Raw genomic sequence first — 161629 nt, 5'->3', positions numbered from 1 at the left:
GTATTGCAAGACCAAAGAGCCGCATGTTCGCATGCGGCTTTTTTATTGCTGGCGCGGTCATCGGTGAGGCGCGACGAGCGACGCTGGGTCCCTGCTTTCGCAGGGGCGACACGTAGGAGGTGGATTCGAACAATCGAGGGTTCAAGTTGCCGTCTTCACATCCTCTCATCCTCCTGTCCTTTCGCCGTCTTGTCTTCCCTTCTTCCTTGACGCCGGTAAGGAGCTCGAACAGGTGAAGGCTCAAGTTCTCTCCTCCCTGTCGTCCCTGCGAAAGCAGGGACCCAGTGTCGTTAAGCGGCTGTAATGACATCACCGCAGCCTGACGAAGATCAGCGGAAGAACTCACCCGCCACCGCCGCTGTCCTTCGCATATACCCATCAACCCGTCACGGCATGCCGTCAGGCAACGGCATGTGCGCGCAACAGGATCTCCATGCAACGAGAACGCTGGATCGACATCTATCGCGGCATCGGCATCCTGCTGGTGGTGTGGGGCCACGTCTACGGCGGCTACAGCTTCGAACTCATCTTCCTGTTCCATATGCCGCTGTTCTTCTTCATCAGCGGCTACCTGTTCCGCGCGGTCGCTGCGCCGGCGGCGTTTTGCCGGCGCAAGGCGGCGCAGTTGCTGATTCCCTATGCCACGTTCCTGCTGCTGATCGGCATGCCGCTGGCGCTGCACCTGTGGCTGACCGGGCACGACAGCGCGGCGCTGCGCGACTTCGCCGTTGGCCTGTTGCTGGGCGGCAGTCGCCTGTCGGCCTGGCTGGCGGCATTCTGGTTCGTGACGTCGTTTTACGTCGTGCTGGCGATCGAGGCGCTGCTGATCGGCCGCTGTTCGCGCAAGCTGCTGCTGTGGCTGCACGCGGCGATGCTGCTGCTGGCCTATGCCAATGCCTTTTTCGCGCCGGCGCTGAAGGTGCCGTTCGCTGCCAACGTGGCGCTGGCGGCAGCGCCGTTCTTTTATGCCGGCTACCTGCTGCGGCAATTGCCGGATGCGCGCCGGCCTTATCGCACTGCGGCCGTCGTTGCGCTGGCGATGATGGTCGCCGTGATGGCCAACCATCATTTTGGCTGGCGCCTGAGCCTGGGTTACGACATGAAGGTCACGCAATACGGCGTGCCAGGCCTGAGCTTTATCGCTGCGCTGGCCTGCTGCTTGTGGATGATGCGGGCTGCGCGCGCCATCGACCGCCGCTGGCCGGCTGCGGCGCAGGTACTGGCCGAGCTGGGGCAGGCCGCCATCGTCATCATGTTCATGCACATGGTGTTCACCATGGGGCTGGCGGCGCTGCTGGGCGAGCAGTATCGGTTGCTGCGGGTGGCCGCCGGCGTGGCCGGCAGTTGGGCGGTGTATCGCTCCAGCCTCAGGTGGACCTGGAGCCGCGCGCTGCTGCTGGGTTCAGCGCCCGACCAGGCGGCGTTGCGAGGGCATCGGCGGGCAATGCACGGCTGAGCTGGGAAATCTGCCTGTCGGACAAATTTTTGCTGATTTAAATTTTGTTGAATTTATATTTACCAAATTTAATATTGGATAGGACGCATAAATACAGAATTAATATTGGTTGTTCGCACATAGAATCCGGAAGCGAAAAATCCTTCCCAATCCCGCTTTCTAAACGCTACTAACCGATATTTCAGGCCTTCCATGACTACCGACGCCCCGATCACCCCGGCTGCTGACGCTCCTTCTTCCCCCGGCCTGCCTTTCGGCGCTTTCCACGCCGAGGTGATGCATGCGCCCAGCGCGCTGCGCGCCGCCATCACCGCCGCCTACCGCCGTGACGAGCCGGAGGCCGTGCAGTGGCTGCTGGGCCAGATCGGCAGCGCGCCGTCCTGGCAGGAGCAGACCCGGCAGCTGGCCGGCAAGCTGGTGCAGCAGGTGCGCGAGAAGCGTACCCGCTCCTCCGGCGTGGACGCGCTGATGCATGAATTCTCGTTGTCCTCGGAAGAGGGCGTGGCGCTGATGTGCCTGGCCGAAGCGCTGCTGCGGATCCCCGACCGCCAGACCGCCGACCGTCTGATCGCTGACAAGATCAGCAAAGGCGACTGGCGCAAGCACCTGGGCGAGTCGCCGTCGATGTTCGTCAACGCCGCCACCTGGGGCCTGCTGATCACCGGCAAGCTGGTCTCCACCAGTAGCGAAAGCAGCCTGGCCTCGGCCATCACGCGCCTGATCGGCCGCGGCGGCGAGCCGCTGATCCGCAAGGGCGTGGACCTGGCCATGCGCATGCTGGGTAACCAGTTCGTGACCGGCCAGACCATCGAGGAAGCGCTGGACAACAGCCGCGACAACGAAAAGCGCGGCTACCGCTACTCCTACGACATGCTGGGCGAAGCGGCGCTGACCATGCATGACGCCGACGCTTACTACAAGTCGTATGAAGACGCGATCCACGCCATCGGCCGCGCCTCCAACGGTCGCGGCATCAAGGACGGCCCGGGCATCTCGGTCAAGTTGTCGGCGCTGCACCCGCGCTATTCGCGCGCCCAGCAGCCGCGCGTGATGAGCGAGCTGCTGCCGCGCCTGAAGCAACTGCTGCTGCTGGCCAAGCAATACAACATCGGCCTGAACATCGACGCCGAAGAGGCCGACCGCCTGGAGCTGTCGCTGGACATGATGGAAGTGCTGGTGGCCGACCCCGACCTGGCCGGCTTCGACGGCATCGGCTTCGTGGTGCAGGGCTACCAGAAGCGCTGCCCGTTCGTGATCGACTACCTAGTCGACCTGGTCCGCCGCAACAAGCGCCGCCTGATGATCCGCCTGGTCAAGGGCGCCTATTGGGACAGCGAGATCAAGCGCGCCCAGGTCGACGGCCTGGAAGGCTATCCGGTCTACACCCGCAAGGTGCACACCGACCTGTCCTACCTGACCTGCGCGCAAAAGCTGCTGGCCTCGACCGATGTGATCTACCCGCAGTTCGCCACCCACAACGCGGCGACGCTGGCGGCGATCTGGCACTGGGCCAAGCTGCACAACGTCGACGATTATGAATTCCAATGCCTGCACGGCATGGGCGAGACCCTGTACGACCAGGTGGTCGGCAAGGACAACCTGGGCAAGGCCTGCCGCGTGTATGCGCCGGTCGGCTCACACCAGACGCTGCTGGCTTACCTGGTGCGTCGCCTGCTGGAAAACGGCGCCAACTCCTCGTTCGTGAACCAGATCGTCGACGCCGAGGTGCCGCTGGACAAGCTGGTGGCCGACCCGATCGAGACCGCGCGCGCGCAGGGCGGATTGCCGCATCCGGCCATTGCGCTGCCGCAGCGCCTGTACGGCCAGGAGCGCAAGAATTCGGCCGGCATCGATCTCTCCAACGAAGACCGCCTGCGCCAGCTGGATCAGCTGTTCGGCCGCATGGTCGATCGCCGGTGGCAGGCCGCGCCGCTGATTGCAGGACAGCTTGCCGCCACCGAGGTGCAAGACGTGCGCAACCCGGCCGACCGTCGTGAAGCGGTGGGCCAGGTGATCGAAGCCACGCTGCCGGATGTGGAAACCGCGCTGGCCGCCGCCACCGACTTCGCCCCGCAATGGCAGGCCACGCCGGCCGCCGAGCGCGCCCAGATGCTGGAGCGCGCAGCCGACCTGCTGGAAGACAACATCGCCGAGCTGATGGCGCTGGCCGTGCGCGAGGCCGGCAAGTCGCTGCCCAATGCGATCGCCGAAGTGCGCGAGGCGGTCGACTTCCTGCGCTACTACGCGATCGAATCGCGCCATGACGGCAATGCGCTGGCCTACGGCCCGGTGGTTTGCATCAGCCCGTGGAACTTCCCGCTGGCGATCTTCATCGGCGAAGTCAGCGCCTCGTTGGCCGCCGGCAACGTGGTGCTGGCCAAGCCGGCTGAGCAGACCGCTCTGATCGCGCACCGCGCCGTGCAGCTGCTGCATGAGGCCGGCGTGCCGCGCGCCGCGCTGCAGCTGCTGCCGGGCCGCGGCGAGACCGTCGGCGCCGCGCTGACCTCGGACGAGCGCGTCAAGGGCGTAATCTTCACCGGCTCCACCGAAGTGGCGCAGCTGATCAACCGTACGCTGGCCAAGCGCAACCACGGTGAGAACGGCGAACACGGCGAAGTGCCGCTGATCGCCGAGACCGGCGGCCAGAACGCGCTGATCGTCGACTCCAGCGCGCTGGCCGAGCAAGTGGTGGTGGACGTGCTGTCCTCCGCCTTCGACAGCGCCGGCCAGCGTTGCTCGGCGCTGCGCATCCTGTGCCTGCAGGAAGACATCGCCGAGCGCACCATCGAGATGTTGAAGGGCGCCATGGCCGAACTGCGCGTGGGCCGTCCGGATCGCCTGGGCACCGACATCGGCCCGGTGATCGACGCCGAGGCGCAGCAGAACCTGCTGGCGCACATCGAGCGCATGCGCGGCAGCGCCAAGGCGGTGCACCAGCTGGCGCTGGGCGAGGACTGCGCGCACGGCACCTTCGTGGCGCCGACCGTGATCGAGATCGCCGACCTGTCGCAGCTGCAGCGTGAAGTGTTCGGCCCGGTGCTGCACGTGCTGCGCTACCGCCGCGACCAGTTGCCGCAGCTGGTCGACGCCATCAACGCCACCGGCTACGGCCTGACGCTGGGCGTGCATTCGCGCATCGACGAGACCATCGACTTCGTGGCCAGCCGCGCGCATGTGGGCAACATCTACGTCAACCGCAACATCGTCGGCGCCGTGGTGGGGGTGCAGCCGTTCGGCGGCGAAGGCAAGTCCGGCACCGGCCCCAAGGCCGGCGGCCCGCTCTACCTGAAGCGCCTGCAGCGCAATCCGCAGCTGCAGGAAGAACTGACCCGCGCGCAACCGGCCGAAGTGCCCAACGCCCTGCTGGACAGCCTGCTGCAATGGGCCCGAACCCACGGCCACGAGCGGCTGGCTGCCACCGGCCGTCGATACCACGGCGACAGCCTGCTGCAGCGCAGCCTGGTGCTGCCGGGGCCGACCGGCGAGCGCAACACGCTGGCCTTTGCTCCGCGCGGCCTGGTGCTGTGCGTGGCCGGCAGCGTCGGCACCTTGCTCAACCAGCTGGCGGCCGCCTTCGCCACCGGCAACACCGTGTTGGTGGACAACGCCGCCGCGGCCTACATCCCGGCCGGCCTGCCACCGCAGGTGCGTGCGGCGATCCGCCAATCGAGCAAGCTGGAGGGCGAGCCGCTGCAAGCGGCGCTGGTGGACAGCCACGCCGCGCACGTCTGGCGCGGCAAACTGGCCGCCCGTGACGGTGCGCTGGTACCGATCATCACCTGCAGCGAAGACAGCGTCATTCCGCTGTGGCGCCTGCTGGCCGAGCGCGCGCTGTGCGTGAACACCACTGCCGCCGGCGGCAACGCCAGCCTGATGACGATCTCGGTGTAATGCCGTAATCCACGCTTTTGTTGCCCTCCTTGGGGCGCCCCGGCAGTGATGCCGCGGCGCCCTTTTTTATTGCGGGCGTAGAATGTCGGCCTCTCCAGATGGCGGCGCCGGCTTCGGCATGGCATTTCGGCAATGCCTTGCAATCCGACCGACCAGCCCCATCTCGAAACAACGGGGACAGCACGGCCTTGGCCTGCACGATCCGCCGGCAGGACACAACGCACACATTGAACTGAGGCAAGCATGGAACAATTTCACGGCACCACCATCCTCTCCGTCCGTCGCGGCAACCAGGTCGCGCTGGGCGGCGACGGCCAGGTGACGCTCGGCAACATCGTCATGAAGGGCACCGCGCGCAAGGTGCGCAAGCTCTACCACGGCAAGGTTCTGGTCGGTTTCGCCGGCGGCACCGCCGACGCCTTCACGCTGCTCGACCTGTTCGAGGCCAAGCTGGAAAAGCACCAGGGCAACCTGATGCGCGCCTCGGTCGAGCTGGCCAAGGACTGGCGCACCGACCGCATGCTGCGCCGCCTGGAGGCGATGCTGCTGTGCGCCGACAAGGACGCGACCCTGGTCATCACCGGCAACGGCGACGTGCTGGAACCCAATGACGGCATCGGCGCCATCGGCTCCGGCGGCAGCTACGCGCAATCGGCCGCCAAGGCGCTGCAGGAGAACACCGACCTGTCGCCGGCCGAGATCGTCAAGAAGTCGCTCACCATCGCCGGCGAGCTGTGCATCTACACCAATCTGAACCACATCATCGAGACCCTAGAGTAAGCGGTGAGAGTTTGAGCCGGCCGTTCGCAAGCGCGACCCGGCTCTTTTTTCACCCATCCGCATCCGGCAGCAACGTCAAGAGAATATCGGAACACAGCCATGAACATGACCCCCAAAGAGATCGTCTCGGAACTCGACAAGCACGTCGTCGGCCAGGGCCGCGCCAAGCGCGCAGTGGCCATTGCGCTGCGCAACCGCTGGCGCCGCCAGCAGATCGACGAGCCGCTGCGCCACGAGATCACGCCCAAGAACATCCTGATGATCGGCCCCACCGGCGTGGGCAAGACCGAGATCGCGCGCCGCCTGGCCAAGCTGGCCGACGCGCCTTTCATCAAGATCGAAGCAACCAAGTTCACCGAAGTCGGCTATGTCGGCCGTGACGTCGACACCATCATCCGCGACCTGATCGACATCGGCGTCAAGCAGACCCGCGAGCAGGAAACGCGCAAGGTGCGCGCCCGCGCCGAAGACGCCGCCGAAGACCGCATCCTCGACATCCTGCTGCCGCCGGCGCGCGATTTCGGCTTCACACCGGACGCCAACAACGGCGGCGAGAAGGACGACAAGAACACCACCCGCCAGACCTTCCGCAAGCGCCTGCGCGAAGGCGCGCTGGATGACCGCGAGATCGAGCTGGAGCTGGCCGAAGGTTCGGCCGCCATGGAAATCATGGCGCCGCCGGGCATGGAAGAGATGACCGAGCAGATCAAGTCGATGTTCTCGGGCCTGGGCAACCAGCGCAAGAAGGCGCGCAAGGTCAAGATCAAGGAAGCGATGAAGCTCTTGATCGAGGAAGAAGCCGGCAAGCTGGTCAACGAGGAAGAGCTCAAGCAGAAGGCGATCGCCAACGTCGAGCAGAACGGAATCGTGTTCCTGGACGAGATCGACAAGATCGCCACCCGCTCGCAGAACGGCGGCGCCGACGTCTCGCGCGCCGGCGTGCAGCGCGACCTGCTGCCGCTGGTGGAAGGCACGACGGTCAACACCAAGTACGGCATGATCAAGACCGACCACATCTTGTTCATCGCCTCGGGTGCGTTCCACCTGTCCAAACCGTCGGACCTGATCCCCGAGCTGCAGGGCCGCTTCCCGATCCGCGTCGAGCTGGACTCGCTGTCGATCGCCGACTTCGAGCGCATCCTGACCGGCACCGACGCCTGCCTGACCAAGCAGTACGAGGCGCTGCTGTCGACCGAGGGCGTGAAGATCGAGTTCGCCGACAGCGGCATCAAGCGCCTGGCGGAGATCTCCTATTCGGTCAACGAGAAGACCGAGAACATCGGCGCGCGTCGCCTGTACACGGTGATGGAAAAGCTGCTGGAAGAGATCTCCTTCACGGCCGGCGAATCCGGCGCCGACAACGCGCTGACCATCGACGACGCCTATGTCAACGAGCGCCTGGGCGAGCTGGCGATCAACGAAGACTTGTCGCGTTACGTGCTGTAAGGCGCAGGGAGCACGGTGCGATGGCCAACAAGGGACTGGCGACGCGGCAGAAGTTGAGTTTTCGGGTCGAGCCGTCGCAACGCGCCGCCAAGCCGCGCAACCCGGTGGCCGTCGCCGCGCAGCAGCGCGCCGGCGGCGCCGGGCCGCATCGCAAGAGCGAGTCGGGCCAGCGGCAGCAGTTGAAGTCCGAGCTGTTGAAAAAGCTCACAGGCAAGGGTGACGACAAGTAGCTGCGTCATCGCAGCCGGGCGTGTGATGCGGTGATCCGTGCTCACTCGACGGTACAAAGAAAAACCTCCGCAGGATTGCTCCTGCGGAGGTTTTTTTACGGCCTCAAGAGATGTCGTTCTACTGCGGCAATTACATGTGATAGCGCAGCGTCAGCGCGAAGCTGCGCGGCGCGCCCGGCAGGCTCAGGTTGGGGCTGGAGCCGTGGCCGGAGACGATGTAGTTGGTATTGAAGATGTTGCCGACGTTGAACTGGATATCGTACTTGGCGGTGCGATAGGCCGCCATGGCATCGGCCGTGACGTAGCCCGGCAGCAGCACGGTGTTGCCCGGGTTGGCTGCGCGCGCGGCTACCGCGTTGGCGCCGCCGCCGACGGTGAATCCGCTGCCCAGGTCCTTGGTCAGCCACAGGTTGGCGCTGTGCTTGGGCGTGAGCGTGGCGTTCTTGCCTTTGACCGGGACGTTGCCTGTGCCCGGCGCGCTCGTATCGAAGGCGGTGGAATCGATGATGGTGGCGTCCAGATAGGCGTAGCCGGCCATCACTTTCCAGCCGCCCTTGAGGTCGCCGCTCAGCGTGAACTCGGCGCCGTCGGTGCGCTGCTTGCCCACCGGGATCAGGCGGTTGTTGTTGGTCGGGTCGGTGGTCTTGATGTTGTCGCGCTCCAGACGAAACACCGAGATGGTGGCGCTCGCGCGGCCGTCGAGGAAGTCGTACTTGGCGCCCACCTCGGTGTTGCGGGTGGTCTCGGGCGACAAGTCTGCGTTGTTGACGGCCAGAGCGAAGTTCTCGCCCGACGGCTGGAAGGATTTGCTCAGAGAAGCGTAGTAGGACTGGGTCTCTGTGGGTTGCCACACCAGGCCCACGCGCGGGCTGAAAGCGGTATCGGTGCGCGCCAGGCTGCCGGGGGCGGTGCCGCCGACGATGCGCGCCTTCTGCTCGAAGCTGTCATAGCGGACGCCAACCAGCGCCTTCCATTGGTCGCTGAAGGCGATGTTGTCCTGCAGGTAGCCGCCGAAGGTGTTGTAAGTGCCGTAGGTAGTGGTCAGCGCGCCCAGCACGTTGGGGTTCACGAACGGCAGCACCGGGTTGAAGATCGAGACGGCAGGGAGCGGCGAACCGGTGCCGGCAACGGGTACGCCGGCATAGGTGTAGGCATCCTTGCTCTGGCTGCCGAACTCGACGCCGTACAGGATTTCGTGCTTCATGCCACCCAGTTGCAGCTTCTGCGTCAGCTCGCTCTGGTTGAACCAGCCGTTCTCGTCACGCACCAGCTTGGAGTGAGCCAGGTTCATCGTCTGGTTGGTTTCGTTGACGTTGCCGCTGATGTTGGTCGGGTTGCGGTTCAGGTGGTAGTCGTAGTAGCGGAAGTTGTTGCGGAACGACAGCGATTCGTTGATCCGGTGCGAGAACACGGCCGAGGTCGACATCACGCGCGACTGCACGAAGTCGGAGGCGCGCGCGTTGGCCGCCCCGTAGTAGGTGCCCGGATCGACGCTGACCGGGCGGCCCTTGTACGACGGAATGCCGAAGTCCATTACGCGGCGGTCCTCCAGATAGTCCGCCTGCAGCAGCAACTTGGTGTCGGCCGAGAATTTCAGCTCCATCGACGGTGCGAAGGCTGTGCGGTCAATGAATTGCTGGGCGCGGAAGCTGTCGCCACGCTCCACCGCGCCGGTCAGGCGCCAGGACACCACGCCGTCGCCGGCGCCGCGGCCCAGATCCAGCTCGGCGCGGCGGCCGGCGGTGCTGTTGGCGGTAAAGCTGACGTCGGAGACGTCGATGCCCGGCTTCTTGGTCACACGATTGATCAGGCCGCCCGAGGAGCCGCGGCCGTACAGCACGGCGGCGGGGCCCTTGATCACTTCCACGGTCTCAACGTTGGACAGGTCGCGGAAGTACAGCGCGTCGTCGCGGAAGCCGTCGACGAACTGGTCGCCGATGGCGGTGAAGCCGCGGATGAAGACCTGGTCACGCTGGCCGTCGCCAGTCGACAGACCCAGGCCCGGCACGTTCTTCAGCACGTCCTGCATCGACAGCGCGCCCTGGTCCTTGATCACCTGGGCCGGCACCACGTTGATGGTCTGCGGGATGTCGCGCAGCGGGGCTTCGGTCTTGGTGCCGGAGACGGCGGTGGGCGCGATGTAGCTGTCATTGGCGCGCGAGCCGCTGACCTCGACCTGAGGCAGGTTTTGTGCGACGGCGTGGGAAACGAAGGCAGGAGCCACGGAGAAGGCGGCGAGCACGGCCAGGCAGCCGGGCTTGAGGCGGAACGTCATGGGGCGGGGGACTTTCTTTTTGATTAATGGGAATTGTTTTTATTTATATTTAATCATTATCTGTAAATAAATGTAAGGAATTTGCGAGTTTGTGCGCAAGAACAACAGGCCGGACTTGCCGGACAAGTTCGGCCATGGCAATTGCGGCGAAATGAGATATGCGAGTGAGGGAAGGATTCTTCCCGCGCGGCAGGAACGAGGGTGCGCGTTTTCCCGCGCAGGCGCGCAGGAAATCGTGAACAGGACGGGAGAGGGTTTGGGAAGGGAGGCGCTTAGTGCAGACGAATCACGTGGGCGTCGTCGTCGCCGCCGCCGGCCGGGCCGGCTTCACCGAAGGAGAACAGCTGGAAGCTGTCGCCGTCTTCGGCGGCGTCGTATTGATAGCTGTTGCCCCAGGGGTCGCGCGGCAGGCGCTCGACGTAGCCGCCGATCTGCCAGCCGTTGGCCACCGGTCCGCGCGCGGGCTTGATCACCAGCGCCAGCAGGCCTTGCTGCGTGCTCGGGTAGCGGCCGTTGTCCTTGCGGTAGCGCTCCAGGCCGTCGCCGATGGCGCGCATGTCGGCCTCGGCGGCGCGCGCTTGCGGGCTGTGGTCGTGGGAGATGCGTGCGACCAGCTTCGGCAGGCCCAGTGCGACCGCCACCGCCAGCACCGTCAGCACGAGGATCCAGCGCAGGCGCGCCAGTCCGCGTTGCAGGAACAGGAAGGCGGGATGACGCCGGGAGGGCAGTAGGGAACGACGCATGGGTGCAGCTGGCTTCAAATCGGCTGAGGGAAATTGGAAAACACGCAAGTATAAGCGGCATCAGCGCCGCGCCGGCCAAAATGCGGCCTGCGGCGCAGGGCGCAGGATGGCGCGCTCAGGGCTGCAGGCTGACTTGCACGCCGCCCTGCTTGCTGACGATTTCCGACAGCGCCGCGTACAGCTCGGAGCCGTCGCGGGTGTTCAGCCAGCGCTGGCCGTCGTAGCGGTAGTGGAAGCCGCCCGAGCGCGCCGCCACCCACATCTCTTTCATGGGGGCCTGGCTGTTGATGATGATCTTGGAGCCGTCGCTGATGCATTCGACTTCCAGGACATTGCCGCTGCGGCTGCATTCGACGTCCAGGTCGGTCTCGTCGCAGGTCTTTTCCAGCACGGCTTCAATGGTCGACAGGGTGGCGTCGGCCAGGTCCAGGAATTCCGATTCCGTCATGCTAAACTCCAAGTCATTCTAAGATTTCGATGTAATCCGCCATTTTATCGTGAAGTCACATTATTCTCTCGCTCGCCGCACAGCCGCGTTGGCGGCCTGCGCATCGATTCTGCTGCTGGCCGGTTGCGGCCAGAAGGGGCCTTTGTTCATGCCCAAGGTCCCGCCCGATCCGCTGGCGCAGACCTCGCCCAAACCGGCCATGTCCAAACCTGGCGCCGCCGATGCTGATGCCGAGTCCAAACCGGCGCCCGCCTCGAAGTAAGCAAGCGCTTCAAGCCGACCTGGCGCGCCGGGCCGGCCCCGACCAACAGATTCGTAGCCCCGACTTCCATGTCCCATTTTTCCTATCGCAACGGCGTGCTGCACGCCGAACAAGTGTCGCTGCAGGCGCTGGCCTCCCAATACGGCACGCCGCTCTACGTCTATTCCAAGGCCGCCCTGGTCGAGAATTTCTCGGCCTATGCCGACGCATGCCGCAAGGCCGGGCGCGGCGATGAAGGCGCGCTGGTGTGCTATTCGGTCAAATCCAACTCCAACCTGGCGGTGCTGAACCTGCTGGGCCAGCAGGGCTCGGGCTTCGACATTGTCTCCGGCGGCGAGCTGCTGCGCGTGGTGGCCGCTGGCGGCGACGCCCGCAAAGTGATCTTCTCGGGCGTGGGCAAGGGCCGCGACGAGATGAAGCTGGCGCTGGAGCACGACATCCTGTGCTTCAACGTCGAGTCCATCCCCGAGGTGGCGCGCCTGAACGAAGTTGCCGGTGAAATGGGCAAGCGCGCGCGCATCTCGCTGCGCGTAAATCCCAACGTCGACGCCAAGACCCACCCCTACATCTCCACCGGCCTGAAGGAAAACAAGTTCGGCGTGGCCTATGAAGACGCGCTGAACTGCTACCGCACCGCCGCTGCGCTGCCCAATATCGAAGTGGTCGGCATCGACTGCCACATCGGCTCGCAGCTGCTGGACGATTCGCCGCTGCTCGAAGCGCTGGACAAGGTGATCGACATGGTCGACGCGCTGGAAGCCGAAGGCATCCATATCCACCACCTCGACATCGGCGGCGGCATCGGTATCCGCTATGACGACGAGCAGCCGGTCGCCGTAGGCGACTACCTGGCGCGCGTGTTCGCCCGCGTCGACGCGTGGCGCAAGCAAAAGTACGGCGGCCGCCAGATCCAGGTGATGTTCGAGCCGGGCCGTTCCATCGTCGGCAACGCCGGCGTGCTGCTGACCGAAGTGCAATACCTGAAGCACGGCGAGACCAAGAATTTCGCAGTGGTCGACGCCGCCATGAACGACCTGATGCGTCCGGCCATGTACGAAGCCTGGCACGGCGTGAAGGCGGTCAAGGAAGGCGCCGACGGCGCCCAGGTCTATGACGTGGTCGGCCCGGTGTGCGAGTCCGGGGACTGGCTGGCGCGCGGGCGCGAGCTGGCCATCGAGCAGGGCGACCTGCTGGCCTTCGCCTCGGCCGGCGCCTACGGCATGACCATGGCCTCCAACTACAACACCCGCGGTCGCGCCGCCGAAGTGTTAGTGGACGGCGTGCGTGCACATCTGGTCCGCAAGCGTGAAAATCCGTCCGACCTGTTCGCACTGGAAAGCATCGTCAAGTGATGTGACCAGTTGATGCTTTGGCAGCACGGCAGCCCCGGCAACGCGGCTGCCGTTTTGTTTTTGTTTGCAGCCCGGCAACTCCCGTCCACGCTGGGATACAGAAATTTCACCGCAAGCACATTCTTTGATTTTCCTTTCAGAAATTTGAGCGCAGAATAGCTTTCCGTCGAAAAAAATACGCCCGAAGAATAAACGCTGAAAAAGCGACCACGGAGACCGGGTAGCCAGACAATCAGACGAGAGGAAAGGTATCCGTTTCCGCCGGGACGGCGGTCAGCATCAGCAGTGCAATACAGGGGAAGGTAATGGAGGTCCTGCATCGCCCAGGGGAAGATCGCAGCAAGCGTGCCGCGTCGACGGCCGCCGGCTCCACCGCGCTCGCCGCCCCCGCTCTCGAAGAAAACATCATCGCCGACGACGAGCTGGAAATTCGTGCGTCGCACATCACCGCAGCCGCCGTTGCCGCCGCCTCGGTGACGGCCGCCGTGGTGACCGAAGCCGCAGCCGCGGCTGCCACCGATGCTTCCGGCATCGCCGCCGTCACCGTGGCAGCGCTGCCGCCGTCACCATCGCCGAAGATCCAGCCGCAACCCGCCGTCGTCGAACTGGAGCTGCCGCCCGGCGCGCCGAATGCCGCAGCGTCGGCGCGCGCCGCCTGGCCGGTGTCCTTGCTGACCCTGGTCGTGATCGGCCTGGCCTTGTGGTGGAGCGCGCAATGGCCGTGGCCGCAGCGCGCGCTCAAGCCCATCGTCAGTGAGCTGCCCTCGCTGCGCAAGACCATCATCGCGCCGGTCGTCCCCGCCGCGCCTGCGCCGCTCGCGACGGCACCGGCCGCCGAGGCGCCGCCGGTGCTGGACCAGATCGCCGTCCTGCAGGAAGAGGCGGAAGAAAAAGCTCGCCAGCTGGCGCAAAAGCGCGCCGCCGCCGACGCCCGTCACCGTCGCGAGGACGCCGTACTGGCCCAGCGCGAACTGCGTCGCCGTGAGGCCGAGGCGCAACTGGCCGACGCCCGCGCCAAGGCCGAGCGCGCCCAGGCCGCCGCACTGACGCAGCCGGAAATCATCGAGGTGGCGCCAGCGCCCTCGCTGGCCGACCAGGTCAAGCAATGCAGCGCCTTGTCGTTGTTCGCCCGCGAGAGCTGCTTGTGGAAGCTGTGCAACGGGCAGTGGGGCAAGAACGGCTGCCCGTCCTATGAGCGCAACAGCGACGGCGCCTGAGGCCCGGCCGTTACGTCATCCCCGTCCGATATTTGAGCCAGCGGCCGCCGATGGGCGGCCGCGCTGCTTTGTGCATCGCCCTCTCCCGCTCGCCGTAGCCTTCTCCCGCCGCTTATTGTTTATTGCGTTTTCGCCGCCGCCGGCGGGAGCAATTCTTGCTTGCCGGTAAGGGCTGCGCCCGGCACTGTGGCCTGCGGCGGACAGGTGCGTAAATGTCTGGCCGCATGCGGCTTTGCGGGCCGAAGTTGCCGCTATAATGCGCGTTTTTCTTCTACCCCCTCAGGCCTCTGGCAAGGCAAGGAACAAGGCATGAATGCACTCCTCTGGTTCGTCGTCCTCTACTGGGTCATCTCGGTCGGCATCGGCTTGTACGCCACCAAATTCGTCAAGAGTTCGAAGGACTATGCCGTCGCCGGCCGCTCGCTGCCGATGTCGGTGGTGACCGCCACCGTGTTCGCCACCTGGTTCGGCTCCGAGGCGGTGCTGGGCGTGTCGTCGACCTTCCTGAAAGAAGGCATGGGCGGCATCGTGGCCGACCCCTTCGGCTCCTCGCTGTGCCTGATCCTGGTCGGCGTGTTCTTTGCCAAGAAGCTGTACCGCATGAACCTGCTGACCATCGGCGACTACTACAAGAAGCGCTACGGCCGCGCCGCCGAAATGCTGGTCACGGTCTGCATCGTGATCTCCTACCTGGGCTGGGTGGCGGCGCAGATCAAGGCGCTGGGCCTGGTGTTCAACGTGGTCTCGGGCGGCTACATCCCGATGCACTGGGGCATGATCATCGGCGCGGGCAGCGTGCTGATCTACACCCTGATGGGCGGCATGTGGGCGGTGGCGATCACCGACTTCCTGCAGATGATCATCGTGGTGGTCGGCATGTTCTACATCGGCTGGGAAGTCTCCGGCATGGTCGGCGGCCCCGGCGTGGTGATCCAGCATGCGGCCGAGGCCGGCAAGTTCAATTTCTGGCCCGAGGCCAACATCCGCGACGTCATGTGGTTCTTCGCCGCCTGGATCACGATGATGCTGGGCTCGATCCCGCAGCAGGACGTGTTCCAGCGCGTGATGTCGTCCAAGAACGAGACCGTGGCGCAAAACGCCTCCATCCTGGGCGGCGTGATCTACTTCTGCTTCGTGTTTATCCCCATCTTCCTGGCTTACTCGGCCACGCTGATCGACCCGGCCATGGTGTCGCGCCTGCTGGAGACCGACTCGCAGCTGGTGCTGCCGACCCTGATCATGGAAAAGATGCCGGTGTTCGCCCAGGTGATGTTCTTCGGCGCGCTGCTCTCCGCCATCAAGAGCTGCGCCAGCGCCACGCTGCTGGCGCCCTCGGTAACCTTCACCGAGAACGTGCTGAAGGAAATCCGCCCCTGGAAGAACGACCGCGAATTCCTGTTCTCCATGCGCGCAGTGGTGCTGGTGTTTACCGTGGGCGTGACCTCGCTGGCGTTGAATAGCCAGTCCAGCATCTACGAGATGGTCGAGAACGCCTACAAGGTGACCCTGGTGGCCGCCTTCGTGCCGCTGGCCTTCGGTGTCTACTGGAAGCGCGCCAGCCGCCAGGGCGCGCTGATGGCGATGGTGCTGGGCCTGTTGTCCTGGATCACGCTGGAATACACCGCCCCCGAAGGCTTCTGGCCGCCGCAGCTGGCCGGCCTGCTGTTCTCCATCGGCGGCATGGTGGTCGGTTCGCTGATGCCGCAGGTGCTGGCGCCGGTGCCGCCGATCCTGGCCAATGCGCCCGAGGGCAGCCCGCAGTCCTGATTCGGCAAGTCTTCGCAAGAACGGCCGCCCGGCATCGCCGCGCGGCCGTTTTTCTTTGGGCCGGCGAGTGCGCCCTGCAGGCGCGCGCGCATGGTGCAACAATGACCGGGCGGGATTCTTGCGCTTGGCCAGAAACTGCTGTGGCGGATGCTGTCAAAGCCAATCCGCACACCGGAATTTTCTCGAATTTCCGTTCTTGTTCGGTGATAAAACGCCAAGTTGTTTGATAAACAACCGGAACTTATTTGCTTTTCATCAACCTGAAAGACCATGACTGAGCAAACTCGCCACTACGATTTTGCTGCCGATGCGTTATTTCTGGACTTCGACGGCACCTTGGTCGATCTCGCGCCGCAACCCGAAGATATTGTGGTGCCGCCGGAACTGATCACGCTCTTGCAGCAACTACAACAAGAATCGGACGGAGCGCTGGCCATCGTCAGCGGGCGTCCCCTGGATCAACTCGACTTCTTTCTGGCGCCGTTGCGCCTGCCGATGGCGGGCGTGCACGGCGCCGAGCGGCGCACCGTCGACGGTCGCATCATCGAGCAGCCGGTGGCCGATGTGCACCACCTGCGCGAGCGCCTGCTGCCGCTGGTGAGCGCCCATCCCGACCTGCAGTTGGAGTTGAAGCGCGGCGCGTTGGCGCTGCACTACCGCCATGCGCCGCATCTGGAGCAACGCTGCATCGACACCATGCGCGAGGCGCTCAGGCATGAGCCCGGCTTCTCGATGCTTAACGGAAAGATGGTGGTCGAGGCCAAGCCGCACGTGAACAAGGGCGACGCCGTCGCCGCCTTCCTGAACGAGGCGCCGTTTCGCGGGCGGCGTCCGGTGTTCATCGGCGACGACGTCACCGACGAGGCCGGCTTCGCCGTGGTCCAGGCGCAGGCCGTGAACGGCCTCGGCATCAAGGTTGGCGCCGGCCCCAGCCAGGCCCGCGTACGCGTGGCCGATCCGGCCGCGGTGCGCGCCTTGCTGCGCCAGGCGCTGCCGGCCGGCCTGGCCGGTCACCGCACGCAGGCGGAAACCGCCGGCTGACGCCGCCGCATGTCGTTGAACGTCTAGGCCATTTGCCGCAGGTCTTCGCAGTACCCCGCCTTCCACCAAGAAATCTGATCGACAGAACACGAGGGAACCATGAGCCAGCCCAGCACCGATCCGCAACAGGAACCGCAACCCCAGCCGCACTCCCAGACCCAGCATTCCGAACAGCCGCACCTAGCGGCGCAACGGCACGACAATCCGTCCACCTCCTCGCTCGATTTGGGTGTGATCGGCAATTGCGCCTTCTCGGCGCTGGTCGACAAGATGGGACGCATCGTCTGGTGCTGCCTGCCGCGCTTTGACGGTGACCCGGTGTTCAACGCGCTGCTCGACCCCAGCGGCAACGGCAGCCTGTGGGCCTTCCAGCTGGAGAACTTCTCGCACAGCGAGCAGTGGTACGAGCCCAATACCGCGGTGCTGCGCACCCGCCTGTACGACACCCTGGGGCAGGGCGTGGAGATTACCGACTTCGCTCCGCGTTTCGCCAGCCGCGGCCGCTTTTTCCGGCCGTTGCAGTTGGTACGCCGCATTCATCCGCTCTCGGGCGCGCCGCGCATGCGCGTGATCCTGCGCCCCAAGTTCAACTGGGGCCGCGAAGAGCCGCTGGAAACGCGCGGCAGCAACCACATCCGCTTCGTCGGCGACGAGCAGACCCTGCGCCTGAACACCGACGCGCCGATCAGCTACATCGTCGACGAGACCGCCTTCGTGGTCAGCCGCCCGTACAACTTCATTCTCGGGCCGGACGAAACCCTGCATGCCGGCATCAACGACACCGCGCGCGATTTTGAGCAGGAAACGCTGGCCTACTGGCGCAACTGGAGCCGCGCGCTGGCCACGCCGCTGGAGTGGCAGGACGCGGTGATCCGCGCCGCCATCACGCTCAAGCTCTCGGTCTATGAGGATACCGGCGCCATCATCGCCGCCATGACCACCAGCGTGCCGGAGGCACCGGGCAGCCAGCGCAACTGGGACTATCGTTATTGCTGGCTGCGCGACGCCTTCTTCGTGGTGCGCGCGCTCAACAGCCTGTCCGAGCTGGGCACCATGGAAGACTACTTGCGCTGGATGACCAACGTGGTGGTGCGCTCGGCCGGCGGCCACGTGCAGCCGCTGTACGGCATCGGCCTGGAAGAGGCCCTGCCCGAGCAGATCCTCGACCACTTGCCCGGCTACCAGAACTTCGGCCCGGTGCGGGTGGGCAACCAGGCCTACGAACACTTCCAGCACGACGTCTACGGCAACATCGTGCTGGGCGCGGCGCAGGCCTTCCACGACATGCGCTTGCACCACCGCGCCGGCGCCGAGCACTTCCAGCATCTGGAGGCGGTCGGCGAGCGGGCCTACGAGGTCTACAACCAGCCCGACGCCGGCATGTGGGAGCTACGCACGCGCTCGCGCATCCACACCTCGTCGGCGTTGATGAGCTGGGCCGCCTGCGATCGCCTGGGCAAGATCGCCGCGCGGCTGGACCTGCCCGAACGCGCCAAATATTGGGGCGACCGCGCCAGGGAAATCGGCGACCGTATCCTGACCGAAGCCTGGAACGAGCAGCGCCAGGCGTATGCGGAAAGCTTCGGCGGGCGCGACCTCGACGCCAGCGTGCTGTTGATGGTGGAAGTCGGCCTGATCGCACCGACCGACCAACGCTTCATCTCCACCGTGGACGCGCTGGAGAAGTCGCTGTGCGACGGCCCCTACATGCGCCGCTACGAAGCGCCGGACGACTTCGGCCGGCCCGAGACCGCGTTCAACATCTGCACCTTCTGGCGCATCGATGCGCTGGCGCGCATCGGCCGCAAGGAGCAGGCGCGCGAGATCTTCAAGGCCATGCTCGACGCCCGCAACCACCTGGGCCTGCTCTCCGAAGACACTCATCCGGTCACGCGCCAGATGTGGGGCAACTTCCCGCAGACCTATTCGATGGTGGGCATTATCAACTGTGCGATGCGCTTGTCCGCATCATGGGAGGCGGTGATCTGATGGGTAGATTGGTCGTGGTATCGAACCGTCTGGCTGACCCGCGCAAACCTGCGGCGGGCGGCCTGGCGGTGGCGCTGGGCGAGACCTTGAAGCAGACCGGCGGCCTGTGGTTCGGCTGGAGCGGCAAGGTGGTCGAGAACGGCACGCCCGGCGAGGGCGAGCTGCGTGTGCACCAGGCCGGCAGCGTCACCCTGGCTGAACTCGACCTGAGCCAGGAAGACCACGACGCCTACTACCGCGGCTACGCCAACGGCGTGCTGTGGCCGGTATTCCATTACCGGCTGGACCTGGCGCATTTCGAGTCCGGCCACCTGGGCGGCTATCGCCGCGTGAACCAGCTGTTCGCGCGCAAGCTGTTTGCGCTGTTGAAGCGCGACGACATCGTCTGGATCCACGACTATCACCTGATCCCGCTGGCCGCCGAGCTGCGCGCCATGGGCTGCGAGGCGCGCATCGGCTTCTTCCTGCACATCCCGCTGCCGCCGCCGCCGATCCTGACGGCCATCCCCTCGCACGAATGGCTCATGCGCGCGCTGTTCGCCTATGATCTGGTGGGCTTCCAGAACCACGCCGACCTGCAGCACTTCGCGCAGTACGTGCAGGCTGAGGCGACCGCCGAGCCGGTCGGCGCCAATCAGTACCGCGCCTTCAACAGCACCGTGCACGCCGGCGCTTTCCCGATCGGCATCGACGTGGCCGACTTCCAACGCATGGGTAACGCCAAGGAGGCGCGCGACACCTATGAAAGCACCAAGGCCGAGTATTCGCGCCGGCGCCTGTTGATCGGGGTCGATCGGCTGGATTACTCCAAGGGCTTGCCGCAGCGTATCCGCGCCTTCCGCGAGCTGCTGCGCCTGTATCCGGAAAACCGTCACAGCGCCACGCTGTTGCAGATCGCCTCGCCCAGCCGGGAGGACGTGGAAGCCTACGGCGACATCCAGCGCGAGCTGGAGAGCCTGTGCGGCTCCATCAACGGCGACTTCGGCGACTTCGACTGGATGCCGATCCGCTACATCCACCGCACCGTGGCCCGCAAGCGCCTGCCGGGTTTGTACCGCGCCTGCGCGGTGGCGCTGGTCACGCCGCTGCGTGACGGCATGAACCTGGTGGCTAAGGAATTCGTCGCCGCCCAGGACGAGGACGACCCCGGCGTGCTGGTGCTGTCGCGCTTCGCCGGCGCGGCCGAACAGATGAGGCAGGCCCTGATCATCAACCCCTATGACACCCATGGCGCCGCCAATGTGATCCAGCAGGCGCTGCAGATGTCGCTGACGGAGCGGCGCGAACGGCATGCGGCGCTGATGGAAAATATTCGCCAATTCGACGTCCATTGGTGGTGCCGCGAATTCCTGGACACCCTGCAAGCGACGCGCGCAGCACCGGTTGGCGTCTGAGGCGGCGGGAGGGCCCCCGGGCATCGGTTCGCGCGGCGATTTGCCCGACGGCAAGCCGTCGGCAGCGCATTGTCAAAATGACCATTGCCGCCGGAAACCACAGCGTGGGGGCAAGTCGCCGCCGGGTTCGCGAAAAACGCGCCAAAAGCCTTTATAATTCAGGGTTTTGGAAGTTTTTTGCGGAGTTAGTCATGCCGATTTACGCGTATCGCTGCGAAGCGTGTGGTTTTGCCAAGGATGTCTTGCAAAAGATGTCCGACGATGCGTTGACCGTTTGCCCGTCCTGCAACAAGGATAGTTTCCGCAAGCAGCTCACCGCCGCTGGTTTCCAGCTAAAGGGCGCGGGCTGGTATGTGACCGATTTCCGCGGTAACGGCAGCGGCACCGCCAACAGCGTGGGCGCCACCGGCACCGGCCTGGCCGCCAGCGAAGGCTCCGGCGCCAACACGCCGCCTGCCAGCGCCCCCGCTGCGCCTGCAGCCGCTGCCCCTGCGCCGGCAGCAGCGCCCGCTGCCGCTCCCGCAGCGTCGACTTCCTCGACTTCCACCCCCAGCGCCAGCTGAGGCGTCCATCGACCCATGCGCAAATATTTCATTACCGGCCTGCTGATCCTGGTGCCCCTGGCGATTACGCTGTGGGTGCTCAACCTGATCATCAGCACCATGGACCAGTCCCTGCTGCTGCTGCCGCCGAGCTGGCGGCCGGAGGCGCTGCTGGGCTTCTACATCCCGGGCCTGGGCTCCATCCTCACGCTGCTGATCATCTTCCTGACCGGCCTGGCCGCGCGCAACTTCATCGGCCGCCAGATCGTGTCGGTGTGGGAAGGCCTGCTGACGCGCATCCCGGTGGTGAAGTCGATCTACTCCAGCGTCAAGCAGGTGTCGGACACGCTGTTCTCGTCCTCCGGCAACGCTTTTCGCAAGGCGGTGCTGATCCAGTATCCGCGCCAGGGCTCGTGGACCATCGCTTTCCTGACCGGCACCCCCGGCGGCGAGGTGAAGAACCACCTGCAGGGCGACTACATCAGCGTCTACGTGCCGACCACCCCGAACCCGACCTCGGGCTTCTTCCTGATGCTGCCGCGCGCGGAATCGATCGAGCTCGACATGTCGGTCGACGAGGCCCTGAAGTACATCGTCTCGATGGGCGTGGTGGCCCCCGAGATGGCGGCCGACAAGAAAATCATCACCGACGCGACGGCGGCCAATAATTGACGGGGCGGCCGGCGTCATCATCGCCGGCCAGCCCCGCCTTCGTCCCGCGTCCCCATCATCGAATCACGAATCAAACAAGAACACTGTCAACGGAATCAGAACCATGTCCATGCGAACCCAATACTGTGGCCTCACTACCGAGGCATTGCTCGGCCAAACCGTCAGCCTGTGCGGCTGGGTGCACCGTCGCCGCGATCACGGCGGCGTGATCTTCATCGACCTGCGCGACCGCGAAGGCCTGGTCCAGGTGGTGTGCGATCCGGACCGCGCCGAGGTGTTCAAGAACGCCGAATCGGTGCGCAACGAATTCTGCCTGCGCATCACCGGCGTGGTGCGCAGCCGTCCTGAAGGCACCGGCAACGCCAACCTGAAGTCGGGCAAGATCGAAGTGCTGTGCCACGAGCTGGAAGTGCTGAACCCGTCGGTCACGCCGCCGTTCCAGCTGGACGACGACAACCTGTCGGAAACCACCCGCCTGACCCACCGCGTGCTGGACCTGCGTCGCCCGCAGATGCAGAACAACCTGCGCCTGCGCTACAAGGTGGCGATGGAAGTGCGCAAGTTCCTGGACGAAAACGGCTTCATCGACATCGAAACCCCGATGCTGACCAAGTCGACTCCGGAAGGCGCCCGCGACTACCTGGTGCCCTCGCGCGTGAACGCCGGCGAATTCTTCGCCCTGCCGCAGTCGCCGCAGCTGTTCAAGCAGCTGCTGATGGTGGCCAACTTCGACCGCTACTACCAGATCACCAAGTGCTTCCGCGACGAAGACCTGCGCGCCGACCGTCAGCCTGAATTCACCCAGATCGACTGCGAGACCTCGTTCCTGACCGAGCAAGAGATCCGCGACCTGTTCGAAGGCATGATCCGCCTGGTGTTCAAGAAGGCGCTGGACGTCGAGCTGCCCAACCCGTTCCCGGTGATGGACTTCGCCACCGCCATGGGCATGTACGGTTCCGACAAGCCGGACATGCGCGTGAAGCTGGAGTTCACCGAACTGACCGACGTGATGAAGGACGTCGAGTTCAAGGTCTTCTCCGGCGCAGCCAACAGCGAAGGCGGCCGTGTGGTCGGCCTGCGCGTGCCGGGCGGCGCCGACATGCCGCGTTCGGAAATCGACGCCTATACCCAGTTCGTCGCCATCTACGGCGCCAAGGGCCTGGCTTACATCAAGGTCAACGAGAAGGCCAAGGGGCGCGACGGCCTGCAATCGCCGATCGTCAAGAACATCCATGACGCCGCCCTGGCTGCGATCATCGAGAAGACCGGCGCGCAGGACGGCGACCTGATCTTCTTCGGCGCCGACAAGGCCAAGGTGGTCAACGACGCCATCGGCGCGCTGCGCGTGAAGATCGGTCACAGCGAGTTCGGCAAGAAGAACGGCCTGTTCGAAGACCAATGGCGTCCGCTGTGGGTGGTCGACTTCCCGATGTTCGAATACGACGAAGACAACCAGCGCTGGGTCGCGCTGCACCACCCGTTCACCTCGCCCAAGGACGGTCACGAGGACTTCATCTCGACCAACCCGGGCGCCGCCATCGCCAAGGCCTACGACATGGTCCTGAACGGTTGGGAACTGGGCGGCGGTTCGGTGCGTATCCACCGCGCCGACGTGCAGAGCAAGGTGTTCCGCGCCCTGAAGATCGATGACGAGGAAGCGCGCCTGAAGTTCGGCTTCCTGCTGGACGCGCTGCAGTACGGCGCGCCTCCGCACGGCGGCATCGCCTTCGGCCTGGACCGTCTGGTCACCATGATGGCCGGCGCCGAGTCGATTCGCGACGTGATCGCCTTCCCCAAGACCCAGCGCGCGCAAGACCTGCTGACGCAGGCGCCGTCGCCGGTCGACGAGAAGCAGCTGCGCGAACTGCACATCCGCCTGCGCAATACCGAGCCGGCGGTCAAGGCCTGATCCTGACGGCCCGCTTCGCCTGAGAAGGGCGCATGCAGCGATGCATGCGCCTTTTTTCATGCCGGCTTCATCTGTGCGTGATGCCTGCACCGGCGGCGCTGCACGGCGCATATCGATATAAATCTTTTGCACATGCATGCGCAGCGATCATGGCGACATGCGCAGATATCATTTCCGGCTCGCTCGCAGCTCCCCCTATCATCGGACGCAAATACGCCTGTCCATGAAACGCATCAAAAGGGGAGAACATGCAAGCTAACACCGTACCGGCCGGCGGGATTCCGCAGGTCACCAGCAACCAGCGCCGGCGTGCCATCGTCGCCACCGTCATCGGCAACGGCCTTGAGTGGTTCGACTTCACCGTGTACAGCTTCTTCGCGGTCATCATCGCCAAGCTGTTCTTCCCGACCGGCAATGAGCTGACCTCGCTGCTGCTGGCGGTGGCCACCTTCGGCGTGGGTTTCTTCATGCGTCCGGTGGGTGGCATCCTGCTGGGCATCTACGCCGACCGCGTCGGGCGCAAGGCAGCGCTCTCGGTCACCATCCTGTTGATGGCGGTGGGCACCACCATCATCGGCCTGGCGCCGACCTATGAACAGATCGGCCTGTTCGCGCCGATGCTGATCGTCATCGCGCGCCTGCTGCAAGGCTTCTCGGCCGGCGGCGAGATGGGCAGCGCAACTGCCTTCCTGACCGAATACGCGCCGGTCAAAGAGCGCGCCTATTACTCCAGCTGGATCCAGGCCAGCATCGGCGTGGCCGTGCTGCTGGGCGCGGCGGTCGGCACCTTCGTCACCTCCAGCCTCGATCCTGAATCGCTGTCGAGCTGGGGCTGGCGCCTGCCGTTCCTGCTGGGCATCGTGATCGGCCCGGTCGGCTACTACATCCGTAACCACCTCGACGAAACCCCGGCCTTCCTGGAAGAAAAGGACAAGACTGACTCGCCGCTGAAGGAAGTGATCCGCAACTTCCCGCGCGAGACCTCGGCCAGCTTCTCGATGGTGATCCTGTGGACGGTCTGCACCTACGTGCTGCTGTTCTACATGCCGACCTACTCGATCAAGGTGCTGAAGCTGCCGCAGTCGACCGGCTTCATCGCCGGCATGGTGGGCGGCCTGTGCATCATGGTGTTCGCGCCCATCGTCGGCCGCCTGGCCGATCGCTTCGGTCGCCGCGTGTTCCTGTCGGGCTCCTCGCTGCTGATCCTGCTGCTGGCCTATCCCATGTTCGCCTACATCAACGTGACGCCGGGCCTGGGCTCGCTGCTGCTGTTCCAGCTGGTGTTCGGCGTGCTGATCGCAGCCTACACCGGCCCGATCCTGGCGGCGTTCTCCGAGCTGTTCCCGGCCAAGGTGCTGTCGACCGGCCTGTCGGTGGCCTACAACCTGGCCGTGACCATCTTCGGCGGCTTTGCTTCGTTCATCATCACCTGGTTCATCGCCACCACCGGCAGCGCCATGGCCCCGGCCTTCTACGTGATGATCGCCGCCGCCATCAGTTTCGTCGGCACGCGCTTCGTGCGCGAGCCCCAGTACCTGCAACAACATTGAGCACCGCTATGACCAAGATCCTCCTGCAGGGCGGCAACGTCCTCGATCCCGCGCTGGGCAGCCTGTTCCCGCGCCATGATGTCCTGATCGAAAAGGACCGCATCATCGACGTCTCGGCGACACCGCTGGACGTGCCCGACGCGCGTCGCATCAACGTCGCCGGCAAGACCGTCATGCCCGGCCTGATCGACTGCCACGTGCACGTGCTGGCCTCACTGGCCAACCTCGGCCTGAACGCGCTGCAGCCCGGCTCGCTGACTTCGATTCGCGCCTTGCCCATCGTCGAAGCCATGTTGAACCGCGGCTTCACCTCGGTGCGTGACGCCGGCGGCGCCGACTGGGGCCTGGCGCAGGCGATCGCCATCGGCCTGGTGCCGGGACCGCGCATCTTCCCGTCCGGCAAGGCGCTCTCGCAAACCGGCGGCCACGGCGACTTCCGCCCGCGTTCCGACGCGCTGGAGCCGTGCTCCTGCGCCTTCCGCGCCGGCGCCATCGCCCGCGTGGCCGACGGTGTGGATGCAGTGCGCCTGGCCGCGCGTGAAGAACTGCAAAAGGGCGCGACCCAGATCAAGATCATGGCCTCCGGCGGCGTGGCGTCGCCCACCGATCCGATCGGCAACACCCAGTACAGCGAAGACGAGATCCGCGCCATCGTGGCCGAGGCCGAAGCGGCCCAGACCTACGTGATGGCCCACGCTTACACCGGCCGCGCCATTTCGCGCGCGGTGCGTTGCGGGGTGCGCACCATCGAGCACGGCAACCTGGTCGACGCCGACGCCGCCAAGGTCATGCGTGAGCACGGCGCCTTCGTGGTGCCGACCCTGGTCACCTACGACTCGCTGGCGCGCGACGGCGCCCGCCTGGGCCTGCCGCCGGATTCGGTGGCCAAGATCGAGTCGGTGCGCCAGGCCGGCCGCGATTCGCTGCGCATCTACGCCGAGCACGGCGTGCAGATGGGCTTCGGCTCCGACCTGCTGGGCGAGATGCACCAGGACCAGTCGCACGAGTTCATCATCCGCGCCGAGATCCTGGGCAACCTGGAAACCATCCGCTCGGCCACCTCGGTCGCGGCCGCCATCCTGCAACGCGAAGGCGTGCTGGGTACGGTGCGCGCCGGCGCCCAGGCCGACCTGATCGTGGTCGACGGCAACCCGCTGCAAGACATCACGCTGCTGACCGGCCAGGGCGAGCACCTGTCGCTGGTGATGCAAGCCGGCCATATCCACCGCAGCCGCGCGTGATTCCTGCCCGCCGGGAGGATGTCGATTCCGCTCCCGGCGGGCATGCTTTTCGCTCTAACATTCGGCTATTACAGAGACATGTTGGAGCGCCTCCATGCGTATTTCACCGCTTCCCCCACTGCCATCCCTGATCGCCTTCGAGGCCGCCATGCGCCATGGCAGCTTCACGCGCGCGGCGACCGAACTGCACCTGACGCAAAGTGCGGTCAGCCGTCAGATCGCCCAGCTGGAACGCTTCCTCGGCAAGAAACTGTTCCTGCGCGAGCCGCGCGCATTGCGCCTGACGGTGAGCGGCCAGCGTTACGCCGAGCTGGTGCAGCGGCTGCTGGTGGATTGCGCCGAAGCCACGGAAGACGTGATGAAGCGCAAGGGCCACCAGGAGCTGACGGTGGCCTGTTCTTCCGGCGTGGCGGTGCTGTGGCTGACGCCGCGGCTGGCCAAGTTCCGCGCGCTGCATCCGGATTGCCAGCTGAGGCTGATCGTCAACGACAACCTGGCCTTCCTGTCGGAGACCGATTTCGACATGGGCATCTACTTCCTGCGCGACGGCCCGCCGGCCGGCATGGCGACGCGCCGCCTGTATGACGAGGAAGTGTTCCCGGTCTGCTCCCCGGCCTATCTGGCCGGACGCAGCCTGTCGCCGCGCGACCTGCCGCAGGAGACCTTGCTGATGCTGGAGGACGGCCAGCGCCAATGGATGTCGTGGCAGAACTGGCTGGGCCAGAACGGCATGGCCGATGTGCGCATCGAGCACCCCATCCTGTCCAATCAATATCCGGTGCTGCTGCAGCTGGCGCTGGAAGGCCACGGCATTGTGCTGGCCTGGCGCCACATGATCGATGCCTGCATCAATCAGGGCCTGCTGGTGCGCGCCTGCGAGGCCAGCGCCCGCCTGGGCGGGGGTTACTACGCCGTGTGGCCGCGCGATCGTATCGAGCACTCCGCCGCGCGCAGCTTCCGCACCTGGCTGGTGGCCGAGAGCGAAGCAGCCGCCTGAGCACGCCGGGTCTTGCTGCCGATACAATAGGGTTTTGCCGATGCGCCATCCTGGCGCGCGGCGCATTGCCCGAGATATTGTCTCCAGCACGATTGAGCCGCAGATGACGCAGACCAAGCCCTACAAGATCCCCGAATCGGTGCTGGTGGTGATCCACACCGCCCAGCGCGAAGTGCTGCTGATCGAGCGCGCCGACAAGCCCGGTTTCTGGCAGTCGGTGACCGGATCCAAGGACACGCCGGACGAAGCGCTGTCGGAAACCGCCCGACGCGAAGTGCAGGAAGAGACCGGCATCGTGGTCGCCGGGGCGGGCGTAGAATTTGATCAGGGTGCGGGCAAGCCCCTGCCGGCCGCCAACTTGCGCGACTGGCAACTTTCCAACATCTATGAGATCTATCCGGTCTGGCGGCACCGCTATGCGCCGGGCGTGACCAGGAACACCGAGCACGTCTTCGGCCTCCTGGTGCCGCGCGACATTACGATCACGCTGGCGCCGCGCGAGCATACGCGCTACGAATGGCTGCCGCTGCGCGAAGCGGCCGATCGCTGCTTTTCGCCCTCCAATGCCGAGGCCATCCTGCAGCTGCCGAGCTATATGGAGCGCTGAGGCGACGCTGCGGGCGCGCGCAAACGCCGACGGGACGTACCGGAGAAGAACACAAGAAAGGTTGTACAGATGAAGCTGCGCGTGGCGACATACAACATCCACAAGGGCGTGACCTCCTTCGGCGGCCGGCCGCGTATCCTGGCGCTCAAGCAGGCGCTGGCCCAGCTCGACGCCGACATCCTGTTCCTGCAGGAGGTGCAGGGCCGGCACGACCTCAACGCCTTGCGCCACGCGTCCAACTGGCCGCAGCAGGGCCAGCACGAATACCTGGCTGGCGACACCCACCATTCGGCCTACGGCATGAACGCGGTGTACGACCACGGCCACCACGGCAACGCGCTGATCTCGCGCTTCGCGATTTCGTCCTTTCGCAACCAGGACGTCTCCGATCATTCCTACGAGTCGCGCGGCATCCTGCATTGCGTGGTGCCGGTGGACGGCGCCGAGGTGCATTGCTACGTGATCCACCTGGGTCTGTTCGCCGGCGGTCGCCGCCGCCAGACCGAGGCGCTGATCGAGGCGGTACGCAACTCCTCGCCGCCGGATGCGCCGCTCCTGATCGCCGGCGACTTCAACGACTGGACCAACCAGTTGAGTACCACCCTGTACCAGAACCTGGGCGTGGTCGAGGTGTTCGACCAGCCGCTGGGCAAGGCCAAGGGCCTGATGAACGGGCTGCGCCGCATGGGCGGCCTGTCGGCGCCGATCCGACCGGCGCGCACCTTCCCGGCGATGATGCCGTGGCTGCGCCTGGACCGCATCTACCTGCGCGGCTTCAAGGTGGATACCGCGCAGGTGCTCTCCGAGGGGCCGTGGGCGCGCCTGTCCGACCATGCGCCCATCGTCACCGAGCTGCAACTCGCATAGACTTCATTGTCGCCCTCACCGGCACATCCCGACTGACAGAGAACACGACAACAAGTCCTGCATGCGCCACGTCAACTTCACCGACGGCAACGAGATCGCGCTGCTGCACAGCGGCGCGGGCTTCTATCCGGCCCTGATCGCCGCCATCGACGCGGCGCGGGTGGAGATTTATCTCGAGACCTACATCTTCGCCAACGACGACACCGGCGTGCTGGTGCGCACCGCCTTGCAGAGCGCCTCGGCGCGCGGAGTGGTGGTATACGTGATCAACGACTGGCTGGGCACCGGCCGCTTGCACACCCGCCAGCTCAAGGAGGCCCTGACCGCCGCCGGCGTGCAGCATCGCGCCTTCAATCCCTGGTTCCGGCGCGGCGTGGCGCGCAGCCACCGCAAGCTGTGCGTGGTGGACCGGCAGGTGGCGTTCGTCGGCGGGCTCAACATCAACGACGATTTCATTTCCGACAGCGGCCACGCGATCCCGTTGCCGGCGCCGCGCTGGGACTTCGCGGTGCGCATCACCGGTCCCCTGGTGCATGAGATTTACCGCGAGGTGGACGCGCAGTGGCTGCGCGTGGGCCACATGAAGCTCAAGGCGCGCTGGGAAAACTTCAAGCGCTTGCGCCACCGCCCGCCGGTGCCGATCCACGGCGAGACCCAGGCCGCCCTGGTGGTGCGCGACAACTTCCGCAATCGCCGCACCATTCAACGCGCCTACCTGCAGGCGCTGGGCCGTGCGCGCGAGAGCGCCTTCCTGGCCAACCCGTATTTCGCGCCGGGACGCAAGATGCGGCGCGCGCTGGAAGAGGCGGCCCTGCGCGGGGTGAAGGTGACGCTGCTGCTGGGCGTGGGCCAGTTCGCCATGCAGGACGCGGTGGCGCACCACTTCTATCCCAAGCTGCTGCGCGCCGGCGTGCGCATCGTCGAGTACACCAAGACCCAGCTGCACGCCAAGGTCGCGGTGGTGGACGACAGATGGTCCACGGTCGGTTCCAGCAACTACGATGGCCTGTCGCTGTTCGTGAATCAGGAGGCCAACGTGGTGATCGACGACCAGGCCTTCTCGCAATACCTGCGCGAAGAGATCGAAGCCGGTGCCGCCACCGGCCGCGTGGTGCACCTGTCGGACTTCCAGCATGTGCCGTGGTACAAGCGCGCCGCCTATGGCGCGGCCTTCCTGCTCTACCGCAGCGTGATCCATGTCATCACCCTGGGCCAGGACGCCTGATTTGGCGTCAGTTGCGCGCACTTGAAGGCGGATCGCCGCGGCCGGCGATTTGATGAAATACCGAAAATCCACCGTATCGCATTCCATGATGAAATGGACTAAGATGGCCGTCCGGGTTTCCGACGGAAGGCCGAGCTGCCTTCCTGCCAATTCAAATCAAGGAGCGAGTTATGGATGATGTCGTCATTGTTGCCGCACAGAGAACTGCAATCGGCAAATTCGGCGGTTCCCTGTCGAAGATCGCCGCTGCCGACCTCGGCGCGCAAGTCATCAAGGCCTTGCTGGCCAAGACGGGCATCAAGCCGGAAGCCATCAGCGAAGTCATCCTCGGCCACGTGCTGACTGCCGGCCAAGGCCAGAACACGGCGCGCCAGGCGGTGATCAAGTCCGGCCTGCCCGACATGGTCCCGGCCTTCGTGGTCGGCAAGGTCTGCGGCAGCGGCCTGAAGGCAGTGCAGCTGGCGGCACAGGCCATCAAGTGCGGCGACGCCCAGATCGTCATCGCCGGCGGCCAGGAGAACATGAGCGCCTCGCCGCACGTGCTCAACAATTCGCGCGACGGCTTCCGCATGGGCGACGCCAAGCTGACCGACACCATGATCGTCGACGGCCTGTGGGACGTCTACAACCAATACCATATGGGCATCACCGCCGAGAACGTGGCCAAGAAGTTCGAGATCTCGCGCGAAGAGCAGGACGCCTTCGCTGCCGCCTCGCAGAACAAGGCCGAAGCCGCGCAAAAGGCCGGCAAGTTCAAGGATGAGATCGTGCCTATCGAGATCAAGGGCAAGAAGGAAACCGTGGTGTTCGACACCGACGAGTTCGTCAAGCACGGCGTCACCGCCGAATCGCTGGGCACGCTGCGTCCGGCCTTCGACAAGGCCGGCACCGTGACCGCCGGCAACGCCTCGGGCATCAACGACGGCGCCGCCGCCGTGGTGGTGACCTCGGCCAAGCTGGCTGCCGAGCTGGGCCTGCCGGTGCTGGCGAAGATCAAGTCCTACTCCTCGGCCGGCCTGGATCCGAGCATCATGGGCATGGGCCCGGTACCGGCCTCGCAGCTGACCCTGAAGAAGGCCGGCTGGACCCCGCAGGACCTGGACCTGATGGAAATCAACGAAGCCTTCGCGGCACAGGCCATCGCCGTCAACAAGCAGATGGGCTGGGACACCAGCAAGATCAACGTCAACGGCGGCGCGATCGCGCTGGGCCACCCGATCGGCGCCTCTGGCTGCCGCGTGCTGGTGACCCTGCTGCATGAAATGGTCCGCCGCGACGCCAAGAAAGGCCTGGCTAGCCTGTGTATCGGCGGCGGCATGGGCGTGGCCCTGGCAGTGGAACGCTGACCGGCTGTCCCGCTTTGTGTTGATGAAGAACGCCGGCGCTTGCCGGCGTTTTTCTTTGGAAGCATACAAACGTCTCGTCATCCCGGCGCGGGCCGGGAGCCGGAGGCTTGCGTTATGTTGCGGTAGGCAAACGACGCTGGATTCCTGCTTTCGCAGGAACGACAGGCAAGCTGACCACCCACCTCCGAGTTGCTTTGTGGGCAATAGCGGTGTTGCCGGTATTTTTCCTGGGAGGCGCGCAAACGCTTTGTCATTCCGGCACATGTTGGGATTGTTCTGCGTTCGTCACGCCCCGGTGGCGACGATAAGCGACGCCGGGTTCCTGCTTTCTCAGGAACGACAGGCAAGCTGATCAACCACCTCCGTCGCCCCTGCGAAAGCAGGGGCCCAGTGTCGTTCGCCGCGCCGGGCCATCAGGTGCAACGACGCACGCACCGCGCCGCGAATCCGTACAATCAAGTCTCCACCAACAGCAACAAAACCACCATGGACACCACCCGCATCGACAAATGGTGCTGGGCCGCGCGCTTCTTCAAGACGCGTTCGCTGGCCACCGACGCCATCGACCGCGGCCGCGTCAGGCTCAACGGCGAATCCACCAAACCGTCGCACAACGTGAAGGCGGGCGACGCGCTGAAGATCGACAACGGCTCCACCGAGTGGGAGGTGGTGGTGACCGGCATCGCCGACAAGCGCGGCTCGGCCGCGGTTGCCGCCACGCTCTATAGCGAGACCGAAGAGAGCATGCGCCGGCGCGACGCCGAGGCCGAGCGCCATCGCCTGTTTCGCGAGCCGGCCTCGGAGATCAAGGGCCGCCCCACCAAGCGCGACCGCAGGCTGCTGGATCGTTCTTCCTCGTAAGCTGGCCGGACCCCGGTGCAGGCTGCATCGCCGCAGCGCCTCGTTGTAAGATGGCGAAAGGTTTCCCCGGCCAGTCTTTTCCTTCCGAAGGTGCAGATGTCCCAGGCAGTCCTGTTCCAGCAGCCCATCCGCAAGGAGTGTCCGCCCGGCGCGTGCGCGTGCGAGCGCGAGCTGCTGCTCGACCAGCCCGGCTCGGACGCCGCCCGCATCCTGTTTCTGACGCGCGAGGAAGAAAAGCGCCTGATCGAGCGCATCGGCCGCATCGAGTCCTATGCCGACCTGCTGCACGTAGGCAAGCTGCTGCAAAGGAACCTCGGCATCGTGCTGCACATTAGCCCGGCCACCGAGGAAGTGCGCACCGTGCGCGGCGGTCTGGAGATCCGGCTGGCCGAGCAGCCGGGCTTGTGCAAGAAGACCCGCGAAACCATCCCGGCGGCGATCCGCAAGTGCCTGGAAAGTCACCCCGCCATTGTCTACGCCATCCTTGACGCCCACGACCTGCTGGGCGCCGCATCGGCCGCGCCGCGGCCTCCCGATACTCCCTGATGCATTGCCTGGCGGCAAAGTCGTTGTCGTCCGAAGCGCGCCGATTTTTTGTTTGACATTTGTGGCGCGATGAATAATAGTACGATCGTTCGAATAAATTCTGAGGACAATTAGAAGTTCGCAGAAAAGCGGTTCCGGCACAAGAGGCCGCAAGAGCCGCCCCGGTCGAACCGATCCCGCCGCCGGCCAAAGTGGCGGATACCAAAGAGACAACGATGACAGAGACAAGCAAGGCGACCACCGCCCGCCCCAAATTCCTGCGCAAGGGCGAACAGACCCGCGCCGCCATCCTGGACGTGGCGCTGGAGCTGGCCAGCCGCGACGGCCTGGAAGGGCTCACCATCGGCCTGCTGGCCGAGAAGATGAAGATGAGCAAGTCCGGCGTGTTCGCCCATTTCGGCTCGCGTGAAGACCTGCAGATCGAAGTCGTCCGCCTGTATCACATGCGTTTCGAGCAGGACGTGTTCTACCCCTCGATCAAGGAGCCGCGCGGCCTGCCGCGACTGGAAGCCATGTTTGCGCGCTGGGTCAAGCAGGTCACGGTCGAAATTGCGCTGGGCTGCATCTACATCAGCGGCGCGGTGGAGTACGACGACCGCCCCGGCGCCATCCGCGACCATCTGGTGGCCATGGTCCAGGCCTGGCGCGACGCGCTGGAGCGCTGCATCAAGCAGGCTATCGAAGCCGGCCACATGCGCCCCGACATCGACGTCAGCCAGATGGTCTATGAAATGTACGGCCTGATCCTGGCGCTGCACCACGACGCCCGCTTCCTGCACATCCCCGGCAGCGTGGAGCGTGCCGAGGCCAGCTTCCGCCGCCTGATCGAAAGCTACCGCCCGCAGGGCAGCGACGCCGCCGCATACAGCAGCACCAACAAGAATTCCAAATCGGCAGCCAAGAAGGCCGCCTAACCCGTTCCGGAGACTGTCATGCCCCAATACAACGCCCCCCTGCGCGACATGCAATTCGTGCTGCACGAGCTGCTCAAGGTCGAAGAGGTCTTCAAGGACCTGCCGCCGCACGCCGAGACCAACCGCGAGCTGATCGACCAGGTGCTGGAGGAGGGCGGCAAGTTCACCTCGCAGGTGCTGTTCCCGCTGAACCACTCGGGCGACCGCGAGGGCTGCCATTTCGACCGTGAAACCAAGGCCGTGACCACGCCCAAGGGCTTCAAGGAAGCCTACAAGCAGTACGTCGAAGCCGGCTGGGCGGCGCTGTCCTGTGATACCGAGTTCGGCGGCCAGGGCCTGCCGCTGACGCTGAACAACTCGTTCTACGAGATGCTCAATTCCAGCAACCAGGCCTGGACCATGTACCCCGGCCTGTCGCACGGCGCCTACGAGTGCCTGCACGCGCACGGTTCGGAAGAACAGAAGGCGCTGTACCTGCCCAAGCTGGTCTCGGGCGAATGGACCGGCACCATGTGCCTGACCGAAGCACATTGCGGCACCGACCTGGGTCTGTTGCGCAGCAAGGCCGAGCCGCAGGCCGACGGCTCCTACAAGATCACCGGTAACAAGATCTTCATCTCCGCCGGCGAAAACGACGTCTCCGAAAACATCATCCATCTGGTGCTGGCGCGCCTGCCGGACGCGCCGCAAGGCTCCAAGGGCATCTCGTTGTTCATCGTGCCCAAGTTCCTGCCCAACGCCGACGGCTCGCTGGGCGCGCGCAACCCGATCTTCTGCGGCGCCATCGAAGAAAAGATGGGCATCCACGGCAACGCCACCTGCCAGATGAACCTGGACGGCGCCACCGGCTGGCTGATCGGCCAGCCGCACAAGGGCCTGCAGGCGATGTTCGTGTTCATGAACGCGGCCCGCCTGGGCGTGGGCATGCAGGGCCTGGGCCTGACCGAAGTGGCCTACCAGAACGCCCTGGTGTACGCCAAGGATCGCCTGCAGATGCGCAGCCTGTCCGGCATCAAGGCCGCCGACAAGCCGGCCGACCCGATCATCGTGCACCCCGACGTGCGCCGCATGCTGTTGACCGCCAAGGCCTACGCCGAAGGCGGCCGCGCCTTCACCTCCTACGTCGCGCTGGAGCTGGACAAGGAGCTGTCGCACCCGGACGAGGAAGTGCGCAAGGACTCGGCCGACCTGGTCGCGCTCTTGACCCCGGTGGTGAAGGCCTTCCTGACCGACAACGCCTGGACCGCCACCTCCGAGTGCCTGCAGGTCTACGGCGGCCACGGCTACATCTCCGAATGGGGCATGGAGCAATACGTGCGCGACGCCCGCATCAACATGATCTACGAAGGCACCAACACCATCCAGTCGCTGGACCTGCTGGGCCGCAAGATCCTGATGGACAACGGCGCCAAGCTGAAGAAGTTCGGCGCGCTGATCCAGGCCTTCGTGGAAGAGCACGGCACGGATGAATCCATGTCCGAGTTCGTCTCGCCGCTGGCCGACATCGGCGACAAGGTCAGCAAGCTGACCATGGAGATCGGCATGAAGTCCTTCGCCAACCAGGACGAAGCCGGCGCCGCCGCCGTGCCTTACCTGCGCGTGGTGGGCCACCTGGTGTTCTCCTACCTGTTCGCCCGCATGGCCAAGATTGCGCTGGAAAAGCAGGATTCCGGCGATACTTTCTACACCGCCAAGCTGGCCACCGCGCGCTTCTACTTCGCGCGCCTGCTGCCGGAAACCGCGATGCTGATCCGTCAGGCGCGTTCCGGCTCGGCCAACCTGATGGCGCTGGACGCAGACCTGTTCTGACCGTCCGCCGCTGTCGGCAATATCGGCAACATTCGCACCACCGCAGCATCAACAGCATCACCGCGCCGCCGGCTTCGCGCCGGCGGCGGCGTCAAGAAGAGAAGCAAACCGCCGGGGAGGGAAATTTCCCGGGCGCAAGACGACGGCCCGCGCAGGGAAGGCGTACAGTGTCATCTCGCTGTATTGGCGCCTTGCTACCTTGCTTTCAGTTGTGTCGCCGTGCCGTCGCCTGCAATCCGAACTGTTATCCGAACCGTTTTTGCTTTGCTACCAGGCTTACCTAGAAGGAGACTTGCGTGTCCAATTTCATCGTCAAAAAAGTGGCCGTGCTCGGCGCCGGCGTCATGGGCGCCCAGATTGCCGCCCACTGCATCAACGCCCGCGTGCCGGTCGTGCTGTTCGACCTGCCGGCCAAGGAAGGTCCGAAGAACGGCATCGTCCAGCGCGCCATCGAGAACCTGAAGAAACTCAGCCCGGCGCCGCTGGGCAACAAGGATGACGCGGCCCTGATCGAGGTCGCCAACTACGAGGACGACCTGGCCAAGCTGGCCGACTGCGACCTGATCATCGAAGCCATCGCCGAGCGCATGGACTGGAAGCACGACCTGTACAAGAAGGTCGCGCCGCATATCGGCGCCAACACCATCTTCGCCTCCAACACCTCGGGCCTGTCGATCAACGCGCTGGCCGAAGGCTTTGACGCCGGCCTGAAGGCGCGATTCTGCGGCGTGCACTTCTTCAACCCGCCGCGCTACATGCACCTGGTCGAGCTGATCCCGACTACCTCCACCCAGCCGGACATCCTGGACAAGCTGGAAGCCTTCCTCACCACAACCCTCGGCAAGGGCGTGGTGCGCGCCTTCGACACGCCCAACTTCGTGGCCAACCGGGTCGGCGTGTTCGGCATCCTGGCCACCGTGATCGAAGCTGAAAAATACGGCCTGTCGGTCGACGTGGTCGACGACCTGACCGGCGCCAAGCTGGGCCGCGCCAAGTCCGGCACCTTCCGCACCGCCGACGTGGTGGGCCTGGATACCATGGGCCACGTCATCAAGACCATGCAGGACAACCTGAAGGACGACCCGTTCTTCTCCTCCTACGCCACCCCGCCGCTCTTGGCCAAGCTGGTCGAGCAGGGCGCGCTGGGCCAGAAGAGCGGCGCCGGCTTCTACAAGAAGGTGGGCAAGGACATCCTGCGCATCGACCCGGCCAAGGGCGATTACGTCCCGGGCGGCGCCAAGGCCGACGACATCATCGGCCGCATCCTGAAGGAAAAGGATCCGGTCAAGCGCATGAAGGCGCTGCACGACTCGACCAACCCGCAAGGCCAGTTCCTGTGGGCCATCTTCCGCGACGCCTTCCACTACATCGCGGTGCACCTGGAGTCGATCGCCGACAACGCGCGCGACCTCGACTTCGCCATGCGCTGGGGCTTCGGCTGGAGCGTCGGTCCCTTCGAAACCTGGCAGGCTTCCGGCTGGAAGCAGGTCGCGCAATGGGTGAAGGAAGACATCGATGCCGGCAAGGCACTGTCGACCGCGCCGCTGCCCGACTGGGTCTTCGACGGCCGTGAAGGCGTGCATGGTGCCAAGGGTTCGTACTCGCCCTCGAAGAAGGCCGACGTGGCCCGCTCCGAACTGCCGGTGTACCAGCGCCAGGCCTTCCGCGCGCCGCTGGTGGGCGAGGGCGCAGCCGACGGCAAGAGCGCCGGCACCACTTTCTTCGAAGACGAATCGGTACGCGTCTGGCACCAGAACGACGACGTGCTGATCCTGTCCTTCAAGACCAAGATGCACGTGATCGGCCAGGGCGTGATCGATGGCATGAACAAGGCCGTGACCGAGGCCGAGAAGAACTTCAAGGGCCTGGTGATCTGGCATCCGGATGCAGCCGAAGGCGGCGCCTTCTCCGCCGGCGCCGACCTGCAGTCGATGCTGCCGCTGTTCATGTCGGGCGGCGTCAAGGCCATCGAGCCGGTGGTGCACCAGCTGCAACAGGCGCACCAGCGCCTGAAGTACGCCAACGTGCCGGTGGTCGCCGCGGTGGCCGGCCTGGCCCTGGGCGGCGGCTGCGAACTGCTGCTGCACACCGCCAAGCGCGTGGTCTCGATCGAGTCCTACATCGGCCTGGTGGAAGTGGGCGTGGGCCTGATCCCGGCCGGCGGCGGCCTGAAGGAAGCAGCGGTGCGCGCGGCCAAGGAAGCCAAGGGCAACGACATCCTGCAATTCCTGAAGGACTACATGCTGGCCGCGGCTACCGCCAACGTCTCCAAGTCGGCGCTGGAAGCCAAGAAACTGGGTTACCTGAAGGACAATGACGTAGTCGTCTTCAACCCCTACGAGCTGCTGCACGTGGCCAAGGTGGAAGCGCGCGCCATGTTCGACTCCGGCTACCGCGCGCCGCTGCCGCCGCAAGTGCCGGTGGTGGGCCGCAACGGCCTGGCCACCATCATGGCGCAGCTGGTCAACATGCGCGACGGCGGCTTCATCTCGGCCCACGACTTCAAGCTGGGCAAGATGATTGCCGAGACGGTCGCCGGCGGTGAAGTGGAAGAAGGCAGCGTCGTCAACGAACAGTGGTTGCTCGACATCGAGCGCAGGTTCTTCATGGAGTTGCTCAATAACCCCAAGACGCAGGAACGGATCATGGGAATGATGCAAACCGGCAAGCCTGTGCGCAATTAAGACAACCCATCCCCACCCCAACCCTCCCCTTGAAGGGGAGGGAGTGTTCAAGGAGATTTGGCGTGAGTATCCAGCTAAAGAATTCTCCCTCCCCTTCAAGGGGAGGGGCGGGGTGGGGATGGGCTTAAATGCAAGGCCAAACGAAGACCTTCACGAAACAGGCAGCAAAGGAGCTGCGCAAGACGATGACCGAAGCCGAGCAGCGGCTCTGGCATCGTCTTCGAGGCCAGCAACTGGATGTGAAATTTCGACGTCAGCACCCCTTTGAAAGTTATGTGCTCGATTTTGTTTGCATCGAGCGGCGCCTGGTAATTGAAGTAGACGGTTCGCAGCATGCCGATAGTCAACGTGACGAGCAACGAACCGAAAAGCTGAATCAAGCCGGCTTCATGGTTTTGCGATTCTGGAACAACGAAGTATTGAATGAGACGGATGCGGTCGTTCAGGCAATCTGGAATGCCTTGAACCCATCCCCACCCCAGCCCTCCCCTTGAAGGGGAGGGAGTCCAAGGAGATTTGTAATGAGCAAACAACTGCAAGACGCCTACATCGTCGCCGCTACCCGTACCCCGATCGGCAAGGCCCCGCGCGGCATGTTCAAGAACACGCGTCCGGACGACCTGCTGGTGCGCGCGATTCAGTCCGCCGTGGCGCAAGTGCCCGGCCTGGATCCGAAACTGATCGAGGACGCCATCGTCGGCTGCTCGTTCCCCGAAGGCGCGCAAGGCCTGAACATGGCGCGTAATGCCGTACTGCTGGCCGGCCTGCCCAACACCATCGGCGGCGTCACCATCAACCGCTATTGCGCCTCCGGCATCACCGCGATTGCCATGGCGGCTGATCGCATCCGCGTTGGTGAAGCCGACGTCATGATCGCCGCCGGCGCCGAGTCGATGTCGATGGTGCCGATGATGGGCTTCCACCCGTCCATCAACATCAACGCCTTCAAGGACGAGAACGTCGGCATGGCCTACGGCATGGGCCTGACCGCCGAGAAGGTGGCGCAGCAATGGAAGGTCTCGCGCGAAGCGCAGGACGAGTTCGCGCTGGCCTCGCACCAGAAGGCGATCGCCGCCCAGCAGGCCGGCGAGTTCAACGACGAGATGACCCCGTTCGAGATCGTCGAGCGCTTCCCCAATCTGGGCAGCGGCGAGATCGACGTCAAGACCCGCACCGTGAGCCTGGACGAAGGCCCGCGCGCCGACTCCAACATCGCCGCGCTGGCCAAGTTGAAGCCGGTGTTCGCTGCCAAGGGCAGCGTCACCGCCGGCAATAGTTCGCAAACGTCCGACGGCGCCGGCGCGCTGATCATCGTCTCGGAAAAGATCCTCAAGCAATTCAACCTGACCCCGCTGGCGCGCTTCGTCTCCTTCGCGGTGCGCGGTGTGCCCCCGGAGATCATGGGCATCGGCCCCAAGGAAGCGATTCCCGCGGCGTTGAAGGCCGGCGGCCTGACCCAGGACCAGATCGACTGGATCGAACTGAACGAGGCCTTCGCCGCCCAGGCGCTGGCCGTGATCGGCGACCTCGGCCTGGATCCGTCCAAGGTCAACCCGATGGGCGGCGCGATCGCGCTGGGCCACCCGCTGGGCGCCACCGGCGCCATCCGCGCGGCCACCACCATCCACGCACTGCGCCGCAAGAACCTGAAGTACGGCATGGTGACCATGTGCGTGGGCACCGGCATGGGCGCGGCCGGTATCTTCGAGCGCGTGTAAGCGCCGGCCAACGGCATGAACAGGAAAGCCGCACCGCTCGCGCCGTGCGGCTTTTTTGATCCGACCACAAGAGCAAGCAGGAGACCATGGATATTCAACTGAGCAAGGAAAACGGCATCCTCACGATCCACTTCGATCGCGAAGCCAAGAAGAACGCCCTCACCGCGGCCATGTACCAGCAACTGGCCGACGCCCTGAAGGACGCCGAGGCCGACAGCGCGGTGCGCGCCATCCTCTTCACCGGCAAGGCGCAGGCCTTCTCGGCCGGCAACGACCTGGAGGACTTCCTCAAGAACCCACCCAGCAGCAAGGATGCGCCGGTCTTCCAGTTCCTGTGGCAGATCAGCCATGCCTCCAAGCCCATTGTGGCGGCCGTAGCCGGCGTGGCGGTCGGCATCGGCACCACGCTGCTGCTGCATTGCGACCTGGTCTACGCCGCCGACAACGCCAAGTTCTCGATGCCGTTCACGCAGCTGGGCTTGTGCCCGGAGGCGGCGTCCTCGCTGCTGCTGCCGCACGTGGCGGGTTATCAGCGCGCGGCCGAGAAACTGTTGCTGGGCGAAGCCTTCGGCCCTGACGAGGCGCTGCAGATGGGCATCGTCAATCGCGTGGTGGCGGTGGAGGAACTGCTGCCGCTGGCGCAGAAGCAGGCCGCCAAGCTGGCCGCTTTGCCGGCGGCGTCGATCCGCGTCACCAAGCAGCTGATGAAGAAGAACCGCGTCAGCGCCACCGAGCAGCAGATGACGGCCGAGATCGAACATTTCGCGCAGATGCTGACCGCGCCGGAGGCGAAGGAAGCCTTTACCGCCTTCTTCGAGAAGCGCAAGCCGGACTTCAGCAAGTTCGCCTGAGGTGTCGCTGCTTCGCGTTGGAAAAGTCCGCATGCGTGCGGGCTTTTTTCATGGGCCATGCCGGCGCTGCGGACGTAGTCAGGGGGGCGCCATCACGATCCGGCCGCAGGATTTACAATGTCAGGCTTGCCGCGGCGCGTTTTGAACCGCGGACGATTGCAACCCTGCATGCCCAACGCGGCCCCGGCGGCCCACCGACAAGAAGGCAATCACGATGACACCCCGCGCCACTGGTCTCTGTTTCTCGCTGTCGGCCATCTTCATCTTCGCGATGCAGGATGGCATTTCCAGGCACCTGGGCGGCGCCTATCCGCCGGTCTTCATCGCCATGATCCGCTTCTGGGCCTTCGCCGGTTTCGCGCTGGTGCTGGCCAGCCGCTCCTCGGTGGGCCTGGGCGCAACCGCGGCGGCCAAGCGGCGCGGCCTGCAGATTGCACGGGGCGTGTTGCTGGCGGTGCAGATCGTGGTCTCCATCTTCTCGTTCTCCAAGGTCGGGCTGGCCACTACGCATTCGCTGTATGCCGGCACGCCGCTGATCGTGGCCTGCCTGTCGATGCCTTTCCTGGGCGAGAAGGTCGGCCGCGCGCGCTGGATCGCCACCGGCATCGGCTTCGTCGGCATCCTGTTGATCGTCAATCCGCTGCACGCGTCGTTCGACGCCAAGATCGCGCTGCCGCTGTTCGGGATGATGCTGTTTGCCGCGTATTCGGTCATGACCCGCCTGGCCAGCCGCACCGACACCGCAGGCACAGCTTTCCTCTATACCGGCGTGGCCGGCGCGGTCGCCATCAGCGTGGTCGGCCCGTTCTACTGGACCCACCTGACGCCGGGGGACTGGTTCTGGATGCTGGTGCTGTGCGTGAGCAGCACCTGCGGCCATTATCTGCTGATCCGTTCGCTGGAGTATCTGGATGCGGTGGTAGTGCAGCCGATGTATTACATCCAGACCGTGCTGGTCTGCCTGATCGGCGTGTTCGTGTTCGACGAAGTGCTCACGCCGAACATGATCGCCGGCTGCGCCGTCGTCATCTGCGCCGGCATCTTCATCATCTGGCGCGAGGCCATGGCGGGGCGTGCGCGCGCCGCGCTGGAGGCTTAGCCCGCGCTTGTCCCAGGGGCATAAGGAATAGGCGCCGCCTGCAAGAGCAGGGCGGCGCTTTTTTATTGCGCGTTCGGGACGGCCTTGCCTGCCGTTTCCATGGCCTTCGCGGCCGCCTGCTTCTTGCCGCAGCCGACGCCGCCGCAACTGCAGACTTCCTCTGTTGCCGCCAGCGCCGGCAGCTTTTTGTTGACCAGCGGCAGGTTCTCGCGCAGCGTGCCGTCCGGCAGGACCGCCTGCTCGGCGGACAGCCAGTTTCCGGTGTCGTTCGTCATTCATCTCTCCTTGGCTTGGGTGGTGCTGGCAGCTTGTGCCGATCCGCGTTCCGGCTCGTTGATGTAGCTCAAGCCGGTGCCGATTCGGCGAAGGGCCGCCATACGCGTGGCCGGGTCAAAAAAAATGCCGCTGCAGGGCAGCGGCAATGAAGGGCTCAGGAGTGTGAAGAACAGCAACAGCGGGGAAATCGAATACCTGGCGACTACCTGGAAAATGCTCGGTAAATGCTCAGGCGTTGTTCGGCGTGCGCCCGTGCTTGCGCAGGTACATCGCCTTGTCGGCCGCCTGCAGCAGCGCGTGGAAGTCGCACATCTCGGACGGCGTCACGGTGGCCGCGCCCAGGCTGATTTCGATCTCGGTGTGCGGCCACTTCACCGCCGCCACTGCGCGCTTGATGCGCTCGGCGACCTGGTGCGCGCCGACCTCGTCGGTGTCGGGCAGGATCAGCGAGAACTCGTCGCCGCCGTAACGCGCCAGGAAGTCGCTGGCGCGCAGCGGCGAGCGCAGCACGCGCGCCAGTTGCGTCAGCAGCGCATCGCCGGCCGGGTGGCCGTAGGTGTCGTTGTATTGCTTGAAGTAGTCCACATCCACCATCAGCATCGACAGCGGGCGCGCATTGCGCAGGTGGCGTGTCCATTCCTCGCGCAGGCGCAGGTCGAAGCTGCGACGGTTGCCGATGCCGGTCAGGCCGTCGGTCAGGGTTTGCTGCTCCAGCTTTTGCATGGTGCGGCGGCTTTCCAGCTGGCTTTCCAGCTGGCGGCCGAGCTTGATGAAGGCGTCGCGCTGCTTGGCGTCCAGGGTCTTGGGCTCGTGCGCCATGACGCACAGGGTGCCCAGGATGTCGCCGTTGGACGCCACCAGCGGCACCGCCGCGTAGAAGCGCACGTGCGGCGTGCCGTTGGCCAGGGCGCTCTCGGCGAAGCGACCGTCGCCGCGCAGGTCGGCGATCTCGGTCAGGTTGCGCCCGCTGCGGCCGGCATGCTCGCACACCGAGAAATCCACTGCAGTGCGCGACACGCCGTTCTGGCCGGGGAAGCGCCACCACTGGTTGCGGATGTCGCCGCGGCCGTTGAGCACCGAGATGAAGGGATGTTGCAGGCCGAGGTCGGCATGCAGCTGAGTCATCATGGCGATGGGCGTGTTGCACACGCTGGAGGCCAACGAGAGGAAGTCGGCCAGCATCGGCTCCAGCCAGGCGTCGGCTTCACCGCCGAGGTTGGCGAGCTGGATGCGGGATCCGGCGGCGCTGCGCGCCGGGGACTTGGCGTCGCGCTTGTAGGGATTGAGCAGGTCTCGAATAGTCATGATGGCGAAATCGGTAGTTGATCTTGTTACGCCGTCTACGCACTTTCAGGTGCATCGGGGGAGGACGGCGCAGGGTTGTCCGGTGTGCACGTTTTTTATTTTTGATGTTTTCACGCGCTCACACTTTGTTGCCCTGCGACACCAAATTAGCAGATCCGGTTCCGAAGTAAACGGGTTTGGAACATCCTCTTACAATTTAAACCCGGCTGTAGCAGAAACGATGACATTCCAATCACAATAAAGGACGTTAGCTGATCATCGTGACAATTGACGAATTGTTACCGCCCGCGCCGGGCCTGGTTTTGCGTCGCTTTTCAGCGACGCTGATGTGTCGCCCGGGGGCGACGAATAAACGCTTGCAAAGTGCCAAAAGCAAAAATAAACTCTGCCGTTTCGTGTTGTTGAATCAGGGCTCGTCAAGTCGTTGCCGTTCGCATCGACATCCTTATTGATGAGCTGCGTCCCTAACGTTTTTGAAAGCAGAGATGTCGACCCAGCCCAAAGCAGGCGCAGTCCTGTTCGCCAAAGATGTAGCCCGCCTTGCCGCGTTCTATGCGCAGGTCCTGGCGGTGGTTCCCAAGCATGCCGAAGCCGAGAAGGTGGTGATCGAAGCGCAGGATTTCCTGCTGGTGATCCACGCCGTTCCGCCGGCCGTTTCCGCCAACGTGGATATCGTTTCGCCGCCGGTGCTGCGCGAGAACGTCCCCATCAAATTGTTCCTGCCGGTGCGCTCGCTGGCCCAGACGCGCGTCAGCGCATCCAGCCTGGGCGGCGGCATGAAGCCGGCCGAGGCCGAATGGAGCGCCGCGGACTTCCGCGCCTGCGACGGCTTCGATCCCGAGGGCAACGTGGTGCAGTTCCGCGAGACGCAGGCAGTCGCGGCACTGGCTTCCTGATCTCGTTTCCTTTGCGTCCTGCGCAGGATGCGGCCTCGTCGGCCGTGTCCTGTCGCGTCTCATAACGTCTCTGCGTGTCTGCGTCCGCGCGTTCCGGTGCCCCGGCTGCCGCGCGTAATAAAAAAAGCGGCCCTGAGGCCGCTTGTGGCGTTGGCGCGGCTGTCGCTCAGAGCTTCAGCTTGCCGTAAATATCCCGCTCCATGTCGATCACCTCGGCGGTGATCTGCACCTGCACGCCATCCGGCCAGCGCTGGCCCTTCTGCACCGTGGCCACCAGCAGGTCGGCCACCTGCTTCTTGATTTCCGGCGTGCGTCCCGAGAGGATGGTCAGGCGCATGTGCAGGAAGGCGCGCCGGGCCTGCGGCTGGGTGCCGACCAGGTAGTCGTCCAGCTTGATGGCGCGCGCCTTGATCGAGTTCTCGTCGAAGTGGCCGCTGCCGACCAGCGCTTCGTTCAGGTTCAGCAGGGTCTGCTTGGTGTCGACCTTGAGGTTGTCGGTGTATTCGAAGAAGAGATGGGGCATGTCGTTTTCCGCTGCGGTTGATGGAAAGAGAAGTTCGGCCGACTCAGCTTGCCAGATATCCGGACAGCTTGCCCAGGTCGACGTTGCCGCCGCTGATGATCACACCCACGCGCTTGCCCTGCAGCTGCGCCTTGTACTTGCGCGCGGCGGCGAAGGCCAGGCAGCCGGTCGGCTCGACCACCATCTTCATGCGCTCGGCGAAGAAGCGCATGCACCACACCAGCTCCTCGTCGGTGACGGTGAAGATGTCGTCCACGTCGCGCCGGATGACGCCGAAGGTGTACTTGCCCAGGTGCTGGGTCTGGGCGCCGTCGGCGATGGTCTTGGGTGTCTCGATGTTGACGATGCTGCCGCTGCGCAGCGATTGCTGGCCGTCGTTGCCGGCTTCCGGCTCGACGCCGTAGACCTTGCATCCCGGCGATAGCGCGCGTGCGCTCAGCGCCGCGCCCGACAGCAGGCCGCCGCCGCCCAGGCAGACGAACAGCGCGTCCAGCGGTCCGGTCTCGTCAAACAATTCCTTGGTGGCAGTACCCTGGCCGGCCATCACGTGCGGATGGTCGTAGGGCGGGATCACGGTCAGCTTCTTCTCGGCCGCCAGGCGCGCGCAGATCTCTTCGCGGTCTTCCTTGTAGCGGTCATACGTCACGACCTCGGCGCCGTAGCCGCGGGTGGCGGCCACCTTGGCGGCGGGCGCGTCCAGCGGCATCACGATGGTGGCCGGGATGCCCAGCAGCTGCGCCGCCAGTGCAGTCCCCTGCGCGTGGTTGCCGGAAGAGAAGGTGATCACGCCGGCGCGGCGCTGCGCCTCATCGAACTGCGACAGCGCGTTCATCGCGCCGCGGAACTTGAAGGCGCCCATGCGCTGGAAGTTTTCGCACTTGAAGAACAGGCTGGCGCCGACCTCGGCGTCGGCGGTGCGCGAGGTCAGCACCGGCGTCTTGTGCGCCCAGGGCTTGATGCGTTCGGCGGCCAGCAGGACGTCGGCGAAGGTAGGCAGCTCGGTGCTGCTGGAGACGGGGATCATGGCGGGTTCCTTCTCGGTGGAATGAAATCGGGTGGGACGAGGGTCAATCCTTCTCGTCGTTGTAGACCGTGGCGCGCGACACGCCCAGATGGGCGGCGACGATCTCGGCGGCGCGCCGCACGTCCATGCAGCCGGACTGGCGCAGTTCGCGCATCAGCGCGCGACGTTCGTCGGCCTTCAGGCTGCGCGGCGTGGACGACGTGCGGGCGGCGAACTCGTCGATGCGGCGGCGGATCGCCTCGGCGCCGGCCGGCTCCAGCGTCTCGGCCACGCGCACGCCGGTGTCGATGCCGCCGAACTGGCGCAGCATGCCCTGCAGCGCGCCGAACAGGGTCAGGTCGATGTTCATGCACAGCGCGGCCAGGTACTTGCCGTCGGAATCCTTGATGCCGATCGAGGTGCTCTTGGCCTGGCGGCCGTCGGGCAGCGTGTTGGCGTAGTTGGACAGCACCTGCGGATAGGATTCGTCGGCAATGCGCGCCAGGCCCAGCTCGGTGGTGGCGTCGCCGACCTCGCGGCCGGACAGCTTGTTGTGGATGGCGACGATGGAATGATCGGCGTCGCGCAGGTCGTGCAGCACCACTTCGCAGAACGGGGCGAAGGTCTCGCCCAGGCCTTGGGCGACCTGCTCCAGCTGCGACATCAGCAGCGCGTGGTCGGGGCGGGAGGGTTTCTTCTTGCGGGCGGCGGTGGTCATGGTGGATACATATTATCTAAAATTAGATTTTATGTATACCTCGACCCGACATGCGGCGGCATGCAACGCCATGCCGTTCAGGCAATAAAAAAGCGGCAAGCCAAAGGCCTGCCGCCGATACGTCTCCTGCTCTTGTTCTTGCCTGGCTGTTATTGGCTATTGCTTGCCCTTGACCGGTTTCGGATACTGGCGCGTCACGTCGATGGGCTCGGCGTAGGGCGAGCTCCAGGTCTGCTCATGCAGCTCGGCGACGCGCTGCGCCATCTTCTCGTCGTGCAGCACCACTTCCAGATTGCGCGATTTGTCCAGATAGCCGCCGGCCCAGTTGCTGGTGCCGATCCAGGCTACCTGGCCGTCGATGCTCATGCTCTTGGTATGGATCACCCGCGCGAACGGGATGAAACCGCTGGAGGCAGGCGGCAGCGTGACGATGCGGATCTCCACATTGGGCAGCAGCGCCAGGCTTTGCAGGTAGCGGATCGCCGGCTGCTCGGTGTTCCAGTGCGAGACCATCAGCTTGACCTTCACGCCGCGGGTGGCGGCCGCGCGGATGGCGTTGTCGATCACTGCGTAGTAGGGGCGCGTGTGGTTGGGGCCGTAGGACAGCGGCGCGTAGTCCAGCAGCTGCACGCGCACTTCGTGCTTTGCATTGCCGATCAGGCGCACCAGTTCGCTCTCGGAGTCGTCCACGCCGGGCGGGTTGAAGGCGTTCGGGCTGGCCACCAGATAGTTGCCCCGCTTCTCGTCGGCCAGCACGGTGGCGCGATTGATCGGCGCTGGCGCCCGGCCGGCGGCAATTTGCGCCTGCGCCTGCCAGTCGATCTCGAAGATCTGCCGCACCTGGCCCGCGATGACCGGGTCGGTGATCTTCAGGCCGGTTTCATGGATGTGCGAGAACGAGCGCCAGTCGAAGTTCTGGCTGCCGACGTAGGCGCTCTTGCCGTCCACCACGAAGTACTTGGCGTGGATGATGCCGTTGCCGGTCATGCTCGAATAATCCAGCTCGCGGTATTCCAGGTTGGGAATGCGCTTGAGCCTCTCCACGGTGGCTGCGACCGAGGCGAAGCCGCCTTTCTTCTCGCGCAGGAAGCGGATCTTCACGCCGCGGCGGCCGGCCGCATCGAGGTGGGCGATGATGTCGTCCAGCGCTTCGCCGTCCTGGCCGGCGACGTAGAACTGGCCGAAGTCGATCTCGCTGTTGGCCGCATCGAACATTTCCTTCCACACCGTGGCGGCGTCGCGCAGGTCGGGCGTGGCCAGCGCGGTCTCACGCGGGACGGTGTGCACCAGCTCGAAGCCGGGAATGGCGAACTCGGCGCGGGCCGCGCCGTGCAGGGCGAGCGCCAGGCCGAACGCGGCGGTCAGCCTGGCGAAGAGGCGTTGAGGTTTCAGCATGGGTAGCGTATTTGTTGCGTGGGCAGGATCAGGCGATGTGCAGCTTGCCATGGCCTTGCTGCGAGCTGGCCAATTGTTGCTCGGTGCGACCCACGCAGGCGCGCAGCATCAGCACCTTGAGGTGGTCGTTGATGCGCTCGATGCGTTCCTGGAACAGGTTGAAGAAGAACATGCCGACCACTGCGATGCCGATGCCCAGCGCCGTTGCGTACAGCGCGGTGCCGATGCCGGCTGACACCTGGCCCGGGTCGGACACGCCGGAGGCGGCCAGCGCCTTGAAGGTGTCGATGATGCCGAGGATGGTCCCCAGCAGGCCCAGCAGCGGGGCGGCGGTCACGATGGTGTCGAGGATCCACAGGCGTTGCTGCACGTCGCCGCGCTTGGCGATGTAGACCGACTCACTGAAGTCTTCCAGATCCTTCTCCGAGCTCAGGCGATGCTTTTCCGACAGGATGTCCGACACCAGCGCCAGCGGCAGGCTGGGGCGCGCGGTCAGTTCGGCGGGCAGCTCTTTCAGGTGCTGCACTGCGTGGGTCATGGCGCGCTCCAGGGCAGTTGCCTGGCGCATGGTGTAGCCGAAGAACAGACCGCGTTCGACGATGACGAAGATGGCCAGCGCGGCGCAGGCGTACATCAGATAGAAAGCCAGTTCGTGGAGTAATTGCATGTTCATGGTTGCCTCTCTTGCAGTGAACGGGGCGGCGGCTGTGATGCGGGGCCGCCGCCCCGGGGATGGCCGCGATCAGAAATCGGCGGTCAGTGTGACGGTGAAGGTGCGCGGCGCGCCGACGTACATGGACGGCGACGAGCCGGCCGCACTGCCGATGGTGGTGGCGTTGTAGGTGAACTGGCTGCCGCTGCCCGAGCTCAGGTTGAGGTATTGCTTGTCGAACAGGTTGAACACGTTCAGGCGGATGGTCGGGCTCTTGAGCCAGGAGGTCGACGGGAAGGTTGCGCCCGCGCCGGCATTGAACACCGTGTAGCCGCCGATGGCGTCGTCGTTGACCAGCGTGGTGTAACGGCGACCGGTGTACTTGGCCTGGCCGAACATGTACCAGCCGTCCTGCTGGTATTGCAGCGACAGGCCGGACAGCCAGTTCGGCGTATCCGGGAACTCCTTGCCCGAGACCGGCAGGTTGGTGGTGGCGTCGTAGCGCAGGTTGTCCTTCATCTTGCTTTTGATGTAGGACAGCGAGCCGTACACCGACAGGTTGCGGCTCAGCGCGTAACCGGATTCCAGCTCCAGGCCCTTGGAGGTCGAGTCGCCGACGTTGGTATCGATGCGGGTGGCGGTGTTGGGATCATACGACTGGGCGATGCGATTCTTGTAGTCGATGTAGAACACCGAGCTGGAGAAGGTCCACTTGTCGGTGGTGTAGCGATAGCCGAGGTCGTAGTTCCAGGAAGTTTCCTTTTCCACCGGGATATTGCGCACCGCGCCGCCGGTGTACACGCCGTTGACGAAGCTGCCGCCGCTGAGCGCGCCGAAGTACGAGAAGTTGCCCGGCGCCTTGAAGTTCTTGGCGGCATTGACAAACACCGACTGCGCCTGGTCCAGCTGGAAGCGTACGCCCACGCTGGGCAGGAACTCCGAGTAGGACTTCTTGAGCGTATAGAAGCCGCCCGCGCTCTGGCTGGGGTTGTTGGTGAAGTCGCGGTCGATGCTGGAGTAGCGCGCGCCGACCTGGACGTTGAGCTTGTCGTTCATCATGCTGATGCTGTCCTGCATGAAAGCCGACTTGCCGGTGCTGATGGTCATTGTGTCGCGGTACTGGACGACGCTGCCGTCCTGGTTGCGCAGCCACAGGGCGGGGTTGTTCTGCCACATGTCGGCGATGTTGCCGTTGTTGTCGACGGTGGAGAACTGGCCGGTTTGCTGGTGGCGCGCGCGCTCGTACCAATAGCCGAACATCAGCTTGTGATTGTCGATCTGCTGGTTGTACTTGAGCGTGACGCCCGGGCGGAAGGTGCGGGTGCGGCTGCCTTCGTAGACGAACACGGTATCGAGCGTGTCACCATCGCCGTTGATGTCGCGCACGCCGCCGCCCAGCAGGTTGCCGGCATTGCCTTCGGTCAGCGTCTGCAACTGGTTACCGCCGGTGCCGAAGCCGTACCAGAAGTAAGGGCTCACATCCACGCTGGCCGTCGGGCTCAGCTGGAAGTGGCCGTTGACAGTGGCCAGCCAGTTCTCGAACGGGTTCAGGTTATACGCGTAGTACAGGTCCTTGTTGCCGTTGTTGATGCCGGCGTTGGGCCCGTAGGTGGTGTCGTTCTGCGCGGTGCCGTTCACGCCCGGCTGGTGCACCGGCACGCGGGTGCCGAAGTCGTAGCCAGGGCCGAACTGGGCGATCTGCGCCTTGGTCAGCGAACGGTAATTGTTGTTGATCGCCTTGTTGTACATGAAGTCGGCGTCCACGAAGCTGCCCTGGCCCAGGTCCAGCTTGCTGCCGAAGTCGATGTGTTGCTTCACGGCGCCGCCCATGCCCTTGAACTTGTCGGCCGTGGTCTTCGAATACGAGATGAAGAACTTGAATTTGTCGTCGAACAGCTTGCCCGAGTCAAAGCGCACGAAACGCTTCCACAGGTTGTTGGAGCCGAAGGCGTTGGTGACGCGGATGCGCTGCTTGTCCTCCGGCGCGCACATGGTCATGCCGATGTTGCCGCCGGTGGCGCCTACGTGCGGCGCTTCGGTATCGGTCGAGCCCTGGGTCACGAAGATGTCGCACAGGTTCTCGGCGTCGGTGTACTCCTGCGGATAGACCGCAAAGCTGCCCGAGTCGTTGACCGGCGCGCCGTTGATGGTGAAGCCCAACTGGTCGCTGTTGAAGCCGCGCACGCGCACGTTGCCGCCGAACAGGCCGCTGCCGTCCTGGTCATAGCTGTTCACGCCCGGCAGCAGGTTGATCATCTGGTACGGGTTGCCGGTGGGCGATTGCTTCTCCATGTAGTCGCGGTTCACCGAGCTGCGCGCCTTGGGCGACTCTTCCGCCTGGATCAGGCCGGTGGCCTGGGCGGTGCCGGCATTGCCCTGCACGGTCACGGTGCCGACGTCGGTGGTCTGCGCGAAGGCCGGCGCGCCAGCCATGAAAAGCCCGGAAATCAGCAAGGACAGCCGGGTGAGTTTGCATTGCATGTCGTTTCCCCTGAAAGTTTGTAGGACGTGGTTTATGTGTAAGGCGCGCCGCCGCCGGCGGCGCATGCTGCTTAGGCCGGAATGAATTCCAGATCGGCGGTGAAACGGTGGGTGGCTTCGCCGTTGAAGGCGCCATCCGGGAAGCCCGCGAACGTGGCGCGGTTGATCGTCTTGCGGGCGGCGTCGTCCAGCGGCATCGAGTTCGACGAGGCGTCGATGCCGACGTCGACCACGCTGCCGTCGCGCTTGAGCACGAACCACACGCGCACCGTGCCCTTGGGGCGCAGCTGGCTGACTTCGCGTCCGCTCGGATAGCGCTTGATGCTGTTGAGGTGGGCGCGCAGCTTGCCGACGTATTGCGACTCGATGTCGGCGGTGCTGGGCGGCGGCGCGGGCTGGGCCACCGGTTGCGGCGCGGGGGCGGGCGTCGGCGCCGGGGCGGGCGGCGCGGTGTGCGCGGCCGGCTGCGGTGTCTGCATCACCGGCGTCTCTGGTGCGGGGCGTACCTGCTCGATGGGCGCCGGATCATTTTTTGGCGCAGGTTTCGGGGGCGGCGCCGGTGCCGGCTTGACTACCGGCTTGGGCGGCTCGACCTTCTTCGGCGGCTCGGGCGGCGGCGGCGTCTGCACCTTGGGCGCCGGCGGCGCTTCTTCGAACAGCGCGATCTGCACCGGCTTGGGATCCTCGTGGCGCATCAGGCGCGTGGTCTGCTGCACCCCGGCCAGCACCAAGGCCAGCAGCACCACCAGCGAGGGCAGGCCGGCCAGCGGTTCGCGGAAGCGGAAAATGAAGGGCGCGCGCATGGTCACTGCTTGCGGGTGGCGATCGAGATCGCGTCGAAGCCGCCCTTCTTCAGGGTGTCCATCACGTCGACCAGGCGCTGCACTTCCACGCCGCTGTCGCTGTTGATGATGAGGTTGAGTTTCTCGCCTTCCTTGCGCAGCTTTTCCAGGCGCGCCACCAGGCCGTCCATGGAGGTGTTCTCGCCGTCGACCTGGATCACGTCGCCCTTGGCGATGGTGATCACGGCCTTGCTCTGCGGCTTGAGGTCCTGCGCGGTGGAGGAGCTGGGCAGGTGGGTCTTCAGGCCCAGCGCGGGGATGACGTTGAGGCTGATCAGCACGAAAAACACCAGCAGGAACATCATCACGTCGATCATCGGAATGATCTCGACGCGGGCTTTTCGTTTCTTGGGTTCATCCCAGCTGCGCATGCTGCAACTCCTCGGAGCGTAGTTATAGAATTCATAGCGCTATAGTTTTTATAGCGATGCGCAGCGTAACGAGGAATTGTGTCGTGCGTATTACATCTACCGTGTTTGCGTAAACGCGGGTAAGCGAAGGTAAGCGCGAGGCAGGGGAGTGTAAGGACGGCGCGCGCTCAGCGGCGCGGCAAAGGCAGCAGGGACAGCAGGAACCTGAACAGATAGACAACGAGGATGGAGCCGCACAGGTCGCCGATGGACATCACCACCAGGCCGCTCCAGAAATGCGGCGACACGCCGCGCATGACGAACCAGAGCAGCTGGAACAGCGGATTGGTCAGCGCATACAGCAGGATGCAGGCCATCAGCCGGGTGGAGGTGAGGTTGGCCAGCGAGCGGCGCAAATCCATGCCGGAGAGCGTAAAGCGATAGGCGATGTAGGGCGCTGCCGCCGAGATCAGGCAGTAGCCTGCCGTGGTGATGGGATCATGCGGGAACAGCCGGTAGGTGGCCGCGGTGAGTGTGGAGCCGACCAGCAAACCGACGCAGCCGGCCTCTGCGAACAGCAGCGTGCAGATCAGCCGCACGCCCGCCGGCAGGTAGATCCAGGCGATGCCCTCGGTGAACTCGGTCTGCCGGAACAACCACTCGTTGATGGTGTAGAAAAGGAAATAACAAATCGCTGTCCCCGCTGCTGCGGCAACGTGCGTGCGCAAGGTGGTGCGAGTTGTCGGCAAGGCATCCATGGCGAGACGGCGTCGGGGTATCCGGAACGGCGCGTATGTTACCCATTTCCATGCGGCCTTGCAGCGCGGCTTCTTGCGGTGTGGTTAAATGCGCGCGCCGGCGTCTTGAGAAGATGCGCCGAGATTGCGTTGCGGGCGGGGCCGGGCGTATGATTCGCTATCGATTCTGTAACGATATTTCTGTGTAGAAACGAATAGCGAAAAAGCGAAATAACGATAAAGCGCGGTCATGGCGTGAGGGCGCTGTCACTGGCGCCACAATGCTGGAATGAGTGCGCAAAACGAGCGTAGCTATGGGTAAAAACAAGAGGCCTGCGGATATCTATCTGCGTTTCCTGCAACTGGCCAATGCAATGAGGGGACTGCCTTCACTGGCATCGCTGGATCCGTTGGAAGACCGGATCCTGGCCTTCATCGCCCGCGCCGGGCAGGAGCAGCAGCGACTGTCGGTGCGCGACCTGATGGCGCAAAGCGAATTCGGCTCGCCGGCGATGCTGCACGCGCGCCTGAAGTCGATGCGCGAGAAGGGCTGGATCGTGCTGGCCGACACCGAAGACCCGCGCCGCAAGCAGGTCGAGCTGAGCCAGGCAGCCTGGCTGCACTTCGACAAGCTGTCCAAGTGCCTGGTGCAGGCCACCCGCAGCGACGACTGATCGGCGATTGAATCGGCGACTGCGGCGCCTCGTACTTCTCTCCTCATTTCCCGAACCGAACCAAATCGAACCGCACTGCGACGCTGTCACGGCGCCGACACATGCAAGCGCTAAGCTGCAGCCACCGCCCGCCGTGGGTGTTTTCATGTTGCCGATCATGCGCCTGCCTGCCCAGCTGACTTCCCCGTTCTCTTCCACGCTCTCTTCACTGCTGCTTCTTCTGGCGTCGTTTGCCTGCGCCGGCATTGTTGCCGTGCCCGTCGCGCACGCCGCCAACCCGCACAAGCTGTGGGAAATCGTCAGCCAGGAATGCGTGCCGCACATGCAGGCCAAGGGCGATCCCGCGCCGTGCGCGAGCGTGGACCTGGAGCGCGGCTTCGTGGTGTTGAAGGATCTGGTCGGCCCGGCGCAGTACCTGCTGATGCCCACGCGCCGCCTGACCGGCATTGAAAGCCCGGAGCTGCTGGCCGCAGACGCGCCCAACTATTGGGGCTACGCCTGGCAGCAGCGCTTTCGCGTCGCGCAGACGCTGGGGCGCGCGCTGCGCGACGAGCAGCTGGGGCTGGAAGTGAACTCCGCCGCCGGACGTTCGCAGCTGCACCTGCATGTCCACATCGACTGCATGCGGCGCGATGTCGCCGAGAGTCTGGCCGCGCATCGCGCCGACACGCTGCGCCAGTGGACGCCGTGGCGGTTCGAAGGCCATCGCTACTGGGTGATGCGCCTGCCGGCCGATGCCCTGCACACCGACGATCCCTTCAAGCTGGCCGCCGCCCGCAGCGCCTTCGCCGCCTCGGCCATGGGCGCGCAGTCGTTGCTGCTGACCGCGGCGCGCTTTGAGGACGGCAGCGCCGGCTTCTACCTGGTCAACATGCCGGTCAATTTCGACCTGGAAGAGCAGGGCAGCGCCGAGGTCCTGATGGACCACGACTGCCGCTGGTAACGGCGCCGTAGCAGGCTAGCCGGCCAGCTCGCCGGCCAGCGTATCGAACACCAGCCGCAGCCGCGCCGGCATCGGGCCGCGCTGCGGACGGTACAGGTACATGTCCCAGGGCTCGGGCTCGAAGTCTTCCATCACCGTCACCAGCTTGCCGTCGGCGATATCGCGCTCGACCAGGAAACCGGCGATCTGGCCGATCGCCTGGCCGCTCCTGACGATCAGATATTCCGCCTCCGAGTCGTCGCACAGGAAGCGCGCGCCGCCCGCGTTCATCTGGCGATCGTGCGAGAAAATCCACGGCCACAGCCGGCCGGTATCGCGCGCCAGGATGCCGGTGCAGGGCAGCGTTTGCAGTTCCTCGATGCTGGTCGGTCGTCCGTATTTGCGCAGGAACTTCGGCGTGGCCACCACATAAAAGCGCGCCTTGCCCAGGCGCTTCACCACGAAGCGGTTGTCGCGCAGCGAGCCCACGCGGATGCCGATGTCGATCTTCTCGCCCACCACGTCGGCCAGCTGGTCGGTCAGGCGCAGATCGAAGCGCAGGCCGGGATGCTGCGCCGCCAGTCGTTCGACGATAGGCAGCAACTGGCTGCGTCCCAGCGCGGCGGGTGCGGCCAGGCGCACCAGGCCGGTCATCTCGTCTTCTTGTTTCTCGCCGTCACGCTCGAACAAGCCGTCCAGTTCGCGCAGGCTGCCGCGCGCGCGCTCGGCCAGCTCCTCGCCGAAGGCGGTGATGCGCACCTGGCGCGTATTGCGGTGAAACAGCATCTCTCCTTGCAGCCGCTCCAGCTCCTTGACCGCGCGGGTCACCGCCTGCGGCGAAATCCCTAGCCGCACGGCGGCCTCCTTGAAGCTGCCGGCGTCGGCGGCGGCGCAGAAGATGCGGATCATTTCGAGGCGATTGAGCATGGCGATGGTTCCTGAATATGGAATTATGAAATCTTAACATTTCCATTGTTTGGCATAGTTGCGGCCACCATACTTGCCTCTGACGCCGCACGGATCAGCAAGCGATACGGCGCCGGAACCCCACCTACCCATGCAAAGGACATCACCATGAACGCGAATATCAAAGACAAAGTCGTCATCATCACCGGCGCCAGCAGCGGCCTGGGCGAAGCCACCGCGCGCCATCTCGGCGCACTGGGCGCAAAACTGGTGCTGGGCGCACGCCGCGCCGACCGCCTCGACACGTTGGTGACCGAGATCACCGCCGCCGGCGGCCAGGCCATTGCAGTCGCCACCGACGTCGCCCGGCGCGACGACGTGGAGGCGCTGGTCGCCAAGGGCGTGGAGCGTTTCGGCCGGGTCGACGTGCTGGTCAACAACGCCGGCACTATGCCCTTGTCGCCGATGGCCAAGCTGATGGTCGACGAATGGGATCGCACCATCGACGTCAATATCAAGGGCGTGCTGTACGGTGTGGCCGCGGTGCTGCCGCGTTTCGCCGCACAGGGCTCGGGCCACGTGATCAACGTCGCCTCGGTCGCCGGCATCAAGGTGTTCGCCGGCATGGGCACCGTCTACAGCGCCACCAAGTTCGCCGTGCGCGCCCTGACCGAAGGCCTGCGCGCCGAGGCGCCCGAGGGCGTGCGCACCACCATCATTTCCCCGGGGGCGGTCAATTCCGAACTGAAGACCCACAGCTCCGACGCCGAGACCTCCGCCGCCGTGCAGGCCTGGTACGAGGCCAACGAGATCCCGGCCGATTCGGTCGCACGCGCCATCGCCTATGCGATCGAGCAGCCGGCCAACGTCGACATCAGCGAAGTGGTGCTGCGCCCGGTGGCGCAGGAGTTCTGATGCAATCGCGCTGAGCGTTTGCTCCGTCATTGCGTGAAGCGCCACAGCGGCAGCGATGCCGCTGTGGCGTTTTTGTTGTCGGCAAAGCATCGTGAACGACGCTGGGTCCCGGCCTGCGCCGGGACGACAGGTGGTGAGTGAACGGGTTCGGCTGAGGATTCGAGCCCATATCCCCATGTCGTCCCGGCGCAGGCCGGGACCCAGTGTCGTTGAGCCGCCATCCAGCCAAGCCGGGGAGCGGCAAGCCAGCCGATACCTACGCCAAAGATCTTGTCGCTCCGGCAAGGCATGTTGCTTGCTTCAAACGGTGCGGGGGAACCGGGCAGACAAGCCGGGCTCTTTTCTATATGATTGCCGACCCAAAAATGAAGGAGTGATCGATGGCGAACGCGTGCGGTGTGGATTTCGGCACCTCCAATTCCACCGTCGGCTGGATGCGCCCGGGTGCGGGCGACTCGCTGTTGTTGCCGCTGGAAGAAGGCAAGGCCACGCTGCCATCGGTAGTGTTCTTCAACGCCGACGAGAACGAGTTCAGCTACGGCCGCGCCGGGCTGGGCGAATACCTGGCCGGCTATGAAGGGCGCCTGATGCGTTCCCTGAAGAGCCTGCTGGGCTCCGGCGCCATCGACGGCCAGACCGAGGTGGGCGGACGCGCCTTGCCCTATCGCGGCTTGTTGTCGCAGTTCATCGGCGAGCTGAAAAAGCGCGCCGAACGCGCCGCCGGCGCTTCGTTCTCCAAGGTGGTGCTGGGCCGGCCGGTGCATTTCGTCGACGACGATGCCGCCGCCGACCGCCTGGCGCAGGATACGCTGGAAGAGATCGCGCGCAGCGTCGGCTTCACCGACATCGAGTTCCAGTTCGAGCCGATCGCGGCCGCCTTCGACTACGAGTCGCGCATCGACCGCGAAGAACTGGTGCTGATCGCCGACATCGGCGGTGGTACCTCCGACTTTTCGCTGGTGCGCCTGTCGCCGCAGCGCGCCGACCGCGTCGAGCGCCGCGACGACATCCTCGCCAACGGCGGCGTGCACATCGGCGGCACCGACTTCGACAAGTACTTCAGCCTGGCCTGCGTGATGCCGCTGCTGGGCCTGGGCGGCCGCCTGTCCGGCAATGCAGAGGTGCCTTCCAGCTATTACTTCAACCTCGCCACCTGGCACACCATCAACCAGCTCTACACCCGCAAGGTGTGGCAGCAGCTGCAGGACGTGGGCCGCGAGGTGGCCGACCGCGATCGCTTCGCGCGCCTGCTCGACGTGGTCGAGCAACGCTGCGGTCACTGGCTGGCGCTGCAGGTGGAAGGCGGCAAGATCGCCCTGTCGTCGCAGGAGAGCGCGGTGCTGGATCTGTCGCGCCTGCGCCCGCCCGAGACGCTGGAATTGAAGCGCGCCGAGTTCGACACCGCTGTCGACCATCTGGTGCAATCGGTGGAACAAACCGTGACCGGCCTGTTGGCGCAGGCCGGCTTGCGCGCCTCGGACATCGACAGCGTGTTCTTCACCGGCGGTTCGTCCGGCGTGAAGCTGCTGCGCCAACGTATCGGCGCACTGGTGCCGGATGCCAAGCATGTCGAGGGCGACCTGTTCGGCAGCATCGGCAGCGGACTGGCGATCGACGCCGCGCGCAAGTTCGGCTGAGTTTTTTTCTTTCTCCCTACAGCATCGCCAGTGCCTGCTTGCGCCGCGGCGGCGGGAAGGCGGCGTCGAGCTCCTTGAGGTCGGCGTCAGTGAGCGTGAATTCCAGGCAGGCGCGGTTCAGCTTCACATGCGCCTCGTCGGAAGCCTTGGGAATGGCGACCACACCGGGGCGGCGCAACACCCAGGCCAGCGCGATCTGCGCCGGCGTCGCCCCATGTCGCTGCGCCACCGCTGCCAGCGCGGCGTTCTTCAGGATGCGACCCTGCTCGATGGGCGAGTAAGCCATGATGGGCACGCCGCGCTCGACCGACTGCGGCAGCAGGTCGTACTCGATGCCGCGACGCGACAGGTTGTACAACACCTGGTTGCTCTGGCACTGGTCGCCGTGGTGTTCTTCCAGCAGTTCGTCGATGTCGTCTGTGTCGAGGTTGCTCACGCCCCAGCCATGGATCTTGCCTTGCGCGGCCAGCGTTTCCATCGCCTCCACCGTGGCCGACAGCGGGTGCGACCCGCGCCAGTGCAACAGGTACAGGTCGAGGTAGTCGGTGCCCAGGCGCTTCAGGCTGGCTTCGCAGGCGGCGATGGTGCCGCGCCTGGAGGCGTTGTGCGGCAACACCTTGCTGACCAGGAAGATCTCGCTGCGCCGCCCGGCGATGGCCTTGCCCACCACCTTCTCCGAACCGCCGTCGGCATACATCTCGGCCGTGTCGATCAGCGTCATGCCGAGGTCGATGCCGGCCTGCAGCGCCCGCACCTCAGCGGCGGCCTGCGCCGGCGATTCACCCATGTTCCAAGTGCCCTGGCCCAGCACGGGCATCTGTTCGCCGTTGCGCAGCTTGAAGGTCGGGATGGCTTTCATGCGTTCTCCTCGGTGATGATTCGGTTCGCGTGGAAAGGCATTAGAACCCATTTGCGCGCCGGGTTCATCACGCGCTGCACATAAGCGACATAAAGATGTGCTGCAGCAACATTGCCGGCGCCCGGCCGGCGCGGCGATTGTGGCCGGCCGCAACTGCTGGCATGATCGCAGCCAAGAAAAAATCCCGGGGGAAAACTCATGTTGCGTCGTTTGCGCCAGGCCCTTGCCAAATATTGGGCGCGCTGGCTGCTCGCGCTGGCCTTGACCGGCGTGGCGGCTTCACAGGTGATCGGCTTGCTGCCGGGCGAGTGGGTGGGGCGGCTGGACCTGTTCTTCTATGACTTGCGCATGCGCGTGGTGAAGGCCGAGCTGGACCCGCGCATCGTCATCGTCGACATCGACGAGCGCAGCATCGCCGAGCTGGGACGCTGGCCCTGGAGCCGCGACGTGGTGGCCAAGCTGGTCACGCAGATGACGCAGAACTACCAGGCCGCCTCGGTCGGTTTCGACGTGGTGTTCGCCGAGCCCGACACCAGCTCCGGCTATACCCGCCTGGAGCAGCTGGCCAAGGGCGAGCTGAAGGACGTGCCGCAGTTCGCGCGGCAGTTGCAGAGCCTGAAGCCCGAGATGGACTACGACGCGCGCCTGGCCGAGGCGTTGCGCGGCCAGCCGGTGGTGATGGGCTACAACCTGTCCAACGAACCCAACGCCATCCCCAAGGGCCAGCTGCCGCCGCCGGCGTTCACCGTGGCCGACCTCGGCGGGCGCAGGCTGGACGTGACACACTGGCGCGCCTACGGCGCCAACCTGCCGCAGCTGCAGAGCGCGGCGCGCAGCGGCGGCTTCTTCAACCCGCTGCCCGACGACGACGGCCTGATCCGCACCGTGCCGCTGGTGGCGCAGGTGGGCGACAACTTCTACGAATCGCTGGCGCTGGCGACCGCCCGGGTGGCGCTCAACGGCAAGCGCATCAAGCCGATCTTCCTGCAGAACGACGCCGTGCTGTCCGACGAGCAGCTGCGCGACTACGGCGCGCTCGACTCCATCGCGGTGGAGGTCAAGCCCGATCCGCTGTTCATCCCGGTCGAACGCCACCTGACCACGCTGGTCACCTATCGCGGCCACGGCGGCCCCGGCGGCGGCGCGTTCCGCTACGTGCCGGCGGTGGACGTGGTGCGCGGCACCTATCCGCACGACAAGCTGGACGGGCGCATCATGCTGGTCGGCACCACCGTGCCGGGCCTGAACGACCTGCGGGCCACGCCGGTCAGCCCGGTGTATCCCGGGGTGGAGGTGCACGCCAACCTGATCGCTTCCATCATCGACGGCGACTTCAAGGCGCGCCCGGAGTTCGCGGTCGGCTTCGACCTGCTGCAGGTGCTGTTCATCGGCCTGCTGCTGGGCCTGCTGTTGCCGATGCTGGGGCCGCTCTGGTCGATCCTGCTGACGCTGGCGTCGGCGCTGGGTATCGGCGGCTTCAACTTCTGGCTGTACAACGCCGGCGGCATGGTGCTGCCGCTGGCCACGGCCTTGCTGCTCATCACCGCGCTGTTCGTCTGCAACCTCGGTTGGGGTTACCTGTTCGAGTACCGCAACCGCAAGGCGATCGTGAACCTGTTCGGCGAATACGTGGCGCCCGAGTTGGTGGCCGAAATGGCGGCCAACCCGGAGAGCTACAACATGGAGGGCGAGATCCGCGAACTGACCGTGATGTTCTCCGATGTGCGCGGCTTCACCTCCATCTCGGAGAGCCTGCCGCCCAACGAGCTGCGCGAATACATCAACGCCTACCTGACCGCGATGTCGGAAGACATCCGCAACGACCGCGGCACGCTGGACAAGTACATCGGCGACGCCGTCATGGCCTTCTGGGGCGCGCCGCTGGAGGTGCCCGACCACGCCGCGCGCGCGGTCGCTACCGCGCTGCGCATGCAGCAGACCACGCTGCTGTTGAACGAAGAATTCGCCAAGCGCAACTGGCCGCCGCTGAAGATCGGCGTGGGCCTCAACACCGGCCAGATGCGCGTGGGCGACATGGGCTCCAAGATCCGCAAGGCGTACACGGTGATGGGCGATGCGGTCAACCTGTCCTCGCGCCTGGAGTCGATCACCAAGGTCTACGGCGTGGGCGTGCTGGTCGGCCATGCCACGCGCGAGGCGGCGCCGCAGTTCGCCTACCGCGAGCTGGACCGGGTGCGCGTGAAGGGCAAGAACGAGCCGGTGCCGATCTATGAGCCGCTGGCGCTGGAAGCCGAACTCGATGCCGGCCTGCGCGCCGAGGTCGAGCAATGGCATGCCGCGCTGGTTGCGCTGCGCGCCCAGCGCTGGGATGAGGCCGAGGCTTCCATTCTCGCCTTGCGGGAAAGTCGGGCGCGCGGACTCTACGACTTGTATCTGGAACGCATCATCCATTACCGCAGCGATCCGCCGCCCGCCGACTGGGACGGCGTGACCACCTTCGAGACCAAGTAAGCCGGCGCGCATGTAGGACAGCCGCGCCGGAGCTGGCATCGCAAATGCCGGGGCCGGCGCGGGACGTTGATGTCCCTGCAATGGCACCATCGATAAGTTGCCATGCGGCAAAAATAAGGAAGATGAAAAACGCCGCAAAGCCAAGCTGGTAGGGCATTTCAGTCGAATTTTGTCGACTGGAATCTGCTAAAGCAACTATACTTTACCTACGTCAAGAAACGGCTTTGCATTTGGAGGAATACAAGCCGTTGCGACCGGCCGGCGCCCAGCGCCGATCACCGGAAAGACGTTTCGCTTCAGGGGATTTCCATCATTTTCAGTCTGACATCCGTCGCTACGGAGCGCGCTGCGTGCGCGCCTGTTTTGCGCGCGGACAGCAGCGCGGTGGAACGGCATGGCGAAGGTGCAGCAGCGCCGACGAGTTGAACGGGCAGGGCAGGCCGGCGCACCGGCAGCCCTTGCGTGAGCAAAAAAGAAACGGGGAGGCGGGCCATCAGGCGACCGCCCGCAGACACGATGAAACAAGGCTTTCAGCAGTACTTCATGGGGATGGCGCTGGTCACGACAGCGCTGGGCGCATGCGCGCAGACGTCGACGGCAGCAGCGCCAGCGGCCGCTGTCGCCGCCAGCGCCGACGAGCGCTTCGATATCAAGCGCTTCGACGTGCAGGGCAACACCCTGCTGTCGGCGGCGCAGATCGAGCAGGCGGTGGCGCCTTACACCGGCCCCGGTCGCGTCTACGGCGACGTGCAGCGCGCGCTGGAAGCGCTGGAGAACGCCTACCGCAGCGCCGGCTTCAGCGCGGTGCAGGTGTTCGTGCCGGAGCAGGAACTGACGGCCGGCGTGGTGCGCATCCAGGTCAGCGAAACTGTGATCGGCAAGGTCACCGTGACCGATAACAAATACTTCAGCGAAGCCAACATCCGCGCCAGCGTGCCCGCGCTGAAGGAAGGCGCGGCGCCCAACCTGCGCCGTATTTCGGAGTCGGTGCAACTGGCCAACGATAACCCGGCCAAGCAAGTCAATGTGGTGCTGGCCGCCGATGAAGGCGAAGGCAAGGTCGACGCCAACATCGCCGTCACGGACAACAATCCCATTCGCGTGATGCTCACCGCCGACAACACCGGCTCGGCCGACACCGGCCGCTGGCGCACCGGCGTGGCGTTGCAGCACTCCAACCTGTTCAACCGCGACCACGTCGCTACCGTGGCCTACACCACCTCGCCCGACAAACCGTCCAGCTCCAAGGTCGACCTCTACTCGCTGGGCTATCGCGTACCGTTGTACGCCTATGGCGACAGCCTCGACTTTATCTACGGCAAATCCAACGTCAGCAGCGGCACCACGCCGACGCTGGGCTCGACCCTGGCCATCACCGGCAAGGGCGATGTCTACGCGCTGCGCTGGAACCACTTCTTCGCGCGCCAGGGCGAGATCACCAGCAAGCTGGTCACCGGGCTCGACTACAAGCGCATCGATTCCACCTGCAACCTGAACGGCGTTTCCATCGGCGGCAGCCTGATCGAAACCTGCCAGCCTTACTCCACCATGCCGGTCAGCGTGACCTACAGCGCGCAGCGCCAGAGCGTGGGCGAGGTGGTGGACTACAACTTCGGCGTGGCGCGCAACATCGCCATGGGCCAGCCGCATCGCAGCTCGGCGCTGGGCGAATCGGACCGCTACTCGGCGGTGGCCAGCGGCCGCCGTTCGGCCGATCACTTCGTGATCCTGCGCGGCGGCGCCAGCTACTTCAAGGGCTACGCCAGCGACTGGCAGATGCGCCTGGCCGCCACCGGCCAAGCCACCTCCACCGCCTTGCCGCCGGCTGAACAATTCGGCCTGGTCGGCGCGACCACGGTGCGCGGTTTCACCGAGCGTGCAGTGGCCGCCGATAGCGGCGTGGTCGCCAACGCCGAGGTCTACACGCCGGAGCTGCTGGCCAAGACCGAGCTCAAGGGCAATCTGCGCCTGCTGGGCTTCTATGACCTCGGCCGCGGCTTCAACAATAATGCCGGCGGCGTCACGCTGATTCCCTCCACCATGACCGTCGCCAGCCTGGGCGTCGGCGCGCGCTACAACCTGGGTCGCGACTTCGTGCTGCGCCTGGACGTGGCGCGGGTAGCCATTTCAGGCACATCGGCAACCGAAAAACGGGGCGACCTGAATGCCCACCTGAGCGCTGTTCTGGGGTTCTGACATGACAACTACATCCACATCCGCCAAATCCGCGCAGCCGAAGATCGAGCTGCTGCCGCCATCGATCACCCTGCGCGTCGGTCGGCGCCGGCTGACATTGTCGTGGCGGGCGCGCAAGCCCTTGCCGTCGCTGCTGTCCTCGCTGCTGCAGCGTTCCTGGCGTCGCGTGCTGGCGCCGGTGCTGAAGGTGTCGGTAGCCACCGCCGCCGTGTGCGGCGCCTGGCAGACTGCCGCGCTGGCCGCTGCGCCCGCGCCGGGCACGCTGCCCTCCGGTTGGAGCGTGGTCAACGGCAACGTGACCTTCACCCAGAACGGCAATACGCTCAACATCAGCCAGCTGACGCCGCAGGCGATTGCTGAATTCGCCTCGTTCAGCATCGGCTCGGGCGCGGTGGTCGACATTAGTCAACCCGGCGCAGCCGCGGCCTTCCTGGCCAAGGTGACCGGCGGCGACATCTCGCAGATCTACGGCAAGCTGACCGCGCCCGGCACGGTGGTGCTGTTCAACCCCAACGGCGTGATGGTGGGCGCCGGCGGCGTGGTGGACGTGGGCCGCTTCGTGGCGACGACGCTGAACATCAGCAACGACGACTTCCTGGCCGGCAAGCTGACCTTTGCCAAGGATCGCGCCACTGTCGGCGCGGTGGAGAACTACGGCACCATCACCTCCGCCACCGGCGGCAGCGTGTACCTGATCGGCAGCAGCGTCACCAACGGCGGCGTGATCAGGAGTCCGCAGGGCGAAGTGATCCTGGCCGCCGGCCAGACCGTGACCCTGGCCGACACCGCCACGCCGGGCGTGACGGTGAACGTGACCGGCAGCACCGGCGACGTCACGAACCTGGGCACCATCACGGCCGAAGCCGGCCGCATCGGCATCGCCGCCGGGCTGATCACCAACAGCGGCAATATCAGCGCCTCCAGCGTGGTGCGCGAAGGCGGGCGCATCTTCCTGCGCGCCTCCACCAACCTGACGACAACGGCGACCTCGCTCATCAGCGCCGACGGCACCACCGGCGGCAGCATTGTGCTGAACGGTGGCGACAAGGCCTACATCGACGGCGATGTGTCGGCCATCGGTACGGCTGGCGCCGGCGGCTTCGTCGATACCTCGGGCCACGTGCTGGACGTGGTGAAGGCGCCCAAGGTCGGCGCCGGCGGCACCTGGCTGATCGACCCGTTCGATCTTGAGGTCTACGACAACGGCTCGATCTCGTCCGGCACCAACCAAGACAACACCGATCCGCTCAAGAGCGTGGTCACGTCGACCGCCAACGGCGCCAAGATTGCGAACGGCACGATCAACGGGCTGCTCGACAATAACATCAACGTGACGCTGCAGACCGCCGCCGGAGACACGTCGCAGGCGGGCAATATCACGGTGAACGCCGACATTACGAAGCAAACGGCGGGCGCGGCCAAGCTGACGCTCAATGCCGACCAGGACATCCTGATCAAGGCCAACATCACCAGCACCAGCGGCACGCTGGGGCTGGATCTGCATACCCAGTACGCCAACAACAATGTGCTGTCGCCCGGCGTGGTGACGGTCGACAACGCGCGCGTGGAACTGAACGGCGGCATCATGTCGGTCAGCGACGGCGCCGGCAGCAAGGGCGTCAACAACGGCACGCTGGTGCTCAGCAACGCTGCGGTCAGCCTCGGGACTTTCGGTACGCTCAATACCGGCAACCTGACGGTGGGCGAGAACAGCAACTTCAACGCCAACGAGTCGTCGTCGATTCACGCCAACAACATCACCGTGCAGACCAGCGGCAAGCTGAACATGAGCAATGCTTCTTCGCTGTCGGCCAATACGCTCACGGTGGAGGGAGCCGACTATCAGAATGAACGGGATGCGGGCAATATTTCCGCTGACGGCGCTGCATTGTTCAACGTCGCCAATACGGTGAACAACAACGGCGAGATCACGCTGACCAACGTCAGCAACGCGACCGTGGGTTCGTTCTGGAACGGCAATGGCGACGGTGGCGTGGGCAACCTTACGCTCATCAACACCAACTTCACGGTCAACACCGTGTTCGAGAACAAATACAGCACCGTCAACACCGGCGGCATCACCCGCATCGTGCTCAACGGCGACCTGAACAACCGCGGCGATCTTAATTTCGGCGGCGCCGATTCCAGCGACGGCAGCACCAGCATCAGCGGCAGCGGCACCCTGTACAACTACCGCAATATCGTCGTGGCAGGCTTCATGGGTGAAGGCCCGGCCGACAGCGAGTATGCGCATACGCTGACCATGACCAATACCGGCGGCCTGCAGCAGTCGGGCGAGATGACGAATCTGTATGTGTCGAACACCTTGGCCACCGCCAATATCAATGACATCAGCAGCGGCGTCGGCAGCTCGGTACGCGTGAGCGGCGGCGGCAACCTGCTCGTGAGCAACAGCACCAGCATCGATGGCTACCTTGATATCCAGGGCGGCAATGCGACGCTGCGAGGCACAACCAGCCTGGGCGGCAGCACATCGGTCTACGACGGCAATCTGACTGCCGCAAACACCACGCTGTCCGGCGGGATGGACGTGTTCGGCGGCAATGTGACGCTGACCGGCACGACGGCAATTACCGGCACCGGCATTGTCACGGTGAATGGCGGCAACCTGAGTGCCGCCAATACGCAGATCCTCGGCCAGCTCAACGCCCAAGACGGCAACGTGACCTTGTCCGGCACCACGACCGGCACGGGCACCTTGAATGTGTCGGGATATAGCTACTATGGAGAACAGGCGTTTGTTGTGACCGACGCACCGCCTTCGCTGATCTACAGCACCAATGTGGTACTGGGTGACGCGCGCTCCAATCTGAACGTGAATGTGACGGGCGGCCAGTTGGTGCTCAACGGATCGGCGCGCGTCGATACGATGAATGTGACCGGCGGCGTGGTGAACGGACTTGCAGGTTCGCGCCTGAACGTGGCCGAGAGCTTCGCCCAGAGCGGCGGCAACATTACGCTGGCGGACGCGGCGTTGAGCCAGAACTCGGGCAACCTGGTGATCGGCAACATCACCGCCACCAATCTGGTGCTGGAGGCCACCAACGGCGATATCGTCCAGTACAACAGCAGCAGCTGCGGCACCGTGTTCACCTCGCTGCACGTGACCAAGCAACTGATCGCGTCGGCCAGCGGCAACATCAACCTGAGCAATCCCAACACCAATAACCAGATCGCCGCCTTCGCCGCCAACAGCAGCGGCATGGGCAATATCTCCCTGCTCAACAACCTGAACACCACCGACACCAGCGCGGTGACGATCAACGGCGTCAATGCCGCCAACGGCAATGTCAGCATCGAGAACTATGGCGCCATGCGCACCGCCGCCATCGGCAGCAACGCCGACTTCCTCGGCGGCCTGCCCAGCTCCCTGACCGATCCTCAGCCGACGACCGCGCAGAAACTGGCGACGCTGGGCATCAACAGCACCGGTCAGGTCAATGCCGCCAACGGCACCGTCAGCCTGACCACGCATAGCCCGCTGACCATCGGCAGCGGCGGCGTCAGCGCCAGCGGCGGCATTTCGCTGGTTGCCGGCGTCGTCGGCGACCTCACCAGCAACCTGGTGATCAACGGCATCGTCACGACCAGCAGCGGCAACATCAACCTGAGCGGCAACGCGATGAACATCAACGCCAATATCACCGCCCCCGGCGGATCGGTGACGCTGCCCACCGGGATCACCCCGACGTATGCACCGGGCGTGGCCATCACCACCAGCAGCGGCACGGTGATCCCGGTGGCGTATGTTGCGCCGGTGACGGTGTCGACCAATACAGCAGCGACCGTGGCGGCGCAGCAGACCGCGCAGCAACAGCAGAACCAGCAGACGCAAAGCCTGCAGAACACGGTGAGCAGCGCCGCGGTCTCGTCGGAGACCTCGAGCACCACCAGCGTGCAGCAAGCCAGCAATGGCACGCAGACCACCGGCGGCACGTCGGGCACCTTCGGCGACGAGGGTGACGGCAAGAAGGCCTCCGGCAAGAAGCAGCTGCCGATGTGCACCTGACCTATTGAAAGTATTGGCGGACCAAGTATGAAATCGTTGAAAGCAAATCTGTTCGCGGCGGCCTCGCGTCGCCTGGTGCTGCTGGGCCTGGCGTTGGCGATGAGCGTCGCGGCCGGCGCGGCGCAGGCGCAGTCCAAGGTGGTGGGGCAGGTGACCCACCTGTCGGGCGTGCTGACCGCGCGCCATGCCGACGGCACGCGCAACCTGCTGGCGGTGAAGTCGGCCATCCTGGAGGGCGACACGCTGATCACCGAGCGCGAGACCTATACCCGCGTGAAATTCCTCGACAACGCCGAGATCGTGCTGCGTCCGGCCAGTGAAGTGGATGTGAAGAAGTACGTCTACGACGAACAGAAACCGGCCAACGACTCGGTCGCCATCGGCCTGGTCAAGGGCGGCCTGCGCGCGGTGACCGGCCTGGTCGGCAAGCGCAACCACGACGCGGTGAATTTCGATACGCCGACGGCGACCATCGGTATTCGCGGCACCCACTTCGGCGCGCTGTTCTGCCAGAACGATTGCGGCGGCTTGCCGACTCCGAACGGCCAGCCGCCGGCCAACGGCCTGCACGTGGACGTGGCCTCGGGCGCGATTGTGTTGAGCAATCCGGGCGGCTCGGTGGTCTTCTCTGCAGGCCAGTTCGGCTACGTGCCGGGCTTTAACCAGGCGCCGGTGGTGGTGCCGCCCAACCAGGGCGTACCGGTGACGATGCCGCCGGCCATCGCCAACAACGCCAATAATGGCGGCCAGAAGATCGGCGCGGCCAAGCTGGACGCCTGCATCACGCAATAAGCGGGGGGCTGCCGGTATTGGCGCGTCAGAATTCCAGCACGGCGCCAGGCGCCAGCATGCGCGGGCGGTGTGCCCCGTCGCCGGCGGTGATTTCCGCGGCGATCTGCTGCAGCTGGCTGGGCTTGGCATGGGTGACCAGCACCTCCGGGCGCGATCGCAGTTTGGTCAGCTCATCCAGCAGCAGGCTGGGGCACAGGTGCTTGGACAGCAGCGCCAGTTCGCGCTCGCGGTTGGCGAAGGCGGCTTCGATGATCAGGTAGCGCAGGTCGCCGATGGCGTTGACGGCGTCCCACAGCGGCGCGCAGATGCTGGTGTCGCCGCTGAAGGCGAGCGAGGCGCCGGAAGACAGGTCCTGCAGGTGGAAGCCCACCGCCGGCACGGTATGCGTGGCCGGCAGCGGCGTGATGCTGCGATCGCCGATCGTCACGGCCTGGCCGACCTCGATGGTGGCGAAGCGCAGGAAGGGCTGCTCGGGCGTGGGGATGACGCTGAAGTCGGGCCAGATCAGCCAGTTGAAGATGTGCTTGCGAATGATCTCCAAAGTTTCCGCAGTGGCGTACATGGTGATCGGGCTGGTGCGCATCTCGCCCACGCTGTCGACCATCAGCGGGAGGCAGGCGATGTGATCCAGGTGGGCGTGCGTGATGAAGACGTGGTCGATCGCGGCCAGGCGCTCCAGCGACAAGTCGCCCACCCCGGTGCCGGCGTCGATCAGGATGTCGCCGTCGATCAGAAGTGAGGTGGTGCGCATACCGTTCCCGCCGATACCGCCGCTGCAACCAAGGATTTCTACACGCATCGTGACTTGCCGTTTTAAATAGTTTTATATGCCCCCGCGATGCCGGCTGAAAACGATTTCAGGTGTTTTCACGGCATCCGTTGCAGCCCGGAAACCCCCTTCCGGACTGGGTTTGCGACTAATGTAGCAAACTATGCAACAGTGGTTGATGGTAAGTGATTCACGTTGCTAAAGCAATCCGGAGATACCTGAGCGGAATCACTCTTGCTGCGCTTTTTGCGACAAACGGATCCGCGCGGAAACATCAGGCGGAACCAAGCCGAAGAATTGCAGGCGATTTAGGCCCGAGCTCGCCGCAATCGGCCGCCACAGGCCGACATACAATCCGCAGGATGCCGTCAGAGCATCCGCAATAATCGCCAGATCCCGCGTCGCAGTGATGCGGGGAAAGAAAACCGAAACGCAACGCATCAGGGGTCAGCATGCAAGCAGCAGTCAGCCATCCAGCCAGCGCAGCGCGCCCAGCGGGCACGCATTCGCCGGTGCGCGCTTGCCGGTCCCGATGCGCGGCGGAGCACGCAGCATGAACGCCCCCGACCTCAATACCCCAGCCACGCCGAACGGCGTCAACGGCAAGCATCGCGACATTTCCTACCGCCTCGACCAGCTCACCGAACTGAGCCGGGCGCTGGGCAACAGCCGCGACATCCCGCTGCTGCTCGAGCGCATTCTGCTGACCGCCAAGGACATCACCCAGGCCGACGGCGGCACGCTGTACCGCATCGACGAGGCCAGCAACAGCCTGATGTTCTACATCTCGGTCAACGACACGCTGAAGATGCACCAGGGCGGCAGCAGCGGCCAGGCAATCTCGATTCCCAACATTGCGCTGACGCTGGCCGACGGCCAGCCCAACCTGGCGGCCGTGGCGGCCTATGCGGCCAACACGCGCGAGTCGGTCAACATCCCCGACGTGTACCAGGCCACCGGCTTCAACTTCAACGGCATGCGGATGTTCGACGAGAAGTACGGCTACCACTCGCAGTCCTTCCTGACCGTGCCGATGCAGGATCACGAGGGCGAACTGGTGGGCGTGCTGCAATTGATCAACGCGTTGGATCCCGCCACCGGCGCGCCGATTCCGTTCTCCGAGACCGACCAGCACTTCATCGAGGCGCTGGCCTCGCAGGCGGCCATGGCGATGGCCAACCAGCAGCTGATCTATCGCCTGGAAAACCTGTTCGAGAGCCTGATCAAGCTGATCAATATCGGCATTGGCGAGAAGTCGCCGCATACCGGCCGCCACTGCGAGCAGGTGCCCGAGCTGGCGATGATGATCGCCGAGGCCGCGCACGACACCACCGAAGGCCCGCTGGCGGACTTCCGCATGACCGAGGCCGACCGCCGCGAGCTGTGGGTGGCGGGCCTGTTGCACGACTGCGGCAAGATCAGCACGCCGACCCATATCGTGGAGAAGGCGACCAAGATGGAAACCATCTTCGATCGCATCCACCTGGTCGACACCCGTTATGAAGTCTTGAAGCGCGATGCCGAGATCCGCGTGCTGCAGGAAAAGCTGGCGCTGGGCGCGCTGCTGACGCCGGACAAGGCCGCCGAGCTGGACGCCCGCCTGCAGGCCGAGATCGCGCTGATGGACGACGAGCGCGCTTTCCTGCACAAGAGCAACGTCGGCACCGAAGGCATGAAGCCCGAAGACCAGCAGCGCGTGCTGGAGATCGCCGAGCGCCAGTGGCGCGGACCGGACGGCAAGATGCGCAAGCTGCTCGACGACGAGGAAGCCGGCAACCTGCGCATCCGCGCCGGCACGCTCAACGACGCCGAACGCCAGATCATCAACAACCACATCGTGATCACCATCAAGATGCTGGAGTCGCTGCCGTGGCCCAAGCAGCTGGCGCGCGTGACCGAATACGCCGGCGGCCACCACGAGCGCATGGACGGCAAGGGTTACCCGAAGGGACTCAAGCGCGAGCAGATGTCGGTGCAGGCGCGCATCATGGCCGTGGCCGATATCTTCGAGGCCGTCACCGCGGCCGACCGTCCCTACAAGCGCGGCAACACGCTGAACGAGGCGGTCGACATCCTGGCCGGCTTCAAGGCGCGCGACCACATCGATCCCGACCTGTTCGACCTCTTCGTCAAGCACCGGATCTACGAGAAGTACGCCGCCAAGTTCATGCATGACAGCCAGATCGACGAGGTCGACCTGTCGCGCATTCCGGGAGACTGGTCCTGAGGTTGTGAGGACGGGGCGCACGACACGCTGTTCGTCCGCCTTTGCGAATGATCGAATCGGGCGCCGTTCAGCGTCTCCCTGATGTGCAAACAACGCCGCTGGGCCCCTGCTTTCGCAGGGGCGACGGTGTTGAACACCATCGGTGGACTGTCGTTCCTGCGCAAGCAAGCACCCGGCGTCGTTCGGCGCCCCTCCCGTGTCCCTCCCATGCCCAGGCAAGATCAACGCTTCCCCGATCTGCAACAGGGCTACTGTGCCCCGCGCGGCAACTGGGTTATCCTGACGCCTTGCCCCGCAAACCGACAGTCACAGCCCTTCGAGGAACCGTAACACGTGTCTCAGGCAGTAACCCGCACCTCCCCACCCAAAGGCAATTTCTTCAGCCGCCACTGGCGCGGCGACTATTCGCTCGGCCGTTCCTACTGGCTGCATACGGTGCTGCTGTCGTCGCTGCTGCCGGCGTTCTCCATCTCGGTGCTGGCCCGCCTGACCAATGACATGCCGGCGCGCTACGGCGTGGCCGGCGTGCTGGGTATCGCCGCTTTCAGCTATTGCGCCTGGATCTGGGGCGTGCGCGGCTGCTGGATGTCGGCCAGCCGGCACGTGGCGCGCGGCGGGCGGCGCTGGGCCGAGGTGGTGGTCAAGTTCCTGATCGTGTGCGGCGCCATCAGCCTGGTATCCAGCACGTTGCGTTCATCGCACTCCCTGCGCGAACAGTTCGACATCGCGCGCGGCAAGCAGCTGGGGCCGCCGGTGAGTTACCAGGTGCGTGTGGACGGCAAGTCCATCCTGCTGCAGGGCGGCATGAACGACGGCGCCGCCGACGGCTTGGAGCGCATGCTGCAGGCGCAGCCCTCGGTCACCACGGTGGTGTTGTATTCGGCCGGCGGCTGGGTGCGCGAAGGCAAGCTGGTGGGCGAGGTGATCCGCCGTCGCGGCCTGAACACCTATGTGGAGCAGGAGTGTTCATCCTCCTGCACGCTGGCCTTCCTGGCCGGGCGCGACCGCGCCATGGATCCGCGCGCGCACATCGGCTTTCATACGCTGTACACCGTGGGCGGTGACGACCGCATCAACAAGAGCTTCGACCGCAAGCTGACCTTGGACACCTACGGCAAGTTCGGCCTGCCGGAGGAGTTCGTCGCGCACATCGCCGACACGCCGTCCGACAAGAGTTGGTATCCCGAGCTGGGCCAGCTGCTGCAGGCCGGCGTGCTGACGCGCCTGGCGCCCGGCGGGGAGACCGCGCAGCTGGCCACCATCGCCACCTCGCGCGACATCCTCGAAGAGGAATTCAAGAAGGGCGCGCTGTTCGACATCATGGCGCGCTATCACCCCAAGGATTTCGCGCGCATGGTCGACCTGGCCTGGGCGCGCGTGCAGGCGCACGCCAGCGACGCCGAGATCCTGGCGGTGGGGCGCGAGCAGGTCGGCGTCTTGAGCCGCAAGCTGCTGCCGATCGCCTCCGACGAATCGCTGGCCGAATTCCAGCAGCTGCTGCTGGACCAGGCGGTGGCCTTGCGCGGCATCAGCGCCGCCGCCTGCAGTGAATTGTTGTATCCGCGCTCGCGCGCCGATGTCGCCGCCGGTCGCGAGGCGCCGCAATCGGCGCTGCCGCAGGAGTTCGCCAACCGCGAACTGGCGATGACCCAGCACCTGCTGCGCGACGCCGATCCGGCCAAGGCCGGTCGCTTCACGCTGGCCGAGCGCACCCGCGTGATCCGCAAGGCGCTGGCGCCGCTGCCGCAGGAGCAGCTGAAACTGCTGTCCTCTCCCGAGCGCCGCGCCGCCGACCCCGAGGCCACCTGCGACGCCTCGATCGCTTACCTGCGCGCGGTCAACCAGCTGGCGCCTGACGAGCGCCGCACCGCGCTGCGGGTGTTGTATTCGCGCGGTTGACGCTGCGCGGCTGCGCGCCGTCTTTGCTGCATTGCGATAAAATAGCGGCTTCGCCGCATGGCCGTCCCGCCGGGACTTGCCGGTCATGCAAGTCTCCAGCGTCAACAGCCCACATCCAGCCTACCGATGTAGTGAACCGCCAGAACTGCGTTGCAGCACATACGCCTTGATTGCCCCTGATTTTCCCGGATCCGCGAAGGCCGCCCCAGCCGGCGTCTGTGTGGATGAGCTTGTCGGGCAGTCCGTAGCGCGCAACGTTTTCCCGCTGCCGGGCTGTTGTTGTTGCGCTGCTGCTATAGCGCTGCCATAGCGTTGTTTTTCCATCTTCAATTTCATTGCGCCGCCACGCTGCACATACGCGGGCGGCCGATCTGTGACCATGACTATGACTGATACCGTTTCCCGCGCACGCTCGTTGCGCCAGAACTTCCTCGCCGGGCTGACCACCTCCTTCGCCCTGGTGCCCGAGTGCATCGCCTTCGCCCTGGTGGCGCAGTTGAATCCGCTGATGGGCTTGTACGGCGCCTTCTTCATCTGCACCATCACCGCCATCTTCGGCGGTCGCCCGGGCATGATTTCCGGCGCCGCCGGTTCCATGGCGGTGGTGATCGTGGCGCTGGTGGTGCAGCACGGCGCGCAATACTTCCTCGCCACCGTGGTGCTGTCGGGCCTGATCATGCTGCTCTTCGGCGCGCTGCGCCTGGGCAAGCTGGTGCGCATGGTGCCGCATCCGGTGATGCTGGGCTTCGTCAACGGCCTGGCCATCGTGATCGCCAGCGCCCAGCTGGCGCACTTCCGCCATGACACGCCGAGCGGCCCGCAGTGGCTGCAGGGCACGTCGCTGGCCGTGATGCTGGGCCTGACCTTGCTCACCATGCTGATCACCTGGTTCCTGCCACGCGTGACCAAGGCGGTGCCGCCGGCGCTGGCCGCCATCCTGGGCGTGGGCCTGTTGACGCAGCTGGGCGGCATTGCCACGCCCACGCTGGGCGACATGGCCAGGATCGCCGGCGGCCTGCCGATGTTCCACGTTCCCGCGGTGCCGCTGGATCTGGAGACGCTGAAAATCATCGCCCCCTACGCGGTGCTGATGGCCATCGTCGGCCTGCTGGAGACGCTGCTCACCTTCAACCTCACCGATGAAATCACCGGCACCCGCGGCCAGCCCAACCGCGAATGCCTGGCGCTGGGCGCGGCCAACGTGGTGTCGGGTTTGTTCGGCGGCATGGGCGGCTGCGCCATGATCGGCCAGACCATGATCAACCTCGGCTCGGGCGGCCGTTCGCGCCTTTCCGGCGTGGTCGCGGGCGTGATGATCCTGCTCTTCATCCTGTTCCTGTCGCCTGCCATCGAGCGCATCCCGCTGGCCGCGCTGGCCGGGGTGATGTTCGTGGTGGCGCAGGAGACTTTCGCCTGGGGTTCGCTGCGCGTGCTGGGTCGCGTGCCCAGGAGCGACGCGGTCGTAATCGTCGCCGTCACCATCATCACCGTCCTGACCGACCTCGCGGTGGCGGTGCTGTGCGGCATCGTGATCGCCGCGCTCAACTTCGCCTGGCAGCACGCGCGCGAGATCCGCGCCGATGTCGCCGACCAGGGCGAGGGCGACGATCGCGTGCGCACCTACACGCCGCACGGCACGCTGTTCTTCGCATCCACCGCGCATTTCCTGGAGCTGTTCGATACCCAGAGCGATCCGCAGCATGTGGTGGTGGATTGCCGCCACCTGCGCCTGGCCGATCACTCCGCAATCGCTGCGTTGCAGACTTTGGACGAGCGCTACGCACGGGCCGGCAAGAAACTGCTGGTCACCGGCTTGTCCGCGCGTTGCCGAGAGTTGCTGGAGCGGGCGGGGATGGATGCCATCACCGGGGATGACGCCGTCGGCGCGGCTTCATGAATGTAGAGAAGACTTATTGAGATTGCTTGTTGCGACCAAATAAAAACGGCCCATTTGACGGGCCGTTTTTATTGTCGGTTGCGAGAATGATTGTTGTTGCTGCGGCACAGTCTTTATGTGGATTGCGCCACGCGTATCGTCTTGCAGTGCCGGCTGCCGTTGTGTCCGCCGACATCGGCTTCCTTGCGGTGGAGGCGAACGGCTTGAATCGGCTGGCATTGCCAGAGAGCGCCGAATTCGAGGTAAATTGATCGAGGATGTGTCCGATTTTGAGATTATTCTCATATAAATTCGAGCTCCAAACCTGGAAACTGACGTTACTGCATCAAGCACCCCAAGTCGGGGAAAGCGAGATGCCCATGAATCCATCCAATGTGAACAAGGGAACAATCATGAAAAACGTCATCGCTTTCGCCGCCCTGGCCGCCGCCCTGGCCTCCACCTCTTCCTTTGCCGCCAGCACAACCGAGTTGAAGGTCACGGGCGTCATCAAGCCCGTTGCCTGTACGCCTTCGTTCTCCGGCGGCGGTGTTGTCGACTACGGCACCATCCCGACGCAAAGTTTGAAAGCAGACGCACCAACAGCCTTGGCTGAGAAGAGTGTCAGCCTGACCATCAGTTGCGATAGCGCCGCCAAGGTAGGCTATCGTGCCGTTGACAACCGTCAGGCCTCGGCGGTAAAGGGGCTGGTTGCTGTCGCCGCGACCCACAAAGACATCGGCGATCTCGCCGCCTTCGGATTGGGCACTGCAGGTGGCAAGAACATTGGTATCTACACGCTGCGTATCGATCCGGCCAGCGTGAGCGCCGACGGCACCACGCCGGATTCGCTGTATGGCGAGGCGGGAAGGTGGATCAAGAGCACCAATGGCCTGTTTGGCGTAAGCGGCAGCTACATCAAGGCGTTTGCTCCCAGCGGTTCGACCGTGCCGGCTGCCTACAAGACAATTACCGCCACGCTCAATGTTGAGGCCATCATCGACAAGGCCAGCAACCTTTCGCTGACGCAAGATATTCTACTGGACGGTTCGGCTACGATTGAAGTGGTGTATCTGTAATTTCCGGAGCACAGCGTTGAACCTTCAGTACGGCGCCCTGTAGCCGACATGAGTACCCAGCTACGATAAAAAAGCCCGCCTTGATGAAGGCGGGCGAAGTACCACGGGAAACATTGATCAGTTTGGCTTCACCGAAGGCCCGCGTCGCGCAGACGCGGGCCTTCGGCTTTTTCAGCGCCGGATCGGCGCCTGCGAGCGTGGGTGATTACAGGCCGAGGTAATCCAGCTTGCCCAGCTTGACGCCCTTGTGGCGCAGGATGCCGTAGGCGGTCACCACATGGAACATGAAGTTGGGTAGGCCGAAGTGGGTCAGGTAGGTCTGGCCGCTCATCAGTTGTTCTTCGCCGCGCAGCATCATCTTCACCTCGCGTTGCTCCTGGCCGTCGATGGCGTCGGCCGGCAGGCCTTCGAGGAAGTGGATGGTCTTGTTGATGCGCGCCTGCAGTTCGTCGAACGTGGTTTCGTCATCCGGGAAATTGGGCGCGGCCAGGCCGGAGAGACGGCTGGCGGTGGCCTTGGCGGTGTCGCTGGCGCGCTGTACCTGAGCCGCCAGCGGGTACATGTCGTCGAACAGGCGCGCGCCGATCAGTTCGGCGGCTTCCAGCTTGTGTTCTTCGACATGCTGCTCGGCCTTGTCGAGCAGGGTGGACAGGGTTTGCAGGCCGCGGATCAGGACCGGGACGCTGACTTGGTGCAGGGTGATGGACATGGCGTTCTCTCTCTTTTCAATGAAATGGCGTGGGTGTTGCCGTTGTTTCGTTGCTGTTGGCTTGCTTGGATCAAGGTTGTCTTTGCGTGACGAACGACGCTGGGTCCCTGCTTTCGCGGGGACGACACGCTGGTGGAAGTTACATGTGCAGCCGGCCAGGAGGCTTCCTTTTCGGCGCGACTCGTACAGCTTGCGGTTCAATTTCTGTTCACCCTGTCGTTCCTGCGAAAGCAGGAACCCAGTGTCGTTCAGCGTTCGTTGCCGGCATTGCCGGGCTCGCCACGTCCCAGGCGGCGCCGGGACGATGGCGATTTACTGTGACGACGACAGCTGCGTCGATGCTGCAGGTGTTGCCGGCGCCACAGGCGCCGCGCCCCAGCCGCCGCCCAGCGCACGAATCAGGTTCACGGTGGAGCGGGCGCGTTCGCCGTCCAGCGTGACCGAGGCGCGTTGCTGCTGCAGCACGGTGCGGTCGGCGTCGATCACGTTGAAGTAGCTGACCGCGCCTTCCTGGTATTGCGTGTGCGACAGCTTGGCGGCGCGTTCCGAGGCGGATACCGCTTCGTCCTGCGCGCGGCTCTGGTCGCCCAGGATGCGCAGGTTGGCCAGGTTGTCCTCGACTTCGCGGAAGGCGTTCAGCACCGTGCCGCGATAGGTCGCGACCTGCTCTTCATAGCCGGCGCGGGCGCGGTCCACACCGGCCTGACGGCGGCCGCCGTCGAAGATCGGCATCGACAGTGCGGTGCCCACCAGCGGCCCCAGCAGGAAGGTGCGGCTGGACCAGTTGAACAGCTCGCCCAGCTGGGACGACTCGTAGCCCAGGCCGCCGGTCAGGTTCAGGCTGGGGAAGAAGGCCGACTTGGCCACGCCTACGCGGGCATTGGCCGCTGCCATCGAACGTTCGGCGGCGGCGATGTCGGGACGGCGTTCCAGCAGGGTCGAGGGCAGGCCGGCCGGCACCGCCAGGCTGATGCGTGTCAGCGGACGCGGCGGCAGCGAGAACTCGGCCGGGGTGCGGCCCAGCAGGATGGCCAGCGCGTGTTCGGCGGTGGCGCGCTGGCGGGTGATGCCGAGCGCTTCCGATTGCGCCGACGCCAGCTCCGACTTGGCGCGCGCCACGTCGACTTCGCTGATGTCGCCTTCATCGAAGCGGCGTTGCACCAGGCGCAGCGATTCCTGGCGCAGCTTCACGGTGCCGGTGTAGAGATCCAGCGCCGCATCCAGCTCGCGCACCAGGAAGTATTGCTGGGCGACGTCGGCTTGCAGCGCCAGCAGCACCGAGTGGAACAGCGCTTCGCTGCGCTGGGCGTCGGCGGTGGCGGCGTCGACGTTGGAGGCGACGCGGCCGAACAGGTCGACCTCATAGGAGATATTGGCCTGCGCGCGATACAGCGTGAACGGCTGGGTGTTGGCGTCGGCCGGCAGGCCTTGCGATGCCGGCGACGGGCGCTGGCGGGTGGCGCCGATGCCGGCATCGACCTGCGGGAAGTAGCCCGAGCGCGCATCCTTGGTCAGGGCGCGCGCCTGGCCCAGGCGCGCCGCAGCCGCCTTGAGGTCCTGGTTGGCGTGCTGCGCGCGGTCTTCCAGTGCGTTCAGGCTGTCGTCGTTGAAGATCTTCCACCATTCGCCGCGAGCGATGTCTTCGGACGGCTGCGCCGATTTCCACTGGCTGCCGTTTTCGCCGGCTTGCGGGCCGGCTTCCTTGAAGGCAACCGGGGTGTCGACGGCGGGGCGCTCGTAGGTCGGCGCCACCGAGCAGCCGGCCAGAATCAGCAGCGACGCCAGCAGGGCCGAACCGATGCGCACGGGGCGCAGCAGGGAGTTCATGTTGAGTGCGTTCATTTTCTTGCTCCAATCATCATCTGGCAGGCGATCAACGATCATCCTGCGAACCCGGGGCGGCATGCGCCACGTGCGGGACGTGCGAGCCGGCGGTCATCGGCGCTTCGTGGTGCGAGGCCGAGTGCAGCGTCTTGCCCGACAGCGAGCGCAGCAACACATAGAACACTGGCGTCAGGAACAGGCCGAACAGCGTCACGCCCAGCATGCCGAAGAACACTGCGATACCCATCGCATGGCGCATTTCCGAACCGGCGCCGGAGGAGGTCACCAGCGGCACCACGCCCATGATGAACGCGATCGAGGTCATCAGGATCGGACGCAGACGCAGGCGGCTGGCTTCGATCGCGGCCTGCACCGCGGTGCGGCCCTGCATTTCCAGTTCGCGGGCGAACTCCACGATCAGGATCGCGTTCTTGGCCGACAGGCCCACCAGCACCATCAGGCCGATCTGGGTGAAGATGTTGTTGTCGCCCTTGGTCAGCCAGACGCCGGTCAGGGCCGCCAGGATGCTCATGGGAACGATCAGGATCACCGCCAGCGGCAGGGTCAGGCTTTCATACAAGGCAGCCAGCACCAGGAACACCAGCAGCACGCTGATCGGGAACACCCACACGCCGGCATTGCCTGCGAGGATCTTCTGGTAGGTCAGGTCGGTCCATTCGAACTTGATGCCGCGCGGCAGGGTGGCTGCAGCCACGCGTTCGGCCGCGGCTTGTGCCTGGTCGGACGAGTAACCCGGGGCCGGGCCGCCGTTGATGTCGGCGGCGGTATAGCCGTTGTAGCGCACCACCATTTCCGGGCCGAAGGTCTGCTTGACCTTCACCACCGACGACAGCGGCACCATTTCGCCGGCGTCGTTGCGGGTCTTCAGCTGCAGGATGTCCTCGGCCTTGGCGCGGAACGGCGCGTCAGCCTGGGCGCGCACCTGATAGACGCGGCCGAAGCGGTTGAAGTCGTTCACGTACAGCGAGCCCAGGTAGATCTGCATGGTGTTGAACACGTCGGTCACCGGGATGCCGAGCTGCTTGGCCTTCACGCGATCCAGGTCGACGTCCAACTGCGGCACGTTGATCTGGTAGCTGGAGAACATCGGGCCCAGCGCCGGTTCCTTGGCGGCAGCCTTCATGAAGGCTTGCGCGGCCTTGTCCAGCTCGGCATAGCCCAGCGCGTCGCGGTCTTCGATCTGCATCTTGAAACCGCCCAGCGTGCCCAGGCCCATCACCGGCGGCGGCGGGAACACGGCAGTGAAGGCTTCCTTGATGCCGCCGAACTTCTTGTTGAGCGAAGCGGCAATCGCGTTGCCCGACAATTCCTTGCTCTTGCGTTCTTCGAAGGGCTTCAGGCCCACGAACACGATGCCGGCCGAGGAGCTGTTGGTGAAGCCGTTGATCGACAGGCCCGGGAAGGCGATGGCGCTGGCTACGCCCGGTTCTTTCAGCATGATGTCGCTCATCTTGCGCATCACTTCTTCGCTGCGGTCGATCGAGGCGCCGTTGGGCAACTGGGCGAAGGCCACCAGGTATTGCTTGTCCTGGCCCGGCACGAAGCCGCCCGGGACGATGTAGGACACGCCCAGCGTTGCCGCCAGCAGCACCACATACACGCCCATGGTGGCGCCCTTGCGCTTGATCACGCCGGTCACGCCGCCGCCGTAGTTGTCGGAGGCGCGGTTGAAGAAGCGGTTGAAGCGGATGAAGAAGCCGCCCAGGAAGCGATCCATCACGCGGGTCAGCCAGTCCGGCTTGTCGCCGTGGCCCTTGAGCAGCATGGCGGCCAGCGCCGGCGACAGGGTCAGCGAGTTGAAGGCCGAGATCACGGTCGAGATTGCGATCGTCATGGCAAACTGCTTGTAGAACTGGCCGGTCAGGCCGGTCATGAAGGCCAGCGGCACGAACACCGCCACCAGCGTCAGCGCAATTGCGATGATCGGGCCCGAGACTTCCTGCATGGCGCGGTAGGTCGCTTCACGCGGCGTCAAGCCGGCGCCGATGTTGCGCTCCACGTTTTCCACCACCACGATCGCATCGTCGACCACGATGCCGATCGCCAGCACCATGCCGAACAGCGACAGCGCGTTGATGGTGTAGCCGAAGCCCAGCATCAGCGAGAAGGTGCCGATGATGGAGACCGGCACCGCCAGCAGCGGGATGATCGAGGCGCGCCAGGTCTGCAGGAAGATGATCACCACGATCACCACCAGCGCAATCGCTTCCAGCAGGGTGTGCACCACCGCCTCGATGGAGGCGCGCACGAACTGGGTCGGGTCATACACGATGCTGTACTGCACCGAGCTGGGGAAGTCGGCCGAGAGTTCCTTCATCGCTGCGCGCACTTGCGTGGACACGTCCAGCGCGTTGGCGCCCGGGGCCTGGAAGATCGGAATGGCGACGGCCGGTTTGTTGTCCAGCAGCGAGCGCAGGCCGTATTCGGAGGCGGCCAGTTCCACCCGGGCGACGTCGCCCAGCTTGGTGGTGGCGCCGTCCGGCGAGGCCTTGAGGATGATGTCGCGGAACTCGGCTTCGGTCTTCAGGCGGCCTTGCGCGTTCACCGACAGTTGCAGCGGGGTGTCGGGCGAGCTGGGCGACTGGCCGATCACGCCGGCGGCGACCTGCACGTTCTGTTCTCGGATCGACTTGATGACGTCGGACGCGGTCAGGCCGCGCTGCGCCACCTTGTTCGGATCCAGCCACACGCGCATGGCGTAGTTGCCGGAGCCGAACAGGCCGACTTCACCCACGCCCTGGATGCGCGCCAGGCGATCCTTGACGTTGAGCACCGCGTAGTTGCGCAGGTAGGTGGTGTCGTAACGGTTGTCGGGCGAGATCAGGTGCACCACCATGGTCAGCGTGGGCGACGACTTCAGCGTGGTCACGCCCAGTCGCTGCACGTCTTCCGGCAGGCGCGGCAGCGCTTGCGAGACGCGGTTCTGCACCAGCTGCTGGGCCTTGTCGGGGTCGACGCCCAGGCGGAAGTTGACGGTGATGGTCAGGTTGCCGTCGCTGTTGGCCTGCGACTGCATGTACAGCATGTTTTCCACGCCGTTGATCTGCTCTTCCAGCGGGGAGGCCACGGTTTCGGCGATCACCTTGGGGTTGGCGCCGGGATACTGCGCGCGCACCACCACCGAGGGCGGCACCACTTCGGGGTATTCCGAAATGGGCAGCTGGAACATGGCCAGCACGCCGCCCAGCAGCAGCAGTATCGATAGCACGCCCGCGAAGATCGGGCGATCGATAAAGAATTTTGAGATGTTCATTGGGGTTCCTTAGGGATGCAACGGTCCTTGGCCGCGGGCATCCGCAGCTTTTTCCTTGTATGCGAGAACTTTGCGGCCGGGCGATCAGGCCTTGCCGTCAGCTGGCTTGGCGTCGGCCGCGGCGGTCTTGGCCTCCGGCTGCATCGGCACCACGGTCGGCGCGATGGCGTCGCCCGGGCGGATGCGTTGCAGGCCGTTGACCACGATGCGCTCGCCCGACTTCAGGCCGCTCTCGATCACCACCAGGCCGCCCTGGCTGGCGCCGACGTGCACCTGGCGATAGTTGGCGTGGTTGTCCTTGTCGGCCACCATGACGAAGCGCTTGTCCTGGTCGGTGCCGATGGCCTTCTCGTCGATCAGCACCGCCTCATGCGGGGCGCCGCCGCCCAGTCGCACGCGGGCGTACAGGCCGGGGATCAGCTGGCCGTCGGCGTTATCGAACACGGCGCGCACGCGGATGGTGCCGGAGGCGGTGTCGAGGCGGTTGTCGATCGAGCCGACCTTGCCCTTGCGCGAGTAGCCGTCTTCATTGGCCAGGCCGAGGTCGACCGGCACGTTGGCGCCGGCGGCGCGCGCCGGGTTCACGTACTTGAGGAAGCTTTGTTCATCGACGTCGAACGAGGCGTAGACCTTGGCCACCGAGACCAGCGTGGTCAGCGGCGCATTGCCCGAGCCCGGGTTGACCACGTTGCCCACCGTCACTTCGGCGCGCGAGATGCGGCCCGAGACCGGGGCGGTGATCTGGGTGTATTCCAGGTTCAGGCGCGCGGCGCGCACGGCCGCCTTGGCGGCGGCGACGTTGGCCGAGGCTTCGCGCGAGGCGTTTTGCTTCTCTTCGAAGTCGCGCTTGGCGATGGCGTTGTCGCCCAGCAGGCGCTGGCCGCGGGCCAGATCGGAGGCGGTGTAGCCGGCGCGGGCTTCGGCGCCGGCCAGTTGCGCTTCGGCGCGGGCGACTTCAGCAGCGTAGGGGCGCGGGTCGATGGTGAAGAGCACGTCGCCCTTCTTGACCAGCGCGCCGTCCTTGAAGTGCACCTGGGTCAGCGTGCCGCCGACCAGCGGACGCACTTCCACGCGGTCGACCGCTTCGATGCGGCCGGAATAACCTTGCCAGTCGATGATCTGCTTGCTGACCACTTCGGCCACGTCGACCGGCGCGGCTTGCGGGGCCGGCGCGGCGTGGGCGTCGGAGCTGGCCGAGATGCCGATGGCGGAAATGGTGCCGCCCACCGTCAGGGCGATCACGGCCAGGACGGTAGCGGTTAGGGCGAAGCGCTTGCGCAGGGTGGTAGGGCTGTTCATGTTCTTGTCCTCAGAGTGTGGGAGTAGGTTGAAGGGTGAACGGGGAGTAATCGGTGTTGTTGTCGTCGTCTTTGTGGTTACGGGCAAAACGGCAGCGCAGGAAATTCACGATCTCTTTGAGCAGCGGCAGGTGCGTGCGCAGCGCGCCGTGCGTGATGCCGGCGAAGCGCGAAACCTGCGTGTGCACGCCGGCCAGGATCAGGCTGGAGGCGTACTTCTCCGCTTCCGGGCACAGCACGTCGCGCTCGGCGGTGGCGATGAAGGCGGCCGGCAGGCCTGCCAGGCGGCTCACTTCCAGCGGCGCGGCGTACGGATGCAGGCGCTGCATGGTTTGCGGCAGGTATTGGCGGTAAGCGGCGGCGCACTTTTCGACGGTCAGGTCGGACTTCATGCGGGCGGCGTCGCCGACCATGCGCATGCTTGGATCCAGCATCGGGCTGATCAGCACCTGCGCGGCCAGCGGTTTCTGGCAACGGTCGCGGCTCATCATGGTCAGGCTGACGGCCAGGCCGCCGCCGGCGTCGTCGCCGGCGGCGACGATGCGGTCGATGTCGATGTTGAGTTCGGCGGCATTCTTGTGGGCCCAGACGGCGGCGGCGTAGGCGTCTTCCGGCGCGGCCGGGAAGGGCTTGGCCGGCGCCAGCGAGTACCCCACCGACAGCACCACGCTGTTGCTGTACTGGGCGATGAAGCGGGCCGGCGCGTCGGCATCTTCCAGCGAGCCGCTGACGAAACCGCCGCCGTGGAAATACAGCACCAGCGGACGCTTGTCGTCGGCCGGGGCAGCATCCTGCGCCGGGTCGTACAGGCGCACGGGGATGCGTCCCAGCGGGCCGGGAACGAAGAAATCGCGAATGTTGAGGGAATGCGAGCCTTGCATGATGTGCGCCTGGGCCGAAGCCACCTGTCCTAAGTTGAACCGGATTGTGCGCCACAGCACGGTCTCAAATAAACACATATAATCCAACAACACTGTTCGCCAACTCCGAACAATCGCGGCATCAATATTCGTCAAAATACGGCCCAGGAGGACGCTGAAGACGAAGTCGATGCCGCCGGTCAGGGCCGTCGTCAGCCGGTTCCAGCCCTGCAGGGAAAACTTGTATTTCCTCTGTGTTGGCGTAATTTGTATGGAATTGCCATGGTTTTCGCTGTAATAGACGAATGACCGTTCCTCAAGGGCAAGCCGGTGCGTCGGGGGCGACGCGCTGTGCATACCGGCATTGCATGCGCCCCCGCTTGCCGCCCCGGCTGCCGCCGGACGGGCGGTCGAAAGGAGAGAGCGATGGACCGTTTTCAGGCCATGCAGGTGTTTGCCGCCGTGGTGGATGCCAACAGTTTCACGCGAGCAGCGGACAATCTGAACCTGCCGCGCACCACCGTCACCACCATCATCCAGGGCCTTGAAAGCCTGTTGCAGGTGCGCCTGCTGAACCGCACCACGCGCCGCATCAGCCTCACGCCCGACGGCGCGGCCTACTACGAGCGCTGCGTGCGCATCCTGGCCGACGTCGACGAGACCGAACAATCCTTCCGCAATGTCACCCGCGGGCCGCAGGGCCGGCTGCGTATCGACGTGCCGGCCTCGGTCGGGCGCCTGTTGTTGTTGCCCAACCTGTGCGACTTCTACACTAAGTACCCGGACATCGAGCTGGTCATGGGCATGGGCGATCGCCCAGTGGACATGGTCCAGGAGGCGGTCGACTGCGTGATCCGCATCGGCGAGCTGCAGGATTCGTCCATGGTGGCGCGCCGCATCGGCACCTTCCAGACCGTTACCTGCGCCGCCCCGTCCTATTTGGAGCGCCACGGCGTGCCGCACACCATCGAGGACCTGCAGCAGCACAAGTCGGTGCATTACTTCTCCAGCCGCACCGGCCGCACCATCGACTGGGACTTCGTGGTCGAGGGCGTGACGCGCGAGGTCAAGATGGACGGCAAGCTGTCCGTCAACGACGGCGACGCCTACGTGGAATGCGCGCTGCAAGGCTTCGGCCTGGTGCAGGCGCCGCTTTACATGGTGGCGCGCCATCTCGAGGAAGGTCGCCTGGTCGAGCTGCTGTCGCAGTGGAAGCCGGCGCCGCTGCCCATTTCGGTGGTCTACCTGCACAACCGCCACCTCTCGCCCAAGGTGCGCGCCTTCGTCGACTGGGTGGCCGAGCTGTTCTCCACCTGTCCGCTGCACAAGGCCTGCACCATGGGCATGGAAATGGTCGAAGGCGAATGCCGCTTCGTCAACAAGGCCGAGCCGACCACCGTGCGCAACGTGGTCGAGCAGCACAACATCGCCGAGAGCGTGTTCTGACGGGCGTTGTTCAATCAGGCTGGTGTGATGCATCGCTGGCCTCCCTTTCGTGTTTCTGTTGCTGCAGGTTTCTCGCGCCGGCACTGCTCCCTGCAGGCCGCGCGGGGCGGCTTGCATGAGTCGGAAAGCGTCATCCCCGCCGGCGCGATGTCGGTGAAGAGTCGGGAAAAATCGGGTGTTGAAGAATCGGCGCGCTGACTTGCGCCGGATGCGGGTGTTGCGGGTACGGCTGTTATTGCTGGTGCTGCAGATGCTGCGCGGGGCCGTCACGGCCGGTGTCGATGGTGCGGTTTCGGCGCGCGCAATCGGGGCGGCGCAGGCACTTGGTCCATCGTGAATAAGCGGGTCTTAGCGTGGAGAGGATTATGCGCGGGTGCAGCAAAATTTTCGTGCCGAAAGCTGCGGAATTTCTGCCTGATTCTGCAAATTGACGATAATTGGGCAATTTCTTTGCCCCGCTGGATATTGAGTGAGGGCACGCTTGGTCACGATTGAAAGGCTTTGTGGCGCGATGTTCTGCCCGTTCAAGGATCGCGAGCATACCTAATTCTGCCGATTTCTTGCCTATTCCTGCAAGACTTTGGGCGTAGAATCGGGCAAGTAGTCCAGTTGCGCTAAGCTGGTGCCTCATTGAAAGGGAGCCTCCATGGACCTGAACGAACATGCCGTCTACGAACCCGCCGCCAGCGCGGCCGGGACAACGTCCGCAGAGCCCGCGACAGAACCGGCGGCCGGCGACGACGCCCGCTTCCAGGCGATGCAGCAGGAGCTGCTGCACCTGATCGGACGCTACACCGAAGGCGTCGAAGGCACACTGGCCACCGCCATCGAAGGCCTCGACATCTACCGCATCACCTGTCCGACCGGGCCCAAGCACGCAGTGCAAAAGCCGGTGTTCGCGGTGATCGCGCAGGGCTCCAAACGCCTCTTCATCGGCGACGAAGTCTACGAATACGATCCCATGCATTACCTGGTGGCCTCGGTGGACCTGCCGGTGGTGGGCAAGGTGACCATCTCCAGCCCGGAAGAGCCCTACCTCGGCCTGCGCCTGGAGCTGGACACGCGCGAGATCGGCGCGCTGATCGGCGACGAGAACCTGCCGCAGGCGGTCGCCGCCGACACCGCCGCGCGCGGCATGTACGTCAACCGGCTCGACGCCGAGCTGCTGGACGCGGTGCTGCGGCTGTTGCGCCTGCACGAGTCGCCACGCGACATTCCCATCATGGCGCCGATGATCCGGCGCGAGATCCTGTACCGCTTGCTGATGAACGGCCAAGGCGCGCTGCTGCGCCAGACAGTATTGCAGGACAGCCAGATGAACCGCATCGCCAAGGCGATCCGCCTGATGAAGGATGGCTACGACCAGCCGCTGCGGGTGGAGGACATCGCGCGCGACGTGCACATGAGCGTGTCGTCACTGCACCACCACTTCAAGCTGGTGACGGCGATGAGCCCGCTGCAGTACCAGAAGAACCTGCGCCTGCAGGAGGCGCGCAAGCTGATTTTGACCGCCGACATGAGCGTGGCGCTGGCCGCACATACCGTGGGTTACGAAAGCTCCTCGCAGTTCAGCCGCGAATACAGCCGCCTGTTCGGCGCACCGCCGCTGCGCGACAAGCGGCGCTGGCTGGAGGAAGAGGCGCCGGTGCTGTGAGGCTCCGCTCGCTTGGCCGTCTGCGCGCAATCGCGTACGCGGCTAAAATCTTCCACGCGCCGCCTCATTCCCCTTTGCATGTCATGCGCCGCTTCGGTGCGTGACATCGTTTTTTCATCCACTTACTTCAACGGAGACAGCATGCAATATCGTCGCCTCGGCAAGAGCAACCTCAAGGTTTCGGCACTGTGTTTGGGTTCCATGATGTTCGGCGACCAGACCGATTTTGAAGAGTCCGGCCGCATCGTCGCGTCAGCGCGCGAACACGGCGTCAACTTCATCGACACCGCCGACGTCTACACCAAGGGCAAGTCGGAAGAGATCGTCGGCAAGCTGCTGCGCGGCCAACGCGACCACTGGGTGCTGGCCAGCAAGCTGGGCAACTCGATGAGCGGCGCGCCCAACGAGTCGCACTATTCGCGCAGCTGGATCCTGCGCGAGACCGACAACATCCTGCGTCGCCTGGATACCGATTACCTGGACATCCTCTACATGCACCGCGACTACCAGGAAGAAAACCTGGAAGAGGCGGTTCAATCGTTGGGTGACCTGATCCGCGCCGGCAAGATCCGCGGCTTCGGCGTGTCCAACTTCCGCGGCTGGCGCATCGCCGAGATCGTGCGCCTGTGCGAGAAGAACGGCGTGCCGCTGCCGCTGGTGTGCCAGCCCTACTACAACCTGCTGAATCGCCAGCCGGAAGTGGAAATCCTGCCGGCCTGCGCCAACTACGGCCTGGGCGTGGTGCCCTACAGCCCGATCGCGCGCGGCGTGTTGACCGGCAAATACCAGCCGGGCCAGAAGCCGGCCGAGGACACCCGCGCCGGTCGCGGCGACAAGCGCATGATGGAAACCGAGTTCCGCGAAGAGTCGCTGGTGATCGCGCAGACGCTGCAGCAGCATTGCGAGGCGCGCGGCGTCAAGCTGGGCCAGTTCGCCACCGCCTGGGTGCTGGCCAACTCGGCCATCAGCAGCGTCATCGCCGGTCCGCGCACGCTGACCCAGATGGAGGACTACTACGCCGCCGTCGACCTGAAGATCAGCGCCGAGGAAGAAGCGCTGGTGGACGGCCTGGTGACGCCGGGCCATGCGTCCACCCACGGCTACAACGATCCCAACTATCCGTTCTTTGGCCGCGTGGCGAAGGGGTGATGGATCCGGCGTTTCTTTGAAGCGCAGGCACGAAAAAAGCCGCGGTGATTGCCGCGGCTTTTTTATCGGCGCAGGAGATCAGGTGGTCGGTTGCCGGATGACGCGTGACGGCTTCCTGCGAGCCTCGTCCGGGCGCTGCGCTGCCGGCCGGCGTTCGATGTTGCACAGCTTGAGCAGCATGTAGTGGCTTTGCAGGGAGACGTCGCGCTGCAGCGGGCAACGCGGCGCTTCGCTGTCGGCTTCAGCCAGCGCTGCATCCAGTGCGTCGCTATGGCTTGGGCGCCATTGCGTCATCTTGCGCAGATCCTGGGGGACGGCGTCGGCCGGCGCGGTCTCGATGCGTCCGCTGGCGCGCAGCTTGACCTGGCAGCCGTTGTCCACGCTCATGTCGTCGACGTCGGCCTCCAGCGCTTCGGTGCGCTTGAACAGTTGCTGGCGTTCATGGACGAAGGAGACGCTTTCGCCTTCCGGCGGATAGGGGTTGACCGGCAGCGAGCGTGCGCGCGCTTCGCGCACGCAGGCGCGGTAGAGCACCTTCTTGTCGGCCGGCGCGACGCCGGAGGAGGCGACGCGTGCGCTCACCGCCGGCGCCGGAGGAAGGAAATGCTCGACGGCCAGGTCGACCAGCAGCAGGATGGCCAGCATGGCAAATACGCAGCTCGCCAACCACAGCAGGTCGCTGCGCAGCGGCGCGGCCAGCAAGGCGCGAAGGCGGGCAAGGGGAGTGCGGCGACAGGTCGGCGGCGAGGAGAGTTCGGTGTGCATGGCTGTTCCTTTGCGGGAGCAGCCGGACAGCCGGCGTTTCCCCAGTCCGGTGGATTATCCGGAGCGGGGGAGATGGCTTATATAGGATCATTCTCAAATTTCGTGCGCGCAGTTTTCGATGATCACCGAAGGCTGCCATCCACGCTTTGCTTAAAGTTGCCTTTCGGAACTATTGAGCCGAATGCGAAATTTTCACCAGCCTGAACTGGAAATGGGTTCAGCGCAGGGCGGCAATGCGGCGCGCGCCTTCGGCCTTGAGTTGCTGGATGTCGGTGCCGGGCACCACCAGGTCCATGCCGAACTCCTTCACGCGCCGGGCCATCTCCATGGTGCCGGCGAAGATGCCGACGTACTTGCCGAGCCCGCGCGCCAGCGCTACCAGCGAGCGGATGGCGTCGTTCAACTCCTGGGTCTCGTAGGCGTCCGGCGCCAGGCCCATTTCGATGGCCAGGTCGCTGGGGCCGATGAAGATGCCGTCCAGGTCCGGCACCTTCAAGATGGCTTCGGCGTTGGCGTAGCCCTCGTTGGTCTCGATCATGGCCAGGGTCAGGATGGTGCGGTTGGCGTGCGTGAAATAGTCGGCGCCACCGTACATGAAGCCGCGCGCGGGGCCGTAACTGCGCCCGCCGCGCGGGGAGTAGTGACAGGCGCGCACAAAGCGTTCGGCGTCGGCGGCGGTGTTGACCAGCGGGCAGATCACGCCGTAGGCCCCGGCGTCGAGCAGCTTGTTGATTTCGGCCAGGTTGTTGTCGGCGCAGCGCACCAGCGGCACTGCCTCGGTGGTGGAGATCGCCTGCAGCATGGGGATGGCCGACTCGACCGAGAACAGGCCGTGTTGCAGGTCCACCGTCACCGCGTCGTAGCCGCTGTTAGCCACCACTTCGGCCAGCAGCGAATTGCCCATCGACACCCAGCCGCTCAAGGCCAGCTTCTTTTGCGCGAACAAGGTGCGCAGCCGGTTTTCCCGCATGTTCAGTCTCCGTTGGTTGTGGTGCGCGGCGCGTCGATCCGCGTCGGCTAATGGTAGACCGAACGGGCGCATCCTGCTGCGCGGCGAGGCCAACAAAAATGGCGCGCCGCCAGTAGCGGTGCGCCATTGCGGCTCACGGTGAAAGCTTCTCAGCCCGGCATGAAACTTCTTCAGCCGGACCGGGCGTTACGCGTAACGGAAGGCGGCGTCGTCGATCGCGCTCTTGCGCCCGGCGATCTGGTCGGCCACCAGCGCGGCGCTGCCGCAGGCCAGCGTCCAGCCCAGCGCACCCTGGCCCAGGTTGAGGTGCAGGTTGCCCACCGGCGAAGGGCCGACGATGGGTACGCCGCTGGGCGTGGCCGGACGAAAGCCGCTCCAGGGCGACAGTGTGGCATCTTCACCCAGGCCGCAAGCGGGGAACAGTTCGCGCACGCCGGTCTTGAGCTCCTCGACGGCGCGCTGCGGGATCGAGCGCTCCATGCCGACCAGCTCGATGCGGCCGGCCACGCGCAGGCGTTCACCCAGGCGCGCGTAGACGATCTTGCGCGCGATGTCGGTGATAGAGACCTGCGGCGCGGCGGCGCGGCTGGCTTCATCCTGCAGCGGCACGGTGATGCTGTAACCCTTGAGCGGATACAGCGGCAGCTTAAGGCCGACCAGGCGCGCGAAGTCCGGGCTCTCCGGGCCGAACGAGAGCACAAAGCGATCTGCTTCCACCCATTCGTTGCCGGCTTGCACCGCGTGCAGCGCGCCGGCTTGCATGCGCACCTGGGCGACCCGGGCGCTGCCGATGAAGCGAAATTGCGGGTGGGCCTGCATGGCCGCCACCAGCGCGCGGCAAAACTGCGGACAGTCGCCGGCCTCTTCGCTGGGGGTATAGACGCCGCCGACCCAGTCGCGCTGCGACTTGCCCAATGCCGGCTCGATAGCGATGCAGGCGGCGGCGTCCAGCACCTGTTGTTCGCAGCCGAATTGCGACTGGAACTGTACCTGTTTGCGCGCGCCCTCCAGGCCGGCGGCGTCGGTGTACATCACCAGCTTGCCGGAGCTCTGGTAATCGAAGCGCAGGTTGAGCTGGTCGTTCCACTGCTTCAACTGGTCGCGGCTGAAGAAGGCCAGTTGCAGCAGCTCGATGGTGGTCCGGCGCACGCGGTCGGCGTTGCAGCAGCGCAGGAATTCATAGAGCCAGCGGTATTGGGCCGGATCCAGCGTGGGCTTGATGGTCAGCGGCGACTCGCTGCTGAACATGTAGTAGGCCCACTTGGACCAGACCGACGGGTCGGCCAGTGGGGCCACGTAGGAATAACTCAGCTGGGCGCCGTTGCCTTGGCTGGTGCCGGCGCCGGCCTGGTCGCGGCCGTCGACCAGGGTGACCTGGTGGCCGTCCTGCAGCAGGCGCCAGGCAGTGGTCACGCCGATCACGCCGGCGCCCAGTACGCAGATATGCATGTGTGCTGTCGAATTCAGTGGCGGGTCGCGCCCGGCATGGCGCATGACGCCGGCAGGGTGTCCCTTGTTTGCTTGCAATCGGCGCCAGCACGCGCTGCGCCCCCTATCGCGGCAGACTATACGAAGATTCAATCGGGGTGTCACATGCCGAATCGGCATGGTTGCGGCGCTGCCAGGCATGGCCGGCGCACGGCGTTCAGCGCCCGGCGCCGCCGAAGTTGTGCACCGGCATCCATTTGCCTTGCATCAGCACATACAGCGTGTAGGCGGCGTTGCGCAGGTTGCCTTGTTCATCAAAGGCGATGACGCCGGTCAGGCCGTTATGGCGCATCGCATGCAGGGCGGCGATCAGGCGCGGCCCCTCGGTCGAATCGACGGCTTGCACAGCGGCTGCGAGTATGTGGGCGGCGTCGTAGGCAAAAGGCGCGAGGCGGTCGATGTCTTCGCTGTATTGCGCCCGGTATTTCTTCTCGAAGGCTTTCCAGCCGGGCATCTTCTCTTCCTGTTGCCCGGGCGCGAGCGCGAGCGTGCCTACGCCATCCACGCCCGCCAGCTCGATGAACAGCGGGCCTGCAGTGCCGCCGGCGGCCATCAGCGTGGCATCCACACGCATGCGGCGCATGCTGTGCGCGAGGATGGCGGCTTGCGCGCCGAGGCCGGCGAAGAACAGCAGCTGGGGATTCTTGGTCTGGATGCGGCCCAGTTGCTGATTGAAGTCGGAGCTCTTGGCGCTGACGCGCTCCTGCGCCACCAGCTCGATGCCGTTGTTGCGCAGGCCGCCGATGAAGGCGAGGGCCAGGTTGCGGCCGAACAGGCTGTCGTCCTCGAGCACGGCGACGCGGCGCAAGGCCAGCGTGCGCGCGACGTAGCCGCCGAGGTAGGCGCCGCCGTCGTCGTCATGGCCGATGATGCGAAAGGCGCCCGGAAAACCTTCCGCCGTGTACTGGCGCCCGGAGGAGCCGGGGGCGATCTGGGGCAGCCTGGCGGCGGCATAGATCGGCGCGGCCGCCAGGCTGGCCGCCGTGCTCCAGTGTCCGATCACCGCCGCCACCTGCGAGCGCACCAGATAGTCCGCGACCAGCGCCGCAGTGCGCGCATCGCCGCGGTCGTCGCCGACCACCAGTTGGTAGGTGACCTTGCCGCCGTTCAACCTGGGCGCGCGCTGGTTGATTTCCTGCAGCGCCAGTTCGATGGCATGCAGCTGGCTGCGACCGGCCTTGGCCGAGCTGCCCGAGAGCGGCCCGGCGTAGCCGATCGGCACCACGGCGTTCTCCGGCCGGGCCAAGGCGCGCGAGGTCCCCGCCAGCGGCAGGCAGAGCGCGAGGAGCCGTTGCAGCGTCAGGCGTTTGTTCAAGATGCCTCCGGATTGACCTGCGCGCCATCATGATGGGGGCGCGCTTGATCGGCGATGTCTCGATGTTTCGATGCCTTTTTATAACGGAATTAACGGCCGAACGCACGCGCGACTTGAGGGATTCGACGCCGCATGTGCATGGCTGCAAAACCATTTTGCGAAGGCTTTCGCGGGTAGCGCGCCCATGCTGCGCTACAATAGCGGCTGATGCAGGCCAGACAGCCGCTGGTCGCGTTCGCAAGGGCGCGGCGGGAGGAAGGTCCGGACTCCACAGAGCAGGGTGACGGTTAACGGCCGTCCGCCGAACCCCGGTGCAAACCGGCATAAGGCGAGGAACAGGGCCACAGAGACGAGCGTATTAAGTTACGGTGAAACGCGGTAACCTCCACCCGGAGCAATTTCAAATAGGCACGCGATGATGTTGCTCGCGGAGCGTGCGGGTAGAAAGCTTGAGCGCCGGGGCAATCCGGCGCCTAGAGGAATGGCTGTCATAGCGGGTAACCGCCGTAACAGAATCCGGCCTACCGGCCTGCTTCATTGATTTCCCGGATGCGCGGCGCCACGCCGCGTGTTCGCCACGGCAGCGGCGCCGCCATCACCGGCGGCGTATTCATAACTACACAGCGGCCCGTGAACGCTGCGGGACTGCGCGAGACACGTCAGGACCCCACCCATGACCCAACCGGTTTTGTTTGAAGAGCTGGCTGCCGGCAACGGCCGCCGCATCGGCGTTGCCACGCTGGCTTCCGAAAAGACATTGCACGCCATTTCGCTGGAGATGGTGAATCTGTTGACGCCGCAGCTGCGCAAGTGGCAGGCCGATCCCGAAGTGGCGCTGGTGATCCTGCAAGCCCAGGGCGAGAAAGCCTTCTGCGCCGGCGGCGACCTGCAGCAGCTGTACCGCACCATGCGCGAGCACCATGCCTCGCCCGAGCGCGGCGATATCCGCGGCAACCGCTACGCCGCCGAATTCTTCGAGCACGAATACCGTCTGGATTACCTGATCCACACCTTCGGCAAGCCCATCCTGTGCTGGGGCCACGGCATCGTGATGGGCGGCGGCATCGGCCTGATGGCCGGATGCAGCCACCGCGTGGCGACCGAAAAATCGCGCCTGGCGATGCCGGAGATCACCATCGGCCTGTATCCGGACGTGGGCGGCAGCTGGTTCCTGGCGCACATGCCGGGCAAGACCGGCGTGTTCCTGGCGTTGACCGGGGCGCAGCTCAATGCCGCCGACGCGGTGTTCGCCGGTCTGGCCGACTACCGCGTGGCGCATGCCGGCAAGCAGTCGGTGATCGACGCCCTGCTGGCGCAGGACTGGGGCCACGGCCGCGACGCCGAATTGCTCGACCGCGTGCTGGCCGACGCCGAGGCCGCCTCGCTGCATGACGGCGTGACCGTGTTCGCGCCGTCCAACCTGCGCAGCCACTACGACCAGATCGACGCACTGTGCCGCCGCGTCACGCTGCCGGAGATCGTCGATGCCATCCTCTCGCTGCAGACCGACGACGCTTGGCTGCAAAAGGCCGTTGCCACGCTGCGCGCCGGCGCGCCCGGCTCGGCCTGGCTCGGCTATGCGCTGCAAAAGCGCGTGCGCCACCTGTCGCTGGCCGAGGTGTTCCGACTGGAGTTTGTGGTGTCGCTGCACTGCGCGACGCGCCCCGACTTCGTCGAGGGCATCCGTGCGCTGATTATCGAGAAGGACCAGAAACCCCAATGGCAGCCGGCCTCGCTGGCCGATGCCACGCCGGCGTGGGTGGAAGGCTTCTTCGACGATCCTTGGAGCAAGGCGGAGCATCCGCTGGCCGATCTGGGTGCCTGATCGATCTTTCGCAGCACACAATTAAACGCCGCCGCACCGATGGCATCCGGTGCGGCGGCGTTTTGCCGTTGAGTTCGCCTAAGGCGTCAGCGCCCGCGTCCGCAGGCGTTGCAAGGTACGTGCGAATACCTCTGGGTCATCCACTGCGCGCGCCAATACCAGCGCGCCCTGGATGGCGCCGACGATGTCCTCGGCCAGTTCGGCCGCAGGCAGCTCGGCGTGTCCGAGTCGCAGCAGCGCGCCGTGCAGGGCCGAAGCCCAGGCGGTGAAATAATTTTTCACCGCCAGCGCGAAGCGGTCGCGCGTGGAGGAAAGCGCGAACACCCCGACGATGCAGACCCTGCGGCCGGAGCGGAAATAATCGCCGCATTCATCGAACATGCGCGCCACGCCGGCGGCCGTGTCCTCCCCGTCGCGCAGCGGCGCGAACACATTCAACTCGAACCAGCCGTCGATGTGCGCCAGCACCGCCTGCGCCATCTCATCCTTGCCGCCCGGGAAGTAGTGATACAGGCTGCCCTTGCCCAGGCCGCTGCCCTCGGTCAGCCGCGCCAGGCTGGCGCCGTCGAAGCCGTGGGCGCGAAACACCTCCGCCAGCACCGGCACCAGCGCGGCGCGCTCGATGGCGGTCTTGCCCGTGACCATCAAAGTCCCAGGTCGGACAGGCCGGGGTGATCGGCCGGGCGCGGCGCCGAGCGATCCCAGTGGAATTTGCGCTCGCTCTCGGCGATCGGCAGATCGTTGATCGAGGCATGGCGCGCGCGCATCAGGCCGTGTTCGTCGAATTCCCAGTTCTCGTTACCGTAGGAGCGGAACCAGTTGCCCGAGTCGTCGCGCCACTCGTAGGCGAAGCGCACGGCGATGCGGTTGCCTTCGTAGGCCCAGACTTCCTTGATCAGTCGGTACTCTTGCTCGCGCTTCCACTTGCGGCTCAGGAACGTGACGATCTCGGCGCGCCCGGTGACGAAGTCGGCGCGGTTGCGCCAGCGGCTGTCCTGCGTGTAAGCCAGCGAGACGCGCTGGGGATCGCAGGAATTCCAGGCGTCCTCGGCGGCGCGCGCCTTCTTGATGGCGGTCTCGAGCGTGAAGGGCGGCAGCGGAGGACGTTGTTCGGTAGTCATGGCAGGGCTCCTTGTGTGGCCGGCGAGCGGCGATTTCATCGGGTGTATGATTTTCTGTACCAAAAGGTACAAATTCATTTTATCCACTTTTGCCCGCCGTGGTGGCGGGTCAACGGGAAATCGGCGGTCGCGGTCGACTGTATTGCTTGTCGGCGCCGGTAGCTGTATCGCAAACGGGCAGTGAGGATTGCCGGAATGGGCTTGGAGGGGCAAGGATGATGCCGGTTCGCCACGGTCCCGTTTTTGAGATTTTTCTTATTCATGCTCGAATTTTGTTTGTCCATAATTCGAATATGGATCAGGCCACAAGCCCCGATCCAGCCACCGAATTCCGTGTTCCCTATCCCTGGAGTCGCTTATGAGACGTGCACGTCGCACCGTTCTGTTTGGCATGGCGCTGGCCAGCGCCAACGCTCTTGCCGCATCCCCTGCCGAGCTGCGCGTCACCGGAGTGATCCGGCCGGGCGCCTGCGTGCCGTCCTTTGCCGCCGATGCCGAGGTCAACTTCGGCGTGATCCCGTCGTCGGCGTTCAAGAACAAGAAGCGGCTGGCCCTGCCGGCCAAGCAATTTCGCTTCAGCATCGCCTGCGATGTCCGCACCCGCGTGGGCGTGAGTCCCTACGACAACCAGCGTCACAGCGCCGACCGCAACATCGGTGCCGACCTCGGTGAAGCCGAGCCCGCCGCGCCGGAAGACGTGTTCGGTCTGGGAAGTGACCTGGGGCACGATCTGGGCGGCTACGAGGCGCGCTTCGTGCCGGGAACCTTTACGGCCGACGGCCACGATGTCGACACCATTTCAGCGGCCGCCAACGGCACCAGCTGGATTCGCCGCCGCGGCGGCCAGATCCGTCACGGTGTAGTCAACGCCTGGGCCGAGCGCGGCGCGCTGACGCCGGCGCCGATCGGCAACCTGAGCGGCATGCTGCGCATTCGGCCTGTCGTCAATGCGATCGGCGAAGTGAAGCAGGACGCCAACCTGGATGGCTCGCTGACGCTGGAATTGCACTACCTGTAGGAGGAGCGGGGAAGAACCGAATCGACGGCCGGTCCGCGAAAGTGGACGGCTGCGCTGCGGCGTACTACGGAGGGAGGGGGAGGCGCTGCGGAACTGCAAGCTTGCGGGCATTGCCGCATTTGAATGCCATGAACCCCAGGTTCATGGCATTCAAATTCATGAATTACTTCTTCTTCTTGTTGACGGCTTCCTTGAAAGCCTTGCCAGCCGAGAACTTGACGGTGGTCGCAGCGGCGATCTTGATTTCTTCGCCGGTTTGCGGGTTACGGCCGGTGCGGGCAGCGCGCTTGCCGGTCGAGAAGGAACCGAAGCCAACCAATTGCACGGTATCGCCCTTGGTCACGGCCTTGATGATGTTCTCGATGACGGAGTCCAGCGCGCGCTGAGCTGCAGCCTTGGAGATCTCGGTGTCGGCGGCGATAACGTCAACCAATTCAGATTTGTTCACTTTAAAATTCCTTTCACTGTTAAGGTGCCGAGATTTTAGCACTGGAATGCGGCGGATCCGCAAGCCCTATCTGCGTTTTCAGCCGATCTGGCATGGTCGGGTCCCCCCTCAATTGAAAAATATCGATGTGTTGGCGACGGCCTTGCAAAGTCCGTTTTCTTGAATCGATATTCCCAAAACATCGGATAGTAAAAGTAGGTCGGCGTCCAAGTCAAAATAAAAACGCGTTCGTTACATAATTCGAAGAACTCTGGCAGCGCCGCAAAATCCATTCTGCTTTTTCACGCACTCGCAAATTCATCGACCGGCCTGCGGTCATGACGACCCCGGCGTGAGGGCCCGGGCATCGCGCGCAAATCCGCGCCGTTACGCAATTTTGACGATAAACACATGTGTATATCTCAGGTTGCACATTCAATGTAAATTCTAAGTCCTTCATTTTCCTCGAAAAACTCCCCGCGGCCGCGTTTTAAGGATGTGCGCTAAGTCTTTGAAGTTATTGGCAAAATCCCCGTTTCTGCGCACGTATACCGCTTGACCTGTATTAGTGCATCCTCTAAAGTGGGCGGCAGTGTCAAAAAGTGTTTTTTTGTGGGGCATTTTGCAAATTCATTTGCATTCCGCTCCATCGACGAACACCCCATCAGCAATCTCACTCGCTACGGGCGAAGGAAAAACACAGTGTTTCAGGGCGCGTCAGCACTCAATCTCGATGCCAAAGGACGGATGACCATTCCGGCCAAGCATCGTGACGCCCTGATTGTGCAGTGCGAAGGGCGCGCCACGCTGACGCGCCATCCGCATGGCTGCCTGCTGTTCTTCCCGCGTCCGACCTGGGAGGCGCATCGCGAGCAGATCGCCGCCTGGCCGATGTCGGCCCGGGCGTGGCAGCGCATTTTCCTGGGCAACGCCCAGGACGTGGAGCTGGACACCGCCGGCCGCATCCTGGTGGCGCCGGAGCTGCGCGCCGCCGTCGGCCTGCAGCGCGACGTGATGCTGCTGGGTATGGGCAGCCATTTTGAAATCTGGGATGCCGCCAAGCTCGCCGAAAGCGAAGCTGAGGCTGTGGCGGGCGGCATGCCGGATGTGTTGAGCAACTTTTCCTTCTGACGGCCGGACGACATGAATCTGCAACCGGTGCCCGAGTTTCAGCACCGCACCGTGCTGTTGGAAGAAGCCGTGGACATGCTGGCCATCGACGGCCTGCGTGCCGACGGCGTGTATCTGGACGGTACGTTCGGACGCGGCGGCCACAGTCGCGCCATCCTGGCCAAGCTGGGACCGCGCGGCCGGCTGATCGCATTTGACAAGGACCCGTTGGCCATCGCCACGGCGGAGAAGATCGGCGATGCGCGCTTCGAGATCGTGCACGACAGCTTCGCCACGCTGGACGAGGCGCTTGCCGCACGCGGCATCGCGCAGGTCGACGGGGTATTGATGGATTTGGGCATTTCGTCGCCGCAGGTGGATGACGCCGCGCGCGGCTTCAGTTTTCGCTTGGATGGCCCGCTGGACATGCGCATGGATACCACGCGCGGCGTGTCGGCAGCGGATTGGCTGGCAACGGCGGACGAACAGCAGATTGCAAAGGTGATACGAGATTATGGGGAAGAACGGTTTGCTCTTCAGATTGCAAAGAAGATTGTTGCTGGCCGGGCAATCGAGCCAATTTCAAGCACACGACAGCTTGCCGCGCTCGTGGCACAAGCCGTCAAAACCCGCGAGAAAGGCAAAGACCCGGCCACTCGTACATTTCAGGCTGTACGGATTTTCGTCAATCAAGAGCTTGAAGAACTCGAAATAGGGCTGGAGAAGGCATTTCGGCAGATGGCGCAGCACGGGAGATTGGTTGTGATCAGCTTTCACTCGCTGGAAGATCGCATCGTCAAGCAGTTCATGGCATCCAAAGCCCATGCGCCGCAGCCCGACCGCCGCCTGCCGATTCGTGCGGCCGACCTGCCACGCGCGCCGGCGCGCCTGCTCTCGCGCGTCATGCCCAGCGAGACCGAAGTGACGGCCAACCCGCGCGCACGCTCGGCGGTGATGCGCGGCCTTGAGCGCCTGGTGGTCGAAGGAGCGCCTTCGTGACCGGTCGCCTGTGCATCCTGCTGACCGCCGTGCTGGTGGCGTGCGCCCTGTCGGTGGTGAGCGCCCAGTACCGTGCGCGCAGCCTGTTCATCGAGCTCGAGCGCGCCCAGACCGCGGCGCGCCAGCTTGATGTGGATTGGGCGCAGTTGCAGCTGGATCAGTCCACGCTGGGCAAGAATTCCCGTATCGAAGAACTCGCCCGTCGCGACCTCAGCATGATGCCGCTGACCGCGGCGCGTACGCAGTACCTGACGGTGGGGGGCAAATGACCCGGATGCCACCGCGCACCAATGTCAACGGCGGCCGTGTCGCAGCGTCCAAGGGTGTCGCATTCTCTTCCAATCCTATCCTGCAGGTGAAGTTGCCGGCGTGGCGCTCGCGCTTCGTGCTGTTTGTGCTGTTCGCGGCCTTCCTGGCGCTGGTGGTGCGTGCGCTGTGGCTGCAGGGCGTCTCGACCGACTTCCTGCAAAAGCAGGGCGCCTCGCGTTATGCGCGTACGCTGGAGTTGCCGGCCACGCGCGGCAAGATCACCGATCGCAACGGCCAGGTGCTGGCGTCCTCGGTGCCGGTCAAGGCCGTCTGGGCCATTCCCGAAGACGTGCAGGCTGCGCCCAAGGACAAGCTGCGCGAGCTGGCCAAGCTGCTGGAGATGAGCGACGCCGAGCTGCGCAAGAAGCTCGACTCCGACCGCAGCTTCGTCTACCTGAAGCGCCAGGTCGAGCAGGACGTCACCGACAAGATCGCCAAGCTGGGCATCCCCGGCATCGAGACCCGCAAGGAATACAAGCGCTTCTATCCTGAAGGCGAGGTGATGGCGCACGTGGTCGGCTTCACCAACATCGAAGACGCCGGCCAGGACGGCATGGAGCTGGCCGCGCAGAAGACCCTGGCGGGCGTGACCGGCAGCCGCCGCGTGATCAAGGATCGCCTGGGCCGGGTGGTGGAAGACATCGAGTCCATTCGCGATCCGCATGACGGCAAGGACTTGACGCTGTCCATCGACAGCAAGATCCAGTACATTGCCTTCACCCAGCTGAAGGAAGCGGTGGAAAAGTTCAAGGCCAAGGCCGGCGGCATCATCGTGGTCGACGCCAAGACCGGCGAGGTGCTGGCGCTGGCCAACATGCCGACCTACAACCCGAACGATCGCTCGGTGCTGACCGGCGCGCAGCTGCGCAACCGCGTCGTCACCGACACCTTCGAGCCGGGCTCGACCTTGAAGCCCTTCACCGTGGCGCTGGCGCTGGACACCCATCGCGTCACGCCCTCCACGGTGTTCCAGACCGCGCCTGGCAAGATGACCATCGGCACCGCCACCATCGGCGACTCGCACGCTCACGGCGCGCTGACGGTGGCGCAGATCATCGAGAAGTCGTCCAATATCGGCACCGCCAAGATCGCGCTGGGCATGCCGCCGGAAGAGATGTGGGAGATGTTCACCACCGTCGGTTTCGGCCAGCAGCCCAAGTTCGGCTTCCCCGGCGCCGTGGCCGGCCGCGTGCGTCCGTACAAATCGTGGCGCCCGATCGAGCAGGCCACCATGAGCTACGGCCACGGCATTTCGGTGTCGCTGATCCAGCTGGCGCACGCCTACCTGATCTTCGCCCGCAACGGCGACATCATCCCGCTGTCCTTCACCAAGGTGAACGACTCGCCGATCGGCCAGCGCGTGATCTCCGAAAACACCGCCTTGCAGATGCGCCGCATGCTGGAAACCGTGGTTGCCCCCGGCGGTACCGCCCCGCAGGCTCAGGTGCCCGGCTACCGCGTGGGCGGCAAGACCGGCACCGCTTACAAGATCGAAGGCGGCAAGTACGTGCGCAAGTACGTGGCCGGCTTCACCGGCATCGCGCCGATGTCCGATCCGCGCCTGATCATCTCGGTGATGATCGACGAGCCGCAGGGCCAGCACTATGGCGGCCCGGTGGCCGGCCCGATCTTCGCCAACGTGGCCGCCAACGCGCTGCGTGCGCTCAACGTGCCGCCGGACTCCAGCGTGACCAACATCATCATCCCCAAAGAACCGCTTGAGGAGAGCATGTGATGTCCGGGCGCGTTCTGAGCATCGATCAAATCCAGGCCTGGCTCAGCCAGGCCGCGCCGCAAGCGCAGCTCACCGCCGACTCGCGTCGCGTGGCGGCGGGCGATGTGTTCTTCGCCTACGTGGGCGACGCCGACGGACGCTCTTATATAGCGGACGCGGTCGAGCGCGGCGCCGCCGCCGTGGTGTACGAGGCCGACGGCTTCGACTGGCCGGCGCAGCAGCTGGACGTCCCGCATCTGGCGGTGGACGACCTCAAGGCCAGGGCCGGCGATATCGCCGCCGCCTGGTACGGCCAGCCTGACCGCGACATGTTTACCGTGGCCATCACCGGCACCAACGGCAAGACCTCCTGCTCCTACTGGCTGGGCTCGGCCCTGTCGCGCTTGCCCGGCACCGGCCTGGCCGGCGTGGTCGGCACGCTGGGCGTGGGCACCTTCCTGGGCGGGCGGGCGCAGGCCTTCGACGTGACCGGCTACACCACGCCGGACGCCGTGCTGCTGCAGCGTAACCTGGCCATGCTGGCCAAGGCCAAGGTGGCCGCGCTGGCGATCGAGGCGTCCTCGATCGGGCTGGCGCAGGGCCGCATGAACGGCATGCACGTGGACGTGGCGCTGTTCACCAATTTCACGCGTGATCACCTGGACTACCACGGCGACATGCAGACCTACGAAGCCGCCAAGCGCAAGCTGTTCGAATGGGACGGCCTGAAGCACGCGGTGGTCAACCTCGATGATCCGATGGGCGTGCGCCTGTTGCCGCTGGTGCAGGCGCGCCAGGTGCCGGTGATCGGCTACGCGCTGGAAGACGACATCGATGCCGGCGCCGCCGGCGTCCCGGCGCTGCGCGCCAGCAATATTCGCAGCAGCCATGCCGGCACCGTGTTCCAGGTCGACTCGCCGTTCGGCAGCGGCCAGGTCAAGACGCAGCTGGTAGGCCGCTTTAACGTTAGCAATGTGCTGGGCATCATGGGCGTGCTGCTGGCCAAGGGCGTGGCATGGGAGGCCGTGGTGGCCGCCGCCGCCGCGCTGACCGCCGCGCCCGGTCGCATGCAGCAGTTCGGCGGCCCGGACGTGCCGTTGATCGTGATCGATTACGCACACACCCCGGATGCGCTGGACAAGACGCTCACCACCTTGCGCCAGGTCGCTACGCAGCGCGGCGGCGAGCTGTGGTGCGTGTTCGGCTGCGGCGGCGACCGCGATCCGGGCAAGCGCCCGCAGATGGGCGGCGTCTCCGAGCTGGCCGATCATGTGGTGCTGACCAGCGACAATCCGCGCAGCGAAGACCCCAAGGCCATCATCGAGCAGATTCGCGCCGGCATGAGCCGCATCGAACCGGTGGTGCTGGAAGACCGCGCCGGCGCCATCCTGTGGGCGATCCGCCATGCCACGCGCGCCGATGTGGTGCTGCTGGCAGGCAAGGGTCACGAGGCCTACCAGGAAATCGCCGGCAAGAAGCTGCCTTTCCTCGATGCCGACCACGTCGCGCTGGCCTTGGCCGCGCGTTCGACCATGATGGGAGGCGCGTGATGCAGTTTGAATTCAGCCAGATGCTGGAATGGATCCGCGCCGCCGAGGCGGCTGCGTCAGCGCATACGGTGCCGACCGTGGTCAATGCCCCGGCCGGCGTGCTGGCGCTGAACGATGTCGTCACCGACAGCCGCGCGGTCAAGCCGGGCAATGTGTTCGTCGCGCTGCGCGGCGAGCGTTTCGACGCCCATGACTTCCTTGAGGCCGTGGCTGCGCAGGGCGCGTCGGCGGTGATCGTCGAGCGCGTCACGCCGGGCCTGTCCGTTCCCGCCATCGTGGTGCCGGACACGCGCGCCGCGCTGGGCCAGATCGCCCACGGCTGGCGCTCGCTGTACCGCGTGCCGGTGATCGGCGTGACCGGCAGCAACGGCAAGACCACGGTCAAGGAAATGATCGCCTCCATTCTGGCCGCCGCCTTCGGCGACGAGGGTTATCTGGGCACGCGCGGCAACTTCAACAACGAGATCGGCGTGCCGCTGACCTTGTTCCGCCTGCAGCCGTCGCACCAGGCCGCGGTGATCGAGATGGGCATGAACCATCCGGGCGAGATCGCGGTCTTGTCACGCATCGCCGCGCCGACGCTGGGCCTGGTCAACAACGCCCAGCGCGAGCATCAGGAATTCATGGCCACCGTGGAAGCGGTGGCGCGCGAGAACGGTGCGGTGATCCGCCATCTGCCGGCCGACGGCGTGGCGGTGTTCCCGGCCGACGACGATTTCACCGCGCTGTGGCGCGAAGAGGCCGGCTCGCGCCGCGTGCTGACTTTCGGCCTGAACGACCAGGCCGACGTCGGCGCTACCTATCAGGCGGGTGCTTTCGGCAGCACGTTGTCGGTGACGGTCAAGGGTATCTCGGCGCCGTCCGCACAGTTCAAGGTCGAACTGGCGGCGGTGGGCGAGCACAACGTGCGCAATGCGCTGGCGGCTGCCGCCTGCGCGCTGGGCGCGGGCATTGCGGTCGAGGCCGTGGTGCGCGGGCTGGAAAGTTTTGCACCGGTCAACGGCCGCCTGCAGCGCAAGCAGGCAAGAAGCGGCGCGCTGGTGATCGACGATACCTACAACGCCAATCCCGACTCGGTGCGCGCCGCCATCGACGTGCTGGCCGGCCTGAACGGCCAGCGCCTGCTGGTGCTGGGCGACATGGGCGAGGTTGGCGATCAGGGGCCGCAATTCCACCGCGAGATCGGCGCATATGCCCGAAGCCGCGGCATCGCGCGCCTGTACGGCATGGGCGAGCTGATGCGCCACGCGGTGCAGGCCTATCAGGAAACACAAGGACAAGACGCAGGCGAGCAGCAGGCCGTGCACTTCGACGACATCGCCGCGCTCAGCGCGGCGGTGGAGCAGGCCGCGCCGCAGGGCGCGACCGTTTTGGTAAAAGGTTCACGCTTCATGAAGATGGAGCGAGTTGTACAGCATCTGGTCAACGTTGAATCAGTCACGCAACATCAACAGGAGACCCACTAAACATGCTGCTCTGGCTCGCTCAGAATTTCCAACAGGACTTCGGTTTCCTGCGCCTGTTCAGCTTCATCACCTTCCGCGCGGTGTTCGCCACGCTGACGGCGCTGCTGATCGGCATGATCGCCGGTCCGGCCGTGATCCGCATGTTGACGCGCATGAAGGTCGGCCAGGCGGTGCGCACCGACGGTCCCCAGACCCACCTGATCAAATCCGGCACCCCCACCATGGGCGGCGTGCTGATCCTGATCGGCATCGGCATTTCGACCCTGCTGTGGGCCGATCTCTCCAACCGTTTCGTCTGGATCGTGCTGATCGTGACGCTGGGCTTCGGCGCCATCGGCTGGGTCGACGATTACCGCAAGGTGGTCTATCGCGATCCGCAGGGCATGCGTTCGCGCGAAAAGTATTTCTGGCAATCGCTGATCGGCCTGGTGGCTGCGGTCTACCTGGCGTTCTCGGTGTCCGAGGTGAGCAACATGAAGGTGATCGACCTGTTCGTCGCTTGGGTGCAGTCCGGCTTCAGCCTCGACCTGCCGCCCAAGGCCGACCTGATCGTGCCGTTCTTCAAGAGCGTCAGCTATCCGCTGGGCGTGTGGGGCTTCATCGCGCTGACCTATTTCGTCATCGTCGGCACCAGCAACGCGGTCAACCTGACCGACGGCCTGGACGGACTGGCCATCATGCCGACCGTGCTGGTGGGCGCCGCGCTGGGCCTGTTCGCCTACCTGACCGGCAGCGCCAACTACGCCAAATACCTGTTCATCCCGCACATTCCCGGCGCCGGCGAGCTGTTGATCTTCTGCGGCGCCATGGGCGGCGCGGGCCTGGCTTTCCTCTGGTACAACGCCTATCCGGCGCAGGTGTTCATGGGCGACGTCGGCGCGCTGGCGCTGGGCGGCGCGCTGGGCACCATCGCCGTGATCGTGCGCCAGGAGATCGTGCTGTTCATCATGGGCGGCATCTTCGTGGTGGAGACGCTCTCGGTGATGATCCAGGTGGCCTATTTCAAGTACACGAAGAAGCGCTTCGGCACCGGCCGCCGCGTTCTGCTGATGGCGCCGCTGCACCATCACTATGAACAGAAGGGCTGGAAGGAAACACAGGTGGTGGTGCGGTTCTGGATCATCACCATGATGCTGGTGCTGGTGGGCTTGTCGACGCTGAAGCTGCGCTGAGGCAGATACAGCGGATGAAAAACACGGCGCCCCTCGCGAACGATGCAAGGCGGCGCCCTTGGCGGTTGGTTGAATCGGAAGTTTTGGAAGTGAGCTTTAACGAATGAATTACTCGGGCAAACACGTTCTGGTGCTCGGACTCGGCGAGTCCGGCCTGGCAATGGCGCGGTGGCTGGTCTACTGCGGCGCCGGCGTGCGCGTGGCCGATACGCGTGGCGAACAGGCGCTGTCCGAGCGCCTGGCCGCCTTGCGCGCCGACGCGCCCGAAGCGCAGACCGTGCTGGGCCAGGCGCTGGCGCCGGCTTTGCTCGATGGCATCGATTTCGTCGCGGTCAGCCCGGGCCTGGCGCCCGAGGGCGAGCTGGCGCCGTTGATGCCGGCCATCGCCGAACGCGGCCTGCCGCTGTGGGGCGAGATCGAACTGTTCGCCCAGGCGCTGGCTGCGCTGCGCGAAGAAACGCTGTACAAGCCCAAGGTATTGGCCATCACCGGCACCAACGGCAAGACCACCGTGACCAGCCTGACCGGCCAGCTGTGCCAACGCGCCGGCCTGTCGGTCAAGGTGGCCGGCAACATCAGCCCGGCCGCGCTGGACGTGCTGCGCGAGGCGCTGATCAAGGACAAGGTGTTCCTCGCCGAACTGGCCGAGCAGGACGCCCTCGCCGCCGCCCAGGCGCAAGCCGAGGCTGAGGCCGAAGCCGCGCGCCAGGCCGAGCTGGCGGAACAACAAGCGGCCGAAGAGGCACGCCACAAGCGCGCCGCCGCCCGCATCGAGGAAGCCATGGCGATTGCCGTGCCGGTGCCGGAAGCCGAATTGCCGGCAGCCAATGACGAGCAGATTGTCGAGGCGCCGCAGCCTCAGGACCAGCAGGAATCGGCGGCACAGGAAGCCGCGTCGGCGCAGCCGGTCGAGGCCGAATCCGCTATCGCTGTCGAGACTGAAGGCGCGCCTGCCGGGCAAGCGCAGGATCAGTCGCAGGTCCACGCTGAACAGTCCGAACAACCCGCTGTACAGGAGCAGCACGTCACCGTCGCGCACGAAATCACTGAAGGCGTCGCGCATGTGCCGGCCGAAGCCGCCAACGCCGACGAATCCACCGACGCCGGCCTGCAGACCGACGTCGCCGGCAATGAACTGGAAGCGCCCGCTGCCGAAATGTCGGCAGCCCCGGCCGAAGTGCTGAACCTGGGCGATTTCATGGAAGTCTCGCGCACCGCCGAAGAGGATGCGCTGGCCGCCGTGCCGCCGCCTCCGCCGCCGGAGCCGGTCTATCGCGGCTCGATGCCGCAGGCCTGGGTGCTGGAGCTGTCGAGCTTCCAGCTGCACACCACGCACAGCCTGCAGGCCGACGCCGCCACCGTGTTGAACGTCACCCAGGACCACCTGGACTGGCACGGCAGCATGGACGCCTATGCCGCCGACAAGGCGCGCATCTTCGGTGAAAAGACCGTGCGCGTGCTCAATCGCGACGACGCCACCGTGATGGCGATGGCGTCGGCGGCCGCGCCGCAGTCCTCGTTCGGCCTGGACGAGCCGAGCGTGCCGGACAGCTTCGGCCTGGTCAACGACAACGGCATGCTGTGGCTGGCCAACGCCTTCGTGCATGAAGACGACGAGCAGCCGGAAGGCAAACGCCGCCGCAAGCAAAAGGAGCTGGCGCCGCCACCGGTCACCGTCAAACGTCTGATGCCGGCCGACGCCCTGAAGATCCGCGGCGCCCATAACGCCATGAACGCGCTGGCCGCGCTGGCGCTGTGCCGCGCGGTCGACCTGCCGATGGCGCCACTGCTGCATGGCCTGCGTGACTACACCGGCGAGCCGCATCGCGTGGAGCTGGTGGGCGTGGTGCAGGACGTGGATTACTACGACGACAGCAAGGGCACCAACGTCGGCGCCACCGTGGCGGCCTTGAACGGCCTGGGCCTGGGCGGTCGCCCCAATCGCATCCTGCTGATCGCCGGCGGCGACGGCAAGGGGCAGGATTTTTCGCCGCTGGCGCTGCCGGTCAGCAAGTACGGCCGCGCAGTGTTCCTGATCGGTCGCGACGGCCCGGCCATCCGCGCCGCGCTGGCCGATACCGGCGTCGAGCTGATCGACTGCGCGACGCTGGAAGAGGCTGTGCAGAAGGCCGGCGACATGGCGCGTGCGGGCGAGATCGTCCTGCTCTCGCCGGCGTGCGCCAGCCTGGACATGTTCCGCAACTATGCGCACCGGGCCGAAGTGTTCGTGGACTCGGTGCGTGAGCTGGCGCTGTCGCGCGGCGAGGTGATCGCATGAAGCTCGGACTGTCGTCACTGCGTGGATTGCTGGGCAGCGTGAAAGACGCCGCCCCGGCCGCGGCCGGTCGCCTTGCCGGCGGCATGGGCAACCGTGGCGGCAGTGTCGGCTTTGAGCAGCGCTCGCGCATGATGGAGTACGACCAGCCACTGATCTGGGTGGTGCTGCTGTTGATGCTGTTCGGCATGGTGATGGTGTACTCGGCCTCGGTGGCCCTGCCCGATTCGCCCAAGTATGCGTCCTACTCGAACTATCACTTCCTGACCCGCCAGGCGATCTTCATTGTGCTGTCCATCATCGCCGGCGCGCTGGCCTTCCGCGTGAAGATTGAGACCTGGCAGAAGTGGGCGCCCTACCTGTTCGCCATCACGCTGATCCTGCTGCTGATGGTGCTGATTCCCGGGGTGGGCAAGGGCGTCAACGGCGCCAAGCGCTGGCTGTCGCTGAAGATCATCAACCTGCAGCCGTCCGAGCTGATGAAGTTGTTCATTGTGCTGTACGCGGCGGACTACACGGTGCGCAAGCAGGCGGTGATGCACAAGCTGATCAAGGGCTTCGCGCCGATGGCGGCCGCAGTCGGCCTGGTCGGCCTGCTGCTGCTGCTGGAGCCCGACCTGGGCGCGTTCGGCGTGATCGTCTGCATCGCCATGGGCATCCTGTTCCTGGGCGGCATCAACGGGATCTGGTTCGGCGGCATCAGCGCCATGCTGGGCGGCGTGTTCACCCTGGTGATCGTGATGTCGCCGTGGCGGCGCGAGCGCATCTTCGCCTACCTGAACCCGTGGGAAGAAGAAAACGCGCTGGGCAAGGCCTACCAGTTGTCGCACTCGCTGATCGCCTTCGGTCGCGGCGAACTGTTCGGCGTGGGCCTGGGCAGCAGCGTGGAGAAATTGCATTACCTGCCGGAGGCGCACACCGACTTCCTGCTGGCGGTGATCGGCGAGGAGCTGGGTTTCGTCGGCGTGCTGGTGGTGGTGCTGTTGTTCTACTGGCTGGTCAAGCACGCCTTCGAGATCGGCCGCCAGGCCATCGCACTGGACCTGACCTTTGCCGGCCTGGTGGCCAAGGGCATCGGTATCTGGCTGGGCGTGCAGGCCTTCATCAACATGGGCGTGAACCTGGGCCTGCTGCCGACCAAGGGCCTGACGCTGCCGCTGATGAGCTACGGCGGCTCCGGTGTGCTGCTCAATTGCGTCGGCCTGGCGATCCTGCTGCGCATCGATTACGAGAACCGCGTGCTGATGCGGGGAGGGCGGCTATGAGCGCCTCCCGCAAATTGCTGATCATGGCGGCCGGCACCGGCGGCCATATCTTCCCCGGCCTGGCGATTGCCGACACCATGCGTGCGCGCGGCTGGCAGGTGAGCTGGCTGGGCACTTCGCACGGCATGGAGCGCGATCTGGTTCCGCGCCATGGCGTGGAAATGGACACCATCGTCTTCGCCGGCCTGCGCGGCAAGGGCCTGATGCATACGGTCAAGGGCGTGTTCCGCATGGCGGCGAGTTTCCTGACCTGCTTCGCCATCCTCGGCCGCCGCCGTCCGGACGTAGTGCTGGGCATGGGCGGCTATGTGACGGTGCCGGGCGGCGCCATGGCGCGCCTGCGCGGCAAGCCGCTGGTGCTGGTCAACGCCGACGCCGCGCTGCTGCTGTCGAACAAGACCCTGACGCCGCTGGCCGACCGCGTGCTGTTCGGTTTCCCGGCCGATTTCGGCCGTGCCGCCGGCAAGGCCGAGGTCACCGGCAACCCCGTACGCAAGGAAATTGTGGCGTTGCCGCTGCCGGCGCAGCGCTATGCAGGCCGCAGCGGCCCGTTGCGGATCCTGGTGGTGGGCGGCAGCCTGGGCGCCAAGGTATTGAACGACAACGTTCCGGCGGCGCTGGCCAGGCTGGCGCCGGAGCTGCGCCCGCTGGTCACGCACCAGTCGGGCAAGCAGCACATCGAAGCCTTGCGCGCCTCGTACGCGCAAGCCGGCGTGCAGGCCGAGGTGGTGGATTTCATCGACGACATGCCGCGCCGCTACGCCGAGGCCGATCTGGTGATCTGCCGCGCCGGCGCCATTACGGTGTCCGAGTTGACCGCCGCCGGCGTGGCGAGCGTGCTGGTGCCGCTGGCGGTGTCGACCACCTCGCACCAGATCGACAACGCAAAATGGATGGCAGACAAGCGCGCAGCGATTCATCTGCCGCAACGCGAACTCACTGCCGAAGCGCTGGCGGGTTTGCTGCAGACAATGGACCGCGCTGCATGCCAGGAGATGGCGCAGGCGGCATACGAACAAGGCCGGCGCGACGCCAATGAGGCGATCGCGCGCGTGCTGGAAGGACTGGTAACACCATGAAGCATCGCGTCAAGAACATTCACTTTGTAGGCATCGGCGCTGAGCCGCGCGGTCGCGCGGCGCTTTTTAGTTTTGGGCGAAGCCGGTCCGCCAGCGAGTAAAGAACATGAAACATAGAGTCAAAAATATCCATTTCGTAGGCATCGGCGGCTCAGGAATGAGCGGCATCGCCGAGGTCATGCTCAACCTGGGCTACGGCGTGTCCGGCTCGGACCTGGGCAGCAACGCCGCGACCCAACGCCTGGCGCAGCTGGGCGCCTGCATCCGCTACGGCCACGCGGCCGAGAACATCGACGGCGCCGACGCCATCGTCACCTCCACCGCTGTCAAGGGCGACAACCCCGAGGTGCTGGCAGCGCGCAAGAAACATATCCCCATCGTGCCGCGCGCGGTGATGTTGGGCGAGCTGATGCGCCTGAAGAAGGGCATCGCCATTGCCGGCACCCACGGCAAGACCACCACCACCTCGCTGGTGGCCAGCGTGCTGGCCCAAGGCGGACTGGATCCGACCTTCGTGATCGGCGGCCGACTGACGTCAGCCGGCGCCAACGCCAAGCTGGGCACCGGCGAATTCATCGTGGCCGAGGCCGACGAATCAGACGCGTCCTTCCTGAACCTGACGCCGGTGATCGAGGTGATCACCAACATCGACGCCGACCACATGGAGACCTACAACCATGACTTCGCGCGCCTGAAGCAGGCCTTCGTCGAGTTTACCCAGCGCCTGCCGTTCTACGGCGTGGCGGTGCTGTGCCTGGACGATCCGCACGTGCGCGAGATCATGCCGATGGTGTCCAAGCCCATCCTTACCTACGGTTTCCACGAAGACGCCGAAGTGCGCGCGGTGGACGCCAAGGCGGTCGATGGCAAGATGGAGTTCACCGTGATCCAGGAAGGCTACGCGCCGATGCAGGTGAGCCTGAACCAGCCCGGCATGCACAACGTGCAAAACGCCTGCGCCGCGATTGCGATCGCGCGTGAGCTCGACGTGGACGACGCCGCTACCCAGAAGGCGCTGACCGAATTCAACGGCGTCGGCCGCCGCTTCACCCGCTATGGCGAGGTGCCGCTGTTCGATGCCGACGGCAAGCCGGCCGGCCATTTCACGCTGGTCGACGACTACGGCCACCACCCGGTTGAGACCGCGGCCACCATTTCGGCCGCGCGCGGCGCCTATCCGGGCCGCCGCCTGGTGCTTGCGTTCCAGCCGCACCGCTACACCCGCACGCGCGACCTGTTCGAGGACTTCGTCAAGGTGCTCTCGCAAACCGACGTGCTGGTGCTGGGCGAGGTGTATTCCGCCGGCGAGTCGCCCATCGTGGCGGCCGACGGCCGTTCGCTGGCGCACGCGCTGCGCGCGGCCGGCAAGGTTGAGCCGGTGTTCGTGGACGATATCGTCGACATGCCCGAGACCATCCGCAACGTGGTGCGCGACGGCGACGTGGTGATGACCATGGGCGCCGGATCGATCTCCGGCGTGCCTGGCCGCCTGACGGCGCAGGCCAGCGAAAAGAGCGAACAGGGGGCCGCATGATCAGCCAGGAACAGATCAAGGCATTCGGCCGCGTCGGCGTGCTCTACGGCGGCCGCTCGGCCGAGCGCGAAGTGTCCAACATGTCCGGCACCGGCGTGCTGCAGGCATTGCGCAGCAAGGGCGTCGACGCCCATCCGTTCGATCCGGCGCAACACACGCTGGGCGAGCTGCAGGCGCAGAAGTTTGACCGCGTGTTCATCGCGCTGCACGGCCGCTATGGTGAAGACGGCACGCTGCAGGGCGCGCTGGAGCAGATGGGCCTGCCCTACACCGGCCCCGGCGTGATGGCGTCGTCGATCGCCATGGACAAGATCATGACCAAGCGCATCTGGCTGGCGCATGGCTTGCCGACGCCGCGTTTTGCGGTGCTGGACGCCAAGGCCACCACGCGCGAGCAGCTGCGCGTCGTGCCCGACGAGCTGGGCCTGCCGCTGATGCTGAAGGCGCCGCATGAGGGCTCGACCATCGGCATCGCCAAGGTCAACGGTTATTCGGATGTGCAGGCCGGGTTCGACCTGTGCGCCAAGTACGACGACGTGGTGCTGGCCGAGGAATTCATCCGCGGCCGCGAGCTGACGGTGCCGGTACTGGGTAGCGGTCGCAATGCGCGCGCCCTGCCGGTGATCGAGATCCGTGCGCCGGAAGGCAATTACGACTACCAGAACAAGTATTTCACCGACGACACCAAGTACCTGTGCCCGGCCCCGCTCGACGAGCAGCTGACCCGGCGCCTGCAGGAACTGGCAGTGCAGGCGTTCAACGCGCTGGGTTGCCGCGGCTGGAGCCGTGTCGACTTCATGCTGCGCGAGCAGGACGGCAAGGCTGAACCTTATTTGCTGGAAATCAATACCTCGCCCGGCATGACCGGTCATTCGCTGGTGCCTATGGCGGCCAAGGCGGAGGGGATGAGCTACGAAGAGTTGTGCTGCGAAATCCTGCAGCTGGCGGCGCTCGACATGACGCCCTCCAAGGATTGGACGCCGCAAGCGTCTCAACCTTAAGGCGGCAGGGGAGCTCGCGAAGGAATGTGGCAAGACGTCAAGATGCTTAACGCGGTCAGCAGCGCGCTGCTTGCGCTGGTGCTGCTGGCCCTGGTGGCATCGGGTTTGTGGTGGGTGGCGCAGCGGCCGATGTTTACGCTGCACACGATACGCATTGAAAGCGCCAGCGAATTGCCGCTGGAAAAGGTCAATGCGCTGACGGTGCGGGCCACGGCGGTGCCGCGCATCCATGGCAATTTCTTCACCACCGACTTGTCGGCGGTGCGCGCGGCCTTCGAGGCGGTGCCGTGGGTGCGCCGTGCGATGGTGCGGCGCGAGTGGCCGGACCGGCTGGTGGTGAAGATCGAGGAACACAAGGCCCTGGGCACCTGGGGCGAAGACGGCAAGTTGCTGTCGCAGAAGGGTGATGTGTTCACCGCCAACCTGGCCGAGGCCGAGGATGACGGCGACCTGCTGGAGTTCGACGGCCCCGAGGGCAGCGAGAAGCAGGTGGTGACGCGGCTGGCGCAGTTCCGCCAGTGGTTCGCGCCGCTGAAGCTGGAGCCGGAGTCGCTGGTGCTGTCCAACCGCTACGCCTGGACGGTGAAGCTGGACAACGGCATGACGGTCGAACTGGGTCGCGACCTGGGCGACGCGGTATTGAAGGAAAGAATTGATCGGCTGGTGGCGGTGTATCCGCAGCTGATGGAAAGATTGCAGGGCAAGATCGAGAGCGTCGACATGCGTTACCCCAACGGGATGGCGCTCAAGGCGGATGGAATGGTGCTGGCGGCATTGAACGGAAAGAAGAAATAAGCGACAACGATATGACAAAAGACGCAAAAAATCTGATCGTCGGTCTCGACATCGGCACCTCCAAGGTGGTGGCGGTGGTGGCCGAGGTGCTGGCTGACGGCCGCCATGAAGTGATCGGCCTGGGGCAGTCCGAATCCAAGGGGCTCAAGAAGGGCGTGGTGGTCAATATCGAGGCCACTGTCGAATCCATCCAGCGCGCGCTCGAAGAGGCCGAACTAATGGCCGACTGCAAGATCAGAAACGTCTATACCGGCATTGCCGGCAGCCATATCCGCAGCTTCAATTCGAGCGGCATGGTGGCGATCAAGGACAAGGAAGTGACGGCGGCCGACGTCTCGCGCGTGATCGAAACCGCCAAGGCCGTCAACATTCCGACCGACCAGCAGCTGCTGCACACGGTCCCGCAGGAATTCATCGTCGACAACCAGGAAGACGTGCGCGAGCCCATCGGCATGAGCGGCATCCGCCTGGAAGTCAAAGTGCATATCGTGACCGGCGCGGTCTCGGCCGTGCAGAACATCGTCAAGTGCGTGCGTCGCTGCGGCCTGGAAGTGTCGGACCTGATCCTGCAGCCGATGGCCTCGGCCGACGCCGTGCTGACCACCGACGAGCGCGAACTGGGCGTGGTGCTGGTCGACATCGGCGGCGGCACCACCGACGTGGCGGTGTTCACCGAAGGCGCGATCCGCCACACCGCGGTGATCCCCATCGCCGGCGACCAGATCACCAACGACATCGCGATGGCGCTGCGTACGCCGACGCTGGAAGCGGAAGAAATCAAACTGCGCTACGGCGTGGCCAAGCAGATTCTGGCCGACCCGACCGAGACGCTGGAAGTCCCCGGCCTGGGCGACCGCAATCCGCGCACCTTGTCGCGCCAGGCGCTGGCGGCGGTGATCGAGCCGCGCGTGGAAGAGCTGTTTGCGCTGGTGCACCAGGTGGTGCGCGAGTCGGGCTACGAAGAAGTGCTGTCCTCGGGCATCGTGCTCACCGGCGGTTCGGCGCTGATGCCGGGCATGACCGAGCTGGCCGAAGACATCTTCCTCAAGCCGGCGCGCCTGGGCACGCCGGAGTACAGCGGCCAGCTGGCCGACGTGGTGCGCAGCCCGCGCTACTCGACTGTGCTGGGTCTGCTGCAGGAAGCCAAGAAGCAATACCTGCGCGGCTACATCGTGACGCGCCAGGAAGGCTCGGTAAAGGCGGTCTGGCAGCGCATGAAGGAATGGTTCCTCGGCAATTTCTGAGCGGCGGTTTCAACGCGGCGTAGCGGCGAGTGCATCAGGATGTAAAAGTTTTGGCGGTAAAGAAGTCAACGGCGGTACGGTTCTGGGAGTTTGTGTTTCATGGCGGTAACGTTGTTCGGACGGTATTCGGCGGTATGGGCAAGTAATTGGCAGGATCGGTTTTTTGGAATTGCAGTATCAGGCAGCACTCATCAGCATTCATTTATTGGATAGTCAGGCAGTGATCAGTTGCTAGTCGTCACACCGCGTGATGCCTATCAACTGCCAGCTGCGGATACATATATTTAAAGGAGTCATCATGGAAATCGATATGGTCGACAATGCGACGCTCGGTACGATCATCAAGGTCGTCGGCGTTGGCGGCGCCGGCGGCAACGCTGTGCAGCATATGATCAACAAGGGTGTGTCCGGCGTCGAATTCATCGCCGCCAACACCGATGCGCAAGCGCTGAAGCAGTCGCGCGCGCATAACGTCATCCAGATCGGCGAGACCGGCCTGGGCGCAGGCATGCAGCCGGAAGTCGGCCGTCGCCTGGCCGAAGAAACCCGCTCGCGCATCGAAGACTCGCTGCGCGGCGCGCACATGGTCTTCATCGCTGCCGGCATGGGCGGCGGCACCGGCACCGGTGCTGCTCCCGTGGTGGCGCAGGTCGCCAAGCAGCAGGGCGCGCTGACCGTGGCCGTGGTGTCCAAGCCGTTCTCCTACGAAGGCCAGAAGTGCATGGACATCGCCGACGCCGGCCTGGAAGAGCTGTCGCAGCACGTCGATTCCCTGATCATCATCCTCAACGAGAAGCTGGAAGAGATCTACGAAGACGACAGCATGATCGAGTGGCTGTCCCACGCTGACGACGTGCTCAACAACGCCGTCGCCGGTATCGCCGAGATCATCAACGTGCCGGGCCATATCAACGTCGACTTCAACGACGTCAAGACCATCATGGGCGAGCAGGGCAAGGCCATGATGGGCACCGCGACCGCTTCCGGCGTCGACCGCGCGCGCGTGGCGGCCGAGCAGGCCGTGGCCTCGCCGCTGCTGGACGGCATCGACCTGTCCGGCGCGCGTGGCGTGCTGGTCAACGTGACCGCTTCGCGCAGCCTGAAGGGTAAGGAAATCAAGGAAGTGATGGCGACCGTGCGCGCCTTCGCCGCTCCTGACGCGTCCATCGCCCAGGGCATCGCCTACGACGACACCATGGGCGACGAGATCCGCGTCACCGTGGTGGCCACCGGCCTGGGCCGCGCACGCAAGACCGTGCAGCTGGTACAGACACCGGTGATGCGTACCGGTACCCACAACGAGCCGATCATGGCCGCCACCGGCACCGTGATGCAAGGCGTGGCGCAACCGGCTGCCGCTTTCGGCGGCCTGAAGGCGCCGGCGGTGTGGCGTCGCGAGTCGGCTTCCGACACCGTGCGCGCGCTGGAAAAGAACGGCATGGAAACCTACGACATCCCGGCATTCCTGCGCAAGCAGGCCGACTGATCGCAGGCTGATCCCGCACCGATCTCTTTCCCGCCGCGTCGGCTTGTCCGATTTCCAGCAATTCGGCGCGACGGGAAAGAACAGGGCATACTAACGCCGCGCCTCGTGCGCGGCGTTGGTTTTTCCGGCGTCGCCGCCGAAGCCGCCGACCAACACAAACAGACACAACCAGACGAGGAAACACCATGACCATCAAGATCGGCGATCGCCTGCCGGAAGGCACCCTGACCGAATTCATCGAGACCGAAACCGAAGGCTGCAGCCTGGGTCCGAACGCCTTCAAGGTGTCCGACCTGGTCAAGGGCAAGAAGATCGCCCTGTTCGCGCTGCCCGGCGCCTTCACCCCGACCTGTTCTGCCAAGCACGTGCCGGGCTACATCGCTGCGGCCGCGCAGTTCAAGGCCAAGGGCGTGGATGAGATCTGGTGCCTGTCGGTCAACGACGCCTTCGTCATGGGCGCCTGGGGCCGTGAGCAGAAGGCTACCGGCGTCGTGCGCATGCTGGCAGACGGCAGCGCCGCGCTGACCAAGGCGCTGGGCATGGAATTCGACCTGACCGCCAAGGGCATGGGCATCCGTTCGCAGCGTTACTCCATGCTGGTGGAAGACGGCGTGGTCAAGCAGCTGAACCTGGAAGAGCCGGGCAAGTTCGAAGTCTCGAACGCCGAAACGCTGCTGGGCCAGATCTGATTCGGTTCACGTTGCGTTGAACGATGCTGGGTCCTGACCTTCGTCAGGACGACAGGAGGGAGATGCTTGAACCGACGAATGTCGGCCGCCTCCCCGCTGTCGTTCCGGCGCAGGCCGGGATCCAGTGTCGTTTTGTGCCCCGACGGCACCGTTTAATTCAATCATTGTCACCGCGGCAACTCCGGTGACGCACGCCTCAGATTTGCAACACCCCGCAGGCTTGGCGCCCATGGCTTGGCTATAATGCAGGGATGTTGAAACAGCGCACAATCAAGAATCTGGTCAAGTCCACCGGCGTCGGTCTGCATTCCGGCACCAAGGTCGAGCTGACCCTGCGTCCGGCTGCGCCGGACACCGGCATCATCTTCCGCCGCATCGACCTCGACCCGGTGGTCGAGCTGCCGATGGTGGCCACCGGCGTGGGCGATACCCGCATGGCATCGACCCTGACCAAGGACGGCGCCAAGGTCTCCACCGTCGAGCATCTGCTGTCGGCCTGCGCCGGCCTCGGTATCGACAACCTCTACATCGACCTGACCGCGGAAGAAATTCCGATCATGGACGGTTCGGCGTCCTCCTTCGTGTTCCTGCTGCAGCAGGCCGGCTTGCAAGAGCAGAACGCCGCCAAGAAATTCATCCGCGTGAAAAAGCCCGTGGAAGTGCGCGAAGGCACCGGCGACAAGGAAAAATGGGCGCGCCTGGAGCCGTACAACGGCTTCCGCCTGAAGTTCTTCATCGAATTCAACCACCCCGCGGTGGACGGCACCGGCCAGGTGGCCGAGGTCGACTTCGGCATCGACTCCTACGTCAAGGAAATCGCCCGCGCGCGCACCTTCGGCTTCATGCAGGACGTGGAAACCCTGCGCGGCATGGGCCTGGCGCGCGGCGGCTCGTTCGAGAACGCGATCGTGATGGACGAGTACCGCATCCTGAACGCCGACGGCCTGCGCTACGACAACGAGTTCGTGCGCCACAAGATCCTGGACGCCATCGGCGACCTCTATATCATCGGCCATCCGCTCTTGGCTAGCTACGACGCGCACAAGTCCGGCCACGGCCTGAACAACCTGCTGCTGCGCGAGTTGCTCAACAACCCGGACGCCTACGAGATCGTCACCTTCGACTCGCTGGATACCGCGCCGCAGACCTATGTGATGCAGGCCAAGCAGGAGTGGGCGCTGAACTGACCCGCGCCCGCTTTACCGTGCAATGCAAAACGCCCCGGCATGCCGGGGCGTTTGTCTTTGTGTCCTTGTATCGGGACGGGAATTCGGCGGCGTAAATCTTTTACAAGATTGCACGCGCATCGGATTGCTCGAGGGAAATAAACCCGCTTTCCTTTCCCTGTTCGGCTTATGCGCGCGCCTGGCGACGCCGTATCATGGCGTCGATGGCATCCTTCAGGCCCTGGCTGCGCGGGTCGGTCGACAGCGAACTGCTGAGCTCGGCAAAGGACGTCAATGCATTGTCCGTCAGTTCGACCACCCGCTTGGGCGTTGGCGGCGGAGCAATCTTGCCAACTTGCACTTTGATACGGATTGAATTAACCTGCCATCCATCATTTTGCAGGCGGTCTTGCAGCTTGGGGAGCTGTTGTTTGAGTCGGGCCGCCAATGCCGCATTGGGCGAACTCATCACCAGTACGCCAGCTTCGAAATTCAATATCTCGCACGCGGTGAACATCGCGGGCAAGCCGGCCGCTACTGCCTTTTGCAGCGTGGCCATGCGCGAGAGGGCGGGCAACAGCGCCGCCATCGTCGAATTCGACCGCAAAAAATCCGAGGCTCCCTTCGTGCTCTTCGCCATGCGTTGAGCGCTCGTGGGGGCCGGTCGATAAGGGGTGAAAGTGGATGCGTACTTCATCTTTAAACCTTATCACATCCGCCTGTCAGGCGGCTGGAGTCTAGGGATGCGTTTGTGCGGCCGCGCCGCCGGATGACGGATCCTAAGGAGCAAAGATGCAAATTATCCTGCTGCACCCCCGTTTCACCAAGGCGCGATCCGTCACGCTGGGTTCGAAGCACCTGATGGCGCTGTTTCTCCTCATGGCGGTGACCGTCGCCGCCTGCTCCGCGCTGGTGTGCTGGCTGGTGCTGCGTCACGCCGCCGATGCCGACGCCTCGCCCATGTTCCGCAAGCTGGCCATGTCCATGAGCCAGCAGGAAGACGACCGCAAGGAAAAATACCTCAAGGAAAACCTGGCCATGATGGCCGTGAAGGTCGGCGAGATGCAGGCCCAGATGATGCGCCTGGATGCGCTGGGCGAGCGCGTCCAAGGCCTGGCCGGCATCCGTCCCGAGGAATTCAACTTCAAGGAGCTGCCCGGACGCGGCGGCGCCGAGCAATCCAGCCGCGCCGGCCCCGGCCGCGAGGTCGGCATGGACGAGCTGCGCCGCATGCTCGACTCGCTGGCGCAGGACGCCGGTCATCGCACCGATTACCTCAACGCGGTCGAATCCACCCTGATGGGCGACAAGATCAAGTCGCGCCTGCTGCCGACCAATCAGCCGGTCAATGTTGCCTACAATTCGTCGAGTTTCGGCTGGCGCCTCGATCCCTTCACCGGTCACAACGCCTTCCACGAAGGCCTCGACTTCCCGGCGCCGGTCGGCACCCGCATCGTGGCCGCAGCCGCCGGCGTGGTGATCGCCTCCGAATATCATTATCAGTTCGGCAACATGCTGGAGATCGACCACGGCAACAACATCATCACCCGTTACGCGCACGCTTCGCAGCTGTACGTGAAGGTGGGCGACATCGTCAAGCGCGGCCAGCACGTGGCCGACGTCGGCTCGACCGGCCGCTCGACCGGCGCGCACCTGCATTTCGAGGTGCGCATCCGCGGCGTGGCCCAAGATCCGCGCAAATTCCTGGCGCTGGGCGCCACCGGCGGCAACCAGCCCAAGCAGATGCCGGTGTTCGTGGCCGGTCGTTGAGCGAATCGGGGCTTTTCGCCCCTTCCAGACGCGCAATACCCCTAGCCGGGGATTTTCGGCCCTTCCAGACGCGCAAAACCCCTGATTTGTGTTTTTCGCATTCTTCACACGCGCAAAACCCGCCTCCCGGCGGGTTTTTCTATTGAATCTTTGGGGTTGGGCCCGATCTACATGCGGTTCGGCCCGCCGCATCGGCCCGGCAGCGCGTCGCTGCGGGGCCTGCGTGCTAAAATCGGCGGTTTATTATCGGGCGTTCTTTCGGCTGGGTGCCAGACGTCTGCCTGCCGGATCTTTCATCGGCGCTTTTATAGAATCCAAGCATGTCATTCCTGACCAAGATTTTCGGTAGCCGTAATCAGCGGTTGCTCAAACAATATCAAAAAATCGTCCGCCAGATTAACGCGCTGGAGCCGTCGGTCGAGAAGCTGACGGATGCCGAACTTCAAGCCAAGACGCCCGAATTCAAGCAGCGCATCGCCAATGGCGAGACGCTTGACGCGATCCTGCCAGAAGCGTTCGCGGTGTGTCGCGAAGCCAGCCGCCGCGTGCTCAAGATGCGCCACTTCGACGTGCAGCTGATCGGCGGCATGTCGCTGCACTTCGGCAAGATCGCCGAAATGCGCACCGGCGAAGGCAAGACCCTGATGGCGACGCTGCCGGCCTACCTCAATGCGCTGTCCGGCCGTGGCGTGCACGTGGTTACCGTCAACGATTACCTGGCACAGCGCGACTGCGAAGACATGAACCGCCTGTACAGCTGGCTGGGCCTGACGACCGGCGTGAACCTGTCGCAGATGGAACATGACATCAAGCAGCAGGCCTACGCCGCCGACATCACTTACGGTACCAACAACGAGTTCGGCTTCGACTACCTGCGCGACAACATGGTGTTCGATGCCGACGACCGCGTGCAGCGCACCCTGAACTTCGCCATCGTCGACGAAGTGGACTCGATCCTGATCGACGAAGCGCGTACGCCGCTGATCATCTCCGGCCAGGCCGAGAACCACACCGAGCTGTACCACAAGATGAACGCCGTGCCGCCGCTGCTGACGCTGCAGATCGGCGAAGAAACGCCGGACGGCAAGGGCAAGGTCGAAGTCCCGGGCGACTACACCAAGGACGAGAAGAGCCACCAGGTTCTGCTGACCGAAGCCGGCCACGACAAGGCCGAAGAAATCCTGACCCAGATGGGTCTGCTGCCGGAAGGCGCCTCGCTGTACGACGCCGCCAACATCACCCTGATCCACCACCTGTACGCCGCCCTGCGCGCGCACACGCTGTACCACAAGGACCAGCACTACGTGGTGCAGAACGGTGAAGTCACCATCGTCGACGAATTCACCGGCCGCCTGATGACCGGCCGCCGCTGGTCCGAAGGCTTGCACCAGGCGGTGGAAGCCAAGGAAGGCGTGAAGATCCAGAACGAGAACCAGACCCTGGCCTCGATCACCTTCCAAAACTACTTCCGCATGTACGCCAAGCTGTCCGGCATGACCGGTACGGCCGACACCGAAGCCTACGAATTCCAGGAGATCTACCACCTGGAAACCGTGGTCATCCCGCCGAACCGCCCGAACGCGCGCAAGGACCGCCAGGATCAGGTCTACAAGACCGCGCAAGAAAAATACATGGCGATGTTGAAGGACATCCAGGATTGCTACGAGCGCGGCCAGCCCGTGCTGGTGGGCACCACCTCGATCGAGAATTCCGAGCTGCTGTCGGGCATCCTGAACAAGGCCAAGCTGCCGCACAACGTCCTCAACGCCAAGCAGCACGCGCGTGAAGCCGAGATCGTGGCGCAGGCTGGTCGTCCCAAGATGATCACCATCGCCACCAACATGGCCGGCCGCGGCACCGACATCGTGCTGGGCGGCAATGTGGACAAGCAGGTGCAGCTGATCGAAGCCGACGCCGCGCTGACCGACGACGACAAGGCTGCCCGCGCCAAGCAACTGCGCGACGAATGGCAGTCCCTGCACGACCACGTGGTCAACGCCGGCGGCCTGCATATCATCGGCACCGAGCGTCACGAGTCGCGCCGCGTCGATAACCAGCTGCGCGGCCGTTCCGCGCGCCAGGGTGACCCGGGTTCCTCGCGCTTCTACCTGTCGCTGGACGACGCGCTGCTGCGCATCTTCGCCGGCGACCGCGTGCGCGCCATCATGGATCGCCTGAAGATGCCCGAGGGCGAGCCGATCGAAGCCGGCATCGTGACCCGCTCGATCGAATCCGCGCAGCGCAAGGTCGAAGCGCGCAACTTCGACATCCGCAAGCAGCTGCTGGAATACGACGACGTCGCCAACGACCAGCGCAAGGTCATTTACCAACAGCGTAACGAGCTGCTGGAGTCGGCCGAAATGGGCGAGATGATCGCCTCGCTGCGCGACGGCGTGTTCACCGACCTGTTCCGCGAATACGTGCCGGCCGAGTCGATGGAAGAGCAGTGGGACCTGCCGGGCCTGCAAGCCGTGATGAAGAACGAATGGCAGCTGGACGTGGCGCTTGACGCCATGCTGGAAGCCGAGCCCGACCTGTCCGACGAGGACCTGCTGGAGCGCGTGCTGGCGGCCGCCAAGGACACCTACGAAGCCAAGGTGGCCGTGGTCGGCGCCGAAGCCTTCGCCGGCTTCGAGCGCAGCGTGATGCTGCAGAGCATCGACAACCACTGGCGCGAGCACCTGGCGGCGCTGGATCACCTGCGCCAAGGTATCCACCTGCGCGGCTATGCGCAGAAGAACCCGAAGCAGGAATACAAGCGTGAAGCCTTCGAGCTGTTCGCCCAGATGCTGGACCTGATCAAGAACGAAGTGATCAAGGTGGTGATGACCGTGCGCATCCAGAGCCGCGAGGAAATCGAGGCGGCCGAGGAAAACATGACCGGCGGTTCGCCGATCAACATCAACTACCAGCACGCCGACTTCAATCCCGAAGCCGCCCCGGAAGAGCTGCTGGCGCCGACCGCGCAGAGCGAAACCGGCGACGATTCGGAATTCCCGAAGGTTGGCCGCAACGATCCCTGCCCGTGCGGCAGCGGCAAGAAGTACAAGCAGTGCCACGGCAAGCTGGCCTGATCCAGCCGCCGTCAGCCTGAACCAAGGCCGTTCACCATCACCGTGGTGAACGGCCTTTTTTTGAGCTCGCCATGTGGGAGAACAACAAGATGCAAGCCGCTAACGCTTCCCTGATTAACGCCGCTGCCGCTACCCTTGCAGCCGTGCTGCTGGCCGGTTGCGCCTCCAGCCCGATGCCGAGCTGGCGCGAATCGGGCGACCCCGGCTATGCGCCGGTGCGCCCGGCGCAGGCTGAACCCACCGTCACGGCGGTGCCGCCGGTGGCCATCAGCACCGCGCCGCCCACGCGTGCCGCGCTGGTGGCCGCGGCCAAAGCCGAGTGGGATTTCTTCGGCAACCAGCAGATCGACATGCGCCACGACCCCTTCAGCGCGCCGCGCCTGGGTTTGCTGGAAGACGAGGGCGAGGCGGTGCAGCGCGTGGCTGAATACTGGCACGCGGTGGGCAAAAACCTGACCGGAGCCGACTGCCAGCAGGCCTGGTCGGCCGCCTTCATCTCCTGGCTGATGGTGTCGACCAACGTGGCGCCGCAGGATTTTGCACCCAATGAAACCCACTTCAACTACCTGAGCTTCCTCAAGGAGCGCGAGGCGCGGCCGTCGCCGCAGTTCGTACTGCGCCCGGCGGCCACTGAGCCGATCGCTCCCGGCGACCTGATCTGCGCGCCGCGCGGAAACAACAACGCCACCACACTGGACGAGATTCGCCCCGGATTGGCCGGCCACTGCGATCTCGTGGTAGAGGTGCATGCCGATGAAGGCTGGGCCGGGGCCATCGGCGGCAACGTGTTCAACTCGGTGTCCGAGTCGCTGATCCCGGTCGACGACCAGGGACGGGCCTTGCCGATCGCCCAGCGGCCCTGGCTGGCGGTGGTCAAGAACCTGCTGCCCTGATGCTGCTGCTGTCCAAGATCCTGTTGGGCCCCGTGCTGCTGGCGCAGGGTAAATGGCTGCGCAAGACCGCCCTGCGTTTGCCCGAGGCCGCCGGCCCGCGCCTGGGTGTGGAGCTGCCGCCGACCGGAGCGAGCCACAACGAACCGCTGAACCTGCTGGTGGTGGGCGATTCTTCGGCCGCCGGCGTCGGTGTGGCGCATCAGGAGCAAGCCCTGGCCCTGCCGCTGGCGCGCCATCTGGCCGTGCGCAGCGGCCGTCCGGTGGCTTGGCGGCTGGTGGCGCAGAGCGGGGTCAATTCACTGGAGGCGCTGGCCTTGCTGGCGCAGCATGAAATCGGTCCGGCCACGGTGCTGGTGGTGGCCTTGGGCGTGAACGACGCCACCTCCCAGGTGCCGCCGCGGCAATACGTCGCCAACCTGAAGCTGCTGGCCGAGCGCCTGATGCACCAGGCCGGCGTCGAGCACATCGTCTTCACCGGCTTGCCGCCCTTGCACACGTTGCCGGCTGCGCCGCAGCCGCTGCGCTGGTACCTCGGCCGTTATGCCCGCAAGCTGGACCGTGCACTGCGGGCCTGGATCGCGCAGGATCCGGCATTGCGTTATTGCTCGCTGCAATGGGCGCTGCCGCACGAGATGGCGATCGACAAGTTTCATCCCGGACAAGGTCAGTACGCCCGGTGGGCACGTATGGCGGCCGAGATCATCGAGGCCGAGTTCATCGGCTTGTCATCAGGACGAGACTGAATTTGTTTAAAATACGCGTTCCGAATTTTTAAGCTGAAAGCGCGCCATGGCCGTCAATTCCCCAATCCCCGTCTCTTCCGACCTGAAAGCCGTCGCCGGCATCGAACTCGGCCATGCCGAGGCGGGCGTGCGCAAGGCCAACCGCAAGGACCTGCTGGTGCTGAAGCTGGCGCCGACGGCGACCGTGGCCGGCGTATTCACCAAGAACCGTTTCTGCGCCGCGCCGGTGCAGATCTGCAAGGCCAACCTGGAAGCGCTTTCCGCCGACAAGCCGATCCGCGCGCTGGTGATCAACACCGGCAACGCCAACGCCGGCACCGGCGAAGAGGGCTTGAAGCGCGCCCACGCCACCTGCGACGCGCTGGCCGCGCAGCTGGGCTGTGACGCCAAGCAGATCCTGCCGTTTTCGACCGGCGTGATCCTGGAGCCGCTGCCGGTGGAGCGCATCATCGCCGGCCTGCCGCAAGCCATCGGCAACCTGAAGGCCGACAACTGGTTCAACGCCGCTGAGTCGATCATGACCACCGACACCCAGCCCAAGGCGGCGTCGCGCACGATCGCCATCGGCGGCAAGCAGGTCGTGATGACCGGCATCAGCAAGGGCGCCGGCATGATCAAGCCCAACATGGCGACCATGCTGGGCTTCCTGGCCTTCGACGCCAAGCTGCCGCAGGCGCTGATGAACCAGCTGGTCAAGGATGCCGCCGACCAGTCGTTCAACTGCATCACCATCGACGGCGACACCTCGACCAACGACTCCTTCATCCTGGTGGCCACCGGCGCCGGCGAGCTGGAGATTACCAGCGCCGACAGCGCCGAATACAAGGAGCTGGCCGCGGCCGTGACCGCGCTGTCGCAGAACCTGGCGCACCAGATCATCCGTGACGGCGAAGGCGCCACCAAGTTCATCGAAGTCGCCGTGGAAGACGGCAAGAACGTCGAAGAGTGCCGCCAGATCGCGTATTCCATCGCGCACTCGCCGCTGGTCAAGACCGCCTTCTTCGCCTCTGATCCGAACCTGGGCCGCATCCTGGCCGCTATCGGCTATGCCGGCGTGGACGACCTAGACGTGTCGAAGCTCAACATGTGGCTGGACGACGTCTGGGTGGCCAAGGACGGTGGCCGCAATCCCGAGTACCGCGAGGAAGACGGCCAGCGCGTGATGAAGAAGGCCGAGATCGTGGTGCGCGTGAAGCTGGCGCGCGGCGCGGCCAAGGCTTCGGTCTGGACCTGCGACCTGTCGCACGATTACGTTTCCATCAACGCCGACTACCGTTCGTGAACGTTGTACGGGCGCCGGGTGGGCGATCTGCTGCGTTGTAAATCCTCGCCAGGCTCCAGCCTGGCTGCGGTTTACGCCTTGCATCTCATCCCTCCCGGCACCCGTTCAACGTCCACGAAGCGAGCAACAATGGGCAATATGCGGGTAGTAAGCGGGCAATAGACGAATAGCAAACAAGAGTTATGTTATTTGCTGTGCTGTAAGACATCGACAGCGTTGCGCCTACCGGTCCCGAACGCTGTCCCGTGGTGGTGGCGGCAACATGAATGCCTGGCTCCTTCGGAAATTTTTTCATCCAGCTTCCAGCCGCATTGCGCCACAATGGCGTCAACCATCATTGCGAGACAAACCATCATGACCCAGTTGGACCAATTCCTGCAGCGCGCCGAAGCCTTGCTGGCGCGCGTTGAAGCCATTCTGCCCACCGCCGCCGGCCGCGAGCCGGACTGGAACGCCGGCGTCGCCTTCCGCTGGCGCGGCGCCACCGCCCAGCGTCCGGGCTACCTGCAGCCGGTCGGCCATATCTCGAAGATCGGCTTGTCCGACCTGCACAATATCGGCCCGCAGAAAGAGCAGATCGACCAGAACACCAGGCAGTTCGTCGAAGGCCGTCCGGCCAACAACGTGCTGCTGACCGGCGCGCGCGGCACCGGCAAGTCCTCGCTGATCAAGGCTTGCCTGAACCAGTACGCCGATCGCGGCCTGCGCCTGATCGAAGTCGACAAGGACGACCTGCACGACCTGCAGGACATCGTCGAGCTGGTCTCGGCGCGCCCGGAGCGCTTCATCGTGTTCTGCGACGACCTGTCCTTCGAGGAAGGCGAGGGCGGCTACAAGGCGCTGAAGGTGGCGCTGGACGGCAGCATCGCCGCGCAGTCGGACAACGTGTTGATCTACGCCACGTCCAACCGCCGCCATTTGATGCCGGAACGCCTGTCCGACAACAGCACCTATACCCATACCGACGACGGCGACCTGCACCCGGGCGAGACGGTCGAAGAAAAGATCTCGCTGTCCGAGCGTTTCGGCCTGTGGGTCACGTTCTATCCGTTCAAGCAGGATGATTTCCTGGACATCGTCGCCCACTGGCTGCGCCATTTCGGCTGCAACGACCAGCAGATCGACGAGGCGCGCGCCGATGCGCTGCGTTGGGCGCTGCAACGCAGCTCGCGCTCGGGCCGCGTGGCCTGGCAGTTTGCGCGTGACTACGCCGGCAAGGCGCAAGGCTGATGAGCGAGACCGTCAAGACCCGTCCGATCGACGTGGCAGTTGGCATCCTGATGCGGCCTAACGGCGACGTGCTGTTGGGACAGCGTCCGGAGGGCAAGCCCTATGCCGGCTATTGGGAGTTCCCCGGCGGCAAGGTGGAGGGCGGCGAAAGCATCTTCGCGGCCCTGCAGCGCGAGTTCAAGGAAGAGCTGGGCATCGAGGTGCTGGACGGCGAGGGCTGGTGCGGTGTCGAGCATGTCTATGAGCATGCCCACGTGCGTTTGCATTTCTACATCAGCCGTAGCTGGCGCGGCGAACCGCAGAGCCTGGAAGGACAGGCGTTCGCCTGGCAGGGCGAGGTCGGCGTAGAGCCTTTGCTGCCGGCCACCATTCCGCTGATCGCGTGGCTGGACCAGCTGCGCTATGGCGACAGGCAGTCCTGACGGTCGCTGCAATTCAAGCCTTTTCGGGCAACAAAAAAGCCGCTTCAAGCGGCTTTTTTGTTGATCTGCGAATAATTCCGGCAGCCGGCTGCTGATTGAGCTTATTGCAGCGGTTTGTCGTCTTCGCCCTCAAGCGGCAGGTTGACGGCGGGAATCGTATATTTCTCCTCGGCCCAGGCGCCCAGGTCGATTTGTTTGCAGCGCTCGGAGCAGAACGGGCGGAATTTGTTCTTCTCGTTCCATTCCACCTTGGCGCCGCAGGTCGGGCAGTCGACGACAGTCGCCATGACGTCCCCTCAGAACCCGCACAGCGCCAGTTCGAACGGCACTTCGCCTTCGAAGGAGCGCGGCTTCTCGTCGCCATCCTGCTGGGTGAAGCGCACCCACAGCATGTATTTGTTGGCCGAAATCTCGGGGATGGCGCCCAGCTCGATGTCCAGCGACAGGCGCAGCATCTGGTAGACCTTGCCTTGCAGCATCTGCTGGTAACTGCCGCCTTCGGCATTGATCTTGACGGCGTGGCCGGATTCCCGCAGCAGGCGCATCACGATGGAAATGGCGTCGAACAGCGGGATCAGCGGCGCAAACCAGTTGGAAATATCGTTGAAACGACGCTCGAATGGGTGCTGTTGCCAGGCGTAGTAGGCCGGCAGGTCGAACTCGCAAGCGCCGCCCGGGATGATGGTGCGGCCGCGGATGCTCATCAGCCACTCATTGTCGCGGATGTTCTGGCCGGTCTTGCCCTGGGCCGCTGCCAGCGCGCTGCTGGCCTTGTCGACTTCGGACAGGATGGCGTTGAGCATCTCGGGCTCGACATTGGGATTGGACTGGTAGGCCAGCAGGATCTGCTTCTGGCGTTCGAGTTCTTGCAGCAGGTCGGACTTGAGGTCGGCGCGTCCGGCCACCTCCAGCATTTCGAAAATGGTGGCAAGGGCGATGTGATGCTGTTGCGGGCTTTCCTGGTGCAAGAAGAAGACGAACTTCTCGTACAGGTCTTCCAGTCGCAACAGCGTGCGAATACGCTCGTTGAAAGGGTATTCGTAGACGATCAAAGCATGATCCCTTTATTGGTTGAACCGGATTCGATAGAGCTACTGGCAGCGCGGGTGTGAAGCACGATCAGCTGCATTGCAATTTTTGTGATTCTGACCCATGCAGAGGAAAATTACAAATGAATGGCGCATGCGCGCGCCATCATTTTCCGCCGGCGGCGATGCGCGGCGAGTATAAAGAATTTCCCTGCGGCTTCAGGCCGCCCGCATCAGTTCCAGATAGCGCGCGTGCAGCGCCTGCACCGGCGCACGCAGGGCTTCGCTGTCGCCGTTGTTCTCGATGACGTCGTCGGCCACCGCCAGGCGCGCAAAACGGCTGGCCTGGGCCGCCATGATGGCCTCCACCTCGTGGCGTTGCAGGCCGTTGCGGCGCATGACGCGCTCGATCTGTACGTCTTCCTCACAGTCCACCACCAGGATGCGCGAGGTGCGACCGACCCAGGTGCCGGATTCCACCAGCAGCGGCACCACGAAGATCACATAGTCGCCCTCGGCGGCCTCGGCCGCGCGTACGGTTTCGCTGCGGATCAGGGGATGCAGGATGGCTTCCAGCTCTTGGCGTGCGCCGGCATTGCCGAACACGTGGCTGCGCATGCGGGCGCGATCCATGGCGCCTTGCGGGTCGATGAATTCGGCGCCGAAGTGCGCGCGAATGCTGGCAATGGCCAGGCCGCCGGGGGCGGTCAGCTGATGGGCGATGGCGTCGGTGTCGACCAGCGATGCGCCCAGTTCGCCGAACAGGTTGGCCACGGTGGTCTTGCCGCTGCCGATGCCGCCGGTCAGGCCGACGGTGAAGCGTTGCGCTGAGGATGTCATTGGAATGTCTTAGTAATCGTAGATGCCGAAGGCTAGCCAGTCGCTGCCGTAGAGCAGCGCCAGCATACCCGCGATGGCCAGATAGGGGCCAAAGGGGATAGCCTGGCCGCGCTCGTGGCGACCGCTCACCACCAGCGCGATGCCGACGGCCGCGCCCAGGGCCGAGGCCGTCAGCAGCACCAGCGGCAACGCCTGCCAGCCCAGCCAGGCGCCCAGCGCCGCCATCAGCTTGAAGTCGCCGTAACCCAGGCCTTCCTTGCCGGTGGCCAGTTTGAAGGCCCAGAAGATCAGCCACAGCGCGGCGTAGCCGCCGGCCGCGCCCAGCACTGCGTCGGGCAGCGGCGCGATGCGGTGGCCGAGGTTGACCAGCAGGCCCAACCACAACAAGGGCAGTGTAAGGGCATCGGGCAGCAGCATGGTCTCGGCATCGATGAAGGCCAGCGCGACCAGGACGGCGCAGCAGCACATGACGGCCAGGCCGGTGATGCCGGCGCCGAATTTCCACGCCGCCAGCGCGAACAGGGCTGCGCCCAGCAATTCGACGACGGGGTAACGCAGCCCTATCGGCGCGCGGCATTGGCTGCAGCGCCCGCGCAGGAGCAGCCAGCTCAAAATCGGCACATTGTGGTGGGCCGGCAGGCGCGTGTTGCAGTGAGGGCAGGCCGAGCGCGGCAGCAGCAGGTCGTAGCGCCCGGCGTGCGGCAAGGCCTCGCCGCGTTCCAGCGCGACGAAATTGGCGGTCTCGCGCTGCATCATCTTCGGCAGGCGATGGATCACCACATTCAGGAAACTGCCCACCAGCAGCCCCAGCAGGGCGGCGGCCAGCGTGATGGCGCAGTTGTTCGGTACGGCGTAGGCCTCGGGCAGGAGCATCGGAGTGGCGAGCAGTGGTGCCGCTCCGAAGGGAGCGGGGTTCAGACGACGGATCCCATGCGAAACACCGGCAGGTACATGGCCGCTACCAGCGCGCCGATCAGGACACCCAACACCGCCATGATAAACGGTTCCATCAGGCTGGTAAGCGTGGCGACGGCGTCGTCGACCTCGCGTTCGTTGAGTTCGGCGATTCGGATCAGCATGGCGTCGAGCGTGCCGGCCTCCTCACCCACCGCCGCCATCTGCACGGCGAGGTCGGGGAAGACGCCGCTGGCCTGCATCGCGGCGTTCAGCGAGGCGCCGTTGCGCGCGGCATCGCGGATCGCCAGGCTGGCCTCGGCATAAGCCGCGTTGCCGGCGGCGCCGGCGACTGTCTCCAGCGTTTCCAGCAGCGGCACGCCGGCGGCGAGCAGAGTGCCGAAGGTGCGGCTCCAGCGCGCAATCACCGCCTGGCGCAGCAGCGGGCCGAACAGCGGCAGCCGCAGACTGGTGCGCTCGACCTGGGCGCGCCATGCCGGCTGTCGCCGCCAGGCCTGCACGGCGGCGACGGCGACGATGGCGATTCCACCCAGCAAGCCGGGCCAGCAGCGTCCAAAGAGGCGCGATGCCTCCAGCACGATGCGGGTGGGTAGCGGCAGTTCTGCGCCGAAATTGCGAAACATCTGTTCAAAGGCAGGCACCACCCACAGCATGATGATCGCCGTCACCACTACCGCGACCACCACCACGGCGCAGGGATAAGCCAGCGCCGAACGGATCTTGCCCTTCAACGCCAGCGATTTCTCGCGATAGGCGGCGATGCGCTCCAGCATGCTGTCGAGCAGGCCGGCCTGCTCAGCTGCATGCACCAGGTTGCAAAACAGGCTGTCAAAATGGCGAGGATGGCGGCCCAGGGCGGCATGCAGGCTTTCGCCTTGCATCACGTCGGCGCGCACGGTGCGCAGCAGCGTGGCCAATGGGCCTGCGCCGGCACCGCGCGCGGCGATGTCCAGCGCCTGCAGCAGGGGCAGGCCGGCCTGCAGCATGGTCGCGAGCTGGCGCGTGAAGAGCACGATCTGCTTTTCGGGAATGCGGGCGCGCGCGACGCGGGCGGAGGCCGCCGCGGCGATCGACCCTTGAGAGGATTCGGGGGAGGCGACTCGCATACGCCCCACGCGGATGCCCTGGCGACGCAACAGGGCGCGCGCCAATGCTTCGTCGTCGGCGGCCAGCGTGCCGCTTTGCGGTTGCCCCTGGCGATCCAGGCCATGCCATTGGAAACGCGTGCGCCCGGCGTGCGTTTCAGGTGCAGGCAAGGATTTCCCTCAGGCTGGTTTCGCCGCGCAAGGTCTTGAGCAGGCCGGCGCGGCGCAAATCCGCTACGCCTTCGCTACGGGCCTGGCGGGCGATGTCGGGCGTGTTGCCATGGGCCAGGATCAGGGCTTCGATCGCCGGGCTTATCGGCATCACCTGGTAAATGCCGGTGCGGCCGCGGTAGCCGTTGCCGTTGCAATGCGGGCAACCGCGCGGCTTGAACAGGCTGGGCGTGCGCTCGATATCGGCGTCGGCGTAACCCGCGCGTCGCAGGGTATCGGGCGATGCGCGCACTTCCTCGCGGCAGTGGCACAGCTTGCGTACCAGCCGCTGCGCCACGATGAGGCTCACGGAGGAGGCGATGTTGAAGGGCGGCACGCCCATGTTGAGCAGGCGCGTCAGGGTGGCCGGCGCATCGTTGGTATGCAGCGTGGAAAACACCAGGTGACCGGTTTGAGAAGCCTTGACGGCGATATCGGCAGTCTCCAGGTCGCGGATCTCGCCGACCATCAGCACGTCCGGATCCTGGCGCAGGAAGGCGCGCAGCGCGACCGCAAAGGAAAGGCCGGTACGCTCGTTGATGCTGACCTGGTTGATGCCGGGCAGGTTGATCTCGACTGGATCTTCAGCGCTGGCGATATTCACGCCCGGGCGGTTGAGCAGCTGCAGGCAGGCATACAAGGAAACCGTCTTGCCCGAGCCGGTGGGCCCGGTCATCAGCACCATGCCCTGGGGTTTGCGCAGGGCGCGCAGCAAAGCTTCATGCTGCTCCTGTTCGTAGCCCAATGCCGCGATGTCCAGATTGGCGTGGTCGCTGTTGAGGATGCGCAGCACGATCTTTTCGCCGAACTGCGTCGGCAGCGTCGAGACCCGGAAGTCCACTTCGCGACCGTCCAGCGCCAGGCGCATCTTGCCATCCTGCGGCAGGCGTTTTTCCGCGATGTCCAGGCGCGAGAGGATCTTGAGCCGGGTCGACAGCTTGTCCTTGAGCGCCAGCGGCGGCTGCGCGGTTTCCTGCAGCACGCCGTCGATGCGCATGCGCACGCGGCAGAAATGCTCGAACGGCTCGAAATGCAAGTCGGAGGCGCCCATGCTGACGGCATCGGCCAGCATCTTGTGCAGCAGGCGCACCACCGGGGCATCGTCGATGCGGGCCGCCGGATGGGCAGCGAGGTGCGTGGAACGGCCGGCGCCGGCCTGGGATGGTAGTGCGGCCGGGATCTGCTGATGAGTTTCCATGATGATCGCCTCTCGGTGAGGGCCGCCGGCGGTCAGTCGCGGGCAGTATGAGGAGCTGAAAAGTCTCCCACAGCGATCATTCGGCACAGACATGCTGCATCGCTTAGCCTGGAATTTTCGATTTAATTCGACAAGCACTCAGCAACGTACCCATCGGCGCCTGTGGCGATGGGCTGCTCCCGGCCGCTTACTGGAGCAGCGTACCTTCCCCGGCGTCGCCCTCCGTCTGGGTCGGGGCGATCAGCTTGACCATGCGGATCGCCTGGTTCTGCACCTGGACGATCTCGATCACGCAGCCGGCGATCTTCATGGCCACGTTGGCTTCGGGGATGTCCTGTAGGTATTCCAGCAGCAGACCGTTGATGGTTTTGGGGCCATCCAGCGGCAGCTGCAGGCCCAGGCGCTTGTTGATGTCGCGCAGCGTGGTGCTGCCTTCGAGCAGGCACATGCCTTCCTTGTCCCAGCCGAAGCCTTCGCCGGAGGTGCCCGGCGAGGAGGTGGTGAATTCGCCGATCATCTCTTCGATGATGTCTTCCAGCGTCACCAGGCCTTGCACTTCGCCGTATTCGTCGACCACGATGCCCAGGCGCTCGTGGTTCTCCTGGAAATACTGCAACTGGGTGAAGACATCGGTTTCCACCGGCACGAAATACGGCGCCGAGAGCAGTGCGCGGATGTCCTCGTGGGTGATGTCGTCTTCGCGGTTGAACAGCGATACCGTCTTGCGCACGTGCAGGATGCCGGCGATGTGATTGATCTCGCCCTCGAACACCGGCAGCTTGTTGTGATAGCAGGTCGCCAGCTGGTGCAGGATGTCTTCGATGGGCGCGGCCAGGTTCAGCGCTTCAACCTGGGCGCGCGGGGTCATGACGTCTTCCACCGAGATCTTTTCCAGGTCGAACAGGTTCAGGAGGATGCTCTTGTGCTTCTGCGGGATGAAGCTGCCGCCCTCCAGCACGATGGAGCGCAGCTCGTCGGGTGAGATGCGCTGATCCCGGGCGCGCGCGCCGGTCTTGATGCGCAGCAGTTTCAGCACCGCCGAGACGAAGATGTTGACGAACCAGATCAGCGGCTTGGCCACGCGCATCAACGGCTTGAGGATGAAGCTGGTGAACAGCGAGATGCGTTCCGGATACGTGGCGCCGATGACCTTGGGCACGATCTCGGCGAAGATGATCAACAGGCCCGCCACGCAAGCGGTGGCTGCGGTGATCACACGCTGGTGGTTGCCGAAGGCGGCGATGGCCAGCGCGGTGACCAATGCGGTGGCCAGCGCGTTGATCGCGGTATTGGCGATCAGCACCAGCGAGAGCAGGCGTTCGGTACGGTCAAGCAACCACAGGATGGTGATGGCGGCGCGGTTGCCCTGCTTGGCGAGGTGCCGCAGGCGATGGCGGTTGGCGGCCATCAGCGCCGTCTCGGTCATGGAAAAGAAGGCCGAGAGCAGAATCAGGATGAAGAGTGCAAGAACTTGCACCCATATGGGTACGGTTTCCAAACGTTGCCGTCAGATTAGTTGCCCTCGTGGGGGGAGTCGGCGGGCCTGTGATGTTGCATCGAGAGCAACGCCGACAGGGCGGCCACGGAGCGGCAAAGTCTAGACGATGGGCAGGCTTACCGCAAGCTGCGGCGTGGCGCGCTATTGCAGAGACAGGCTGTCGAGCACGCCGGTGCTGGCCATCAGGCGCAGGCGCGCCGAGCGCCATTCGGACAGGCAGCGGATGCGCTCCCGGCGCGCCTCGGCCAGTGCATTTTGCTGCTGCAGCAGTTCCAGGATATCCGCCGCACCTTTGGCGTAGCGCCTTTCCGACGACTCTACCGCCGCGCGCGCGGCGTCCAGCAGCTTGGTGGAGGAGCTCAGGTTTTCCTGTGCCGATACCGCATCGGCATGCGCCTTGACCACTTCCAGCAGGGTCCGCCGCTCGACGTCGGCCAGGCGCGCCTCGTTTTGTTCGGCCTGCGCCTGCGCGCCGCGGATCTTATAGGTACGCGAGAAGCCTTCGAATATCGGGATGTTCAAGGCGATGCCCCAAGTGGTCGTGTTGGAGCGGGTGGTCTGCAGGCCTTGATTGGGGTAGCCGTTGCGGTAATGGTTGGCGGTAAAGTCGATCGTGGGTAGCCCTTCGGAGCGGGCCGCAGTGACCTTTGCCTTGGACGCCTCCCACTGGGCCCGGGCCGCGAGGATCTCGGGATGCTGTGCTTGCGCCTGCGTCAGCCAGTAGCTCAGGCCCTGTATCGATTCGGCTGTCGGCGCTTGCGCTGCGGCAGCCAGCAGCAGCGGCGTGCCGGACGGCAGGTTCATCGTGTACACCAGCACCGACAGAGCCTTTTTCTGCTCGCCCAAGGCGCGCTGCGCCGCCAGCTGCGCCTTGGCCAGCGCGGCGTCGGCCTGCAGGGTGTCGCTTTGCGCGGCAGCGCCTCTGGCGAAGCGCCGCGTCGTGACGGCCACGGTTTGTTCGGCCAGGCGCACTGCCTCTTCTCCGGTTTGCGTTTGGGCCTGCGCGGTCAATACGTCGAAATAGGCGCCGACGGCAGTGGTCAGTGCCTTCTGGAGTGCGGCGTCGTGACTGAGCAGAGCCGCCGTCAGCTGCCGGTTGGCCGCATCCAGGTTGGCGGCGCGCCCGCCGAAATCGAACAGACGCCAGCCCAGGCCGGCATAAACGGTCTGCCCCTGTGTGGTCGAGGCAGGCTGCGAGGAGCCGGGATAGCGAACGCGGTTGTGCAATTGGGTAGTCGCTCCCGTAACGGTGGGTAGATAGGCCGACCGCGCCTCGCCGACGGAGCTGGCCTGTATCTTGATGTCCGCCCAAGCGGCCTGGATTTGCGGGTCGCGGCAGAGCGTCAGGTCGACCACGTCGCTTAGCGACAACGGCGCACTCAGATCGACCGACGATGGACAGGTCAGCGGCTTGTCGTCGCGCGGCAGGCGTACGCCCTCATCCAGCTTGGGTGGCACCGCCAGCAAGGGATCCTTGAGCGCATCGGGAAAGTCGAGCGCGTGCGCCTGATTGCCGAGGCCCGCCAGCAGGCAGCAGAAAAGGCCGGCCGCCAGCGCGGCGTTGCGCTTGCCGGGCGTGGACATCGGATCAGCGCTCATGCAGGCTTTCCCGGCCGTGCTGGAGCAGCGGCGACAGTACGTATTCGATGACGCGGCGTGTGCCGGTCTTGATTTCGACCGTGCCGGACATGCCCGCCGACAGCGGCATCGCGCGGCCATTGACCATTATGTCCGGGCGTTCCAGCTCGACCTTGACGGTATAGATCAGCCCGCGCTTTTCATCTTGGATGGCATCGCGGGAGACATGCGTGACCTTGGCGGGGAGCGTGCCGTACCTGGTGTATTCGAAGGCGTCGATCTTCACTGCGGCAGTCTGTCCCTCTTCGACAAAGCCGACATCCTTGTTCTCGATGGCGGCTTCCATTTCCACCACGCCGCGCGCGGGGACGATTTCCATCAACGGCTGTGCGGCCGGGACCGCCGCGCCGACGGTATAGGTCTTCAATTGCTGGACGGTGCCGTCGATGGGCGAGACCAGTCGCAGCAGGTCGCCGTGCGCGGAGGCGCGCTGCGCATCCTGGCGCGCCGCAGCCATCGCGCGCAGGGCTTCGTTCAGGCTGTCCTGCGCTTGCTTGCGGGTTTCCGCCAACAGGGCGTTGCGCTGGTTGCGCGCGCCGCGCAGTTGTCCTTCTAGGTCGATCTTCTGCTGCTCCTTGTCCAGCCAGGCATGCTCGGCGACGTCGTGGCTGCGTGCCAGGTCGGCATAGCTGTCGGCTTGCTGCGCCGCCAGCGGCAGGGCTTGCCCGTAGCGCTGGATGTCGCCGTCCAGCCGTTCCCGCTTGGCGGTGAAGTCACGCCACTCATCCAGCAACTGGTTGTCGGCGTCACGCCAGCGCGCCGGCGCGATCTCCCGGTTCGCCGGAAGCACCGGCGCGGCGCCGCCTTGCAGCGCCTGCAACAAGGCGCGCGAACGGGCCGCCTGCAGGAAGGCGTTTTGCCATTCGCCTTCGGCCTTGCTTTCTTCGGCATTGCTGCTGCGCGCATCGAGCTCAATGAGCGCATCGCCAGCCTTGACGGCTTGTCCTTCCTTCACGTGAATCGCCTGCACGCTGGCGACCTCGACGGCGCTGATGGTCTTGGTGCGGTCGGAGGGGATGATCTTGCCTTGCGCGTTGACGATGATGTCGATCCTGCCCAGCGTGGACCAGAGCAGCAGCACCAGAATGAGCGCCATCAGGATGCGCGCGACCCAGCGTCCCATCGGCGACACCGGCTGCGCCTGCAGCGCGAGTGCGGCCGGCAGGAACTCTGCCTCGTGCGCCTGCAGGGCGGGCGGGGACAGTTGCTCGCGCTGCCGCCAGAAATGCGACCAGACTTCGTGATAGCGCTTGCACAAATCCTTCCAGGCGCCGATGCTGTGGCGGAGCGTCATGCCACTCCCCCGGCCTGGCCTTGCTGCAGGGCGTGCAGGTGGGCGTAGATGCTGCGCGGTTGCCGCAGCAGCTCTTCGTGCCGTCCGATCTCGCTGATCTGGCCGCGCTCCATCACCACGATGCGATGGGCGTCGCGCACGGCGGACAAACGGTGCGCGATGATCAGCACGGTGCGCCCCTGGCAGATGCGTCGCATATTGGCCTGGATGATGGCTTCGGATTCATAGTCCAGCGCGCTGGTCGCCTCGTCGAAGATCAGGATCCGTGGATTGGTGATCAGCGCGCGAGCGATGGCGATGCGCTGGCGCTGGCCGCCGGACAAGCCGGTTCCGTGTTCGCCCACCGGTGTGTCATACCCTTCGGGCAGTTCGCAGATGAAGTCGTGCGCGCCCGCCAGCTTGGCCGCCTCGATGATGGTTTCGATGGGCAGGGCCGGATTGGCCAGCGCGATGTTGTCGCGCACGGAGCGGTTGAACAGGGTGTTTTCCTGCAGCACCACGCCGATCTGCTGGCGCAGGCTGGGGGTGTCGATGACGGCGATGTCCTGGCCGTCGACCAGCACGCGTCCGCGGTCGGGCACGTAGAGGCGCTGGGCCAGCTTGGTCAGGGTGCTTTTGCCGGAACCCGAGCGTCCGACGATGCCTACGATTTCCCCCGGCGCTACGGTGAGGGAAATCTGGCGCAGCACGTCGCTGGCGTCAGGGCGGTATCGGAATGACACCTGGTCGAACTCGATCTCGCCGGCCAGCCGGGGCAGGCGGGTCTTTTGCCCGGCGACTTCGGGCATGGCATTGAGGATGTCGCCCAGCCGGCTCATGGAAATGCCGACCTGCTGGAAATCGTTCCACAGTTGTGCCATACGCAGGATGGGGCTGGAGACCTGATTGGCCAGCATATTGAAGGCGATCAGCTCGCCCACGGTCAGCTTGTTGTCGATCACCAGCGTCGCGCCCACCCACATGATGGCCGCGGTGACGAGTTTGCTGACCAGCGTGACGCCGCCGCCGGCGATGGTGGAAACATTGGTGACGGACAGGCCCGCCGTGACGTAGGACGCCAGTTGCTGGTCCCATTTCTGCGTCCAGCGGGGTTCGACCGCCATCGCCTTGACGGTGTCGATGCCGCTGATGGTTTCGACCAGGAAGGATTGGTTTTCCGCGCCCTTGTTGAACTTATCGTCGAGGCGGCGCCGGATGACCGGCGTGAACGCCAGCGACAGCAGCACGTACAGCGGGATGGACGCCAGCACGATCAGGGTCAGCCAAGCGCTGTACCACAGCATCACCCCGAGGAAGATGAACGAGAAGGCCAGATCCAGCAGCAGCGTCATCGCGTTGCCGGTCAGGAACGAGCGGATGTTTTCCAGCTCGCGGATACGCGCGACCGAGTCACCCACGCGGCGCGCCTGAAAATAGGCCAGCGGCAGCCCCAGCAGGTGGCGGAACAGCCGGGCGCCCAGTTCGACGTCGATCTTGCTGCTGGTGTGCGCGAAGACCCAGGTGCGGATGCCGGTCAGCACAGCCTCGAACAGGGTGGCGCAGACCAGCCCCAGCGCGATCACGTTCAGCGTTTTCATCGCATGGTTGACCAGCACCTTGTCCATGACCACCTGGAAGAACATGGGCATGGCCAGGCCGATCAGCTGCAGCGCCAGCGACACGAGCAGCACTTCGCCCAGCAGCTTCCGGTATTTGACGATGGCGGGAATGAACCAGGTGAAGTCGAATTTGGCCAGCGCGCCCGAGAAATTGGCCTTGCTGCGGAAAAGGATGAGTTCACCGCTCCACAACGCCAAGAATTCATCCAGCGTGAGCACGCTCGGCGATTCACCGGGATGCTGGATTAGAAAGCGCATCGGTTGCGTCTGGCTGGCCGCATGGCACTGGCCGATCAGAAAATAGCGCCCGTCTTCCCGGGAGCCGGCGATCGCCGGCAGCGGCGTCTTGTCGAGTCGCGCCGGATCTTGCCGCACCGCGCGCGCGGTCAGCCCCAGCGATTGCGCGGCCAGCAGTATTTTCTGCGTATCGAATGCCGTGTGCCCAAACTCGTGCTGCAACCGGGCCTCGTCGGCGGGGATCTTGTGAAAATGGGCGATGACGAGCAATGCCGTCAGGCCCGTATTGGTGTCTTCCAGGGCGGCAGTGGAGGAGGAGTTCGTTGACATGCAGACGTCTCACTGGCGTGAGAGATGAAATCGGTGGAATCAGGTGGAGTCGAATGGGATCGGGATGATGCTGCAGCCAGCGGTCCGATCAAGATGAAGCCGTTGCCAGATGGTAATGACGAATCGTCGGCGCGGCGGCGTGCCTTGGCAATAAAGAAGTAAATGGAAATTATTTTTATAAAATCAGAAAAAAATACTGATCTCCCTCCTCTCTTATTTTGCCGTTCTCCAAACAAGGCTCCACGTTGGACGCGCGCCAAAGAACATCTCTCTGTTTAAAAAGAGATGTCATAAATCCAATTTATCCAAGGGAACGTGCCTCCGGGGCCGGTCTTACTGCCCAGCCGGGAAAAGTCGAGATCCAGTTGGCGGCGGGTCAGGCAAGCGGCGCGTTGGCCTGAAGAGGTTAAGTAAGTCGCAGCCGCCTTTCTGGACAACATACGCCGACTTTGACGCGGCTCGGCAATGCCGCAGAGACGGGCGCAAGACGCTCCCGCGTTGCATTGTCATTGGCAATCCAAGAATGGAGTCGTAATGATGATCAAGGCCCCTCGGCGTCTTGTCTTGCTGCAAATCTGGTATGGGCTGCGGGCAGGATGGTCGGGGCGCCGCCGCTGTTCACAAGCCTGGTTGTGATCGGGAGAATTGAACCGGCGCGACGACAGCTCGGAGCGCCAATAATAAGGGGGCGGCTGAAACGGCGGCCTAAAGAAAAAAAGCCTAAGTGAGCGATCACTTAGGCTTTTTTATCATCTTAATCTGGTCGGGGTGAGAGGATTCGAACCTCCGGCCTCTACGTCCCGAACGTAGCGCTCTACCAGGCTAAGCTACACCCCGTCGAGTGAGAACTGAATCAATGATTCCGGTCTACTGCGAAAGCCGACAATTCTAACAGGGATTTTTTGAATTGGCTATCCGGAAGTGAAACTATTGCGTCGGCCGCGCGACGCGCGGCGATCTCGGCTTGCTCGCGGGTGTAGGCCAGCGCGCCGGAGTGGGTGATGGCGGCCAGCACTTCGTCGAAATGCTGTTCGTCGCCGTTCTCGATGCAGCTGCGCACCAGTTCGCGCTGCTGCGCGGTGCCGTGCTGCATCAGCCAGATCAAGGGCAGGGTCGGTTTGCCTTCGCGCAGATCGTCGCCCACGTTCTTGCCGATTTCGTCGCTGTTGCCCGAGTAGTCCAGCACGTCGTCGATCAGCTGGAAGGCGGTGCCGATGGAGCGGCCGTATTCGGCGGCGGCTTCGATGCCGGCCTCGTCGGCGCCTGCAATCAGCGCACCGATCTGACTGGCGGCCTCGAACAGCTTGGCGGTCTTGGAGCGGATCACTTGCAGGTAGCCGGCTTCGTCCACGTCGGGGTTGTGCATGTTGAGCAGCTGCAGCACTTCACCTTCGGCGATGACGTTGGTGGCGTCGGCCACGATTTCCATCACGCGCGGGTTGCCCACGGCGACCATCATCTGGAAGGCGCGCGAGTACAGGAAGTCGCCCACCAGCACCGAGGCGGCGTTGCCGAACAGGGCGTTGGCGGTCTGCTTGCCGCGGCGCAGGGAGGATTCGTCGACCACGTCGTCATGCAGCAGCGTGGCGGTATGGATGAACTCGATCACCGCAGCCAGCGAATGATGGTGTTCGCCCTTGTAGCCGAAGGCGTTGGCGACCAGCAGCACCAGCACCGGGCGCAGGCGCTTGCCGCCGGCGCTGATGATGTATTCGGCCACCTGGTTGACCAGCGGCACCTCCGAATACAACTGGCGGCGGATGACGGCATTGACCGCTTCCATGTCGGCGACGATCGGTTGCAGGATGGTTTGTTGCGAGGCGGTGTGTACGGCGGCAGACAAGGCGAAACCTGTGAGAAATGGTTATTCGCGAGATTATACGATGACAACGGCCCGGCACGCCAAAGGCCTTAACGGCGTGCCGGGCAGCTTCCCGCTGGCTGGGGATGGGCGACATGTTGCTGTGCGGACAATGCGGCGCGCCGTTGTCCTTGCGGAAACTGTGTTGCGCCGCGGTCTACGAAGGCCCAATCCCTTTTGACCGAGCAGCTAAGTCTATGTATAATTTGGGGTTTTCCTCTTTCGCCAGCGATTTTTACTGCGCGGGGCAGGGAGAAAATCGTTCATTAATCATTCGATGAGGTTTCACATGTACGCGGTCATAAAAACCGGCGGCAAACAATACAAAGTTGCTGCTGGCGAAAAACTCAAAGTAGAACAGATACCGGCTGACATTGGCTCCGAAATCACTTTGGATCAGGTGCTCGCAGTGGGCGCCGGCGAAACCGTGAAGTTCGGTGCGCCGCTGGTCGCAGGTGCAACGGTGCTGGCTACTGTGGTAGCACAAGGTCGCCATGACAAGGTCCGTATCTTCAAGATGCGTCGCCGTAAGCACTATCAAAAGCGCCAAGGCCACCGTCAGAACTACACCGAACTGCAAATCGTCTCGATCAACGCCTAATCGCGTCCGAGTCTGACCCACCAGTTCAATTCAAAGTTATCAAGGAGTCTTAAATGGCACACAAAAAAGGCGGCGGCACTACGCGCAACGGCCGTGATTCAGAATCGAAGCGCCTCGGCGTCAAGGTTTACGGCGGCCAGGTGATCAACGCAGGCGGCATCATCGTCCGTCAACGCGGCACCCGTGTCCACGCTGGCGAAAACGTCGGCATCGGCAAGGACCACACCCTGTTCGCCCTGAAGGACGGCAAGGTGAAGTTCGTTGTCAAGGGCCTGCAACAGCGCCAATACGCTACCGTCGTGACGGCTTAAGCGTTTCGCGCCATCCGGCATCGCCGGAATCGGGCATCAAAAAAGGCTCTGCCGGTGGTGGGGCCTTTTTAGTTTTTTAAGAGCCGTCAACAAAGCGCCGCGTCCGGCGAAGATCCAGGACACCGACGTTTTGTTTACGGCTCCACAGGGGTTGTAGAACCATGAAATTCATCGACGAAGCCAAAATCGAAGTTGTCGCCGGCGACGGCGGCAACGGCGTGGCCAGTTTCTGCCGCGAAAAATTCCGTCCCTTCGGTGGACCGGACGGCGGCGACGGTGGCAAGGGCGGCAGCATCTGGGCCGTGGCCGACCGTAACGTCAACACACTGATCGACTACCGCTACGCCAAACTGCACCGCGCCGGTCGCGGCGAAAACGGCCGCGGCTCGGATTGCTACGGCAAGGGCGCCGACGACGTCTTCCTGCGCATGCCCATCGGCACGCTGATCGTGGACAAGAACACCGGCGAACACATCGCCGACCTGACCCACCATGACCAGACCGTCTTGCTGGCCAAGGGCGGCGAAGGCGGCTGGGGCAACATCCACTTCAAGACCTCGACCAACCGCGCCCCGCGCCAGAAGACCGAGGGCAAGGAAGGCGAACACCGCGAGCTGCGCCTGGAGCTGAAGGTGCTGGCCGACGTCGGCCTGCTGGGCATGCCCAACGCCGGCAAGTCGACCTTCATCACGGCAGTCTCCAACGCCCGTCCGAAGATCGCCGACTATCCGTTCACCACGCTGCATCCCAACCTGGGCGTGGTGCGCGTGAGCCACGAAAAGAGCTTCGTGATCGCCGATATTCCCGGCCTGATCGAAGGCGCCGCCGACGGCGCCGGCCTGGGCGTGCAATTCCTGCGCCACCTGCAGCGCACCGGCTTGTTGCTGCACATCGTCGACCTCGCACCGTTCAACGAAGAAGTTGATCCGGTCAAGGAAGCCAAGGCCATCGTCAAGGAGCTGAAGAACTACGACCAGTCGCTGTTCGACAAGCCGCGCTGGCTGGTGCTCAACAAGCTGGACGTGGTGCCTGAGGGCGAGCGCGCCAAGCGCGTGAAGGACTTCGTCAAGCGCTTCGGCTGGAAGGGCCCGGTGTTCGAGATCTCGGCGCTGAACCGCGACGGCTGCGAAGACCTGATCAACGAGATCTACAGCTATCTGGAAACCAAGCGCGCCGAGGAATACCGCGCCGAAGAGACGCAGATGACCGAGGAAGCCCGCGGCATCTCCAGCATCGATCCGGACGATCCGCGCTTCAAGGTCATCGACTGACTTCCTGCTGCGGCCGCGCACTGCCTCCGGGCGCTGCGCGGCCGTTGCGTTCAGGCTATCATCTTCGCTTTCGGATTTCGCGTCTCAGAACAATATGCAATCGGTCATTCAAAGCGCCAAACGGCTGATCATCAAGGTAGGTTCATCGCTGGTCACCAATGACGGCCGTGGGCTGGACGCCGCCGCCATCGCCCGCTGGGCCGAGCAGATCGCGCAGTTGCGCGCGCTCGGCAAGGAAGTGGTGCTGGTCAGCTCCGGCGCCGTGGCCGAGGGCATGCAGCGCCTGGGCTTCGACAAGCGCCCGACCGGGATCCACCACCTGCAGGCCTGCGCCGCCGTCGGCCAGATGGGCCTGGCGCAGATCTACGAGACCAGCTTTCGCAAGCATGACCTGCACACCGCCCAGGTGTTGCTGACCCACGCCGACCTGGCCGATCGCGAGCGCTACCTGAATGCGCGCTCCACGCTGTTTGCGCTGCTGCAACTGGGCGTGGTGCCCGTCATCAACGAGAACGACACGGTGGTCACCGACGAAATCAAGTTCGGCGACAACGACACCCTGGGCGCGCTGGTGGCCAACCTGATCGAAGCCGACGCGCTGGTGATCCTGACCGACCAACCCGGTTTGTTTACCGCTGATCCGCGCAAGGATCCTGCCGCCACCCTGATTGCAGAAGCCCGCGCCGGCGATCCGTCGCTGGAGCTGATTGCCGGCGGCACCGGCACCGGCATCGGCCGCGGCGGCATGCTGACCAAGATCCTGGCGGCCAAGCGCGCTGCCACGTCGGGCGCGCATACCGTGATTGCCTGGGGCCGCGAGGACAGCGTGCTCACGCGCCTTGCCGCAGGCGAGGCGATCGGCACGCAACTCAATGCCGAAACCGCGCAACTGACCGCCCGCAAGCAATGGATGGCCGACCACCTGCAGACCGCCGGCCGTGTGGTGCTGGATGCTGGCGCGGTGCAGAAGCTGAGCTCGGAAGGCAAGTCCTTGTTGCCGATCGGCGTGGTGGAAGTGTCGGGTGAATTCGGCCGCGGCGACGTCATCACCTGCGTGGATGAATCGGGCAAGCCGGTCGCGCGTGGCATGAGCAATTACGCCAGCTCGGATGCGCGCCGCATCATCCGCCACGCGTCGTCGGAGATTCACGCCATCCTCGGCTTCGTGGAGGAGCCGGAGCTGGTGCACCGGGACAACATGGTGCTGCTCTGAGCACGGGACACATTGCATAAACGATAAAAAAGCGCGGCATGCCGCGCTTTTTTGTTGCCCGCCGCAGCGGATCCGGGATCGCGTCAGCGGCGCACCGGGTCGATGCGGGTCTGGGTCTTGATGCGGTTGACCAGGCTCTTGAGGTTCTCGTTGTCGGCGATGCTCCGGCCTTCGCAGAAATAGTCGCGGAACAGCGCGCCGTCGATACGGTTGACGCCGATATCCTGGATCGGCTGCCACTTGTCGCGACGGGAGCGCGACCATTTGCCGTCGGGGTGGCCGAAGGCGTAGGTCTTCTTTTCCCAGGTGGCGCAGCGCATGCCCTCGTACATTACATTCACCGCGCCGCCTTCGGTTTTGGTCACCACCGTGTAGCGGACCACTTGGTCGGCGCCGATCGAGACCGAACTGGTGTCGATGTAGGCCTTCATGGTGGCGCGCGGGCTGAGATAGAACTCGGACAGGTTCTGCTCCTGCGGCGCCGGCGGCAGGTGCAGGGCGATTTCTTGCCAGGGCTTTTCTTCGTCGTCGAACTCTTCGTCGAAGCTCTGGGCCAGCGCGCCTGCGCAGGCCGCCAGCAGCGAGCAGGCCAGCACCGCGCGACGCAGCGCGCGCGGGTTGAACAGGGAGAAGGTCGACGTCTTGGCTTGTTGGGACTGCGGGGACAATGGCATGGGACTCATTTGCTCACTTGGTGTCGGGCGCGGGCGCCGCATTAGGCGACAGGGCCTGTTGGGTTTGTTTTTTGGGCGGATGGGCGGCGCGAGCGCCCGGCTCCACGCGACGCGGGCCGTGCGACGGACGATTCAGGAAGCGGGACAGCTCCTGCAGCGCCTGTTGGTAAACCTCGCGCTTGAACTCGATGACCACGTCCAGCGGCACCCAGTAGTCGTGCCAGCGCCAGGCGTCGAACTCGGGATGCGACGTGCCGCGCAGGTTGACGTCGCAATCGCGCCCGACCATGCGCAGCAGGAACCAGATCTGTTTCTGGCCGCGATAATGGCCGCGCACCTCGCGCTTGATGAAGTGGTCGGGGACTTCATAGCGCAGCCAATCGCGCGTGCGGCCGATGATCTTGACGTGCTCGGCGCGCAGGCCGATTTCTTCTTCCAGCTCGCGGAACATGGCCTGTTCGGGGGTCTCCCCGTGCTTGATGCCGCCTTGCGGAAACTGCCAGGAATGCTCCCGTACGCGCTTGCCCCACCAGACCTCATTATTGGCATTGAGCAGAATGATGCCGACGTTCGGGCGAAAGCCTTCTCGATCCAGCATGGTGTACCTCAAAACTTTCTGCGGCCGGATGACCCTCTCAGGCGGACTCGTGCGACTGCGCGCGCGGCCGAAACGGCGGCGCGCCGTGCGCGTCAGGAGCAATCACATCGATCTGCGGATGTCATTGAAACGAGGACCAATTCTGCAAAGAGTGGGCGCATCAGCCAGCTAATCCTTTAAAATTAGGTCGATTATAACCCTCCTCTTTTTAAAAAGAACCGACCGTCATGCGCGCCTCACGTTTTTTTATTTCCACCCTGAAAGAAGCTCCTTCCGACGCTGAAATCGTCAGCCACAAGCTGATGATGCGGGCCGGGATGATCAAGCGCCTCGGGGCCGGCATCTACACTTACATGCCGATGGGACTGCGCGTGATCCGCAAGGTCGAGGCCATCGTGCGCGAAGAAATGAACCGCGCCGGCGCCGTCGAACTGTTGATGCCGGTGGTGCAGCCGGCCGAGCTGTGGCAGGAGACCGGCCGCTGGAACAAGATGGGCGCCGAGCTGATGCGCGTGAAGGATCGCCACGGCCGCGACTTCGCCATCCAGCCGACCTCGGAAGAAGTCATCACCGACGTGGCGCGTACCGAGCTGCGCAGCTACAAGCAGCTGCCGGTCAACTTCTACCATATCCAGACCAAGTTCCGCGATGAGCGCCGCCCGCGCTTCGGCCTGATGCGCGGCCGCGAATTCACCATGAAGGACGCTTACTCCTTCGATCGCGACGTCGACGGCCTGAAGAAGTCCTATCAGGCCATGTACGACGCCTATGTGCGCATTTTCACCCGCTTCGGCCTGGAGTTCCGCGCGGTGGCCGCCGACAACGGCGCCATCGGCGGCTCCGGCTCGCATGAGTTCCACGTGATCGCCGCCACCGGCGAAGACGCGCTGGTGTACTGCCCGACCTCCGACTACGCCGCCAACATGGAAGCGGCCGAAGCCGTGGCCGTCGACGCCGCGCGCGGCGCCGCGCAGGAAGCGCTGAAGAAGACCGCCACCCCGGGCAAGGCCAAGTGCGAAGCCGTGGCCGAGCTGCTGGGCCTGCCGCTGGCGTGCACCGTCAAGTCCATCGTGCTGGCGGTGGATAACGAAGATCCGGCCAAGAAGGAAATCTGGCTGCTGATGCTGCGCGGCGACCATGAGCTGAACGAGGTCAAGGCCAGCAAGATCCCTGGCCTGGGCACCTACCGTTTCGCCAACGAAGGCGAGATCGTCGAATACTTCGGCACGCCGCCGGGCTACCTGGGACCGATCGGCACCAAGAAGCCGGTCAAGGTGGTGGCCGACCGCACCGTGGCCAACATGGCCGACTTCGTCTGCGGCGCCAACGAGACCGACTTCCACTACACCGGCGCCAACTGGGGCCGCGACCTGCCCGAGCCGCTGGTGGCCGACATCCGCAACGTGGTCGAAGGCGACGCCTCGCCGGACGGCAAAGGCGTGCTTGCCATTCAGCGCGGCATCGAAGTGGGCCATGTGTTCCAGCTGGGCACCACCTATTCGGAATCGATGAAGGCGACCTACCTGGACGAGGCCGGCAAGCCGCAGCCGCTGGTGATGGGCTGCTACGGTATTGGCGTGACCCGCATCCTGGGTGCGGCCATCGAGCAGAACTTCGACGAGCGCGGCATCATCTGGCCGACCTCGATCGCGCCGTTCCAGGTGGTGCTGTGCCCGATGGGCTACGACCGCAGCGAAGCGGTCAAGACCGAGATCGACAAGCTCTACGAGCAGCTCACCGCCGCCGGCGTGGACGTGGTGCTGGACGACCGCGGCGAACGCCCGGGCGCGATGTTCGCCGACTGGGAGCTGATCGGTGTGCCGCATCGCATCGTGGTGGGAGACCGCGGCCTGAAGGACGGCAATGTCGAATACCAGGGCCGTCGCGACACCGAGGCGACCCAGGTTGCGCTGGCCGACGCGCTGGCCTTCATCCAGGGCAAGCTGGCGGCCTGATGGCTTAAGTCTTCAGCAAGCAGCAATAAAAAAGGCGGGTGCCAAATGGCATCCGCCTTTCTTTTTGGGCGCGCCGGACGGCGCATCAGTGATTACTGGCTGGGCGTACCCGGCACGATCGTTACGGTCTCGCGATAGATGCCGCCGTCACGGGCGTTGCCGTCGGCCACGCCGCCGCCGTTCATGCGTTTTTCACAATCCATGCGATTGGCCTGGGGCAGGCCCTCGCAGCGCTTCATGGCGTTCTCTTTCAATTGGGCCGAGCCTGGGTCGGTCAGGTTGCCTCGGCCGGCTTCGTAGCGCGCCGCGCCGGCTTCGCGCAGGCAGGTGGCGCGATCCTGGTTGGAGGTGCCGTTGTTACAGGCGGCGACCTCCTGCTTGTAGGTCGAGCTGCCGGCATCTGTCTTGCCCGCGGCGAACACGTGCGACGTGCCGCCCAGGGCGGCCAAGCCGATCGCCAGTGCACAGGCGGAGCGGGCGATCTGGTGAGGGAATTTGGGTTGCTGGTTTGCCATGGTCATTTCCTTTCTTATGGGATCAGGGATGGGCACAGGCTCATCGTTGAATGGCATACAGATAGACCTGCGCGCGCTACCGAGTTCGGCCTTGCGACGGGGCAATCATTACAGGATGTTTCGGCGATCTGCCGCAGGATGGGACAACGGCGGCGGCACCGCCGCTAAGTAATGCCATCATAGCTGGGGATGTAGCGGCTCAGCCATCAGAGAAACGGCCGTTGTCGGGTCGGACAAGCGGCATGCCGGCGCAGGAAAATGGCGTACGGATGTGTTCTGAAACACTCGGAAACAAAAACGCCCGCAACTGCGCGGGCGTTTTTGTTTGCAAGAGGCTTGCAAACCGCGAACGGTGGAAATCAGCTCAGGTGGGCCGAAATCAGCTTGGTCATTTCGAACATGGTGACCTGCTTCTTGCCGCCGAAGATGGCCTTGAGCTTGTCATCGGCATCGATGTTGCGCTTGTTCTCGGCGTTTTGCAGCTTGTGCTTCTTGATGTATTCCCAGACCTTCTTGGTGACTTCAGTGCGCGGCAACGGCTTGGAACCGACCACTTCGCCCAGTGCTGCCGACGGGGTCAGCGGCTTCATGAAGGCGGCGTTGGGAGTGCGCTTGGCAGCGGGTTTTTTGGCTGCCGGCTTGGCTGCGGGTTTTGCTGCTGCTTTCTTCGGTGCTGCTTTGGGAGCTGCCTTTGCTGCGGTTTTCGCTGCGGGCTTTGCGGCTGCCTTGGGTGCCGCCTTGGGCGCTGCGGCCTTCACTGCGGGTTTCTTGGCTGCCGGTTTGGCTGCTGCTTTTGCTGCGGGCTTCTTTGCTGCGGCTGCTGGTTTTTTTGCTGTGGCCATCTGAAAGACTCCTTCGACAAGGAATGGATTGGATGCGTCAATTACGCACCGCTAATAGTGGTGTGGATTGCGCGGCCATGCAAGTATTTTTTACGGGTTTTCAGGCCAAAACATCCGGGAAACAACGGGACTTGTCGATTCGGCGTCAAGCCGCGCCGGTAAAGGGATCGCGGCGGATCGGGCGAGGCCGGAAAACGCTTGTCGGAGCATCATCGATTCGCCTCATGGGGCGATGTAAAGACGCGCCGATTTTCGGATTTTCGGTAAGGTGTTTTTTGCGGTGCAGGCACACCGATCATGCGGTTTTTTTGCAGCGCCGGCGGCGCGCGCGAGAAACCGAGGGAGGATACGGAAGGATTGCGGGAGGGAGAAATGCATCCGGCGGCATGAAAGCCGCCGGAGTGAGGGGGAGCGCAGAAGGGAAAAACAGGAAGGAAAGCGCGGGATCAACGCAGGAACAGCGTTGGAAAGAACGATGAAAAGCGGGCCGCAAAGGCCCGCCCAATCAGCGCATGCCGCCCGGCAGCATGCCCTTCATGCCGCGCATCATCTTCATCATGCCGCCGCCCTTGAGCTTTTTCATCATCGACTGCATCTGCTCGAATTGCGACAGCATGCGGTTCACTTCCTGCACCTGCACGCCGGCGCCGGCGGCGATGCGGCGCTTGCGCGCAGCCTTGATCAGCTCGGGCTTGGCGCGTTCGGCCGGGGTCATCGAGTTGATGATGCCTTCCATGCGGCGCACGTTCTTCTCGGCCTGGTCCATGTTGGCGTTGCCGGCGGCCGCCTGCATTTGCGCCGGCAGCTTGTCGAGCAGGCCGGTGAGGCCGCCCATCTTCTTCATCTGCGACAGCTGGGCCTTGAAGTCGTTGAGGTCGAATTTGCCGCCGCCCTTGATCTTGTTGGCCAGGCCTTCGGCGGCGGCCATGTCCACGCCTTTGCGCGCTTCCTCGACCAGCGCCAGGATGTCGCCCATGCCCAGGATGCGGTTGGCCATGCGCGAGGGATCGAAGGCTTCCAGGCCGTCGAGCTTCTCGGCTACGCCGGCGAACTTGATCGGCTTGCCGGTGATGTGGCGCACCGACAGCGCAGCGCCGCCGCGCGAGTCGCCGTCCAGCTTGGTCAGCACTACGCCGGTCAGCGGCAGGGCGTCGCTGAAGGCCTTGGCGGTGTTGATGGCGTCTTGGCCCAGCATGGCGTCGACCACGAACAGGGTTTCGATCGGGTTGATGGCGGCGTGCACGGCGCGGATTTCATCCATCATGGCCTGGTCGATGCCCAGACGGCCGGCGGTGTCGACGATCAGCACTTCATGGTGGTGCTTCTTGGCCCAGTCCAGCGCGGCCAGCGCGATGTCGACCGGCTTGTCGGTCGGCTGGCTGGGGAAGAAGTCGGCGCCGGCCTGGCCGGTCACGGTCTGCAGCTGGCCGATCGCGGCCGGACGGTAGACGTCGGCGGAGACGGTCAGGACCTTCTTTTTCTTGGTTTCGCGCAGGTATTTGGCGAGTTTGCCTACGGTGGTGGTTTTACCGGCGCCCTGCAGGCCGGCCATCAGGATGATCGCCGGCGGCTGGGTGGCGAAGTTGAGCTGCGAGGCTTCGGGGCCGAGGTCGGCACCCATCAGGCTGGCCAGTTCGCGCTGCACCACGCCCACCAGCGCTTGGCCGGGGGTCAGTGAGCCGATCACCTCTTCGCCCAGGGCTTTTTCCTTCACTTTGGCGACAAAGTCGCGCACGGCCGGCAGGGCGACGTCGGCCTCCAGCAGCGCCAGGCGCACTTCGCGCAGCATCTCGGCGGTGTTCGATTCGGTCAGGCGCGCCTCGCCGCGCATGGTTTTGACGACTTTGGCGAGGCGTTGGGTCAGGTTGTCTAGCATGGTGATGTCTGCAAATGAGTGAGCTGCGGCCGCCGGAGATGGTGCGAAGGCGGCAGGGGAGCGGGCAATCCCGCATTTTAACCGATCGGCCCCGCAGCGCCTGCGTTGCCGCAGCTGTCCATATGGTGGTTGTAAGGGAAATTAACAGCTTGTACTGGGGGCAGACTTTGTGTATACATTTGCCTGAATTTCCAAGCGCAACCAAAACATAAAGTCCCGCCCAGCGGGACACCAAGCATCGAGACCCGCCGGAGCGCACCGGCCAACGAAACAATAATGAACACAAGAGGAGAAGGAAATGCAAAAGAAGCTGATCGCTTTGGCCCTGCTGGCGTCCGTCGGTTTTTCGGCAAGCAGCCAGGCCGCCGATGAAGTCATCCGCCTGGGCAACCTGAAGTTTGCCCACTACGGCGCGGTGTCCTATATCAAGGAGATCGCCCCGAAATGCGGCATCAAGGTCGACGAAAAAGTCTTCCCCAAGGGCCCGGACGTGATGCAGGGTATCCTGGCCGGTGAACTGGACGTGGGCACCACCGCGTCCGAAGCCGCCATCTCGGGCCGCGCCAACGGCGCCCCGATCTATGTGGTGGCCGGTTTCGCCAAGGGCGGCGCGCGCCTGGTGGCGGGCAAGGACTCCGGCATCAAGTCGGTCAAGGACCTGAAGGGCAAGAAGGTCGGCGTGACCCGCGGCGGCATCCATGAAGTGCTGCTGGACGCCGAGCTGGGCCAGAACGGCCTGACCGCCAAGGACGTGACCATCGTCTACCTGGCCTTCGCCGACCTGAACCAGGCGCTCTTGGGCAAGAACATCGACGCGATGATGCAAAGCGAGCCGCAGTCCTCGCAGGCCATCAACAAGGGCTTCGGCGTGGAGGTGATGAAGCCTTACGACACCCCGATCGGCGAGCCGTACCGCACCATGGTGATGACCGAGAAGTTCTACAAGGAGAAGCGCCCGCTGGCCGAGAAGTTCATGAAGTGCTTCCTGGAAGCCACCAAGACCTTCATGGACAAGCCGGAAACCGCCGAGAAGTACGTGCGTGAAGTGATCTTCAAGAACCAGATCACCAAGGAAGACTTCTACGACGCGATCGGCAACTCGCCCTACGCCTACAACATCACGGCCGAGCACATCCAGGTCACCACCGACACCATGGCCAAGTACGGCACCGGCAAGATGGCCAAGCCGCCGGTGGCCAAGGATTGGGTGAAGCTGGACCTGCTCGATGACGCTAAGAAGAGCATGAACCTCAAGTAAGGCGGCGAACTCATGGCAAAACAAAAAACGGGGGGCGTCCTGCAGGGGCTGCTGGTGCCCCTGATCGTGATCGCGATCTGGGAGGGGGCATCCCGGGCAGGCTGGATCAATCCCCAGATCCTGCCTTCGCCCTGGGCGGTGCTGCACAAGTGGTATGAATACGCCACGCCGATGAAGCCCTACGACCCGACCGATGGCAGTTGGCTGGCCTGGGCCTTCTCGGGCGAATTGGTGATGGACGCCATCGGCAGCCTGTACCGCGTGGTGGCCGGCTTCCTGATCGGTGCCGGGCTGGCCTTGCCGCTGGGTCTGCTGATGGGGTCCAGCCAGCGCGTCTACGGCCTGATGAACCTGACCGTGCAGGTGATCCGCCCGATCCCGCCGATCGCCTACATTCCGCTGGCGATCCTGTGGTTCGGGCTGGGCAACCCGCCGGCCCTGTTCCTGATCTCGCTGGGTGCGTTCTTCCCGGTGCTGATGAACACCATCGCCGGCGTGCGCCAGGTCGACAGCATCTACCTGCGCGCGGCGCGCAACCTGGGCGCCAAGCAGAGCACGCTGTTCCTGCGCGTGATGCTGCCGGCGGCCGTGCCTTACATCCTGTCGGGCGTGCGCATCGGCATCGGCACCGCCTTCATCGTGGTGATCGTGGCCGAGATGATCGCGGTCAGCAACGGCCTGGGTTTTCGCATCATGGAGGCGCGCGAGTATTTCTGGTCGGACAAGATCATCGCGGGCATGATCACCATCGGCCTCTTGGGCCTGGCGATCGACCTCGGCATGAGCCGCCTGAACAACTACATGCTGCGCTGGCACCGCGGGTTGGAGAACTGAAATGAGCACCCATACTTCTTCGCCCCAGATCCGCGTGTCTGGCGTGCACAAGGTCTTCAAGACCGACGACCGCGAGGTCGTGGCCCTGAAGGACATCAACCTCGACATCCCCGACGGCCAGTTCGTCTGCCTGCTGGGGCCCTCCGGCTGCGGCAAGTCGACGCTGCTCAACGCCATCGCCGGCTTCGCGCTGCCATCCTCGGGCGACATCACCACCGGCGGCAAGGTGGTGGAAGAGCCGGGGCCGGACCGCGGCATGGTGTTCCAGGAATACGCGCTGTTCCCCTGGATGACGGTGGAGCAGAACGTGGCCTTCGGCCTGGAGATCAAGGGCACGCCCAAGGCCGAGATCGCCGCGCGCGTGACCCAGCTGCTGGACAAGCTGGGCCTGATCGACTTCCGCACCCGCTTCCCCAAGGACCTGTCGGGCGGTATGCGCCAGCGGGTGGCAATCGCCCGCGTGTTGGCGCTGGATTCGCCCATCATGCTGATGGACGAGCCCTTCGGCGCGCTCGATGCGCTGACCCGGCGCAACCTGCAGGATGAGTTGCTGCGCATCTGGGACGAGTTCAAGAAGACCATCGTCTTCGTCACCCACAGCATCGAGGAGGCGATCTACCTGGCCGACCGTATCGTGGTCATGACGTATCGCCCCGGCACCATCAAGCGCGACATGATGGTCCACCTACCGCGCCTGCGCGATCCGGCCGATCCCGAGTTCAATGCCTTGAAGCGCGAACTCGGCCAGCTGGTGATGGAGGAGCAGCAGCGCCACCACAATGCTGAAATGAAGGCGGCTGCGGTCGACTGAACGCGCCGCGATCGGCAGTCAACCCGGACACGGCAGGTCTTCCTGCCGTGTTTCGTTTGCGCGTGTCGTTTGCACGTGTAAAATGCGCGCCCCGCCGGCTGCCGGGCCGTCAGTAGCAAAGAGGGCTTTTGCCGTAGCGATTCGCCTCTATATATAGAGGATGCGCCGCCGGCATCCCGTCGCCCGGCCGCGAGCGGCGCTCATCCGCCGCAAGTCCCCGCCGGGACAGGGCCGCGCCGCAGGGGGGGCGTGCCGAGATGGTGTAAACTTAGCCGATGCAAACTTATTTTTTCATTCTGGCCGCGCTGCTCTACCTGGGATGCGCTTTCATGCCCTCGGAGCGGCGCCTGCCGATTTCGCTGGGGATCGTGCTCGGCTGGATCCTGCATGGCGGGGCGCTGCTGTCGGACATGTTCGCGCCGGAAGCCATGCGAGTCGGTTTCGCGGTGATGCTCTCGGCCACGCTGTGGATCTCGGTGGCGGCCTACTGGCTGGAGAACCGCAACTTCTCGCTGGACAGCATGCGCGTGCTGGTGCTGCCGGTGGCGGCGGTGTCGGTGGTTCTGCCCAGTATCTTCCCGGGTAACATGATCGTTTTGGCCGGCAAGTCAGACTGGTTCCTGGCGCACATCGCCATCTCCATCCTGGCCTACAGCACCCTGACCATCGCCGCCTTCCACGCGGTATTGATGGTGCTGCAGGAGTCGCGCCTGCATACGCGCCCGGGTCCTGCGGCGCAGACCGGCTGGTTCGCGGCGGCGCTGGATCGCCTGCCAGCGCTGCTGACGATGGAAAAATTGCTGTTTCGCCTGATCGCCTTCGGTTTCGTCCTGCTGACGCTGACCGTGCTCTCGGGTGTGGGTTTCTCCGAGCAGTTGTTCGGGACGCCGTTCCGGTGGGACCACAAGACGGTCTTCACCATGCTGTCCTGGCTGCTGTTCGGCCTGCTCCTCGCCGGCCGGCGCTGGCAGGGGTGGCGTGGGCGCACCGCGCTGAGCTTTACGCTGGCCGGTTTCGCCATCCTTTTATTGGCTTATGTAGGCAGCCGGTTCGTGCTTGAAGTCGTGCTGCATCGGGTACTGACATGAAATATCTGATCTGGCTGGTGGTATTGCTGGCCGTGGTGGTGTGGTTCCAGCGCGCCAAGAAATCCATGCTGGCAGGCAGCGACGCCGGTCGTGATCCGGCGCGCGATGCGGCCGAGGCCGGCATGCCCAAGTCCAAGACCTCGCGCTTTCGCCGAAGCGCCGAGGGCAGCACGGAAACCATGGTGCAGTGCGCGCATTGCGGCATTCACTTCCCCGTCTCGGAAGCCGTGGTGCACGCCTCGGGCGCGCACTACTGCTCCGAAGAACACCGCCGCCAGGCCTCGTTCTGATCCCATGAGCCAGTCTGCTACCGACGCCGGCGCATGGTTCATCGACGGCGACGGCTGGTGCAGCGCCGCCCGCCGCGAGCCTTCGCCCAACTGTGACGAGCGGCCCGACGGCTGCATCACCGACCTGCTGGTGGTGCACAACATCAGCCTGCCGCCCGGGGTGTTCGGCGGGCCGTACATCGCCGACCTGTTCTGCAACCGGCTCGACTATGAGGTCGATCCTTACTTCGACCAGTTGCGCCCCCTGCGGGTGTCGGCCCACTTCCTGATCCGGCGCGACGGCGAGGTGGTGCAGTTCGTCTCCGCCAATCGCCGCGCCTGGCATGCGGGCGTGTCGGTGTTCGACGGGCGCGAGCGCTGCAATGACTTCTCCATCGGCATCGAGCTGGAAGGGACGGACTTCGAACCCTTCGCCGAGGCCCAGTACTCGGCCCTGGCGCGCCTGACTTCGGCCTTGGTGGAGCGCTATGCGCTCACTGACGTGGCCGGGCACGAGCACATCGCGCCGGTGCGCAAGACAGATCCCGGACCGTTTTTTGACTGGCGACGCTATCGCCATGAATTCGCGAAAATAATTAACGGCGCGCAATTGCGCTTCCCTTCAGGGCTTCCTGAAAGTCAAGCCGCCACCGGAGAAAAATTCGAGAAATAGCGGTTGCAACATCAGAATGCCAATACTAGAATTAGTCTCAATCGATCTTTTGGTACTAGATGTAGTGTTCTTGTAAGATTCAAGGTGTATTCTCTGATTCCCGTCCACAACCGGATCAGCAGTGGCAGTGCTTCAGAAGGTGAAAGGTTCGTGAGGCAGTAACCAAGTCCTACAACGTCTCACGTTGCTTCCTTCTTCCAGTCGTTCTACTCATCAGTTTCAAGCAGTGTTTGCGTCAGCATGAATGTCCGCGCAAGGGGACGCTCATTGTTGGACGCTTCTGTCCGTTCGCGAACCTCCCGGCAGGTAGGGGGTTCTAATTTAGCAACTCGGGGCAGCCTGAATGGTTGCCTGACTTTATGTATCTAGGAGGCTAAGTGCGCTCAACTCAAGAAATTTCCGTCAAATCTCCTGCCGCGTTTGGCGTGTCCGCTGCTGACCTGGAGGCGTCCACCGACGCCGCTCAGGCAGCTGCCGCAAAGGCCGGCGCCGGCCTGGGCGAATACCGCATCATCCGCCGCAACGGCGCGGTGGTCGGTTTTGAACCGTCCAAGATCGCCATCGCCGTGACCAAGGCCTTCCTGGCCGTCAACGGTGGTCAGGGCGCCGCTTCGGCGCGCGTGCGCGAGATGGTGGAACAGCTGACCACCAACGTGGTGTCGGCGCTGGTGCGTCGCCAGCCCACCGGCGGGACTTTCCATATTGAAGACATCCAGGACCAGGTTGAACTGGCCCTGATGCGTTCGGGCGAGCACGACGTCGCGCGCGCCTACGTGTTGTACCGCGCCAAGCGCATGGAAGAGCGCGCCCAGCAGGGCTCGACCGCCAAGGCGGAAGTGGCCGCGCCGCAACTGCACGTGGTGGAAGACGGCCGCAGCCGTCCGCTGGACATTGCCGAAGTGCGCGCCCTGATCGACGCCGCTTGCGTCGGCCTGGAAAAGCACGTCGACGGCGGCGCCATCCTGGCTGAAACCGTCAAGAACCTGTACGACGGCGTGCCCGTCGAAGAGCTGTACAAGTCCGCCATCCTGGCTGCCCGCGCGCTGATGGAAAAGGACCCGGCCTACAGCCAGGTGACCTCGCGTCTGCTGATGCACACCATCCGCAAGGAAGTGTTCGGCAAGGAAGTGGCCCAGGCCGATGCGCCGGCCGAGTACCTGGAATACTTCCCGGCCTATATCAAGAAGGGTATCGACGCCGAGCTGCTCGACACCAAGCTGGCCCAGTTCGACCTGGCCAAGCTGGCGGCCGCCCTAAAGCCCGAGCGCGACCTGCAATTCGGCTATATCGGCCTGCAGACCCTGTACGACCGCTACTTCCTGCACATCCGTGGCACCCGCATCGAAATGCCGCAGGCGTTCTACATGCGTGTGGCGATGGGCCTGTCGTTGAACGAAATCGACCGCGAAGCCCGCGCCATCGAGTTCTACGACCTGCTGTCCTCGTTCGACTTCATGAGCTCGACCCCGACCCTGTTCAACTCGGGCACCCTGCGTTCGCAGCTGTCGTCGTGCTACCTGACGACCGTGGCCGACGACCTCGACGGCATCTACGAAGCCATCAAGGAAAACGCCCTGCTGGCCAAGTTCGCCGGCGGCCTGGGCAATGACTGGACCCCGGTGCGTGCCCTGGGCGCCCACATCAAGGGCACCAACGGCAAGTCGCAAGGCGTGGTGCCGTTCCTGAAGGTGGTCAACGACACCGCTGTGGCGGTCAACCAGGGCGGCAAGCGCAAGGGCGCGGTCTGCGCCTACCTGGAAACCTGGCACATGGACATCGAGGAATTTCTCGAGCTGCGCAAGAACACCGGCGACGATCGCCGCCGCACCCACGACATGAACACCGCGAACTGGATTCCCGACCTGTTCATGAAGCGCGTGATGGAAAAGGGCGAGTGGACCCTGTTCTCGCCGTCCGACACCCCGGATCTGCACGACAAGTTCGGCAAGGCTTTCGAAGAAGCCTACACCGGCTACGAAGCCAAGGCCGCCAGCGGCGAACTGAAGCTGTTCAAGAAGGTCCAGGCCAACGACCTGTGGCGCAAGATGCTGTCCATGCTGTTTGAAACCGGCCACCCCTGGATCACCTTCAAGGATCCTTGCAACATCCGTTCGCCGCAGCAGCACGTGGGCGTGGTGCACAGCTCCAACCTGTGCACCGAGATCACCCTGAACACCAACGATTCCGAAATCGCGGTGTGCAACCTGGGTTCGGTCAACCTGCCGGCGCACCTGGTCAATGGCGAGCTGGACCATGCCAAGCTGCAGCGCACCATCCGCACCGCGATGCGCATGCTGGACAACGTCATCGACATCAACTACTACGCCGTCAAGAAGGCGCGTGATTCCAACCTGCGTCACCGTCCGGTGGGCATGGGCATCATGGGCTTCCAGGACTGCCTGCACATGAAGCGCGTGCCGTACGCGTCGATGGACGCCGTCGAGTTCGCCGACCGTTCGATGGAAGCCGTCTGCTACTACGCTTACTGGGCCTCGACCGAGCTGGCGCAAGAGCGCGGCCGTTACACCTCCTACCGCGGTTCGCTGTGGGATCGCGGCATCCTGCCGCAGGATTCCCTGAAGCTGCTGGCAGAAGAGCGCGGCGGCTACCTGGAAGCCGACAGCAGCGAAACCATGGACTGGAGCGCCCTGCGTGCACGCATCGCCGAGCACGGCATGCGCAACTCGAACTGCGTGGCGATCGCACCGACCGCGACCATTTCGAACATCATCGGCGTGTCGGCTTGCATCGAGCCGACCTACCAGAACCTGTACGTGAAGTCGAACCTGTCGGGCGAATTCACCGAAATCAACGAGTACCTGGTGCGTGACCTGAAGGCGCGCGGTCTGTGGGATGAAGTGATGATCTCCGACCTCAAGTACTTCGACGGCAGCCTGGCCAAGATCGACCGCATCCCGCAAGACCTGCGCGACATCTACGCCACCGCCTTCGAAGTGGATCCGTCGTGGCTGGTGGAAGCCGCCTCGCGTCGCCAGAAGTGGATCGACCAGGCCCAGTCGCTGAACATCTACATGGCCGGCGCTTCCGGCAAGCGTCTGGACGAGACTTACAAGCTGGCATGGCTGCGCGGTCTGAAGACCACCTACTACCTGCGCACCATCGGCGCCACCCACACCGAGAAGTCGACTTCCCGCGCCGGCGCGCTGAACGCCGTGGCGGTGGACGGCGGCCTGGGCGGCGGTTCGGCGGCATCGGCGCAAGCTGTGCCGGCGGCGCCGATCGCTTCGGCGGCTGCGGCATCGGCGGCCTACGTGATGCCCAATCCGGGCGGCTCGATCGAGTCCGACGGTCCGGTGTGCACCATGCGTCCGGGCGACGCCGGCTTCGAAGAGTGCGAGGCCTGCCAGTAAGTCTGCAAGAAAGCCAGGAATGGCCCGGAAATCTCCAGCTCATGAGGACGATCAACACGGTCCCTCACAGCCGCAGATAGCATCTTCCGGGCCGCTCTTCTCAGCCGGCGCATCGCGGTGAACTTCACCGGATGCGCCGTTGTCACCTAAACATACATGCGCCGCGATGAACCTGGACACCGGTTCGGTCCGCACGGCGCCAACCGATCAAGTAAAAGAGGAACCCACATGCTCTCTTGGGACGATGAAGCAAAGCCGGCTCAGCAGCCGCGCCCGCAACACATGCCGCAGCCTCAGCTGCAACCGACCTTCGGCACGCCGTTCGCCGAGGCTGCGCTGAACCCGGCGCTGGTGACCCGTGACGCTCCGGTCGACACCACCCGCCGCGTGAACGCCGCCGACAAGCGCATCATCAACGGCCACACCGACGTCAACCAGCTGGTGCCGTTCAAGTACAAGTGGGCCTGGGACAAGTACCTGGCCGGCTGCGCCAACCACTGGATGCCGCAGGAAATCAACATGCAGCGCGACATCGAGCTGTGGAAGAACCCCAACGGCCTGACCGAAGACGAGCGTCGTCTGGTCAAGCGCAACCTGGGCTTCTTCGTGACTGCCGACTCGCTGGCCGCCAACAACATCGTGCTGGGCACCTACCGCCACATCACCGCACCGGAGTGCCGCCAGTACCTGCTGCGCCAGGCCTTCGAAGAGGCGATCCACACTCACGCCTACCAGTACATCGTCGAGTCGCTGGGCCTGGACGAAGCCGAGATCTTCAACGCCTATCACGAGGTCGAGTCGATCCGCGACAAGGACGAGTTCCTGATTCCCTTCATCGACACGCTGACCAATCCCGAATTCAAGACCGGCACCGTCGAGACTGACCAGGCGCTGCTGAAGTCGCTGATCGTCTTTGCGTGCATCATGGAAGGCCTGTTCTTCTACGTCGGCTTCACGCAGATTCTTGCGCTGGGTCGTCAGAACAAAATGATGGGCGCCGCCGAGCAGTATCAGTACATCCTGCGCGACGAGTCCATGCACTGCAACTTCGGCATCGACTTGATCAACACTGTGAAGATGGAGAACCCGCACCTGTGGACTCCGGAGTTCCGCGAAGAGATCAAATCGTTGTTTTTACGCGCGGTGGAGTTGGAATATCGTTACGCAGAGGATACAATGCCGCGAGGCGTGCTCGGGTTGAACGCAACTATGTTCAAGGGCTACCTCCGATTCATCGCGAATCGACGCGCGCAGCAAATCGGATTGGACCCGCTGTTCGCACAAGAAGAAAATCCGTTCCCTTGGATGAGCGAGATGATCGACTTGAAGAAGGAGCGCAACTTCTTTGAGACCCGTGTCATCGAATACCAAACCGGGGGCGCGCTGAGTTGGGAATGACGTGCAGTCTCGAAGTACTCTTCAGCGAGACATGATGCACAAACGGCAGTCGGGTAGCTTGCAAGATACCCGGCTGCTGAAACTGAAAGGCATACGCCAAATTAATGAACAGTCAGAGACCGAATCATTCTTCTCTGTTATTGCCGCTTAACCCCATCGTGTCGGGTCAGGCGGCTTTTCCTTTGAAAAACCTGATGGTTTTTCAGGAGTGCTATTCCGACGCTGGCGTTTGAACACGCTGGCGTTTTTTTTGGCTTTGCGCCTGCTCCCGTAGTCGACTGTCTCCTGCGCCATCGCGCGGGCACTACCGGAGGGGCGTAGCCAAGATAGCTGAAGCGCTGCATAGGTGAGGGGATGCAGCAGTTCAGCTGGTGCCGAATTCATTAGCGCAAGCGACAGGCTGCTTGCGCCGATGAATAGCCCGCTTGCGTTCATCGCGATGTCGCAGGAGGGTTGCTTATATCAAGCTTGATTTTTTCCATTCACGTGAAGAAGGAGAAACAAAATGGCAACAGCAGCAAAGAAGCCAGCAGCGGCTAAGAAGCCAGCTGCCAAGAAGCCGGCAGCCGCCAAGGCAGCCGCAGCACCGAAGAAGGCCGTCGCCGCCAAGGCAGCAGCACCGAAGAAGGCAGTCGCTGCCAAGAAGCCGGTCGCCGCCAAGAAGGCAGTCGCCGCCAAGAAGCCGGTTGCAGCCAAGAAGGCAGTCGCCGCCAAGAAGCCGGTTGCAGCCAAGAAGGCAGTCGCCGCCAAGAAGCCGGTTGCAGCCAA

The 161629-nt window shown here is 64.6% G+C and carries 136 protein-coding genes, 1 tRNA gene and 1 other RNA gene; 89 read left to right on the top strand and 49 right to left on the bottom strand.

The features are described from left to right. Positions 1–244 (bottom strand): hypothetical protein (locus J8I26_RS10850; RefSeq protein WP_209606984.1); only part of this gene is annotated, 244 nt, incomplete at its 3' end. 189 nt (positions 245–433) lie between these two features. On the opposite strand from J8I26_RS10850, the gene J8I26_RS10845 reads away from it, so the two are divergent. The 5 genes from J8I26_RS10845 to J8I26_RS10825 all read left to right on the top strand — a co-directional run bounded on the left by J8I26_RS10845 (position 434) and on the right by J8I26_RS10825 (position 7803). Continuing rightward, positions 434–1456, top strand: coding sequence for an acyltransferase family protein (locus tag J8I26_RS10845; RefSeq protein ID WP_209606982.1), 1023 nt, complete (start codon positions 434–436; stop codon positions 1454–1456). A 192-nt stretch (positions 1457–1648) separates the two neighbouring features. After that, positions 1649–5347: a trifunctional transcriptional regulator/proline dehydrogenase/L-glutamate gamma-semialdehyde dehydrogenase gene (putA, locus tag J8I26_RS10840; protein ID WP_209606980.1), complete on the top strand. Its 3699-nt coding sequence runs from the start codon at positions 1649–1651 to the stop codon at positions 5345–5347. Between the two features lie 243 nt (positions 5348–5590). Then, positions 5591–6127, top strand: a complete 537-nt coding sequence (gene hslV, locus J8I26_RS10835; protein ID WP_088752707.1) for an ATP-dependent protease subunit HslV — start codon at positions 5591–5593, stop codon at positions 6125–6127. Between the two features lie 99 nt (positions 6128–6226). Next, positions 6227–7573: an ATP-dependent protease ATPase subunit HslU gene (gene hslU / locus J8I26_RS10830; RefSeq protein ID WP_209606978.1), complete on the top strand. Its 1347-nt coding sequence runs from the start codon at positions 6227–6229 to the stop codon at positions 7571–7573. Positions 7574–7593: 20 nt separating this feature from the next. Further along, positions 7594–7803: a hypothetical protein gene (locus tag J8I26_RS10825; RefSeq protein WP_209606976.1), complete on the top strand. Its 210-nt coding sequence runs from the start codon at positions 7594–7596 to the stop codon at positions 7801–7803. A 130-nt stretch (positions 7804–7933) separates the two neighbouring features. Here J8I26_RS10825 and J8I26_RS10820 read toward each other — a convergent pair whose 3' ends face one another. From J8I26_RS10820 to cyaY, 3 genes are all read right to left on the bottom strand, one after another. Then, complete coding sequence (locus tag J8I26_RS10820) at positions 7934–10078, bottom strand: TonB-dependent siderophore receptor (RefSeq protein WP_209606974.1); 2145 nt, start codon at positions 10076–10078, stop codon at positions 7934–7936. A gap of 272 nt (positions 10079–10350) precedes the next feature. Next, complete coding sequence (gene gspG / locus J8I26_RS10815; RefSeq protein ID WP_209606972.1) at positions 10351–10821, bottom strand: type II secretion system major pseudopilin GspG; 471 nt, start codon at positions 10819–10821, stop codon at positions 10351–10353. Between the two features lie 115 nt (positions 10822–10936). After that, entirely contained in the window at positions 10937–11269 is a 333-nt protein-coding gene (gene cyaY / locus J8I26_RS10810; protein ID WP_209606970.1) for an iron donor protein CyaY, read from the bottom strand. A 49-nt stretch (positions 11270–11318) separates the two neighbouring features. On the opposite strand from cyaY, the gene J8I26_RS10805 reads away from it, so the two are divergent. The 26 genes from J8I26_RS10805 (at position 11319) to J8I26_RS10680 (ending at position 41729) form a co-directional block, all read left to right on the top strand. Next, a complete protein-coding gene (locus J8I26_RS10805) occupies positions 11319–11531 on the top strand; it encodes a lipoprotein (protein ID WP_209606967.1) in 213 nt (70 codons plus the stop codon). Between the two features lie 68 nt (positions 11532–11599). Further along, positions 11600–12883 (top strand): diaminopimelate decarboxylase, encoded by a 1284-nt coding sequence (gene lysA, locus J8I26_RS10800; RefSeq protein WP_209606965.1) that lies wholly within the window; start codon positions 11600–11602, stop codon positions 12881–12883. A 305-nt stretch (positions 12884–13188) separates the two neighbouring features. Beyond that, a complete protein-coding gene (locus J8I26_RS10795) occupies positions 13189–14100 on the top strand; it encodes a phage tail protein (RefSeq protein ID WP_209606963.1) in 912 nt (303 codons plus the stop codon). A 309-nt stretch (positions 14101–14409) separates the two neighbouring features. After that, a complete protein-coding gene (locus tag J8I26_RS10790) occupies positions 14410–15867 on the top strand; it encodes a sodium:solute symporter family protein (RefSeq protein WP_209606962.1) in 1458 nt (485 codons plus the stop codon). Positions 15868–16137: 270 nt separating this feature from the next. Then, entirely contained in the window at positions 16138–16908 is a 771-nt protein-coding gene (gene otsB / locus J8I26_RS10785; protein WP_209606959.1) for a trehalose-phosphatase, read from the top strand. 99 nt (positions 16909–17007) lie between these two features. Continuing rightward, entirely contained in the window at positions 17008–18897 is a 1890-nt protein-coding gene (locus tag J8I26_RS10780) for a glycoside hydrolase family 15 protein (RefSeq protein ID WP_209606957.1), read from the top strand. Then, positions 18897–20291, top strand: coding sequence for an alpha,alpha-trehalose-phosphate synthase (UDP-forming) (gene otsA / locus J8I26_RS10775; RefSeq protein ID WP_209606955.1), 1395 nt, complete (start codon positions 18897–18899; stop codon positions 20289–20291). The genes J8I26_RS10780 and otsA overlap by 1 nt, the downstream gene beginning before the upstream one ends. Positions 20292–20482: 191 nt before the next feature. Beyond that, positions 20483–20854, top strand: a complete 372-nt coding sequence (locus J8I26_RS10770) for an FmdB family zinc ribbon protein (RefSeq protein WP_209607017.1) — start codon at positions 20483–20485, stop codon at positions 20852–20854. Between the two features lie 15 nt (positions 20855–20869). After that, entirely contained in the window at positions 20870–21505 is a 636-nt protein-coding gene (locus J8I26_RS10765) for a DUF502 domain-containing protein (RefSeq protein ID WP_209606953.1), read from the top strand. 103 nt (positions 21506–21608) lie between these two features. Beyond that, a complete protein-coding gene (gene aspS / locus J8I26_RS10760) occupies positions 21609–23414 on the top strand; it encodes an aspartate--tRNA ligase (RefSeq protein ID WP_209606951.1) in 1806 nt (601 codons plus the stop codon). Between the two features lie 248 nt (positions 23415–23662). Continuing rightward, entirely contained in the window at positions 23663–24964 is a 1302-nt protein-coding gene (locus J8I26_RS10755) for an MFS transporter (RefSeq protein WP_209606949.1), read from the top strand. Positions 24965–24972: 8 nt separating this feature from the next. Next, positions 24973–26205 carry an amidohydrolase family protein gene (locus tag J8I26_RS10750; protein WP_209606947.1) on the top strand — a complete coding sequence of 411 codons (1233 nt, stop codon included), beginning with the start codon at positions 24973–24975 and terminating at the stop codon, positions 26203–26205. 94 nt (positions 26206–26299) lie between these two features. Beyond that, positions 26300–27202 (top strand): LysR substrate-binding domain-containing protein, encoded by a 903-nt coding sequence (locus J8I26_RS10745; protein ID WP_209606945.1) that lies wholly within the window; start codon positions 26300–26302, stop codon positions 27200–27202. Positions 27203–27305: 103 nt separating this feature from the next. Beyond that, on the top strand, positions 27306–27809 hold the full coding sequence (gene nudB / locus J8I26_RS10740; RefSeq protein WP_209606943.1) for a dihydroneopterin triphosphate diphosphatase: 504 nt from the start codon (positions 27306–27308) through the stop codon (positions 27807–27809). Between the two features lie 69 nt (positions 27810–27878). Continuing rightward, positions 27879–28676, top strand: coding sequence for an endonuclease/exonuclease/phosphatase family protein (locus tag J8I26_RS10735; protein ID WP_209606940.1), 798 nt, complete (start codon positions 27879–27881; stop codon positions 28674–28676). A gap of 61 nt (positions 28677–28737) precedes the next feature. Beyond that, complete coding sequence (gene clsB, locus J8I26_RS10730) at positions 28738–29901, top strand: cardiolipin synthase ClsB (protein ID WP_209606938.1); 1164 nt, start codon at positions 28738–28740, stop codon at positions 29899–29901. A gap of 170 nt (positions 29902–30071) precedes the next feature. Next, positions 30072–31247 carry an acetyl-CoA C-acetyltransferase gene (locus J8I26_RS10725; protein WP_209606936.1) on the top strand — a complete coding sequence of 392 codons (1176 nt, stop codon included), beginning with the start codon at positions 30072–30074 and terminating at the stop codon, positions 31245–31247. A gap of 486 nt (positions 31248–31733) precedes the next feature. Next, the gene (locus tag J8I26_RS10720; protein ID WP_209607015.1) at positions 31734–32108 is read left to right on the top strand and encodes an RNA-binding S4 domain-containing protein; all 375 of its coding nucleotides are present in this window, start codon (positions 31734–31736) and stop codon (positions 32106–32108) included. Between the two features lie 96 nt (positions 32109–32204). Then, entirely contained in the window at positions 32205–32654 is a 450-nt protein-coding gene (locus J8I26_RS10715) for a hypothetical protein (protein ID WP_209606934.1), read from the top strand. 215 nt (positions 32655–32869) lie between these two features. Continuing rightward, the gene (locus tag J8I26_RS10710) at positions 32870–33568 is read left to right on the top strand and encodes a TetR/AcrR family transcriptional regulator (protein WP_209606932.1); all 699 of its coding nucleotides are present in this window, start codon (positions 32870–32872) and stop codon (positions 33566–33568) included. An 18-nt stretch (positions 33569–33586) separates the two neighbouring features. Then, positions 33587–35377 (top strand): acyl-CoA dehydrogenase C-terminal domain-containing protein, encoded by a 1791-nt coding sequence (locus tag J8I26_RS10705; protein WP_209606930.1) that lies wholly within the window; start codon positions 33587–33589, stop codon positions 35375–35377. A 296-nt stretch (positions 35378–35673) separates the two neighbouring features. After that, positions 35674–38061, top strand: coding sequence for a 3-hydroxyacyl-CoA dehydrogenase NAD-binding domain-containing protein (locus J8I26_RS10700; protein ID WP_209606929.1), 2388 nt, complete (start codon positions 35674–35676; stop codon positions 38059–38061). Between the two features lie 128 nt (positions 38062–38189). Further along, a complete protein-coding gene (locus tag J8I26_RS10695; protein ID WP_209606927.1) occupies positions 38190–38555 on the top strand; it encodes an endonuclease domain-containing protein in 366 nt (121 codons plus the stop codon). Between the two features lie 27 nt (positions 38556–38582). Further along, the gene (locus J8I26_RS10690; protein WP_209606925.1) at positions 38583–39779 is read left to right on the top strand and encodes an acetyl-CoA C-acyltransferase; all 1197 of its coding nucleotides are present in this window, start codon (positions 38583–38585) and stop codon (positions 39777–39779) included. A gap of 86 nt (positions 39780–39865) precedes the next feature. Then, positions 39866–40630 carry an enoyl-CoA hydratase gene (locus tag J8I26_RS10685; protein ID WP_209606924.1) on the top strand — a complete coding sequence of 255 codons (765 nt, stop codon included), beginning with the start codon at positions 39866–39868 and terminating at the stop codon, positions 40628–40630. 214 nt (positions 40631–40844) lie between these two features. Next, entirely contained in the window at positions 40845–41729 is an 885-nt protein-coding gene (locus J8I26_RS10680; protein WP_209606922.1) for a DMT family transporter, read from the top strand. A gap of 62 nt (positions 41730–41791) precedes the next feature. Here J8I26_RS10680 and J8I26_RS10675 read toward each other — a convergent pair whose 3' ends face one another. Both J8I26_RS10675 and J8I26_RS10670 read right to left on the bottom strand, forming a co-directional pair. After that, entirely contained in the window at positions 41792–42004 is a 213-nt protein-coding gene (locus tag J8I26_RS10675; protein ID WP_209607019.1) for a hypothetical protein, read from the bottom strand. A gap of 229 nt (positions 42005–42233) precedes the next feature. Continuing rightward, a complete protein-coding gene (locus tag J8I26_RS10670) occupies positions 42234–43310 on the bottom strand; it encodes a sensor domain-containing diguanylate cyclase (RefSeq protein ID WP_209606920.1) in 1077 nt (358 codons plus the stop codon). A 485-nt stretch (positions 43311–43795) separates the two neighbouring features. Between J8I26_RS10670 and J8I26_RS10665 the strand changes: the two genes are divergently transcribed. Further along, positions 43796–44206, top strand: coding sequence for a VOC family protein (locus J8I26_RS10665; RefSeq protein WP_209606918.1), 411 nt, complete (start codon positions 43796–43798; stop codon positions 44204–44206). A gap of 166 nt (positions 44207–44372) precedes the next feature. On the opposite strand, the gene J8I26_RS10660 is transcribed toward J8I26_RS10665, so the two are convergent. From J8I26_RS10660 to J8I26_RS10620, 9 genes are all read right to left on the bottom strand, one after another. Then, on the bottom strand, positions 44373–44729 hold the full coding sequence (locus J8I26_RS10660; RefSeq protein WP_209606917.1) for a 5-carboxymethyl-2-hydroxymuconate Delta-isomerase: 357 nt from the start codon (positions 44727–44729) through the stop codon (positions 44373–44375). Positions 44730–44772: 43 nt separating this feature from the next. Next, the gene (locus J8I26_RS10655) at positions 44773–45753 is read right to left on the bottom strand and encodes a threo-3-hydroxy-L-aspartate ammonia-lyase (protein WP_209606915.1); all 981 of its coding nucleotides are present in this window, start codon (positions 45751–45753) and stop codon (positions 44773–44775) included. Between the two features lie 43 nt (positions 45754–45796). Next, on the bottom strand, positions 45797–46450 hold the full coding sequence (locus J8I26_RS10650; protein WP_209606913.1) for a PAS domain-containing protein: 654 nt from the start codon (positions 46448–46450) through the stop codon (positions 45797–45799). Positions 46451–46606: 156 nt separating this feature from the next. Beyond that, entirely contained in the window at positions 46607–47845 is a 1239-nt protein-coding gene (locus J8I26_RS10645; RefSeq protein WP_209606911.1) for a phospholipase D-like domain-containing protein, read from the bottom strand. 28 nt (positions 47846–47873) lie between these two features. Then, positions 47874–48518, bottom strand: a complete 645-nt coding sequence (locus tag J8I26_RS10640) for a MotA/TolQ/ExbB proton channel family protein (RefSeq protein WP_209606909.1) — start codon at positions 48516–48518, stop codon at positions 47874–47876. Between the two features lie 69 nt (positions 48519–48587). Continuing rightward, positions 48588–50978, bottom strand: coding sequence for a TonB-dependent receptor (locus J8I26_RS10635; RefSeq protein WP_209606907.1), 2391 nt, complete (start codon positions 50976–50978; stop codon positions 48588–48590). A gap of 71 nt (positions 50979–51049) precedes the next feature. Continuing rightward, on the bottom strand, positions 51050–51781 hold the full coding sequence (locus J8I26_RS10630) for a TonB family protein (protein WP_209606905.1): 732 nt from the start codon (positions 51779–51781) through the stop codon (positions 51050–51052). 2 nt (positions 51782–51783) lie between these two features. Then, on the bottom strand, positions 51784–52191 hold the full coding sequence (locus tag J8I26_RS10625) for a biopolymer transporter ExbD (RefSeq protein ID WP_209606903.1): 408 nt from the start codon (positions 52189–52191) through the stop codon (positions 51784–51786). Between the two features lie 167 nt (positions 52192–52358). Next, positions 52359–52928 carry a hypothetical protein gene (locus J8I26_RS10620; protein ID WP_209606901.1) on the bottom strand — a complete coding sequence of 190 codons (570 nt, stop codon included), beginning with the start codon at positions 52926–52928 and terminating at the stop codon, positions 52359–52361. Positions 52929–53221: 293 nt separating this feature from the next. Here J8I26_RS10620 and J8I26_RS10615 point away from each other — a divergent pair, with 293 nt between their 5' ends. Further along, the gene (locus tag J8I26_RS10615) at positions 53222–53581 is read left to right on the top strand and encodes a helix-turn-helix domain-containing protein (RefSeq protein WP_209606899.1); all 360 of its coding nucleotides are present in this window, start codon (positions 53222–53224) and stop codon (positions 53579–53581) included. 145 nt (positions 53582–53726) lie between these two features. Then, positions 53727–54524: a CDP-diacylglycerol diphosphatase gene (locus J8I26_RS10610; protein ID WP_245200251.1), complete on the top strand. Its 798-nt coding sequence runs from the start codon at positions 53727–53729 to the stop codon at positions 54522–54524. Between the two features lie 15 nt (positions 54525–54539). Here J8I26_RS10610 and J8I26_RS10605 read toward each other — a convergent pair whose 3' ends face one another. Beyond that, positions 54540–55430, bottom strand: a complete 891-nt coding sequence (locus tag J8I26_RS10605; RefSeq protein WP_209606897.1) for a LysR family transcriptional regulator — start codon at positions 55428–55430, stop codon at positions 54540–54542. A 147-nt stretch (positions 55431–55577) separates the two neighbouring features. On the opposite strand from J8I26_RS10605, the gene J8I26_RS10600 reads away from it, so the two are divergent. Beyond that, a complete protein-coding gene (locus J8I26_RS10600) occupies positions 55578–56324 on the top strand; it encodes an SDR family oxidoreductase (RefSeq protein WP_209606895.1) in 747 nt (248 codons plus the stop codon). 380 nt (positions 56325–56704) lie between these two features. Beyond that, positions 56705–57961, top strand: coding sequence for an Hsp70 family protein (locus J8I26_RS10595; protein ID WP_209606893.1), 1257 nt, complete (start codon positions 56705–56707; stop codon positions 57959–57961). Positions 57962–57977: 16 nt separating this feature from the next. On the opposite strand, the gene J8I26_RS10590 is transcribed toward J8I26_RS10595, so the two are convergent. Both J8I26_RS10590 and J8I26_RS10585 read right to left on the bottom strand, forming a co-directional pair. Then, positions 57978–58820: an aldo/keto reductase gene (locus J8I26_RS10590; RefSeq protein WP_209606891.1), complete on the bottom strand. Its 843-nt coding sequence runs from the start codon at positions 58818–58820 to the stop codon at positions 57978–57980. After that, positions 58817–59020, bottom strand: coding sequence for a hypothetical protein (locus J8I26_RS10585; RefSeq protein WP_209606888.1), 204 nt, complete (start codon positions 59018–59020; stop codon positions 58817–58819). The genes J8I26_RS10590 and J8I26_RS10585 overlap by 4 nt, the downstream gene beginning before the upstream one ends. Here J8I26_RS10585 and J8I26_RS10580 point away from each other — a divergent pair. From J8I26_RS10580 to J8I26_RS10565, 4 genes are all read left to right on the top strand, one after another. Next, on the top strand, positions 59019–61292 hold the full coding sequence (locus tag J8I26_RS10580; protein WP_209606886.1) for an adenylate/guanylate cyclase domain-containing protein: 2274 nt from the start codon (positions 59019–59021) through the stop codon (positions 61290–61292). The two genes, J8I26_RS10585 and J8I26_RS10580, sit on opposite strands and share 2 nt — an antisense overlap. A gap of 516 nt (positions 61293–61808) precedes the next feature. After that, the gene (locus J8I26_RS10575; protein ID WP_245200250.1) at positions 61809–63488 is read left to right on the top strand and encodes a ShlB/FhaC/HecB family hemolysin secretion/activation protein; all 1680 of its coding nucleotides are present in this window, start codon (positions 61809–61811) and stop codon (positions 63486–63488) included. A 1-nt stretch (position 63489) separates the two neighbouring features. Next, positions 63490–67518 (top strand): filamentous hemagglutinin N-terminal domain-containing protein, encoded by a 4029-nt coding sequence (locus J8I26_RS10570; RefSeq protein ID WP_209606884.1) that lies wholly within the window; start codon positions 63490–63492, stop codon positions 67516–67518. Between the two features lie 27 nt (positions 67519–67545). Then, complete coding sequence (locus J8I26_RS10565; RefSeq protein ID WP_209606882.1) at positions 67546–68310, top strand: FecR domain-containing protein; 765 nt, start codon at positions 67546–67548, stop codon at positions 68308–68310. A gap of 25 nt (positions 68311–68335) precedes the next feature. Here J8I26_RS10565 and J8I26_RS10560 read toward each other — a convergent pair whose 3' ends face one another. Further along, positions 68336–69109 (bottom strand): 3',5'-cyclic-nucleotide phosphodiesterase, encoded by a 774-nt coding sequence (locus J8I26_RS10560; protein WP_209606880.1) that lies wholly within the window; start codon positions 69107–69109, stop codon positions 68336–68338. A gap of 523 nt (positions 69110–69632) precedes the next feature. On the opposite strand from J8I26_RS10560, the gene J8I26_RS10555 reads away from it, so the two are divergent. From J8I26_RS10555 to J8I26_RS10535, 5 genes are all read left to right on the top strand, one after another. Then, complete coding sequence (locus J8I26_RS10555; protein WP_209606877.1) at positions 69633–71306, top strand: HD family phosphohydrolase; 1674 nt, start codon at positions 69633–69635, stop codon at positions 71304–71306. Positions 71307–71639: 333 nt separating this feature from the next. Next, positions 71640–73205, top strand: a complete 1566-nt coding sequence (locus J8I26_RS10550; RefSeq protein ID WP_209606875.1) for a hypothetical protein — start codon at positions 71640–71642, stop codon at positions 73203–73205. Positions 73206–73584: 379 nt separating this feature from the next. Then, entirely contained in the window at positions 73585–75102 is a 1518-nt protein-coding gene (locus tag J8I26_RS10545) for a SulP family inorganic anion transporter (protein ID WP_209606873.1), read from the top strand. A 26-nt stretch (positions 75103–75128) separates the two neighbouring features. Next, positions 75129–75353 carry a hypothetical protein gene (locus J8I26_RS10540; RefSeq protein ID WP_209606871.1) on the top strand — a complete coding sequence of 75 codons (225 nt, stop codon included), beginning with the start codon at positions 75129–75131 and terminating at the stop codon, positions 75351–75353. A gap of 108 nt (positions 75354–75461) precedes the next feature. Next, positions 75462–76160, top strand: a complete 699-nt coding sequence (locus J8I26_RS10535; RefSeq protein WP_209606869.1) for a DUF1120 domain-containing protein — start codon at positions 75462–75464, stop codon at positions 76158–76160. 205 nt (positions 76161–76365) lie between these two features. Here J8I26_RS10535 and J8I26_RS10530 read toward each other — a convergent pair whose 3' ends face one another. The 5 genes from J8I26_RS10530 to J8I26_RS10510 all read right to left on the bottom strand — a co-directional run bounded on the left by J8I26_RS10530 (position 76366) and on the right by J8I26_RS10510 (position 84146). Further along, a complete protein-coding gene (locus J8I26_RS10530) occupies positions 76366–76869 on the bottom strand; it encodes a DUF1993 domain-containing protein (protein WP_209606867.1) in 504 nt (167 codons plus the stop codon). 312 nt (positions 76870–77181) lie between these two features. Then, positions 77182–78711, bottom strand: a complete 1530-nt coding sequence (locus J8I26_RS10525; RefSeq protein WP_209606865.1) for an efflux transporter outer membrane subunit — start codon at positions 78709–78711, stop codon at positions 77182–77184. A gap of 31 nt (positions 78712–78742) precedes the next feature. Beyond that, positions 78743–81967: a multidrug efflux RND transporter permease subunit gene (locus J8I26_RS10520; protein ID WP_209606863.1), complete on the bottom strand. Its 3225-nt coding sequence runs from the start codon at positions 81965–81967 to the stop codon at positions 78743–78745. 84 nt (positions 81968–82051) lie between these two features. Continuing rightward, positions 82052–83266 (bottom strand): efflux RND transporter periplasmic adaptor subunit, encoded by a 1215-nt coding sequence (locus tag J8I26_RS10515; protein WP_209606861.1) that lies wholly within the window; start codon positions 83264–83266, stop codon positions 82052–82054. Positions 83267–83276: 10 nt separating this feature from the next. Continuing rightward, a complete protein-coding gene (locus J8I26_RS10510; protein ID WP_245200249.1) occupies positions 83277–84146 on the bottom strand; it encodes an alpha/beta hydrolase in 870 nt (289 codons plus the stop codon). Between the two features lie 405 nt (positions 84147–84551). Here J8I26_RS10510 and J8I26_RS10505 point away from each other — a divergent pair, with 405 nt between their 5' ends. The 3 genes from J8I26_RS10505 (at position 84552) to J8I26_RS10495 (ending at position 88374) form a co-directional block, all read left to right on the top strand. Continuing rightward, entirely contained in the window at positions 84552–85571 is a 1020-nt protein-coding gene (locus tag J8I26_RS10505) for a LysR family transcriptional regulator (RefSeq protein ID WP_209606857.1), read from the top strand. Positions 85572–86217: 646 nt separating this feature from the next. Beyond that, positions 86218–87225, top strand: coding sequence for an AraC family transcriptional regulator (locus J8I26_RS10500; protein ID WP_209606855.1), 1008 nt, complete (start codon positions 86218–86220; stop codon positions 87223–87225). A 141-nt stretch (positions 87226–87366) separates the two neighbouring features. Next, on the top strand, positions 87367–88374 hold the full coding sequence (locus J8I26_RS10495) for an aldo/keto reductase (RefSeq protein ID WP_209606853.1): 1008 nt from the start codon (positions 87367–87369) through the stop codon (positions 88372–88374). A gap of 78 nt (positions 88375–88452) precedes the next feature. Here J8I26_RS10495 and J8I26_RS10490 read toward each other — a convergent pair whose 3' ends face one another. The 4 genes from J8I26_RS10490 to J8I26_RS10475 form a co-directional block, all read right to left on the bottom strand. Beyond that, a complete protein-coding gene (locus J8I26_RS10490; RefSeq protein WP_209606850.1) occupies positions 88453–89139 on the bottom strand; it encodes a hypothetical protein in 687 nt (228 codons plus the stop codon). Positions 89140–89356: 217 nt separating this feature from the next. Continuing rightward, positions 89357–90109, bottom strand: a complete 753-nt coding sequence (locus J8I26_RS10485) for an aldolase/citrate lyase family protein (RefSeq protein WP_209606849.1) — start codon at positions 90107–90109, stop codon at positions 89357–89359. Positions 90110–90295: 186 nt separating this feature from the next. Beyond that, the gene (locus J8I26_RS10480) at positions 90296–91558 is read right to left on the bottom strand and encodes a D-amino acid dehydrogenase (protein ID WP_209606847.1); all 1263 of its coding nucleotides are present in this window, start codon (positions 91556–91558) and stop codon (positions 90296–90298) included. A 196-nt stretch (positions 91559–91754) separates the two neighbouring features. Continuing rightward, positions 91755–92912 carry a branched-chain amino acid ABC transporter substrate-binding protein gene (locus J8I26_RS10475; RefSeq protein WP_245200248.1) on the bottom strand — a complete coding sequence of 386 codons (1158 nt, stop codon included), beginning with the start codon at positions 92910–92912 and terminating at the stop codon, positions 91755–91757. 206 nt (positions 92913–93118) lie between these two features. Here J8I26_RS10475 and rnpB point away from each other — a divergent pair. Further along, positions 93119–93452, top strand: an RNA gene (rnpB, locus tag J8I26_RS10470) — RNase P RNA component class A. A gap of 133 nt (positions 93453–93585) precedes the next feature. Beyond that, positions 93586–94737: an enoyl-CoA hydratase/isomerase family protein gene (locus tag J8I26_RS10465; RefSeq protein ID WP_209606846.1), complete on the top strand. Its 1152-nt coding sequence runs from the start codon at positions 93586–93588 to the stop codon at positions 94735–94737. Between the two features lie 78 nt (positions 94738–94815). On the opposite strand, the gene J8I26_RS10460 is transcribed toward J8I26_RS10465, so the two are convergent. Then, positions 94816–95382: a TetR/AcrR family transcriptional regulator gene (locus J8I26_RS10460; protein WP_209606844.1), complete on the bottom strand. Its 567-nt coding sequence runs from the start codon at positions 95380–95382 to the stop codon at positions 94816–94818. Continuing rightward, the gene (locus J8I26_RS10455) at positions 95382–95858 is read right to left on the bottom strand and encodes a nuclear transport factor 2 family protein (RefSeq protein WP_209606842.1); all 477 of its coding nucleotides are present in this window, start codon (positions 95856–95858) and stop codon (positions 95382–95384) included. Before J8I26_RS10455 ends, J8I26_RS10460 begins: the two co-directional genes overlap by 1 nt. Positions 95859–96216: 358 nt before the next feature. Between J8I26_RS10455 and J8I26_RS10450 the strand changes: the two genes are divergently transcribed. Further along, positions 96217–96876, top strand: a complete 660-nt coding sequence (locus J8I26_RS10450) for a DUF1120 domain-containing protein (RefSeq protein ID WP_209606840.1) — start codon at positions 96217–96219, stop codon at positions 96874–96876. 163 nt (positions 96877–97039) lie between these two features. Here the strand turns inward: J8I26_RS10450 and J8I26_RS10445 are convergent, their stop codons facing one another. Next, positions 97040–97324 (bottom strand): HU family DNA-binding protein, encoded by a 285-nt coding sequence (locus J8I26_RS10445; RefSeq protein WP_006465510.1) that lies wholly within the window; start codon positions 97322–97324, stop codon positions 97040–97042. 681 nt (positions 97325–98005) lie between these two features. On the opposite strand from J8I26_RS10445, the gene mraZ reads away from it, so the two are divergent. From mraZ to lpxC, 17 genes are all read left to right on the top strand, one after another. Further along, positions 98006–98434 (top strand): division/cell wall cluster transcriptional repressor MraZ, encoded by a 429-nt coding sequence (gene mraZ, locus J8I26_RS10440; RefSeq protein WP_209607009.1) that lies wholly within the window; start codon positions 98006–98008, stop codon positions 98432–98434. A gap of 12 nt (positions 98435–98446) precedes the next feature. Further along, complete coding sequence (gene rsmH / locus J8I26_RS10435) at positions 98447–99412, top strand: 16S rRNA (cytosine(1402)-N(4))-methyltransferase RsmH (RefSeq protein ID WP_209606838.1); 966 nt, start codon at positions 98447–98449, stop codon at positions 99410–99412. Then, entirely contained in the window at positions 99409–99681 is a 273-nt protein-coding gene (ftsL, locus tag J8I26_RS10430; RefSeq protein WP_209606836.1) for a cell division protein FtsL, read from the top strand. The genes rsmH and ftsL overlap by 4 nt, the downstream gene beginning before the upstream one ends. Further along, positions 99678–101456: a penicillin-binding protein 2 gene (locus tag J8I26_RS10425; protein ID WP_209606834.1), complete on the top strand. Its 1779-nt coding sequence runs from the start codon at positions 99678–99680 to the stop codon at positions 101454–101456. Before ftsL ends, J8I26_RS10425 begins: the two co-directional genes overlap by 4 nt. Continuing rightward, positions 101456–102985, top strand: a complete 1530-nt coding sequence (locus J8I26_RS10420; RefSeq protein ID WP_209606832.1) for a UDP-N-acetylmuramoyl-L-alanyl-D-glutamate--2,6-diaminopimelate ligase — start codon at positions 101456–101458, stop codon at positions 102983–102985. Before J8I26_RS10425 ends, J8I26_RS10420 begins: the two co-directional genes overlap by 1 nt. Beyond that, positions 102982–104451 carry a UDP-N-acetylmuramoyl-tripeptide--D-alanyl-D-alanine ligase gene (gene murF, locus J8I26_RS10415; protein WP_209606831.1) on the top strand — a complete coding sequence of 490 codons (1470 nt, stop codon included), beginning with the start codon at positions 102982–102984 and terminating at the stop codon, positions 104449–104451. Before J8I26_RS10420 ends, murF begins: the two co-directional genes overlap by 4 nt. A gap of 2 nt (positions 104452–104453) precedes the next feature. Continuing rightward, positions 104454–105623, top strand: a complete 1170-nt coding sequence (gene mraY, locus J8I26_RS10410; RefSeq protein ID WP_209606830.1) for a phospho-N-acetylmuramoyl-pentapeptide-transferase — start codon at positions 104454–104456, stop codon at positions 105621–105623. A 103-nt stretch (positions 105624–105726) separates the two neighbouring features. Further along, positions 105727–107901 (top strand): UDP-N-acetylmuramoyl-L-alanine--D-glutamate ligase, encoded by a 2175-nt coding sequence (gene murD, locus J8I26_RS10405; RefSeq protein WP_209606828.1) that lies wholly within the window; start codon positions 105727–105729, stop codon positions 107899–107901. Positions 107902–107984: 83 nt separating this feature from the next. Further along, positions 107985–109163 (top strand): putative lipid II flippase FtsW, encoded by a 1179-nt coding sequence (gene ftsW / locus J8I26_RS10400; protein ID WP_245200261.1) that lies wholly within the window; start codon positions 107985–107987, stop codon positions 109161–109163. Beyond that, positions 109160–110242 carry an undecaprenyldiphospho-muramoylpentapeptide beta-N-acetylglucosaminyltransferase gene (gene murG / locus J8I26_RS10395; RefSeq protein ID WP_209606824.1) on the top strand — a complete coding sequence of 361 codons (1083 nt, stop codon included), beginning with the start codon at positions 109160–109162 and terminating at the stop codon, positions 110240–110242. Before ftsW ends, murG begins: the two co-directional genes overlap by 4 nt. Positions 110243–110348: 106 nt before the next feature. Further along, positions 110349–111776: a UDP-N-acetylmuramate--L-alanine ligase gene (gene murC / locus J8I26_RS10390; RefSeq protein WP_209606822.1), complete on the top strand. Its 1428-nt coding sequence runs from the start codon at positions 110349–110351 to the stop codon at positions 111774–111776. Then, complete coding sequence (locus tag J8I26_RS10385; RefSeq protein WP_209606820.1) at positions 111773–112777, top strand: D-alanine--D-alanine ligase; 1005 nt, start codon at positions 111773–111775, stop codon at positions 112775–112777. The genes murC and J8I26_RS10385 overlap by 4 nt, the downstream gene beginning before the upstream one ends. A 24-nt stretch (positions 112778–112801) precedes the next feature. Then, entirely contained in the window at positions 112802–113572 is a 771-nt protein-coding gene (locus tag J8I26_RS10380; RefSeq protein ID WP_209606818.1) for a cell division protein FtsQ/DivIB, read from the top strand. Positions 113573–113583: 11 nt separating this feature from the next. Beyond that, positions 113584–114816: a cell division protein FtsA gene (ftsA, locus tag J8I26_RS10375; protein ID WP_209606815.1), complete on the top strand. Its 1233-nt coding sequence runs from the start codon at positions 113584–113586 to the stop codon at positions 114814–114816. 298 nt (positions 114817–115114) lie between these two features. Next, a complete protein-coding gene (gene ftsZ / locus J8I26_RS10370) occupies positions 115115–116302 on the top strand; it encodes a cell division protein FtsZ (RefSeq protein ID WP_209606813.1) in 1188 nt (395 codons plus the stop codon). 185 nt (positions 116303–116487) lie between these two features. Then, the gene (locus J8I26_RS10365; protein WP_209606811.1) at positions 116488–116991 is read left to right on the top strand and encodes a peroxiredoxin; all 504 of its coding nucleotides are present in this window, start codon (positions 116488–116490) and stop codon (positions 116989–116991) included. A gap of 251 nt (positions 116992–117242) precedes the next feature. Continuing rightward, the gene (lpxC, locus tag J8I26_RS10360) at positions 117243–118178 is read left to right on the top strand and encodes a UDP-3-O-acyl-N-acetylglucosamine deacetylase (RefSeq protein WP_209606809.1); all 936 of its coding nucleotides are present in this window, start codon (positions 117243–117245) and stop codon (positions 118176–118178) included. Between the two features lie 166 nt (positions 118179–118344). Here lpxC and J8I26_RS10355 read toward each other — a convergent pair whose 3' ends face one another. Continuing rightward, complete coding sequence (locus tag J8I26_RS10355) at positions 118345–118854, bottom strand: DciA family protein (RefSeq protein WP_209606807.1); 510 nt, start codon at positions 118852–118854, stop codon at positions 118345–118347. Positions 118855–118949: 95 nt separating this feature from the next. On the opposite strand from J8I26_RS10355, the gene J8I26_RS10350 reads away from it, so the two are divergent. From J8I26_RS10350 to J8I26_RS10320, 7 genes are all read left to right on the top strand, one after another. After that, complete coding sequence (locus J8I26_RS10350) at positions 118950–119927, top strand: M23 family metallopeptidase (RefSeq protein WP_209606806.1); 978 nt, start codon at positions 118950–118952, stop codon at positions 119925–119927. Between the two features lie 320 nt (positions 119928–120247). Next, the gene (secA, locus tag J8I26_RS10345) at positions 120248–123001 is read left to right on the top strand and encodes a preprotein translocase subunit SecA (protein WP_209606804.1); all 2754 of its coding nucleotides are present in this window, start codon (positions 120248–120250) and stop codon (positions 122999–123001) included. 89 nt (positions 123002–123090) lie between these two features. After that, entirely contained in the window at positions 123091–123894 is an 804-nt protein-coding gene (locus tag J8I26_RS10340; protein ID WP_209607007.1) for a DUF2272 domain-containing protein, read from the top strand. After that, positions 123894–124637 carry an SGNH/GDSL hydrolase family protein gene (locus J8I26_RS10335; RefSeq protein WP_209606802.1) on the top strand — a complete coding sequence of 248 codons (744 nt, stop codon included), beginning with the start codon at positions 123894–123896 and terminating at the stop codon, positions 124635–124637. Before J8I26_RS10340 ends, J8I26_RS10335 begins: the two co-directional genes overlap by 1 nt. Before the next feature lie 46 nt (positions 124638–124683). Continuing rightward, entirely contained in the window at positions 124684–125919 is a 1236-nt protein-coding gene (argJ, locus tag J8I26_RS10330) for a bifunctional glutamate N-acetyltransferase/amino-acid acetyltransferase ArgJ (protein WP_209606800.1), read from the top strand. 354 nt (positions 125920–126273) lie between these two features. Then, complete coding sequence (locus tag J8I26_RS10325; protein WP_209606798.1) at positions 126274–127149, top strand: ATP-binding protein; 876 nt, start codon at positions 126274–126276, stop codon at positions 127147–127149. Next, positions 127149–127571 (top strand): NUDIX domain-containing protein, encoded by a 423-nt coding sequence (locus tag J8I26_RS10320; RefSeq protein ID WP_209606796.1) that lies wholly within the window; start codon positions 127149–127151, stop codon positions 127569–127571. The genes J8I26_RS10325 and J8I26_RS10320 overlap by 1 nt, the downstream gene beginning before the upstream one ends. 101 nt (positions 127572–127672) lie before the next feature. Here J8I26_RS10320 and yacG read toward each other — a convergent pair whose 3' ends face one another. The 12 genes from yacG to ispB all read right to left on the bottom strand — a co-directional run bounded on the left by yacG (position 127673) and on the right by ispB (position 141225). Continuing rightward, positions 127673–127858 carry a DNA gyrase inhibitor YacG gene (yacG, locus tag J8I26_RS10315; RefSeq protein WP_209606794.1) on the bottom strand — a complete coding sequence of 62 codons (186 nt, stop codon included), beginning with the start codon at positions 127856–127858 and terminating at the stop codon, positions 127673–127675. Between the two features lie 9 nt (positions 127859–127867). Continuing rightward, positions 127868–128623 carry a cell division protein ZapD gene (gene zapD / locus J8I26_RS10310; protein WP_209606791.1) on the bottom strand — a complete coding sequence of 252 codons (756 nt, stop codon included), beginning with the start codon at positions 128621–128623 and terminating at the stop codon, positions 127868–127870. A gap of 195 nt (positions 128624–128818) precedes the next feature. Then, on the bottom strand, positions 128819–129439 hold the full coding sequence (coaE, locus tag J8I26_RS10305) for a dephospho-CoA kinase (RefSeq protein WP_209606789.1): 621 nt from the start codon (positions 129437–129439) through the stop codon (positions 128819–128821). Positions 129440–129448: 9 nt separating this feature from the next. Next, entirely contained in the window at positions 129449–130312 is an 864-nt protein-coding gene (locus J8I26_RS10300) for an A24 family peptidase (protein WP_209606787.1), read from the bottom strand. Between the two features lie 41 nt (positions 130313–130353). Beyond that, complete coding sequence (locus J8I26_RS10295; protein WP_209606785.1) at positions 130354–131610, bottom strand: type II secretion system F family protein; 1257 nt, start codon at positions 131608–131610, stop codon at positions 130354–130356. Then, on the bottom strand, positions 131597–132721 hold the full coding sequence (locus J8I26_RS10290; RefSeq protein WP_245200259.1) for an ATPase, T2SS/T4P/T4SS family: 1125 nt from the start codon (positions 132719–132721) through the stop codon (positions 131597–131599). The genes J8I26_RS10295 and J8I26_RS10290 overlap by 14 nt, the downstream gene beginning before the upstream one ends. Positions 132722–133034: 313 nt before the next feature. After that, positions 133035–134345, bottom strand: coding sequence for an HlyC/CorC family transporter (locus J8I26_RS10285; protein ID WP_209606781.1), 1311 nt, complete (start codon positions 134343–134345; stop codon positions 133035–133037). Between the two features lie 141 nt (positions 134346–134486). Then, positions 134487–135944, bottom strand: a complete 1458-nt coding sequence (locus J8I26_RS10280; RefSeq protein WP_245200246.1) for a TolC family protein — start codon at positions 135942–135944, stop codon at positions 134487–134489. Beyond that, positions 135934–137277 carry an HlyD family type I secretion periplasmic adaptor subunit gene (locus tag J8I26_RS10275; protein WP_209606779.1) on the bottom strand — a complete coding sequence of 448 codons (1344 nt, stop codon included), beginning with the start codon at positions 137275–137277 and terminating at the stop codon, positions 135934–135936. Before J8I26_RS10275 ends, J8I26_RS10280 begins: the two co-directional genes overlap by 11 nt. Next, positions 137274–139442 carry a type I secretion system permease/ATPase gene (locus tag J8I26_RS10270; RefSeq protein WP_209606777.1) on the bottom strand — a complete coding sequence of 723 codons (2169 nt, stop codon included), beginning with the start codon at positions 139440–139442 and terminating at the stop codon, positions 137274–137276. Before J8I26_RS10270 ends, J8I26_RS10275 begins: the two co-directional genes overlap by 4 nt. Positions 139443–140202: 760 nt before the next feature. Then, positions 140203–140279, bottom strand: a tRNA-Pro gene (locus J8I26_RS10265). A 16-nt stretch (positions 140280–140295) separates the two neighbouring features. Then, the gene (gene ispB / locus J8I26_RS10260) at positions 140296–141225 is read right to left on the bottom strand and encodes an octaprenyl diphosphate synthase (RefSeq protein ID WP_209607002.1); all 930 of its coding nucleotides are present in this window, start codon (positions 141223–141225) and stop codon (positions 140296–140298) included. A 367-nt stretch (positions 141226–141592) separates the two neighbouring features. Here ispB and rplU point away from each other — a divergent pair, with 367 nt between their 5' ends. The 4 genes from rplU (at position 141593) to proB (ending at position 144699) form a co-directional block, all read left to right on the top strand. Then, entirely contained in the window at positions 141593–141904 is a 312-nt protein-coding gene (gene rplU / locus J8I26_RS10255) for a 50S ribosomal protein L21 (RefSeq protein WP_006713215.1), read from the top strand. 53 nt (positions 141905–141957) lie between these two features. Further along, a complete protein-coding gene (gene rpmA / locus J8I26_RS10250; protein ID WP_050468976.1) occupies positions 141958–142215 on the top strand; it encodes a 50S ribosomal protein L27 in 258 nt (85 codons plus the stop codon). 161 nt (positions 142216–142376) lie between these two features. Further along, positions 142377–143486, top strand: a complete 1110-nt coding sequence (cgtA, locus tag J8I26_RS10245; protein WP_209606775.1) for an Obg family GTPase CgtA — start codon at positions 142377–142379, stop codon at positions 143484–143486. Between the two features lie 94 nt (positions 143487–143580). Continuing rightward, positions 143581–144699, top strand: a complete 1119-nt coding sequence (gene proB, locus J8I26_RS10240; protein WP_209606773.1) for a glutamate 5-kinase — start codon at positions 143581–143583, stop codon at positions 144697–144699. A gap of 83 nt (positions 144700–144782) precedes the next feature. Here the strand turns inward: proB and J8I26_RS10235 are convergent, their stop codons facing one another. Both J8I26_RS10235 and J8I26_RS10230 read right to left on the bottom strand, forming a co-directional pair. Continuing rightward, positions 144783–145373, bottom strand: coding sequence for a CNP1-like family protein (locus J8I26_RS10235; protein WP_209606771.1), 591 nt, complete (start codon positions 145371–145373; stop codon positions 144783–144785). 13 nt (positions 145374–145386) lie between these two features. Beyond that, positions 145387–145971 carry an RNA pyrophosphohydrolase gene (locus J8I26_RS10230; protein WP_209606769.1) on the bottom strand — a complete coding sequence of 195 codons (585 nt, stop codon included), beginning with the start codon at positions 145969–145971 and terminating at the stop codon, positions 145387–145389. A gap of 227 nt (positions 145972–146198) precedes the next feature. Between J8I26_RS10230 and J8I26_RS10225 the strand changes: the two genes are divergently transcribed. Then, positions 146199–147926: a proline--tRNA ligase gene (locus J8I26_RS10225; RefSeq protein WP_209606767.1), complete on the top strand. Its 1728-nt coding sequence runs from the start codon at positions 146199–146201 to the stop codon at positions 147924–147926. Between the two features lie 92 nt (positions 147927–148018). Here the strand turns inward: J8I26_RS10225 and J8I26_RS10220 are convergent, their stop codons facing one another. The 3 genes from J8I26_RS10220 to ffh all read right to left on the bottom strand — a co-directional run bounded on the left by J8I26_RS10220 (position 148019) and on the right by ffh (position 151159). After that, positions 148019–148441, bottom strand: coding sequence for a hypothetical protein (locus J8I26_RS10220; protein WP_209606765.1), 423 nt, complete (start codon positions 148439–148441; stop codon positions 148019–148021). A gap of 359 nt (positions 148442–148800) precedes the next feature. Beyond that, entirely contained in the window at positions 148801–149283 is a 483-nt protein-coding gene (locus J8I26_RS10215; protein ID WP_209606763.1) for an SWIB/MDM2 domain-containing protein, read from the bottom strand. A gap of 505 nt (positions 149284–149788) precedes the next feature. Beyond that, the gene (gene ffh, locus J8I26_RS10210; protein ID WP_209606761.1) at positions 149789–151159 is read right to left on the bottom strand and encodes a signal recognition particle protein; all 1371 of its coding nucleotides are present in this window, start codon (positions 151157–151159) and stop codon (positions 149789–149791) included. Positions 151160–151457: 298 nt separating this feature from the next. Here ffh and J8I26_RS10205 point away from each other — a divergent pair, with 298 nt between their 5' ends. The 9 genes from J8I26_RS10205 to J8I26_RS10165 all read left to right on the top strand — a co-directional run. After that, complete coding sequence (locus J8I26_RS10205) at positions 151458–152417, top strand: ABC transporter substrate-binding protein (RefSeq protein WP_209606759.1); 960 nt, start codon at positions 151458–151460, stop codon at positions 152415–152417. 12 nt (positions 152418–152429) lie between these two features. After that, the gene (locus J8I26_RS10200; RefSeq protein WP_209606757.1) at positions 152430–153251 is read left to right on the top strand and encodes an ABC transporter permease; all 822 of its coding nucleotides are present in this window, start codon (positions 152430–152432) and stop codon (positions 153249–153251) included. A 1-nt stretch (position 153252) separates the two neighbouring features. Next, positions 153253–154062: an ABC transporter ATP-binding protein gene (locus J8I26_RS10195; RefSeq protein ID WP_209606755.1), complete on the top strand. Its 810-nt coding sequence runs from the start codon at positions 153253–153255 to the stop codon at positions 154060–154062. A 275-nt stretch (positions 154063–154337) separates the two neighbouring features. After that, positions 154338–155150: a cytochrome c biogenesis protein CcsA gene (gene ccsA / locus J8I26_RS10190; protein WP_209606754.1), complete on the top strand. Its 813-nt coding sequence runs from the start codon at positions 154338–154340 to the stop codon at positions 155148–155150. Continuing rightward, a complete protein-coding gene (locus J8I26_RS10185; RefSeq protein WP_209606751.1) occupies positions 155147–155440 on the top strand; it encodes a PP0621 family protein in 294 nt (97 codons plus the stop codon). Before ccsA ends, J8I26_RS10185 begins: the two co-directional genes overlap by 4 nt. A gap of 4 nt (positions 155441–155444) precedes the next feature. Further along, positions 155445–156092 carry a 1,6-anhydro-N-acetylmuramyl-L-alanine amidase AmpD gene (gene ampD, locus J8I26_RS10180; protein ID WP_209606749.1) on the top strand — a complete coding sequence of 216 codons (648 nt, stop codon included), beginning with the start codon at positions 155445–155447 and terminating at the stop codon, positions 156090–156092. 377 nt (positions 156093–156469) lie between these two features. Further along, a complete protein-coding gene (locus J8I26_RS10175; protein ID WP_209606748.1) occupies positions 156470–159463 on the top strand; it encodes a ribonucleoside-diphosphate reductase subunit alpha in 2994 nt (997 codons plus the stop codon). A gap of 228 nt (positions 159464–159691) precedes the next feature. Beyond that, positions 159692–160861 carry a ribonucleotide-diphosphate reductase subunit beta gene (locus tag J8I26_RS10170; RefSeq protein WP_209606746.1) on the top strand — a complete coding sequence of 390 codons (1170 nt, stop codon included), beginning with the start codon at positions 159692–159694 and terminating at the stop codon, positions 160859–160861. A 505-nt stretch (positions 160862–161366) separates the two neighbouring features. Beyond that, positions 161367–161629 (top strand): hypothetical protein (locus J8I26_RS10165; RefSeq protein ID WP_209606744.1); only part of this gene is annotated, 263 nt, incomplete at its 3' end.

It is taken from the genome of Herbaspirillum sp. LeCh32-8, from assembly GCF_017814915.1.
Lineage (GTDB): Bacteria > Pseudomonadota > Gammaproteobacteria > Burkholderiales > Burkholderiaceae_D > Herbaspirillum.
Note: the sequence above shows the minus strand (reverse complement) of the source record. Positions and strands in the feature narration are given on the sequence as shown.

Bases quoted from the DNA above. Each gene is read 5' to 3' on its own strand.
- J8I26_RS10560 (WP_209606880.1), bottom strand. From the start codon at position 69,109: ATGCGTGTAGAAATCCTTGGTTGCAGCGGCGGTATCGGCGGGAACGGT.
- J8I26_RS10675 (WP_209607019.1), bottom strand. From the start codon at position 42,004: ATGACGAACGACACCGGAAACTGGCTGTCCGCCGAGCAGGCGGTCCTG.
- murC (WP_209606822.1), top strand. From the start codon at position 110,349: ATGAAACATAGAGTCAAAAATATCCATTTCGTAGGCATCGGCGGCTCA.
- lpxC (WP_209606809.1), top strand. From the start codon at position 117,243: ATGTTGAAACAGCGCACAATCAAGAATCTGGTCAAGTCCACCGGCGTC.
- coaE (WP_209606789.1), bottom strand. From the start codon at position 129,439: ATGACATCCTCAGCGCAACGCTTCACCGTCGGCCTGACCGGCGGCATC.
- yacG (WP_209606794.1), bottom strand. From the start codon at position 127,858: ATGGCGACTGTCGTCGACTGCCCGACCTGCGGCGCCAAGGTGGAATGG.
- J8I26_RS10595 (WP_209606893.1), top strand. From the start codon at position 56,705: ATGGCGAACGCGTGCGGTGTGGATTTCGGCACCTCCAATTCCACCGTC.
- J8I26_RS10620 (WP_209606901.1), bottom strand. From the start codon at position 52,928: ATGGATGCCTTGCCGACAACTCGCACCACCTTGCGCACGCACGTTGCC.
- J8I26_RS10450 (WP_209606840.1), top strand. From the start codon at position 96,217: ATGAGACGTGCACGTCGCACCGTTCTGTTTGGCATGGCGCTGGCCAGC.
- J8I26_RS10705 (WP_209606930.1), top strand. From the start codon at position 33,587: ATGCCCCAATACAACGCCCCCCTGCGCGACATGCAATTCGTGCTGCAC.
- J8I26_RS10795 (WP_209606963.1), top strand. From the start codon at position 13,189: ATGGAGGTCCTGCATCGCCCAGGGGAAGATCGCAGCAAGCGTGCCGCG.
- aspS (WP_209606951.1), top strand. From the start codon at position 21,609: ATGTCCATGCGAACCCAATACTGTGGCCTCACTACCGAGGCATTGCTC.
- J8I26_RS10490 (WP_209606850.1), bottom strand. From the start codon at position 89,139: ATGCACACCGAACTCTCCTCGCCGCCGACCTGTCGCCGCACTCCCCTT.
- J8I26_RS10615 (WP_209606899.1), top strand. From the start codon at position 53,222: ATGGGTAAAAACAAGAGGCCTGCGGATATCTATCTGCGTTTCCTGCAA.
- J8I26_RS10280 (WP_245200246.1), bottom strand. From the start codon at position 135,944: ATGAGCGCTGATCCGATGTCCACGCCCGGCAAGCGCAACGCCGCGCTG.
- rsmH (WP_209606838.1), top strand. From the start codon at position 98,447: ATGAATCTGCAACCGGTGCCCGAGTTTCAGCACCGCACCGTGCTGTTG.
- J8I26_RS10325 (WP_209606798.1), top strand. From the start codon at position 126,274: ATGACCCAGTTGGACCAATTCCTGCAGCGCGCCGAAGCCTTGCTGGCG.
- J8I26_RS10290 (WP_245200259.1), bottom strand. From the start codon at position 132,721: ATGCTGGCCGATGCCGTCAGCATGGGCGCCTCCGACTTGCATTTCGAG.
- J8I26_RS10630 (WP_209606905.1), bottom strand. From the start codon at position 51,781: ATGCGCGCGCCCTTCATTTTCCGCTTCCGCGAACCGCTGGCCGGCCTG.
- otsB (WP_209606959.1), top strand. From the start codon at position 16,138: ATGACTGAGCAAACTCGCCACTACGATTTTGCTGCCGATGCGTTATTT.
- J8I26_RS10455 (WP_209606842.1), bottom strand. From the start codon at position 95,858: ATGACTACCGAACAACGTCCTCCGCTGCCGCCCTTCACGCTCGAGACC.
- J8I26_RS10570 (WP_209606884.1), top strand. From the start codon at position 63,490: ATGACAACTACATCCACATCCGCCAAATCCGCGCAGCCGAAGATCGAG.
- J8I26_RS10565 (WP_209606882.1), top strand. From the start codon at position 67,546: ATGAAATCGTTGAAAGCAAATCTGTTCGCGGCGGCCTCGCGTCGCCTG.
- J8I26_RS10820 (WP_209606974.1), bottom strand. From the start codon at position 10,078: ATGACGTTCCGCCTCAAGCCCGGCTGCCTGGCCGTGCTCGCCGCCTTC.
- J8I26_RS10380 (WP_209606818.1), top strand. From the start codon at position 112,802: ATGTGGCAAGACGTCAAGATGCTTAACGCGGTCAGCAGCGCGCTGCTT.
- J8I26_RS10235 (WP_209606771.1), bottom strand. From the start codon at position 145,373: ATGCCATTGTCCCCGCAGTCCCAACAAGCCAAGACGTCGACCTTCTCC.
- J8I26_RS10270 (WP_209606777.1), bottom strand. From the start codon at position 139,442: ATGTCAACGAACTCCTCCTCCACTGCCGCCCTGGAAGACACCAATACG.
- secA (WP_209606804.1), top strand. From the start codon at position 120,248: ATGTCATTCCTGACCAAGATTTTCGGTAGCCGTAATCAGCGGTTGCTC.
- gspG (WP_209606972.1), bottom strand. From the start codon at position 10,821: ATGCGTCGTTCCCTACTGCCCTCCCGGCGTCATCCCGCCTTCCTGTTC.
- J8I26_RS10535 (WP_209606869.1), top strand. From the start codon at position 75,462: ATGAATCCATCCAATGTGAACAAGGGAACAATCATGAAAAACGTCATC.
- J8I26_RS10660 (WP_209606917.1), bottom strand. From the start codon at position 44,729: ATGCCCCATCTCTTCTTCGAATACACCGACAACCTCAAGGTCGACACC.
- ccsA (WP_209606754.1), top strand. From the start codon at position 154,338: ATGCAAACTTATTTTTTCATTCTGGCCGCGCTGCTCTACCTGGGATGC.
- J8I26_RS10170 (WP_209606746.1), top strand. From the start codon at position 159,692: ATGCTCTCTTGGGACGATGAAGCAAAGCCGGCTCAGCAGCCGCGCCCG.
- putA (WP_209606980.1), top strand. From the start codon at position 1,649: ATGACTACCGACGCCCCGATCACCCCGGCTGCTGACGCTCCTTCTTCC.
- J8I26_RS10385 (WP_209606820.1), top strand. From the start codon at position 111,773: ATGATCAGCCAGGAACAGATCAAGGCATTCGGCCGCGTCGGCGTGCTC.
- J8I26_RS10485 (WP_209606849.1), bottom strand. From the start codon at position 90,109: ATGCGGGAAAACCGGCTGCGCACCTTGTTCGCGCAAAAGAAGCTGGCC.
- J8I26_RS10495 (WP_209606853.1), top strand. From the start codon at position 87,367: ATGCAATATCGTCGCCTCGGCAAGAGCAACCTCAAGGTTTCGGCACTG.
- J8I26_RS10590 (WP_209606891.1), bottom strand. From the start codon at position 58,820: ATGAAAGCCATCCCGACCTTCAAGCTGCGCAACGGCGAACAGATGCCC.
- J8I26_RS10300 (WP_209606787.1), bottom strand. From the start codon at position 130,312: ATGCTCCTGCCCGAGGCCTACGCCGTACCGAACAACTGCGCCATCACG.
- argJ (WP_209606800.1), top strand. From the start codon at position 124,684: ATGGCCGTCAATTCCCCAATCCCCGTCTCTTCCGACCTGAAAGCCGTC.
- J8I26_RS10545 (WP_209606873.1), top strand. From the start codon at position 73,585: ATGACTATGACTGATACCGTTTCCCGCGCACGCTCGTTGCGCCAGAAC.
- J8I26_RS10665 (WP_209606918.1), top strand. From the start codon at position 43,796: ATGTCGACCCAGCCCAAAGCAGGCGCAGTCCTGTTCGCCAAAGATGTA.
- ffh (WP_209606761.1), bottom strand. From the start codon at position 151,159: ATGCTAGACAACCTGACCCAACGCCTCGCCAAAGTCGTCAAAACCATG.
- otsA (WP_209606955.1), top strand. From the start codon at position 18,897: ATGGGTAGATTGGTCGTGGTATCGAACCGTCTGGCTGACCCGCGCAAA.
- rpmA (WP_050468976.1), top strand. From the start codon at position 141,958: ATGGCACACAAAAAAGGCGGCGGCACTACGCGCAACGGCCGTGATTCA.
- J8I26_RS10605 (WP_209606897.1), bottom strand. From the start codon at position 55,430: ATGCTCAATCGCCTCGAAATGATCCGCATCTTCTGCGCCGCCGCCGAC.
- J8I26_RS10765 (WP_209606953.1), top strand. From the start codon at position 20,870: ATGCGCAAATATTTCATTACCGGCCTGCTGATCCTGGTGCCCCTGGCG.
- J8I26_RS10845 (WP_209606982.1), top strand. From the start codon at position 434: ATGCAACGAGAACGCTGGATCGACATCTATCGCGGCATCGGCATCCTG.
- J8I26_RS10585 (WP_209606888.1), bottom strand. From the start codon at position 59,020: ATGAGTTTTCCCCCGGGATTTTTTCTTGGCTGCGATCATGCCAGCAGT.
- J8I26_RS10650 (WP_209606913.1), bottom strand. From the start codon at position 46,450: ATGACCACCGCCGCCCGCAAGAAGAAACCCTCCCGCCCCGACCACGCG.
- murD (WP_209606828.1), top strand. From the start codon at position 105,727: ATGAATTACTCGGGCAAACACGTTCTGGTGCTCGGACTCGGCGAGTCC.
- J8I26_RS10745 (WP_209606945.1), top strand. From the start codon at position 26,300: ATGCGTATTTCACCGCTTCCCCCACTGCCATCCCTGATCGCCTTCGAG.
- J8I26_RS10580 (WP_209606886.1), top strand. From the start codon at position 59,019: ATGTTGCGTCGTTTGCGCCAGGCCCTTGCCAAATATTGGGCGCGCTGG.
- J8I26_RS10230 (WP_209606769.1), bottom strand. From the start codon at position 145,971: ATGCTGGATCGAGAAGGCTTTCGCCCGAACGTCGGCATCATTCTGCTC.
- J8I26_RS10670 (WP_209606920.1), bottom strand. From the start codon at position 43,310: ATGACTATTCGAGACCTGCTCAATCCCTACAAGCGCGACGCCAAGTCC.
- cgtA (WP_209606775.1), top strand. From the start codon at position 142,377: ATGAAATTCATCGACGAAGCCAAAATCGAAGTTGTCGCCGGCGACGGC.
- clsB (WP_209606938.1), top strand. From the start codon at position 28,738: ATGCGCCACGTCAACTTCACCGACGGCAACGAGATCGCGCTGCTGCAC.
- J8I26_RS10715 (WP_209606934.1), top strand. From the start codon at position 32,205: ATGTCCCAGGCAGTCCTGTTCCAGCAGCCCATCCGCAAGGAGTGTCCG.
- J8I26_RS10425 (WP_209606834.1), top strand. From the start codon at position 99,678: ATGACCCGGATGCCACCGCGCACCAATGTCAACGGCGGCCGTGTCGCA.
- J8I26_RS10320 (WP_209606796.1), top strand. From the start codon at position 127,149: ATGAGCGAGACCGTCAAGACCCGTCCGATCGACGTGGCAGTTGGCATC.
- J8I26_RS10500 (WP_209606855.1), top strand. From the start codon at position 86,218: ATGGACCTGAACGAACATGCCGTCTACGAACCCGCCGCCAGCGCGGCC.
- J8I26_RS10645 (WP_209606911.1), bottom strand. From the start codon at position 47,845: ATGCTGAAACCTCAACGCCTCTTCGCCAGGCTGACCGCCGCGTTCGGC.
- J8I26_RS10725 (WP_209606936.1), top strand. From the start codon at position 30,072: ATGGATGATGTCGTCATTGTTGCCGCACAGAGAACTGCAATCGGCAAA.
- J8I26_RS10735 (WP_209606940.1), top strand. From the start codon at position 27,879: ATGAAGCTGCGCGTGGCGACATACAACATCCACAAGGGCGTGACCTCC.
- J8I26_RS10690 (WP_209606925.1), top strand. From the start codon at position 38,583: ATGAGCAAACAACTGCAAGACGCCTACATCGTCGCCGCTACCCGTACC.
- J8I26_RS10480 (WP_209606847.1), bottom strand. From the start codon at position 91,558: ATGCATATCTGCGTACTGGGCGCCGGCGTGATCGGCGTGACCACTGCC.
- J8I26_RS10520 (WP_209606863.1), bottom strand. From the start codon at position 81,967: ATGAACATCTCAAAATTCTTTATCGATCGCCCGATCTTCGCGGGCGTG.
- J8I26_RS10695 (WP_209606927.1), top strand. From the start codon at position 38,190: ATGCAAGGCCAAACGAAGACCTTCACGAAACAGGCAGCAAAGGAGCTG.
- J8I26_RS10225 (WP_209606767.1), top strand. From the start codon at position 146,199: ATGCGCGCCTCACGTTTTTTTATTTCCACCCTGAAAGAAGCTCCTTCC.
- rplU (WP_006713215.1), top strand. From the start codon at position 141,593: ATGTACGCGGTCATAAAAACCGGCGGCAAACAATACAAAGTTGCTGCT.
- J8I26_RS10355 (WP_209606807.1), bottom strand. From the start codon at position 118,854: ATGAAGTACGCATCCACTTTCACCCCTTATCGACCGGCCCCCACGAGC.
- J8I26_RS10350 (WP_209606806.1), top strand. From the start codon at position 118,950: ATGCAAATTATCCTGCTGCACCCCCGTTTCACCAAGGCGCGATCCGTC.
- J8I26_RS10555 (WP_209606877.1), top strand. From the start codon at position 69,633: ATGAACGCCCCCGACCTCAATACCCCAGCCACGCCGAACGGCGTCAAC.
- J8I26_RS10335 (WP_209606802.1), top strand. From the start codon at position 123,894: ATGCTGCTGCTGTCCAAGATCCTGTTGGGCCCCGTGCTGCTGGCGCAG.
- J8I26_RS10575 (WP_245200250.1), top strand. From the start codon at position 61,809: ATGAAACAAGGCTTTCAGCAGTACTTCATGGGGATGGCGCTGGTCACG.
- J8I26_RS10710 (WP_209606932.1), top strand. From the start codon at position 32,870: ATGACAGAGACAAGCAAGGCGACCACCGCCCGCCCCAAATTCCTGCGC.
- J8I26_RS10460 (WP_209606844.1), bottom strand. From the start codon at position 95,382: ATGGTCACGGGCAAGACCGCCATCGAGCGCGCCGCGCTGGTGCCGGTG.
- J8I26_RS10505 (WP_209606857.1), top strand. From the start codon at position 84,552: ATGGACCGTTTTCAGGCCATGCAGGTGTTTGCCGCCGTGGTGGATGCC.
- J8I26_RS10215 (WP_209606763.1), bottom strand. From the start codon at position 149,283: ATGGCCACAGCAAAAAAACCAGCAGCCGCAGCAAAGAAGCCCGCAGCA.
- J8I26_RS10510 (WP_245200249.1), bottom strand. From the start codon at position 84,146: ATGCAAGGCTCGCATTCCCTCAACATTCGCGATTTCTTCGTTCCCGGC.
- J8I26_RS10185 (WP_209606751.1), top strand. From the start codon at position 155,147: ATGAAATATCTGATCTGGCTGGTGGTATTGCTGGCCGTGGTGGTGTGG.
- J8I26_RS10220 (WP_209606765.1), bottom strand. From the start codon at position 148,441: ATGGCAAACCAGCAACCCAAATTCCCTCACCAGATCGCCCGCTCCGCC.
- J8I26_RS10790 (WP_209606962.1), top strand. From the start codon at position 14,410: ATGAATGCACTCCTCTGGTTCGTCGTCCTCTACTGGGTCATCTCGGTC.
- J8I26_RS10365 (WP_209606811.1), top strand. From the start codon at position 116,488: ATGACCATCAAGATCGGCGATCGCCTGCCGGAAGGCACCCTGACCGAA.
- J8I26_RS10530 (WP_209606867.1), bottom strand. From the start codon at position 76,869: ATGTCCATCACCCTGCACCAAGTCAGCGTCCCGGTCCTGATCCGCGGC.
- ispB (WP_209607002.1), bottom strand. From the start codon at position 141,225: ATGGAAGCGGTCAATGCCGTCATCCGCCGCCAGTTGTATTCGGAGGTG.
- J8I26_RS10625 (WP_209606903.1), bottom strand. From the start codon at position 52,191: ATGCGCAGCTGGGATGAACCCAAGAAACGAAAAGCCCGCGTCGAGATC.
- J8I26_RS10770 (WP_209607017.1), top strand. From the start codon at position 20,483: ATGCCGATTTACGCGTATCGCTGCGAAGCGTGTGGTTTTGCCAAGGAT.
- ampD (WP_209606749.1), top strand. From the start codon at position 155,445: ATGAGCCAGTCTGCTACCGACGCCGGCGCATGGTTCATCGACGGCGAC.
- J8I26_RS10635 (WP_209606907.1), bottom strand. From the start codon at position 50,978: ATGCAATGCAAACTCACCCGGCTGTCCTTGCTGATTTCCGGGCTTTTC.
- J8I26_RS10195 (WP_209606755.1), top strand. From the start codon at position 153,253: ATGAGCACCCATACTTCTTCGCCCCAGATCCGCGTGTCTGGCGTGCAC.
- J8I26_RS10655 (WP_209606915.1), bottom strand. From the start codon at position 45,753: ATGATCCCCGTCTCCAGCAGCACCGAGCTGCCTACCTTCGCCGACGTC.
- J8I26_RS10200 (WP_209606757.1), top strand. From the start codon at position 152,430: ATGGCAAAACAAAAAACGGGGGGCGTCCTGCAGGGGCTGCTGGTGCCC.
- J8I26_RS10720 (WP_209607015.1), top strand. From the start codon at position 31,734: ATGGACACCACCCGCATCGACAAATGGTGCTGGGCCGCGCGCTTCTTC.
- J8I26_RS10515 (WP_209606861.1), bottom strand. From the start codon at position 83,266: ATGAACAGCCCTACCACCCTGCGCAAGCGCTTCGCCCTAACCGCTACC.
- hslV (WP_088752707.1), top strand. From the start codon at position 5,591: ATGGAACAATTTCACGGCACCACCATCCTCTCCGTCCGTCGCGGCAAC.
- J8I26_RS10610 (WP_245200251.1), top strand. From the start codon at position 53,727: ATGTTGCCGATCATGCGCCTGCCTGCCCAGCTGACTTCCCCGTTCTCT.
- J8I26_RS10600 (WP_209606895.1), top strand. From the start codon at position 55,578: ATGAACGCGAATATCAAAGACAAAGTCGTCATCATCACCGGCGCCAGC.
- J8I26_RS10465 (WP_209606846.1), top strand. From the start codon at position 93,586: ATGACCCAACCGGTTTTGTTTGAAGAGCTGGCTGCCGGCAACGGCCGC.
- ftsA (WP_209606815.1), top strand. From the start codon at position 113,584: ATGACAAAAGACGCAAAAAATCTGATCGTCGGTCTCGACATCGGCACC.
- cyaY (WP_209606970.1), bottom strand. From the start codon at position 11,269: ATGACGGAATCGGAATTCCTGGACCTGGCCGACGCCACCCTGTCGACC.
- murG (WP_209606824.1), top strand. From the start codon at position 109,160: ATGAGCGCCTCCCGCAAATTGCTGATCATGGCGGCCGGCACCGGCGGC.
- proB (WP_209606773.1), top strand. From the start codon at position 143,581: ATGCAATCGGTCATTCAAAGCGCCAAACGGCTGATCATCAAGGTAGGT.
- ftsW (WP_245200261.1), top strand. From the start codon at position 107,985: ATGGGCAACCGTGGCGGCAGTGTCGGCTTTGAGCAGCGCTCGCGCATG.
- J8I26_RS10525 (WP_209606865.1), bottom strand. From the start codon at position 78,711: ATGAACGCACTCAACATGAACTCCCTGCTGCGCCCCGTGCGCATCGGT.
- J8I26_RS10275 (WP_209606779.1), bottom strand. From the start codon at position 137,277: ATGACGCTCCGCCACAGCATCGGCGCCTGGAAGGATTTGTGCAAGCGC.
- mraY (WP_209606830.1), top strand. From the start codon at position 104,454: ATGCTGCTCTGGCTCGCTCAGAATTTCCAACAGGACTTCGGTTTCCTG.
- J8I26_RS10420 (WP_209606832.1), top strand. From the start codon at position 101,456: ATGTCCGGGCGCGTTCTGAGCATCGATCAAATCCAGGCCTGGCTCAGC.
- J8I26_RS10825 (WP_209606976.1), top strand. From the start codon at position 7,594: ATGGCCAACAAGGGACTGGCGACGCGGCAGAAGTTGAGTTTTCGGGTC.
- lysA (WP_209606965.1), top strand. From the start codon at position 11,600: ATGTCCCATTTTTCCTATCGCAACGGCGTGCTGCACGCCGAACAAGTG.
- ftsZ (WP_209606813.1), top strand. From the start codon at position 115,115: ATGGAAATCGATATGGTCGACAATGCGACGCTCGGTACGATCATCAAG.
- J8I26_RS10640 (WP_209606909.1), bottom strand. From the start codon at position 48,518: ATGAACATGCAATTACTCCACGAACTGGCTTTCTATCTGATGTACGCC.
- hslU (WP_209606978.1), top strand. From the start codon at position 6,227: ATGAACATGACCCCCAAAGAGATCGTCTCGGAACTCGACAAGCACGTC.
- J8I26_RS10205 (WP_209606759.1), top strand. From the start codon at position 151,458: ATGCAAAAGAAGCTGATCGCTTTGGCCCTGCTGGCGTCCGTCGGTTTT.
- nudB (WP_209606943.1), top strand. From the start codon at position 27,306: ATGACGCAGACCAAGCCCTACAAGATCCCCGAATCGGTGCTGGTGGTG.
- J8I26_RS10680 (WP_209606922.1), top strand. From the start codon at position 40,845: ATGACACCCCGCGCCACTGGTCTCTGTTTCTCGCTGTCGGCCATCTTC.
- J8I26_RS10780 (WP_209606957.1), top strand. From the start codon at position 17,008: ATGAGCCAGCCCAGCACCGATCCGCAACAGGAACCGCAACCCCAGCCG.
- J8I26_RS10340 (WP_209607007.1), top strand. From the start codon at position 123,091: ATGCAAGCCGCTAACGCTTCCCTGATTAACGCCGCTGCCGCTACCCTT.
- J8I26_RS10750 (WP_209606947.1), top strand. From the start codon at position 24,973: ATGACCAAGATCCTCCTGCAGGGCGGCAACGTCCTCGATCCCGCGCTG.
- J8I26_RS10755 (WP_209606949.1), top strand. From the start codon at position 23,663: ATGCAAGCTAACACCGTACCGGCCGGCGGGATTCCGCAGGTCACCAGC.
- J8I26_RS10685 (WP_209606924.1), top strand. From the start codon at position 39,866: ATGGATATTCAACTGAGCAAGGAAAACGGCATCCTCACGATCCACTTC.